Origin of the sequence: Streptomyces sp. RB17 (assembly GCF_009604455.1) — a bacterium.
Lineage (GTDB): Bacteria > Actinomycetota > Actinomycetes > Streptomycetales > Streptomycetaceae > Streptomyces.
Genome location: NZ_WEGL01000008.1, coordinates 230,687 through 461,372, shown reverse-complemented (window position 1 = coordinate 461,372; position 230,686 = coordinate 230,687). Strand labels below are relative to the sequence as shown.

The 230,686-nt window shown below is 71.9% G+C and carries 181 protein-coding genes and 8 pseudogenes (1 of these 189 only partly in view); 92 read left to right on the top strand and 97 right to left on the bottom strand.

Going from position 1 to position 230,686, the window contains the following annotated elements; all coding sequences use genetic code 11:
• Both SRB17_RS33365 and SRB17_RS33360 read right to left on the bottom strand, forming a co-directional pair.
• Positions 1-1,530, bottom strand: the 5' portion of a protein-coding gene (locus SRB17_RS33365; protein ID WP_323376606.1) for an AMP-binding protein. It extends 81 nt beyond the left edge of the window; only the first 1,530 of its 1,611 coding nucleotides appear in the window; the start codon lies at positions 1,528-1,530; the stop codon falls past the left edge of the window.
• Positions 1,527-3,200 carry an AMP-binding protein gene (locus tag SRB17_RS33360; RefSeq protein ID WP_153543913.1) on the bottom strand — a complete coding sequence of 558 codons (1,674 nt, stop codon included), beginning with the start codon at positions 3,198-3,200 and terminating at the stop codon, positions 1,527-1,529. Before SRB17_RS33360 ends, SRB17_RS33365 begins: the two co-directional genes overlap by 4 nt.
• A gap of 114 nt (positions 3,201-3,314) precedes the next feature.
• On the opposite strand from SRB17_RS33360, the gene SRB17_RS33355 reads away from it, so the two are divergent.
• The 3 genes from SRB17_RS33355 (at position 3,315) to SRB17_RS33345 (ending at position 8,111) form a co-directional block, all read left to right on the top strand.
• Positions 3,315-4,145, top strand: a complete 831-nt coding sequence (locus SRB17_RS33355; protein ID WP_323376605.1) for a helix-turn-helix transcriptional regulator — start codon at positions 3,315-3,317, stop codon at positions 4,143-4,145.
• A gap of 151 nt (positions 4,146-4,296) precedes the next feature.
• The gene (locus SRB17_RS33350; protein WP_323376604.1) at positions 4,297-7,116 is read left to right on the top strand and encodes an ATP-binding protein; all 2,820 of its coding nucleotides are present in this window, start codon (positions 4,297-4,299) and stop codon (positions 7,114-7,116) included.
• Positions 7,117-7,319: 203 nt separating this feature from the next.
• Entirely contained in the window at positions 7,320-8,111 is a 792-nt protein-coding gene (locus SRB17_RS33345) for a S1 family peptidase (protein WP_153543911.1), read from the top strand.
• A 292-nt stretch (positions 8,112-8,403) separates the two neighbouring features.
• On the opposite strand, the gene SRB17_RS33340 is transcribed toward SRB17_RS33345, so the two are convergent.
• Entirely contained in the window at positions 8,404-9,528 is a 1,125-nt protein-coding gene (locus SRB17_RS33340) for a winged helix DNA-binding domain-containing protein (protein ID WP_153543909.1), read from the bottom strand.
• A 137-nt stretch (positions 9,529-9,665) separates the two neighbouring features.
• Between SRB17_RS33340 and SRB17_RS33335 the strand changes: the two genes are divergently transcribed.
• Positions 9,666-10,823, top strand: a complete 1,158-nt coding sequence (locus tag SRB17_RS33335; protein ID WP_153543907.1) for a magnesium and cobalt transport protein CorA — start codon at positions 9,666-9,668, stop codon at positions 10,821-10,823.
• Between the two features lie 21 nt (positions 10,824-10,844).
• On the opposite strand, the gene SRB17_RS33330 is transcribed toward SRB17_RS33335, so the two are convergent.
• Complete coding sequence (locus SRB17_RS33330; RefSeq protein WP_194294217.1) at positions 10,845-11,753, bottom strand: S-4TM family putative pore-forming effector; 909 nt, start codon at positions 11,751-11,753, stop codon at positions 10,845-10,847.
• Positions 11,754-11,942: 189 nt separating this feature from the next.
• On the opposite strand from SRB17_RS33330, the gene SRB17_RS33325 reads away from it, so the two are divergent.
• Genes SRB17_RS33325 through fxsT form a run of 3 tightly spaced genes read left to right on the top strand, consistent with a single transcriptional unit; the run spans position 11,943 to position 19,124 of the window.
• Positions 11,943-13,559 (top strand): effector-associated domain 2-containing protein, encoded by a 1,617-nt coding sequence (locus SRB17_RS33325; protein ID WP_228396406.1) that lies wholly within the window; start codon positions 11,943-11,945, stop codon positions 13,557-13,559.
• A complete protein-coding gene (locus SRB17_RS33320) occupies positions 13,556-14,680 on the top strand; it encodes an AAA family ATPase (protein ID WP_153543903.1) in 1,125 nt (374 codons plus the stop codon). Before SRB17_RS33325 ends, SRB17_RS33320 begins: the two co-directional genes overlap by 4 nt.
• The gene (gene fxsT / locus SRB17_RS33315; RefSeq protein WP_323376602.1) at positions 14,673-19,124 is read left to right on the top strand and encodes an FxSxx-COOH system tetratricopeptide repeat protein; all 4,452 of its coding nucleotides are present in this window, start codon (positions 14,673-14,675) and stop codon (positions 19,122-19,124) included. The genes SRB17_RS33320 and fxsT overlap by 8 nt, the downstream gene beginning before the upstream one ends.
• Before the next feature lie 48 nt (positions 19,125-19,172).
• Here fxsT and SRB17_RS48240 read toward each other — a convergent pair whose 3' ends face one another.
• The 3 genes from SRB17_RS48240 to SRB17_RS48235 form a co-directional block, all read right to left on the bottom strand.
• Positions 19,173-21,125, bottom strand: a complete 1,953-nt coding sequence (locus SRB17_RS48240) for an HEXXH motif domain-containing protein (RefSeq protein ID WP_153543902.1) — start codon at positions 21,123-21,125, stop codon at positions 19,173-19,175.
• A gap of 36 nt (positions 21,126-21,161) precedes the next feature.
• Entirely contained in the window at positions 21,162-21,341 is a 180-nt protein-coding gene (locus SRB17_RS33305; protein WP_153543900.1) for a hypothetical protein, read from the bottom strand.
• Between the two features lie 96 nt (positions 21,342-21,437).
• Complete coding sequence (locus SRB17_RS48235) at positions 21,438-23,036, bottom strand: effector-associated domain 2-containing protein (protein WP_153543898.1); 1,599 nt, start codon at positions 23,034-23,036, stop codon at positions 21,438-21,440.
• 202 nt (positions 23,037-23,238) lie between these two features.
• Here SRB17_RS48235 and SRB17_RS33295 point away from each other — a divergent pair, with 202 nt between their 5' ends.
• Positions 23,239-24,087: a patatin-like phospholipase family protein gene (locus tag SRB17_RS33295; RefSeq protein WP_153543896.1), complete on the top strand. Its 849-nt coding sequence runs from the start codon at positions 23,239-23,241 to the stop codon at positions 24,085-24,087.
• 630 nt (positions 24,088-24,717) lie between these two features.
• Here the strand turns inward: SRB17_RS33295 and SRB17_RS33290 are convergent.
• Positions 24,718-25,359 (bottom strand): phosphoribosyltransferase, encoded by a 642-nt coding sequence (locus SRB17_RS33290; RefSeq protein ID WP_153543894.1) that lies wholly within the window; start codon positions 25,357-25,359, stop codon positions 24,718-24,720.
• 153 nt (positions 25,360-25,512) lie between these two features.
• Here SRB17_RS33290 and SRB17_RS33285 point away from each other — a divergent pair, with 153 nt between their 5' ends.
• The gene (locus SRB17_RS33285) at positions 25,513-26,280 is read left to right on the top strand and encodes a polysaccharide deacetylase family protein (protein ID WP_228396426.1); all 768 of its coding nucleotides are present in this window, start codon (positions 25,513-25,515) and stop codon (positions 26,278-26,280) included.
• 16 nt (positions 26,281-26,296) lie between these two features.
• The gene (locus SRB17_RS33280) at positions 26,297-26,737 is read left to right on the top strand and encodes an SRPBCC family protein (RefSeq protein WP_323376601.1); all 441 of its coding nucleotides are present in this window, start codon (positions 26,297-26,299) and stop codon (positions 26,735-26,737) included.
• 12 nt (positions 26,738-26,749) lie between these two features.
• On the opposite strand, the gene SRB17_RS33275 is transcribed toward SRB17_RS33280, so the two are convergent.
• From SRB17_RS33275 to SRB17_RS33255, 5 genes are all read right to left on the bottom strand, one after another.
• Entirely contained in the window at positions 26,750-27,901 is a 1,152-nt protein-coding gene (locus SRB17_RS33275) for an XdhC family protein (protein ID WP_153543891.1), read from the bottom strand.
• Between the two features lie 45 nt (positions 27,902-27,946).
• Complete coding sequence (locus SRB17_RS33270; protein ID WP_153543889.1) at positions 27,947-29,413, bottom strand: NCS2 family permease; 1,467 nt, start codon at positions 29,411-29,413, stop codon at positions 27,947-27,949.
• 209 nt (positions 29,414-29,622) lie between these two features.
• Positions 29,623-32,043, bottom strand: coding sequence for a xanthine dehydrogenase family protein molybdopterin-binding subunit (locus tag SRB17_RS33265; RefSeq protein ID WP_153543887.1), 2,421 nt, complete (start codon positions 32,041-32,043; stop codon positions 29,623-29,625).
• A gap of 1 nt (position 32,044) precedes the next feature.
• A complete protein-coding gene (locus tag SRB17_RS33260; protein WP_153543885.1) occupies positions 32,045-32,629 on the bottom strand; it encodes a (2Fe-2S)-binding protein in 585 nt (194 codons plus the stop codon).
• Positions 32,629-33,522 carry an FAD binding domain-containing protein gene (locus SRB17_RS33255; protein ID WP_153543883.1) on the bottom strand — a complete coding sequence of 298 codons (894 nt, stop codon included), beginning with the start codon at positions 33,520-33,522 and terminating at the stop codon, positions 32,629-32,631. The genes SRB17_RS33260 and SRB17_RS33255 overlap by 1 nt, the downstream gene beginning before the upstream one ends.
• A gap of 344 nt (positions 33,523-33,866) precedes the next feature.
• Here SRB17_RS33255 and SRB17_RS33245 point away from each other — a divergent pair, with 344 nt between their 5' ends.
• On the top strand, positions 33,867-35,540 hold the full coding sequence (locus tag SRB17_RS33245) for a PucR family transcriptional regulator (protein ID WP_153543879.1): 1,674 nt from the start codon (positions 33,867-33,869) through the stop codon (positions 35,538-35,540).
• Positions 35,541-35,707: 167 nt separating this feature from the next.
• Complete coding sequence (locus SRB17_RS33240; protein WP_153543877.1) at positions 35,708-36,475, top strand: hypothetical protein; 768 nt, start codon at positions 35,708-35,710, stop codon at positions 36,473-36,475.
• Between the two features lie 181 nt (positions 36,476-36,656).
• Here SRB17_RS33240 and SRB17_RS33235 read toward each other — a convergent pair whose 3' ends face one another.
• On the bottom strand, positions 36,657-37,457 hold the full coding sequence (locus SRB17_RS33235) for a GntR family transcriptional regulator (protein ID WP_323376600.1): 801 nt from the start codon (positions 37,455-37,457) through the stop codon (positions 36,657-36,659).
• A 403-nt stretch (positions 37,458-37,860) separates the two neighbouring features.
• Between SRB17_RS33235 and SRB17_RS33230 the strand changes: the two genes are divergently transcribed.
• Positions 37,861-38,910 carry a DUF2637 domain-containing protein gene (locus SRB17_RS33230; RefSeq protein WP_153543873.1) on the top strand — a complete coding sequence of 350 codons (1,050 nt, stop codon included), beginning with the start codon at positions 37,861-37,863 and terminating at the stop codon, positions 38,908-38,910.
• A gap of 186 nt (positions 38,911-39,096) precedes the next feature.
• On the opposite strand, the gene SRB17_RS33225 is transcribed toward SRB17_RS33230, so the two are convergent.
• From SRB17_RS33225 to SRB17_RS48230, 3 genes are all read right to left on the bottom strand, one after another.
• On the bottom strand, positions 39,097-39,570 hold the full coding sequence (locus SRB17_RS33225; RefSeq protein ID WP_153543871.1) for an ATP-binding protein: 474 nt from the start codon (positions 39,568-39,570) through the stop codon (positions 39,097-39,099).
• A 300-nt stretch (positions 39,571-39,870) separates the two neighbouring features.
• The gene (locus tag SRB17_RS33220) at positions 39,871-41,613 is read right to left on the bottom strand and encodes a pyruvate dehydrogenase (protein ID WP_153543869.1); all 1,743 of its coding nucleotides are present in this window, start codon (positions 41,611-41,613) and stop codon (positions 39,871-39,873) included.
• A gap of 27 nt (positions 41,614-41,640) precedes the next feature.
• Positions 41,641-43,026, bottom strand: a complete 1,386-nt coding sequence (locus SRB17_RS48230) for a protein phosphatase 2C domain-containing protein (protein WP_416237112.1) — start codon at positions 43,024-43,026, stop codon at positions 41,641-41,643.
• A gap of 1,220 nt (positions 43,027-44,246) precedes the next feature.
• On the opposite strand from SRB17_RS48230, the gene SRB17_RS33200 reads away from it, so the two are divergent.
• Positions 44,247-45,227, top strand: a complete 981-nt coding sequence (locus tag SRB17_RS33200) for a helix-turn-helix domain-containing protein (protein ID WP_153543863.1) — start codon at positions 44,247-44,249, stop codon at positions 45,225-45,227.
• A gap of 58 nt (positions 45,228-45,285) precedes the next feature.
• Positions 45,286-45,768 carry a DUF456 domain-containing protein gene (locus SRB17_RS33195; RefSeq protein WP_153543861.1) on the top strand — a complete coding sequence of 161 codons (483 nt, stop codon included), beginning with the start codon at positions 45,286-45,288 and terminating at the stop codon, positions 45,766-45,768.
• A gap of 96 nt (positions 45,769-45,864) precedes the next feature.
• Here SRB17_RS33195 and SRB17_RS33190 read toward each other — a convergent pair whose 3' ends face one another.
• A complete protein-coding gene (locus tag SRB17_RS33190; RefSeq protein ID WP_153543859.1) occupies positions 45,865-47,055 on the bottom strand; it encodes a GDSL-type esterase/lipase family protein in 1,191 nt (396 codons plus the stop codon).
• Positions 47,056-47,330: 275 nt separating this feature from the next.
• On the opposite strand from SRB17_RS33190, the gene SRB17_RS33185 reads away from it, so the two are divergent.
• Positions 47,331-47,744 carry a PPOX class F420-dependent oxidoreductase gene (locus SRB17_RS33185; RefSeq protein WP_153543857.1) on the top strand — a complete coding sequence of 138 codons (414 nt, stop codon included), beginning with the start codon at positions 47,331-47,333 and terminating at the stop codon, positions 47,742-47,744.
• Here SRB17_RS33185 and SRB17_RS33180 read toward each other — a convergent pair.
• The 6 genes from SRB17_RS33180 to SRB17_RS33155 all read right to left on the bottom strand — a co-directional run bounded on the left by SRB17_RS33180 (position 47,741) and on the right by SRB17_RS33155 (position 55,206).
• Positions 47,741-48,241: a methylated-DNA--[protein]-cysteine S-methyltransferase gene (locus SRB17_RS33180; RefSeq protein WP_153543855.1), complete on the bottom strand. Its 501-nt coding sequence runs from the start codon at positions 48,239-48,241 to the stop codon at positions 47,741-47,743. The two genes, SRB17_RS33185 and SRB17_RS33180, sit on opposite strands and share 4 nt — an antisense overlap.
• Complete coding sequence (locus tag SRB17_RS33175) at positions 48,238-49,653, bottom strand: bifunctional transcriptional activator/DNA repair enzyme AdaA (RefSeq protein ID WP_153544172.1); 1,416 nt, start codon at positions 49,651-49,653, stop codon at positions 48,238-48,240. The genes SRB17_RS33180 and SRB17_RS33175 overlap by 4 nt, the downstream gene beginning before the upstream one ends.
• A 181-nt stretch (positions 49,654-49,834) precedes the next feature.
• The gene (gene rsgA, locus SRB17_RS33170; RefSeq protein WP_153543853.1) at positions 49,835-50,929 is read right to left on the bottom strand and encodes a ribosome small subunit-dependent GTPase A; all 1,095 of its coding nucleotides are present in this window, start codon (positions 50,927-50,929) and stop codon (positions 49,835-49,837) included.
• Between the two features lie 410 nt (positions 50,930-51,339).
• Entirely contained in the window at positions 51,340-52,827 is a 1,488-nt protein-coding gene (locus tag SRB17_RS33165) for a cellulose-binding domain-containing protein (RefSeq protein ID WP_153543851.1), read from the bottom strand.
• Between the two features lie 302 nt (positions 52,828-53,129).
• A complete protein-coding gene (locus SRB17_RS33160) occupies positions 53,130-54,473 on the bottom strand; it encodes a radical SAM protein (protein ID WP_153543849.1) in 1,344 nt (447 codons plus the stop codon).
• Positions 54,474-54,531: 58 nt separating this feature from the next.
• Positions 54,532-55,206, bottom strand: a complete 675-nt coding sequence (locus tag SRB17_RS33155) for a pyridoxamine 5'-phosphate oxidase family protein (protein ID WP_153543847.1) — start codon at positions 55,204-55,206, stop codon at positions 54,532-54,534.
• A 157-nt stretch (positions 55,207-55,363) separates the two neighbouring features.
• On the opposite strand from SRB17_RS33155, the gene SRB17_RS33150 reads away from it, so the two are divergent.
• The 8 genes and pseudogenes from SRB17_RS33150 to SRB17_RS33115 form a co-directional block, all read left to right on the top strand.
• A complete protein-coding gene (locus SRB17_RS33150) occupies positions 55,364-56,626 on the top strand; it encodes an FAD-binding protein (protein WP_323376598.1) in 1,263 nt (420 codons plus the stop codon).
• 153 nt (positions 56,627-56,779) lie between these two features.
• The gene (locus SRB17_RS33145) at positions 56,780-58,021 is read left to right on the top strand and encodes an ROK family protein (RefSeq protein WP_153543845.1); all 1,242 of its coding nucleotides are present in this window, start codon (positions 56,780-56,782) and stop codon (positions 58,019-58,021) included.
• Between the two features lie 16 nt (positions 58,022-58,037).
• On the top strand, positions 58,038-58,229 hold the full coding sequence (locus SRB17_RS33140) for a hypothetical protein (RefSeq protein ID WP_153543843.1): 192 nt from the start codon (positions 58,038-58,040) through the stop codon (positions 58,227-58,229).
• 225 nt (positions 58,230-58,454) lie between these two features.
• Complete coding sequence (locus SRB17_RS33135; protein ID WP_153543841.1) at positions 58,455-59,720, top strand: ABC transporter substrate-binding protein; 1,266 nt, start codon at positions 58,455-58,457, stop codon at positions 59,718-59,720.
• Between the two features lie 20 nt (positions 59,721-59,740).
• Complete coding sequence (locus SRB17_RS33130) at positions 59,741-60,706, top strand: carbohydrate ABC transporter permease (RefSeq protein ID WP_153543839.1); 966 nt, start codon at positions 59,741-59,743, stop codon at positions 60,704-60,706.
• A 23-nt stretch (positions 60,707-60,729) separates the two neighbouring features.
• A complete protein-coding gene (locus SRB17_RS33125) occupies positions 60,730-61,545 on the top strand; it encodes a carbohydrate ABC transporter permease (protein ID WP_153544168.1) in 816 nt (271 codons plus the stop codon).
• Positions 61,546-61,557: 12 nt separating this feature from the next.
• Entirely contained in the window at positions 61,558-64,440 is a 2,883-nt protein-coding gene (locus SRB17_RS33120) for a glycoside hydrolase family 2 TIM barrel-domain containing protein (protein ID WP_153543837.1), read from the top strand.
• 259 nt (positions 64,441-64,699) lie between these two features.
• Positions 64,700-65,092, top strand: a pseudogene (locus SRB17_RS33115) (ABC-2 family transporter protein); the annotation flags it as partial.
• 71 nt (positions 65,093-65,163) lie between these two features.
• Here the strand turns inward: SRB17_RS33115 and SRB17_RS33110 are convergent.
• Entirely contained in the window at positions 65,164-66,423 is a 1,260-nt protein-coding gene (locus SRB17_RS33110) for an MFS transporter (RefSeq protein ID WP_416237108.1), read from the bottom strand.
• Between the two features lie 166 nt (positions 66,424-66,589).
• Between SRB17_RS33110 and SRB17_RS33105 the strand changes: the two genes are divergently transcribed.
• Complete coding sequence (locus tag SRB17_RS33105; protein WP_153544164.1) at positions 66,590-67,906, top strand: jacalin-like lectin; 1,317 nt, start codon at positions 66,590-66,592, stop codon at positions 67,904-67,906.
• On the opposite strand, the gene SRB17_RS33100 is transcribed toward SRB17_RS33105, so the two are convergent.
• Complete coding sequence (locus tag SRB17_RS33100) at positions 67,845-68,267, bottom strand: ATP-binding protein (protein WP_153543835.1); 423 nt, start codon at positions 68,265-68,267, stop codon at positions 67,845-67,847. The genes SRB17_RS33105 and SRB17_RS33100 overlap by 62 nt on opposite strands.
• Between SRB17_RS33100 and SRB17_RS46825 the strand changes: the two are divergent.
• From SRB17_RS46825 to SRB17_RS33090, 3 genes and pseudogenes are all read left to right on the top strand, one after another.
• A pseudogene (locus SRB17_RS46825) lies at positions 68,266-68,382 on the top strand (transcriptional regulator); the annotation flags it as partial. The gene SRB17_RS33100 and the pseudogene SRB17_RS46825 overlap by 2 nt on opposite strands.
• Positions 68,379-68,570, top strand: a complete 192-nt coding sequence (locus SRB17_RS33095) for a DUF397 domain-containing protein (protein WP_153543833.1) — start codon at positions 68,379-68,381, stop codon at positions 68,568-68,570. The pseudogene SRB17_RS46825 and the gene SRB17_RS33095, both read left to right, overlap by 4 nt.
• The gene (locus SRB17_RS33090) at positions 68,570-69,166 is read left to right on the top strand and encodes a TetR/AcrR family transcriptional regulator (RefSeq protein ID WP_153543831.1); all 597 of its coding nucleotides are present in this window, start codon (positions 68,570-68,572) and stop codon (positions 69,164-69,166) included. Before SRB17_RS33095 ends, SRB17_RS33090 begins: the two co-directional genes overlap by 1 nt.
• Positions 69,167-69,196: 30 nt before the next feature.
• Here the strand turns inward: SRB17_RS33090 and SRB17_RS33085 are convergent, their stop codons facing one another.
• From SRB17_RS33085 to SRB17_RS33070, 4 genes and pseudogenes are all read right to left on the bottom strand, one after another.
• Entirely contained in the window at positions 69,197-70,285 is a 1,089-nt protein-coding gene (locus SRB17_RS33085; RefSeq protein WP_153543829.1) for a cellulase family glycosylhydrolase, read from the bottom strand.
• A 273-nt stretch (positions 70,286-70,558) separates the two neighbouring features.
• Positions 70,559-71,371, bottom strand: coding sequence for an isocitrate lyase/PEP mutase family protein (locus SRB17_RS33080; RefSeq protein WP_153543827.1), 813 nt, complete (start codon positions 71,369-71,371; stop codon positions 70,559-70,561).
• Between the two features lie 155 nt (positions 71,372-71,526).
• Positions 71,527-73,245, bottom strand: coding sequence for a DUF2264 domain-containing protein (locus SRB17_RS33075; RefSeq protein WP_323376634.1), 1,719 nt, complete (start codon positions 73,243-73,245; stop codon positions 71,527-71,529).
• A gap of 7 nt (positions 73,246-73,252) precedes the next feature.
• Positions 73,253-73,539 (bottom strand): annotated as a pseudogene (locus tag SRB17_RS33070) (carbohydrate esterase); the annotation flags it as partial.
• A 1-nt stretch (position 73,540) separates the two neighbouring features.
• On the opposite strand from SRB17_RS33070, the pseudogene SRB17_RS33065 reads away from it, so the two are divergent.
• The 3 genes and pseudogenes from SRB17_RS33065 to SRB17_RS33050 all read left to right on the top strand — a co-directional run.
• Positions 73,541-73,967 (top strand): annotated as a pseudogene (locus tag SRB17_RS33065) (polysaccharide lyase family protein); the annotation flags it as partial.
• A gap of 325 nt (positions 73,968-74,292) precedes the next feature.
• Entirely contained in the window at positions 74,293-75,219 is a 927-nt protein-coding gene (gene mmuM / locus SRB17_RS33055; protein ID WP_153543823.1) for a homocysteine S-methyltransferase, read from the top strand.
• Between the two features lie 185 nt (positions 75,220-75,404).
• Complete coding sequence (locus tag SRB17_RS33050) at positions 75,405-76,460, top strand: LacI family DNA-binding transcriptional regulator (protein ID WP_153543822.1); 1,056 nt, start codon at positions 75,405-75,407, stop codon at positions 76,458-76,460.
• Between the two features lie 227 nt (positions 76,461-76,687).
• Here SRB17_RS33050 and SRB17_RS33045 read toward each other — a convergent pair whose 3' ends face one another.
• The 4 genes from SRB17_RS33045 to SRB17_RS33030 all read right to left on the bottom strand — a co-directional run bounded on the left by SRB17_RS33045 (position 76,688) and on the right by SRB17_RS33030 (position 84,554).
• Positions 76,688-78,271, bottom strand: coding sequence for a carboxylesterase/lipase family protein (locus SRB17_RS33045; RefSeq protein ID WP_153543821.1), 1,584 nt, complete (start codon positions 78,269-78,271; stop codon positions 76,688-76,690).
• Between the two features lie 149 nt (positions 78,272-78,420).
• The gene (locus tag SRB17_RS33040; RefSeq protein ID WP_153543820.1) at positions 78,421-79,668 is read right to left on the bottom strand and encodes an alginate lyase family protein; all 1,248 of its coding nucleotides are present in this window, start codon (positions 79,666-79,668) and stop codon (positions 78,421-78,423) included.
• Positions 79,669-79,692: 24 nt separating this feature from the next.
• The gene (locus tag SRB17_RS33035) at positions 79,693-83,031 is read right to left on the bottom strand and encodes an alginate lyase family protein (RefSeq protein WP_153543819.1); all 3,339 of its coding nucleotides are present in this window, start codon (positions 83,029-83,031) and stop codon (positions 79,693-79,695) included.
• Positions 83,028-84,554, bottom strand: coding sequence for a glycosyl hydrolase family 28 protein (locus SRB17_RS33030; protein ID WP_153543818.1), 1,527 nt, complete (start codon positions 84,552-84,554; stop codon positions 83,028-83,030). The genes SRB17_RS33035 and SRB17_RS33030 overlap by 4 nt, the downstream gene beginning before the upstream one ends.
• Positions 84,555-85,046: 492 nt before the next feature.
• Between SRB17_RS33030 and SRB17_RS33025 the strand changes: the two genes are divergently transcribed.
• From SRB17_RS33025 to SRB17_RS33000, 6 genes are all read left to right on the top strand, one after another.
• Positions 85,047-86,060 (top strand): hydroxyacid dehydrogenase, encoded by a 1,014-nt coding sequence (locus SRB17_RS33025; RefSeq protein WP_153543817.1) that lies wholly within the window; start codon positions 85,047-85,049, stop codon positions 86,058-86,060.
• A gap of 128 nt (positions 86,061-86,188) precedes the next feature.
• Positions 86,189-87,286 (top strand): LacI family DNA-binding transcriptional regulator, encoded by a 1,098-nt coding sequence (locus SRB17_RS33020; protein WP_323376597.1) that lies wholly within the window; start codon positions 86,189-86,191, stop codon positions 87,284-87,286.
• Between the two features lie 456 nt (positions 87,287-87,742).
• The gene (locus SRB17_RS33015) at positions 87,743-89,083 is read left to right on the top strand and encodes an ABC transporter substrate-binding protein (protein ID WP_153543815.1); all 1,341 of its coding nucleotides are present in this window, start codon (positions 87,743-87,745) and stop codon (positions 89,081-89,083) included.
• A 10-nt stretch (positions 89,084-89,093) separates the two neighbouring features.
• Entirely contained in the window at positions 89,094-89,978 is an 885-nt protein-coding gene (locus tag SRB17_RS33010; RefSeq protein ID WP_153543814.1) for a carbohydrate ABC transporter permease, read from the top strand.
• Positions 89,978-90,889 (top strand): carbohydrate ABC transporter permease, encoded by a 912-nt coding sequence (locus SRB17_RS33005; protein WP_153543813.1) that lies wholly within the window; start codon positions 89,978-89,980, stop codon positions 90,887-90,889. The genes SRB17_RS33010 and SRB17_RS33005 overlap by 1 nt, the downstream gene beginning before the upstream one ends.
• Positions 90,890-91,159: 270 nt before the next feature.
• Positions 91,160-92,218: a LacI family DNA-binding transcriptional regulator gene (locus tag SRB17_RS33000; RefSeq protein WP_323376596.1), complete on the top strand. Its 1,059-nt coding sequence runs from the start codon at positions 91,160-91,162 to the stop codon at positions 92,216-92,218.
• A 477-nt stretch (positions 92,219-92,695) separates the two neighbouring features.
• Here the strand turns inward: SRB17_RS33000 and SRB17_RS32995 are convergent, their stop codons facing one another.
• From SRB17_RS32995 to SRB17_RS32985, 3 genes are all read right to left on the bottom strand, one after another.
• Positions 92,696-92,959, bottom strand: coding sequence for a hypothetical protein (locus SRB17_RS32995; protein ID WP_323376595.1), 264 nt, complete (start codon positions 92,957-92,959; stop codon positions 92,696-92,698).
• Complete coding sequence (locus SRB17_RS32990; RefSeq protein ID WP_153543812.1) at positions 92,956-93,819, bottom strand: isocitrate lyase/PEP mutase family protein; 864 nt, start codon at positions 93,817-93,819, stop codon at positions 92,956-92,958. Before SRB17_RS32990 ends, SRB17_RS32995 begins: the two co-directional genes overlap by 4 nt.
• Positions 93,820-93,976: 157 nt before the next feature.
• The gene (locus SRB17_RS32985) at positions 93,977-94,633 is read right to left on the bottom strand and encodes a ThuA domain-containing protein (protein ID WP_153543811.1); all 657 of its coding nucleotides are present in this window, start codon (positions 94,631-94,633) and stop codon (positions 93,977-93,979) included.
• A gap of 81 nt (positions 94,634-94,714) precedes the next feature.
• Between SRB17_RS32985 and SRB17_RS32980 the strand changes: the two genes are divergently transcribed.
• Together SRB17_RS32980 and SRB17_RS32975 are read left to right on the top strand one after the other, a co-directional pair.
• Positions 94,715-95,347, top strand: coding sequence for a VOC family protein (locus tag SRB17_RS32980; RefSeq protein WP_153543810.1), 633 nt, complete (start codon positions 94,715-94,717; stop codon positions 95,345-95,347).
• A 145-nt stretch (positions 95,348-95,492) separates the two neighbouring features.
• Positions 95,493-95,894, top strand: a complete 402-nt coding sequence (locus SRB17_RS32975; RefSeq protein WP_153543809.1) for a VOC family protein — start codon at positions 95,493-95,495, stop codon at positions 95,892-95,894.
• On the opposite strand, the gene SRB17_RS32970 is transcribed toward SRB17_RS32975, so the two are convergent.
• The 3 genes from SRB17_RS32970 to SRB17_RS32960 form a co-directional block, all read right to left on the bottom strand.
• The gene (locus SRB17_RS32970) at positions 95,877-96,563 is read right to left on the bottom strand and encodes a helix-turn-helix transcriptional regulator (protein ID WP_323376594.1); all 687 of its coding nucleotides are present in this window, start codon (positions 96,561-96,563) and stop codon (positions 95,877-95,879) included. The genes SRB17_RS32975 and SRB17_RS32970 overlap by 18 nt on opposite strands.
• A 53-nt stretch (positions 96,564-96,616) precedes the next feature.
• Positions 96,617-97,396, bottom strand: a complete 780-nt coding sequence (locus tag SRB17_RS32965; protein WP_323376593.1) for a VC0807 family protein — start codon at positions 97,394-97,396, stop codon at positions 96,617-96,619.
• Positions 97,397-97,991: 595 nt separating this feature from the next.
• Positions 97,992-99,185, bottom strand: coding sequence for a YihY/virulence factor BrkB family protein (locus tag SRB17_RS32960; protein ID WP_323376592.1), 1,194 nt, complete (start codon positions 99,183-99,185; stop codon positions 97,992-97,994).
• Positions 99,186-99,315: 130 nt separating this feature from the next.
• Between SRB17_RS32960 and SRB17_RS32955 the strand changes: the two genes are divergently transcribed.
• The 15 genes from SRB17_RS32955 to SRB17_RS32885 all read left to right on the top strand — a co-directional run bounded on the left by SRB17_RS32955 (position 99,316) and on the right by SRB17_RS32885 (position 114,348).
• Positions 99,316-100,968, top strand: coding sequence for an acyl-CoA dehydrogenase family protein (locus SRB17_RS32955; protein WP_153543808.1), 1,653 nt, complete (start codon positions 99,316-99,318; stop codon positions 100,966-100,968).
• 397 nt (positions 100,969-101,365) lie between these two features.
• Positions 101,366-102,652, top strand: coding sequence for a GAF domain-containing protein (locus SRB17_RS32950; protein ID WP_153543807.1), 1,287 nt, complete (start codon positions 101,366-101,368; stop codon positions 102,650-102,652).
• A gap of 175 nt (positions 102,653-102,827) precedes the next feature.
• Positions 102,828-104,162, top strand: coding sequence for a hypothetical protein (locus tag SRB17_RS32945; protein ID WP_153543806.1), 1,335 nt, complete (start codon positions 102,828-102,830; stop codon positions 104,160-104,162).
• A gap of 63 nt (positions 104,163-104,225) precedes the next feature.
• Positions 104,226-104,798 (top strand): GNAT family N-acetyltransferase, encoded by a 573-nt coding sequence (locus tag SRB17_RS32940; RefSeq protein WP_153543805.1) that lies wholly within the window; start codon positions 104,226-104,228, stop codon positions 104,796-104,798.
• A gap of 151 nt (positions 104,799-104,949) precedes the next feature.
• Positions 104,950-105,033 carry a putative leader peptide gene (locus SRB17_RS48225; protein WP_309486338.1) on the top strand — a complete coding sequence of 28 codons (84 nt, stop codon included), beginning with the start codon at positions 104,950-104,952 and terminating at the stop codon, positions 105,031-105,033.
• Positions 105,034-105,158: 125 nt separating this feature from the next.
• Positions 105,159-106,856: a nitrite/sulfite reductase gene (locus SRB17_RS32935; RefSeq protein WP_153543804.1), complete on the top strand. Its 1,698-nt coding sequence runs from the start codon at positions 105,159-105,161 to the stop codon at positions 106,854-106,856.
• Positions 106,853-107,035 (top strand): hypothetical protein, encoded by a 183-nt coding sequence (locus SRB17_RS32930; RefSeq protein WP_323376591.1) that lies wholly within the window; start codon positions 106,853-106,855, stop codon positions 107,033-107,035. The genes SRB17_RS32935 and SRB17_RS32930 overlap by 4 nt, the downstream gene beginning before the upstream one ends.
• Positions 107,032-107,742, top strand: coding sequence for a phosphoadenylyl-sulfate reductase (locus tag SRB17_RS32925; protein ID WP_153543803.1), 711 nt, complete (start codon positions 107,032-107,034; stop codon positions 107,740-107,742). The genes SRB17_RS32930 and SRB17_RS32925 overlap by 4 nt, the downstream gene beginning before the upstream one ends.
• A 29-nt stretch (positions 107,743-107,771) precedes the next feature.
• Positions 107,772-108,308: an adenylyl-sulfate kinase gene (gene cysC / locus SRB17_RS32920; protein WP_323376590.1), complete on the top strand. Its 537-nt coding sequence runs from the start codon at positions 107,772-107,774 to the stop codon at positions 108,306-108,308.
• Positions 108,305-109,243: a sulfate adenylyltransferase subunit CysD gene (cysD, locus tag SRB17_RS32915; protein ID WP_153543801.1), complete on the top strand. Its 939-nt coding sequence runs from the start codon at positions 108,305-108,307 to the stop codon at positions 109,241-109,243. The genes cysC and cysD overlap by 4 nt, the downstream gene beginning before the upstream one ends.
• 2 nt (positions 109,244-109,245) lie before the next feature.
• Positions 109,246-110,580: a sulfate adenylyltransferase subunit 1 gene (locus tag SRB17_RS32910; RefSeq protein ID WP_153543800.1), complete on the top strand. Its 1,335-nt coding sequence runs from the start codon at positions 109,246-109,248 to the stop codon at positions 110,578-110,580.
• Between the two features lie 223 nt (positions 110,581-110,803).
• Positions 110,804-111,913, top strand: a complete 1,110-nt coding sequence (locus tag SRB17_RS32900; RefSeq protein WP_323376589.1) for an aliphatic sulfonate ABC transporter substrate-binding protein — start codon at positions 110,804-110,806, stop codon at positions 111,911-111,913.
• Between the two features lie 36 nt (positions 111,914-111,949).
• On the top strand, positions 111,950-112,729 hold the full coding sequence (locus SRB17_RS32895) for an ABC transporter ATP-binding protein (protein WP_153543798.1): 780 nt from the start codon (positions 111,950-111,952) through the stop codon (positions 112,727-112,729).
• A complete protein-coding gene (locus tag SRB17_RS32890; RefSeq protein WP_153543797.1) occupies positions 112,716-113,600 on the top strand; it encodes an ABC transporter permease in 885 nt (294 codons plus the stop codon). The genes SRB17_RS32895 and SRB17_RS32890 overlap by 14 nt, the downstream gene beginning before the upstream one ends.
• Before the next feature lie 10 nt (positions 113,601-113,610).
• Positions 113,611-114,348, top strand: a complete 738-nt coding sequence (locus SRB17_RS32885) for a sirohydrochlorin chelatase (RefSeq protein WP_153543796.1) — start codon at positions 113,611-113,613, stop codon at positions 114,346-114,348.
• A gap of 65 nt (positions 114,349-114,413) precedes the next feature.
• On the opposite strand, the gene SRB17_RS32880 is transcribed toward SRB17_RS32885, so the two are convergent.
• From SRB17_RS32880 to SRB17_RS32865, 4 genes are all read right to left on the bottom strand, one after another.
• Entirely contained in the window at positions 114,414-114,722 is a 309-nt protein-coding gene (locus tag SRB17_RS32880; protein WP_153543795.1) for a hypothetical protein, read from the bottom strand.
• A 720-nt stretch (positions 114,723-115,442) separates the two neighbouring features.
• Positions 115,443-116,078, bottom strand: coding sequence for a DsbA family protein (locus SRB17_RS32875; RefSeq protein ID WP_153543794.1), 636 nt, complete (start codon positions 116,076-116,078; stop codon positions 115,443-115,445).
• A 55-nt stretch (positions 116,079-116,133) separates the two neighbouring features.
• Positions 116,134-117,108 (bottom strand): sigma-70 family RNA polymerase sigma factor, encoded by a 975-nt coding sequence (locus SRB17_RS32870; protein ID WP_323376588.1) that lies wholly within the window; start codon positions 117,106-117,108, stop codon positions 116,134-116,136.
• Between the two features lie 140 nt (positions 117,109-117,248).
• Positions 117,249-117,800, bottom strand: coding sequence for a DUF1697 domain-containing protein (locus tag SRB17_RS32865; RefSeq protein WP_153543793.1), 552 nt, complete (start codon positions 117,798-117,800; stop codon positions 117,249-117,251).
• A gap of 408 nt (positions 117,801-118,208) precedes the next feature.
• Here SRB17_RS32865 and SRB17_RS32860 point away from each other — a divergent pair, with 408 nt between their 5' ends.
• Positions 118,209-120,455, top strand: coding sequence for an MMPL family transporter (locus SRB17_RS32860; protein WP_153543792.1), 2,247 nt, complete (start codon positions 118,209-118,211; stop codon positions 120,453-120,455).
• A gap of 122 nt (positions 120,456-120,577) precedes the next feature.
• Here SRB17_RS32860 and SRB17_RS32855 read toward each other — a convergent pair.
• Together SRB17_RS32855 and SRB17_RS32850 are read right to left on the bottom strand one after the other, a co-directional pair.
• Positions 120,578-121,913, bottom strand: a pseudogene (locus SRB17_RS32855) (macrolide family glycosyltransferase).
• 13 nt (positions 121,914-121,926) lie between these two features.
• A pseudogene (locus SRB17_RS32850) lies at positions 121,927-122,843 on the bottom strand (extracellular solute-binding protein).
• Positions 122,844-122,916: 73 nt separating this feature from the next.
• On the opposite strand from SRB17_RS32850, the gene SRB17_RS32845 reads away from it, so the two are divergent.
• Entirely contained in the window at positions 122,917-123,780 is an 864-nt protein-coding gene (locus SRB17_RS32845; protein ID WP_153543790.1) for a phosphotransferase enzyme family protein, read from the top strand.
• Between the two features lie 28 nt (positions 123,781-123,808).
• On the opposite strand, the gene SRB17_RS32840 is transcribed toward SRB17_RS32845, so the two are convergent.
• The 4 genes from SRB17_RS32840 to SRB17_RS32825 all read right to left on the bottom strand — a co-directional run bounded on the left by SRB17_RS32840 (position 123,809) and on the right by SRB17_RS32825 (position 128,173).
• Positions 123,809-124,531: a 3'-5' exonuclease gene (locus SRB17_RS32840; protein WP_153543789.1), complete on the bottom strand. Its 723-nt coding sequence runs from the start codon at positions 124,529-124,531 to the stop codon at positions 123,809-123,811.
• Between the two features lie 115 nt (positions 124,532-124,646).
• Positions 124,647-125,885 carry an SAV2148 family HEPN domain-containing protein gene (locus SRB17_RS32835; protein WP_323376587.1) on the bottom strand — a complete coding sequence of 413 codons (1,239 nt, stop codon included), beginning with the start codon at positions 125,883-125,885 and terminating at the stop codon, positions 124,647-124,649.
• 116 nt (positions 125,886-126,001) lie between these two features.
• A complete protein-coding gene (locus SRB17_RS32830; RefSeq protein ID WP_153543787.1) occupies positions 126,002-127,321 on the bottom strand; it encodes a copper amine oxidase in 1,320 nt (439 codons plus the stop codon).
• A gap of 48 nt (positions 127,322-127,369) precedes the next feature.
• The gene (locus SRB17_RS32825) at positions 127,370-128,173 is read right to left on the bottom strand and encodes a Tat pathway signal sequence domain protein (RefSeq protein WP_323376586.1); all 804 of its coding nucleotides are present in this window, start codon (positions 128,171-128,173) and stop codon (positions 127,370-127,372) included.
• A 194-nt stretch (positions 128,174-128,367) separates the two neighbouring features.
• Between SRB17_RS32825 and glgX the strand changes: the two genes are divergently transcribed.
• The 4 genes and pseudogenes from glgX to SRB17_RS32805 all read left to right on the top strand — a co-directional run bounded on the left by glgX (position 128,368) and on the right by SRB17_RS32805 (position 135,347).
• Positions 128,368-130,479 carry a glycogen debranching protein GlgX gene (gene glgX / locus SRB17_RS32820; protein ID WP_153543786.1) on the top strand — a complete coding sequence of 704 codons (2,112 nt, stop codon included), beginning with the start codon at positions 128,368-128,370 and terminating at the stop codon, positions 130,477-130,479.
• 362 nt (positions 130,480-130,841) lie between these two features.
• Entirely contained in the window at positions 130,842-133,217 is a 2,376-nt protein-coding gene (gene treY / locus SRB17_RS32815; protein WP_153543785.1) for a malto-oligosyltrehalose synthase, read from the top strand.
• A gap of 102 nt (positions 133,218-133,319) precedes the next feature.
• Positions 133,320-133,958 (top strand): annotated as a pseudogene (locus SRB17_RS46815) (hypothetical protein); the annotation flags it as partial.
• A gap of 138 nt (positions 133,959-134,096) precedes the next feature.
• A complete protein-coding gene (locus SRB17_RS32805) occupies positions 134,097-135,347 on the top strand; it encodes a M14 family zinc carboxypeptidase (RefSeq protein ID WP_323376585.1) in 1,251 nt (416 codons plus the stop codon).
• 43 nt (positions 135,348-135,390) lie between these two features.
• Here SRB17_RS32805 and SRB17_RS32800 read toward each other — a convergent pair whose 3' ends face one another.
• Together SRB17_RS32800 and SRB17_RS32795 are read right to left on the bottom strand one after the other, a co-directional pair.
• Positions 135,391-135,819 (bottom strand): subtilase-type protease inhibitor, encoded by a 429-nt coding sequence (locus SRB17_RS32800; protein ID WP_153543782.1) that lies wholly within the window; start codon positions 135,817-135,819, stop codon positions 135,391-135,393.
• A gap of 108 nt (positions 135,820-135,927) precedes the next feature.
• Positions 135,928-136,479 carry a DUF1707 and FHA domain-containing protein gene (locus tag SRB17_RS32795; protein ID WP_323376584.1) on the bottom strand — a complete coding sequence of 184 codons (552 nt, stop codon included), beginning with the start codon at positions 136,477-136,479 and terminating at the stop codon, positions 135,928-135,930.
• Positions 136,480-136,686: 207 nt separating this feature from the next.
• Between SRB17_RS32795 and treZ the strand changes: the two genes are divergently transcribed.
• Complete coding sequence (gene treZ, locus SRB17_RS32790; RefSeq protein ID WP_323376583.1) at positions 136,687-138,432, top strand: malto-oligosyltrehalose trehalohydrolase; 1,746 nt, start codon at positions 136,687-136,689, stop codon at positions 138,430-138,432.
• Between the two features lie 705 nt (positions 138,433-139,137).
• On the opposite strand, the gene SRB17_RS32785 is transcribed toward treZ, so the two are convergent.
• The 4 genes from SRB17_RS32785 to cyc2 all read right to left on the bottom strand — a co-directional run bounded on the left by SRB17_RS32785 (position 139,138) and on the right by cyc2 (position 144,662).
• Positions 139,138-140,073 (bottom strand): phosphotransferase family protein, encoded by a 936-nt coding sequence (locus tag SRB17_RS32785; protein ID WP_153543781.1) that lies wholly within the window; start codon positions 140,071-140,073, stop codon positions 139,138-139,140.
• Between the two features lie 64 nt (positions 140,074-140,137).
• The gene (locus SRB17_RS32780; RefSeq protein WP_153543780.1) at positions 140,138-141,265 is read right to left on the bottom strand and encodes an aminopeptidase P family protein; all 1,128 of its coding nucleotides are present in this window, start codon (positions 141,263-141,265) and stop codon (positions 140,138-140,140) included.
• A 259-nt stretch (positions 141,266-141,524) separates the two neighbouring features.
• Positions 141,525-142,109, bottom strand: a complete 585-nt coding sequence (locus tag SRB17_RS32775; protein ID WP_153543779.1) for a PDZ domain-containing protein — start codon at positions 142,107-142,109, stop codon at positions 141,525-141,527.
• Positions 142,110-142,499: 390 nt separating this feature from the next.
• On the bottom strand, positions 142,500-144,662 hold the full coding sequence (gene cyc2 / locus SRB17_RS32770) for a germacradienol/geosmin synthase Cyc2 (protein ID WP_153543778.1): 2,163 nt from the start codon (positions 144,660-144,662) through the stop codon (positions 142,500-142,502).
• A gap of 179 nt (positions 144,663-144,841) precedes the next feature.
• On the opposite strand from cyc2, the gene SRB17_RS32765 reads away from it, so the two are divergent.
• Positions 144,842-145,696: an alpha/beta fold hydrolase gene (locus SRB17_RS32765; RefSeq protein ID WP_153543777.1), complete on the top strand. Its 855-nt coding sequence runs from the start codon at positions 144,842-144,844 to the stop codon at positions 145,694-145,696.
• Positions 145,693-146,955, top strand: coding sequence for a cytochrome P450 (locus SRB17_RS32760; protein ID WP_323376582.1), 1,263 nt, complete (start codon positions 145,693-145,695; stop codon positions 146,953-146,955). The genes SRB17_RS32765 and SRB17_RS32760 overlap by 4 nt, the downstream gene beginning before the upstream one ends.
• Here SRB17_RS32760 and SRB17_RS32755 read toward each other — a convergent pair.
• Together SRB17_RS32755 and SRB17_RS32750 are read right to left on the bottom strand one after the other, a co-directional pair.
• Positions 146,948-148,138 (bottom strand): damage-control phosphatase ARMT1 family protein, encoded by a 1,191-nt coding sequence (locus tag SRB17_RS32755; RefSeq protein ID WP_153543776.1) that lies wholly within the window; start codon positions 148,136-148,138, stop codon positions 146,948-146,950. The two genes, SRB17_RS32760 and SRB17_RS32755, sit on opposite strands and share 8 nt — an antisense overlap.
• A gap of 22 nt (positions 148,139-148,160) precedes the next feature.
• The gene (locus tag SRB17_RS32750) at positions 148,161-148,808 is read right to left on the bottom strand and encodes a ScbR family autoregulator-binding transcription factor (RefSeq protein ID WP_153543775.1); all 648 of its coding nucleotides are present in this window, start codon (positions 148,806-148,808) and stop codon (positions 148,161-148,163) included.
• A gap of 458 nt (positions 148,809-149,266) precedes the next feature.
• Here SRB17_RS32750 and SRB17_RS32745 point away from each other — a divergent pair, with 458 nt between their 5' ends.
• Positions 149,267-150,082 carry a lytic polysaccharide monooxygenase gene (locus SRB17_RS32745; protein WP_153543774.1) on the top strand — a complete coding sequence of 272 codons (816 nt, stop codon included), beginning with the start codon at positions 149,267-149,269 and terminating at the stop codon, positions 150,080-150,082.
• A gap of 31 nt (positions 150,083-150,113) precedes the next feature.
• On the opposite strand, the gene SRB17_RS32740 is transcribed toward SRB17_RS32745, so the two are convergent.
• Positions 150,114-150,767, bottom strand: coding sequence for a Tat pathway signal sequence domain protein (locus tag SRB17_RS32740; protein WP_153543773.1), 654 nt, complete (start codon positions 150,765-150,767; stop codon positions 150,114-150,116).
• A gap of 682 nt (positions 150,768-151,449) precedes the next feature.
• On the opposite strand from SRB17_RS32740, the gene SRB17_RS32735 reads away from it, so the two are divergent.
• Both SRB17_RS32735 and SRB17_RS32730 read left to right on the top strand, forming a co-directional pair.
• A complete protein-coding gene (locus SRB17_RS32735) occupies positions 151,450-152,205 on the top strand; it encodes a DUF6230 family protein (RefSeq protein ID WP_153543772.1) in 756 nt (251 codons plus the stop codon).
• 5 nt (positions 152,206-152,210) lie between these two features.
• Entirely contained in the window at positions 152,211-152,678 is a 468-nt protein-coding gene (locus tag SRB17_RS32730) for a DUF6114 domain-containing protein (RefSeq protein WP_323376581.1), read from the top strand.
• Positions 152,679-152,760: 82 nt separating this feature from the next.
• Here the strand turns inward: SRB17_RS32730 and tatA are convergent, their stop codons facing one another.
• Genes tatA through SRB17_RS32715 form a run of 3 tightly spaced genes read right to left on the bottom strand, consistent with a single transcriptional unit; the run spans position 152,761 to position 156,126 of the window.
• The gene (gene tatA / locus SRB17_RS32725) at positions 152,761-153,018 is read right to left on the bottom strand and encodes a Sec-independent protein translocase subunit TatA (RefSeq protein WP_323376580.1); all 258 of its coding nucleotides are present in this window, start codon (positions 153,016-153,018) and stop codon (positions 152,761-152,763) included.
• Positions 153,019-153,047: 29 nt separating this feature from the next.
• Entirely contained in the window at positions 153,048-155,717 is a 2,670-nt protein-coding gene (locus SRB17_RS32720) for an HAD-IC family P-type ATPase (protein ID WP_323376579.1), read from the bottom strand.
• 40 nt (positions 155,718-155,757) lie between these two features.
• Positions 155,758-156,126 carry a metalloregulator ArsR/SmtB family transcription factor gene (locus tag SRB17_RS32715; RefSeq protein ID WP_323376578.1) on the bottom strand — a complete coding sequence of 123 codons (369 nt, stop codon included), beginning with the start codon at positions 156,124-156,126 and terminating at the stop codon, positions 155,758-155,760.
• Between the two features lie 209 nt (positions 156,127-156,335).
• On the opposite strand from SRB17_RS32715, the gene SRB17_RS32710 reads away from it, so the two are divergent.
• The gene (locus tag SRB17_RS32710; RefSeq protein ID WP_153543769.1) at positions 156,336-156,791 is read left to right on the top strand and encodes a tellurite resistance TerB family protein; all 456 of its coding nucleotides are present in this window, start codon (positions 156,336-156,338) and stop codon (positions 156,789-156,791) included.
• Positions 156,792-156,927: 136 nt separating this feature from the next.
• On the opposite strand, the gene SRB17_RS32705 is transcribed toward SRB17_RS32710, so the two are convergent.
• The 13 genes and pseudogenes from SRB17_RS32705 to SRB17_RS32645 all read right to left on the bottom strand — a co-directional run bounded on the left by SRB17_RS32705 (position 156,928) and on the right by SRB17_RS32645 (position 170,715).
• Positions 156,928-158,310, bottom strand: a complete 1,383-nt coding sequence (locus SRB17_RS32705; RefSeq protein ID WP_153543768.1) for an MFS transporter — start codon at positions 158,308-158,310, stop codon at positions 156,928-156,930.
• A gap of 218 nt (positions 158,311-158,528) precedes the next feature.
• Complete coding sequence (locus SRB17_RS32700; RefSeq protein ID WP_323376577.1) at positions 158,529-159,488, bottom strand: ABC transporter substrate-binding protein; 960 nt, start codon at positions 159,486-159,488, stop codon at positions 158,529-158,531.
• Between the two features lie 140 nt (positions 159,489-159,628).
• The gene (locus SRB17_RS32695; protein ID WP_323376576.1) at positions 159,629-160,297 is read right to left on the bottom strand and encodes an ABC transporter permease; all 669 of its coding nucleotides are present in this window, start codon (positions 160,295-160,297) and stop codon (positions 159,629-159,631) included.
• The gene (locus tag SRB17_RS32690; RefSeq protein WP_153543765.1) at positions 160,294-160,947 is read right to left on the bottom strand and encodes an ABC transporter permease; all 654 of its coding nucleotides are present in this window, start codon (positions 160,945-160,947) and stop codon (positions 160,294-160,296) included. The genes SRB17_RS32695 and SRB17_RS32690 overlap by 4 nt, the downstream gene beginning before the upstream one ends.
• Before the next feature lie 740 nt (positions 160,948-161,687).
• A pseudogene (locus tag SRB17_RS32685) lies at positions 161,688-162,779 on the bottom strand (ABC transporter ATP-binding protein); the annotation flags it as partial.
• Positions 162,780-162,944: 165 nt separating this feature from the next.
• Positions 162,945-163,667: an FAD:protein FMN transferase gene (locus tag SRB17_RS32680; RefSeq protein WP_323376575.1), complete on the bottom strand. Its 723-nt coding sequence runs from the start codon at positions 163,665-163,667 to the stop codon at positions 162,945-162,947.
• Between the two features lies 1 nt (position 163,668).
• Complete coding sequence (locus SRB17_RS32675; RefSeq protein ID WP_323376574.1) at positions 163,669-164,097, bottom strand: FMN-binding protein; 429 nt, start codon at positions 164,095-164,097, stop codon at positions 163,669-163,671.
• A 16-nt stretch (positions 164,098-164,113) separates the two neighbouring features.
• A complete protein-coding gene (locus SRB17_RS32670; protein WP_323376573.1) occupies positions 164,114-165,451 on the bottom strand; it encodes a ferredoxin reductase family protein in 1,338 nt (445 codons plus the stop codon).
• A gap of 227 nt (positions 165,452-165,678) precedes the next feature.
• Positions 165,679-167,055 (bottom strand): SpoIIE family protein phosphatase, encoded by a 1,377-nt coding sequence (locus tag SRB17_RS32665; RefSeq protein WP_323376572.1) that lies wholly within the window; start codon positions 167,053-167,055, stop codon positions 165,679-165,681.
• A gap of 190 nt (positions 167,056-167,245) precedes the next feature.
• Positions 167,246-167,653, bottom strand: a complete 408-nt coding sequence (msrB, locus tag SRB17_RS32660; protein WP_153543764.1) for a peptide-methionine (R)-S-oxide reductase MsrB — start codon at positions 167,651-167,653, stop codon at positions 167,246-167,248.
• Between the two features lie 14 nt (positions 167,654-167,667).
• Positions 167,668-169,056, bottom strand: a complete 1,389-nt coding sequence (murC, locus tag SRB17_RS32655) for a UDP-N-acetylmuramate--L-alanine ligase (RefSeq protein WP_153543763.1) — start codon at positions 169,054-169,056, stop codon at positions 167,668-167,670.
• A gap of 198 nt (positions 169,057-169,254) precedes the next feature.
• Complete coding sequence (locus tag SRB17_RS32650) at positions 169,255-169,728, bottom strand: indole-3-glycerol phosphate synthase (RefSeq protein WP_323376633.1); 474 nt, start codon at positions 169,726-169,728, stop codon at positions 169,255-169,257.
• 132 nt (positions 169,729-169,860) lie between these two features.
• A complete protein-coding gene (locus SRB17_RS32645; protein ID WP_153543762.1) occupies positions 169,861-170,715 on the bottom strand; it encodes a pyrimidine reductase family protein in 855 nt (284 codons plus the stop codon).
• A gap of 37 nt (positions 170,716-170,752) precedes the next feature.
• On the opposite strand from SRB17_RS32645, the gene zapE reads away from it, so the two are divergent.
• The 8 genes from zapE (at position 170,753) to SRB17_RS32605 (ending at position 178,478) form a co-directional block, all read left to right on the top strand.
• A complete protein-coding gene (gene zapE, locus SRB17_RS32640; RefSeq protein ID WP_323376571.1) occupies positions 170,753-171,856 on the top strand; it encodes a cell division protein ZapE in 1,104 nt (367 codons plus the stop codon).
• Between the two features lie 581 nt (positions 171,857-172,437).
• Positions 172,438-173,016, top strand: a complete 579-nt coding sequence (locus SRB17_RS32635) for a carbonic anhydrase (protein ID WP_153543760.1) — start codon at positions 172,438-172,440, stop codon at positions 173,014-173,016.
• Positions 173,017-173,024: 8 nt separating this feature from the next.
• Positions 173,025-174,509, top strand: a complete 1,485-nt coding sequence (locus tag SRB17_RS32630; protein ID WP_153543759.1) for a SulP family inorganic anion transporter — start codon at positions 173,025-173,027, stop codon at positions 174,507-174,509.
• A gap of 91 nt (positions 174,510-174,600) precedes the next feature.
• Positions 174,601-175,452 carry a slipin family protein gene (locus SRB17_RS32625; protein WP_153543758.1) on the top strand — a complete coding sequence of 284 codons (852 nt, stop codon included), beginning with the start codon at positions 174,601-174,603 and terminating at the stop codon, positions 175,450-175,452.
• A 10-nt stretch (positions 175,453-175,462) separates the two neighbouring features.
• Positions 175,463-176,014 (top strand): YbhB/YbcL family Raf kinase inhibitor-like protein, encoded by a 552-nt coding sequence (locus SRB17_RS32620; RefSeq protein ID WP_228396405.1) that lies wholly within the window; start codon positions 175,463-175,465, stop codon positions 176,012-176,014.
• 49 nt (positions 176,015-176,063) lie between these two features.
• Positions 176,064-176,921: a PPK2 family polyphosphate kinase gene (locus tag SRB17_RS32615; protein ID WP_323376570.1), complete on the top strand. Its 858-nt coding sequence runs from the start codon at positions 176,064-176,066 to the stop codon at positions 176,919-176,921.
• Between the two features lie 157 nt (positions 176,922-177,078).
• Positions 177,079-177,366: a hypothetical protein gene (locus SRB17_RS32610; protein ID WP_153543757.1), complete on the top strand. Its 288-nt coding sequence runs from the start codon at positions 177,079-177,081 to the stop codon at positions 177,364-177,366.
• Between the two features lie 251 nt (positions 177,367-177,617).
• Positions 177,618-178,478 carry a polysaccharide deacetylase family protein gene (locus SRB17_RS32605; RefSeq protein ID WP_323376569.1) on the top strand — a complete coding sequence of 287 codons (861 nt, stop codon included), beginning with the start codon at positions 177,618-177,620 and terminating at the stop codon, positions 178,476-178,478.
• 301 nt (positions 178,479-178,779) lie between these two features.
• Here the strand turns inward: SRB17_RS32605 and SRB17_RS32600 are convergent, their stop codons facing one another.
• Both SRB17_RS32600 and SRB17_RS32595 read right to left on the bottom strand, forming a co-directional pair.
• Positions 178,780-179,451: an ABC transporter gene (locus tag SRB17_RS32600; RefSeq protein WP_153543756.1), complete on the bottom strand. Its 672-nt coding sequence runs from the start codon at positions 179,449-179,451 to the stop codon at positions 178,780-178,782.
• A complete protein-coding gene (locus SRB17_RS32595; RefSeq protein WP_153543755.1) occupies positions 179,448-180,326 on the bottom strand; it encodes an ABC transporter ATP-binding protein in 879 nt (292 codons plus the stop codon). The genes SRB17_RS32600 and SRB17_RS32595 overlap by 4 nt, the downstream gene beginning before the upstream one ends.
• A gap of 77 nt (positions 180,327-180,403) precedes the next feature.
• Between SRB17_RS32595 and SRB17_RS32590 the strand changes: the two genes are divergently transcribed.
• From SRB17_RS32590 to SRB17_RS32570, 5 genes are all read left to right on the top strand, one after another.
• On the top strand, positions 180,404-181,147 hold the full coding sequence (locus tag SRB17_RS32590) for an aminoacyl-tRNA hydrolase (RefSeq protein ID WP_323376568.1): 744 nt from the start codon (positions 180,404-180,406) through the stop codon (positions 181,145-181,147).
• A gap of 414 nt (positions 181,148-181,561) precedes the next feature.
• On the top strand, positions 181,562-182,878 hold the full coding sequence (locus tag SRB17_RS32585) for a DUF692 domain-containing protein (protein ID WP_153543753.1): 1,317 nt from the start codon (positions 181,562-181,564) through the stop codon (positions 182,876-182,878).
• Positions 182,879-183,136: 258 nt separating this feature from the next.
• Positions 183,137-183,910, top strand: coding sequence for a DUF4142 domain-containing protein (locus tag SRB17_RS32580; protein ID WP_153543752.1), 774 nt, complete (start codon positions 183,137-183,139; stop codon positions 183,908-183,910).
• Positions 183,911-184,016: 106 nt separating this feature from the next.
• The gene (locus tag SRB17_RS32575) at positions 184,017-184,796 is read left to right on the top strand and encodes a TIGR04222 domain-containing membrane protein (RefSeq protein WP_153543751.1); all 780 of its coding nucleotides are present in this window, start codon (positions 184,017-184,019) and stop codon (positions 184,794-184,796) included.
• Between the two features lie 171 nt (positions 184,797-184,967).
• Positions 184,968-186,614, top strand: coding sequence for an alpha/beta hydrolase (locus SRB17_RS32570; RefSeq protein ID WP_153543750.1), 1,647 nt, complete (start codon positions 184,968-184,970; stop codon positions 186,612-186,614).
• 91 nt (positions 186,615-186,705) lie between these two features.
• Here SRB17_RS32570 and hemQ read toward each other — a convergent pair whose 3' ends face one another.
• Both hemQ and hemG read right to left on the bottom strand, forming a co-directional pair.
• Positions 186,706-187,437: a hydrogen peroxide-dependent heme synthase gene (gene hemQ, locus SRB17_RS32565; protein ID WP_153543749.1), complete on the bottom strand. Its 732-nt coding sequence runs from the start codon at positions 187,435-187,437 to the stop codon at positions 186,706-186,708.
• 5 nt (positions 187,438-187,442) lie between these two features.
• Positions 187,443-188,897, bottom strand: a complete 1,455-nt coding sequence (gene hemG / locus SRB17_RS32560; protein WP_153543748.1) for a protoporphyrinogen oxidase — start codon at positions 188,895-188,897, stop codon at positions 187,443-187,445.
• 139 nt (positions 188,898-189,036) lie between these two features.
• Between hemG and SRB17_RS32555 the strand changes: the two genes are divergently transcribed.
• Both SRB17_RS32555 and SRB17_RS32550 read left to right on the top strand, forming a co-directional pair.
• Complete coding sequence (locus SRB17_RS32555) at positions 189,037-190,014, top strand: DUF4349 domain-containing protein (RefSeq protein ID WP_153543747.1); 978 nt, start codon at positions 189,037-189,039, stop codon at positions 190,012-190,014.
• Between the two features lie 27 nt (positions 190,015-190,041).
• On the top strand, positions 190,042-191,436 hold the full coding sequence (locus SRB17_RS32550) for an FAD-dependent oxidoreductase (RefSeq protein WP_153543746.1): 1,395 nt from the start codon (positions 190,042-190,044) through the stop codon (positions 191,434-191,436).
• Here SRB17_RS32550 and SRB17_RS45595 read toward each other — a convergent pair.
• Entirely contained in the window at positions 191,433-191,702 is a 270-nt protein-coding gene (locus SRB17_RS45595; RefSeq protein ID WP_194294214.1) for a hypothetical protein, read from the bottom strand. The two genes, SRB17_RS32550 and SRB17_RS45595, sit on opposite strands and share 4 nt — an antisense overlap.
• Positions 191,703-191,794: 92 nt before the next feature.
• On the opposite strand from SRB17_RS45595, the gene SRB17_RS32545 reads away from it, so the two are divergent.
• Positions 191,795-192,619, top strand: a complete 825-nt coding sequence (locus SRB17_RS32545; RefSeq protein WP_323376567.1) for a rhomboid family intramembrane serine protease — start codon at positions 191,795-191,797, stop codon at positions 192,617-192,619.
• A gap of 1 nt (position 192,620) precedes the next feature.
• Here SRB17_RS32545 and hemE read toward each other — a convergent pair whose 3' ends face one another.
• On the bottom strand, positions 192,621-193,661 hold the full coding sequence (gene hemE, locus SRB17_RS32540) for a uroporphyrinogen decarboxylase (protein ID WP_153544123.1): 1,041 nt from the start codon (positions 193,659-193,661) through the stop codon (positions 192,621-192,623).
• Positions 193,662-193,820: 159 nt separating this feature from the next.
• Between hemE and SRB17_RS32535 the strand changes: the two genes are divergently transcribed.
• The 5 genes from SRB17_RS32535 (at position 193,821) to SRB17_RS32515 (ending at position 200,486) form a co-directional block, all read left to right on the top strand.
• Entirely contained in the window at positions 193,821-194,498 is a 678-nt protein-coding gene (locus tag SRB17_RS32535) for a DUF3000 domain-containing protein (RefSeq protein WP_153543745.1), read from the top strand.
• Between the two features lie 281 nt (positions 194,499-194,779).
• Positions 194,780-195,436: a response regulator transcription factor gene (locus tag SRB17_RS32530; RefSeq protein WP_055709811.1), complete on the top strand. Its 657-nt coding sequence runs from the start codon at positions 194,780-194,782 to the stop codon at positions 195,434-195,436.
• Between the two features lie 229 nt (positions 195,437-195,665).
• Positions 195,666-196,958, top strand: coding sequence for a ribonuclease D (locus tag SRB17_RS32525; RefSeq protein ID WP_323376565.1), 1,293 nt, complete (start codon positions 195,666-195,668; stop codon positions 196,956-196,958).
• 184 nt (positions 196,959-197,142) lie between these two features.
• On the top strand, positions 197,143-198,360 hold the full coding sequence (locus SRB17_RS32520; RefSeq protein WP_323376564.1) for an acetyl-CoA C-acyltransferase: 1,218 nt from the start codon (positions 197,143-197,145) through the stop codon (positions 198,358-198,360).
• On the top strand, positions 198,357-200,486 hold the full coding sequence (locus SRB17_RS32515) for a 3-hydroxyacyl-CoA dehydrogenase NAD-binding domain-containing protein (RefSeq protein WP_323376563.1): 2,130 nt from the start codon (positions 198,357-198,359) through the stop codon (positions 200,484-200,486). The genes SRB17_RS32520 and SRB17_RS32515 overlap by 4 nt, the downstream gene beginning before the upstream one ends.
• 61 nt (positions 200,487-200,547) lie before the next feature.
• Here the strand turns inward: SRB17_RS32515 and SRB17_RS32510 are convergent, their stop codons facing one another.
• From SRB17_RS32510 to SRB17_RS32480, 7 genes are all read right to left on the bottom strand, one after another.
• Positions 200,548-200,940, bottom strand: coding sequence for a hypothetical protein (locus tag SRB17_RS32510; protein WP_153544117.1), 393 nt, complete (start codon positions 200,938-200,940; stop codon positions 200,548-200,550).
• Positions 200,941-200,950: 10 nt separating this feature from the next.
• Positions 200,951-201,967, bottom strand: coding sequence for a hypothetical protein (locus SRB17_RS32505; RefSeq protein ID WP_323376562.1), 1,017 nt, complete (start codon positions 201,965-201,967; stop codon positions 200,951-200,953).
• 47 nt (positions 201,968-202,014) lie between these two features.
• Positions 202,015-203,067, bottom strand: a complete 1,053-nt coding sequence (locus SRB17_RS32500; protein ID WP_153543743.1) for an NlpC/P60 family protein — start codon at positions 203,065-203,067, stop codon at positions 202,015-202,017.
• Positions 203,068-203,104: 37 nt separating this feature from the next.
• On the bottom strand, positions 203,105-203,587 hold the full coding sequence (locus SRB17_RS32495; protein ID WP_153543742.1) for a poly-gamma-glutamate biosynthesis protein PgsC/CapC: 483 nt from the start codon (positions 203,585-203,587) through the stop codon (positions 203,105-203,107).
• The gene (gene pgsB, locus SRB17_RS32490; protein WP_323376561.1) at positions 203,584-205,176 is read right to left on the bottom strand and encodes a poly-gamma-glutamate synthase PgsB; all 1,593 of its coding nucleotides are present in this window, start codon (positions 205,174-205,176) and stop codon (positions 203,584-203,586) included. The genes SRB17_RS32495 and pgsB overlap by 4 nt, the downstream gene beginning before the upstream one ends.
• A gap of 6 nt (positions 205,177-205,182) precedes the next feature.
• Positions 205,183-207,531, bottom strand: coding sequence for a HAMP domain-containing protein (locus SRB17_RS32485; protein ID WP_153543741.1), 2,349 nt, complete (start codon positions 207,529-207,531; stop codon positions 205,183-205,185).
• A 221-nt stretch (positions 207,532-207,752) separates the two neighbouring features.
• Positions 207,753-208,973 carry a CapA family protein gene (locus tag SRB17_RS32480; protein WP_323376560.1) on the bottom strand — a complete coding sequence of 407 codons (1,221 nt, stop codon included), beginning with the start codon at positions 208,971-208,973 and terminating at the stop codon, positions 207,753-207,755.
• Positions 208,974-208,993: 20 nt separating this feature from the next.
• On the opposite strand from SRB17_RS32480, the gene SRB17_RS32475 reads away from it, so the two are divergent.
• Together SRB17_RS32475 and SRB17_RS32470 are read left to right on the top strand one after the other, a co-directional pair.
• The gene (locus tag SRB17_RS32475; protein WP_153543740.1) at positions 208,994-209,968 is read left to right on the top strand and encodes a hypothetical protein; all 975 of its coding nucleotides are present in this window, start codon (positions 208,994-208,996) and stop codon (positions 209,966-209,968) included.
• A gap of 38 nt (positions 209,969-210,006) precedes the next feature.
• Positions 210,007-210,408, top strand: a complete 402-nt coding sequence (locus SRB17_RS32470; protein WP_153543739.1) for an NTP pyrophosphohydrolase — start codon at positions 210,007-210,009, stop codon at positions 210,406-210,408.
• A gap of 664 nt (positions 210,409-211,072) precedes the next feature.
• Here the strand turns inward: SRB17_RS32470 and SRB17_RS32465 are convergent.
• The 9 genes from SRB17_RS32465 to ngcE form a co-directional block, all read right to left on the bottom strand.
• Positions 211,073-212,596, bottom strand: a complete 1,524-nt coding sequence (locus tag SRB17_RS32465; RefSeq protein ID WP_323376559.1) for an amino acid permease — start codon at positions 212,594-212,596, stop codon at positions 211,073-211,075.
• A 155-nt stretch (positions 212,597-212,751) separates the two neighbouring features.
• Positions 212,752-214,680 carry a 1-deoxy-D-xylulose-5-phosphate synthase gene (gene dxs / locus SRB17_RS32460; protein WP_323376558.1) on the bottom strand — a complete coding sequence of 643 codons (1,929 nt, stop codon included), beginning with the start codon at positions 214,678-214,680 and terminating at the stop codon, positions 212,752-212,754.
• 126 nt (positions 214,681-214,806) lie between these two features.
• Entirely contained in the window at positions 214,807-216,099 is a 1,293-nt protein-coding gene (locus SRB17_RS32455) for a sugar ABC transporter permease (RefSeq protein ID WP_323376557.1), read from the bottom strand.
• Entirely contained in the window at positions 216,096-216,887 is a 792-nt protein-coding gene (locus tag SRB17_RS32450; protein ID WP_153543738.1) for an ATP-binding cassette domain-containing protein, read from the bottom strand. The genes SRB17_RS32455 and SRB17_RS32450 overlap by 4 nt, the downstream gene beginning before the upstream one ends.
• A 182-nt stretch (positions 216,888-217,069) precedes the next feature.
• Positions 217,070-218,170: a sugar ABC transporter substrate-binding protein gene (locus SRB17_RS32445; RefSeq protein WP_153544106.1), complete on the bottom strand. Its 1,101-nt coding sequence runs from the start codon at positions 218,168-218,170 to the stop codon at positions 217,070-217,072.
• A 133-nt stretch (positions 218,171-218,303) separates the two neighbouring features.
• Positions 218,304-219,503 carry an ROK family transcriptional regulator gene (locus SRB17_RS32440; protein WP_323376556.1) on the bottom strand — a complete coding sequence of 400 codons (1,200 nt, stop codon included), beginning with the start codon at positions 219,501-219,503 and terminating at the stop codon, positions 218,304-218,306.
• Positions 219,504-219,690: 187 nt separating this feature from the next.
• Positions 219,691-220,611, bottom strand: a complete 921-nt coding sequence (locus tag SRB17_RS32435) for a carbohydrate ABC transporter permease (RefSeq protein ID WP_153543736.1) — start codon at positions 220,609-220,611, stop codon at positions 219,691-219,693.
• Between the two features lie 15 nt (positions 220,612-220,626).
• The gene (locus SRB17_RS32430) at positions 220,627-221,562 is read right to left on the bottom strand and encodes a carbohydrate ABC transporter permease (protein ID WP_153543735.1); all 936 of its coding nucleotides are present in this window, start codon (positions 221,560-221,562) and stop codon (positions 220,627-220,629) included.
• Positions 221,563-221,687: 125 nt separating this feature from the next.
• The gene (gene ngcE / locus SRB17_RS32425) at positions 221,688-223,133 is read right to left on the bottom strand and encodes an N-acetylglucosamine/diacetylchitobiose ABC transporter substrate-binding protein (RefSeq protein ID WP_153543734.1); all 1,446 of its coding nucleotides are present in this window, start codon (positions 223,131-223,133) and stop codon (positions 221,688-221,690) included.
• 352 nt (positions 223,134-223,485) lie between these two features.
• Between ngcE and SRB17_RS32420 the strand changes: the two genes are divergently transcribed.
• On the top strand, positions 223,486-227,295 hold the full coding sequence (locus SRB17_RS32420; protein WP_194294213.1) for a GH92 family glycosyl hydrolase: 3,810 nt from the start codon (positions 223,486-223,488) through the stop codon (positions 227,293-227,295).
• 599 nt (positions 227,296-227,894) lie between these two features.
• The gene (locus tag SRB17_RS32415) at positions 227,895-230,564 is read left to right on the top strand and encodes a SpoIIE family protein phosphatase (RefSeq protein WP_153543733.1); all 2,670 of its coding nucleotides are present in this window, start codon (positions 227,895-227,897) and stop codon (positions 230,562-230,564) included.
• The last annotated feature ends 122 nt before the right edge of the window (positions 230,565-230,686 follow it).

Here is a 230,686-nt window from a genome sequence, read left to right as displayed (position 1 = left end):
CCTGCTGGGGATCTTGTAGTGCGCGAGCCGGTCCTGGCAGAAGGCGCGCAGTTCCTCCAGGGTGAGCGGGGCGGCCGCGTCGTGCGGGATCACACAGGCCAGCACCTCCTCGCCGTACGTCTCGTGCGGTACCCCGACGACCTGGACGTCCCTGATCTTCGGGTGGGCGTAGAGGAACTCCTCGATCTCGCGCGGGTAGATGTTCTCGCCGCCCCGGATGATCATGTCCTTGATCCGGCCGACGATCTCGACGTACCCGTCCTCGCGCATCACCGCCAGGTCCCCGGTGTGCATCCAGCGGCCCGCGTCCACGGCCTCGGCCGTCTTCTCCGGCTCGTTCCAGTAGCCGAGCATCACGCTGTAGCCGCGGGTGCACAACTCACCTGCCGCGCCGCGGGGTCGGGTGACGCCGGTGGCCGGGTCGACGACCTTGACCTCCAGGTGCGGCAGCACGCGGCCGACGGTGCCCGTGCGGTGCTCCAGGTCGTCGTCCCGGCGGGTCTGGAGCGACACCGGGGAGGTCTCGGTCATGCCGTAGCAGATGGACACCTCCGCCATGTGCATCTCGGCCACGACCCGCTTCATCACCTCCACCGGGCACGGCGAACCCGCCATGATGCCGGTGCGCAGGGTCGAGAGGTCGTACGTGGCGAAGTCGGGGAGGTTCAGTTCGGCGATGAACATGGTCGGGACGCCGTAGAGGGACGTGCAGCGCTCCTGCTGGACGGCCTCCAGGGTCGACTTCGGGTCGAAGGAGGGGGCCGGGATGACCATGCAGGCGCCGTGCGAGGTGGCGGCCAGGTTGCCCATCACCATGCCGAAGCAGTGGTAGAAGGGCACCGGGATGCAGATCCGGTCCTGCTCGCTGTAGGCGATCGACTCCCCCACGGAGTAGCCGTTGTTGAGGATGTTGTGGTGGGACAGCGTCGCACCCTTCGGGAAACCTGTGGTGCCCGAGGTGTACTGGATGTTGATGGGGTCGTCGCAGGACAGTTCGCTCCCGCGTTCCCAGAAGTCCTCGTACAGATCGGGCGTCCCCCGCCGCAACAGCGCGTCCCAGGTCGGGTCCCCGATGTAGACCGTCTCCCGCAACCGCGGGCACCTGCCGCGCACCTGCTCGACCATCGCGCGGTAGTCGCTGCTCCTGTGGCTGAGGGAGGCGAACAGCAGGGATATCCCGGCCTGGTTGAGGACGTACTCCACCTCGTGGGTGCGGTAGGCCGGGTTGATGTTCACCATGATCGCGCCGATGCGGGCGGTGGCGTACTGGACCAGGACCCACTCCGGGCAGTTGACCGCCCAGATGCCCACCCGGTCGCCCTTGGCGACTCCGCTGCCGAGCAGCGCGTACGCCAGCCGCTCGACGTCGGCGCCGAATTCGGCATATGTCCAGCGCCGCCCGGACGGCACGTCGACCAGCGCCTCGCGGTCCGGCCAGGCGGCCACGGCCCGGTCCAGGTTGGCGCCGATGGTGTCGCCGAGCAGGGCGGTGGAACCGGTTCCGTGCGTGTACGACAGCTCTGCGCTCACCGGAAGTCCTCCTCGCGGTACTCGTTCGCGGAGCCCTGGGCCGTGGCCTCGCGCAGCTCGATCCGGCGGATCTTGCCGGAGACGGTCTTGGGCAGCGCGCCGAACTCCAGCCGGCGGATGCGCTTGTACGGGGCGAGCACCTGGCGGGAGTGCTCGAAGACGACCTTCGCGGTGTCCGGTCCCGGCTCGAAACCCTCGGCGAGGACGACGTACGCCTTCGGCACCGCGAGCCGCAGCTCGTCCGGTGCGGGCACCACGGCGGCCTCGGCGACCGCCTCGTGCTCCAGCAGCGCGCTCTCCAGCTCGAACGGGCTGATCTTGTAGTCGGAGGCCTTGAACACGTCGTCCGCACGGCCGATGTACGTCAGATAGCCGTCCTCGTCGCGGGAGGCGATGTCCCCGGTGCGGTAGTAGCCGCCCGCCATGGCCTCGGCCGTACGGTCCGGGTCGCCGTGGTAGCCGGTCATCAGACCGACCGGCCGCTCGGACAGATCGAGGGCGATCTCGCCCTCGGTGACGCCGGGCGCGCCGGAGACCGGGTCGAGCAGCTCCACCTTGTAGCCGGGGCTCGGGCGGCCCATGGAGCCGGTCTTCAGCAGCTGGCCGGGACTGTTGGAGACCTGCACGGCCGTCTCGGTCTGCCCGAAGCCGTCCCGGACGGTCACGCCCCAGGCCTGCCGGACCTGTTCGATGACCTCGGGGTTGAGCGGCTCGCCCGCGGCCACCACCTCGCGGGGCGGGGTGGCGAGCAGGCCCAGGTCGGCCTGGATGAGCATGCGCCACACGGTCGGCGGGGCGCAGAAGGTGGTGACGTGGGCCCGGTCCATCTCGGCCATCAGCCGGGCCGGGTCGAACCGGGTGTAGTTGAAGAGGAAGACGGTCGCCTCGGCGTTCCACGGCGCGAACAGATTGGACCAGGCGTGCTTGGCCCAGCCCGGCGAGGAGATGTTCAGGTGCACGTCACCGGGTTTCAGGCCGATCCAGTACATGGTGGCCAGATGCCCGATCGGGTACGAGGTGTGGCTGTGCTCGACCAGCTTCGGGCGGGCGGTCGTACCGGAGGTGAAGTAGAGCATCAGCGGGTCGTCGGCCAGGGTGGGACCGTCGGGCGCGAACTCCGCGGGGGCGGTGTACGCGTCCTCGTAAGGCTGCCAGCCCTCCTGCGGCGGGCCACCGACCGAGATGCGCGTGTAGTCCCCGGGCACCTCGGCGAACTTCGCGGTGTCCTCGGCCCGTGCGATCACGTGCTTCACCCGCCCCCGGTCCACCCGGTCGCGCAGATCGGCGGGCCCGAGCAGCGGGGTGGCCGGGATGACCACCGCGCGCAGCTTCATCGCCGCCAGGGCGGTCTCCCACAGCTCGGCCTGGTTGCCGAGCATGACCAGGATCCGGTCCTCGGCGGCGACGCCCCGCGCGCGCAGGCGGTTGGCGACCCGGTTCGAGCGCTCGGACATCTCGGCGAAGGACAGCCGGGTCTCGCCGCCGTCCTCCTCGACGATGTGCAGCGCGGTCCGGTCGTTGCCGGCGGCGATCACGTCGAACCAGTCCAGCGCCCAGTTGAAGTGCGCGGGCCGCGGCCAGGCGAAGCCGTCGTAGGCGGCGGCACGGTCCTCCCGGTGCGCCAGCAGAAAGTCCCGGGCCTCACGGAACACCTCGGTCACCGTCGTCATCACACACTCCTCGCTGTTCCGGACCATTGCCGGGCGGCTCTCTGGCATCGTCTAATCCGTGATGCGGGTCTCACTACCCCCGAACGGGGGTGGGGCGGCAGAAGGGGCGGACACGTGACGGCAGACGCGGCGGGGACGGTGGAGATCGGTGGCGCACTGGTCCGCCTGCGGCGTGCCACGGGGCTTCCCGTCGCCTTCGGCGGCCTGGTCGAGTCCGGCCGGCCGCAGATCCGGATCAGCGAGCTGAGCGGCACGACCACGGCCGCCCTGCGCTCGCTCGCGGTGACCTCCGGCAACGGGCTCGGCGGCAAGGCGGTGGCGCTGGCCCGGCCGTGCGCGGTGACGGACTACTCCAGCTCGCGGCAGATCAGCCACGAGTACGACGTCCCGGTGGCCGCGGAGGGCATCCGCTCGGTCGTCGCGGTGCCGGTGGTGGTACGGCGCCGGGTGCGCGGCGTGCTCTACGGCGCGCTGCGCTCGGCCCAGCCCCTCGGCGACCGCACGCTGGGCGCGGCCATGGCCGTCGCCCGGGACGTGGAGCAGGCGCTGGTGGTGCGGGACGAGGTGCGGGGGCTGCTGGCGGCGGGCCGGCCGGAGCCCCCGGGCGGCGACCAGGGTGCCGCCTGGGAACAGGTGCGCGAGGCACATGCGGCGCTGCGTGCCCTGGCCCCCCGGATCAGCGACCCTGAGCTGCGCGCCGAACTGCTCGCGGCCTGCGGACTGCTGACGGCCCCGCCACGGAAGGCGGGCGTGACCCTGGCGCCGCGCGAGCTGGACGTGCTGTCCTGGGTGGCGGCGGGGGCGACCAACGCGGCCGTGGCCGAGCGGCTGGGACTGCGTGCGGAGACGGTGAAGGGCTATCTGCGCTCGGCGATGCGGAAGCTGGGCGCGCACACCCGAGGGGAGGCGGTGACCGCGGCCCGCAGGGCGGGGCTGCTGCCGTGACGGCGGCAGCGGCGAAACCTTTCCATTCAAGCGAGGATGCCTTGAATTTCCTCATGCTTGACCGTTTGTTATTTCCCTCACCACAGCTTCCGTCCGAATTTCAGGGATCGTTGCCTAGAATTTGGCCCGGACACGCCACACGAGGGGAGCGGTGACCGTGCGACGGGACTTCCAGGAGCCTGCCAGGTGCCGCCCCGACCTGGTCATCGGCCGCGAGGACCTGTGCGCCGGCGCCCGTGACCAACTCGCCTCGGGCGGCAGTGTGCTGCTCCACGGTCCCGCCGGAATAGGGAAATCCACCGTCCTGCGGGCATTGGCCGAGGAATACGGCGCCACCGCCCGCACCGTCCTGCGCTGCTCCGCCACCGAGTCCGAATCGCATCTGCCCTTCCTGGCCCTCGCCGACCTCTTCGGCCTGGTCCTCGACGACGTCGCCCCGCGGCTGCCCCTCGCCCAGCGCACCGCCCTGGAATCGGCGCTCACCGGCCGCGGCGAGTCCAGCCTCCAGCGCGACGGACTCGCCCTGCGCCTCGCGGTGCTCTCCGCGCTGCGCGCCCTGGCCGCGCACGGCGGCGTCCTCGTCGTCGCCGACGACCTGCAGTGGCTGGACCCGGCCAGCGCCGAACTGCTCGGCTTCGCCGCCCGCCGCCTGGAGGGCACCCCGGTGCAACTGCTGTGCGCGGTACGCACCGAGGGCCAGGAGAGCCAGGAGTACGACCGGCATCTGCGCGCCTGTCCGCCGGGCACCCTCGCCGTCCGGCTCGGACCGCTCTCCCGCACCCAGGTCGCCCAGCTGCTCGACCACCGCGGCCACGCCGGCCTCCCCCGCTCCACCGTCCGCGAGATACACCGCACGTCCGCCGGCAATCCGCTGTTCGCCCTGGAACTCGGCCGCGCCCTCGCCGACAGCCCCACCCCGCCCCGGCCGGGCGAGCCGCTGCCGGTGCCGACCAGCCTGCGCGCCCTGGTGCTCAGCCGCCTGGACATGCTGTCGGTCGAGGCCCGCCGCACCCTGCTGGTGGCCAGCGCCGGCGCCCGCCCCAGCCCGGCGCTGCTGCACGCGGCCGGCCGGGAGAACGCCGAGGCCGAGTGCGCCCAGGCCGCCGAACTCGGGCTGCTGGCCACCGAGCCCGACGCCCCCGCCGTACGGTTCGCGCACCCGCTGATATCCGCCGCGCTGTACGCGGAGGCACCCGCGCACGAGCGGCGCGCCGCGCACGCGGCCCTGTCCACGGCCGCCTCCGACCCGATCGAACGGGCCCGGCACCTGGCCCTCGCCACCACCGGCACCGACCCGGACGTCGCCGCCCGGCTCGCCGAGGCCGCCGCCCTCGCCCGGGACCGCGGCGCCCCCTCGGTCGCCGCCCACCTGGGTCTGCTCGCCGCCCGGCACACCCCCGCCGACGGGACACCCGGCCCGGAGGAGCGCCGGCTGCAGGCCGCCGAGGACGCGATCACCGCGGGCGAGATCGACCTGGCCCGGGACATCGCCCGCGAGGTGCTGAACCGGGCGAGCGTGCCCGCCGAACGGGTGCGGGCCTGGATCATCGTCATCGACACCGCCGGCCACACCATGGCCGAGGTCGACGCCTTCTTCCCGCAGGCCCTCGCCGACGCCGGCGACGACCCGCGGCTGCTGGCCCTGGTGCACTACCAGCTGGCCTGGCGCGCCCTGATCGTGGAGGGCGACTTCACCGAGGCCCGCGAGGCGGCCGCGCACGCCGCCGAGCTGGCCGCGCGCGGCAAGGACCGGCGCACCGAACTGCTCTCCCTCGCCTTCCAGGCCCAGACCGAGACCCTGATGGGCCACCCGGAGGCGCCCCGGACCATCCAACGCGCCCTGAAGGAGCCTCAGGACCCCCGGGTGGCCTGGCACCACAACGGGGCGGGCAGCGCCCGGTTCCGCTGGCTGGTGATGAGCGACCAGCTGACCGAGGCCCGGGCGACGGTCACCGCGCTGCTGCGCGAGGTGCGCCGGCGCGGCTCGGTGGAGAGCGAGGTCCACTTCCTGCGCGGCCTCGCCGAGACCGAGCTGCGTGCCGGGCACTGCGGCCGCGCCCTGGAGCTGGCCCGCGAGAGCCTGCGCCTGGCCCGCGACTCCGGGATCGGCGAGACCGCCTCGGCGATGCTCACCTCGCTCGCCGAGGCCTCCGGCGGGGACGTGGACCGGGCCCTCGGCCTCGCCCGGGAGGCGGTCGAACACGCCGAGGAGGACGGCGACCAGATGTACCTCTCCCGGGCGCTGGGCGCGCTCGGGTACGCCCAGCTGGTGGCCGGGGACCCGGCGGGCACGGTCCGTTCGCTGCGCCGGGTGCGGACCCTGGAACTGGGGCTCGGCATCACCGACCCGGCGCGCGGCCGCTGGCAGGGCGACCTCGCCGAGGCGCTGGTCCGGATCGGTGAACCGGCCGAGGCGCAGGACGTCATCGACGCGAGCCGCGAGCACGCCCTGCGGCTCGGCCGGGAGAGCGTCCTCGCCGTCCTGGACCGCTCCCAGGCCCTGGTGCGGGCCGCCCACGGCGAGCTGGAGGCCGCGGTAGCCCAGCTGACGTCCGCTCAGGACCGGCTCGGCAAGCTCGGCTACGGACTGGAGGAGGCCCGGGCCGCGTTCGCGCTCGCCCGGCTGCGCGGCAGGCGCCCCGGTTCTCCGGCGTACGACGAGGCCACCCGGATGTTCCGCCGCTGCAGGGCGCTGCCCTGGCTGCGCCAGGTGGACGAATCCCTCACCACCCCCGAACCGGAACCCGCGCGCACCGTGCCGGGCGCCCTGGACGCGCTGGACGTGCTGGCCGCGATGGAGCGTCAGGTCGCCGCGCTGGTCATGGAGGGCGCCACCAACCGGGAGATCGCCGCCCGGCTGTTCATCAGCGTCAAGACGGTGGAGGCGACCCTGACCCGGGTCTACCGCAAGCTGGGGATCCGGTCGCGGGTGGACATCGTCCGATTGGCCGCGGGTAAGCGCGCACGCTGAGCGTGGCGCGAGTTAACTGAACCGGACCGAGGGTTTTCCCTCACCCGACCCCCTAGGGGGTTCCCTCATTGGGAGCCGAGGGTTCCGGTCCTAGCGTAATGGGCGTGCCGCTCGCCCGGGCATACGGGGGTCGGTCCCGCGACCCCCGTGCTCCATCCACCCGTGCGATCCCCCACCGGTGCAACCCCCCACTGAGGAGACTCATGTTCGGGCCCAGACGTGCAAGACAGACCGCCGCGACCGTGGTGGCCTGTGCCGCAGCCGCGGCGACCGCGCTGCTCGCCTCCCCCACGGCGAGCGCCGCCCCGCAGCCCATCGTCGGCGGTACGACCACCACGACGGCCGCCTACCCGTTCGTCATGCAGATCACCGACGCGTCCGGCAGCCAGTTCTGCGGTGGCACCCTGGTGGCCGCCGACAAGGTCGTGACGGCCGCGCACTGCATGGCGGGCGAGTCGGCGGACAACGTCCGTGTGGTCGGCGGCCGCACCTTTCTCAACGGCACCGACGGCACGGTGGGCAAGGTCAGCAAGATCTGGGTCAACCCGGGCTACACGGACGCCACCAACGGCGACGACGTGGCCGTGCTGACCCTGGCGACGTCGATGCCGTACAAGCCGGTGTCGTACGTCTCCTCCTCCCAGACGAGTGTGTACGCGGCCGGCGCCACGGCCCGGATCCTCGGCTGGGGGACCACCTCGGAGAACGGCAGCTCCTCCAACCAGCTGCGGACCGCGACCGTCCCGGTCGTGTCCGACTCCAGCTGCAAGAGCTCCTACGGTTCGGACTTCGTCCAGTCCGACATGGTGTGCGCCGGATACTCCTCCGGCGGCGTAGACACCTGCCAGGGCGACAGCGGCGGTCCCCTGCTCATCGGGGGCGTCCTGGCAGGGATCACTTCCTGGGGCGAGGGGTGCGCGGAGGCCGGTTACCCGGGTGTCTACACCCGGCTGACCACCTTCTCGGACCTCGTGACCGCGCAGGTCAACTCGTGACCGCGCAGGTCGACGCGTAACCCGGAAGAGGGACACCTGAGCACCCCTCAGGTAGATGCCAGGGGGGCGTTGCGAGCCACCACGAGCGGCCCGCAACGCCCCCCTCTCCACGTTCGCCCCCGTGGAACACGGGGGCCACTTGCCGGCCGTGAGCTTCCCGGCCGCGCCCCAGCAGTCCGCTGCCGCTTGAGCTCGACGTCGGGCGCTGCAACTCCTCGGCGACGGCGACGAAATGGCTGGGCCGGCGGAGTGCCATGGGCCGAGGGTGGAGGGCGACTGTGGAGGGTGAGGCTCAGGGCCGTACGACCGTCCCGAAGCGGATGTCGTACGACGTCTCCGGGTGCAGGACGCGCAGCATCCGCTCCCCCTCCGCGGTGACCTCGTCCCGCTGGGTTCTGCTGAGCTCGGTGAAGGACTCGATGACCAGGGCGTCCGCCTCCAGCTTCCACAGGCCCGCCAGGAAACCGTCCACCAGGAGGGTGCGGTAGGCCTGGTTGCCCTGCCAGTGGCGGCCCCGGTGCTCGGCGGGTACGACGCGGCCGCGGTCGGCGTGGGAGAGCAGGAGGTTGTCGAACTCGGGCAGGAAGCGGGGCGGGGCCGGGGTGTCCGGGTCGGGGCGTGGGGCGTCGGGGAGGTCGAAGAGCTCGGTCCCGTTCGCGTCCCGGAAGGTGAGCAGCCGGGGGCGCAGCCGTTCGAAGGCGTCTCTCAGGCGGGTGAGCCCGGCCCAGGTCTGCATGTCCTTCACGGACGCCGGGCCGAAGGCGGCGAGATAGCGCAGGACCACGGCGTCCGGCTCGGGGGCCGGTCCGGCCGGGCGGCCCAGCCAGTGTTCGGCGGTGGTGAGGGCGACCTGGCCGCTGCGGCCCCACAGTCCGCGCGGGGTGACCTGGACCAGCGGCAGCGTGCAGCGGGCGGCGATGGCGAGGGCCCGCGGGTCGGCGTCCGGCCACCGGGCGCTCAGCGCCTGCCGCAGCTGGGCCATCGTGCGCGGCTCGGCCTCGACCAGCTCGCGGGCGAGACCGGCCAGGACGTCCAGGTCGACGCCGGCCAGGCCGGTGCGGAACTGCCCCAGCTCGCGGTCCCGGGCCGGCTGGACGAGGGGCCGCAGGGTGAGGCAGTCCTCGGCGGTGTGGGTGTGCAGGGTGGAGCGCAGGGTGACGATCCGCGCGACCTCGCGATCGGCCATGAGCGTGGACAGCTGCTGCGGTGCGAAGCCGTCGAGGCGGGAGGCGAGGGCGTAGTACGGCGGTCTGACGTTCTGCGCCTGGAGACCGAGCAGATGCGCCACGGCGGCCGCCGGGGACAGCGCCGAGCGGCGCAGCAGCAACTGGCGTGCCAGCGTGGCGCGGTTGAGGGCACGGACGTCCAGGAGGGGGGCCTTCGTCTCACTGCTCTTCGTCGCACTGCTCTTCGTCATGACCGCACGCTAACCGGGATCGCGGACACCCTCTGTCCTCGACTCTCACCCAACCCTGCACCGCGGCGCACGCCGCTCACGGCACCCCCGCCGATATCCTTCTCCTCCTGTCCCCCCGGGTTCCTGCGAGGCGGCCGATGTCCGAGCGAGAGAACGGCAGGAACGGCGGGAACGGCGGGCGCAGGTCCGTCTGGCGCCGCGCCCCCCAGCCCCAGTCCGCGTCCCCCGCCGAGGCGCCCGCGCCCGTCCCCGGCACGCCGGCCGGCGCCGAGCCGGCGAGCATCGTCCAGGCGGCGCTGTACCGCGACGGCGTCCGCGTCTCCTCCCCCGCCACGCTCGCCGAGACCTACCGCGAGCTGCGCGAACAGCCCTCGGGCATGGCCTGGATCGGCCTGGCCCGGCCCACCGGGGCCGATCTGCACTCGCTGGCCGCAGAGTTCGGCCTGCACCCGCTCGCGGTCGAGGACGCGATGGAGGCCCACCAGCGGCCCAAGCTGGAGCGGTACGGCGAGACACTGTTCGTGGTGCTGCGCGCCGCCCGCTATCTGGACGCGCCGGAGGAGGTCGACTTCGGCGAGCTGCACGTGTTCGTCGGCCCGGACTTCGTCCTCACGGTCCGGCACGGCGCGGCGCCGGACCTGTCGGCGGTCCGCCGCCGCATGGAGGACACCCCGGACCTGCTCAAGCTCGGCCCGGAAGCGGTCCTGTACGCGATCCTGGACGCCGTCGTCGACGGCTACGCCCCGGTGGTCTCCGGGGTCCAGAACGACATCGACGAGATCGAGACCGAGGTGTTCCGCGGCGACCCCGAGGTCTCCCGCCGCATCTACGAACTCTCCCGCGAAATGGTGGAGTTCCAGCGCGCCACCCGCCCGCTGGTCGGCATGCTGCACGGGCTGATGGCGGGCTTCGCCAAGTACGAGACGGACGAGGAGCTCCAGCGCTATCTGCGGGACGTCGCCGACCATGTCACCCACATCAGCGAACGCGTCGACGGCTTCCGCCAGGCCCTCTCCGAGATCCTCACGGTCAACGCCACCCTGGTCACCCAGCAGCAGAACGCGGAGATGCGGGCCCTGGCGGAGGCGGGCTTCGAACAGAACGAGGAGGTCAAGAAGATCTCGTCGTGGGCGGCCATCCTGTTCGCGCCCACGCTCGTCGGCACGATCTACGGCATGAACTTCGACCACATGCCGGAACTGCACTGGCTGTTCGGCTACCCGTTCGCGATCGGGCTGATGGGCGTGGTGTGTCTGACGCTGTACGTGGTGTTCAAGAAGCGGGACTGGCTCTGAGCCGCGTCGCCGAGGCCGGTCTCAGGTCTGCGGAAGCCAGCTGCCGACCTCGTCCATGGCGGCGGCGAAGTCGGCCCGGTCGCTGTCCAGGAACCTCCTGAAGAACCAGTTGGGCACCCGGGCATGGGCCAGCCGGGTGCGCAGCAGCACGTCCTGGGCCTGCCGGGCCAGCACCAGCAGGTCCGGGACGCGGTCCGCGGGCATCCCCGAGCGGGCGTGCTCCCTCATCTCCCGCAGGATCACCTGCCGCGCGTGCTCGCGCGCCGCGGCGGTCTCGCGCTGGGCACGCACGATGTCGACTCCGAGCAGCAGCAGCCCGAGCGAGGGCACGAACCACGTCGTGAGCAGAGAGGCGAGGGTCATCCGGGTGCCGACGCCCACGGCCACCCCGACGGCGACCCAGCCGATCACACCGGCCTGGACGGCGGCGGCGTAGCGCCGGCGGATGCGGGCGCCCCACGCCAGGTTCTGCAGGATGCAGGACAGTACGTCCAGGGGGCGCGGCAGGTCACGGATCTCGTAGTAGTCCCGCAGCCGCTCCACCGACCCCTTGTAGCGCCGTGCCAGCCGGCTTATCTCCTCGGCCGACGGGGCGTTGCCGGCCAGCATCTCGTTCCACGGGATGGCGTACAGCCGGGTGTCGAACGTCTCCTGCAGCAGTGCGGCCGTACGGAACTCGCTCTGCGTCCACGAACCCGCCCCGACGGCGTACACGAGCGCCCACAGAAAGCCGGCTGCCGTGAGGACCGTGCGCAGGGCCGGAACCACGACCGCGAGAACCGCTCCGGCGGCCAGGACCGCGGACACCACGACATGGGTGGAGGCGAGCCGTCGGGCGCGGGCGTGCGAGGACTCCCCGGCCCGCAGGACCGTCAGCATGTCCTCGTCGTTCTGCCGTCGCACGATCGGATCCGGCTCTCGTCGACTCACGTGATCCCCCCTGCTCGCCCCTGGACGGGCAGCACCCTATGCGGGCGTACACCACGGCGGGGCGCCCCAAACCATGTTCCTACCCGTGAATCTCGCCGAACGTGTTTGGCTCTGCGTCCAATCCCCATACCCTGATCGGGTGTTGAGGCCGAGGCGCCAGGTAGGGCTGCGTACGGGGGAGAGACGCTCATGCCATGGGGACTCGCTGTCCAGACGGAACAGCATCGCCGGATCATGCGCGGGTTCGTGGGTGTTCTGGCGGATTCGTCGGCGCTGACGGACACGCGCGGCCGGCATCAGTGGCGGCGCGAACTGACGCGGCTGCTGGGCGGTCGAGGTCAGGTCCTGGCGGAGTTCCCCACCGCTCAGCAGGAGTTCGTCGAGGCGGTGCGGGTGTGCGAGGAGCTGCCGGACGGCCTGACGGTGCTCATGGACGCGACCTGTCTCGTCGCCCCCGCGCTGGAGCATCGCCTGCGGCCGCTCGTGGAGGAGTTCAACGCGCTGCAGTTCTACGAGGGCAGGGACTGGACGGCACTGCGCGAGGCGCTGGACGTCAATCTGCCGGAAGTGCATGCGACGGTCGCGCGGATCATGGGCGGCCGGGTGCGTCTGCCCGTGCACTGCACGACGGCCTGGGACGCCTTTCTGCATCTGTCCGGCCTCGCGGCCACACCGGACACGGTACTGCCGCCGGGCATGGTGCTGCTGGAGCACCTGGCGCTGCACACCGATCTCGCCTCGCACGTCGGCGAGTTGCACGGCTGGAACGACCACTTCGCCGAGCTGTGGAAACTGACCGACGGCGAGGACGGCCTCGCGGCGCTGCGGGCGTCCCTCCTCGACGGGCCCCCCTCCTCGGTGGAACGCGCCGTCGCGGAGCCCGAGGCCCCGGCCGTCGTGCCGGACGACCCGCCCGCCGTGCCGGAACGGCCGGTGATCAGGCTGTACATCAAGCTCGTACCGGACCTCACCCCGTTGCCGAGCACGGGCCGGCGGCAGGCGCGCCGGGGGCGCCGCTACTGGGTGTCCGCCCGCGTGAAGTACGCGGAGTCACCGCAGTTGCACCACGCGAAGGAGGGCGAGGCCCAGCAGCCGGTCTCGCGCGCACAGGTGCCGGCCACGGTGGCACGGCTGCTGTCCCGCATGGCCTCCCTGTGGCACACGCGCGCCCAGGAGGTGGTGCTGGAGTTCTTCCTGCCGACCGAGTTGCTGAACGAGCCGGTGGAATGGTGGGACCGGGATCCCTCACTCGGCTATCCCAACCCGCTGTTCAGCAGGTATCCCGAGATCGTGCTGCACAGCCTGGAACGCCTGCACCGGCGGGACGCCCACCAGGTCTGGCGGCTGCGCTGGGCGCGGTGGAAGGACGCGCCGGAGAACGAGGAGACCGTGCACTGGTGCGAGCCGACCGGGCATCCGGTGAAGGAGTATCTCGGACGTCTGGACACCGCGATCGGTGCGAAGAAGGACGTCGTCGCCATGGTGCTCAGCGAGCCGCCGACCGCAGGCCGGGCGGTCGGCCTCGGAGAAGTTCGCGTGGCCATCGATCTGGGCATCCCTGTCTTCATACACCACCGTGAAGCGACGTCCGAGCAGTTCCATGGCATGGTGCGGGACGGCCTGGCCGAAGGCGGTCTGGCAGGCCTTCCGTTCCATGCCCGACAGTGGAAGAGCGACTCCGCAACGCGTACGGACGGCCGGACACAGGCCTCGGCCCAGCACCTCTGCGTCGTCTGGGACGACCCCGAGCAGTTGCTGGACGGTGGTGCCGGCGCGCCTGCCGCGTTCATAGGGGGGATTGAATGAGTGCATCACCTCGGGCGGGCTTACCGTCGGCGGACGGGCGTCCTCCGGGCCGGCTGCCGTACACGGGAACCGGTACCGCGTTCACGGACGAGACGCCGTACGAGGAGCGCGCGTGGCCGCCCGGCCCGCGCTGGCGGACCTTCGACGGAGGGCCGGTGCAGCCCGCGCCCCCCGAGGACGGCGAGGCGGACCGGCGTCTGGGACCGGCCTCGGCGACGCGGCGCCCGTCGGCGGCCGAGGTACGGCTGGTCAACGCCGCCATCCTGCTCAGGCGTCCGCTGCTGGTGACCGGCCGGCCCGGCGTCGGCAAGTCCGCGCTCGCCTTTCGCATCGCCCGTGAACTGGGCCTGGGACGGGTGCTCCAATGGCCGGTCACGAGCAGGACGACGCTGGGTTCGGGGCTGTTCGAGTACGACGTCCTGGGGCGGGCCCAGGCGGGACAGGCGTGGTTCGCCGCCCAGGGGCGGGAGTCGGGACAGGACGCCGCCGGCGACGGTCCGCCGGCGTCCGCGCTGGACATCGGCGACTTCATCCAGCTCGGTCCGCTGGGCACCGCCCTATTGCCCCACCGGCTGCCGCGCGTCCTGCTGATCGACGAACTGGACAAGGGCGACGCCGACCTTCCCAATGATCTTCTGTCGCTGTTCGAGGACGGCTGGTTCCCGGTTCAGCCTCTCGTTCGGGTGAAGCGCCAGATGGGGAGTGTCACCGTTTACACGGCAGACCCGGGCAGGACCGCAACAATCAACGACGGGATCGTCAAAACTCGATCATTCCCGATCGTCATCATGACGTCCAATGGTGAACGTGAGTTCCCTGAGGCGTTTATGCGCCGATGCCTGCGACTTGATATACCGGACCCCACACCGGAGACGCTGGGCGAGCTGGTAGCCGCACACTTCGGGGGCGGGTTGGGAGACGTGCAAGAAAGGCTCGTCCAGGAGTTCATGACACGCAGCGCTGAGGTCGACGGACTGGCATCCGACCAATTGCTCAATGCGGCACACCTGGTCACCTCAGGTGCCTACTCCTACGGTGAGGGAGACCACGCCGAGTGGAGAGCCGTCCTCGAAGCAATCTGGCACCCGCTGAACGGAGACGGAGCGGACTGGGGTGTCTGACCAACCGCCGAAGATCAACGGTCGCGCGGCGGCCGGCGGACCGAGTCGAGCGTCCGCCGCCGTCGCTGCCTCCGCTGTGCCCATCGGTGAACTGCACCCACGGGAGATCGCGGACGCCCTGTGGCTCGCCGCGTACCACCCGGAGATCGCGGCCGACGGGGACGGCCGCACAGACCTGCCCGCACACGCACCCCCGGCCGGCCCGCCCCCCGTCCCGGCCCCTGCCGAGCAGCAGGCGCCACCGCGCCGGTTCCCGCGGTGGCCGGCGGACCGCGAGCCCCTCGCCCCGCCGGGCGAGGGCAGCACGCGCACGGAGGACGCCTTGCGCGGCCGCGCCAACGGCGACCGCCGGCACACCGAGGCGGATCCGTCCTCGCTCCTCGCGCTCACGGACGACCTCTTCGCACCCGGCGACACGGGCACCGTCCAGCCGGTCCGCGCCCTGCGCCCGCCCCCCGACCCTCCGCTCCCCCACCTCGCGCGCGCCCTGCGGCCACTGCGCCGGCCGGCCCCGACCCCTCGGGCACCGCAGGTCGACACGGACGCCACGGCCGAACGCCTGGCGGTGGACCCCGGACTGCCTCCCGCCCTGCGCCCGGGACCGGGCCCCCGCTGGCACGCGGTGCTGCTCCTGGACGTCGCACCGCGCATGGCCGTGTGGCGCGACCTCACCGAACACGCCGCACGCCTGTTCCGGCAGTACGGCGGCTTCGGCGACTTCCGGCTGCTCCATCTCGACACCAGCCGGCCGGAGACGGTGTCCGTCCACTGGCCGGGTACGACGCACGGCATCTCACCCGGACGGCTGGTGGATCCCACCGGACGCACGCTCGTCCTCGTCGTCACCGACGGGCTGGCCCCGGCCTGGCAGTCCGGTGCCGTGCAGGCACAGCTGGCCTCCTGGGGCCGCGGGCAGCCGACCGCCGTCCTGAACGTACTGCCCCAACACCTGTGGTACCGCACCGCGCTGCACCGGCTGGAACGCGTCCGGCTGCACGCCTCCGGCGACCGGCCGGGCCCCGGGTCGTGGGAGCACGCCGAGCCGTCGGGCGGGAAGCCGGCACACCGCACGGACACCGCCGTCCCCGTCCTGGAGCTGTCCGAGGAGTGGCTGCTGCCCTGGACCACGTTCCTGACCGGGGTGGGGCCGCGCTGGACCGAGGTGGCGGCCCTGGTCCTGCCCCGTACGCCACGCCGGCCGGCCGCGTCCCTGTCCATGCGCCAACCCCGTGAGAAGACCGCGGCGGAACGCGTCGCCCTGTTCCGTGTCTGGGCCTCTCCCGACACGTTCCAACTGGCCACCCGTCTCGCCACCGCTCCGCTGGACCTGCCGCTCATGACGGCCCTGCAGCGGCGCACCCTGCCACGCACCGGGCCGGAGCACCTGGCCGAGTTCCTCATGAGCGATCTGGTGACGTCCGACCCGGCCGCCGACGGGTTCTTCTCCTTTCACCCGGGTGTCCGCGAGGAAGTGCTGGCGGCAAGCAACCGGCACGCCACCGAACTGGCCACAAAAGTGGTGGCGGAGTTACTCGCCCCGCACAGCTCCGCCGCACGGGAGATGCTGGCATACCTGGATGGAGCAACCGCCTCCAAACCGAAGGTCACCGAAGAAAACCGGCATCTTCGCGAGATCGAATGCGCGGTTCTCCGATCGCTCTCCGGCGCCCACGCGCGCCGGGCCCGATTCATCGGGCAACTCATTCGGGCGCACGAGGAATCAACACAGCAGATGAGCGAATCGACACGCGGCGAGCGACCCATCGCGCCACACACGGAAAGCTATGGCATAGTGACTGAACCGAACACCTCCGAGGCACCGGTGCTGGCCGAGCAGCTCGGCCACGCTGATACTGGCACCTCCCCAGGAGACGCCACCATGGTCACGGCTTACCCCGACACTGGGTCACGGCAGGGAATCACACTGAGCCGCCCCGCGCCTGTTTCCGCGGTGCGCCCTCAGGTGTGGGGAAACATGCCGCCGCGCAATCTCGTCTTCACCGGACGGGACGACCTGTTGCTGAGGCTGGAAAGGGAACTGCAGGGCGGTCCCACCGCCGTGCTTCCGCATGCCCTGCACGGCCTCGGCGGCGTCGGGAAATCCCAACTCGCCCAGGAATACGTATATCGCCAGGCGAGCCAGTACGACATTGTCTGGTGGATTCCCGCCGAACGCCCCACGCAGATCGCGCAGGCGCTGGTCGAACTGGCCCACCGGCTGCATCTGCCCGTCAGCAGCGAGGCGATCACCGCGGTCCCGGCCGTGCTGGAGGCCCTGCGCACCGGAAACCCCTACAGCAAGTGGCTGCTGGTCTTCGACAATGCGGAGAGCCCGGAAGCTGTCCAGGAATTCTTTCCGAGCAACTCGGAGACCAGTTCCGGCGGCTCCATCATCATTACGTCACGCAATCCGCAGTGGAACACCCTGGCCCGTCCGCTGGAAGTCGACGTCTTCGAACGCTCGGAGAGCATTCAGCTGCTCCGGCGCCGCAATCCCGACCTGTCCGACGACGAGGCCGACCAGCTCGCCCATGTCCTGGGTGATCTGCCGCTCGCGGTCGAGCAGGCATCGGCCTGGCGAGCCGAAACCGGTATGCCCGCCGCCGAGTACCTGCGGCTGTTCGCAGAGAAACGTGCAGAACTCATGACAGTTTCCCGTCCCACGCACTACGAGCAGACCGTCGCCACGGCCTGGAACGTCTCGCTGGACCATCTGGCCAGCAAGAACCCGGCCGCCCTGCAACTGCTGCAGATCTGTGCGTACTTCGCTCCCGAGCCCATCGCGCGGTCGCTGTTCTCCGGGGCACCGGTCCAGCCCATCGCCCCCGACCTGGACCGGGCGCTGACCGACCCGCTGCGCCTGGCGCGGGCCATCCGGGAGATCAACCGGTACTCGCTCGCCAAGATCGACCACCGCAACAACAGCATCCAGATGCACCGTCTGGTGCAGGCGGTGCTCATCGCCCGGATGACGGAGGAACAGCAGCAGCGCATGCGGAACGGCGCCCATCTGCTCCTCGCGGCCAACGCACCCCGCGACCCCCGGGACCCCGACCACTGGGCCCGCTTCGGCGACCTGTACCCGCACGTGGTGGAGTCCGGCGCGATCGAGTCGGAGGTCGGCAACGTCCGGCAGCTCATCATCAACACGGCCGACTACCTCTACTACTGGGGCGACCACGAGAGCGCCCGCGAGTTCGGCCAGAGGGCGTACGAGCGGTGGCGGGAGAAGTACGGGGAGGGCGACCAGCAGACCCTGTTGCTGGGCCGCAGCCTGTGGTACGTCCTGTGGCGGATGGGCCGGTACGGGGAGGCCGCCGAACTGAACCAGCGCATGCTGACCGCCGTGCAGGCCCTCGGCTCCGACGCGGAGGAGGAGCTGCTGTCCACGATGGGCCAGGTCGCGGTCGACCGCCGTTCGCACGGTGACTTCCGCGGCGCCCTGGACATGGCCCGCGAGGTGCACGAGAGGGCCGTACGCGCCTATGGCGAGGAGGACCCCCTCACCCTCGACCACACGCACAACCTCGCCGTGGCCCTGCGCGCCTGCGGTCACTACCGCGAGGCGCTCGAACTGGACGAGGAGACCTGGCGCCGGAACGTCCTCATCTACGGCGAGGAGGCCTACGACACCCTCCTGTCCGAGATGGGTCTGGCGCTGGACCGCCGGGAGGCGGGCGACTACGCGCTCGGCGCCCGCATGTTCGAGGAGATCGTCGAGAAGTACCGCAGCGTGTTCGGCGAGATGAACCCGCACACCCTGCGTGCCCTGGCCCGGCTGGCCGTGTCACGGCGCAAGGCCGGCGACCACCGGGCGGCCTACGACCTCAGTCTGCAGGCCAGCAAGGCGCTCACCGACCGCTACGGCGAACGCAGCCCGGACTCCCTGGTGGCCTCCCTCAGTCTGTCGATCGACCTCAGGCAGCTCAACAACCTGGACGACGCGCTCAAACTCGGAGAGCGGACCCGCGATCTGTACGCGGAGGTCTTCGGCTCGCAGCACCCCGACACGGTCGCCGCCGACATCGACCTCGCCATCACCCTGCGGCTGGTCAACCAGGTGGAGGACGCCCGCGCCCTCAACGAGAACGCCCTCGACCGCGCGGTGCGGGTCCTGGGCGAGGATCACCCGACGGTGCTCGTGTGCTCGGCCAACCTGGCCAGCGACAGGTACGCGCAGGGAGACGCCGCCGGCGCCCTGGAGCTGGACCAGCGCACCCTGGAGCGGGTCAAGGCCACCCTGGGCGAACAGCACCCCACCGCATACGCCCTGATGAACAACATCTCCAGTGATCTGCGGGCGCTGCGTCGTACCGAGGAGGCCGAGGCCATGCACGCGGCCGCCGTGGAGGGGCTGAGCGGCAAGCTCGGAGCCACCCACCCGGCCTGCACGGACGCGGAGGCCTGGCGCCGCTCCAACTGCGACGCCGACCCCATGCCCTGAGCCCCCGGGGCGCACGGCACAGCACCCCGGCCGCACCGCGGTGTGTGCTCAGGGCAGGGCCACCGTGTGGCCGAGCCACTCGGCCACGTCGACGGGATCCGGCGCGGACACGCTCTTGAGCTTGATGGACGCGTAGACGTGCCGGACCAGTTCCGGACAGGCGACGAGGGCGCGGGCCGCCCGCATGCGGTCCCGCCGCCCCCGCAGTGTCCACGCCAGCCCGGCCCACGCGGTGCCCGGAGCCGGGCCGGCGTCGCTGTGGGACCTGATCTCGGCGGCGTACAGGCGCTCCGCGGCCGGCAGACGGCCGTCGAGCAGATGGACGTCCGCCGGCCGGGCCCCCAGCACGAGGTCACCGAGGGCGCCCGTGGCCCGTACCCGGGCGGCCGTGGCCGGCGTCAGCCGCATCCGCATGAGTACGGCGCGGGCGTCCAGGTGACGCGCCGCCGGGTCCGGCACCAGGCGCGGGGCCGGACAGTGCCAGGCGTGCTCGGGTGCCGCGGCACCGGCCCGGCCGTCGCCCCACTCCTGCACCAGGTCGGCCACCAGGTCGGGATCGGGCACCAGATGGTGGGCCCGCCAGCTCAGCGCCTGGTCGTCGACGGCCAGCTCCGCCCACGCGAGCGGCTCCGGCAGCACCGGTTCCTCCTGCCACTCCCGCACGGTCTCCAGCAGCCGGCCGACCAGCCTGCGGCCCAGCGCGGTCAGTTCGGGCTCCGGTTCCACCACGGGCAGTACCCGCAGGAGTTGGCGGCGGCGCAACGCGAACTCGAACGCCGCCAGCGGTTCCTCCTGCGCCGGGCATCCGTTGAGGAGGTGGCCACGCCAGAACCGCGCCACGCCCGTGAAGGCGTAGACCCCGTGCAGAACGCCCCTCAAGGGGCGGGGGTCGTCTCGCCACGGAACGTGGAAGCGCCGTGTGACGTCGGGCGTGTGCAGCGAGTACATGTGCAGCAGGGCGCTGAGCTTGCTGTGCTGCGCCTCGTGGGTGAGCACGGCGGCGAACTGGGCCGCGGCGGCGGGTTCGGTCCCGTCCGGTTCGGACGCCGCCATGCCGCCCATGCCGTCCTCCATGGTGGCGCTGTGCCAGCGGAACGGCAGTGCTGCGGGCAGCGGCTCGATGGAGCGCAGGCAGGCGGTGACGTCCTCGGCGCCGCTGGGATCGACCCGGGCGAGCAGCGGCCAGGCCCGCTGCAGGAGGTCGCTCCAGCGGAGCACCGCCTGCGCCGCGGAGGGGCCGACGGCCGGGTCCGGGCTGTCCCAGGACGTGCCCCGCATCCGGTAGGGACCCAGCTCGTGCAGCACGACCTGCCGGGGGCCGTCGGGCAGGTCCAGGGCGAGCACATGGGGGATCTGCCAGTGCTCGGACGGCTGTGAGAAGGGCCGCTCGATCCGTACGGCGGCCCGGTCGCCGGCCACCGGGCCGCTCTGCGCCACGGTGAGCGTGTGGGACGTGAACGTGGCCTCGACCGCCTGCCAGGCCGGGGACGGACCGGGGAGCACGGCACATCCGAGGGTGGGGAACCAGACCCGTCCGGTCCGGGCGGGCACCCTCAGCCGGAACGGGAGCCCGGTGCGCACCGCGGCCACGGCGGCGAGCAGATGCAGATGGCCCACGTCCGCCCAGAGCGGAGGGTCGCCCGGCTCACGGCCGTGGCCCGGGTTTTGTAATCGCTGCAGGCAGTGGCGCAGCCAGCGTCCGGTCTCGGGCAGCAGGAGCATGTCGTCGGCGATCGCGGCGCTCTGCCGTTCGGCGGCGATGAGAAGTTCCCAGGCCTCCTCGATTCCGGACAGCGGCCCCGTCGCGTCGGCGCGCCCGCTCGCCGTGCCCGTCAGCATGCCCAGCAGAACCAGCCGGTGGCTGCGCTCGGAGTCCCACAGATGGGCGATGACCGCGCGGCCGCCCCCGCCGCCGGCCAGGAGGTCGAAGTGCCTGGGAGGAAGCCCGTGTCGCGGGAGTCCTGGTGCCGACCACCCCGGGGACAGAGAGGATCCACCCACCGATGAGCCTCCGTGGTCGCCGTCGGGGCCTCGACATCAGACCGTGAAACTGCTCTTGGGATCGCCTGCGAAGACGGAGGGGTTGCCGAACTCCGTCAGAAGCCGTCGCTCCGCCGTCTGCCACTCGCGGCCGTTCCGGTACGCCGGTACGTCCTCCAACGCGAGCTGTGACAGATCGGGCAGCTCCGACTCGATGATCGCCCCAGCCTGGTCCATCCTGTGCGGCCCTCCCCGTCCCCCGGCGTTCGGCCCTTTCCCCTGTCATTTCATGATGTCCCCGCGACCCATATCCGGAAACCCCGAGGCGGGAAATCAGCGCTCGCCCGGTCCGCCGTCCGTCAGGGGGCCGAACTCCGGCATTGCCTCCAAAAGGCCGAAAACCACGTCGCGTTGTCGGCTTCCGGGGTCCACCTTCCGTATCGCGTCCCGCAGTTGGCGCAGGCCGTCGGGAAACTCGGCGCAGGTGTCGACGAGCCCCAGGACCTCCACCCGCAGAGTGCTGGATCTCGGGATGCTCACCCTCAGCGTCCTGGGCAGACGGCGCAGGACGGCCTCACGGGACTCCTTGTCGGTCATCACCTGCAGCGCTTCGAGGGCCTCCACCAGCGCCTCCCGCGGGTCCGTCTGCTCATCCGCCCCGCCGTACCGCGTCGGCGGGCCGGGCGGGTGGTCGGATGTGGCGGGAATCGGCGGTCCCATCGGTGCGGGCGGCGAGGGCTCGTGCGCCCGCGGGACGGGGAGGGCGAGCACGGGCGGGGCGGCCGGGCGGGGCTCCAGGACGGCCCCGTAGGCATGAGCGGCCAGCAGCAGGTACCAGTTCCGGGCGCGGGCGCCGAGTCCCGAGAAGGTGGTGCAGGTGAGGGCGCCGGCGACGACGGACAGCAGGAACTGGTCCGTCCACGGCTCCCGCCACCCCGCCATCAGGTCGGCGGCGGTGTCCCGCACGCAGTCGACGCGCCGCACCACCTCGGCGGGAAGCCGGTCGGCAAGCTCGTGCCGCGGTGCGACGACGTGGTCGAGCAGCGCCTGCTCCTGCCGGGCCGGCAACGCCCCCGCGACGAACGGCGCGAGCGCCGACAGCAGCAGCATCACGACGTCGCACGTCAGCGCCCCGTCGGCGCGGAAGCCGCCGAGGTCGATCAGCCGGTACGCCTGCTCCAGGACGGTGCCGCGCCGCACCGGGACGATGACGTTGTCGACGTGCAGATCCCCGTGGGTGAGTCCGGTGAGGACCGGCACCTCGGGGTCCGGCAGGTCCGAGTGCCCGCCGAAGACCAGGAGATAGGGATTGGGCAGCCGTCGGCCTCCGGCGTCGAACCAGGGCTCGGTGGACCCGGCCGGCCCGGCGCGACGCCGGGACGCCTCCAGCGAGCGCAGTCCGCCTCCCTCGGGATCGACCTCCCCGCGCACGAAGGCGGAGGCCCGCATCCGACGCGGTGTCACATCGGCCGTGTTCCACTCGGTGAGCAGTCCCCGCACCACGTGCGCGCACGTGCGGGTGAACGTCTCGCCCTCCAGGGCGCCGAGGGGCAGCGCGTCGCGCAGTCCGTCGCCGGCGACGGACTGGAACATCAGGGCTCCCCCGCTCTTGAGGGGGAAGGGCTCGAAGGCCTGCTCGACGAGATGGTCGGCCGCGAACGTGCGGGGTGAGGTCCGCAACACCCTTGCGTGCCGGGCGGGTTCCGTCCGGTGCGGTCCCTCGGGCAGCACCTTCAGGATGGCGACCCTGGGCGGCGGGGCCACCGCCAGCGCCGCCAGCACGGCTCCGGTGTGCCCCTTGCCCGGCGGCAGCCAGGACGGCTGGAACAGGTGCACGGTCTGATCGTTCAACTCGGCCCAGTCGAGCAGGGCTTGAGCGGTTTCGTGGCCCAACCGGTCGGCGAGTTCCGAGGGTTCGGGGACCGGGGACACATACGCCTCCTTGGGCCGCCGGGTACGCGCACGGGTGCCGCACGGCACGGCGGCGTACGCACAGGCCAGTGTTCCATGCCCCTCGCGGACCGGCCAGGGTCCGCCGGGACCGCCGGGACCGGCGGAACCTGCGGGCTGACGGGAATGACCGCGCGGCGAGCGGCGTCATTACGGAAGGATCACCGACCATCGAGGAGTTGAGATGACCGAGGCACTGGTGCTGGGCGGCGGTGGGGTGGGCGGTATCGCCTGGATGACCGGGCTGCTCGTGGGGCTCGCGGAGGCCGGGCAGGACGTCAGCGGGGCCGGTCTGCTGGTGGGGACCTCCGCCGGGTCCACCGTGGCCGCGCAGGTGGGCAGCGGGCTGAGTCTTCAGGAGCTGTACGCCCGGCAGGTGGACCCGGCGTTGCAGGCCGCCGAGATCATGGCCGAGATGGATCTGGAGACGTTCGCGGCGGAGATCGGCGCCGCGACGGGCTCGGGCGCCTCCGTACCGGAGTTGCGGCGCAAGGTCGGGGAGGTGGCGCTCGGGTCGCGGACCGTGTCCGAGGAGGCCAGGCGCGCGGTGATCGAGTCACGGCTGCCGTCGCACGGCTGGCCGGAGCGCGCGTTGAAGGTCGTCGCGGTCGACGCGGAGAGCGGGGAGCCGGTCGTCTTCGAGCGGGCGTCGGGCGTCCCGCTGGTGGACGCCGTCGCGGCGAGCTGTGCCGTGCCGGGCGTGTGGCCGCCGGTGACGATCGGCGCGCGCCGGTACGTCGACGGCGGGGTGCGCTCCATCGCCAACGCCGACCTCGCCGCAGGTGCGGGCCGGGTGCTGGTGGTCGTGCCGCTCGGCGCCGCCGAGCCGTTCCCCAGCGAACACCCGCTGGAGCGGTCGGTGGAGGAACTGCGCGACGGGGGCGCCGAGGTGGTCGTCCTGGCTCCCGACGAGGCGTCGGTGGCGGCGATCGGCTCCAACCCCCTGGACCCCGCCACCCGCGGCCCTGCTGCCGAGGCGGGCCGCACCCAGGGCAGGACGCTGACGCTGCCGTGGCGAGGTTTCACGAACTGACAGTCCGGCTCCCGGAGTTCGGTACACCGGCGCATCCTGCGGCAGACACACCCCAGCGGCACCGACCGTCCGCGAACCCAGCGGCGTCGGCGCCTGGTCCGATCGCCTGTGACACGTCCCGCGACCCAGTCACAGACCCACGGCCAGCAACCGTCCGCCCACCCAGCGGCACCGGCACCTGCTCCCGCCGCGCGCGGCGCTCCCTATGACGCAGGAAGACACCTGCGACAGCGCCCCGTCCACCAGCCCGGCGGCGCCGGCAACTGGTTCGGTCGCCCGCGGCACGTCCGGCCGCGCAGTCACAGACCTACGTCAGCAACCGTCCGCCGCCCCAGCACCACCAGTACCTGCTCCCGTCGCCCGCGACGCTCCCTGCGACGCAGGCACACACCGACGGCGGCGACCCGTCCACCGACCCCGGCGGCACCGGCACCTGCTCCCGTCGCCCGCGCCTCTCACAGCGGTTCGTCGTACACCGAGGGGAGCCGGGTCGGGCGCTGGGCGCGCGCGCTGACCGGCCCGGCTGGTCGGCCGCCCCGGGGGGCTCCGGTGTGCGGCTCCGCCTGGGCGCGCCGCATCGGGACGACGCCGCAGCCGACCCCGGCGAGACACCCCCGCGGCGCTCACCCGTCAGTGCGTCTGCAGGGCGGCGAGCACCTCCGTGTCCGAGAGTTGCTCGAAGTCCTCGTACCACTGCCCCACCGCAGTGAACCCGGCCGGACGGTACGGACACAGGATCGTGTCGGCCTCGCCGGCGAGGTGGTCCAGGGAGTCCGGGGCGCCGACGGGGACGGCGAGGACGAGGTGGGCGGGGCGACGGCGCCGGACGTGGCGCAGGGCCGCGCGGGCGGTGGCGCCGGTGGCCAGTCCGTCGTCGACCACGATCACCGTGCGGCCCGCCGGGTCCGGGGCCGGACGGTCGCCGCGGTAGCGCTGTTCGCGGCGGCGCAGTTCCTGCCGCTCCCGTTCCACCACCGGGGCCATGGATTCCTCGGTCAGGCCGAGCCGGTCCAGGGACCCGGTGTTGAAGAGCGGCGGGTCGTCGCCGACCAGCGCGCCGACGGCGAACTCCTGGTGGTGCGGGGCGCCGATCTTGCGGACGACGAGCACGTCGAGCGGGGCGCCGAGGGCGTCGGCGATGGGCTCCGCGACGGCGATGCCGCCGCGTGGCAGGGCGAGCACGAGGGGATCGACGAGGGCGCCCTGGTCACGCAGGTCGCTCAGTAGTCCGGCGAGTTCCCGTCCGGCTTCGGCACGGTTCCGGAAGCGCATGGCCGTCCTCCTCCGCGGTGCCCCTCCTTCCATGGTGCTACCGGCCGGCCGTATCCGAGATATTCGAACTCACGCCCTATACACTGAGTGTATAGTCACCGCATGCCTCATTCGACCGACAAGATCCCGACGCGGCAGCACGCGACCGGAAAGATGCGCGAGACCGCCCGGAGGTTGCGTCCGGCCGCGCTCGCCTCCGCCGCCCTCGCCCTGGCGCTCGCGCTGTCCGGCTGCGCCAAGGTCGACACCACCGCACCGAGCAGCGTGCGGGCCCGGGCGGCGCACGGTGCCCCGGCGAGGATCGGCACCGTCGACTGCCGCGAAACCAAGTGCATCGCGCTCACCTTCGACGCGGGGCCCAGCGAGAACTCGGCGCGGCTGCTCGACATCCTCAAGGAGAAGAAGGTCCCGGCGACCTTCTTCCTGCTCGGCAAGAACCACATCGAGAAGTACCCGCAGCTGGTCAAGCGGATGGCCGCCGAGGGCCACGAGGTCGCGAGCCACACCTGGGACCACAAGATCCTGACCCGGATATCGGACGCGCAGATACGCGAGGAACTCGAGCGGCCGGACGACGCGATCGAGCGGCTCACCGGGCGCAAGCCCACGCTGATGCGCCCGCCGCAGGGCCGTACGGACAGCGATGTGCACAAGATCTGCAAGGAGATGGGCCTGGCGGAGGTGCTGTGGAGCGTGACCGCCAAGGACTACACGACGAACGACTCCGACCTCATCACCAAGCGCGTCCTCGACCAGGCGTCCCGGGACGGAATCATCCTGCTGCACGACATCTACCCGGGCACCGTGCCCGCCGTACCCGGCATCATCGACGCACTGAAAGCACGCGGATACGTTTTCGTGACGGTGCCTCAGCTGCTGGCACCCGGCAAGGCGGAACCGGGCCGGGTCTACCGGCCCTGACCCCTACGATCGTGCCGTGCCGATCTTCACCTTCGCCCGTACGGCCCCGCTCCCCCTCGATGAGGCGTGGCGCAGGCTGACCCACTGGCCCCGCCACGCCGACGCGGTCCCGCTGACCCGGATCCGGGTGCTCACCGACGGCCCCACGGGCGTGGGCACGCGGTTCGTGGCCCGTACCGGCCTCGGTCCGCTGGCCCTCGACGACGTCATGGAGGTCACGGTCTGGCGCCCGCCCGCCGACGGCGAGGGCGGGCTGTGCCGCCTGGAGAAGCGCGGCCGGGCGGTGCGGGGCTGGGCGGAGATCGAGGTCCTGCCGGGGCCCGGGGGCCGCAGCCGGGTGGTGTGGCAGGAGGAACTGCGGGTGCGCTTCCTGCCGCGTGCCCTCGACGGCGTCCTGGAGGGCACGGCGCGTTATGTGTTCGGACGAGCGGTGAACCGGTTGCTCAGGCGGGCGTGAGCCGGCGCGCCCTCAGGCCACCGACCCGAGCCTTCCGGCCGGCGCCGAGGACATGTCGCGGTGGATGGGGGTGTGCGCGCCGGTGAGCGAGACGCCGCTGCCGCCGCGCCGGGCCGCGACGATCTCCGCGCCGATGGACAGGGCCGTCTCCTCCGGCGTACGGGCGCCGAGGTCGAGGCCGATCGGGGAGCGCAGACGGGCCAGTTCGAGTTCGGTGACGCCGACCCCGCGCAGCCGCTCGTTGCGGTCGAGGTGCGTGCGGCGGGAGCCCATCGCGCCGACGTAGGCGACCGGCAGCCGCAGGGCCAGCTTCAGCAGGGGGACGTCGAACTTGGCGTCGTGGGTGAGGACGCACAGGACCGTACGGCCGTCGGTCTCCGTGCGCTCCAGGTACCGGTGGGGCCACTCGACGACGATCTCGTCGGCCTCGGGGAAGCGGGTGCGGGTGGCGAACACCGGGCGGGCGTCGCACACCGTGACGTGGTAGCCGAGGAACTTGCCGACGCGGGCCAGCGCGGAGGCGAAGTCGATCGCGCCGAAGACGATCATCCGGGGCGCGGGGACGGAGGACTCGACCAGGACGGTCAGCGGGGCGCCGCAGCGCGAGCCCTGTTCGCCGATCTCCAGGGTGCCGGTGCGCCCGGCGTCCAGGAGGGCGCCGGCCTCGGCGGCGACCGTGCGGTCCAGTTCGGGATGGCCGCCGAAGCCACCGTCGCAGGAGCCGTCGGGGCGGACGAGGAGGGCCCGGCCCCGCAGCTCCGCCGGTCCCTCCACGATCCGCGCGACCGCCGCCGCCTCCCCTCGGGCGGCGGCGGCCAGCGCGGCGGCGACCACCGGCCGGACGGGACCGTCCGCCCGGACCGGTGTGACGAGGATGTCGATGACGCCGCCACAGGTCAGGCCGACGGCGAAGGCATCCTCGTCGCTGTAGCCGAAGCGTTCGAGAACGGTTTCCCCGTCCTCGAGCGCCTGTCGGCACAGCTCGTACACGGCGCCCTCCACGCAGCCGCCGGAGACCGAGCCGATGGCCGTGCCGCCGGCGTCCACCGCGAGGGCGGCGCCGGGCTGGCGCGGGGCGCTGCCGCCGACGGCCACCACGGTGGCGACGGCGAAGTCACGGCCCTGCTCGACCCACCGGTTCAGCTCGTCGGCGATGTCCAGCATCTGTCGGTCTCCTAACGGTGTTGCGTGGAAGGGGCGTTGACCCGGCTAGTGCACGCCCAGCGCAGCCCGGAGGGGATGCAGGGAGAAGTAGACGAGGAAGAGCACCGTCAGCCCCCACATGAAGGGGCCGATCTCCCGCCACTTGCCCTGGGCGAGCTTGATGACGACGTAGGAGATCACACCGGCGGCGACACCGGGAGTGATCGAGTAGGTGAACGGCATGATCACGACGGTCAGGAAGACCGGGATCGCGACGGAGCGGTCACCCCAGTCCACATGACGGGCGTTCATCATCATCATCGCGCCGATGGTGACGAGGGCGGCCGAGGCCACCTCGCGCGGCACGATCGCCGTGATCGGCGTGAAGAAGAGGCAGAGGGCGAAGAACCCGCCGGTGACGACCGAGGCCAGTCCGGTACGGGCACCCTCGCCGACGCCGGTCGCGGACTCGACGAACACGGTCTGCCCGGAGCCGCCCACCACGCCGCCGATGGCGCCGCCGGCACCGTCGATGAACAGCGCCTTGGACAGGCCCGGCATCCGCCCCTGGGCGTCGGCGAGGTTGGCCTCGGTGCCGATGCCGATGATGGTGGCCATCGCGTCGAAGAAGCCGGCGAGCACCAGCGTGAAGACGATGAAGGTGACCGTCATGTAGCCGACGTCGCCGAGGCCGCTGAAGGACACCTTGCCGATGAGCGAGAAGTCCGGCATCGACACGGCACTGCCGTGCAGCGCGGGGCCCGAGCCGTTGGCCCAGGACTTGTCGTCGACGAGGCCGGCCGCGTTGACGACCACCGCGAGAACGGTGCCGGTGACGATGCCGATGAGGATGGCGCCGGGAACGTTGCGGGACTGCAGCGCGAAGATGAGCAGCAGGGTCACCGCGAAGAGCAGGACGGGCCAGCCGACGAGTTCGCCCCCGTTGCCCAGGGTGACCGGGGTCGCCGTACCGGCGTGCACGAACCCGGCCTTGACCAGGCCGATGAACGCGATGAACAGGCCGATTCCGATCGTGATGCCGTGCTTGAGCGGCAGCGGGATCGCGTTCATGATCATCTCGCGGAGGCCCGTGACCACCAACAACATGATCACGACACCGTAGGCGACGCACATCGCCAGGCCCTGGGCCCACGTCAGGTCCTTGGTGCCCATGACCAGACCGGCCAGCACACCGGAGACGGAGAGTCCGGCGGCCATGGCGAGCGGCACCTTGCCGAACCAGCCCATGAGGAGAGTGGTGAACGCCGCGCCGAGCGCGGTGGCCGTGATGAGGGCCTTCTGACTCAGGGAGTCGCCGGACTTGTCCGCGCCGCTGAGGATCACGGGGTTGAGCAGGAGGATGTACGCCATCGCCATGAAGGTGGTGACGCCACCGCGGACCTCGGTCCCGAGGGTGGATCCTCTTTCGGATATGTGGAAGTACCGGTCGAGCCACGACCTGCCGGCCGGCGGACGCGAACCCGCGCCCGCGTCGTCGGCGGTGGTCGTGGGCTCCACTGACTGCTGGGTCATGGTGCCATCTCCCAAGGTTCACAGGGGCACCCGTGCAACCGCCTTGGCGGTCACGGGATTTGGGGAATGGACGACCCGGGGGACGGCCCGAGACGAACGTATTTCCTGGTACTTCAAGGACCGCGAGCGGTGCGGAACTCAAAGGGGGTTCCTCCGGGCGGCGCGGCGGAGTGTGTGACGTTCCCTGCGCCGCCCGGAGAGCTGGGGTGTTACGCGGTCCCCGTGAGGTGCTCGGGCCGCACCGGAGTGCGGTTGAGCTCCAGCCCGGTCGCGTTCCGGATCGCCGCGAGGACGGCCGGGGTGGACGACAGGGTCGGGGCCTCGCCGATGCCGCGCAGCCCGTACGGGGCGTGGTCGTCGGCGAGTTCGAGCACGTCGACCGGGATGGTCGGCGTGTCGAGGATCGTGGGGATCAGGTAGTCCGTGAAGGAGGGGTTCCTGACCTTGGCGGTCTTCGGGTCGACGATGATCTCCTCCATCACCGCCACGCCCAGGCCCTGGGTCGTACCGCCCTGGATCTGGCCGATGACGGAGAGCGGGTTGAGCGCCTTGCCGACGTCCTGGGCGCAGGCCAGCTCGATGACCTTGACCAGGCCGAGTTCGGTGTCGACCTCGACGACGGCGCGGTGCGCGGCGAAGGAGTACTGGACGTGGCCGTTGCCCTGGCCGGTGCGCAGGTCGAAGGCCTCGGTCGGCCGGTGCCGCCACTCCTCCTCGATCTCCACGACCTCGTCCTCCAGGACGTCGGCCAGGTCGCCGAGGACCTCGCCGCCGTCGGTGACGACCTTGCCGCCCTCCAGCAGGAGCTCGGCGGTCGCCCAGGCCGGGTGGTAGGAGCCGAACTTGCGCCGGCCGATCTCCAGGACCTTCTCGCGGACCAGCTCGCAGGCGTTCTTCACGGCGCCGCCGGTGACGTACGTCTGCCGGGAGGCCGAGGTGGAGCCGGCGGAACCGACCTGCGTGTCGGCGGGGTGGATGGTCACCTGGGTGACGCCGAGCTCGGTGCGGGCGATCTGCGCGTGGACGGTGACACCGCCCTGGCCGACCTCCGCCATCGCGGTGTGCACGGTCGCGACGGGCTCGCCGCCGATGACCTCCATGCGCACCTTGGCGGTGGAGTAGTCGTCGAAGCCCTCGGAGAAGCCGACGTTCTTGATGCCGACCGCGTAACCGATTCCGCGTACGACGCCCTCGCCGTGCGTGGTGTTGGACAGACCGCCGGGCAGCTGCCGTACGTCGGCGCCCTCGCTGGACTCCCACTGGCGCTCGGGCGGCAGCGGCATCGCCTTGACGCGGCGCAGGAGTTCGGCGACGGGAGCGGGCGAGTCGACGGGCTGGCCCGTCGGCATGAGGGTGCCCTGCTCCATCGCGTTCAGCTGCCGGAACTCCACCGGGTCCATGCCCAGCTTCTTCGCCAGCTTGTCCATCTGCGCCTCGTAGGCGAAGCACGCCTGGACCGCGCCGAAGCCGCGCATGGCGCCGCAGGGCGGGTTGTTGGTGTACAGGGCGATGGCCTCGATGTCGACGTCGTCCACCACGTACGGGCCGACCGACAGGGACGAGGCGTTGCCGACGACCGCCGGGGAGGCGGAGGCGTAGGCGCCGCCGTCCAGGACGATCCGGCACTTCAGGTGCGTGAGCTTGCCGTCCTTGGTGGCGCCGTGCTCGTAGTACAGCTTCGCCGGGTGCCGGTGGACGTGCCCGAAGAAGGACTCGAACCGGTTGTAGACGATCTTCACGGGCTTGCCGGTGCGCAGGGCGAGCAGGCAGGCGTGGATCTGCATCGACAGGTCCTCGCGGCCGCCGAACGCGCCGCCGACGCCGGCCAGGGTCATGCGCACCTTGTCCTCGGGCAGGCCGAGGACGGGGGCGATCTGGCGCAGGTCGGAGTGCAGCCACTGGGTGGCGACGTAGAGGTGGACGCCGCCGTCCTCCTCGGGCACGGCGAGGCCGGACTCGGGGCCGAGGAAGGCCTGGTCCTGCATGCCGAAGGTGTACTCGCCCTCGACGATCACATCGGCCCGCTTCCGGGCCTCCGCCACGTCGCCGCGGACGATCGGCTGGCGGTGCACGATGTTCGGGTGCGGGACGTGCCCGGAGTGGTGGTCGTCGCGGCCCTCGTGGACGAGGACCGCGTCCGGCGCGAGGGCCGACGTCTCGTCGGTGATGACCGGGAGTTCGCGGTACTCGACCTTGATCTTCGCGGCGGCGCGGCGGGCCGTCTCCGGGTGGTCGGCGGCGACGAGCGCGACCGGCTCGCCGTGGTGGCGTACCTTGCCGTGCGCGAGGACCGGGGTGTCCTGGATCTCCAGGCCGTAGTTCTTCACCTCGGTGGGCAGGTCGTCGTACGTCAGCACGGCGTACACGCCCGCCGTGGCCAGGGCCTCGGAGGTGTCGATGGAGACGATCTCGGCGTGCGCGACGGTGGAGCGCAGGATCTGGCCCCACAGCATGTCCTCGTGCCACATGTCGGACGAGTAGGCGAACTCGCCGGTGACCTTGAGGGTGCCGTCCGGGCGCAGTGTGGACTCGCCGATGCCGCCCTTGGTCTGCGAGCCCTGCGTGATCTTCGTAGGGGTGCCGGTGGGGGCACCTCCCGCTCGAGCGGAGCCGAGAGTGGGGGACGGCATGTCAGACCTCCTCGGACTGGCGGGCGGCAGCCAGGCGGACCGCGTCCATGATCTTCTCGTAGCCCGTGCAGCGGCACAGGTTGCCCGACAGCGCCTCGCGGATGTCCGCGTCGGTCGGGTTCGGGTTGCGCTCCAGGAGTTCGTCGGAGGCGACGAGCAGACCCGGGGTGCAGAAGCCGCACTGGACGGCGCCGGCGTCGATGAACGCCTGCTGGATCGGGGAGAGTTCGGTGCCCTCGCCGGTCTGGGAGTCGGTGCCCCTGGCCTGCCGGCCCTTGGCCGCGTCGAGCGAGGTGCCGCAGTCGCCGCTCGCGCAGCCGCCGTGCTCCTCGCGCTGCTTGGCGTAGTCCGCCAGGCCCTCGACGGTCACGACGTCGCGGCCCTCGACCTGGCCGGCCGCGACCAGGCAGGAGCAGACCGGCACGCCGTCCAGGCGCACCGTGCAGGAGCCGCACTCGCCCTGCTCACAGGCGTTCTTGGAACCCGGCAGGCCGAGGCGCTCGCGCAGGACGTACAGCAGGGACTCGCCCTCCCAGACGTCGTCGGCCTCCTGCGGACGTCCGTTGACGGTGAAGTTGACGCGCATTACGCAGCTCCCTCGGTGGTGCGGTGGTTGCCGCGGTACGACTCCCAGGTCCAGGTGAGCGTCCGGCGGGCCATCACGCCGACCGCGTGGCGGCGGTAGCTCGCGGTGCCCCGGACGTCGTCGATCGGGTTGCAGGCGGCCGAGCACAGCTGGGCGAACTGCTTGGCGACCGACGGGGTGATGACCTTTCCGTTGTCCCAGAAGCCGCCCTCCTGAAGGGCCGCGTTCAGGAACTCCTCGGCGGCCTTGGCCCGCACGGGCGTGGGCGCGGCCGAGCCGATACCGGTCCGGACGGTACGGGTCTCGGGGTGCAGGGCCAGGCCGAAGGCGCACACGGCGATGACCATGGCGTTGCGGGTGCCGACCTTCGAGTACTGCTGCGGGCCGTCGGCCTTCTTGACGTGGACGGCACGGATCAGCTCGTCGGGCTGGAGCGCGTTGCGCTTGACGCCCGTGTAGAAGTCGTCGATCGGGATGAGACGGGTGCCGCGGGCCGCCGACTCCACCTCGACCTCGGCGCCGGCCGCGAGCAGGGCGGGGTGCGCGTCACCGGCGGGCGAGGCCGTGCCGAGGTTGCCGCCGACGCCGCCGCGGTTGCGGATCTGCGGGGAGGCGACCGTGTGCGAGGCGAGCGCGAGGCCCGGCAGCTCGGCACGGAGATGCTCCATGATCCTGGTGTACGGGACGGAGGCGCCCAGCCGCACGCTCTCCTCGCCGACCTCCCACTCGTAGAGGTCACCGATGCGGTTGAGGTCGAGCAGGTACTCGGGCCGGCGGTGGTCGAAGTTGATCTCGACCATCACATCGGTGCCGCCCGCAATCGGCACAGCGGTGGGGTGCTCGGCCTTCGCGGCGAGCGCCTCCTCCCAGCTGGCGGGGCGAAGGAAGTCCATGACCGGCTCTCTTCTTCGTCTCAATGGGTCGTACAGATTGAGCCAATCCGTGTGCGGCGGGCGCGGCTCGTTCATGTGCTGTTAACGCGCAGTGGACTCAGTACACCGCCCTGTGCTCCGGCGGGGTCAGTCACCGAAACCATGAAGGAGTTCGCTGGCCACGCCGAGCATCTTGTAGATTCGTATGAACGGAGGTCATCGGTAACCTCCCCGCTTTCCTGGAGAAACGCAGGAAACAGCAGGAGGGCCGCCGATCGCGTCCCCCGGCGTCGGTTTCCGGGTGACTCCCCCGTCACCCTCCAAGATCCATCGTAGGTTTCGAGACAAAGAACGGCGGCGACGAGATGCGGCTGCGCGCACTTCTGGACACCGATGCGCTGGGCCTGCGGCTGCTCGGCGGGGAGGACGAGCTGGACCGGTCGGTGCGCGGGGTGATGACCACCGACCTGCGCGACCCGAGCCGCTATCTCTCCGGGGGCGAGTTGGTGCTGACCGGCCTCGCCTGGCGCAAGGACGCCGCCGACTCCGAGCCGTTCGTACGGATCCTGGTGCAGGCCGGGGTGGCGGCGCTCGCCGCCGGCGAGGCGGAGCTGCGCGACATCCCGGACGATCTGGTGCTCGCCTGCGCCAGGCACCGGCTGCCGCTGTTCGCGGTGCACGAGTCGGTGGCCTTCGCGACCATCACCGAATACGTCGTCCGGCAGGTCTCCGGCGAGCGTGCCGGGGACCTGGCGGCCGTGGTGGACCGGCACCGCCGGATGATGACCTCGGGCCCGGCGGGCGGCGGCCCGGACGTGGTCCTGGACCTGCTCGGCACCGACCTGGACCTGCGCGCCTGGGTGCTCGCCCCGACCGGCCGGCTGATCGCCGGCTCCAAGGTCGCCGGCCCGGCGCTGCCGGCGGAGACCTGCGCCAGGCTCGCCGCCGAGCACCTGGCGGCCACCCGCACCGGACGGCGGGGCCCGCACCGCGTCCTGCTCGGCGGCACGACGTACTCGTTGTTCCCGATCCGCTCCTCCGGCCGCTCCCCGCAGGCCGCCCGCGACGTGCGCGAGACGGTGCTGTCGGACTGGCTGCTGGCCGTCGACGCGGACGCCGGCGACTGGCCCGAGGAGCGGCTGGACCTGCTGCAGGGCGTCACCCAGCTGATCGCGGTCGAGCGGGACCGCCGGGACGCGGCCCGCACGGTGCGGCGCCGGCTCGCCCAGGAGGTGCTGGAGCTGGTCCAGACGGGCGCCGCGCCGGCCGAGATCGCGGCCCGCCTGAGGGTCGCGGCGCCGGTGCTGCTGCCCGGGCTCGGCGCGGCCCCGCACTGGCAGGTCGTGGTGGCCCGTGTGGAGTGGGAGGGCGGAGACGTCGAGGGCGGTCCGGTGGCCCAGTCGCTTCTGGAGGAAGTGCTGGTCGACCCGCAGGCGACCGGCCCGGAACCGTCCGACCGGATCGCCGTGGCCCACACCGGCGACGAGGCGATCGCTCTCGTCCCGCTCCCCGCGGTCCCCACCGAGCACGACGGCTCGGAGACCGGGCTGCTGGCCGACTCCCTGCTGCAGTCGGTGCGGGAGACCCTGTCGGCGGGCCTGAACGACGACGGCCGGCTCACCCTCGGCGTCAGCGCGGCCGTGCACTCCGCGGAGGGGCTGCGCGGCGCCCTGGAGGAGGCCCGGCACGCCCGCAGGGTGGCGGCCGCCCGCCCGGGGCTGGTCTGCGCGGCGGGACACCAGGAGCTGGCCTCGCACGTCCTGCTGCTCCCCTTCGTGCCCGACGACGTCCGCCGCGCCTTCACGGCCCGTCTGCTGGACCCCCTGACGGACTACGACCGCCGCCACCGGGCCGAGCTGATCCCGACCCTGGAGGCGTTCCTGGACTGCGACGGCTCCTGGACCCGCTGCGCCACCCGGCTCCACCTGCACGTCAACACGCTGCGCTACCGGGTGGGCCGGATCGAGCAGTTGACGGGACGGGACCTCTCGCGCCTGGAGGACAAGCTCGACTTCTTCCTCGCGCTGCGCATGAGCTGAGGTCGGCGGGGGCGCCCGGCGGCCAAACCAGGTCACGCCCGCGCCCCACGACTTTGTGAAATCTTTCACCCACCCTCTTGGCCCGGCCCGGCGAATGGTGCTGGAATGCCGCCACCACTCAACAGCTCGATGACGTGCTCGGGGAGGGCAACGTGGCGCATACCGCCATGTCTGGTGACGGAACGACCGCCGGTGACGATCCGCTCCAGACCGCGGTATGGAGGTTGCGTTCGCGGGCCTGCTGGGCGGACGCGGCGGCCCTGCTGCCGCGGGACACCGCCGCCGCGGCCCTGCAGCGGGCCGCGCTGCTGGTCGAACGGTGCCTGTACACCGAGCGGGGCTGGGAGGACGCCGAGGACGCCCTGCGGACGGCGGAGGCGCTCGCGCACACCGACGAGGAGCGGGGGGCCGCCGCCTGCGAGCGCGGCCAACTCGCCTACACCGCAACGCTGCACGGCGTCCGTGACCGCGCGGACGAGGCGCGGGCCGCGCTCGGGCGGGCGGCGGCGCTGATCCCTCCGGGGGCTCCGGGCCGGGCCCTGCTCGACTTCCGCCGGGGGCTGATCGCGGAGAACCTGACGCGCTCTCCGCAGGCGGCGCGGGCGGCGTACCGCCGGGCCCATGCGGGAGCCACGGCCCACGCCGACCCGCTGCTGCTGTCCTTCACCTGGCGGCATCTCGCCGGACTCGCCCTGAGGGACGGGGAGTTGACCGAGGCGCGGCACGGATTCGCCGAATCGCTCAGGATCCGCGAGGAGTTGGGATACCTGGTGGGTACGGCCCCCGCGCTGGCCTCGCTGGCCGACGCCGAGTCCGAGCCGGAGGCCTCGCGGTTGCGGGAGGAGGCGCGAAGGCTGTTCCGGCTGCTCGGGGGTGTACCGACGTGGCTGGCGCAGCAGTTGTCCCCGCCGGCGCCGGGGGCGGCTACGGCGTAGGGGCGGGTGGGTGCCGCGGCGTAGCCGGGTGCGGGCGGCTGGTCGCTCCTCGCGCAGCTCCCCGCGCCCCTTCGGGCGCTCCAGCTGCAGCTCCCCCAGGGTCGCGGGGAGCTTCGCGAACGGCCACGACGGACCCGCACCCGCGAGACGGCCCGCACCCCCACGGCGCGTGCCCGACTGTTCAGCCCGCGCCCGCGAAGTGCCCCGTCACCAACCCCCGCACCGCATCCACATCCCCGGCGATCAACGCGTCCAGCAGAGTCATGTGCTCGGCCGCGTCGGCGACGAGGTACGCCCGGCCCCGCCGGACCGGCGGCCACTGCGAGCGCCGGTGGAGATCGGCGGCGATGCGGACCAACTGCTCGTTGCCCGCCGGGGCGAGCAGGGCGCGATGGAAGACGCGGTCGGACTCCGCGTACGTCGCCGGGCAGCCGGAGGCCGCCGCGCGCACCGTCTCCTCCGCGAGCGGACGCAGCTCGGCCCACCGCTCACCGGGCACGGTCCGGGCGAGCCGCAGCATCACGGGCACCTCGATGAGGGCGCGCACCTCCGCCAGCTCGGCCAGTTCCCGCGTCCCCCGCTCGACCACCCGGAACCCACGGTTGGGCACGACCTCGACGGCGCCCTCCAGGGCCAGCTGCTGCATGGCCTCCCGCACGGGCGTGGCCGAGACACCGAACCGCTCGCCGAGCACCGGCGCCGAGTGGACCTCGCCCGGCTTCAGCTCCCCGGTGACCAGCGCCGTGCGCAGCGCGTCCAGGATCTGCCCCCGCACCGAGGAACGCTGTACCGCCGGCCGCGGCTGCGGAATCGGCCGCTCACTGTGCGTGTGCTCCCCCCGCGCGGCGGGCACGGCGATGTCCCGCTCGCGGAAGCCGTCGGGGGCGTCCGCCGCGCGCGGCTGCGCGGGCACCCGGGCGGCACCGGGCGGTGTCCCGCTCGGTGTCCCCGCGCGGGCGGCGCCCTGCGCGCTCTGCTTCACGGGTCCCTCCTGGCGGCTTGTCGGCACTTGGGTCATTAACGGTGAGTTGTCACTTGTCCGTCAAGCACCATAGGCGCCGAAGACGGTCGTGCAAATTCACCGAAGATCATATAAGGGTAGGTTTACCTGATTTGACCATGCCGGAGCACCACCCCGCGTCCACTAGGATCATCCCGATTCACAACTTCCTCACGCGCCTCGGGAACTTTCCCGGGAACCACCCGTGCGGGTAGTCTTATTCGAACTCAACTCCCGCCCCTCAAGCGGCAGTTCGAGCAGAACGCCGCCCTGGGCATCCCCTTGCACTTCCTTGGCGGCCTCTTGCCCCGAAACCCCCTGAGGGCGGTCGGGAGTGGGCCACTATGGCGGGCGTTACGCCCTATCCCAATGCAAGGGACCCCTGATGAGACTGACCGACATATCGCTGAACTGGCTGCTTCCGGGCGCCGTACTGCTCCTGGGCATGCTGGCGGCGGTGGCGGTGCTCGCGCGCGGCAAGCGCTCCTCCGGGGAGAGCGCGAGCGCGGACGACTCGTGGGAGCGCAGCGAGGAGCGCCGCAGGCGCAAGGAGGCCATCTACGGCACGGCCTCCTACGTGCTTCTGTTCTGCTGTGCGGCGGTCGCGGCCGCCCTGTCCTTCCACGGCCTCGTCGGCTTCGGTGAACAGAACCTGGGGCTGACCGACGGCTGGCAGTACCTGGTGCCGTTCGGCCTGGACGGCGCGGCGATGTTCTGTTCCGTGCTCGCGGTGCGCGAGGCCAGCCACGGTGACGCGGCCCTCGGCTCTCGGATTCTCGTGTGGATGTTCGCCGCGGCTGCGGCCTGGTTCAACTGGGTGCACGCGCCCCGGGGTGCCGCCCACGCGGGCGCGCCCCAGTTCTTCTCCGGTATGTCGCTGTCGGCGGCCGTCCTGTTCGACCGTGCGCTGAAGCAGACCCGCCGGGCCGCGCTGCGCGAGCAGGGCCTGGTGCCGCGTCCGCTGCCGCAGATCCGCATCGTGCGCTGGCTGCGGGCCCCCCGCGAGACCTACAGGGCCTGGTCGCTGATGCTCCTGGAGGGCGTGCGCAGCCTGGACGAGGCGGTCGAGGAGGTCCGCGACGACAAGCAGCGCAAGGAGGAGCAGCGGCAGCGCCGGCGCGAGCAGCAGCGGATCGAGCGCGCCCAGTTGAAGGCCATCAGCCGGGGCCACCGCGGCTTCGTCGGCCGCGGCGGACGGCAGGTCGAGGTCGAGGTGCAGGCGGTGGAGCGCGGCCCCGCCCCGGCGACCGCGGAGCCTGCCATATCGACCGCGGAACAGCTGCCCGTACGCGCCCGCCCCTCCCTGCAGCCGTTCCGCGGCGGTTCCGCTGAGCAGGTGACCGTCGACCTCACCGCCGAGGACGACACCATGGCCCTGCCACGGCTGGACTCCCTGGAGCGCAAACTGAAGGACCTGGAGCAGCAGTTCGGCTAGGACCGCCGCGCAGGGGAGTTCTGCCAGGACCGCCGCGCGGGCCGGTTCGGCCGGAACCACAGCTCATGACGGGCCGGGGGCGTGACCGCACGGGTCACGCCCCCGGCCCGTTTCCCACTCCGAGGAACGCGGGACCGGCAAGCCGCAATGGACCCGCACCCGGTGAGCCGGCCCTCCCGCGGATCGTCACGCCGCCTCGGCGCCCAGTTCGAACCACACCGACTTGCCCACCCCGTGCGGCCGTACGCCCCAGGAGTCCGCGAGGGACTGCACCAGCACCATGCCCCGCCCATGGGTGTCGTCGTCCGAGTCCGGGCCTCTCAGCTCCGGTCTGCGGGCCACGAAGTCCCTCACCTCCACGCGCAGTCCGCCCGGCTCCACGACCGCCGTGAGGACCGCGTCGTCGTCGGTGTGGACGAGCGCGTTGGTGACCAGTTCGCTGGTGAGCAGTTCGGCGATCTCCGAACGGCCCGGCTTCCCCCAGTGCCGCAGCAGTTCGCGCAATTCCCGGCGCGCCTCGGGCACCGCCTTGAGATCGGCCCGTCCCAGCCTGCGCCGGAGCCGGTGCGCGTGTTCCGTGATGGTGCCGGCCTCTTCCCCCGTCGTCGCCGAGGAGCCCCCGACGACCGCGGGACCGCCCCCTCGTGCCTGACTCTTCATGACCCCCGCCCGCACGCCGCTGGACCCTGCCCCTCCTGGTCGAACACGTTCACGGAGGATGCTTGCCCAGCACGCACACAGGCAGTCATCACACATGCCCGATGACCGGCGGTTCGGCCACGACCGTACGGTGTACGGGCCGGCCACCGGCGCGTGCCGCGCCCGGGTGGCCTGCTCTCCGCAAGCCCCCTGGGCGCCACGGACGCCCCGGAACGGCAGGGCAGATGCGTCCGGCACCGGCCGTCGGCACACCGTCACACGCCGTGAAACTGGCCGAAATCCGCTCCTGCGACTCCGGGTTCAGGGCCGCGGCACGTTGCGGATGTTGGAGCGGGCCATCTGGAGCATCCGGCCGACACCGCCGTCCAGCACGATCTTGGAGGCGGACAGCGCGAACCCGGTGACCATCTCGGCGCTGATCTTCGGCGGGATGGACAGGGCGTTGGGGTCGGTGACGATGTCCACCAGCGCAGGTCCCTTGTGCTTGAAGGCGTCCCTGAGCGCGCCGGCCAGCTGTTTGGGTTTCTCCACCCGGATCCCGTGGGCCCCGCAGGCGCGGGCGACGGCGGCGAAGTCGGGGTTGGTGTTGGCGGTGCCGTACGAGGGCAGCCCGGAGACCAGCATCTCCAGCTCGACCATGCCGAGTGAGGAGTTGTTGAACAGCACGACCTTGACGGGCAGGTCGTGCTGCACGAGCGTCAGGAAGTCGCCCATCAGCATGGAGAACCCGCCGTCGCCGGACATCGCGACCACCTGCCGGCGCCGGTCGGTGAACTGGGCGCCGATCGCCATGGGCAGAGCGTTCGCCATCGACCCGTGCGAGAACGAACCGATGATCCGGCGGCGGCCGTTGGGCGAGACGTACCGCGCGGCCCACACATTGCACATACCGGTGTCGACCGTGAACACGGCGTCGTCGTCGGCGACTTCGTCGAGGACGGCGGCCACGTACTCGGGGTGGATCGGGACGTGCTTGTCGACCTTGCGGGTGTAAGCCTTGACCACGCCCTCCAGCGCGTCGGCGTGCTTCTTCAGCATCCGGTCGAGGAAGCGCCGGTTGGTCTTCTCCTGCACCTTCGGCGTGAGGCAGCGCAGGGTCTCGCGTACGTCGCCCCACACGGCGAGGTCGAGCCGGGAGCGGCGGCCGAGCACCTCGGGCCGCACGTCGATCTGGGCGATCCGGACGTCGTCCGGCAGGAAGGCGTTGTACGGGAAATCGGTTCCGAGCAGGATCAGCAGGTCGCACTCGTGGGTGGCCTCGTAGGCGGCGCCGTAGCCGAGCAGGCCGCTCATGCCGACGTCGAACTTGTTGTCGTACTGGATGAACTCCTTGCCCCGCAGGGCGTGCCCGACCGGTGACTTGATCTTCTCGGCGAACTCCATGACCTCGGCGTGCGCACCGGCCGTGCCGCTGCCGCAGAACAGAGTGACCTTGCCGGCGTCGTCGATCATCTCCACGAGCGCGTCGATCTCGGCGTCGCCGGGCCGGACCGTCGGCCGGGAGGTGACGAGGGCGCTCTGCGCGGCCCGCTCCGGGGCCGGCTGGGCGGCGATGTCACCGGGCAGCGCGACCACGCTGACACCGCTCTGCCCGACCGCGTGCTGGATCGCGGTCTGCAGCAGCCGGGGCATCTGCTTCGGGCTGGAGATCAGCTCGCTGTAGTGGCTGCACTCCTGGAAGAGCCGGTCCGGGTGGGTCTCCTGGAAGTAGCCGAGGCCGATCTCGCTCGACGGGATGTGGGAAGCGAGCGCGAGCACCGGGGCCATGGAGCGGTGCGCGTCGTACAGGCCGTTGATCAGGTGCAGATTGCCCGGGCCGCAGGAGCCGGCGCAGGCCGCCAGCTTCCCGGTGATCTGCGCCTCGGCGCCGGCCGCGAAGGCGGCGGTCTCCTCGTGGCGTACGTGGATCCAGTCGATGGCGGCGTTGCGGCGGACGGCGTCCACCACCGGGTTGAGGCTGTCCCCGACCACGCCGTAGAGGCGGCGCACACCGGCGCGGACGAGGATGTCGACGAACTGCTCCGCTACGTTCTGTTTGGCCATGCACCCATGGAGTCACAGGGAAAGCGGTTACGCCTCCCACACGCCCGCCACCGTACGGTCGTCGGCGTAACCCTTCACCCGCACCTGGGCGTCGGCGAGGAACGCGGCGAGCCCGGGCGGGGTACGGCCGGACCAGCGACGGGCCAGGTAGGCGCAGAGGGCGGCCTCGCCACGCAGCGGTTCGGCCAGGCCCGCGGTGCACATCACCAGGGCATCACCCGGGCGGGCCACCGAGGCACGGAACCGGAACGGCTCGCGGGGCGGCTCGGGCGCCGGTTCGTACGGACTCGGCGGGGTCGGGATCCCGAAGTCCATGGTGAGCCGGTCGCCCTCAGGAGTTTCGGCGAACGTTTTCGCCGGCGGCGAGCCGAAGCCGACGACCGAGCCTCCTGCGGTGTCGGCCGTTGACACCTGCGGCTCGATGTCCTGCCACGCGCCGTCCCGCAGCCGGAACAGGCCACCGTCGCCGACGCCGAAGAACACGCGCGTACGGCAGTCGGGGTCGGCGGGCATCAGCAGACAGCGCACGCTCGCCGTGTACTCCTCCGGGTCGATGCCCTGTTCGGCGGCGCTCGCGCGGAGCTTGCCGAGGCTGCGGTCCATCAGCCGGTGCAGCCCCGACTTCAGGTCCCCGCGCCGGGCAGCCCGGATGTCCTCCACGAGCCGGTGATGACTGCGGCCCACGGCCCGCCCGATCCACCGGCACGCCTCGGCCGCCGCCAGATGCGCGCCGGGCGTGCCCCGCACTCCGGTCGCCATCGCGACGAGCACCAGCGCCTGCTCCCCCGCCCCGAACCGGGCGGTGAGCAGCGCGTCCCGGCGCGGTTCACCCCGGTAGCGCGCCGAGTCCCCGCGCAGCGACACGGCCCGCAGCGTGCAGGCCCCGTACCGGGCACCGTCCAGCACGGTGTCCGCGACCAGCTCCTCCAGCCCCTCAGGATCGGCGGCCGGCAGCGCGGTGGGCTCGGGGTCGTAGGTGGGCGGCCCGGAGCCGACGTAGTCGATGGCGGAGAGGGAGGGGGGTGCGGCGGCCGCGAGCGGGGGTGCGGAGGGGGACGGGGGTGCCGTGGTGTCCGGGGCCGGCTCGGCGGGCCGAGGGGTGACCGCCGGGGGCGGCGCCGAGGCGGGGAGGGCCGAGTCCTGCGGCTCGGCGTGCGGGGCGAAGAGCAGCGGATCCTGCGGCTCGGCAGGGGCTACGGGTGCCGATGCGACCTGCCCGTCGGCAACAGGCGACCACAGATCCTGCACCGAAGGCTCGGAGCACGGCTCGACGGGCGAGGCGAACAGCGACGGATCCTGCGGCTCGGCAGGGGCTGCAGGCGCCGGCGAATCCAGCCCGTCGGCAGGCACGACAGGCGACCACAGATCCTGCACCGAAGGCTCGGAGCACGGCTCGGCGGGCGAGGCGAACAGCGACGGATCCTGCGGCTCGGCAGGGGCTGCAGGCGCCGGCGAATCCAGCCCGTCGGCAGGCACGACAGGCGGCCGCAGGTCCTGCACCGAAGGCTCGGAGCACGGCTCGGCGGGTGCCGACGGGGCCCGTGGCTCCGGAGGCGTGGTGGGTGGGTGCGGGTCTGCCGGCTCGGGGAGCGATGCGGGTGCCGGGCGGTCGGACGCCGGCGGCGGCAGGAGCGGGGAGGGGGCGGAGGGTGGTCGTCGGACGGGCGGTTCCGGCGGTGTCGAGGCCGGTTCCTGGGGTGCGCCTTCCGTCGGCAGCATGGAGTCCTGGGGCGCGCGTTGCGTCGGCAGCGTGGGCTCCCGGGACTCCGCTCCGCGGTAGCCCCCAACACCCCGGACACCTGCGTCCGCGCCGCCCAGACCTCCGTCCGCGCCCCCGGCACCCCTGTCCACGCGCCCGGCACCCCGGCCCGCGCCGTCTTCGTCTCCCCGTGCGTCGGCGTCGCCGTACCGCCTTCCCGGCGCCGGACCGCGTGGCGGCGCCTCGCGCGGTGGGACGGAAGGGCGCGGTGGCCGGGCCTCGCGCGGCGGTGGCGAGATCGGCAGGTCCGTCACCGTGTACTTCGCGGAGGCGAAGCGGTCGTCCAGGGAATCGGGCGCGGCTGTGGGTCCCGTGTCCTCGGCGGAGTCGTCGTACAGCTGTCCCCACCAGTCGTCCTCAGGACGGGCGGGCCTTCCCCCCTGCTGGCTCATGCCCCTGATTGTCCACCGCACGGGCCGTATGAAAACGGGGCATCGGGAAAATCGGGCACACCCGGCCGCGTCGAACGGCGTGTCGGGTGAGGGGGTGAACAGCCGTACGGGACGCGGCAGATGGCCGCCGGGCGGCCCCACCCCCCACGGGAGGACCGCCCGGCGACGTCCGAGTGACCCGGCCCCGGATCCCCTTCGCATGGCTCGCACACGTCCGGGCCCGGGCCACGGTCCGGGCGACCGGACCCTGACGGGGCACCGGTCGGATGGCCGGATTGTGGCTTGGTTTCCTGGGACACGGCTGTGAATCGAGAGCACCGCCCGCATCCTGTGGTGCTGCCACCTTGGCAGACCCGCCTCCGGTACGGCGATGATGTTCCGCGGCGGGTTTGCGCCGTGGCCTGTTTCCGCCAGGCCGGGCCCGCCGTGGCGGATTCCCGGGCCTGGCTTCCGGGCCGGTTCCAGGGGAGGGACGTGAGCCGATGCTGGCGGCGATAGGGCTGGACGACACGCACGAGGCGGCGTACCGCGCGCTGGTGTCCGTGGGCGCGGCCGACGTGACGGATCTGGCGCGGCGCCTGACGCTGTCCGAGATGGACGCCGAACGGGCGCTGCGCCGGCTGGAGCGGCGGGGACTCGCCGCGCAGTCCCCGGCCCGGCCGGGCCGCTGGGTGGCGGCCCCGCCCGGGGTCGCGCTGGGCGCGCTGCTCACCCAGCAGCGGCACGAGCTGGAGCAGGCGGAGCTGGCGGCGGCGCTGCTCGCGGAGGAGTACCGTGCGGCGGCGGCCGAGCCCGCGGTGCACGACCTGGTGGAGGTGGTGACCGGTGCCTCGGCGGTGGCCCAGCGGTTTCTGCAGCTGCAGCTGGGGGCGGCCGAGGAGGTGTGCGCCCTGGTGACCGGCAATCCGGTGGTCGTCCCCGGCGTGGAGAACGAGGCGGAGGCGCAGGCGGCAGGGCGCGGGGTGCGCTACCGGGTGGTGGTGGAGCGCGCGGTGCTGGAGCCGCCGCACGGGCTGACCGAGCTGACGGCGGCGCTCGGCCGGGACGAGCAGGTACGGGCGGTGGACCGGGTGCCGACGAAGCTGGTGATCGCCGACCGTTCGCTGGCGATGGTGCCGCTGACCTCGCGCACGGCGGAGCCGGCCGCGCTGGTGGTGCACGCCAGTGGGCTGCTGGAGCTGCTGGCCGGGCTGTTCGAGTCGGTGTGGCGGGACGCGCTGCCGCTGCGGCTGGGGGCGTCGGGGGTGGTCGAGGAGCAGCCGGACGGCCCCGACGCCACCGATCTGGAGGTGCTGTCGCTGCTGCTGGCCGGGCTGACCGACGCGAGCGTGGCCAAGCAGCTCGACCTGGGCCTGCGGACCGTGCAGCGCCGGGTGCGGCGGCTGATGGAGCTGGCCGGGGTGACGACCCGGCTGCAGCTGGGCTGGCACGCGTACGAGCGGGGCTGGGTCACGCGCGCGTAGCCTTCGGCCGACCCGTGACCCACCTGCCGTCGGCTGCCGTGTCCGGCACTCTGGGCAGATGGGAGTGTGGGAACTCCTGCTGGTCGGTGTGGTCGTCGCGCTCGGCCTGTGCGGGGTGCTGGTGCCCGGGGTGCCGGGGTCGTGGCTGGTGTGGGCCGCGGTGCTGTGGTGGGCGCTGACGGATCCGCAGCCACTGGCCTGGGCGGTGCTGACGGGGGCCGGCGCGGTGCTGCTGCTGTCGCTGGCGGTCCGTACGACGCTGCCCCGACGCCGGCTCCGCCAGAGCGGCGCCACACCGCGGACGGCGGTGTACGCGGGCGCCGGCGCGTTCCTCGGCTTCGTCCTGCTGCCGGTGCTGGGCGCCCTGCCCGGCTTCGTGGCCGGCATCTATCTGTGCGAGCGGCTGCGTCTGGGCGGACACGGCGAGGCGATGGCAGCCGTCCGCACGGCGATGCGCTCGGGCGGCTCCAGCGTGCTGACGGAACTCTTCGCCTGCCTGCTGATCGCGGGGGCGTGGCTGGGGGCGGTGCTGTGGGGCTGAGGTGCGCCGGCACAGCAGGCACCGGACAGCCCGGTACGGCCATCACCCGACAGTCCCGGCACCACAGCTCCCGGACACCCCCGGCACCGTCCGGCCTCACGGAACCGCGCCGAGGGCCTGGCGTACCTCCCCGGCCACCACGGCCATGCCGGTGTCGTTGAAGTGCAGGTGGTCGCCGGGGTCGTAGGCGGGGAGGAGGCGGGTGGGGTCGGCGGGGTCGCGGAGGGCGGCGTCGGCGTCGGCGACCGCGTCGAAGGCGCCGCCGGTGCGGATGAAGGAGTTCACCTGCTGCCGTACCGCCTCGCGGGCGTCCGTGTAGGCGGAAAAGCCCCGGTACGGGGTGAGGGTGACGCCGACGACCCGGACGCCCCGGGCGTGGGCGCGGGCGACGAGGGTGCGGTAGGCGTCGGCGTACGCGGTGACGTCGGCGGCCGTCGGTGTGCCCTTGATGTCGTTGATGCCCTCCAGCACGACCAGGACCCGTACCCCGGCCCGGTCCAGGGCGTCGGTGTCCAGGCGGGCGAGGGCGCTCGGTCCGGTGCCGTCGCGTAGAAGACGGTTACCGGAGATTCCGGCGTTGAGGACGCCGAGCCGGTCGGCGAGGACCTGTTCGGCGAGCCGGTCGGGCCAGCGGTGGTTGGTGTCGGGGGTGGAACCGTTTCCGTCGGTGAGGGAGTCGCCGAACGCGACGATGCTGCCCGCGGCGGCGCCGAGCACGTCGACGCCGGTGACGTAGTACCAGCGGCTGACGGTGGTGGTGTAGGCCGCGCCGTCCTCGTCGGCGGCCCGGCCCGCGCCGTCCGGGGCGACGTAGCTGGTCTGCAGGGCGGTCTGGTGGTAGGTGGCGGGGCCGCTGTCGTCGGGGGTGTACACGGTGACGAGGAGGTCGGTGGTGGCCGGGACGGGCAGCGGCAGCGGGTCGGTGACCGTGTCCTGGCCGGGCGGGACGGTGACCGTGGGAGAGCCGTGGAAGGTGGCGGTGCGCAGGGTGCCGGGCACCGCGTCCGGGCCGGCCCCCCGACGCAGCGCGACGGTGACCGCGCCGAGCCGCAGGGGCGCGGTGCCGAACCGGTTGCCGAGCCGGATGCGCAGGGCCGTACCGCCGACGCTGAGGTGGACGACGTTGCGGATCGCGGCGCCGGGCAGTGCGGAAGCGGTTCCCGACGGCGCGGTCTCCCAGCTGCCCGTCCAGGACGGCGGCGGCGCGGGCTCCGCCACGGCCGGCACCGTCGTGCCCGGCAGCATCGCCACCAGCAGCACCGCGAGGATCCGTCCGGCACCGGCCATCTCCGCAACCGCCCTTTCCCCGTCACCCGTCGGAGCAGACCGTGTCACAGGGCCGGGCCCCGCCACCGCACCCGCGACGCCGGTCCACCCGCTCGGCGCAACCGGGCGTGGCCCGGCGGCCCCGGGCCCTGTCCTCTCCAGGGCATGAAGGGCATGGCGGGCATGGAGGGCATGGAGGGCCCGGGAGGTGCCCCACGCGCCCCCGAGGCCTGGCCCTCCAAGACCTGGGCCCCGGAGCCGCTGTGCGGGGCGGGCCGGTTCGCTTGGCTGCCGTCATGACCGAATTCAGCGAGGCGGAGCGCGCGTATCTGGCGTCGCAGCGGCTGGGCCGCATGGCCACGGTCGACCCGCGCGGCCGGCCGCAGGCGAACCCCGTGGGCTTCTTCGTCCAGGACGACGGCTCGATCCTGGTCGGCGGCTACGCGATGGGGACGACGAAGAAGTTGCGCAATCTCCGGCACAACCCGAAGGTCGCGCTGGTCGTGGACGACATCGCGAGCGTACGGCCCTGGCGGGTGCGCGGGGTCGACATCCGCGGCGAGGCCGAACTCCTCGTCGGCCCACATGACTTGGGCCCACACTTCAGCGAGGAGGTCATCCGCATCCGCCCCCACAGGGTGCACAGCTGGGGCCTGGAGGAGGACCGGCCGGAGACCGCCCAGGCCACGTCCGGCCCGTCAGAGACCTAATCGGTGAGCGCGCCCTCCAGGGTCAGCAGCCACACCTTGCGTTCGACTCCGCCCGCATACCCGGTCATCGATCCGTCCGCGCCGATGACCCGGTGGCACGGGCGCACGATCAGCAGGGGGTTGGCGCCGATCGCGCGGCCGACGGCGCGCACCGCCGCGCGGGACGCGCCGATCCGCGCGGCGATCTCCCCGTAGGTGACGGTGGCGCCGTACGGCACCTCGTCCAGCGCGGTCCACACCCGCTGCCGGAACTCGGTGCCGCACGGACTCAACTCCAGCTGGAATTCCTTGAGTTCACCGGCGAAGTAGGCGGCGAGCTGGTCCGCCGCGGCCCGGAACGGCCCGCTGTCGTGCCGCCCGCCGTCCCGCACGCTCTGCACACTCCGCCCGCCCTGCTGCCCGGGCACGGACAGCGAGGTGAGCGCCCCGCCGGTGTCGGCGGTGAGCAGCAACCGGCCCACGGGTGCGTCGAGTTCGGTCCAGTAAACGGTTGTCATCGGTCGTTCCACTCCCCTGCCACACGCAGATGCCGGACGGCGTACGAGCGCCACGGCCGCCAGTCGTCGGGCACCTCCACCCCCGGAGGGGCGACGTCCGGATCGCCGAGGGCGCGCACGCGTACGGCGGCGACGGTGGCCGGGTCCAGCCCGGGCAGGGCGAGCAGGGCCTCCTGCGCGTCCTCCCGGTCGGCGCCCGGGTCCAGTCGTACGGTGCCGTCGGCGAGGGCGGCGGCCAGTGCCCCCAGCGGCCCGTCCGGCTCGGCCTCGGCGAGGACGGCCGGCTCGGGGAAGAGACGGGTGAGGCTGCCGCAGGGCGCGTCGAGCACCTTGCCGTACCGCCGCACCAGCTCCTGGGCGCTGTCCCTCCCGACCAGGGCGCGTACGGCGGCCTCCGCCGGGTCCACGGCGCCGGGCGAGCGCAGCCCGGGCCGGGCGGCGACCAGCGGGCCGAGCCGCGGATCGGCGCCGAGCCGCTCGTCGACGGCGTACGGGTCGGCGTCGAGGTCGAACAGGCGGCGCAGCCGCTGCACCGCGGTGGTGAGATCCCGGGGGTCGGTGAGGTGCAGCCGCGCGTCGAGCCAGCCGCCCGGACGCGTGCCGGTACCGCTCCTCGGCGCCCGGGTGCGCTCCTCGACGGCGACGATCCCGGTGCCGTACGGGAGCCGCAGCGTGCGCCGGTAGGTACGGCCGCCCGGCGCGCCGGAAACCTCCTCGACACCGGTTACCGCCTCCGCCGCGAGCTGGTCGAAGACGGCGGCGGCCTGGTAGGGCCCGCGGTAGGCGAGCCGCAGCGGGATCCCGGCGCCGGGCGCGGCCCTGCGGACACCCCTGCCCCGGGAGGCGCCCCGGCCACCGGGGGCGGCAGCCCGCAGCTCGGTGGGCGTCGAGGCGTACACCTCCCGGACGGTGTCGTTGAACTGCCGCACGCTGGCGAACCCGGACGCGAACGCGATCTCGGTGACCGGGAGCTCGGTGGTCTGCAGCAGCACCCGCGCGGTGTGGGCCCGCTGGGCCCGGGCGAGCGCCACCGGCCCGGCGCCGAGTTCCGCGGTGAGCTGCCGCTGGACCTGCCGCGCGCTGTAGCCGAGCCGCGCGGCGAGTCCGGCGACGCCGTCGCGGTCCACGACGCCGTCGGCGATCAGCCGCATGGCCCGCCCGACGACGTCCGCCCGCACGTTCCACTCCGCCGACCCCGGCACGGCGTCCGGCCGGCACCGCCGGCAGGCCCGGAACCCGGCCCCCTGCGCGGCGGCGGCCGTCGCGAAGAACCGCACGTTGTGCCGCTTCGGCGTCACCGCGGGGCAGCTGGGCCGGCAGTAGATACCGGTGGTCTCGACGGCGAAGAAGAACACGCCGTCGAACCGCCCGTCCCTGCTCCGCACCGCCTCGCACCTGGTGTCCTCGCCCATCACGTGTTCCAGTGTGGGCCAGGGGCGAGGGGTGGGGCTCGCGGAAATCGGACGTGGATCTGACGCTCGTTCTCGGCTCGGGTCGGCAAGGACCGGCCCGTGCGGCGTTTGGGGACGAGGCCGTCGGGCCGAAGCGGGGTCCGGGGGCGGCAGCCCCGGACGCCCGCACCAGCACCGGGCACTACTGGAAACGCCCTCGCTTGATCTCCATCGCGGCCCGACCGGCGGCGCCCTTCCGCTTCCAGTCCCGGCGAAGCTCCGCACGGACCCGCGCATCGGTCTTGGCCACGATCCACTGGTTCTCCCGCACCAGCTTGCGGTAACTCTCCAGCCGGCGCTGAGGAAGCTCCCCGCTCTCCACGGCGGAGCGCACCGCGCAGTCCGGCTCGGACTCGTGGGCGCAGTCGTGGAAACGGCACCGCTCGGCCAGCTCCTCGATCTCGGAGAAGACCTGGCCGACCCCGCTCTCGGCGTCGTACAGGCCCACACCTCGCAGCCCGGGTGTGTCGATGAGCACCCCGCCCGACGGCAGGGGGAGCAGGTTGCGGGTGGTCGTGGTGTGCCGGCCCTTGCCGTCGACGTCCCGCGCCGCCCGTACGTCCATGACATCCGCGCCGACGAGGGCGTTGGCCAGCGTGGACTTGCCCGCGCCGGACTGGCCGAGCAGCACGGACGTACCCGAGCCGACGAGCGCGACGAGGACGTCGAGCCCCTCGCCGTGCAGGGCGCTGACGGTGAGCACCGGCACGCCGGGCGCGCTCGTCTCCACGTCCTGCACGAGGTGGGCGAGGGTGACCGGGTCCGGCACCAGGTCGGCCTTGGTGAGGACGACGACGGGCTGCGCGCCGGACTCCCAGGCCAGGGCGAGGAAGCGTTCGATCCGGCCGAGGTCGAGGTCGACGGCGAGGGACACGGCGACGACGGCGTGGTCGACGTTGGCGGCGAGGATCTGCCCGTCGGACCGCTTGGAGGAGGTGGAGCGCACGAAGGCGGTGCGGCGCGGCAGATACGCGCGGACGTACCGCGGGTCACCGTCGGGGTCGACGGCGACCCAGTCCCCCGTGCACACGACCTTCATCGGGTCGCGGGGCACGACGAACTCGGTGTCGGCGCGGACGGTCCCGCCGGGGGTGACGATGTCGCACTGGCCGCGGTCGACGCGCAGGACGCGGCCGGGCAGCAGTCCGTCGGCGGTGTAGGGGGCGAACGCGTCGGCCCAGGCCTCGTCCCAGCCGTAGGGAGCCAGCGCGGAGTACACAGCAGAGGTGGAAGTCAAGGGAGACCCTTCACAAGGGTGGCCCCGGGCAGGCGCGTTCGGCGCGCGGTGGGTTCAGCCGGTGGCCACGGAGGTGGACTTGATGGATTCCTGGATGCGGGCAGCGCCCATCGCAATGACAGCCATCGGTCGACACCTCCTCTTTCGCGCGCACTCGGCCCGCAGCATTCGTCCGCTGCGGAAGACAGCTGACGTTAACGCGGGACGGCCACGAGTCGCCACCGCTTTTCCGGCGTGTCGATGCTGCGCACGTCGTAGCCGGGCTGCCGCAGCGGCAGCGAGAGCGGCAAGTACGCCGCGGCAGAGCCGTGGTGTTCGTGCCCCCAGCCGGAGCCGCCCCGGTCGGTGCCGGACCGGGTGGTCTCCTCGTACGCCCGGGCGTGTCCGGGGCGTGCGGGCTTTCAGCGCGCTCAGCCTGCCGTGCAGGGGGCCCCGTTGAGCGTGAAACCGTACGGTGAGCGGTTTCTGCCCTGCCAGGTGCCGATGAACCCCAGGGAGATCGTGCCGTGCGCGGCGACGGTCTTGTTGTAGTCGGCGGCGGTGGCGGTGACCCGGGAGCCGCTCTGGTGGACGGTGGCGTCCCACATCTGGCGGACCCGCTGGCCGTCACGGAAGGCCCAGGACAGGCTCCAGCCGTCGAGGGGCCGGTCGGTGGTGACGGTGACGGTGGCCTGGAAACCGTCGGACCACTGGTCGACGACGTCGTAGCCGGCCCGGCAGCCGGCCGCGGGGGCGCTGGAGCGGCCGGCGCCGGGGTGGTGCGCGGCCGAGGAGGTGCTGCCCTGGGGTTCGGGGTCGGGCCGACTGCGGCCGGAGGTGGGTGCGGTCGGCGTCGCGGACGGTGTGGCGGCGGGTGCCGCCGGCGAGCCGGGCGGGGGCGGGGTGGTGGCCCGGGAGACGCCGGGGTCGGCGGCGACCGGCTGCCGGTCGTCGCGGGCGGCGGCGCTGTCGTCGCCGGAGCCGCCGAACGGCATCATCGACACGCCGAGCGCCAGTGCCGAGAGCAGCACGGCGGCGGCGAGCAGGCCGCCGCGCAGGGCGCGGCTGCGGTGGGTGCCGTCCTCCGCGTCGCTGGTGGCGGGGTCGGGACCGGCGGGGCGGCCCGCGCCGAGGCGGACCTCGGCGGCACGGCGGCGGCGTTCCAGGTAGGCGAGGCCGCCCCAGCCGATGACGCCGCCGGCCAGCGCGGCGGGCAGCCCGCCGCCGTGCAGGCGCAGGCACGCGGCGGCCTCGGCGCAGCGTACGCAGGTCGCGAGGTGCCGGGAGAGGTCGTCGGGGGTGTCGGCGGCCGGCGAGCGGGTGACCGCGTCCAGCAAGCGGGCGTAGGAACGGCACTGCGCGTCCATCGGGGTGTCCAGGTGGGCGCGGTGGCAGCGGTCCCGGAACAGGGTGCGGACCTGGTCGAGTTCGTCGGCGACGGTGGCCGGGTCCAGGCCGAGCCGGCGCGCGACGGTGGACTGGGGCAGCGCCTCCACCTCGGCCAGCCACAGCAGCGACGCGTCGGCCTCCTGCATGTCCCGCAGGCCGCGCAGCGCGACCGGGCGCTCCAGTGGCGGTCCCGTGTAGCGGGCGGCCTGGCCCGAGTTGAGCCACAGCCTGAGGTCGGGGTCGAGCCTGTGGCCCTGCCCGTCGCCCTCCCAGGCGGCGGCGGTGTCGCGTACGGCGGTGAGCAGCGCCGGGATCGTGGGCAGCCGGGGGGTGCGGCGGCCCGCGCCGCGCACATGGGTGCGTGCGGCGGCGCGGACCTCGCGCATGCCGAGCGTGAAGGCCTCGGTCGCCAGTTGATGGGCCGTCAGGGCGCCGGAGGTGCACAGGTCCGCGTAACTGAGCACCGCGTCCCAGCCCTCCGAGAACAGCGCGGCCTCGGTGGTGTCCTGGGGGGTCGGCAGGTCGGGCATGGGACTCCTGCATCCACGAGCGAGGTCAACTCACCGTACGAAGAAGGAAGTTGCGGAACCTCGCGGCAGGACACAGAGCCTTTCACGTCCTCGTCACAACTGACAAGCGGCCTGTTCACATCCGGTTACCGTTGGTGGCGGGACGAATGCCTGACGCCACGAGCCCACGACTCCGGTCTCTTGTACGGATGCGGGCGGCCTTGCGCTCACCGCCCCGCCGGGACCGCGCACCGCCCCGCCGGGACCGCGCACCGCCCCGCCGGGACCGCGCACCGCCCCTCCCGCCGGTCCGGTGCGCGGCATCACGCCTCTGCCGGTGCCTCCGTGGCATCCGCCGCCCGGTCGTCCGCGGGCAGGCTGTCCATGAAGGAGCTGACGGAGAAGACCGCACGGCCGGGTCCGGGCGGGCCGTAGCCGGGCGGGGAGGACAGCCCGAAGTCCTCCATCGTCTGCCGGTAGGCCTGGAGCAGCCGGATGTGGTACTCCAGCGGCGCGCCCTGCGGGTTGGCCTTGCCGAGCGGGGTGGTGGGCTCCGGGCACCAGGTGGTGAAGCGGGGCGTGATGCCGTGCGACATGAAGAAGCGCAGGCCCTCGGTGGTCGACGCGATCGCCTCGTCCACCGTCGTGAACCCGAACGGCTCGGCCATCTCCACGCCCGCCACGAAGTTGGGGATCACATTGCGCGCGCCGAACACCTCGGCGGAGTCCAGGATGCGCTTGTGCCACTCGTCGCGGCCGACGTAACGCTCCTTGCCGGGGCAGTACAGCTCGAAAAGCCGGCGGTCCCACACCTCGAAGTTGGGGTGGTAGATCTGCACGCCGTAGTCCTTGAACCGCTGGACGTCGGCCTTGGGCAGCGCCTGGGCGACGACCTTGCCGATCCAGCGGCCCGGGAAGCGCTCCTCGATGGCCTTGGCGTAGTGGCCGTAGAAGTCGGCCTCGTCACGCCCGGCAACCGTTTTCGTAATGGCGCCGCCGGTCAGCGTGTAGGCGGTGGAGGCCTTCTGGGTGTCGTACCGGTCGATGATCTCCAGGGCCTCCAGCACCTCCTCGACGTCCTTGACGCCGGTGTACGGCCGCCCTGCCGCCTTGTGCTGGCGCCAGTTGTGGTTGATGTCGCAGTACTGGCACTCCTCCTTGGCGCCGAAGTACTGGCAGACCCGGAAAACGGTGAGATAGATCAGGTAACCCCACTGGATGGTCGGGGCGACCTCCATCACGGACTTCCCGTTGGAGAGGGTGTGCCGGTAGTACTCCGGCATCGGCGGCACACCGACGTCCGCGATCCGCTTCCCGTCGAGATAGAGCCCGAGCAGCCCCTCGTCGTCGGCCGCCACCCGGTACGGCGAGGCCGGGTTCACCCGTACGGAGACGACCGTACGCCGCAGGTCGTAGGGGCCGCCGGTGAGGATGATCTCCTCCGGCGGGCGCCGCAGTGCCGCCTCGCCGAGTTCGGGCAGGGTGCCGTGGTCGAAGGAGAAGATGAAGTACGACTTCGGCTTGACCTCGCCGCTCTCGTTGTCGCTGAGCGCGGACGGGTCGAAGGCGACGCCGCCGCGGAGCAGGTCCTCCTTGAAGACGGCTTCCCGTGGTACGTCCGGGAACCGCTCCATCAGATCCTCGACCAGCGCGGTACGACTGCCCATCCGTCTGTCTCCTCCCGGCTCAGGCGTACGTGTCACACCGTATGCCCCCGCCTGCGGCTCAGCCGTGCCGGGTCCCCGCACGGCACGCGATGTGGTCCGGCACGGCGGCCTGGGCCGGCAGCGCCGGGTCGGGCTCCGGGGTGCCCCACACCGTGGTCAGCGGCAGGACCCCGGCCCACAGACCGAGGGCGGCGTCGGGTCCGTCGCCGTCGTCCGGGGCGCCGGTGCGGATCTTGACGGAGGCCTCCTCGAGGGACAGGGCGAGGAGGGTGGTGGCCGCCAGTTCCTTCCGGCTGGGACGGCGGGCGTACGACCACTGGCCCGGCGCGGAGTGCTCGGTGAGCCGGCGCAGGCCCTCCAGCTTCTCCTCGGGGCCGGTGACCTTGCGCGCCGTGCCGTGGATCATGGCGCTGCGGTAGTTGACGCCGTGCTCGAAGACGGACCGGGCGAGCACGAGCCCGTCCACGTGCGTCACGGTCACGCACACGGGAGTGTCTCCGGCGAGGCTGCGGCCGGCCACGGAACCGTGCAGATACAGCCACCGCTCGTCCCGCCCGTACACCGTGGGCACGACGACCGGCCGCCCCTCCACCAGCACCCCGAGATGACAGACGAACGCGGCGTCGAGGATCGCCTCCAGCTCCGCCCGCTCCAGGCTGCCCTGCTCGCGCAGCCGGCGGTGCCGGGTGCGGTCGGTGACGGGCAGACGAGCGGGAAGCGGTTCCTGAGTCATGACTGGAAAGGTACCGATATCGTATTCATCAGGCCAGTACAATTTTGAATACGTCGATGAATGCGGTTACCGCAACGAAATCCGCAGAAGGACTCTCTACTGAGCCGTTACGGATGAGAGGGTCGACACAGACGCACTCTCCGGGAGGAACGCAACTGTGACAGGGACGGCCGAGACCGCCGGGACGGTCAGCAACTGGGCGCACACCATCACGTACACCGCGCGCGAGTTCCACCGTCCGCGCACGCTCGACGCGCTCGCGGCGCTGGTGGCGCGCAGTGAGCGGGTGCGGGTGCTGGGCAGCGGGCACTCCTTCAACCGGATCGCCGATCCGGGGGCCGAGGGTGTGCTGCTGTCCGTCGACGGTCTGCCGCCGGTGATCGAGGTCGACACCGCCGCGCGCACGGTCCGGGTGTCGGGGGGCGTCCGCTACGCCGAACTGGCCCGGACGGTCCACGCGTACGGTCTCGCCCTGGCCAACATGGCGTCCCTGCCACACATCTCGGTGGCCGGTTCGGTGGCGACCGGCACCCATGGCTCGGGCGTCGGAAACGCGCCGCTGGCCTCGGCCGTGCGGGAGGTGGAGCTGGTCGTCGCGGACGGCTCGACGGTGACGATCGGCCGGGGTGATCCGCGCTTCGACGGGGCCGTGACCTCGCTCGGCGCGCTCGGCGTCGTCACCGCACTCACCCTCGACCTGGAGCCGGCGTACGAGGTGGAGCAGCATGTCTTCACCGAACTCCCGCTGGACGGCCTGGACTTCGCCGCCGTGTCGGCCGCCGGATACAGCGTGAGCCTGTTCACCGACTGGAAGGAGCCGGGGTTCCGGCAGGTGTGGGTCAAGCGGCGCACCGACCAGCCCGCGGTGGACTTCCCGTGGGCGGCACCCGCCGAGGCGCCGCTGCACCCGGTGCCGGGCATGCCCGCGGGCAACTGCACCGAGCAGCTGGGGGTGCCGGGGCCGTGGCACGAGCGGCTGCCGCACTTCCGGGCGGAGTTCACGCCGAGCAGCGGGGAGGAGATCCAGTCGGAGTATCTGCTGCCGCGGACGGCGGCGCTGGAGGCGCTGCACGTGATCGACGGTATCCGGTCGACGGTCGCCGGTGTGCTGCAGACCTGCGAGGTACGGACGGTCGCCGCCGACACACAGTGGCTCAGCCCGGCGCACGGGCGGGACTCGGTGGCGCTGCACTTCACCTGGGTACGGGACGAGGCGGCCGTCCTGCCGGTGGTGCGCAGGCTGGAGGACGCGCTGGTCCGCTACGATCCGCGTCCGCACTGGGGGAAGGTGTACGAGATCCCGTCGGCGGTGGTCCGTCGACGGTACACACGCGTGCCCGATTTCCGCGCCGTCGCCCGTTCCCTCGATCCGGCCGGTAAGTTCACCAACGCCTTCGTACGGCATCTGGTGGAGGACTGAGGCCCTCTGGCGCCCACACGGCCGCCGGACTTTCTCCAGCCCCTTTCCTAATCCCTTGTCGAAACCTTCCCCAGCCCCATAGCCTGACGCCCGCGCCGGTGCCGATGTCGCCCCGGCCTGGTCCGGCCGGACGGGATGGGAGGGGCAGCCGCGTTGAAGCGCACATCACGTGACATCCGCACCGCGAACCGCTACGAGGTGTTGCGCCAGATCATCGCCGCGTCTCCCACCTCCCGGCAGGAGCTGGCCGCCGCCACCGGACTGAGCCTGGCCACGGTCGCCACGCTGGTCGGTGAACTGCTCGACCTCCGCATGATCACCGAAGTGGGGTTCGAGGACTCGGCCGGCGGCCGGCCCCGGGGCCTGGTGGCCGTCAACGCGTCGGGGGGCGCGTTGATCGGCGTGGACATCGCGGAGACGTACGTCCATGTCGAGCTGTTCGACCTGGCGCTGAACGTGCTGGCCCGCGCCGACGAGGACATGCGGCCCGGCGAGAGCCGCCCGGAGCAGGTGGTCGGCCATGTGGCCGCGGCCGTCGGCTCGGTGGTGGCGCAGGCCGGGGTCGAGGCGGCCCGGGTGCTCGGCGTCGGGGTGAGCGTGCCGGGCCAGGTGGACCGGGACACCGGCCTCGCCGAGTACGCGCCCAACTGGGACTGGCACGACGTGCCGTTGCACGACCTGCTCGCCGAACACATCGCCTATCCCCTGTACTTGGACAATCCGCTGCGCGCCTGTGCGGTGGCCGAGCTGTGGTTCGGGGCCGCGCGGGGCCGCGGGGACGCGGTCGTGGTCAATCTGGGTACGGGGGTCGGCGCCGGTCTGGCCCTCGGCGGCGGTCTGCACCGGGGTGTGAGCAACAGCGCCGGCGAGTGGGGTCACACCACGCTCGTGCTGGACGGGCGGCTGTGCCACTGCGGCAACCACGGCTGTGTCGAGACGTACGTCGGCGCGCCCGGCATCATGCAGAACCTGCGCGAACTCAGCCCGCAGTCCCCCCTGTTGCACCCCGAGGACCAGACGGCCACCATCGACGCGCTGGCCCGCGCGGTCGCCGCCGAGGACCCGGTCGCACTCAAGGTGGTCCGGGACACCGCCCGTTACCTGGGCGCCGGCATCTCCGACCTGATCAATCTCCTCAATCCCGAGGTGGTCGTGCTCAGCAGCTGGGTCGCCGCCCGGCTGGGCGAGCCGCTGCTCGGCGAGGTCCGCCAGGCCGTCGCCCGGCACGCGCTGCGCCGCCCGCTGGCCGCCACCGAGATCGTCCTCTCCCCGATCCCCACCGACCCGGTGTCCCTGGGCGCGGCCACGTTCGCGCTGGAGGGGGCGCTGCAGTCCGTCGGGCAGAGGTCGGCACAACGCAGCAACGCAAGGAGCCGTACCGCACCGCCTTCGTGACGACGGAGGGATGCACGTGTCTCACCCCCGCTTCAGGACACTGCTGCGGACAGCCTCCGCCGCGCTGTCCGTCACCGGAGGCCTGCTCACCTCCCCGGCCGCGAGTGCCGACGCCGCCCCGGCCGCCGCCGAGGCGACCGCCGACGGCAGCAAGGTGATCCTCTACAGCTGCAACGGCGGCACCAGCGAGGCCTGGACCAGGCGGTAATCCCCTCTTCCCCTGTACCGAGGGCCGCCGGTCACCCCTGACCCGGCGGCCTTCAACTCCCGTTCCCCACCGATCCGTTCGGTATGCCGAACAAGGCACAACGCTTCGAACAGACTTCGTCCAACCCCTTGCCGAAGCATTAGCCGAAGGTTAACGTCCCGCACCAGCCTTAGCCGCACTCGCACTCGCACCCGCACCCGCACCTCGACAGACAAGGACGTCAGCATGTCGGCACAGAGCAACAGCACCTGGGACCGCCGCTCGATACTCCGGGCCGCCGCCGGACTGGCCGTCGCCGCCCCGCTCGCGGCGTGCGGAAGCAACAACGGCCGTGGCGGAGGCTCCGGTTCGGGCAAGCAGCTCAACCAGATGTTCCACGCCTACGGCGAGGCGGGGACGGAGCAGGCGATCAAGCGGTACGCCGCCGCCTACAAGAACGCCCGCGTGAACACCCAGTGGATCACCAGCGCCGACTACGAGAGCAAGCTCTTCGCCACCCTGCTCACCGACAACGCGCCCGATGTCTTCGAGTTCCACCCGCAGATCCAGATGGTCAAGAGCGGTCAGGTGGCGGACCTCACCGATCTCATCGATCCGGTCAAGAGCGACTTCAACCCGGCCGACATCACGTCGCACACCGTGGACGGCAAGGTCTACGGCGTCCGGATGATCGACGACCCGCAGTTCTTCTTCTACCGGCCATCGCTCTTCGCGAAGGCCGGCGTCAAGGTCCCGGAGACCCTGGACGAGCTGATCGAGGCCGCCGCCAAGCTCACCACCGGCAAGGTCAAGGGCCTCTACGTCGGCAACGACCTGCACGCGATCGTCAACCCGCTGATCTGGTCCGCGGGCGCCGACACCCTCGACGACAAGAACCGGATCGCCTACCACACGCCCGCCGTCATCGAGGGCCTGACGAAGATGCGCAAGCTGTTCACCAGCGGCCATCTGCTCCTCGGCGCCCCCACCGACTACTGGGACCCCTCCTCGCTCAGCCAGGGCCTGTGTGCCATCCAGTTCTGCGGCATGTGGGCCATGCCGCAGTTCCAGAAGGCGCTCGGCGACGACCTCGGCGTCTTCCCGTTCCCGAAGACCGTCGACTCGGGCAAGCCCTCGGTCTACAACGGCGGCTGGTCGATGTTCGTCAACGCCAAGGGCGGCAACGTCGACGCGGCCAAGGAGTACGTGAAGTGGCTGTGGATCGACCAGAAGAAGTACCAGGAGGACTGGGCGACGTCGTACGGCTTCCACATCCCGCCGCGCAGCTCGATCGCCGCGTCGGCCACCAAGCTCAAGTCCGGCCTGCCGGCGCAGGGTGTGCAGCTCTTCAACCAGTACGGGCACTTCGACAACATCGCCTGGACCCAGGCCATGATCAGCGCATCGTGGGACGTCATGGCCGACTGCGTCCGCAAGGACGGCGACCCGGAGGCCGCGCTCGACAAGTGCGACAAGGCCGTGAACCGCGAGCTGAAGAAGCTCTTCGGATAGGCCGGCGGACGGACCACGACATGTCGACGACCATCAAGCCCACCCTCGCGGGCCCCGCCCCGGCGAAAGCCCGGCCGGCCCGGACCTGGCGGGATCTGCGGGGCAGCCGCACCTTCAACTTCTGGCTCTTCCTCAGCCCCTTCCTCATCGGGCTGATCGTCTTCATCTACGTGCCGATCGTCTGGAGCGTCTACCTCAGCTTCTTCGACGCCCGCTTCACGGTCACGCCGTCGAAGTTCATCGGTTTCGACAACTACACGTACATGCTGACGGACCCCAAGTTCGTGAACTCGCTCGGCACCTTCACCGTGTTCGCCGCGTTCATCGTGCCGATCACCTGGGCGGTGTCACTGGGCCTGGCCCTGCTGGTGAACCGGATACGGTTCATGCGGGCGTTCTTCCGGTCGGTGTTCTTCCTGCCGACCGCGTGCAGTTATGTCGCCGCGTCGCTGATCTGGAAGATGTCGCTGTTCAGCGGCGTGCGCTTCGGCCTGATGAACACGGTCCTCGGCTGGTTCGGGATCGACAACATCGCCTGGCTGGCCAGCCCGAACCCGCCCTGGTACTGGCTGGTCATCGTCTCGGCACGGCTGTGGCTGCAGTCCGGTTTCTACATGATTCTCTTCCTGGCCGCGCTCCAGAACATCCCGGCCGAGCTGTACGAGGCCGCCGCCATCGACGGCGCCAGGCCGGGCTGGCAGACCTTCCGCCACATCACGCTGCCCCAGCTGCGCGCCACCTCGACCGCGGTGATCCTGCTGCTGCTCATCGCGGCGTACCAGGCCTTCGACGAGTTCTACAACCTGCTCGACAAGACGACCTGGGGCCGGCCCCCGCTGGTCGAGCTGTACTACACCGCCCTGGGCCAGGAACAGGACTACGGCGCCGGCAGCGCGGGCGCCGTCATCCTGACCGCGCTGATCGTCGTCGTGACCCTGTTCCAGGGCAGGCTCATGGGCTTCGGAAGGGGTGACGAGTCCAAGTGACCGCCAAACGCAGGGCCGGGGTGATGGGCAACACCGGCCTCTACATCGCCACCGGTGTCGCCGCCTTCCTCTTCCTGATCCCGTTCTACGTGCTGCTGCGCAACTCCTTCTCCACCGACGCCCAGATCACTGGGGAACACTGGGAGTTCTTCCCCACGCACCTGCAGTGGGGCAACATCGGCGAGCTGTTCGACGACCAGTCGGTGCCGTTCGCCCGGTCGCTGCTGAACTCCACCGTCGTCGCCGTCTCCATGACCGCCGGCATCCTGCTGGTGTGCTCGCTCGCCGGCTACGCCCTGGCCCGCATCCCGTACCGGCACGCCAACAAGATCTTCTACGTCGTCCTGGGCACCCTGATGGTGCCGACCTCGGTGACCTTCGTGCCCAGCTTCGTGCTGGTGTCGTCGCTCGGCTGGGTGGACAGCTACCGGGGCCTGATCGTTCCGGGGCTGTTCAGTGGTTTCACCTGCTTCCTGTTCCGGCAGTACTTCCTGGGGTTCCCCAAGGAGCTGGAGGAGGCGGCGCGGGTGGACGGGCTCGGCTACTGGGGCGCGTACTGGCGAGTCGTCGTCCCCAACTCGCTGAACTTCTTCGCGGCGATCGCGACCATCACGTTCATCAACGGCTGGAACGCCTTCCTGTGGCCGCTGGTCGTCGGACAGGACCCGAACTCGTGGACCGTACAGGTGGCGCTCTCGTCGTACATGACCAACCAGACCGTCATCTTCCACCAGATCTTCATGGCGACCGCGATTTCCATCCTCCCGCTGCTGTTCGTGTTCCTCTTCCTCCAGCGCTGGCTGGTGCAGGGGATCGCACAGACCGGTATCAAGGGCTGAGCTAGGAGACCGATGTCCTTCCGCAACCGCACCGTCACCGATTACGTCGAGGACGTCTCGCCGGGCACGGGGGCGCTGCCACCCCGCGCCTGGTACGGGTCCTCGGACGCCACCTCCCTCTCGCTGAACGGCAGTTGGCGCTTCCGGCTGTCCCCGACGGCCGACGCCGAGGACGACTCCTTCGCCGAGGAGGGGTACGACGCCGGTGACTGGGCGGAGATCCAGGTACCCGGCCACTGGGTCCTCCAGGGGCACGGCTCCCCGATCTACACCAACCACCTCTACCCGTTCCCGGTCGACCCGCCCCGCGTGCCGACGGAGAACCCGACCGGCGACCATCTGCGGGTCTTCGACCTGCCGCAGGACTGGCCGGATCACACGGACGGGGGTGCCGTACTGCGCTTCGACGGGGTGGAGTCCTGCGCCCGGGTGTGGCTGAACGGCACGGACCTCGGCGAGTTCAAGGGCTCCCGGCTGCCGCACGAGTTCGCCGTCGGCCGTCTGCTGAGGCCCGAGGGCAATGTGCTGGCGGTCCGGGTCCACCAGTGGTCGGCGGGCTCCTATCTGGAGGACCAGGACCAGTGGTGGCTGCCGGGCATCTTCCGGGACGTCACCCTGCTGCACCGCCCGGCGGGCGCCGCCCTCGACTTCTTCGTGCACGCCTCCTACGACCACCGCGCCGGCACCGGCACCCTGCGCGTCGATTCCGACGTGGACGGCCGAGTAACCGTTTCCGAGCTCGGTGTCGACGTCGCGACCGGCGAGAGCGTGACCGTGCCGGTCGAGCCGTGGTCGGCGGAAACACCCAGGCTGTACGAGGGCACGCTCGCCACCGAGGGCGAGCGGGTGCCGCTGCGCATCGGTTTCCGTACCGTGGAACTGGCGGACGGCCTGATCAAGGTCAACGGCAGGCCGGTGCTGTTCAAGGGCGTCAACCGGCACGAGTGGCATCCGGAAAGGGGCCGCGCCCTGGACCTCGCCACCATGCGCGAGGACGTACTGCTGATGAAACGGCACAACATCAACGCCGTCCGCACCTCCCACTACCCGCCGCACCCGGCCTTCCTCGACCTGTGCGACACGTACGGGCTGTGGGTGATCGACGAGTGCGACCTGGAGACGCACGGCTTCACCGAGCAGGGCTGGCGGGACAACCCCGTCGACGACGACCGCTGGACCCCGGCCCTGCTGGACCGGGCGTCCCGCATGGTCGAACGGGACAAGAACCACCCGTCGGTCGTCGTCTGGTCGCTGGGCAACGAGGCCGGCACCGGCCGGGGCCTGACCGCGATGGCCGAGTGGATCCGCGGCCGGGACTCCTCCCGCCTGATCCACTACGAGGGCGACCTCACCTGCCGTGACACGGACATGTACTCGCGGATGTACGCCGGCCACGCCGAGGTCGAGCGGATCGGCCAGGGCCTGGACGGCGGCAGCCGCAAGCGACGCGGGCTCCCCTTCGTCCTGTGCGAGTACGCGCACGCCATGGGCAACGGCCCTGGCGGACTCGCCGACTACCAGCGGCTGTTCGAGTCGTACGACCGGCTGCAGGGCGCCTTCGTGTGGGAGTGGATCGACCACGGCATCGCCCATCCGGAGCTGGGCTACGCCTACGGCGGTGACTTCGGCGAGGAGTTGCACGACGGCAACTTCGTCTGCGACGGCCTGCTCTTCCCGGACCGGGAGCCCTCGCCCGGCCTGGTCGAGTTCAAGAAGGTGATCGAACCGGTCGGCATCGCCGGCGACTTCGGCGACGGCACGGTCCGGATCACCAACAAGCAGGACTTCGCCGGCCTGTCGGCGCTGGCGTTCTCGTGGTCGTACGAGGTCGACGGGGAGACGGTGGAGTCCGGCGCGCTGGCGGTGCCGGCGCTGGCGCCCGGTGAGTCCGCCGACGTCAAGCTGCCCGCACCGCCGGCCGGGGCGCCGGCCGGCGAGGCCCTGTGGACGGTCCGGGCGGCACTCGCGGCGGACAGCGCCTGGGCGCCGGAGGGCCATGTCGTGGCCTGGGGCCAGGTCACGGTGTCGGAGCGCCGGGTGCCCACGGTCGCGGCGACCGCCCGTCCGGTGACCGACGACGGGGTGATCACCCTCGGCCCCGGCACCTTCGACGCCCGCACGGGAGCGCTGACGGCCGTCGGCGGCGTGCCCGTCTCCGGGCTGCGCCTGGACGTGTGGCGGGCCACCACCGACAACGACGACGGCGCCCCCTGGCAGCCCGACCTGCGCTACGGGCTGCTGTGGCGGGGGCTCGGCCTGCACCGGATGCGGCACCGGCTGGACGCGGTGGAGACCGGCGAGCACACCCTGACGGTGCGCACCCGGGTGGCGCCGGCCGCTCGGGAGCTGGGCCTGTCGACCGTATACCGCTGGACGTCGGACGGGGACCGGCTGCGGCTGACCGTACGCACCACCCCCGAGGGCGACTGGACCGTCCCCCTCCCCCGGCTCGGCATCCGCTTCGGACTGTCGACGGCCGACCGTGTGCGGTGGTACGGCGGCGGCCCCGGCGAGGCCTATCCGGACACCAGGACGGCGTCCGCGGTCGGCCGTTGGCAGTCGACCGTGGACGATATGCAGACGCCGTACGTCCGTCCCCAGGAGAACGGCGCCCGTATCGACGTCCGCTGGGCCGAGCTCGGCGGGCTGCGCATCGAGGGCGACCCCGCGTTCTTCCTCACCGCCCGCCGCTGGACCACCGAGCAGCTGCACGCCGCCGCGCACCGCAGCGACCTCACACCCGGCGACACCGTGTGGGTCAACCTGGACCACGGCCAGCACGGCATCGGCTCCCAGTCGTGCGGTCCGGGCCCGCTGCCCCCGTACCACCTGCGGGCCGAACCGGCGGAGTTCTCCTTCGTGTTCTCCACCGCCCCCGGCGCGGAGGCCGGCTGACCGGCACGTCCCGAAACCCACCGCGGCCGGCCGGTTCGCCATCCGGCCGGCCGCGGTCGCGCCGACCAGGAGGAACGCCCTGTGACCCGAACGGCCGGGGTGCCCGCCGGCATCCAGGTGCGCGAGCTGTCCCGCACCTTCCACACGACCGTGCGCCGCCCGGTTTCGCCGGCGCGCTCAGATCCCTGGTGCATCCGGAGCGGGCGGGCCGACGTGTCGTCTCGCAGGGAGGCTGACGCCCGTGGAAGGCCTGCGCATCATGTGGCGCATCACGCGCCTGGACGTCCGTGCCGAGCTGGAGTACCGGGCCGAGTTCCTGATGAACATCGCGATCGGCGCGATCTGGCAGGTCTCGGTGATCGTGTTCTCGACGGTGCTGCTCACCCGGTTCACCGGGATGGGCGGCTGGGACAGCTCCGACGTGCTGCTGATACCGGCGACGCGGATGCTCGCGCACGGGCTGTTCGTGCTGTTCCTGGGCCGGGTGCACGGTCTGGGCCACAGCATCCAGGAGGGCAGGATCGACGCGTACCTGCTGCGTCCGATGCCGGTGCACCGGCAGATCCAGCTCCAGTGGTTCCCGACCAACGCGATCGGTGACCTGACGGTGGCGGCGGCCCTGATGGCGGGTGCGCTCGGCCGCAGCCGGCTGCTCGCGGGTCGTACGACGGTGCCCTCCTGAGCGCGCCCCGGGATGCACGGCGAGCGGCGCGGACCGCCGGGTCAGGCCGTACGGATCGGGGTGAGGAGGGCGGTGAGGGCGAGCAGGACGCAGGTGGTGCCCGCGGTCAGGGCGGCCGGCGTGGTGCCCCAGCGGCCGGCGGCCCAGGTGAGGAGGGCGGCGCCGGCGGGGGCGGCGGAGTACTGCAGGGTCCAGTAGGCGGAGGTGACCCGACCGAGCAGGTGCTCGGGGGTGACCTCCTGGCGCAGGGACATCGAGCAGGTGCCCGCGATGCCGACGCCGGCCAGGAAGGCGGCGGCGAGGACGGCGACCGCGGGCACGGTACCGACCCGGCCGAGGCCGGCGCAGGCGAGCCCGCACAGCGCGGTCGCGCCGATCCAGGTGGGTCCGAAGCCGAGCAGGCGGCGGACGCGGGCGACGAGCAGGGATCCGGCGATGGTGCCGAGCGCGGCGGCGGCCATCACGGTGCCGACGGTGCCGTCGTCGTGGCCGAGGTCGTGCTTGAGGTGGTAGATGACCAGGTCGTTCAGGCCGAGGGTGAGGAAGCTGAAGCCGAACAGCAGGGTCGTCAGCGAGCGCAGCAGGGGGTGCCGGTACAGGAAGGCGATGCCGGTGCGCAGGTCCTGTCGTACGGTGCTGCGGCCGGGGGCGGGGGTGTCGTCGCCGGCCCGGGGGCGCAGTCGTACCCAGCGCATGCACGCGGCGGAGGCGGCGAAGCTGGCCGCGTCGACGGCGACGGCGGCGGCCGGCCCGGTCCAGGCGGCGACCAGCCCCGCGCACAGCGGTCCGAGGACTCCGGCCGCCGCGGCGGTGGCGTTCAGCCGGCCGTTGGCCTCGGTGAGTCGGGCCGTGCCGACGAGGCCGCGGACCACGGTGACGTAGCCGACGGCGAAGAACATGCCGACGGCCTCGCAGACCGGCAGCACCCCGTACAGCAGCCAGATGCGGGGGCCGGAGGCCCACACGAGCGGGATCAGGCCGTACAGGGCCATACGAACGAGGTCACATGTGATGAGGAGCCGGCGCCGGTCCACGCGGTCCACCACGGTGCCCGCGAACACGGCGGCGAGTACGGCGGCGGCCCCGCCGACCGCGGTGAGCAGCCCCATCCTCGCCACGGATCCGGTGGCCTCGAGCACCAGCAGGGGCAGCGCGATCAGGGCGAAGGAGTCACCGAGGACGGAGAGGGTCTGGGCGGCCCAGAAGACGGCGAAGTCCCGCTGCCGCCACAGGGGTTGGATGGCGTCCTCGCGCTCGCCGGCGGCGCCGCGGCTGTGCCCCTTGCGTGTCTCGCGTCCCACCGCTCCCCCTCCCGGCGTGCGCCCACCCTACGCCGGTGGGGAGTTGCGACTGGAGCGTCCCGAAGGGTCTCGGGAACACTCTCACGTCATTGATAAATGTTGAACAGTTTTCTCAACTACCCTTCATTTGTAGGCCTGTTGGCATGAGCATGGCCGCATGCGACCCATGAGACGACTCCTCGGCGCCCTCGCGTCAGGCGCGCTCGCCCTCGCCGGGCTCACCCTGTGCGCCACCCCGGCGCAGTCCGCCGACTCGGGCACGTTCAGTGTGCTGACGTACAACGTGGCGGGTCTGCCGGAAGGGCTCAGCTCGAGCCATCCGGCCACCAACACACCACTGATCTCACCGAGGTTGGCGCGATACGACATCGTCAACGTCCAGGAGGACTTCAACTACCACGCGGCGCTGTACGCGGGCGACGGCCATCCCTACCGCACGGCGACCAGCGGCGGCGCGGGCATCGGCGACGGTCTCAACACCCTGTCCCGCTACCCGTTCGAGGACTTCGAGCGGGTCAAGTGGAACGACTGCACCGGGACCAACTGCCTGACCCCGAAGGGCTTCACGCTGGCCCGGGTACGCCTGGCGGAAGGTGTGTACGTCGACTTGTACAACCTCCACCCCAACGCCGACGACACCGACGACGCCCTCGCCGCCCGCCGCGCCAACATCACCCAGCTGTCGCAGTTCATCCAGGCCAACTCGGCCGGCAACGCGGTGATCGTGATGGGTGACACCAACACCCGCTACACCCGGACCGGCGACAACATCCGCACGCTCGTGAACGACAACAGTCTGACCGACGCGTGGGTGAAGCTGGTCAAGGGCGGTACGGCCCCCGCACAGGGCGCCGACCCGCTGCTGTGCCCGACGTCCGCGCCGCCGAACGACTGCGAGGTGGTGGACAAGGTGCTCTACCGCGGCAGCAACCTCGTCTCGCTCTCCGCGACCCGATACAACGACGAGTGGGCGAAGTTCCTCGACTCCAGCGGCGGAAACCTGTCCGACCACTTCCCGCACACCGTCGACTTCTCCTACACCCTCAATCCGAAGCTCCGGGCGGGCGACCTCTTCGGCGGCCCGCACGGTGCGGCGTTCAACGACGCCGACGACCTCCCCGCCGCCCTCTCCCCCCGCACCCTCACCCTGCGCGGTGGCGCCCGGCTGGACGCGGTGTCCCTCACCCACGACGCCGGCACGGTCCTCGGCCACGGCGGCACGGGCGGTACGGCCGCCTCCCTCACCCTCGCGACCGGAGAACATCTCACCTCGGTGAAGCTGACGGAGGGTCAGAAAGACGGCCGCACCCGGATCTTCTCGGCCACGTTCACTACGGACAAGGGCCGGACGCTGTCCGCCGGTACGGCGACGACCGACACGGCCACCTTCACCGCCCCGTCCGGCTGGCAGATCGTCGGCTTCACCGGCCGCGCGGGCGACGAGATCGACAAGCTGGGCGTGCTCTACGCGCCGATCGGCTGAGTCCCCTACGGACCGGGACGTCCGCCCGGACGGTCGTGTGCAGGCCGTCCGGGCGGAGTTCCACACCCCACTTGTCCGCCTGTGCCTCGACCATCAGCAGCCCGCGCCCGCTCTCGTCCGGCTCCCCCTGCGTCCGCACGGGGAGCCGTTCCACGCGCGCGTCCAGCACCTCCGCGCGGACGACGTCCTCCTCCAGCAGCAGCCGGAAACCCCTCCCCCAGGCCCGTCCGTGCCGTACCGCGTTCGCGGCGAGTTCGGCGGCGACGAGGGTGACCGTGTCACTGACCTCCCTCCCGTGTCCGAACCCCCACGCACGCATCCGGTCCGGCCACCAGTCGCCGCGCCCGGACAGCCAGTTCATCACCGACGCGAAGAAGATCAGCGTGCTCCATACACGGTATGCAAAACTGCGTTCGCAGGCTCTGACACCGGAGGATTCCCGGAGCCTGCCGGAGCGGATGCGAGGAGCACTATGACCACCACTGAACCGGCCTGGTTCAAGAGCGGCTACAGCGGCGGCTCCGGCGACGACCGCGTCGAGGCAGCCACCTGCCCCACCACCATCCATGTGCGCGACTCCAAGAACACCACCGGCACGCGGCTCGCCCTCTCCCCGGCCTCCTGGACGGAGTTCGTGGCGTTGGCCGCCGGCGCCGCACACTGATGGCCCGTGCCGGAGTCACCGTGGACCGGCTGGTCGCGGCGGCGGCCGAACTGGCCGACGAGGCGGGCCTCGCGAACGTCACCCTGTCCGCGCTGGCCCGCCGTTTCGGCGTGAAGGACGCGAGCCTGTACTCGCATGTCCGAGGCCTGGAAGACCTGCGCACCCGGCTCGCTCTGTACGCCGGTGGCGAGCTGATCGACCGGATCGCGCCGGCCGTGGCGGGCCACGCGGGCAAGGACGCGCTGGCCGCCTTCGCCGGCGCCTACCGCTCCTACGCCCTGGAGCACCCCGGCCGGTACGCGGCCACCCAGATCCGTCTCGACCAGTCCCTCGTCGCCGGCTCCCCGGCGATGCGCCGCACCGCCGAGATCACCTACGGCATGCTGCGCGCCTACGGCCTGGACGAGCCCGACCTGACCGACGCCGTACGCCTGCTGCGCAGCACCTTCCACGGCTACTGCGCCCTGGAGTCCTCCGGGGGCTTCGGCGCCGACCGGGACGTACAGGCGTCCTGGGACAAGGCCGTAAACGCCCTGCACCTGGCCCTGGAGCACTGGCCGCGCGAGACGAAGCGGGAGGACGCGGGCGGCGACTGAGCGCTCCGGGGCCTGGTCAACGGACGGTGGTCACCCTTCGGTCGCGGGGTGTCCCATGCCCCACGCCCAGGCGAGGCGGTCCGCGCCGGAGGCGTTGGTGGTGGCCAGGCCCAGATGCGTGCCGCTGCCGGTGAGGGTCTGGATGCTGTAGGTGTCACCGGTGCGCAGGCCCGGCCAGTAGACCGCGCCCATGTGCAGGGCCCGGAACATGTCGGTGTCGGCCTGGATGAAAGCGACGGAGTTGGGATCGCTGGATGCCGAGGCGGGCTGGTCGTAGTTCAGCCCGGTCGTCATGGGGGCGCCGAACTCGTCCGCGACGGTACGGGAGGCACAGCTGCCGATGCGCGCCTTGAGGTCGCCGACCCACTCGTCGTACGTGGCGCTCTGCTTCCAGAAACCGTAGTGGTGCAGGGACAGGTACGTGCCGTCGAGCCGGTGGTCCGCGCAGACACTGAGGACGCTGTCGTTGTAGCCGGAGCCACTGACGAAGATCCGGTTCCGGGGTACGGCGGGGTAGGTGCCGATCCACTGCGCCACCAGGTCGGCCCACGCCTGCGCGGTGTAGCCGTGCGGTTCGTTCATCGGCTCGAAGTAGACCAGCGGGTTGCGCTGATAGGCGCTGGTGACCGTGCCCCACATGCGCCAGAAGTCGGGCAGGTTGTCGACGAAGCCGTCCTTCCGTGCGCCGGTGCCCTCCCAGTAGCTGAGGATGACCTTGAAGCCGTGGGCGGTGGCGGCGTCGATGACGGCTCGGTAGGAGCGCCAGTAGGAGCCGTTGACGGTGTACGGGTTGACCGGCAGCCGAACCGTGTTCGCCTGGAGGTTCTTGCGGAATCCGGCGATGACGCCACTGGCCTTGGCGTAGGTGGTGGCGTAGTCGTCGGAGAGGCTCAGCCCGGACAGGACCACGGGGTCGTCGGCGTAGTTGTCGCGCGGGTCGGCCCAGTTCACTCCGTGGAACCGGCCGGGTTCGAGCGAGGCGGCCGCCCGGTCCGCACCCGATGCCGGGACGGAGGCCAGCCCGATGAGGGCACTGCTGCTCAGCGCGACGGCCGCCGCGAGGACGGTACGGGTGAGTCCGGTGGCGCGCCGTGCGGCTCTGCGTGCGGAGCGGAACATGTGCGGGGACCTTCCTGTCGCGGGTCTGGGGGCGGGGAGGCGGCATGCGGACACGGACGTCGGGCGGGGTTCCCGCGGGCGCCGGGGGGCCGGTTCTCCTGCTGGGCCGAAGGCTTGGGCGGCTCAGGGCAGCTGCATGGGCAAAGACGCACCATGTGCGTCGCCCGACGTGCTGTCACGCCGGGACGATCACCTTTCGGCCGAGAGCCTCGCCGTAGCCGCCGGGCACTGTCAAGACATCGGACAGACATCGGACAGGACTTCGTCAAACCATTACTGGAAGTTCCCGGCATCGCTGAGCGCCTGCACCTCGTCGTACGACGGAGTGGCACCCTGCGGCGTCCCTCCGGCCGCCACGGCGGCCATCGTCTCCACGGCCGCGCCCAACGCCCGCCGATAGAGCAGCGAGCCGAGGCTGACGCGGCGGACGCCGAGGTCGGCGAGGTGGGCGACGGTGGGTCCGCTGGGCGAGTAGAGGATGTTGAGGGGGACGTCGAGGCGCCGGACGAGTGCCGCGATCCGGCCGGGGTCGGTCAGCCCGGGCACGAACACGCCATCGGCACCGGCTTGTCGGTAGGCGTCCAAACGGCGCAGGGTGTCCGTCTCGTCGCCGTCGCCGTCACCCAGCCAGTAGGTGTCCGTGCGGGCGTTGACGAACAGACCGGGCACGGCCGCCTTCACCGCCGCGATCTTCGCGGCGTGCCGGCCGACGGGCCCCAGCCCGTCCTCCAGATTGATGCCGGCCACCCCGACCGCCCACAACTCCCGTGCCAGTTCCGCCACTTCGTCCGGATCGTCGGCGAAGCCGTCCTCGGCGTCGACCGACAGCAGATACGGCTCCGAGCCGAGGGTGAGGGCGAGCCGCAGCGCGTGCTCGCGGGTCGCGCCCTGACCGTCGGGCAGTCCCACGGCCGCCGCCACCGCGAGGCTCGTCGTGCCGATCGCGGGAAACCCGTGGGCCGCGAGCACGGCGGCCGAGGCATGGTCCCAGGCGTTCGGCAGGAGGAGCGGCTCACCGGGGCGGTGGTGGAGTCCGGCGAAGGAGGTCCTGGCGGGCTGTGTGGGCTCTGCGGACTCTGCGGTCATACGGCCACGCTAGGCCGCGAACACTTCGGCGCCGGCCGAACGGTGGGGGCCGGCCGAGTCGGTGGGAGGGTGGGCAAGAGGGGTCCGGGGGTGGAGCCCCCGGGGTGGAGCCCCCGGGGGCGGCACTTCCGGCCTGTGGCCATCACAGGGCACGCTCACAGGCGCGTCACCGACCACCCAGAGCCTGCGGATCGCCCGTCTGCCGGCGTGAAGGCGAAGACACCCTCCGCCCCGGACGCCCAGCGGACCCTCACCTCGCGCTCCTCCTCCCGCACCCGCACGGAGACCAGGTCCGCAAGGGGCCACGGGTCCGGCTCGCCGGTGAGCCGGGCGAGCGCCACGAACAGCGTGGCCTCGCCCGCACCGGTCTCACCGGTCAGGTCTTCCGACAGGCCGCGGACCGGGAGGAGTTCGGCGCGCAGCCCGTCCGGTGCCGACCAGCCGGTGATCCGTACCGGCGTCCCCGGCTCGGCCCCGGCCACGAGATGGGCGCGCACCTCCACCGCTCCGTCGGCGAGCACGAGGCTGGTGACGGTGACCCCGTCACGCACGGTGTGCCGGGAGGCGATCCACCCCGCCCCGGTGTCGATCGGCTCGATCTTTGTGCGGCTCGCATCGCCGCCGACGATCACGCTGTTGTCGTACGACACCTGGTCCGGCGTGGTCGCGGTCGAATAGGCGAGCCGGGTGTAGTAGGGGTCGTAGCGGACGTCCTCGCTGCCGTGGTTGTGCAGCCGGACCAGTCCGTCCGAACGGGTGCTCTGGATCAGCCAGTTGGGGGCGGGGACGGAACGGACCTCGTCGGCGCGGTCCACCGGGCCCGGCTCCTCGGTCGCCGTCCACACCTCGTGCTCAGGGGGCAGCAAAAGGCCGAGAAACCCTTTGCCGGCCCAGTACGGGGAGGCCGGGCCCGAGTAGTTCTGGACGAGCGACTCATCGGAGCCGAGCCAGCCCAGCGGGAGCAGTCCGCGCTCGTCGACCGCGCCACCGTCGAGGAAGTACCGCAGCGCACCGGACGCGAGGCGCCGCGTCTCCCCCGGGGTCAGCGGGGTCTGTCCGATCAGCGCGCCGAGCCAGAGCGGGGCGGCCGTCGCGAAACGATAGGTGAGGGAGCGGCCCTGGTGCAGGGGGGCGCCGTCGCCGCCGAACAGGCGGGCGTAGTCGGCGAGATGACGTGACAACCGTCGACCGTATGCAGAAAGCAGTTCCCTGTCGTCGGCCAGCCACGCATGGACGACCGTATACAGATGCATCGCCCAGCCGTTGTAGTAGTCGAACTTCCGGCCGTCGCCGTCGGTGTACCAGCCGTCGCCGAGATACCAGCCCTCGATCCGCTCCAGACCACGGTCCATCGCCTTGCGTGCCGCCTCCGGCCGGTGGCCGATCTCCGCGAGGAATCCGCCGACGGTGACGGGGAACAACTCCCAGTTGCACGGCCACGGTTCGGCGGTGAGCGCGTCCGCCAGCCAGTCGGCGGTGCGCTGCCGCACGCAGTCGTCGAGCCGGTCCCACAGCAGCGGCCGGGTCAGCCGCAGCGCGAGCGCGACGGACGCGGCCTCGACGAGCGGCTGGCTGCGGTCCTCGATGCGCGGCCAGACCCCGCCGGGACCGGCGGCGAGCCCGTCGGCGTAGCGGCCGAGCGCGGTCTCGTCGCGGCGGAAGGCGGCCAGCAGCAGCGTGCGGGCGTATCCCTCCAGGCCGTCGGAGAGGTGCCCGGAGTGGCTCACATGGTCGCCGGGGAGGTGGTAGAGGGCACGGTCGGGGGTGGCGTAGGGCTCGACGGCCGCCAGCAGGCCGTCGGCGGCGGCCTCCCAGTGGGCGCGGGTGTAGCCGGTGTACGGGCTGGACTCGCGGTCGTCGGCGGGCAGTTCGATCACGGCGGATGCTGTCCTTCCTGGCAGGGCGCTTCTCGTTGTAGAGGTAGATCGCCTTGGAGCCCTCCGGGCCGAGGGACTCCACCAGCGTCTTGGTCTTCGCGGTGAGGTCGATCAGGGGGCGTCCTCGGTGGCGGCAACGGACCGGATGACGGCGGGGAGGCCGAGGCAGTTGACCAGCAGGGCGGTGGTGTTGTCCAGGGTTCCGTCGGCGTTGAACCAGCGGCGGACGATCGGGGTGACGAGCACCGGCTCGCCGCCCTGGTCCCGGATTCCCGCGACCAGGGTCTCCACGACGACCACCCTCAACACGATCACCGTCCCGTCCTCCAACGACCCGTCCCACGCGAGCGCGATCCGGCGGATCGGCGACTGGGACGGCACGCCGAGCGGTTTCAAGAACGCGGACCTGATGACGTACGCGCATCCCTCGGACGTACGCGCCGCCTCCTGGACCGGCAACGTGGTGATCGGAAGCGGTTCCGAAACCTCCGCCTTCCCCTGCTACCTGTGGAAGGACGTCAACAGCGGCCTGCTCGTGCACTTCAGGCTCGCCGCCGCCCAGGCCGCCGCCGCGCACACCCTGAGAATCGGTGTGCCGACGGCCTACGCGGGCGGCCGGCCCCAGATCACGGTCAACGACACCTGGAGTGAGCGGTTCGGGGACGACGGGTTATCTCAGCGCCGGCACGGCGGTCGACGCCATCGACCTGCTCGCCTGAGGGCGGTTCATGTTCGGTGCGGCCACAGCTGGTCCGTTCCTCCGTTGCAGGTGTAGGTGATGATCGCCGCGGAATCGGCGGTGGACGCACCGGACACGTCCGGGCCCTCGCCGGTTGACGTCGGAGGCGTTCCTCTGCAGGCACAGCGAGCTGCCCCGGCCCGGCCGGCTGCAGTACCGGTGCCCAGTTCAGCGGCGGAAGGCCGGGAGAGGCGGGCGCCCCGTCCCCGAGACACCGCTTTTCGCAGGTCGGGGACGGCGCGGCGGGGCGCTCACCAGCTGGACACCGCGGTCCGTCGGCGTCGGGTTTCGACTAGCGTCGTGGCATGACCAGCGACACCTCCCCCAGCCTCGCCCACGCGCTCGCCGCGGGGACGGTCGTGCTCGACGGCGGCATGTCCAACCAGCTGGAGTCGGCCGGGTACGACCTGAGCGACGAGCTGTGGTCGGCCCGGCTGCTCGCCGAGCGGCCGGAAGCGGTTACGGCGGCGCATCTCGCCTACTTCCGGGCGGGCGCGGACGTGGCCATCACCGCGAGCTACCAAGCCACCTTCGAGGGCTTCGCGCGGCGCGGGATCGGCCACGACGACGCCGCGCGGCTGCTCGCGTCCAGCGTGGACCTCGCGCGGGAGGCCACCCGGCAGGCCGGGGACGAGGGCATCGACCGGCCGCTGTGGGTGGCGGCGTCGGTCGGGCCGTACGGCGCGATGCTCGCGGACGGATCCGAGTACCGGGGCCGGTACGGGCTGAGCATGGACGAGCTGGAGCGCTTTCACCGGCCGCGGATGGCGGTGCTGGCCGCCGCCGCCCCGGACGTCCTGGCGCTGGAGACGGTGCCGGACGCCGACGAGGGCGCCGCGCTGCTGAGGGCGGTGCGCGGGCTGGGGGTGCCGGCCTGGCTGTCGTACACGGTCGAGGGCCGGCACACGCGGGCAGGGCAGCCGCTGGAGGAGGCCTTCGCGCCGGCTGCCGACGTGGACGAGGTGATCGCGGTCGGCGTGAACTGCTGTGCGCCGCAGGACGTCCAGCCCGCGGCGGAGATCGCGGCGCGGGTCACCGGCAAGCCGGTCGTGGTCTATCCGAACAGCGGTGAGGCCTGGGACGCCGAGGCACGCGCCTGGACGGGGCGGACGAGGTTCGGCGCCGATCAGGTGAAGACCTGGCAGGACGCGGGGGCGCGGCTCATCGGGGGGTGCTGCCGGGTCGGGCCGGAGGCGATCGCGGCGATCAGGCAGGCGCTGGGCACGGTCTGAGCGGTGCCCCCGTCGTCCCCGAGGCCACCCGCAGGGCGGCCGGACCAAGCTCCGGGCACGTGGCGGCCGCGCGCCGGAACGGTGCATCGCACTGGCCCACGCCCGCTCCCGGGCGCTAGCCTCCGCCCGGGAACCGGTTTCTGTCGATGTTGCCGCAGTTCCCGACGGTGCGGAGGGGCTGGGGAATGACCAGGAAGAGCGACGCCGCCGGGCGGAGCACGATCCGCGATGTCGCGGCACGGGCCGGGGTGTCCGCGTCGACCGTGTCCCGGGTACTGGGCGGGGTGTATCCGGTGAGCACGGCGACCCGGACCCGGGTGATGCGGGCCGTACGCGAGATGGACTACGTGGCCGACGCGCGCGCCAAGGCCGTCGCCGGGGTCGGTACGCCGACCCTGGCGTTCGTGCTGGAGGACATCACGGGGCCGTCGTTCGCGCACATGGCGCGGGGGGTGGAGCGCGAGGCCGCGCGGCTCGGGCATCTGTGCCTGGTCTGCAGCACGGACGGCGACCTGCGGCAGGAACTGGACTTCATCGAGACGATGCGCGCCCAGCGGGCGGCGGCGGTGATCCTGGTCGGCGGCGCGGCGGACACGCCCGAGTACCGGGCACGCACGCGCCGTATCGCCGACTCGCTGGCCTCGGCCGGGTCCCGGCTGGTGCTGTGCGGACGGCCACCGCTCGGTCCGGGCGCGCCGGTGACGGTGATCGAGTACGACAACGAGGGCGGGGCTCACGCGCTCGTGGCGCACGTCCTCGGCCAGGGCCACCGGCGGGTGCTGTTCCTCGGCGGCAAGCCGGACCACACCACGGCGCAGGGCCGCGAACGCGGTTACGTGGGCGCGCATCGCTCCCGCGGGCTGGAACCCGACCCGGACCTGCTGCTGCACGGCGACTTCACCCGGGACTCCGGGCACCGGCTGATGCGCCGGGCGCTGGAGCGGGGGCTGGACTTCACGGCCGTGGTGGCCGCGACCGACATGGTCGCCGCGGGCGCCCTGACCGCGCTGCACGAGGCCGGTCTGGACGTGCCGGGGGACGTGTCGCTCGCCGGGTACGACGACATTCCGTTCGCCCGCGACCTGCGCCCGGCGCTGACGACCGTGCACGTCCCCTACGAGGAGCTGGGCCGGCTCGCCGTGCGCACCGCCCTGGGCCACTCCGCGGACTCTCCCGGCGAGCATCTGCTGCTGGGCACGCATGTGGTGGTGCGGGATTCCGTGGCGGCGGTCCGGGGGTGAGGCCTCGGTGAGGTCGGGGCGGACCGCCCGGAGGCCCCCTGCGGTCGGGGCGGGCCGCCCGGCGACCGGCCACCTGCGGTCGGCGACGGGCGACGGGGCGGCTGGCGACCCGCGACGACGGACCCGCCCCGACCGGCGACCGGCGACGATCAGCCCCGTCGCCTGTGTCGGCCGGCCGGCGACGGTCTGGCGACGACGGGCAACTGTCGACAGTCGGCTGTCGACCATCACCGGCGCCGCGCCACCCCCACCGACCACCGCAGGCGTCGTACCGCCGCCGCCAGCTCCGCTCCCGGTGCGCGGATGTCCGAGGTGGGGCCGGGTTCCGGGACGGTGGGTGCGGTCGACCAGAGGGCGATTTCCGCATCCCGCACACCGAATGCGGTATGCGGTTCACCGTCGCCGAAGATCCGCACCGGATGGGACGCGTCCCAGGCCTGCCAGCCGGGATCCCCGGTCGTCACGAAGCGCACCCATGCCGCGTGCATCGCCTCGGCCAGCTCCCGCGGGGCTCCCTCACCCGCCAGTTTCTGCGACTCGGGCAGGTCACCGGAGTCGAAGACGAACCCCAGTTCCAGGGCGTGGCAGGCGCCGAGGCCGGGACGGTTGGACGGCCAGGCGAACTCAAACACGTAGGAAGCGCCGGGGCGGGCGTCGGCAAGGCGGTGCAGCGGGAGGCGCAGCAGGTGGTCGGTGACCATCTGGCCGACGATCTCGGCAGCGCCGGCGTCGGGGTGCAGAGCGCGGTAGCCGCGGGGCACCTCGTGGCCGGCGCGGCAGCGGGCCATGGCGCCGGCGAGGGCGACGGGGCCGAGCCGGTCGACGTGGTCCAGCAGCCCGCCGGGCACGAGCCAGAGCCGGTACTCGTCCCGGGTCCAGCCCATGAGCAGCTCGACGTCCTGCGCGGCGTCGCCGTCGATCAGGGCCTGGAGGGGGTCGCGGGGCACGAGGTCGCCGTCCACGACGATGCCGAACGCGGGTCCGCCCAGGACCGGGCTGCTGAGCCGGCCGACCTCGGCCTGGGTGCGCAGCAGCAGGTCACGGTCGACGGCCGCGAAGGCCTCGGCGGTGGCGGGGATCTTCAGCCGGGTGGCCATGCGGCGCACCATCCGCCGTACCTTGTCCCGTTCAGACGCCTCCGGTGGTCCGCTCTGCAGGACCGCGCGCCGGATCAGGCCCCGGCTCGCGGGTGCGGCGAGCAGGGCGCCGGTGCTGATGGCGCCGGCCGACTGGCCGCACAGGGTGACCCGGTCCGGGTCGCCGCCGAAGGCGCCGATCGCGTCGTGCACCCAGCGCAGGGCGGCGAGCTGGTCACGCAGGCCGGGGTTGGGCGGTGCGTCGGGGAACAGTCCGTAGCCCTCGACGCCCAGCCGGTAGTTGACGGAGACACAGACGACACCGTCCCGGGCGAAGGTGGCGCCGTCGTAGACGGGCACGGCGGAGGAACCCCTGGTCAGGGCGCCGCCGTGGAGCCAGACGAGGACCGGGAGGCGGGCGCCGGGGCCCGGCTCGGGAGTCCATACGTTGAGGTTGAGGCAGTCCTCGCCGGGGATCTCCGGGTCGGACAGATACTGGGCGAAGGCCTCGGAGTACGGCGGTTTCGGCGCGGTGGCACCGAAGGCGCCGGCGTCGCGCACCCCGTCCCAGGGCTCGGGCGCCTCGGGCGGGCGGAACCGGAGGGGGCCGAAGGGCGGGGCGGCGTACGGGATGCCCCGGAACACCGCGACGCCGTGTTCGTACCGGCCGCGTACGACTCCGTACGGCGTTCTGACCTCGGGCCTGACCTCGGGGTTCGCCTGGTCCGCCGTCATCGCCCACCAGCCCTTCGCCGCGCACTCGTGCACCGTGCACCAACAGAGCACCACAAGAACGTCCGGTATTCCGGCTGCACGGTGCGCGGGAGGGCCGTCCGGGCTACCCCGGGGCGGTGGGTGGCGGGCCGTTGCTTTCTGTACGGCGGCTACTTGGCGTACATCAGGGTGCCGAAGCCGAGCTGGTCGTAGCCGCCGCTGGTGGACCCGTAGTCCCCGCCGCCGCCCTCCGGGGCGACCGAGTAGTACATCGCGGAGATGTACTTGTCGTCGAGGTACAGGCGCCGGTTGTAGTGGAAGTGCAGCATCGCCCACACGGGGCGCACCTGGCCGCGGGACCCGGAGCCGATCACCGTCTGGGACTGCTGGGTGCAGGTCTGGCCGCTGCCCCAGGTGTAGGTGGTGAACGGGACGTCGTCGCCGAGGTTGTACTTGGCCACGTACTGGGCGGCCTTCATGAACCGCCGGCTGTCGTAGGAGTACAGGTCGTCGCCCTGGTTCCAGGCCATCTCGCAGATCGCGCCCATCTGGCCCATGCCCATGACGGTGTGGCCCTGGTCGCGGCCGAACTCCTGCCACTGGCCGAGGTCGTAGCCGTCGACGTTCGCGTACAGGAACGGTACGGCGTGCTGGATGGAACCGTTTCCGGCGCCGGTCTTGAAGTAGCTGACGGCCTGGTCGTACTTGGCGCCGTCGTCGCACAGGATCCCGATGGCCATGACGGAGGCCATGGTGCACAGGTCCCAGTTCGCCCAGTAGTTGGTGATGCAGGCGTCGTTGTGGCTGGTCAGGAAGCTGTCGTTGAGCGGGTAGAAAACGCTCACCATCATGTCCTGGAAGGCGGCGAGGTCGAAACCGTCGTAGTCACGCATGAGTTCGGCCGCGTTGGCGAACTCCCAGCCGTAGATTCCGGCGGCGAGGAAGCGGTCGGCGTTCCCGGTGACCGTGGCGAGGGTGGACGACCAGGCGTTGAGTATCTTGGCGGCGCACTCGGCGTTGGCCTCGGTGCCGCCGACCTTCCAGCGCAGGGCGTTCTGGTAGGCGGCGGCGATGTCGTTGTACAGGATGCCGTAGTTCTCGCCGGTGCCCCCGCGAATGATCGTGGCCTGCGGGTTGGGCGTCCAGGTGGACGCGGAGTGGGAGTTGGCGGTCAGCCTGTTCCAGCCGGACAGCCAGGGGTCGTCGCCCGCCGCGACCCGGACCTTGGCGCGGTTGATGTCGCCGGCGTTGTGCAGCATGCCGGGGTGGGTGAAGGCCGCCGGCGCGGCGTCCGCGGTGGTGGCGGAGGCGGAGGCGCCGAGGGCGAGGGCGGCGGTGAGGCCGCCGGCGGTCTTGAGCAGACCGCGGCGGCTCACCTCAGCACTCGGGAGATGTATGTGGGGGGAAGTGCGGCTCATGCGGTGTCTCCCATCATGGAGTTTCTACATGGGGGTGATGCTCACCTCGTCGAACTCGGTGGTGCTGCGGGCCAGGGGATCGCGGGAGCAGACCACGAGGCCCACGTGGTAGGGGGCGTCACCGAAGCCGGGGATGTCGCCCGCGGCGAGGGGGGCCCAGGTGGCGCCGTCATCGGTGGAGGTGTGGGCGGAGAAGCTGGTGCCGGTGCGCCTGAGCCGGAGCAGGCAGGGGGCGGTGACCGTCGCGTTGCCCGTGAAGGCGGACTTTCCGGCTACGGTCGTGCGCAGCATGAGCTGTGCGCTGGTGCCGCCGGTGACGATCGCCCCGGCCGCCTGGTCGAACGGCGACAGGGACTTGGCCATGAGCAGCCCGACCCGGTCGTCGCTCGCCCCGCTGCGGGAGACCAGCCGGGCGGTGATCTCACAGTCGCCGGTGACGGGCTGCCGTACGAACTGGCCGGTCATGCCCTGGTTGTTGACGGTGAGGTCGGTTCCGGCGCCCCGCACCACGAAGGTCCCGTCCTGGTGGGCGGTGCTGCCGGAGGTCTGGACGGCGACCACGCCGAGCGTGCCGTAGGCGCGGTCGTCGAGGATGACGTCGCCGAGGTCGCCATACGTCCAGGGAGCGGGCGGCGGGGTGCCGACGGCGAGGGTGAGGGTGCCGTTCGTCTCGCCGGCCGCGTTGCCCGCGGTCGTGGTGACGATGAACTCGCCGGTGCCAGTAGGTGTTCCGGAGATCAGGCCGGTGCGGGGGGTGACGCGCAGGCCGTCGGGCAGCCCCTCCGCCGCGAACCGGGTGGGTTCGTGCGTGGCCCGCAGGAGGTACTGGAAGGCAACTCCCTTGTTGGCAAAGGCTGTTGCGGCCGAGGCGAGTTGGGGCACGGACGGGTTCGGCATGGCGGCGGAGGCGGACTGCGACAGCGGGCCCCGGCCGGCGGTGTTGGTCTTCACAACGGTGTAGTGGTAGGTCGTGCCGGGCGCGCCGGTGGGGTCTGTGTACCGGATGCGGGCGCCGGTACCGACCGGCCCGATGCCGGTGGCGACGGTGTGGTGGGGGCCGTCCGGGTCGGTGGCGCGCAGGACCTTGTAGCGGGCGGACAGGTCCGGGTCGGTCCAGGCCAGCTCGATCGCGTCGGCGCCGGTGCTCGCACGCAGGTCGGAGGCGGCATAGGAGGGGCGCGGGACGGTCCAGAGCTCGCCGTGGGTACGGGAGACGACGCTGACGTTGTCGAAGGCGCCGGTGCCGGTCTCGGCGTAGTCCTCGTCGACGCCGAGGCAGGAGGTGAGGACGAGGCCGGCGTACACGGTGTGCGGGAGATCGCCTACCGTCGACCCCACCTCGGTCCACCGTATGCCGTCGGGTGAGATCGCGCCGGTGCACACATCGCCCCGGCGGGTCACCCGTACCCAGTACGGCATGCGGAGCCGGTAGCCGTCGCCGGCGCCCTCGACGTACGGGGCCTCGAGCGGGGTCGCCGACTCGGGCAGCGTGCCGAGGCTGGAGATCGGGAAGGCGGCGTTCACGGTGATCGCCGTCTGCTGCGAGGGGGGTACGGGGGTGCTGCCGGTGGCCGAGATACCGGACCCGGCCTTGGGGCGTACGGTCCACACGCCGCTCCAGGTGTGCAGAGGCAGGCCCTGGATCAGCATGGCGGCGTGCGCGGCGTCGGCATCGAGGGAGGCGCGGAGGGTGACGCCGATCTTGGAGTACTGGGAGCTGAGCGGCCACACGATCCGTGCGGTGGCGGTGCCGTCGCCGTCCAGCGGGAGGTGGACGAGGCGGTAGGTGTCGGCGGTGCCGGACGCCTCCAGCACGAACCGCTCGCCGTCGAAGGCGGCGGACCCGGGGATCCGCACGTCCCCGAGGTCCTGCGTGGCCCAGGGCTCTGGGAGCCGGGCGGCGGCCGCCGGCCATGTGGAACTGCCGCTGCTCCCCTGGGAGTTGAAGGCCCTGACGGCGTAGTAGTACGTGCGGCTGCCGCGCGCGCCGCGGTCGGTGTACGCCGGTGTGCCGACGCCGGTCGCGATCTCCTCGTACGGGCCGTCGGGGGCGATGGCGCGCAGGACGGTGTACGAGTCGGCCCATGCGGAGGGCAGCCAGGTCACGGTGACGGACGTGTCGTCGCCGATGGCTGTGACGCCCGCCGGTGCCCTGGGGACGGCCGCCGCGGGTGCCTCGGTGCCCGCGTAGGTGAAGGTGCCCCAGCTGGGTAGGTCGTCGTTGCTGCCCTCGACCACGCGGATCCCCGAGGTGCCGCGGAAGACGGCGGCCTTGGTGTACGGGGCGTCGAGGCCCCGGACGCCGGCGTAGTGGGCGTAGTACATCTCGTAGATCGGCGGGAGGTTGCCGCGCGAGATGGCGGAGACGGCCGTCTTGAGGTACTTGCCGGTGCGGTCGAGGTCGGGGGTGAAGGGGACGTCGCCGCCGAGGTTGTAGCGGGCGGCGTACTCGGCGTTGGCGAGAATGCGGTTGCTGTCGTACCCCCACAGGTCGACGCCCTGGTTCCAGGCGACCTGGGCGATGTCCCCCATGAGGCCCACGGCCAGCTGTTCGTGGCCCTGGTCGCGCCCGGACTCCTGACCTTGACCCGCGTCGGTGACGACGCGGTGCAGGACGCTGCCGTTGCCCGCGCCGGCGGCGGCGAACCGCAGCGCGCTCTCGAAGAGGGTGCGCTCCTCGCAGAACACGCCGATGGCCAGGACGGCCTGAATGGCAGTCAGGTCCCAGTTGCCGTTGGCGTAGAGCATGTATCCGGACACGGCCGGATACCAGACGGTGAGGAACGACTCCTCACAGCGGGCGATGTCGTCGGCGGCCCAGCCGTCGTAGCCACTGTGGCGGAGCAGTTCGGCGGCGTTGACGAACTTGAAGGCCTGCAGGCCGGCGCCGAGCGGTCCATCGGCGCCGGTGACGGCAGTCAGGGACGCCGACCAGGCGTTGAGGATGTCGCGGGCCCTGTCGGCGTACGTGCCGTCGCCCGTCACGCACCACATGAGGGCGAGCTGGTATGCGGCGGCGGAGTCGGCCACGGCCTGGTTCTGGAAGTTGGCGGGGCCACGGCCCCAGGAGGTGATCTGTCCCGTGTTCTGGATGGCGTACGTCGGCTTGGAGCGGGAGTGGGCGGCGAGGGCGAGGTAGCCGTCGTAGACCGGGGACTGCCTGGCGGCGACCGCGGCCTTCATCCGGGCGAGGTCGGCGGCGCTGTGCAGGAGCCCCGAGTGGGTGAAGGCTGCCGGGGTGGTGCTGTCCTGAGCGGCGGCCCCGGCGGTGCCGGGGCCGAGCAGGCCGCTCGTGCCCGACGCCACCAGCAGGGCGGCCGCGCCGCCGAGGAAACCCCGGCGGCTCGGTGCGGGGTTCGTCATGACGCGGCGGCCGCCTCGGCCTCGGCGGTGGTGAGGAACGTCAGGTTCTGGACGTGTTCGTTGTAGTACCACTGGATCGCGTCGGTGGTCAGGTACCACTTGGGTTTCTGCATGGAGTCGGCGACGACCCGGCCGTTGATCACCAGGTTCTCGAACGTGATGTTCTTGATGGCGCGGTCCTCGTCGTAGCCGACGAAGATCGACGGGTTCGCATGGGTGCCCGTGTAGGTGAGGTTCTTGATGTAAACGTTTTCGATACCGCGTCCGGGCGAGGTGTTGTACTTGGTGTTGTACATCACCCGCATGTTGATGACCTGTCCCCAGCGGAAGTCCTCGATGCGGATGTCCTCGATCCGGACGTTCTGGATCAGGTTGGAATCCCCCGGGTTGAGCGCGATGCAGCCCTGGTAGAGCATCTGCGGTTCGCGGTGGTCGAGGATGTCGAGGTTCTTGATGACCAGGTTCTCGATGACCTCGGGGGCGTCGGTGTCGCCGTGCGTGCCGATGTTGATCGGATGGGCGACGTCGGCCCACAGGGTGCAGTTCTGGACGGTGATGTCGCGGCTGTCACCGTAGTAGTTCCAGCGATGGCAGTAGATCGCTATGCAGTCGTCGGAGTTGCGCATGAAGCAGCCGTCGAAGACGACGCCGGAGGAGGAGAAGACGTCGAAGCCGTCGCCGTTGCCCTTCGAACTGAACGCGCGCGCTTTCATGACGTGGACGTTCTGGCTTTCCGCGAACGTGCCCGCGTAGCCGCCCGGGTTCAGGATGACGACGTCCTCGACGCGGATGTTCTTGCTGCCCTCACTGAGGATGGCGCCACCGGGGTTCGCGTAGAGGACACCACGCCCGGTGACGGCGGCCTTCTCGACATCCTTGAAGTAGACCTGGGCGGTCAGGACGGCACCGCCCGCCAGGTAGACCGTCTTGCCGCTCGGTACGTTGAGGACGTTTCCGGTGACCGTGTGCACGCCGGGCCCGAAGTAGAGGACGTCGGGATCGTCGGCGGAGGGCGGGTCGGGGTCGATGTGGTTGGTGAGGACGTGCAGGCAGTCGAAGATCTCGTCGTTGATCTGGACGACGACGTCACGCGGTTCGTCCAGGGTGAAGCGCAGGGTGTCGCCGAGCAGGTCGGGCTTGATGCCGAGCGCGTCCGGTCTCACTCGGGCCTTGGTGGTGCCGCCCTTGAGGTAGGTGACCTCGATCTCGGCGGAGCCCTGGAAGTCGAAGTACACCATCGAGGAGTTGTAGACCTTGCCCGAGCCGGTGGCGGGGTTGATCTCCTCCAGCTGGGGCCGCCAGATGTCGAGGGTCTGCCAGTCGCCGTCGGGCGCGGTGCGCACCCGTACCTGGAAGCTCGTGTTCGTCGGCATGGTCGACGGGCGCGGGTAAGTGACCAGCTTCGGGGCGGCGTTGCCGCCGTCCGCCCGGGCCGCCGTGGCCGTCAGGCCGGACAGGCCGGCGGCGAGCACGGCGGCACCGGCCGCCTGCAGGGCGGTACGGCGCGACAGGGACGGGGTCATGCGGGGCTCCTCGCGGGGTGAAGGGGCAGATGAGGAAGGTCACTTGAGGAAGATCGGCCGAGACCGGAGGTGGACGTCCCGGTTCGAAGCACCGGTCAGTGCTCGGCTCATCGATCGGATGTCGATTCGGCAACCGGTTTCTACGTGGGGGGAGCTTCTTCCGGTACCGCCGACGCGTCAAGAGCCTTGACGAACTTTCGGAAAGACGACGTGACTTCGACGCCCTGACCTACCGCGCGGAAACACCCTGAATATGCAGGTCATCGAGAGGGCGGGGCGACGCGACACCGTCCGCACCGGACGGTGAAACCGGTTGTCGAACTGCTCAGGCGCCCCCAACCCCGAGCCCCTCAGTGCGCTACCCCCGCCACCCGCCCCAGCCGACAGCTGATTGACCACCCCTCCCGGCGGACATACGGTAGAAGGCGCTTTCTGAAACTGTTTCCATCCTCCCAGAGCCACACCTCCTTTCCCTTCCCTCCCAGGAGAGCCATGCCCAGCCCTCAACCGCCGCGGGCCGTGTTCGCGATGGATCCGGTACATCTGCCGCTGCTCTTCCCCCCGCCGCTCATGGCTCGGCTGAGGCGGACGGCCGGCATCGACACGCAGCTCGTCGTACGGGACTTCACCGATCCGGCGACGGCCGACGCGCTGGCCCAGGCCGAGGTGCTGATCACCGGCTGGGGCTGTCCGCGCCTGGACGCCGCCGTGCTGGCCGCCGTCCCGAAGCTGCGGGCCGTCCTGCACGCGGCGGGCTCGGTCCGATCCCTGATCGGCGAGCCTCTGTGGAAACAGGGCGTCACCGTGTCCAGCGCGGTCACCGGCAACGCCCTGCCGGTGGCGGAGTACACGCTCGCGATGATCCTGCTCGCCGGAAAGGACGCCTTCGCCCTCCGCGAGCGCTACCGCCGCACCCACGACGGGCCGGCCCCCGCCGAGACCGCGGCCACGGGCAATCTCGGCCGCCGCGTCGGGGTCGTCGGCGCCTCCCGCGTGGGCCGCCGCCTCATGGAGCTGCTGCGGCCCTTCGACCTCACGGTCCTGCTGCACGACCCCTACGTGAGCCCCGCCGAGGCCGCCGCCCTCGGGGCGGAACTGCTGCCGCTGGAGGACCTGTTGCGGCACAGCGACATCGTCAGCCTGCACGCCCCCGACATCCCCGAGACCCACCACATGCTCGACCGCACCCGGCTCGCCCTCGTCCGGGACGGCGGTGTGCTGATCAACACCGCGCGCGGTGCGCTGGTCGACCAAGAGGCGCTGACCGAGGAACTGGTCTCCGGACGGCTCCGCGCGGTCCTCGACGTCACCGAACCCGAGCCGCTGCCCGCCGGTTCCCCGCTGTACCGGCTGCCCAACGTCTTCCTCACCCCGCACATCGCGGGCTCGCTCGGCAACGAGCTGGAGCGGCTGGGCGCGATCGTCGTGGCGGAGCTGGAGCGGCTGGCCACGGGCCTGCCGCCGCTGCACGAGGTGCGGCACGAGGATCTGGCCCGGGTCGCCTGATGCACCCGGCAGGAGCGTTGTCCACAGCCTCATCTGCCCGGAGTGACGATGGGATACGGTTCCCGCACCTACGGGGGCGGGACCCGGGCAGAAGGGAAACGCGCCACGACGTCGAAGGAGCCGCAACGGTGAGTCAGCGCAAGGCGACCGGTGACGCCGGCCGGGCCACCATCCGGGACGTGGCGGAGCGCGCCGGAGTCTCCGTGGCGAGCGTCTCGCGGGTGCTGTCGGGCAACTACCCGGTCTCGGACGAGCTGCGCCGGCGCGTGATGAAGGTCGTCCGGGACCTGGACTACGTCACCAACGCCCACGCCCGCTCGCTGGCCGGCGGCGGCACTCCGACGGTGGCGATCCTCATCAACAACATCACCGGTGCCGCGTTCGCCCACGTGGCCAAGGGTGTCGAGGGTGCCGCCACGCTGCGCGGCTGGCTGTCGCTCGTCGGCACGACCGGCGACGACCCCGAGCGGGAGCTCGCCCTGGTCAACCTCATGCGGCAGCAGGGCGTGGCCGCCGTGGTGCTGCTCGGCGGCGCGTACGACTTCGACGAGTACCAGCTGCGCATGGCCCGCTTCGCCCGTTCCCTGGACGCGGCCGGATCCCATCTCGTCCTGGTGGGCAGGCCGCCCCTGGAGGGCGACGTCCCGGCCACGACGGTCGACTACGACAACGAGGGCGGCGCCTACGCCATGGCCAGCCATCTGCTGTCGGCCGGCCACCGGCGCGTCCTCGTCCTGCCCGGGCCCGACCGACTGACCACGGCGCAAGGCAGGTTGAGGGGAGCGCAGCGGGCCTTCGAGGCGTACGGCGTGCCGTTCGACCCGGGTCTGGTCCGGCACGGCCCGTACGACGACACACACGGCTACGAAGCGGTCGAGTCCGCCCTGCACGAGACGCCGGACTTCACCGCCGTGCTCGCCGGGACCGACGTCGTGGCCGCCGGCGCCATGCAGGCCCTGCGCGCGGCCGGCCTGCGGGTGCCGGAGGACGTCTCGATCGTGGGGTACGACGACATCCCGCTCGCCTCCCAGCTGACACCCCAACTGACCACCGTGCACGTGCCGTACGAGGAGATGGGCCGGGTGGCGCTGCGCGCCGTGGCGGACCGGCGTGGGGGTGGCGCGGGCCGCCGGAAGGGCACCGACGGCGAGCACCTGGTGCTGGGCACCCATGTCGTCGTACGCAACTCCGTGCGGCCGCCTGCCCCCACGCGGACAGCGCGCTGAGATGGTTACGTAACCGGTTTCTGAAGTTTTACGACTCCCTCGCCCCTTTCTCGGACCTCCCGCCGAACCCTCGGAAGCTCCTCATCGCAAGGCGCTGACCTAGGCGATTGCCCCGCAGTTCCCGTGCACCCGGGCGTGCGCCGCAGGCCCCTGACGGACCCTCCGCCGTAACAAATTCCCCCGGCCCTCTTGCTCCGGGCGAGACCGTCGCCTACCGTCCCAGCAACCGCTTACTACAGCTTCCGCTTGGCCGGTCCCCGCAACCGCGAGCCGACGGTTTCCGGCCCCGCCATTTCCGGCCGCCACATTCCCCGAGCCGCCGTCCTGCCGTTCTGAGAACTCCCGAGGCTCCCGCACGTCCTGATTCTTCGTCAGGCCCCGCCGACTGCCTCCCGAGATCTCCTCAGACCTCCTCAGACCTCCTGAGAACGCCTACATCCGAAGGATCAAGGTCAGATGAACTTCACCAGCCCCCGGAGAAGGTTCGCCACCGCCACCGTCGCGGGAATCGCACTCGCCGGCCTGCTCTCCGCCTGCGGCGGATCCGGCTCGGGCGACGACGCGTCCTCGAAGCCGTCCGGCCCCGTCACCCTCGACTTCTGGGGCTGGGCGAACGGCCAGGAGGCCGTCGTGAAGGCGTTCAACGCCTCCCACAAGGACATCAGGCTGAAGTACACCAAGGTCACCGACCAGCTGACCATGCAGAAGCAGCTGACCAACGCGGTGAAGGCGGGCAACGCGCCCTGTCTGCTGCAGAACACCGCCGAGTACGTGACCAGTTGGGTGTCGCAGGGCGCACTCGCCGACATCACCCCGTACGTCGAGTCCGCCAAGGACAAGTTCAACTCCGGCTCCTGGGCGAGCGCCCAGGTGCAGGGCAGGATGTACGGCGTTCCCACCGGCTCCGCGCCGAACTTCACCATCTACCGCACCGACATCTTCCAGAAGTACGGCCTGAAGACCCCCACGACCTGGGACGACTTCATCACGGCCGGCAAGGTGCTGAAGAAGCACGGCATCAAGATCACCAACTACGCCGGCGAGGACCCGAGCACCCTGGAGGTGCTCGCCATGCAGGCCGGGGCGCACTGGTACGCCATCGCCGGCAACTCCTGGAAGGTGAACTTCCAGGACCCGGGCACCCTGAAGGCCGCCAAGGTGGTCCAGGAGATCATCGACAACGACCTGAACTCCAAGCTGTCCTTCGCCGACTACGCGGCCGTACAGCGCAACTACGACGACGGCGGCACCGCCACCCGGCAGATCTCCACCTGGCAGATGGCCGGCATGGTGCAGAACTTCAGCAAGTCCTTCGGCAAGTGGGCGCTGGCGCCGTGGCCGACGTACCGGGGAGAGGCGCCTAAGACGCCTGCCGGCACCAACCTGACCGGCGGCGTGACCCTGGTGACCAAGCAGTGCAGGAACCAGGAGCAGGCGGCGCAGGCTGCACTGTGGATGTCGACCGACTCCGGCGCGGTCAAGACGATGGCGAGCCCGGAGACGGGCAACGGTGTGATGCCGGCGCTGAAGGACGCGAACGCGTACGTCGGCGAGTCGGTCTCGCGGAAGCTGCTCGGCACGAACTACCGGCCGGCGCAGAAGGTCGTGACCGACAGCCTGGGCACCGTGACCACCGACTGGACCTTCGGCCCGGACTGGACCGCGATGTTCACCGAGATGCAGGCGGGCTGGGCCAAGGTGGTCGACAAGCAGGAGAAGGTCACCGACCTGCTCGCGCACATGCAGCAGTGGACGGTGAGCGACCTGAAGTCCCGCGGCATCAGCGTCAAGGGCTGAGGCACCGACGATGATTCGCTCCATGCGCTGGAAGGGTGCCGCGTTCACGGTGCCCTTCCAGCTCGGCTTCGTGTTCCTCTACCTGCTCCCGATCGGGTACGCCGTCCACCAGTCGCTGTTCCGCGAGCACCAGTCCGGTCTCGGACTCGGCGGCTCCACCACCGAGTTCGCCGGGCTCGACAACTACACCAAGGGCCTGACGGACGCGGCGTTCATGCACTCCATCCTCCGGGTGGTGCTGTTCGCCTGCGTGCAGATCCCGGTGATGCTGTTCATCAGCCTGGTGCTGGCGCTGTGTCTGGACGCGCTCGCCTCCCGGGCGGCCGGCCGGTTCCGGATCCTGCTGCTGGTGCCGTACATGATCCCGGGTGTGGTCGCGGCGATCATGTGGGTCAACCTCTACAGCCCGGACGTCGGCCCGCTGACCCCGCTCGGCAAGGTCTTCGGCTTCCACTGGAACTTCTTCGCGCCGTCGATGGTGTGGCCGTCCATCGGCAACCTGCTGACCTGGCACGGCATCGGCTACAACATGGTGATCATCTACTCGGCGCTGCAGGGGGTGCCCCGCGAGCTGTTCGAGGCTGCCCGGCTGGACGGCGCCTCGGAGACACGGATCGCCCGCAGCATCAAAGTGCCGTACGTGCGCGGCGCCCTGGTCCTCACCGGGCTGCTGTCCATCATCCAGATGCTGCAGATCTTCAACGAGCCCGCGCTGTTCCGGAACGTCACCCCGCAGACGGTCAGCGACAGCTTCACCCCGATCGTGATCATCTACAACCAGGCGTTCAACTCTGGCAACTACCACTACGCCGCGGCCCTGTCGGTACTGCTCGCCCTGATCCTGGGCGTGGCCTCCTTCCTCTTCTACCGGTTCACCTCGAAGGAGGCCGACTGATGGCGGTCACCGAAGCCCCCACCGAGCGGCCCCCCGCCCGCGGTGTGCGACGCCTGTCCCGCCCGGACGCGGACCCCCACCGACGGGGCGGCCAGCGCTTCCTGCTCCTCGGACTCATTCTCGCAAGCGTTTACAGCCTGTTTCCGGTGTGGTGGCTGCTCGTCAGCGCGACCAAGGACCGTACCGCGCTGTACCAGAGCGGCCTGTGGTTCTCCGGCTGGCACCTGTGGGACAACCTGCACCAGGTGGTCACCTACCAGGACGGCATCTTCCTGCGCTGGACCGCCAACTCGCTGCTGTACGCCGGTGTCGGCTCCCTCGGCGGCACCCTCGTCGCGCTCGCCACGGGCTACGGCCTGGCCCGGTTCGACTTCCCGGGACGCAACGTCGTCTTCGCGTGCGTCGTCGGCTCGTTCCTGATCCCCATCGCGCTGCTCACGCTCCCCCTGTACCTGCTGTTCTCCGCGATCGGCCTGGTGGACACCCCCTGGGCGATGCTGATCCCCTGCCTGATCAACCCGTTCAGCGTGTACCTGGCCAAGGTGTACGCCGAGGCCACCATCCCCTACGAGTTGCTGGAGGCGGCCCGCCTCGACGGTGCCGGGGAACTGCGCATCTTCTTCAGCATCGTGCTGCGGATGATGACGACGGGGGGCGCGACGGTCTTCCTGCTGGCCTTCGCCAACACCTGGAACGCCTTCTTCCTCCCGCTGACCGTGCTGCGCGGCAAGGAGAACTGGACCCTCAACCTCGGCCTGTACAACTGGTCGGGCACCCGCCTGGAGTCCGGGGTCGATCTGACGGGGCTCGTGCTGACCGGTGCGCTGCTGTCCATCGTGCCGATGGCGGTGATGATGGTCGCGATGCGGCGGTACTGGCGCACGGGGGTGACCCTGGGCGCCCTGAAATGAGGTGACCAGTGACCAGGCCATGAGTTGATCAGCCCGGCCGACTTCAGGCTGGACCCGCACCCCGGACCGACCCCGCCCGGACCGAGTCAGCGATGTTCGGAGTTTCGAAAGCATCGACCGCCGCCGTCCCGCGAATGCCCATGTCTTCACGCCGTGTTGACGCGCACCTATCGTAGGAAGCGCTTTCCGCCCGGTCGGTGAGCAGGCCGCGGAAGCAGCGTTGGTCGCAACTTTCGATGGCCCGAGGGCGGGCCGGAGGGGCGGTTTCCTGTGATCCGTGCGGGGAGTGCGAGCGTGACGGCCGGGCCGACGCTCGCGGTGGTGGCCCGGGAGGCAGGCGTGTCGGTGCCCACCGCGTCGAAGGTCGTCAACGGCCGCGAGGACGTGGCACCCGAGACCCGTCGCCGGGTCACCGAGGCCCTGCACCGGCTCGGCTATGTGCGCCGGCCCCGCTTCGACACGGCGCGGACTCCGGCCCTGATCGACCTGGTGGTCCACTCCCTGGAGACCTCCTGGACGGGGGCCGTACTGCACGGGGTGGAGGCGGCGGCGTACGAGGCGGGGCTGGAGGTCGTGGTCTCGTCCGGGCCGGCCCGGACCCGGGCCGACCGGCCGGAGCGGGACTGGCTGAACAAGCTGACGGCACGCGGCTCCTCGGGGGTGCTGTTCAACCTGGCGGAGCTGACGCCGGCGCAGTACGCGTGGCTGGACCACCATCGCATCCCGTACGTGCTGATCGACCCCGCCCACGAGCCGCCGGCCGGGGTGGTGTCGGTCGGGGCGGCCAACTGGCAGGGAGGGGTGAGCGCGACGGAGCATCTGCTCGGGCTCGGCCATCGGCGCATCGCGGTGATCGCCGGGCAGCGGCACACCATGGCCGACAGCGCCCGGGTGGCCGGTTACCGTTCCGCGCTCGCCTCGGCGGGGCTGTGCCATCGCGCCGAGTACGTGCGGCACGCGGGCTTCGACGAGACCGCCGCCCGGCGCTGCCTGCACAGGCTGCTGGATCTGCCCGAGCCGCCGACCGCGGTGTTCGTGTGCTCCGACCGGATGGCCCTCGGCGTGTACGAGGCGCTCGCGGAGCGGGAGTTGAGGGTGCCGGACGACATGAGCGTCGTGGGTTTCGACGACCTGCCCGAGGCCCGCTGGGCCGCCCCGGCACTGACCACGGTGCGCCAGCCGCTCGGTGAGATGGCGGCGACCGCGCTCCGGCTGCTGGTGCGGATGATGCAGGGCGAGCGCCCGGAGGGCACGCGTACCGAGCTGTCGACCCGACTGGTGTCCCGCGCGAGCACGGCCGCGCCACCGGAGGAGCGGCCGGCTGCCTGATGCGCGGCGCGCCTGCCGAGGTTCATGGCCGGGGAGCGATCTTCTGCGGGGGTACCGTCACAGTCCTGGGTCCGAACAGGACGGTGACGGCCGGGCACCTCCCGCACGGGGTGCCCGGCTGTCGCCATCAACGGCCGCGGGCCGGCGACCGGTCGTCGTCGGGCGACCGGTTGCCGTCGGGCGATCGGCTGTGGTCCGGCGGCCGGCCGACTCCCGGTCGCTCAGCCACCGACATCGCCAACGACCGTGCGTCAGCAATCCGTTGTCGTCCGGCGATCGGCTGCGGTCCGGCGACCGGCCGCCGTCGGGCGACCGGTCGTCGTCCGGCGGCCGGCCGACTCCCGGTCGCTCAGCCACCGACATCGCCAACGACCGTGCGTCAGCAATCCGTTGTCGTCCGGCGATCGGCTGCGGTCCGGCGACCGGCCGCCGTCGGGCGACCGGTCGTCGTCCGGCGGCCGGTCGGCTCCCGGTCGCTCAGTCCCAGACCTCCCTGTGCTGGTGGCCGCCTCCGGCGAGGGCCTCGATCGCGTCCACGGCGCTGCCGTCGTGGTCACTGCCGGCGGTGCCCTTGCCGGCCTGGACATTGGCCGCGCGGTCGACCTCCAGCCAGGAGTCGGCATGGGAGTTGTCGATCACGGTGATCAGACTGCCGGACGCGGCCACCGGTGCCGCACCGGCCCCGAGCACGACGGCGGCGACCGCCGCCGCCATGCCGAGCCGGGGCACGGTGCCGGTCACACGCCCACACCCTCGGGGGTGAGCCGCTCGCGGGCGATGTTGCGCTCCAGCAGGCTGGTGGAGGCCTTCACGCCGACCCCCCTCGCGGGATCCACCTCCGGCAGCCGGCCGTCGGCCGCCTTCAGGCCGGCGAGCGCGGAGTCCATCGCCTCGTGCGCGGCGAACAGGCAGGGGGTGCTGTAGACCGCGACGTCGACGCCGTGGTCGGACAGTTCACCGAGGGACAGGCGGGGCGACTTGCCTCCGGCGATCTGGTTGAACAGCAGCGGCTTGTCTCCGACGACCTCACGGATGCGCTTGATCCACTCGACGCTGCGCACCCCGTCGACCAGGACCACGTCGGCGTCGGTCGCGGCGATCCGCTCGGCGCGGTGCAGGATGTCGTGCTCGTCCGTGGCGTCCGTGCGGGCGACGACGACCAGGTCCTTGCGCGTCTGCAGGACCTTGTGCAGCTTCTCCAGGTACTCCTCCAGCGGGAGTACCTGTTTGCCGTCGGCATGGCCGCAGCGGCGGGGCCGTTTCTGGTCCTCGAGGATCACCCCGGAGGCACCGATGCGCTCCAGCCCCTCGACGACGTGACAGGCGACCTCGGGGTCGACGTACCCGTCGTCGATGTCGACCAGCAGGTGATGGTGCGGGAACGCGCCCCGCAGCCGCTGGACGAAGGCCACCATGTCGGGCCAGGCGATGAAACCGATGTCCGGCAGCCCGTAGTACGAGGCCGCGAAGCCGAAGCCCGAGACGAACATCCCGTCGTAGTGCTTGGCCGCGATCGACGCCGAGTACATGTCGTACACGCCGATCAGCGGTGTGGTCCCGGGCCCCGCGATGCGCTCGCGCAGCTTCTTACCGTAAGTCAAGGTCCGGCTCCTCCTGTGGGTGGGTGACGCGGGGCCGGACAGCCGACGCGTCTCGACGCCCTTTGCCAAGCCAAGAGCATCTCTAGATAGTCACGTGACCCTCTATGTATGCGAGCTTTACTCACCCCAATGGTGGAACCGGTTCATCGCAGAAACGTCACGTGTGAAGCCGGCCCACCCAGCGGAGGCCGCCGTCCAGGTGGGCCAGGAAGAGCGGGTCGCGGTAGGCCGCTGCGGCGTGACCGAGCGCCGTGTAGAACACGCGGCCGCCGCCGGCGCCCTGCTCACGGCACCAGGCCAGCGGATGGTCCGCGCCCATCCCGCCGCCGTCGTACGACGCCTCGTCGGCGCTCAGCAGCACGCGCACCCGTCCGCGGGGGCTGGCGTCGAAGTCGTACCACTCGTCGGTGCAGTCCCAGACGGCCGGCAGCCCGCGGGTCGCGGGGTGGCCGGGATCCTCGACGACGACCCGGCCGGGCTGGAGGACGGGATGCCGTACGAAGCGGGCACCGAGGAGTTCGCCGTAGTACGGCCAGCCGTACTCGGTGCAGGCCGCCGCGTGCACCCCGGCGAAGCCCCCGCCCGAGTCCACGTACCCCGCGAGCCGCTCCCGGCCGGCCGGGGTCAGCACCTCGCCGCTCGTGGACAGGAAGACGATGGCCGCGTACCCGTCCAGCGGCCCTTCGAGGTCCGCGGGATCCTCGGTGTGCTCGACGGCGAACCGCCCGAGCGCGCGTACGGCGGCGACGGCGTCCGGGATCGACTCGTGGCGGTAGTCCGTGGTGCGGGTGTACAGCAGCAGTCGCGCGGCCATGCGCCGACCCTAAGCCGCAGCCGCCCGCGTCCGCACCAACTCCCTTGAAGCACAGGACCGCTGACCGTAGCCTCACCGGGCATGAGCGCCGTTCCCCCGTTCCTGGACCATCTCGTCCTCGCCACGCCCGATCTGGCGGCGACGGCCGCCGACTTCGCGCGGCGGACCGGGGTGACGCCCGTGCCCGGCGGTGCGCATCCCGGTCTCGGCACGCGCAACCATCTGGTGGGGCTGGGCGGCCGCAGCTATCTGGAGATCCTCGGCCCCGATCCCGAGCAGCCCGAGCCCGCCGGCCCGCTGCCGTTCGGGGTCGACCGGCTGACCGAGCCGCGCACGCTGACCTGGGCGATCAGCCCGCCCGACCTGGACGCGGCGATCACGACGGCCCGCGAGCGGGGCTACGACCCCGGGCCCGTGCACCCGATGAGCCGCCGCACCCCGGACGGCACCGTACTGCGGTGGCGGCTGACCGACGGCGGACATGCGCATCCCTCCGGTCTGGTCCCGTTCCTGATCGACTGGGGCGAGTCCCGCCACCCCGCGACCACGGGCCTGCCGGTCACCCCCCTGCTGGAGGTGTCCGCCGCGGTACCGGACCCGGAGGAGGTGCGCGGCCCGCTCGCGGCCCTGGACACGGGGCTGGTCCTCACAGCGGGCCCCGTCGCCCTCTCCTTCACGGTGGACACGCCCGACGGACCCGTGACCTTCGCCTGAGGCGGGAGCGCGGGGCCGGCGGGGGCTGTGGTGCTGCCGCTTCTCGGTACCGTCGCCCTCGGTGGTGCCGCCCGATGCAGGCCGTCCGGGGAAGGTGTCCGATTCCTTCAAGACCGGTCTGCGGCCGCACGCCTACGGTGACGGCATGACTCCACGATTCGCCCTGATCGGCGTGGTGACGTCCGACATGACCGCCGCGCTCGCCTTCTACCGTCGCCTCGGACTCGTGTTTCCCGAGGGATCCGAAGAACAGCCGCACGTCGATGCCGAACTGCCCGGCGGGCTGCTCTTCGCGCTGGACACCGAGGAGACCATCCGCTCCTTCAACCCCGCCTGGCGACCGCCGGAGGGCGGCGGGCGGGTGTCGCTCGCCTTCCGGTGCGACTCGCCCGCCGCGGTCGACGCTTTGTACGAGGACCTGGTAGGCGCCGGGTACCACGGGGAGCTGAAGCCGTGGGACGCGTTCTGGGGGCAGCGGTACGCCACCGTGCACGACCCCGACGGCAACGGCGTCGACCTGTTCGCCCCGCTACCCGCCGCCGAGTAGCTTCCCGAGCGGCATGCCCGTCAGCTCCCGCACCTCGCGGGCGAGGTGGGGCTGGTCCGCGTACCCGGCGCGGACGGCCGTCTCGGCGTACGGCGTCCCCGAGCGGGCCAGCGCCAGCGCGCGCTGCAGCCTGAGGATGCGGGCCAGGGTCTTGGGGCCGTAGCCGAACGCGTCCAGACAGCGGCGGTGCAACGTCCTTGTGCCGATGCCGAGTTCGGCTGCCGCGGCCGACACCGGGCGGCCCTCGTGCAGGCGCTGCACCAGCCGGCGCAGCAATGGGTCGGGGGCCGTGGTCCGCGCTGCCCGGTCCAGCGCGATGTCCTCCAGTGCCGTCGCCGCGTCGGGCGCCGCCTCGACGTGCTCGCGCAGCCGCCGGACCCGGACGGCGGGCCAGAGGTCGGCCAAGTCGACGCGGAGGTCCCGCAGTTCGTGCGCGGGTACGCCGAGCAGGGCGGGCGCGGTGCCGGGGAAGAAGCGGACGCCGGCCCAGGTGCGGGGCGTGCCCTCGGGGACGTAGGGGCGGGTGTCGGGGCCCGCGACCAGCAGCCGGCCCTCGCTCCACAGCAGGTCCATGCATCCGTCGGGCAGTACCGGCCCGCCACCGGCGCCGCCCGGGGTGTTCGTCCACACCACCGCGCCGGTCAGCCGGGACGCCCGCTCCCTGTACACGGGTGCCAGCCTACGTCGCCGACGACGCCGGGCCCCACTCCCCGATTCCCCGATCAGCTCGGACGCCGGGCGGGGGACGCCGAGATGCCGAGGCCGTCGAGGACTCCGGAGTCGGGGGCACCGAACAGCGGGATGCCGCGGCGGGTGCGGAAGCGGCGGGCGTGGGCGGCGGTGGCCGCGACGGTCAGGACGAGCAGGAGGAGCGAGAGGACCCGGGCGAGCAGCGGCACCACGTCCGTGGGCAGGGTGGCGGCGGCGAGAGTGCCGAGGCCGCCGTCGAGCAGTTGCTCGGCGCCCCAGAGCACGGTCAGGACGCGCAGTGCCCGACGGAACTCGGCGGAGTCCCGCCATATGCCGGCCCGTGCCCCGGCCGCCGGACCTCGGTGCAGTCGCTGGCCCAGCTGGAAGGCCAGCGGCCTGCCGGTGAATCCGGTGCCGAGTATCCAGCCGCCCACCACGAGAGACAGTGCGGCGTCCTTGAACAGCAGAAGGCGGGTGCTGCCACCGACCACAGTGACGAGCGCTGCGGCGGCCAGCAGCACCGTGAAGAACAGGTCCACGCCGTCGATCCGCCGCTGCCGCACCGCACCGGACACCAGCCGCAGTGCGGGTGGTGCCCCGCTGAGCAGCAGCGCCGGGCCCTGGCCGGCGCCGAGGCCGCGCGCCGCGTAGTAGACGAGGAGCGGCAGGAGGATGTCGACGGCGATGGTCAGCAGCGGGCCGAGGGCCGCGCCGCCCGTCCTCGCCGCCGTGCGTGAGCGCCGTACCCGGCCGGACAGATCCGCCGGCTCCGCCCTCTCTCCCGCCTCCCGCACCTCTGTCACGTCTGCCACGGCTGCCGCATCTGGCACGCGCACCATGTCCTCCGCCTCCTTGCCCGGCGTGTGATGACGGCGGCACCCCGTCGGCCCGCTCGTCCGGCCGGACGGCACCGGCCCACGCGAAAACGCTAGGTCCGGGGCGGTGTCGGACGGATCGGAGCACGGGTGGAGCGCCGGGTGGAAAACAGGTGGAAAGCAGGGTGGACAGCAGCGTCACTCACTGGGTGGAGACCACAGGGTGACCACGTGCGGCCGAGCCCTTACGGGCGGACACGGGCGGCGCGATCGGCCGGCCGGGCCGCCGTACGCGCGCGGGTATTCGACTGGCAGGACCGTTCGGCCTGGGCCCCGGTGCTGCACGGCACCGACGCGTCCACCGGGTCGGCCCCCCTGGGACGCGACAGCCCGGGACACAAGTGCAGCGGCAGCCCGGGTGCGGAAGGCGTGACGACGACACCGGGCCCGCCGTGCGGCACGGCCGGCAGACCCGCCGTGCTCGGGCGCAGACCCTCACGCGCAGTAGGCCCCTCTCACCCGCTGACCCGCTGCCCCGACCCCGGCCCGCCTCAGTCCGCAGCCCCCGTCCCTCACCCCCGACGCCACCACGTCACTTCTCCTCCCGAGCCCTACCCCCCTCCCCCTCCCCGTCGGCCTGCGAGGGGTCGCCGTTCGCCTTGTGTGTGTGGTGGGCGTGCTTGGCGTGGGTGCGCAGGCGGGCCGTGACGTCCTCGGGGGGCAGGAAGCGGGACCAGCGCTCGGGGAACTCGGAGGGCATGTCGGGGTCGTCGGGATCGTCGGGGTCGGTGTCGCGGGCCGCCGCGGCCCGGACGACGTACTCGGCGACCTGGGCCTCGCGCATCCGCTCGTTCGCGGCGCGGGCGGCGGCCGTGGCGGCGGCGGGCCAGACCCGGTCGATGGCGGCGTTCACGGCCGCGCCGACGAGGACGGCGAAGGCCGACACCCCGATCCACAGGAGCACGGCGACGGAGGCGGCGAGGGAGCCGTAGATCGTGGCGCCCTCGATGGTGTGCACGAGGTAGATCCGCAGCAGGAAGCTGCCCAGGACCCACATGGCCAGGGCGACCAGGGCGCCGGGGACGTCCTCGATCCACGGGGAGCGGACCGGCACGGACACGTGGTACAGGGTCGTCAGGAAGGCGATGGACAGGACGATGACGACCGGCCAGTACAGGACCTGCACGCCCGTCTCCGACCAGGGCAGCACCCGCACCACCGCGTCCGGGCCCGCGACCATCAGCGGCAGGGCCACCGAGCCGATCAGCAGCGCCACGATGAACAGCAGGAAGGACATCATCCGGGTCTTGACGATGCCCCGGACGCCGTCGAGGCCGTACATGACGGTGATGGTGTCGATGAAGACGTTGACCGCGCGGGAGCCGGACCACAGCGCGAAGAGGAAGCCGATGGAGATGATGTCGGGCCGGCCCTTCATCACGTCGTGCAGGATCGGCTCGGTGATCTCCTTCACACCCTTGTCGGACAGGACCGTCCGCGAGGCCTCGAGGATGTTGGTCTCGAGGCTGCTGATGGTGTGGGCGCCGGTCCAGGTGTCGACGTAGGCGAGCAGCCCGATGAGGCAGAGCAGCAGCGGCGGCACGGACAGCAGCGTGAAGAACGCCGCCTCGGCCGCCAGGCCCAGGATGCGGTACTCCATGCAGGAGTTGACGGTGTCCTTGAGCAGCAGCCAGGCGGTCTTCCGCTTGGAGACGTTCCGGTAGAGGGCTCTGGCCCGGTGGAGGCGACCGGCGGGCCGCTCGGGGGGTTCACTTGCTGGCTGCACGACCCAAAGGTATCCGCAGCACCGGACCCGCCTCACCTTCCGGGGCAGGTGAGCGCATCCGGCGCGCCCGGCGGCGCTGCTGTGCCACTCTGGAGGCCATCACCGCCGCCGTCCCGGGTAGGTTCGCACCATGGCAGGCTCCTCCACCCACACCGTGACGAACCAGCCGCCGCCCCTGGTCGGCTACGACCTGTTCACCGCCGACCGGGCCCTGGTGGAGGCCGTCGAACGGCACACCGGTCCTGACGTTCTGGACGAGGTGCGGTCGGAGCTGTCCGCGCTGGGCCGCGCCGCGGGCTCGGCGCAGGTGCAGGAGTGGGCGGTGCAGGCGAACGAGCACCCGCCCCGGCTGCGCACCCACGACCGGTACGGCCACCGGATCGACGAGGTCGAGTTCCACCCGGCATGGCACCGGCTGCTCGGCAAGGGTGTCTCGGCGGGCCTGACCGGCGCCTGGACACGGCCGTCCGGACACGTCCGCCGGGCCGCCGGCTTCCTGCTCTGGACCCAGGTCGAGGCGGGCACCTGCTGCCCGCTGTCGATGACCCACGCGGCGGTGCCGGCACTGCGGACCGACCCCGCGCTCGCCGCCGAGTGGGAGCCGCGGCTGACGTCCACGGTCTACGACCGCGAGCTGCGGCCCGCCGAGCGGAAGCCCGGCGTGCTCTTCGGTATGGGCATGACCGAGAAGCAGGGCGGCAGCGACGTCCGCGCGAACACCACCGAGGCCCGGCCGCTCGCGGAGACGGGCGCGTACGAACTGACCGGGCACAAGTGGTTCTGCTCGGCTCCCATGTCGGACGCCTTCCTCGTGCTGGCCCAGGCATCCCCCTCTCAGGGACAAGGGGGCCTCACCTGCTTCCTGGTGCCGCGTGTCCTGCCGGACGGCACCCGCAACGTCTTCCTCATCCAGCGGCTGAAGGACAAGCTGGGCAACCGGTCCAACGCCTCGGCCGAGGTGGAGTTCGCCGGCACCTGGGCGCGCCGGGTCGGCGAGGAGGGGCGCGGGGTGCGGACGATCATCGAGATGGTCGCGGCGACCCGGCTGGACTGCGCGCTCGGCTCGGCGGGCCTGATCCGGCAGGCGGTGACGCAGGCGATCCACCACTGCACCTATCGGGAGGCCTTCGGCGGGAAGCTGATCGACAAGCCGCTGATGCGGAACGTCCTCGCCGACCTCGCGCTGGAGTCGGAGGCGGCGACCGCGCTCACGCTCAGGCTGGCGGCCGCCTGCGACGACGGCGGCGAACAGGAGCGCGCATTCCTGCGGCTGGCGGTGCCCGCCGCCAAGTACTGGATCACCAAGCGCTGTGCGCCCGTTGCGGTCGAGGCCGCGGAGTGTCTGGGCGGAAACGGTTACGTCGAGGAGTCGGGCCTGCCCCGGCTGGTACGGGAGTCACCGCTGAACTCGATCTGGGAGGGCGCCGGAAACGTCCAGGCGCTGGACGTGCTCCGGGCGCTGCAGCGGGAGCCGGGCGCACTGGACGCCTGCCTGACCGAGATCGGCCAAGCCCACGGCGCCGACCATCGCCTCGACCGCGCGGTGAAGAACTTCTTCACCGAACTCGCCGACCTTGACGCCGTCGAGGGCCGCGCACGCCGACTCGCGGAACGCCTCGCACTGGTGCTCCAGGGCTCACTCCTGGTCCGTCACGCCCCACCGGAGGTGGCGGACGCCTTCTGCGCCTCCCGCCTGGGCGGCGACCACGGAGCATCGTTCGGCACTCTGCCGACGGGCTTGGATCTGGCATCGATCGTCGAACGAGCACACCCGGGTTCTTAGAACGCAGGCCGACCTGACCGGCCCAGGGGCGCGGGGAACTGCGCGACAGGCCTCCACCGGGCGGCACCCGCCGACGCACCGAAGCCCACACCCCGGAATGCGTCGGCCGAACCCCCGGTGGGGGTGGTGCTGCGCCGACACGGCACCACCCCCACCTCATGGGCCCGTTAAGCCCGCGGACGCGAACCCGCGTCGGGGTCAAGTCTCGGCCACCCCCCGCCCGTCCACCAGGGTTGCAGGGGGTTGCAACTTGTGGGGGCACGTGCGCGGAGTGTGTGCCTCCGGCCTGCCCGGAGCGGCAGTATGAGAGGTGCAGCCGGACCGGAAACCGCCGCCAGGACGGCTTGACAACTATGTTCGACGCCCTTCCGGAAGGACCACCGTGGTGAATCCGCCGATGAACGTGGCGCGCCTGGCCGCCGTGGACGCGCCGCAGGCGGCGCGGCTGCTGAGCGAGGTGCGCGACGCCACCCTTGCCGGTCAGCGGGCGAGGATCGCGCCCCGGCCGGTGATCGAGCAGTCCTGGGGACGGATGCTGCGCAGCGGCGTCGATCCCGACCACGACTTCAGATCCGGACTGCTGTCCTCCGAGGAAGTGCGGCACCGGCGCGAGGAGTCACCGCTCCGGCACGTCCTGCCGGTGCTGCGGCAGGGGCTGCTTTCGGTCGCCGACGTCGCCCAGCACATCATGGTCGTCGCGGACGCCGACGGGAGGGTGCTGTGGCGCGAGGGCGCCTCGCCGGTGCTGCGCAAGGCGGACGGCCTGGGCTTTGAACTCGGCGCGGACTGGCGGGAAGACGTCGTCGGCACCAACGGGGTGGGCACCCCGGCCGTCGTACGCAGGCCCGTGCAGGTCTTCGCCGCCGAGCACTTCGTCCGCTCGCACGCCTCCTGGACCTGTACCGGCGCACCGATCACCGATCCCCGGGACGGCCGGCTGATCGGTGTAGTGGACGTCAGCGGCCCGCTGGAGACCATGCATCCGGCGACCCTCGCCTGGGTGGACTCGGTGGCCAAGCTGGCCGAGTCGCGGCTGCGGGAGGTGCACCGGGACCAGTTGGAGCGGCTGCGGTCGGTGGCGGCGCCGGTGCTGGCCCGGCTGGACGGGCGGGCGCTGGTGGTGGACCGGGACGGCTGGTCGGCGGCGGTGTCCGGGATGCCCTATGTACGGCGTGTCGCGCTGCCCAAGTCGCTGGCGCCGGGCCGCCGGTGGCTGCCGTCGCTGGGTTCGTGCGCGGTGGAGCCGCTGGCCGGGGGCTGGTTGCTGCGGGCGACCGAGGAACCGGCCGGCACGGCGCCGCGGATCGTACTGGATCTGGCCAGGCCGGGACGCAGTACGCTGACGGTGTCCGGTGCGGCGGGTTCCTGGTCGCACGAACTCAGTCCCCGGCACGCCGAGTTGCTCTATCTGCTCGCCGCGCACCGCGCGGGCCGCGGGGCGGCGGCCCTGGCCGAGGATCTGTTCGGGGACTCCTCACGCACGGTGACGGTACGGGCGGAGATGTCCCGGATCCGGCGGTACTGCGGAGAACTTCTGCAACACCGGCCGTATCGTTTCCGTGAGGACGCGGAGTTCGAGGTGCTCCTCCCCGACGACCCCCGCGACCTGCTGCCTTCCTCGACGGCGCCGGCGATCGCGCGGAGACGGACGGGCGCGCAGCGCGGCGGGACCGCGGACCGGTGAGCGTGTCTTCCGCATATTTGCGGGGTCTTCGCCCTGCGCGGGCCGTTGCTGCCGTAGCATCCCTCGAGGGCCTCCCCAGCCGCTTCTCGCGTCAACGTACGGATCATCAGGCGCAGTTGGTCCGGCACCGGCCGGCGCGCCCCGGCGGCGAAGGAGCCCCGGAGAAGGGGACGAGATGAAGCATCGCGGCAGACACCGCCGGCGCAGGCGGGGCGCTGCACTGCGGGCGGTCCTGACCGGGACCGCGCTGGCGCTCACCGCGGCCGCCACCCTGATCAGCGCGTCCCAGGCGGACGTCACCGACAGTCCCGGCGCGCTCAAGCCGCTCTCCTCCCCCGCGGACACCAAACGGCTGCGGCTGCAGGAGCGGCTGGTCCCCGCCCGCACGCTGGACCGGCTCTCCGCCGCAATGGGCCGCCCGGTCGGTGTGGACGCCGTCCTGGCGAGCGCCGACCGCGGGATGCGCACCTCCGCCGGCTGCTCCTCCGCCGACCGCGCGTCCCTGCCCGTCAGCCCCGCCGTCACCCGCGCCTACTGCTGGGACCCGGCCGACTCCGCCGGCACCGCCTGGCGGCCGGCGTCGCTGACCACCTCCGGGGACGCCGACGACGACGGCGTCTGGGGCACCCACCGGGTCGTCCTCGCCGGCTGGACCCACAGCACCGCCACCGGCCGGTCCGCCGAGCGGGGGCTGGCCAGGGTCGCCTTCGTCAACGCCGACGACCCCGCCCACCTGGCCTTCCGCTGGGTGCTGCTGGTGGTGCCGGTCGACGGCGGCCGTGACTACCGGGGGCTGGCCTCGGGGATCTCCGGGATGGTCTGGTACCAGGACAAGCTGCTGGTGACCGCCAGGACCGGAAGCGCGGACGCGCTGTACGTCTACGACCTGGACCGGATCCAGCGCGCCGGCGTCGACGGGCCCGCGATCGGCCGGGTGCCCGGCGGCTGGTCCGCCGACGGCTACCGGTATGTGATGCCCGCGATCGGCTCGTACCGCTTCACCGGGGGCCGCTGCGGCCACTCCGGCCCGCCCTGCCCCGGCGCGCTCGCCCTCGACCGGGGCACCGCGCCGGACAGCGTGGTCGCGGCGGAGTGGACCGCGCCGGACGGCGGCCACGGCGCGCGGCTGTGGCGGTACGCGTTCAGCACGGATCCGGCGCGTGAGGGGCTGCTCGCCACGGACGCCGCGGGGCGGGTGACGGCGGTGGAGGCGTACCGGACCCGGGCGGCCGGGATCCGGGGCGTGCTGTCGTACCAGCGGCCGGGTGCGGAGGACGCGTCCTGGTATGTGGGACGCCTGCCCGGCTCACGGGACGGACACGGCGGGCTGTGGCGGCAGGACGCCGACGGCGCGAAGGCGGCGCACTGCGGCGCGGACGGCTCGCACCGCTGCTGGGCCGAGGCGGCGGGCTCCCTGTCGTACTGGCAGGAGACGGGCGAGGTGTGGTCCCTGTCGAACCGGATGCTCTTCGCCGTACCCCTGGCGGAGCTGGACCGGTCCGTCGGGTGATCCGGTCCGTCGGGTGATGCGGTCGATCGACAGAGCGGGCGGCGGGATGATTCCCTGGCCCGCATGAGCAGCGTCCCCGTCACCACCTGGTCCCTGGAGCAGACCTCGCCCGCGGACCTTCTGCCCGCCGCCGCGCCGGAGGGCGACGTGCGGATCGTCCGTGCCGAGGTGCCCTCCCCCGAGTTCAGCCGCTTCCTGTACGCCTCGGTCGGCGGCGACATCCGCTGGACCGACCGGCTGGGCTGGACGTACGCCCGGTGGCAGGAGCATCTGGGGCGGCCCGGCGTGGAGACCTGGGTGGCCTACGACCGGGGCACCCCGGCCGGCTATGTGGAGCTGGAACCGCAGGACGAGGGCGCGGTCGAGATCGTCTACTTCGGGCTGATCCCCGCCTTCCGCGGCCGCCGCATCGGCGGCCATCTGCTGGCGTACGGTACGGCGCGCGCCTGGGACCTGGCCGAGCGGTGGCCCGGGCGGACGCCGACGAAGCGGGTGTGGCTGCACACGTGCAGCAAGGACGGCGAGTTCGCCATGGACAACTACCAGCGGCGCGGCTTCACACTCTTCGACACCAAGGTCGAGCTGGAGCCGGATGGGCCGACGCCGGGGCCCTGGCCCGGGGCGCACCCGGCCTGACACTCCGCCTGATACGCCGTCTGACCTGCCGGGACAAGCCTTCCCGCAGCGCATGTGAGCGACGACACCCCTGTCCCACATTCCGGGACAAGGGTGTCCGCATGATGGATAAAGCTGGACTGTGTCCAGATCGCCGTGACACGCTTCCGTCATGTCTGGAACTGGAATTGCCTTGGTGAGTCGGCGGCACGTCGACCTCGGCCGCATGTCCAGCGCCATCTGTCCGGCGAGCTGACCGCCCCAGCACCGCCGCGAACCCTCTCAGCAGACTTTCCTCGCGCAAGGACGCGCACGCCTGCACGCGTGCGCGCGTCCGTGCAGGTCAGAGCCGATTCCACCGGTCCCGAAGGACGTACAACCATGGCCGCCACTCCGCCGAACCCCGCCGCCTCCGCGCCCCGCCGCAAGGTGAGCCGTCACCGTGGTGAGGGTCAGTGGGCCGTGGGCCACTTCACCCCGCTCAACGGCAACGAGCAGGTCAAGAAGGACGACGACGGTCTCAATGTACGGACGCGCATTGAGACGATCTACTCCAAGCGCGGATTCGACTCGATCGACCCCAGCGACCTGCGCGGCCGGATGCGCTGGTGGGGGCTGTACACCCAGCGCAAGCCCGGGATCGACGGCGGCAAGACCGCGGTGCTGGAGCCGGAGGAGCTGGACGACCGCTACTTCATGATGCGGGTGCGCATCGACGGCGGCGCGCTGACCACCCAGCAGTTGCGGGTCATCGGTGAGATCTCCCAGGAGTTCGCGCGCGGCACCGCGGACATCACCGACCGGCAGAACGTGCAGTACCACTGGATCCGGATCGAGGACGTGCCCGAGATCTGGGAGCGGCTGGAGGGCGTGGGCCTGTCCACCGTCACCGCCTGCGGTGACACCCCGCGTGTGATGATCGGCTCCCCGGTGGCGGGCATCGCCGAGGACGAGATCATCGACGCCACGCCGGCGCTGGAGGAGATGAAGCGCCGCGTCCTGAACAACAAGGCGTACTCGAACCTGCCCCGCAAGTTCAAGACGGCCATCTCGGGTTCGCCGCTGCTGGACGTCGTGCACGAGATCAACGACGTGGCGTTCGTCGGCGTACGGCACCCCGAGCACGGCCCGGGTTTCGACGTGTGGGTCGGCGGCGGCCTGTCCACCAACCCCAAGCTGGGCGTACGGCTCGGTACCTGGGTGCCGATCGACGAGGTCCCGGACGTCTACGAGGGCGTCATCTCGATCTTCCGTGACTACGGCTACCGCCGGCTGCGCAACCGGGCCCGGCTGAAGTTCCTCGTCGCCGACTGGGGCGCGGAGAAGTTCCGTCAGGTGCTGGAGGACGAGTACCTCAAGCGCAAGCTGACCGACGGCCCCGCCCCCGAGCAGCCCGTGCAGCAGTGGCGCGACCACATCGGTGTGCACCGGCAGAAGGACGGCCGGTTCTACGTCGGTTTCGCCCCGCGGGTCGGCCGCGTCGACGGCGCCACCCTGACGAAGATCGCCGACCTGGCGGAGGCGCACGGCTCGGGCCGGGTGCGCACCACCGTCGAACAGAAGATGATCGTCCTCGACGTCGAGCAGGACAAGGTGGACTCGCTGGTCGAGGGGCTGGAGGCGCTGGACCTCACCGCCCGGCCGTCCTCCTTCCGGCGCGGCACCATGGCGTGCACCGGCATCGAGTTCTGCAAGCTCGCCATCGTCGAGACCAAGCAGCGCGGCTCGACGCTGATCGACGAACTGGAGCGCCGCCTGCCGGACTTCGACGAGCCGATCACCATCAACCTCAACGGCTGCCCGAACGCCTGCGCCCGTATCCAGGTCGCGGACATCGGTCTCAAGGGCCAGCTGGTCCTCGACGACCAGGGCGAGCAGGTCGAGGGCTACCAGGTGCACCTCGGCGGCGCGCTCGGCCTGGAGGCGGGCTTCGGCCGCAAGGTGCGCGGACTGAAGGTCACCGCGGAGGAGCTGCCCGACTACGTCGAGCGGGTGCTGAAGCGGTTCCAGGCCGAGCGCGAGGACGGCGAGCGGTTCGCCGCCTGGGCGTCCCGCGCTTCCGAGGAGGCCTTGTCGTGAGCGAGCGGGCCGCACCTTTCTACTGCCCCTACTGCGGCGACGAGGACCTGCGTCCGCACGAGCAGAGTCACGGCGCCTGGGAATGCGGGGCGTGCAACCGCGCATTCCAGCTGAAGTTCCTCGGGCTGCTCGCCCGGGGCCTTCAGCGAGCCGACAACGGAGGGGACGACCGATCATGACGACGGCTCAGGAACAGCGTACGACCGAGGAGTTGAAGGCGCTCGCCGAGCAGGCGGGCCGGGACCTGGAGGACGCCTCCGCCCTGGAGATCCTCCAGTGGGCGGTGGACACCTTCGGCGCGACGTTCTGTGTCACCTCCTCCATGGAGGACGCCGTGGTCGCCCATCTCGCCTCGCGGGTCCTCAAGGGCGTGGACGTCGTCTTCCTCGACACCGGTTACCACTTCCCCGAGACCATCGGCACCCGTGACGCCGTCGAGGCCGTGATGGACGTCAACGTCATCACCCTCACGCCGAAGCAGACGGTCGCCGAGCAGGACGCGGAGTACGGCCCGAGGCTGCACGACCGCGACCCCGACCTGTGCTGCGCGCTGCGCAAGGTCAAGCCGCTCGAAGAGGGGCTGCGGGGCTACCAGGCGTGGGCGACCGGCCTGCGCCGCGACGAGTCCCCGACCCGGGCGAACACCCCGGTCGTCGGCTGGGACGAGAAGCGGCAGAAGGTCAAGATCTCCCCGATCGCCCGCTGGACGCAGGACGACGTGGACGCCTATGTCGCCGAGCACGGCGTGCTCACCAACCCGCTGCTCATGGACGGCTACGCCTCCATCGGCTGCGCCCCCTGCACCCGCCGGGTCCTTGAGGGCGAGGACGCGCGCGCCGGCCGCTGGGCGGGCCGCGCCAAGACCGAGTGCGGGCTGCACGGATGACGAACCATCACCTTCTTCAGGAGTACGACGTGACCACCGGAGCCACCGTCTGGCTCACGGGTCTGCCGAGCGCCGGCAAGACCACCATCGCGTACGAGCTGGCCGGCCGGCTGCGTGCCGAGGGCCACCGCGTCGAGGTGCTCGACGGCGACGAGATCCGCGAGTTCATCTCGGCGGGCCTCGGCTTTTCCCGCGAGGACCGGCACACCAACGTGCAGCGCATCGGCTTCGTGGCCGAGTTGCTCGCCCGTAACGGCGTCAAGGCGCTGGTGCCGGTGATCGCGCCGTACACGGACAGCCGGGACGCGGTGCGCAAGCGGCACGCGGAGAACGCGACGCCGTACCTGGAGATCCATGTGGCGACCCCGGTCGAGGTGTGCAGCGTCCGCGACGTGAAGGGGCTGTACGCCAAGCAGGCCGCCGGTGAGCTGACCGGGCTCACGGGTGTCGACGACCCGTACGAGGAGCCGGAGACGCCCGACCTGCGGATCGAGTCGCAGCACCAGAGCGTGCAGGAGTCCGCGGCGTCGGTGTACGCCCTGCTGAGCGAGAGGGGACTGGCATGACGACGACCGTGGCGAAGGCCGAGGAGGGTACGGACAGCCCGTACGCCCTCTCCCACCTGGACGCGCTCGAGTCCGAGGGGGTGCACATCTTCCGCGAGGTGGCGGGCGAGTTCGAGAACCCGGTGATCCTTTTCTCCGGCGGCAAGGACTCGATCGTCATGCTGCACCTGGCGCTGAAGGCGTTCACCCCCGCGGCGGTCCCCTTCTCGCTGCTGCATGTGGACACCGGACACAACTTCCCGGAAGTCCTTGAGTACCGGGACCGTGTGGTGGCCGCACATGGGCTGCGGCTCCATGTGGCCTCCGTCCAGGACTACATCGACCGGGGTGTGCTCAAGGAGCGTCCCGACGGCACCCGTAACCCGCTGCAGACGCTTCCGCTGACGGAGAAGATCCAGAGCGAGAAGTTCGACGCCGTGTTCGGCGGCGGACGGCGGGACGAGGAGAAGGCCCGCGCCAAGGAGCGGGTGTTCTCCCTGCGCGACGAGTTCTCGCAGTGGGACCCGCGCCGCCAGCGCCCCGAGCTGTGGAACCTGTACAACGGCCGGCACGCACCCGGTGAGCACGTCCGCGTGTTCCCGCTGTCCAACTGGACCGAGCTGGACGTGTGGCAGTACATCGCCCGTGAGGGCATCGAGCTGCCGCAGATCTACTTCGCGCACGAGCGCGAGGTGTTCCAGCGGGGCGGTATGTGGCTGACCGCCGGCGAGTGGGGCGGCCCGAAGGACGGCGAGAGCGTCGAGAAGCGCCAGGTCCGCTACCGCACCGTCGGTGACATGTCCTGCACCGGCGCCGTCGACTCCGACGCCACCACGCTGGACGCCGTGATCGCCGAGATCGCCGCCTCCCGGCTCACCGAGCGGGGCGCGACCCGCGCCGACGACAAGCTGTCCGAGGCCGCGATGGAAGACCGCAAGCGCGAGGGGTACTTCTAAGCATGAGCACGATCACGACCGAGGCGCTCTCGGCCACCACCCTGCTGCGGTTCGCCACCGCCGGCTCCGTCGACGACGGCAAGTCCACCCTCGTCGGACGACTGCTGCACGACTCCAAGTCGGTCCTGGCCGACCAGCTGGAGGCCGTGGAGCGGGTCTCCGCGAGCCGTGGCCAGGACGGCCCGGACCTCGCGCTGCTCACCGACGGCCTGCGCGCCGAGCGGGAACAGGGCATCACCATCGACGTGGCCTACCGCTACTTCGCCACGCCCCGGCGCCGGTTCATCCTGGCCGACACGCCCGGCCATGTGCAGTACACCCGCAACATGGTCACGGGTGCCTCGACGGCCGAGCTGACCGTGATCCTCGTCGACGCCCGCAACGGCGTGGTCGAGCAGACCCGCCGGCACGCGGCGATCGCGGCCCTGCTGCGGGTCCCGCACGTCGTCCTCGCGGTCAACAAGATGGACCTCGTCGGCTACGAGGAGTCCGTGTTCGCGGCGATCGCCGAGGAGTTCACGGCGTACGCGACCGAGCTGGGCGTGCCCGAGGTCACCGCGATCCCGATCTCGGCGCTCGCCGGTGACAACGTGGTGGAGCCGTCCGCGAACATGGACTGGTACGGCGGCCCGACCGTCCTGGAACACCTCGAAACCGTTCCCGTCAGCCACGACCTGGCGCACTGCCACGCCCGGCTGCCCGTGCAGTACGTGATCCGGCCGCAGTCCGCCGAGCACCCGGACTACCGGGGCTACGCGGGCCAGATCGCGGCGGGTACCTTCCGCGTCGGCGAGGAGGTCACGGTCCTGCCGTCCGGGCGGACGACGCGGATCTCCGGCATCGACCTGCTGGGCGAGCCGGTGGACGTGGCCTGGACGACGCAGTCGGTGACGGTCCTGCTCCAGGACGACATCGACGTCTCGCGCGGTGACCTGATCGTGCCGACGAAGGACGCGCCGGACACCACCCAGGACGTGGAGGCGACCGTCTGCCATGTGGCCGACGCCCCGCTGACCGTCGGCCACCGCGTGCTGCTCAAGCACGGCACCCGCACGGTCAAGGCGATCGTGAAGGACATCCCGTCCCGGCTGACGCTGGACGACCTGTCCCTGCACCCGCACCCGGGACTGCTCGTCGCCAACGACATCGGCCGGGTGAAGATCCGTACCGCCGAGCCGCTGCCGGTCGACTCCTACGCCGACTCGCGGCGCACGGGCTCGTTCATCCTGATCGACCCGAGCGACGGCACCACGCTGACCGCGGGCATGGTCGGCGAGTCGTTCGCCTCCCCCGAGCCGGTCAAGGACGAGCCCGACGACGACGGCTGGGACTTCTGAGCATGAAGACGACCGATGTCTACGCGACGTTCGCGAAGGAGGGCGGCCGTATCGGCAGCGGCTCCCTCGGCAGCGGGCAGGGCGGGGTGGCGCGATGTGCGCGCTGACGTACGCGCACCGCTTGCGCGCCCTCACCCCCCACCGCAGTGAACGAAGACCTGCCGACTTCCCGGCCACGACCTGAGAGACCGTGACCGCCGGGCCAACGAGAGGAACCCCTCCCGTGCCTGCCTCCCGCTCCACGTTGTTCCGTCGCGGCATAGCCGCGCTCGCCGCCCTTCCCCTCCTCACGCTCGCCGCCTGCGGTTACGGCTCCGAGTCCAAGAACGACGACACCACGAAGGTCGCCGCCGGCGCCAAGAAGATCGACGGACTCGACTCCGTCAAGATCGGGTACTTCGGCAACCTGACCCACGCGACCGCACTGGTCGGCCGGGAACAGGGCCTCTTCCAGAAGGAACTGGGCGCCACCAAGGCGGACTACGCCACCTTCAACGCCGGTCCGTCCGAGATCGAGGCCCTCAACTCGGGCTCCATCGACATCGGCTGGATCGGCCCGTCCCCGGCGATCAACGGCTACACCAAGTCCGACGGCAAGAGCCTGAAGATCATCGGCGGTTCGGCGTCCGGCGGTGTGAAGCTGGTCGTGAACCCCAAGAAGATCACGTCCCTGAAGGACGTCAAGGGCAAGAAGATCGCCACCCCTCAGCTGGGCAACACGCAGGACGTGGCGTTCCTCAACTGGGCGGCCGAGCAGGGCTGGAAGGTCGACCCGCAGAGCGGCAAGGGTGACGTCACGGTCGTCCGCAGCGACAACAAGGTGACCCCGGACGCGTTCAAGGCGGGGTCGGTCGACGGCGCCTGGGTGCCGGAGCCGACCGCGTCCAAGCTGGTCGCCGAGGGCGGCAAGGTGCTGCTGGACGAGTCGTCGCTGTGGCCGGACAAGAAGTTCGTGATCACGAACATCATCGTGCGGCAGGCCTTCCTGAAGGAGCACCCGAAGGCGGTCGAGGCGGTGCTGAAGGCCTCGGTCGAGGCCAACAAGTGGATCAACGCCAACCCGGACCAGGCGAAGGCGGCGGCGAACAAGCAGCTGGGCATCGACTCCGGCAAGGAGCTGCCTGCGAACGTCCTCGACCCGGCGTGGAAGTCCATCCGGTTCACCGACGACCCGCTGGCCTCCACCCTCGACACCGAGGCGGCGCACGCGGTCAAGGCCGGCCTGCTGGACAAGCCGGACCTGAAGGGGATCTACGACCTGACGATCCTCAACAAGGTCCTCAAGGCCGAGGGTGACCAGCCCGTCGACGCCGCCGGCCTCGGCACCAGCTGACCCCCGTTCCCGATGAGTTCCCAGGAGGTGACGACCATGGCAACCACTCTCGCCAAGGCCGCCGAGGCGGTCGACTACGCCGCACGCCTCGAGCATGTCTCGAAGTCCTTCGCGACACCCGGCGGGCAGCAGCTCGTCCTCGACGACATCAGCCTCGATGTCGCGCCCGGCGAGTTCGTCACCCTCCTGGGGGCCTCGGGCTGCGGCAAGTCCACGCTGCTGAACCTGGTGGCGGGCCTGGACCGGCCCTCCGCCGGGTCCATCACCACGGACGGGCGCCCGGCCCTGATGTTCCAGGAGCACGCCCTGTTCCCGTGGCTGACCGCGGGCAAGAACATCGAACTGGCCCTGAAGCTCAGGGGAGTTCCCAAGCCCGCGCGGCGCGACAAGGCCGAGGAGCTGCTCGAACTCGTCCGGCTGAAGGGCGCGTACGGCAAGCGCGTGCACGAGCTGTCCGGCGGTATGCGGCAGCGGGTGGCGCTGGCGCGGGCGCTGGCGCAGGAGAGCAGCCTGCTGCTGATGGACGAGCCGTTCGCGGCGCTGGACGCCATCACCCGGGACGTGCTGCACGACGAGCTGACCCGTATCTGGTCGGAGACCGGGCTGTCCGTGCTGTTCGTGACGCACAACGTGCGCGAGGCGGTGCGGCTCGCGCAGCGTGTCGTGCTGCTGTCCTCCCGTCCGGGCCGGGTGGCCCGCCAGTGGGAGGTCGACATTCCGCAGCCGCGCCGCATCGAGGACGCGCCCGTGGCGGAACTGTCCCTGGAGATCACCGAAGTACTGCGTGGGGAGATCCGCCGCCATGGCCAGCACTGACACGACGACCCCTCCCGGGACGGGGAGCGTGGAGGCGGGCCTCGACGCGCTGGAGACCGCGCAACCGGGCCGTACGCCGTTCCGCAGGACCTTTGTCGACAAGATCGTCCCGCCGGTCACCGCGGTCGTCGTGGTCCTGGTGGTCTGGCAGGGTCTGATCACCCTGAAGATCGTCGACGATCCGACCAAACTGCCCACCCCTGTCGCGGTCTGGAACGCGTTCCGTGCCGACTGGCTGCAGGGCAAGCTGCTCGGTTACATCTGGACGAGTGTCTCGCGCGGTCTGCTCGGCTTCTGCTTCGCCCTGCTGATCGGCACCCCGCTGGGTCTGTTGGTGGCGCGGGTCAGGTTCGTGCGCGCGGCCATCGGCCCGATCCTGTCCGGTCTGCAGTCGCTGCCGTCGGTGGCGTGGGTGCCGCCCGCGGTGATCTGGCTCGGCCTGAACAACTCGATGATGTACGCGGTGATCCTGCTCGGTGCCGTGCCGTCCATCGCCAACGGCCTGGTGTCCGGCGTGGACCAGGTGCCGCCGCTGTTCCTTCGGGCGGGCCGCACGATGGGCGCCACGGGCCTGAAGGGCACCTGGCACGTCACCCTGCCTGCGGCGCTGCCCGGCTATGTGGCCGGTATGAAGCAGGGCTGGGCCTTCTCCTGGCGCTCCCTGATGGCCGCGGAGATCATCGCGAACTTCCCCGACCTGGGGACGGGCCTCGGCCAGCTGCTGGAGAACGCCCGAACGGCCAGCGACATGGCCATGGTGTTCGAGGCCATCCTGCTGATCCTGTTCGTCGGCATCGCCATCGACCTGCTGATCTTCAGCCCGCTGGAGCGGTGGGTGCTGCGCAGCCGCGGCCTGCTGGTGAAGGGCTGAGGCACACCCCATGCACCGTCCGGTTCTCCTCGTCGTCGCCCACGGCAGCCGCGACCCGCGGCACGCCGCGACCGTGCACGCCCTGGTGGAGCGGGTTCGGTCACTGCGGCCGGGACTGCGGGTGGAGACCGGTTTCCTGGACTTCAACGTCCCGTCCGTGCACGGGGTGCTGGAGAACCTGGCTGCAGACGGCGTGCGGGACGTCGTCGCCCTGCCGCTGCTGCTGACCCGCGCCTTCCACGCCAAGGCCGACATCCCCGCCGTGCTGCGGGAGGCGCCGGCCCGGCTGCGGATCCGGCAGGCGGACGTGCTGGGTCCGTCGCCGCTGCTGCTGTCGGCGCTGGAACGACGGCTGTACGAGGCGGGGCTGAGCCCCGCCGACAAGTCCTCGACCGGGATCGTGCTGGCCTCGGCGGGGTCCTCCGACCCGGAGGCGATCGCAGTGATCGCCGACATCGCGCGGGAGTGGTGGCACACCGGTTGGTGCGCCGTGCGGCCTGCGTTCGCCTCCGCATCCCTTCCCCGCACCGAGGACGCCGTGGCCGAGCTGCGCGCCCTCGGCTGCGAGCGGGTCGCCGTCGCGCCGTACGTCCTGGCCCCCGGCTTTCTGCCGGACCGCATCGCGCGGGGCGCGGCCGGGGCGGACGTACTGGCGGACGTGCTGGGCCCCGCGCCGGAGGTGGCGCGGGTGCTGCTGGAGCGCTACGACGCGGCACGCCGCCCGGCGCTGACGGCCCTGGGCGCCTGACCGTTCCCCGGCGTCCCTGGCCTCCCCGGCTTCCCTGCCTCTCCGGTTTCCCCGGCTCTCCCGGGTTACAGCCCGAGCGCGTGCAGCAGGTGCTGGGTGAAGGTGAGACTGGCGGTGCCCGCGCCCGCCGTGATGGCGACGTTCTCCAGCGCGGTGCGGATCCGGCCCCGGTTGGGCGGCAGGCCGTCCTCCGCGGACAGCGCCAGCTCCGCCTGGATGACCTCCCCGTTCCCGGCGATCCGCGGGTACTCGGCGCGCAGTGCCTCGGTGAGCCGGTCGGCGACGGCCATGAGGGTTTCGAGGTCGGGGGTGCCGTTCCTGGGGTCGATACGGGCGAAATCGATGGGCCCGTTCCCGAAGTTGTAGGTGCTCATGTCCTGTCCTCGCTTGTCGTCCGAAGGAGCCTTCGGGGGTGGGGGGTGGCTACGGCTTCGGCGCGGGCGACCAGGCTGTGGTTGCCGAAGATGCTGGTGCGGCTGACGTTACCGATGTTCCGGGCCGGCGCCCGGCGGCCCGGGGCCGCCCTGCACCGGGCCCGGAAGAGGTGACCCGCGAATGAGGTGTCGAGTAGGCCGAAAATCGCCACCCATCCGGGTGACCCGTGTCCGTTGACCGGGCTCCCGGGGGCGGCGCGGGACGAGAGGGTACGGCCGTTTCCGGGAGCCCCGGCGCGTACGGCCGGTCTCCGGTGACCCGGTCGACGCGGTGGGCGAAGACGCCGTCGGCGTACCCCGGGGCGCCCGGTCGCCGGGGCACTCCGTTCCCGCGGTGCCGCGCCGGCGCCGGTGCCGGCGTGCCCGCACGGTACTGCGGCAGGGCCCGTGATGGTCCGCCCGACACGCTCATCCGTCCCCTCGCCCCTTCCGGCCGTCTGCGCGCATCACCCTAGGGACAACGGGATGAGTTTGTCGCGAGGTTCGGCGAGGGCTGGCCTTGCGGGACGGGTGCGTGGTAGAGGGCCGCCGGGGTCCGGCGCTCCCCTGTGACGTCGGACCGCGGCGGCTCTTCGTTCTGCGTCGGTCACGGTCCGTGTGTCACACGAGCGGCGAACTCGAGGAGGGCGAGCGGCGTTTATCGGCCAACCGGTTTCCGTGTCAGTCGAAGCGGAGGGCGCCGGTGCGCGTGCGCTTGAGTTCGAAGAGGTCGGGGTGGCCGGCCAGCACCCGGAAGCTGTCGAAGAGTTCGGCCGCCTCCGCGCCGCGCGGAACGGCGCGCAGGACGGGACCGAACCACACCGTGCCGTCGATGTGCAGGGTCGGCGTGCCCACGTAGCCGCCCGTCTCCGGCTCGACGCCGGCCTCGTGGCTGCGGCGCACCGCGTCGTCGTACGACGGATCGTGCGCGGCGGCCGACAGGTCGGCGGGCAGCCCGAGTTCGGCCAGCGACTCGGCGACCACCCGGTCGAAGTCCTCGATCCGGCCTTCGTGGATGCGGGTGCCGAACGCGGTGTACAGATCGCGCAGCACCTTGTCACCGTGCCGTTCGGCGGCGGCCACGGCGACCCGCACCGGGCCGATCGAGCGGTCCACCAAGTCGCGGTACCAGTCGGGGAGTTCGTTGCCCGTGTTGTGCAGGTACAGGCTCATCACCCGGAACCGGAGGTCGAGCGGGCGCAGGCGCTCGACCTCCAGCAGCCAGCGGGAGGTGATCCAGGCGAAGGGGCAGGCCGGGTCGAAGAAGAAGTCGACCCGGGTCGGGGCGGGCTCGGTGGCGGTTTCGCGGTACGTCATGACAGCGACGCTAGTGCCATATTGGTTCAGTGTCGCGGGCCAATCCGCGCCCGATTCACTGGTCCAATTCCCCGCCGGCTCCACCGGCCCCGCTCGGCCCCGGCACCACCGCGATCTCCGTTCCGCGCAGGCGTTCCGGTTCCGCCACGACGTCGATCCGGGTGATCCGGCCGTCCGCGCCGAAGGCGAAGGCCAGGACCAGACGTGGCCGCCCCCGCTCCGCCATGACCAGGCCGAACTCGCCGTCCAGCAGGGCGAGTCCGGTGAGCAGAGCGCGCTCCATGGCGGCCGTCGCGCCCCGGGCGACGGGCTCGGCGCCCCGCACGGTGACCGGTTCGGGCGTGGGCACGACCAGCGCGTCGGCGTGCAGCACCACGTCCGGGTCGAGCAGCGCGACCAGGGCCGTGAAGTCGCCGCCGCGGGTGGCGGCGAGGAAGGCCTCCACGGCCCGGCGCCGGCGTACGGCGTCGGCGGCGGGCGCGGCCGGCCGGCCCTGGACGCGGCGGCGGGCCCGGCTGGCGAGCTGCCGGGTGGCGGCCGGGGTCTTCTCGATCAGCGGGGCGATCTCCTCGAAGGTCACCGCGAACATGTCGTGCAGCACGAAGGCGACCCGCTCGGCCGGGCCGAGGGTGTCGAGGACGACGAGCAGCGCGACCCCGACCTGGTCGGCCAGCAGCACCTCCCGGGCGGGGTCGCCGGCCTCGGCGGGGGCCGCCGGGGTTTCGTGGGCGTCTTCGTAGGCGTCGAGGAACTCCTCGCGCCGGTTGCGGCGGGCCCGTAGCAGGTTGAGGCAGACCCGGGTCACCACGGTGGTCAGCCAGCCGGTGAGGTTCCGCACCCCGTCGAGGTCGGCCTGCCGGGCCCGCAGCCAGGCCTCCTGCAGCGCGTCGTCGGCCTCGGCGGCCGAGCCGAGCAGCCGGTAGGCCACGGCCGTGAGATGCCGCCGGTCCGCCTCGAACCGCTCCGCGAGCCGCCGCCCGTCGTCCTGCGTGGCCTCGCCAGCCCGGGCTCCGTCCGTGACCTCGTCCACCCGTTCCCCCGCCCCTTCGTGCGTACGGTCCACGCCCTACGAAACGCCGAACCGGCCGGAAGATCAACTGCCTTGCCGTACCACGGCGCCGGCCGGCAACCGGTTGGGCTGCGGCCCCGAGGGGATGCCGGCAACGGCCGTCATGCTCCCGGAACCGTCAGCTCGACCAGTTTGACCACCGTGTTCCAGTTCCGGCCCGTGGCGATCACGCCCTTGGTCCGGGGGCGGCGGGACAGCGCCTCGGCGAGCTTGGAGCGGCCGAGGCCCTCGGGGGCGTACAGATACAGGCAGCGGTCGCCGAGGCGGAACTCCTCGGGCAGGTGGGCGGCGGGGTCGATCTCCGCGAAGCGGTCCGGGGTGACCGGTGCGGAGAAGTACGTGACGTGCAGCTGTCTGGCCTCCAGGTCGGCGGCCGGGAACGGGCAGGCCTCGACGACCGCCTTCAGATAGGTGTGGTCGCGCACGATCACGTCGACCGGAAAGCCGAACCGCTCCTCGATCGCCCGGCTCAGCTCCGCCGCGAGCGACTCCTCGTCGCCGTGGCCGGTGGTGAACACGGCCTGACCGCTCTGCAGATGGGTCCGTACGCCGGTGTGACCGAGGCCGGTCAGCAGCGTACGGAGGTCGGCCATCGGCAGCTTCTTGCTGCCGCCGACGTTGATTCCGCGCAACAGCGCCGCGTAGGTCGTCATCCGGTCAGCGTAGAGCGGCCGTCGTGCCCCGTGGGGGTGGGCACGACGGCCGGGCCCGCGCGGGGCGGGCTGCGCGAAACTCTCGCCGATCGCCGGGCACCGGATCAACCTCTACACGCAGCTGTGACTTGTTCAACAAGGTTTCGTAATCACAAACCGCCGCGCCGGCGGCAGAACGGACAACCCACGTCCGACGGCCGGCGGAACGGGCTGCCGACCCCGAGACGCGCCCCCGAGAAGCACGGATAGGTGTAGGGGGCCGTCGTCCTCCCCAGTGCGGACCGGCGCCCCGCCGAGTTCACCGGGCAGCACGACGAGACGCGTTCACCCGGCTCATACGGTCGTACCGGAGCAAGCGCAGAGGTGGCGACAGGGGGTCGCCACCGCACACGAGGGGGAAGACCCGCGATGGGGAACAGGGACGTGCCGGTGCGGGGGCTGGCCGCCCGCGCCGGCGGCTGGAGCGCCCGGCACCGCTGGGCGGCCGTGGGCATATGGGTGCTGTTCGTCGTGCTGGCCATGGGGCTGGGCTCGGCGGCGGGCCGGGTCGACGTCGACGAGAACAACCAGCTCAAGGGCGAGACGCACACCGCTGCCCGGATCATCGACGACGCGGGGATCAAGGAGCCGGCCGGCGAGACCGTCCTGATCCAGTCCAAGGACGCCGGAGTGAGTGCGACGGGCGCCGAGTTCCGGGCCGCCGTCGCCGACGTGGTGAAGGCGGTCGAGGGCACCGGGAAGGTCACGGCCGTGACCTCGCCGTACGACACGCACACCATCTCCCGGGACGGCCGCAGCGCACTGGTGCAGTTCGACATGCGCGGTGACGCCAAGACGGCGGTCGACCGGGTCGAGCCGGTGCTGGACGCGGTCGCCGGGGTGCAGAAGGCGCACGGCTCGCTGCGGATCGAGGAGCTCGGCGGCGCCAGCATGCAGAAGCAGTACAAGGACGCCTTCGGCGACGACTTCAAGCAGGCCGAGTACTCGGCGGTGCCGGTGGCGCTCGGCATCCTGCTGATCGCCTTCGGGGCGCTGGTGGCGGCGCTGCTGCCGGTGGCCCTCGCCATCACGGCGATCGTGGCGACGATGGGCCTGATGGGCATCGTCAGCCATCTGCAGCCGATGAGCGACACCGCCAACTCCGTGATGCTGCTGGTCGGTCTGGCCGTCGGCGTCGACTACTGCCTGTTCTATCTGCGCCGCGAGCGCGAGGAGCGGCAGGCGGGACGGGACCCGGGCACCGCGCTCAGGATCGCCGCCGCCACCAGCGGCCGGGCGGTCATCGTGTCCGGGGTCACGGTGTGCGTGGCGATGGCCGGCATGCTCTTCACCGGGCTCGCCGAGTTCGAGGCGATGGGTCTGGCCTCGCTGATGGTGGTCGCCGTTGCCATGGTCGGCTCGGTGACGGTCCTGCCGGCGCTGCTGTCGCTGCTCGGTGAGCGGGTGGAGAAGGGCCGTATCCCGTTCCTGGGCCGCCGGAACCGGAAGCGGGCCGCGGGCGAGGGCAGCCGGGTCTGGACCGCCGTCCTGCGCGCGGTGCTGGCCAGGCCGCTGGTCTCCGTCGTCGTGGCGGCCGGCGCGCTGCTGGCGGTCGCCGCGCCCGCGCTCGGCATGAAGACCCAGCAGCTCACCCTGGACCAGGAGTTCGGGAAGTCGCTGCCGATCGTGCAGACGTACAACCGGATCAACGACGCCTTCCCGGGCGGCAGTGACCCGGCCCAGGTCGTGGTCAGGGCCAAGGACATCGGCGCGCCCGAGGTCCGGCAGGCCCTCGCCGACTTCAAGCGGCAGGCGATCGCCTCCGGCGCCTCGCGCGGCCCGGTCGACATCCGTGTGCACGACGCGCAGAACGTCGCCCTGGTCTCCGTGCCGCTGGTCGGCGGCTCCGACATGGACCGGGCCGTGAAGAGCCTGGACAAGCTGCGCGACGAGGTACGGCCCGCCACGCTCGGCAAGGTCGACAGCGTGCAGGCGCCGATCACCGGACAGGTGGCCGGCAACCACGACTTCAACGACCAGCTGCTCGGGTCCGTCGTCCCGGTCTTCGCGTTCGTGATCGTCTTCGCCTTCCTGCTGATGCTGCTGTCGTTCCGCTCGCTGACCGTGGCGATCACGTCGATCGTGCTCAACCTGCTGTCGGTGGGCGCCGCGTACGGCGTCCTCGTCGCGGTCTTCCAGCACGGCTGGGGTGCCTCGCTGGTGGGCGCGCAGGGGGTCGGCGCGATCGTGACCTGGCTGCCGCTGTTCCTGTTCGTGATCCTGTTCGGGCTGTCGATGGACTACCACGTGTTCGTCGTCTCCCGGATCCGCGAGGCCCGCATCAACGGCCGTACGACGAAGGACGCGATCCGGCACGGCGTGGTGACCACGGCCGGGGTCGTCACCAGCGCCGCGGTCATCATGGTCGCCGTGTTCGCGATCTTCGGCACGCTGTCGATGCAGTCCATGAAGCAGATGGGTGTGGGCCTGGCCGCGGCGGTCCTCATCGACGCGACGGTCATCCGCGGTGTGCTGCTGCCGGCCGTGATGGCCCTGCTCGGCGAGCGCAACTGGTACCTGCCGAAGTGGCTGCGCCGCCTGCCCGACCTCACCCATGACGAGGCGCCGGTCGCCTCCCGGCGGGTGCGGGAGGAGGGGGAGCGGGTGCCGGTCTGATTCCGCGCCTGCCCACCGGGGTGGTCGAGACCGTACGCGAGTGAAGGGGCGCGGGGGCTGTCGCGTCCATGCGGCGGAGCCGCATGTCGAAACAACTCCGCGCCCCTTCGGGGCGGGGTGGCCTACTCCCCCGCTCCGCCCGGCAGCTCTGCCTCGATCAGGTCCGCCGCGCGACGCGTGCCGCCCTCCTCGGCCATCTCCGCCCGGATGTCCTTCAGGCGCCGGGCCACCTCCGGATCGGCCACCAGGGCGAGCGCGGTCTCGCGGAGGCGGTCGGCGGTGGCCTCCTCGGTGTCCAGCCGGCGCGCGACGCCGAGGGCCTGGAGCATGTCGGCGTTGCCGAACTGGTCGACGGCCTGCGGTACGGCGACCATGTCGGCGTTGCCGAACTGGTCGACGGCCTGCGGTACGGCGACCATGTCGGCGTTGCCGAACTGGTCGACGGCCTGCGGTACGGCGATCATCGGCGTGGCCGTGGCCAGGCCCTCCTGGCTGCCGCCCGCGCCCGCGTGCGTGACGAACAGGTCGGCCTGCCGGAGGACCGCCAACTGCGGCACCCAGCCGTGCACTTCGACGCCCTCCGGTACGGCGCCCAGCTCGGCGGGGTCCACATGCCGGCCGACCTGGAGGACCAGGTGCCAGCCGGGCAGGTCACCGAAGGCGCGGACGCACTCGCGGTAGAACGCGGGCTGCCTGGTGAAGGCGGAGCCCAGCGACACCAGCACGACCTTCTCGGCGCCGCCGGGCCGCTGCCAGTCACCCTGGTCGGCGCGATCGCCCTGGCAGGCGCCGACGAAGGTGTGCACGGTCCCGTCGACCCGGTCGGCGTGCGGCTGGAGGGCCCTGGGGATGAGCACGATCGAGCGTCTCGGGCCGACGAAGGAATCCCATCGCTCCGTGATCCCGTGCTGGGCGAGCCAGGACGCGAATCGAGCCTCGTAGGCCCGCCCGCGTTCGGTCTGCCTCGGCTCGGCCCACATCGGCTCGAACACCTCCTCCTCGTAGCCCTCCCAGGCGACCAGGTTCGGGGAGAGGGAGATCGCCGGGACGCCCCACCGGTGGGCGAGGACGCGGGCCGGGTAGGAGGCGATGTCGTGCAGCACGAGGTCGGGCTCGTCGCCCGCGTAGGCCGCCGCGAGCTGCGGGAGCGCCTGGATCGCGTCCGCGAGGAACGGCTCCACGTTGTCCAGCAGCGTGGTGCCCCAGGCTTCCGGGGCGGCGTCGGGTCCGGGCAGCGTGGACCTGTACGGCACGGGCCGGGCCCCGGTGGCGGCCACCTTCCCGGCGAACACCGGCGGGACGGCGTACGTGACCCGGTGGCCCCGGTCCACCAGTTCGCGGATCACCTCCAGACTGGGGTTCACATGGCCGTGCGCGGCGATGGAGAACATGGCGATGTGGGCGGGCTCGGTCATGCCGTCCAACATAAACGAGACGAGACGTCTCGTTCAAAGGGATTTCATCCCCCCGCTCAGCGCTGGAAGCGGGCCAGGACCAGGCTGCCGTCGCTCTCCAGGCGTCTGCGCGGGTCAGCGAGGCCGATGGCGCCGCCGTAGCACTCCTGGAGGGCAGGGGTGGCCACCTTGTCCTTCCCTTCGGGACGGCCGCGGACGGACTGGGCGGGTGCCGGGCGGAGGCGGTCCGCCAGGGCGGTGCCGGTCGCCCAGCCGTACGTCGTAACGTGCAGGGCGGGGTCCCGCAGGGCCCGGGTGCCGGTGGGCAGCATCCAGTCGCCGAGGGCGAGACGCGGGCAGTACGTCCCAGCTGAAGCCCTTCGGTGCCTGCTGCACGATCCGCCGGCGGTAGGAGAACCCCAGCGGGACCATCGCGTACCGGCCGGCGAAGAAGCCGGGCAGGGTGTCCGAGCCGCCGCTGCCCGGCGTCGAGGCGGGGGCGCTGCGGTCGACGGCGACCTGGCCGTGGACCGTGCGGGGTACGACCGGGTCGGCGGCGGCGAAGTGCACGGTCACCTTGCCGTCCGCACCTGTGCGGAAGAGCCGGCCCGGCCGCCGACGGGGGGAGGTTGAGCGTGGCGGAGACGGGTTCCTTCGGCGGCCAGGCCCCGCCGTAGCTGCCGTGCCCGAAGGTGGCTGTGCCCCAAGTGGCCTGCGGTATGCCGGACTTGAGGCGAGCGGGCAGCAGATCGGTCAGGTCGGCGAGGTAGCCGCCGTAGGCCAAGTCGGCGAGGTCGTCGGGGGCGTCGTGGATGACGTCCGGGGCCTCACCGCCCTCGAAGGAGGTGAGCAGCTGGTCGTGGACGCCGTCCCAACTGCCCGGGACGTACTCGACCCTGATGTCCGGGTGTGTCGCGTTCAGCCCCTCCCCGCCTGCTCCGATTGACGTGTTCATGGTCATGAAGGTCCGGTACCTCGTCAAGGGCCCGCGCACACCGCCCGACCTGTGCGAATGCGAGACTGGCCGGAGAGACGGGCACGGGACGGCGGCGCGGCACGGAGGCACGATGGACGAGGCACGGGCACGGGACGTACTGGCCACGGCGGGAGTGCTGCCGGGGCCGGCCCGGGACGCGGTTCTCCTCGCCCTCGGCGAGAACGCGGTGTTCGCCGCCGGCGATCTGGTGGTGAAGGTGGGCCGCGACGCCGAGTTGCTGCAGCGGGCCCGGCGCGAGCTCGACGTCGCCGGCTGGCTGGCCGAGGCGGGCGTGCCGGCGGTACGGGCCGCGGAGCCGAAGCCACGGCTGGTCGAGGGCCACCCGGTGACCGTGTGGCACCGGCTGTCCGACCCGGTACGGCCCGCCGAGCCGCGGGACCTGGCGCGGTTGCTGCGGAGGGTGCACGCACTTCCCTCTCCTCCCTTCGCTCTGCCGCCCCGTGAGCTGCTGGGCGGTGTGGAGCGCTGGCTGCGGCTCGCGGGCGACGCGATCGATCCCGAGGACGCGGCCTACCTCCGCGCGCGCCGGGACTCCTTCGCGGCGGCCGCGGCCGCCCTGACGCCCCATCTGCCGCCGGGCCCGATCCACGGGGACGCGCTGCCCCGCAATGTGCACATCGGGCCGGACGGGCCGGTCCTGGTCGACCTGGAGACCTTCTCCGCCGACCTGCGCGAGCACGACCTGGTGGTCATGGCCCTCTCCCGCGACCGGTACGGGCTGCCAGCCGAGGCGTACGACTCCTTTGCCGAGGCGTACGGGTGGGATGTGCGGGAGTGGGACGGGTGCGGTGTGCTCCGCGGGGCTCGGGAGACGGCCAGCTGTGCCTGGGTGGCCCAGCACGCGCCGAGCAATCCGAAGGCGCGGAACGAATTCCGGCGACGGGTGGAGTCGTTGCGGGCCGGGGACGAGATGGTCCGTTGGTACCCGTTCTGACAGTGTTCCGGTGTCTTCGCGCCCGCGGCTAAGCAGACACCGCCGCCAACTCCCGTAGTGGCCACGCCCCGTCCACCACCGCCCCCTCATCCCCCTTGCGGCGCAAGAACGCCTGGAAGTCCGCCGCCCACGCGGCATACCACTCGATCTGCCGTTGGTGGAGCTCGACCGGGCTCAGGGAGGCGATCTTCGGGTGGCGGTCGGCTATCGCGGAGGCGAGGCGCGCGGCGGCGAGGGCGTCGGCCGGGGCCGTGTGGGCCGCGTCGAGGCGTATGCCGTACTCGGCGCAGACCGCTTCCAGGTTCCGTTTGCCGCGGCGGTAGCGGTCGACCCAGCGGTCGATGGTGTAGGGGTCGACGACCGGGGCGGGGGCGGCGCCGCCCAGGCGGTCGGCGAGGGACGGCAGGGCGTGGCGGCGCAGTTCGGCGGCGAGCAGGGTGAGGTCGAAGGCCGCGTTGTAGGCGACGACCGGGACGCCCGACTGCCAGTACCCCACCAGGACGTCGGCGATCGCGTCGGCCACCCGGTCGGCGGGCTGCCCCTCGGTCGTCGCCCGCTCGTTGCTGATGCCGTGCACCGCCACCGCGTCCGCCGGGATCTCCACGCCCGGATCGGCCAGCCATTCCCTGCGTCCCATGGGCTCACCGGCCCTGACCTCGATCACCGCGCCGGTGACGATGCGTGCCTCGCGCGGATCGGTCCCGGTCGTCTCCAGGTCGAAGCCGATCAGCAGCTCCCGGTGCCAGCCCATGGGCGGCCCCCCTTCTTGGTGGTGCTTTCCCCCAGTGGCCTCCACCATCGCACGCGGCACTGACAATCCGAGGGTCGCCTTCCGCTTGCGCCGGTGGACCGTTCAGGACACGGGATCAGGACACAGGACGTGAATCCGCCCAAGCCAACTCGAACTCCTCGCGGTATGTCGGGAACAGCCCCGCTTCACCCACGTCGTCCGACGTGACCAGCTTGCTTCCGTTGCGCAGCACCAGCACCGGTGACTCCATCCCACGCGCCCCGCGCAGATAGGACTGCACCACGGCGATGCCGTCCGCGCCGTCGCCGTCCACCAGGTAGGCGGTGAAGCGCGGCGTCTCGTCGTAGACCTGGATCTCGAAGGCACCCGGGTCGCGCAGCCGGGAGCGCACCCGGCGCATGTGCAGGATGTTCATCTCGACGGAGCGGCTCAGTTCGCCCCGTTTCATCCCGAGTTCGCGCTCGCGGCGCTTGACCGAGCTGGAGGCCGGGTTGAGGAAGAGCAGCCGTACCCGGCAGCCCGTCTCGGCGAGCCGGACCAGCCGGCGGCCGGAGAAGTTCTGCACGAGCAGATTGAGGCCGATACCGATGGCGTCGAGGCGGCGGGCGCCGCCGAAGAGGTCCTCGGCGGGGAACTGGCGCATCAGCCGCACCCGGTCGGAGTGGACGGCGACGACGTCCGCGTACCGGTCGCCGACCAGGTTCTCGACCGCGTCCACGGGCAGCCGGCGCGCAGAGGGGACGTCACCGCCCGAGCCGAGCGTCTCCAGGAGCCGGGCGGAGGCGCGCTCGGCCTGGCTCAGAACGGCCTCGGACAGCGCCCGGTTGCGGGAGACGACGTTACGGGTCACCTCCAGCTCGTCCAGGGCGAGTTCGAGGTCGCGGCGCTCGTCGAAGTAGGGCTCGAAGCACGGCCAGTGCTGCACCATCAGCTCGCGCAGCTGGGGAAGGGTGAGGAAGCTGAGCACGTTGTCGTCGGCCGGGTCGAGCAGGTAGCCCTTGCGGCGGCTGACCTCACGGACGGCGACGGCGCGCTGCACCCACTCCTGCCCGGCCGGACCGGCCGCGGCGACCACCCAGTCGTCCCCGTGGACGGGTTCATAGATGGGACGCAGCACCGCGGCCACGACCGCGCGCAGCCGCTGCTCGACGAGGTTCAGCCAGATATAGGCCCGGCCTGCCCGCTGGGCGCGGGTGCGCACCTCGCGCCAGGCGTCGGCGTCCCAGTCCAGCTCCGGCCCGATGGACCCCGCGTCCATCGGGCGCGCCAGGGACACCGCGCCGGGCGGGACGTCTGTGGAGTTCCCCTCGTGACCCTCGTCACCAGGGGGCAGCTCCAGGCCTCCCGAGCCCACCCGTGCACCGCCTTCCGATCCCCCGGGCCTTTCCCGTCTCAACGATCAAGGAAGGGTACTCCGCGAGGGGTGGGCGGTGCAGCCGGATGGACAGGTCGGTTTCTCAACTGTTTTGCTCAACTACGCGGTTCCCAATGGCCGTTCTGCCATGCCAGGTCACGCGGAGTGAGCGGATTCATAGCGGTGACGTCCCGGGGGACGATGGCGAAGCCCTGCCAGTGCACCGGCATGGGCTGCTGGTCCTCGTCCCGCGCGATGTGGTGAAAACCGACGTTCATCCAGATCACCGGGTGCGTCAGGGTCTGTCCGCCGACCCAGCGGTCGACGGATGCGGGGTGCCCGCGGCCGCACCTGGGGTTGTCGCTGGCGAACAGTTCGCACGGGTCGTACTCGGTGACGTAGAGGTCGTGCCTGGTGAAGGCGCGGCCGAGGTACTTGGTGCTGGGTCCGGGGACCACCTCGTACGAACGTGCGTGTCCGTCCTTGTTCTTGCCGGTCGCGCTGACCACCCGCCACCAGCGGTAGTCCTTCAGGTCGCCGGCGAGTTCCCTGGTGATGTCGGTGCGGGTGGTCTTCGTGGTCGGGCCCTGCTGTCCGCCGGCGCGCGGGCTCACGGCCGAGTCGTACTGCTCGACCTTGGTCTTGGACGAGCCGTCGAGGCCGAAGTCCAGCCGCCAGAAGACGTTGTGGCTGTGGCTGGTGGCATAGGCCTTGGCGCCCTTGCCGAGGGGCCAGCCGCGTCCGTCACCGGAGTCGTAGTCGTCCCAGGAGAGGCTGCCGGTCGCGCCGACGTTCATGGCGATCGTGCCGTCGTCCTGGAAGCGCCACTCGGTGATGTACTCGTACCAGCCGACCTGGTTGACGGTGTAGACGAGGAAGTCCTTGCCCTGCGCCTGGTAGACCTTGCCCGTACCGAGGTCGTCGTGCATGCGGTAGGCGTGGCCGCGGGCGCGGGTGGTCGTGCACAGGCCCTGGACGTTCGGGTGCCGCGGGTCCACGGCGTCGGGGACCTTGACGGTCCTGATGGTGCCGCCGGGGCACTCGGCGGGCGAGAGGTTCATCAGCGACTGGGCGAAGTCCTCGTCCGTCAGGTCGCTGTACTCGTTCTTCCCGTCGTCGTAGGGGACGTGGATCTGGGCGAGCCTGGCGCTGTTCAGGACCTTGATCGGTTTCGGTTCGTCCTTGGGCTGGTAGCTGACGTCCTCCAGGACGAGACCGGCCTTGCTGTCGTAGTGCCAGCACATGCGCCAGGTCGTGCCGGTGGAGAGCTCCTGTTCGATGCGGTAGGCGGCACTGCAGTCGGCTGCGGGCGCGGCGGCGGTTCTCGGGCGGGCGGCGGCCGGTCCGGCGGCGGTCGTCGCGCCGGCGGCCAGCGCGGCCACGGTCAGGCCGACGGCCGCCGCCCTGCGGGCACGGCGTAATCCGTACTCGGGCATGACGAAATGGCTCCCTTACAGGAGGTGCGGGTATGAGGAAACGTTTGGTCAGCGGCGGTCGAGGGCGGCGACCTTGCGGGCGCTCAGGTCGATCACCAGGGACCTGGTGTCGATCCAGGGACCGTTCCTGACCTTGGTGAACAGCCGGACGCACCGGTGCACACCGCACGGGTCGAGGAGGGCGGGCTGGGCGCCCGGGGCGGCCCGGTAGATCCCGCCGCTCAGCAGTAGCTGGTCCGGGGAGGTGAGCTCCTCGCCGGTGGCGTCCTTGTAGTCCGCCTTCAGGCCCGCGCCGAGCGGGGAGGCGATCAGGAGCCGGGCGGCCTCGGCGTTCTCGTCCCGGCTCGGCGGCGGCTGGACGCCGCGCTGGGTACCGGTCCGCTCGACCTTGCCGGTGTCCAGGTCGACGGTCCTGGTGACGAGGGTGTCGTTCGTGTAGTCGTAGAAGGCGATGTCGGCCCGTCGCGGCGCGGCCGGGTCGTCCGCCTCGCCGGGCTCGGGTTCGGCGAGGTCGACGCTCAGGCGCTGCGGTCCGCGGCCGCCGGCGACGTTCTTCCCCGTGGCCGGCACCGGCCGGTTCAGGGCGATCTTCTCGGCCCGCCGGATCTCGTCGTCGGTGAGCGGATCCCGGCCGGTGCCCCTGGCCCCTTCGGCGGGCGCCCGTTCGATGGCACCGGGCCGGACCGCGTCCGCGCCCTGACCGGCCTGCGTACCGCCGCCCCGCGCGCCCGCCGAGGTGTCCGCCCCCGCCGTGCCCGGCAGGGTGAGCGCGACCATCGCGGCGGTCCCCACCGCCGCGACGGCCCCTGCGGCCACTAACGTCCCCAGACGGCGGTGCACTGTCTCACGCACATTTCCCCCTGCTCCCCGTGGTTCACGGGAGTACGTGTTGCCCCACTGGTTCGGCACACGGCGGGTACGAGAGCCGACATGTGCGCTGGTCGGTGGGTAAGAGGGACGCAAGACACGGGAGGTTCCGTCAATTCGGTGCGACTCGGGGGCCAACGCGGCCCCCGGGCGGCGGCACACCTGGGAGAGTCGTAGCCATGCAGGTCTGGCCTGGACAGGCGTATCCGCTCGGCGCCACCTATGACGGCGCCGGAACCAACTTCGCGGTCTTCACGGAGGCCGCGGACCGAGTAGAGCTGTGTCTGCTGCACGACGACGGCTCGGAGACGGCGGTGGAACTCCGCGAGAGCGACGCTTTCGTGCGGCACGCGTACGTGCCGGGCGTGATGCCGGGACAGCGGTACGGGTTCCGGGTGCACGGCCCGTACGACCCCGGGCGCGGGCTGCGCTGCAACTCCGCGAAGCTGCTGCTCGACCCGTACGCGAAGGCGGTCAGTGGCTCGGTCCGGTGGGGCGAGGAGGTGTACGGCTACCACTTCGGCGCTCCGGACAGCCGCAACGACCTGGACTCGGCCCCGCACACCATGGCCTCGGTGGTGATCAACCCGTACTTCGACTGGGGCGACGACCGGCCGCCGCGCACCGAGTACCACCACACGGTGATCTACGAGGCGCACGTCAAGGGGCTGACCATGCGTCATCCGGGGCTGCCGGAGGAGCTGCGCGGCACCTACGCGGCGCTCGCGCATCCGGCGCTGATCGAGCACCTGACCAAGCTCGGGGTGACGGCGCTTGAGCTGATGCCGGTCCACCAGTTCGTGCACGACCACCGGCTCGTCGACATGGGCCTGACCAACTACTGGGGCTACAACACCATCGGTTTCTTCGCCCCGCACAACGCGTACGCCTCCTGGGGCGACCGCGGCCAGCAGGTGCTGGAGTTCAAGTCGGCGGTCCGGGCGCTGCACGAGGCCGGGATCGAGGTCATCCTGGACGTCGTCTACAACCACACCGCCGAGGGCAACCATCTGGGCCCGACGCTGTCCTTCAAGGGCATCGACAACGCGTCGTACTACCGGCTCGCGCAGGATCCCCGCTACTACATGGACACCACGGGCACCGGGAACTCGCTGCTCATGCGGTCCCCGCACGTACTCCAGCTGATCATGGACTCGTTGCGGTACTGGGTCACCGAGATGCACGTCGACGGGTTCCGCTTCGACCTCGCGGCGACGCTGGCCCGGCAGTTCCACGAGGTGGACCGGCTGTCGTCGTTCTTCGACCTGGTGCAGCAGGACCCGGTGGTCTCCCAGGTGAAGCTGATCGCCGAGCCCTGGGACGTGGGCGAGGGCGGCTACCAGGTGGGCAACTTCCCGCCGCTGTGGACCGAGTGGAACGGCAAGTACCGGGACACGGTACGGGACCTGTGGCGGGGCGAGCCGCGGGCGCTCGCGGAGTTCGCCTCACGGCTGACCGGTTCCTCGGACCTCTACCAGGACGACGGCCGCCGCCCGCTGGCCTCGATCAACTTCGTCACCTGCCACGACGGCTTCACCCTGCACGACCTCGTCGCGTACAACGACAAGCACAACGCGGCCAACGGCGAGGACAACCGGGACGGCGAGAGCCACAACCGGTCCTGGAACTGCGGCGTCGAGGGCGAGACGGACGACCCGGACGTGCTCGCGCTGCGCGCCCGGCAGATGCGGAACTTCATCGCCACGCTGATGCTGTCCCAGGGCGTGCCGATGATCAGCCACGGCGACGAGTTCGCCCGCACCCAGGGCGGCAACAACAACGCCTACTGCCAGGACAGCGAGCTGTCGTGGCTGGACTGGCCGGAGTCCCTGGAGAGCGACCTGCTGGAGTTCACGCGCGCGATGGTGTGGCTGCGCCGCGACCACCCGGCCTTCCGCCGGCGCCGTTTCTTCCACGGCCGCCCGGTGGCGGGCACCCACGACGAGCTGTCCGACATCGCCTGGTTCACTCCGGAGGGCGCCGAGATGACCCAGCGGGACTGGGACTCGGCGCGGGCGTCCGCGCTGACGGTGTTCCTGAACGGCAACGCGATCTCCGAGCCCGGGGCGCGCGGGGAGCGCATCACCGACGACTCGTTCCTGCTGATGTTCAACGCCTCCCCCGGTCCGCTGGACTTCCTGGTGCCGGTCAACCACGGCCGGCAGTGGCAGGTGGTCGTCGACACGGCCCGTCCGGACGGGGTGCCACCGGGCTCCGGGCCGAAGGTCGGGGCGGGCGACCGGCTCACTCTGCCCGACCGCAGCCTGACGGTGCTGCAGCGGCCGACGTAACGGGGGAAGCCCATGGCGGCCTCATGGGCCGCCGGGGGGCGATTGGCGCGGTCCGCGCGGGTCGGGGCGACGAGCCGGGCCGCGGGGGTGCAGGGCGAGGGCAGTGTCGCAGCCGGCCACCGGCGCCGTCGCCGCGGCCCCCGCGTAGGCCGGTTGGGCGAGCGCCGGCGCCCGGCGGCCGCCCCGGGCACGACGCGCGGCAGCAGCGCTCCGGCCAGTGCGATCCTCTGAGGCCGGGTGTCCCGGGCACGGCGCCGATCCGGTCTCCCCGTCGTTGCCCGCGTCCGAAGCCGGGCACGCGTGCGTGGGTCCGTGCGGGGACAGATGACACGAAAGACGGCGGGCTGGGTACGTACGTTTCCATGACTTCTGCGCGCCCCGGACCGGAGGTGCCCACGGCCACCTACCGGCTCCAGCTCCAGCCCGCGTTCCCGTTCGCCGCCGCCGCGGCGGCCGTGCCGTACCTGGCGTCGCTCGGCGTCTCGCACCTGCACCTGTCCCCCGTCCTGGAGGCCGTGCCCGGCTCCCTGCACGGCTACGACGTGGTCGACCACGCGCGCGTGCGCGAGGAACTGGGCGGTGAGGAGGGCTTGCGGACGCTCGCGCGGACCGCGCGGGAGCACGGTCTGGGCCTGGTGGCCGACCTCGTGCCGAACCACATGGCCATGGCCCCCCGGCACAACCGTGCCCTGTGGGAGGTGCTGCGCGAGGGTCCCGGCTCGCCCTTCGCGCGCTGGTTCGACATCGACTGGGAGGCGCAGGGCGGGCGCGTGCTGCTGCCCGTGCTGGGCGGTCCGGTCGGCTCGCAGCTGGAGCACCTCGTGGTGGACGGCGACGTGCTGCGCTACCACGAGCACGCCTTCCCGCTCCGCGAGGGCACCCTCGGCCTGCCGCTGCCCGAGCTGCTGGACGCCCAGTGGTACCGGCCGGTGTGGTGGCGGCTGGCCCGTACCGAGCTGAACTACCGACGGTTCTTCAGCATCTCGGAGCTGATCGGGCTGCGCGTGGAGGACCCGGAGGTCTTCGACGCCACCCACGCCAAGATCCTCCAGTTGCTGCACGAGGGCGTGTTCGACGGACTGCGCGTCGACCACCCCGACGGGCTCGCCGACCCCGACGGCTACCTCGCGCGGCTGCACGAGGCGACCGGCGGGCGGTGGACGGTCGTGGAGAAGATCCTCTCCGACGGCGAACCGCTGCCGGCGTCCTGGCCCGTCGCGGGCACCACCGGCTACGACGCCCTGCGCCAGGTCGACGGCCTGTTCACCGACCAGACGGGGGCGTACGAACTGCTGGGCCGGTACCGGGCGTTCGCGGCGCCCCAGACGGACCGGGGCGGCAACTGGGACGCGACGGCACGGCGGGCCGCCTACAAGGTGCTCACGCACGAGCTGGCCGCCGAGACCGACCGGCTCACCCGGGTGGCGGGCCGGCTGTGCGCGTCCTCGCCGGACCTCGCCCTGCGCGACCGGGCTCCCTGGGCGCTGCGCACGGCCGTGGAGGAGCTGCTGGTGCGGATGCGGGTGTACCGGCCGTACGCCTCCGCCGACGCGGCCGCCGTCGTCACCGAGGAGGCCGCCGAGGAGGCCAGGCTCGCCTTCGCGGTCCCGGAGGAGGCCGAGGCCGTCGGCATCGTGCGCCGGCTGCTGGTCGAGCCGCCCGGGGACCCGTCCGCGCCGGACCACGCCGACCGCGTGGAGTTCCGCACCCGGTTCGCGCAGACCGCGTCGGCGCTGCGCGCCAAGTCGGTGGAGGACACGGCGTTCTACCGCTATGTGCCGCTGCTGTCGTCGGCCGAGGTGGGCGGCGATCCGGCCCGGCCCGGGGTGTCGCCGGAGGACTTCCACGCGTACTGCGCGCGCGTGCAGCGCGACTGGCCGGTCACCGGCACGGTGGTCTCCACGCACGACACCAAGCGCAGCGCCGACGTCCGCGCCGCGCTGGCCGTGCTCACCGAGTGCCCCGACCGGTGGGCCGAGTTGCTGGCCGAGGTGAACCGGCCCGAGGAGGGCGCGGGCGTGCCGGACGGGCAGCTGGCCTGGGCGGCCTGGCAGACGGTGTTCGGGCTGGGGCCGGCCGAGGAGGAGCGGGTGCAGCAGGCGCTGCTGAAGCATGTGCGCGAGGCGGGCATGTACACCAGCTGGACGGAGCAGGAGCCGCCGTACGAGGAGGCGGTGGCCGCGTTCGTCGCGGCAGGCCCGTGCGGGCCGCCCGGCGAGCGTGTGGCGGCCTTCCGCAAGGCGCTGGAGCCGCACATCCGGGCCAACGTGCTCGGCACCGCCCTGGTCCATCTGACGATGCCCGGGGTGCCGGACGTGTACCAGGGCACGGAGGGCGAGTACCGGGCGCTGGTGGACCCGGACAACCGGCGTCCGGTGGCGTTCCCGCCCGAGGTGCCCGGCGAGAAGGACGCGCTCACGGCGGCGGCGCTGCGGCTGCGCGCCCGGCGCCCCGGCGCCTTCGGCGCGTCCGCCTCGTACGACCCGCTGCCCGCCGAGGGCCCGGCGGCCGGCCACTGTGTGGCGTTCGCCCGCTCCGGCGAGGTGGTGACAGCCGTGACCCGGCTGTCGCTGCGGCTCGCGGAGGCGGGCGGCTGGCAGGAGACCCGGCTGACGCTGCCGCCCGGACGGTGGACGGACGTGCTCGCCCCGGAGCGGGAGTTCACGGGCGACACGCGCGTGGCGGACCTTTTCGACCGGCTGCCGGTGGTGCTGCTGGAGCGGTCCGGGGAGGGATGAGCCCGGGCTGCCCGGGGCCGGGCAGGACGCTGGAAGCCGGATGCGTCACGGGGTCCCCTGGGCGGTCGCGGGCGGGCGCGGAGGGCCGGGGCCGAGAAAGGCGGCGTACGCGCGCGTGTGCGCACCGCGCGCGGTGAGGCGTGGACGGTGGAGGCGTGGACGGTGGAGGCGGAGCGGCTGCTGGTGGCCGTCGGCCGGGTGCCGGTCGCCGAGGTCCTGGATCTGGCGGCGGCCGAGGCATGCCGGTGGATCGGGCGGGCCGTGGGCCGCAGTCAGCACCGGCTCGTGGAGGACGTCCGGGCGGCCCGGCGACGGACGCGCGGGGGTTCGTCGTACCGGTGGACCGGAACCGGCCGGAGACGGCCGTGCCGGCATCCATGTCGTCGGGGACCTGCTGCCGCCGCCCTCCCCCGGGCTCGCCCACGCCTCGTTCGCGGAGGGCCTGCCGGCCGCCGAGACGCCGGCCGGGCTGCCGTCGCCACGGTGGACCAGGCTTGCCGTGCCCCGGGTGACGTACTCCGCGCCGCGGACCGCCTCGGTGGGCCCGAGCGAGACCGCGACACGCGCGCGTGGGCGCGGGGTCGACGTCAACGCGATACCGCTGACCGGCGTGGCCAAGGGGATGGTGCACGGGCTGGGCGGCTGGTGAAGGTCGTCACCGAGGCCGGCGGCGAGCAGGTGCTCGGCCTGCATCACGAGATGTTCCTGACGCTCGTGGGACGCGGCCTGCACCAGCAGTGACCGCACGGCACGCACGGCACCGGGCGCGCCCCCGCGATTCCGTCCGGGCGCCCCCGGTAGCCTCCCCCGCCGCATGCTTGACAGTTCACCCATCCCGTGCGGGACTTGGAGGGCGAAGCCGGGCGGAACAAGTCGGGGGTGAGTCTTCTGCCGGAGCTGCGCTATCCCAGCGTTCCCGAACTGATCGCCTCCGCACAGGCGTTGGCGGCTCAGCAACCGGGGCTGTGCTCGCTCAGGCGGGTGGGCGTCTCGCGCGCGGGAAGACCCCTGCACCTGCTGTCGGTGGGGCACGCCCGGCGGGCGGTGCTGGTGGTCGCCGGCGCCCACGCCAACGAGCCGACCGGGGGCTCCACCCTGCGGGTGCTGGCAGAACGCGTACTGGCCGAGCGGGAGTTGCGGGCGGACACGTCCTGGCACTTCCTGCTGTGCGCGGACCCGGACGGCGCCAGCCTGCATGTGACGCCGGCGCCGCGCAGCCTGCTCGACTACCACCTCGGCTTCTACCGGCCGACGGGCGCCGAGCAGCCGGAGTGGTCGCCGTCCGTGCTGCCGCCGGACCGGCTGCCGCCCGAGACCCGGGCGCTGAAGGGGGTGATCGACGAGCTGCGGCCCTACCTCCAGGTGACGCTGCACGGCACCGATCTGGGCGGCAGCTGGGTGCAGTTGACCAGGGACGTGCCGGGGCTCGCGGAGCCGTTCGCCAAGTCCGCGGCGCAGCTGCACATCCCGGTGGAGACGGGCGCCTCGGACGCCGCCGGCTGGCCGGCCTCCGGCCCCGGGGTGCATGTCATGCCCGGCCCGGAGACGGGCGCCGCCTACCCGAGCATGCCGGACGACGCCCGGCACAGCACCTGGTACCACGCACACCGCTACGGCGGTCTGACGGCCGTGGTGGAGGTGCCGATGTGGGCGAGTGACCTGGTGGACGACCCGGCGCCGCACCCGGCGCCGGCGGCGGCGATGCGGCGCCTGGCGCAGCGGCTGCTGCGGGACTCGCTGGAGGTGGAGGGGATCCTCGCGGAGGCGCTGCCCCGGCTCGACGGCGCGGACGGTCCGCTGCTGCGGGCGTCGCGCTGGGCGCTGGAGCTGATCCCGGGTCTGGCCGAGGACTGGATCCACACCCCGCCGGCCGCCACGACGATGGCGTACGTCGGTAGTGTGGACGCCTTCGGGCGGCGGCTGCCGCTGCGTGCCGCGGCGATGCTGCTGCGAGTGCTGCGGGAGACGGACGACCGGGCGGCACCGCGGCTGGAACACCTCGTCGCCGACTGGTGCGACGCCTTCGCGGCGCGGTTCCGGGCCCGCTGGGTGCCGTTGGAGCATCAGGTGGAGCACCAGTCCCGGACGGTGCTGGTGGCGGCGCAGCAGGCCCGGGAGCGGGCGGCGTGAGAGCCGCCCGCTCCGCCCGGGCCGCGCCGCCAGGCGGCCGGGCTCAGCGGCCGCGGTCCACGGCGAACACCGCGCCCGTCCGCGCCTCCATGGCGCACGTGTTGGAGTAGGTCTCCCGGTAGTCGACCGGCCTGCCGTTCCACTGCCCGTGCGCCCGGACGGTCACGGGGGCGTAGATCATCGGGCAGAAGACCTTCTTCTGCGGGATGCGTGCGATGTCGCCGTCGGCCCGCGCGAGGTCGGCGCAGGCCTCGGCCGCCCGCGCGTACCCCAGGGGCAGCGGGTCGCACAGCAGCAGCGTGCCGTGCCTGTCGCCGCCCTGCGCGGTCTTCCCGGGGGTGACGGTGAGGTAGAGCCAGTTGTCCGTGGGGAACGCGCTGCGGGGGGCCGCGTGGGCCGGGCCGGCGCCGAGGAGGCCGGCACAGGCCAGCAGGGCACCGGCGGCCGTGGTCAGTCGGGTGATGTACGTCATGACCGATGCATCGGCACACAGGCGCGCGTTCCACAGCCCGGCTCACCCGATCGGTTTCTCACCCGCCCGTGCGGGAGAACCGGTTCGCACGCCACCGGCCGGCGTCCCTCAGCTCGCGGCGAGCCGGAACGCCATCCTGCCGAAGGCGACCTGGTCGCCCTCGCGGACGACGACCGAGCCGGTCACCCGGCGGCCGTTGACGGTGGTGCCGTTGGTGGAGCCGAGGTCCCTGAGCACCCACATGCCGCCCTGGCGGCGGAGCTCGGCGTGCACGCGGGAGACGGTGTCGTGGTTCAGGCGCAGCCCGTTGGCCGGGTCGCGGCCGATGCGCAGCGGGTGGGTGTGCGCCGGGTGCGGCAGCAGTAGTTTGGGCAGCTTCTCGGCCTGCCAGGCTCGGCGCAGCCGTACGGTGAACCCGGAGACGGCCTCGACGGTGCCGAACACCGCACGGGAGAAGCGGTTCTCCCGGGGCAGGTCGGCCACGAGGGCGGCCAGTTCGTCGGCGCGGCGGGCGGCCAGCGCCAGCTCCATGCGGCGAACGAACGTGTCGTGCGAGAGCCGGCCCATGGCGACGCCGTCACGCAGCACCTGCAGCGCCTTGTCGCGCTCCGCGTCGGACAGCCGCGCGGGGTACGTGGAGAACTCGAAGGACGACGTCACGCAGGTGATTGTCGGGCAGTGGACCCCGGGTGTCCAGAAGACGGGGAATCGGCGCCGATCTGCGGGTACTACCACGACACCCCCGGGGAAAGGACGGATTCGAAAGCGGATCGATCGTGCCGGCGGGCACGATGGGGACGCGGGACATCACGGTGAGCAGGCGAGTCATCACAGGCGCCATCCATCACAGACGAAGGGGAACCGTCCGTGCAGTTCGAGGTGTGGGCACCGCAGGCAGGCCGAGTGACGCTCCATTGCGAGGGCGGCACGCGCGCGTTGGCGCGCGATCCGGAGCGCGCGGGCTGGTGGACGGGTGAGGCGGACGCCGGGGACGGCGCCCGGTACGGCTTCGCGCTGGACGACGGCCCCGTACTGCCCGACCCGCGCTCGCGCCGCCAGCCGGACGGGCCCGACGGGCTGAGCGCGGTCGTGGACCACGGGCGCCACGCGTGGCGTACCGAGTGGGCGGGGCGGGAGCTGCCGGGTGCCGTGCTCTACGAGATGCACGTGGGCACGTACACCCCCGAGGGCACCCTGGACGCGGCGGCGGCCCGGCTGGAGCACCTGGTGGAACTCGGCGTCACCCATGTGGAGTTGCTGCCGGTGTGTCCGTTCCCGGGGCGGCACGGCTGGGGCTACGAGGGGGTGTCGCTGTGGGCGGTGCACGAGCCGTACGGCGGCCCGGAGGCGCTGAAACGGTTCGTTGACCGCGCGCACGCACTCGGCCTGGGTGTGGTCCTGGACGTCGTGCACAACCACTTGGGCCCGTCCGGGAACTATCTGCCGCTCTTCGGGCCGTACTTCACCGATGCGCACCACACGCCGTGGGGCTCGGCGGTGAACCTGGACGAGCCCGGCTCGGACGAGGTGCGCGCGTTCTTCGTCGGCAGCGCGCTGGCGTGGCTGCGGGACTACCGCATCGACGGGCTGCGGCTGGACGCGGTGCACGCGCTGTACGACACGCGCGCGTGCCACTTCCTCGAGGAGCTGTCGACTGCTGTGGACGCTCTGGCCGAGGAACTGGGCCGGCCGCTGTTCCTGATCGCCGAGTCGGATCTGAACGACCCGCGGTTCATCACCCCGCGCGCGGAGCACGGCCTCGGGCTGCACGCGCAGTGGAACGACGACTTCCACCACGCGCTGCACACCGCGCTCACCGGTGAGTCGCAGGGCTACTACGCGGACTTCGCGCGCGCTCCGTTCGCCGCGCTCGCCAAGACGCTCACCGGTGGCTACTTCCACGACGGCACGTACTCCAGCTTCCGGGGCCGGCACCACGGCCGTCCGCTGGACCGCGCGCGGGTGGCCGCGCACCGGCTGCTCGGCTACGGCCAGACCCACGACCAGGTCGGCAACCGCGCCCAGGGCGACCGGCTCTCCGCCCGCCTCTCCCCCGGTCTGCTGGCCTGCGCGGCGACGCTGACGCTGACCTCGCCGTTCACGCCGATGCTGTTCATGGGCGAAGAGTGGGCGGCGGGCACGCCCTGGCAGTTCTTCACCGACCACACCGATCCGGAGCTGGCCGAGGCGGTACGGCGCGGCAGGCGGCGGGAGTTCGCGGTGCACGGGTGGGCCGAGGAGGACGTACCGGACCCGCAGGACCCGGCGACCCGTGAGCGGTCCTGCCTGGACTGGTCGGAACCGGAACGCGAGCACCACGCGCGCGTGCTCGCCTGGTACCGCCGGCTGATCGCCCTGCGGCACGAACAGCCGGACCTCACCGACCCGGACCTGGCCGACACCAAGGTGGCGTACGACGAGGAGGCTCGCTGGCTGGCCTTCCGGCGCGGTGACGTACGGGTGGCGGTGAACCTGGGCAAGGCACCGGCGTCGATCCCGCTGGGCACGCGTCCGGCGGTGGTCCTGGCGGCGTGGGAGCCGGTCGAACCCCCGCGCGGGGAGGGCCTGCTCCAGGTGCCCGGGGAGTCGTGCGTGGTGCTGGCGCAGCCCTGAACCGGGCCCGGTGCCGCGGCGGCGAGGGTGTCATCGCCGAGCCGGGGTCAGCGGCGGGCTCGCGGTGTGACGGGGCCACAGCCCCCCGGGCACCAGACGGCGCCGCCCCTCCGGCGCGGTCACCCGCGGGTGGCGGTGAACCTGGCCCAGGCACCGACGGCGACCCCACCGAGCACACGTCCGGCGCTGGACCTGGCGGCGTGCGAACCCGCCGAACCCCCGGACAGGAAGGGCCGCGAGGGTGTCATCGCCGAGCCAGGGGCGGCGGCGGGCTCGCGGTGTGACGGGGCCACAGCCCCCCGGGCACCAGACGGCGCCGCCCCTCCGGCGCGGTCACCCGCGGGTGGCGGTGAACCTGGCCCAGGCACCGACGGCGATCCCACCGAGCACACGTCCGGCGCTGGACCTGGCGGCGTGCGAACCCGCCGAACCCCCGGACAGGAAGGGCCGCGAGGGTGCCATCGCCGAGCCAGGGGCGGCGGGCTCGCGGTGCCCCGGGGCCACAGCCCCGGCACACCAGGCGGCGCCAGGCCGGTGCCTCCGCGCCCGGCCGCGCCGTCCCGCGGTCCGACGGCCCGCAGCGACGGCCGCACACCACCCGGTCGTCCCTCCGGACCACCGGACCCGGACCACCGGAGGACCCCGCCCGGGGCAGCAGGAGCGGCGTCCCGCCAGAAGGCCGGGCGGACGCCCGCGCTCGGCGGTCTACGGCTCCGGCTCGTCCTCCTTGAAGTCCGACAACCGCTCCAGCAGGATCGGCTCCCAGGCGCGCCGCAGCTGGGTGCGGAGCAGGAGCAGGTCGCCGGGAGCGCGGCCTTCCACGTGGCCGGCGAGTCGGATGACCGTGTCGCAGCGGGCGAGCCACAGGCCGCGCAGGCAGGGACGGGCGCCGTAGCCGGCGAGGGTCGCGGCGCGGACGGCCGCCGGGGAGCCGACCGCCACGGCCAGGCCGGCGATGTCCTCCGCGGGGTCGCCCAGGGCCGCCCGGGTCCAGTCCAGGATGCCGCGCACCCGGCCGTCGGCGCTGACCACCACGTGCTCGCCGGTCAGGCCGTGGTGGGTGAGGACGGCGGTGCCGGGCTGCGCGGCGAGCTGGGCCGCGCCGGGCGGGGTGAGCTGGTGCAGCCGGGCGGCGTCGAACTCGTCGGCGGCGGCGAGCCGTTCGGCCGCGTGGACGGCCATGCGGCGCAGCGCCTCCAGCGAGCGCGGGGCGGTGCGCGGCACGCCGAGCGGCTCGGTCTGCCGTGCGGGCACCGCGCGCAGCCCCTGGAGGAGCCCGGCGAGGTCGGCCTCGCCGACGGCGGAGACGTCGTGCTCGTCGGCGGTGCCGCCGGGCACCTTGGTGTCCAGGGTGCAGGCGAGGCCGGGCGCCCAGTCGCCGTGCGCGACGCTGGTGGGGACGGCGACGGGCACGTGCGGCCGGACCAGGTCGCGCAGGCGCAGCTCCCGGCGGCGCAGTGCCGAGGCCTCACGGTCGGGGGCGAGGCGCAGCACATGGCGGGCGCCGACCCACCACGTGTACGCACGACCCTCAGTCACGGGCCGCACCTCGGGGCCCGCGGTGTCGTCGCCGCCCTGCTTGAGCAACGAACGGACCAGTCTGCGGACGGTGTCCGCGGTGGGTGCCGGTGCCTGGGTCATGGGTCGCGCGTCGCCGTTCCTGGATGTCGTCGAACGTGTGTCTCCTGGGTCGCTCCGTGGTCCCTCAGTCCACTATGACCATGTCGCGCGTGGTGTTGTTCAGGCGGCGTCCGCCGTCCTCGGTCACCGTGACGATGTCCTCGATGCGCACCCCGAAGCGGCCGGGCAGGTAGATGCCGGGCTCCACGGAGAAGCACATCCCGGGCACGAGGGGCTGTTCCTCGCCCTCGATCATGTACGGCGGCTCGTGCGTGGTGACGCCGATGCCGTGGCCGGTGCGGTGGATGAAGTACTCGCCGTACCCGGCCTCGCTGATCACCGCGCGGGCGGCGCGGTCGACGTCCTGGCAGGCCGCCCCGGGCCGTACGGCCTGGTAGCCCGCCTCCTGGGCCTCGCGCACGACGTCGTGCACGCGGCGCTCCTCCTCGGCGGGCTCGCCCACGTGGACCGTACGGGTGGTGTCGGAGCCGTAGCCGTCCTTCAGGCCGCCGAAGTCCAGGACGACCATGTCGCCGCGCCGGATGACACGGTCGCCGACCTCGTGGTGCGGGTTGGCGCCGTTGGGGCCGGAGCCGACGATGGTGAAGTCGACCTGCTCGTGGCCGAAGCGGCGCAGCAGGCCGGCGAGGTCCCGGCCGACGTCGGACTCGCGGCGGCCGGCGAAGGGAACCTTGCGGATCTCCTCGAACGTTGCATCGGCAGCGGCTCCGGCGGCCGCGAGGAGTTCCAGTTCCGCGGCGTCCTTGACGGCGCGCAGCATGGGGAGGGCGTCGGTGAGAGAGGCGTAGGCGGTGTCGGGCAGCGCCCGCTGCAGGCCCAGCAGGTGCATGGCCCAGGTGTTGTCGCTGATGCCGAACCGGCCGTGGCCGTCGAGGAGGGCGGCGGTGACGGCGTAGGGGTCCTTGCCGTCGGTCCAGTCGCGCAGGGTGAGCGAGGAGGCGCCGGTCGCGTGCTCGGCGTCGGGGGCCTCCAGGGTCGGCACGACGAGCACGGGGTCCTGGCCGGGGGTGAGGACCAGCACGGTGAGCCGTTCGGTGACGGCGGTGGGCGTGTAGCCGGTGAGCCAGACCATGTCCGGTCCCGGCGCCACGAGCAGCCCCGCGAGGCCGGCGTCGGCCGCGGAGCGCGCGGCACGCTCCATGCGGGCCCTGTAGTCGGCGGCGGTGAAGAGCGCGGGCGTACTACCGGTCATCCGGGCCTCCGTGCGCGGGTCGGGAAACGGGCGTCGGCGTCTCGGGCAGCATCCTGCCCGGCCGGACAGGGTCACGCGAGCCGATCGCCGGTGCTCCCCGCAGGGCGCGGTCGGCTCGGAAGGGACTCGGCATGGGGCCATCATGGCGCGCGGGGCGGATGGTGACCAGCGGGTTTCCCGGGGTGGCCGAGAGGTCGTGGGGCGGGGTCCGGGCCGACGCGGGGTGAGGCCGTGCGGTGGGGGGCCCGCGCCGGCCTCCTCAGGTCACCACGCCCGGTACGACCGTCAACTGCTGGTAGCCCCCGCCGCTGTGACGCACGGTGAGGAGGACCTGCTTCCCGGGGCGGGCCCGGGCGACGGCCCGGACGAGGTCGGCGGCGGTGTCGACGCGGGCGGAGCCGAACTGCAGCAGCACGTCCCCGCGGACCAGGCCGGCCGTGTAGCCGGGGCCGGGCACGTGCACGCCCACGACCAGCGCGCCCGCCTTGTCGGCGTCGACGGCCTCGACGCCCAGGGTCGCCCCGGTCGCGGCGTCGGGAGCGGGGCTCGGGGCGGCGGGGGTACCGCCGGGGGCGGTGGGCATGCCCCTGCCCGGGGATGTGGCCGGCGGGGCGTGGCGTTGCAGCTCGGCGAGCTTGCTCATGCCGATCACCGTGGCGCCGACCGTGCCCATGCCGACGCCGGACAGCACCAGCAGGGTGCCGGCGCACAGCGCGAACAGCAGGGTCCGCAGCCGCCGTCCGCGCCGTGGCGCGGCGTGCGGGCGGTGCGGCTGGCCGGGGGTGCCGCCCTCCCGCCGGTCCTGACCGGGCATCGGCTTGGGACGCAACGCAGTCTGTTCCATGGTTCGCTCGCCTCCGGCTGATGCTCTACCCGGGGCGCCGGGCCGCGACGAGACACGAACGAGTGAGAATGGCCGGAGCGTGCCGGAGGGTAGCCATAGCCGTTGTGGCAGGAGCCGCTGTGGCAGGGTCGCGCCCCCTGTCCCCGGCGCCTGCAGGCGCTGCGCGCCCGGCGTCCGTACGCCGCTCGCCCGGGTCCTGGCGGGAGGTGAACCTCGGCCGGTACCTCGCCCAGGCACGACGCGCCGGCCCGCGCCCTGGCCGACGCGGACCTCCGTCAGGAGGCCCGCGCGGTCCTGGCGGGCGGCGGGGCGACACGCGGCGCCCTGCGCGAGGCCGCCCGCACGGGGCTGGGCGAGGCCGCCGCGGAGGTGGCGGGACGGCCGGTGAGGTCAGCTGACGAGCTGGACGGGCGGCGCCGGGGGCCGGTCGGGCAGGAAGCCGTGGGCGCGGCGGCCCAGCCACTCGGCCTTGTAGCGGTCCACGTTCCGGTGCCAGTTCAGGATTCCGGCCATCCAGTTCTGCAGGTCGAGGACATGCCCGTCCATGGCGGCCCGCCCGGCCTCCGAGAGCCCGAAGTCGTCGTAGAGCACAGGCAGTTCGTGCTCGACGACGTGCTCGAACTGCTGCATGCGCTGGGTGGTCAGGTCGTGTACGACACGCAGGGCAGCCGGATAGTCGGCGCCGAAGAAGTTCTGCACCACCAACACGGAGTTGTGGATCTCGCCCTCGTACTCGATCTCCTTCTGATACGAGAAGATGTCGTTGAGGAGGCAGGCGTAGTCGATGGCGGCGTTCTCCAGGGAGCGGACCGGGCCGCTGCGGTACACCTCCGGCGGTACGGCGGGGCCGTGGCCCATCCGGCACAGACTGAGAGTGAGGTCGGAGCCGAAGGTGGCGCGCCGCATCTCCAGGTAGTCGACCGGGTCGGGGATGCGGTTCTGCAGCTGGTTGGACAGCTCCCACACCCAGCTCTCGGTCATCGTGTCCACGGCGGCCTTGAGGGTGCGCCGCTGGTCGGCGGTCATGTCGGCCGTCGTCCGCGTCCACAGGTCGGTCAGGCCGCGCTCCATGGCGTTGGCCGGGACGAGGGCCGGATCGCCCTCGACGGGCATGCACTGCGACAGCCGGGCCGTGGTCAGCCGGGCGGCGGCGAGGTCCCGGCGGTGGCCGTGGACCAGCGGGTAGTAGTCGTCGCCGTACGTGCCCCAGGCGAGCCACTGGGCGCTGAGGTCGAGGGCTTCGGGGGTGGCGTCCGGGTCCAGGCCGGCGGAGCACAGCGCGAGGTCGTAGGCGGCGAGCTTGTCCTCGTCCCAGACGCCCTCCTCGAGGATGCCCATGCGGTGGGACCAGCCGACGAGGTTCCGGCGGGCGGCGTCGAGGTGGGGGCTCAGTTCCAGCCGGTACGGCATGTGGAACTCGGGCAGGAGGGGCGGGCCGACCTTCTGGTACGGCACGTGGGTGTAGGCACGCAGGCGTTCCTGCGCGGCTGCGGCGAGGAGGGCACGGACGTCGGCGGCCGCGACGCCGGGGCCGCTGGGCAGCTGCCAGGGCGAGCCGGGCCGCGCGCCCTTGTTCATGTAGCGGCTGGAGCGCAGGTGCCATTCGTGGCCGCCGGACTGCCAGTCCTGCAGTCCCTTGGTGTAGGCGGCGACCGCGGCGACCTGGTCCGGGGTGAGGCCCTTCTCCAGGGCCGCGGCCGGGACCTCGGTGAGCGCGGTGTGCTCGAACTGGTGCAGGCGTGAGGTGAGGATGTCGTTGACGGTCTCGGCGGCCTCCTGCGTCGTACAGCCGAAGAAGGTCTCCAGCACGAGGACGCCGTTGCTGTTCTCGCCCTCGTCCTCGACCTCGCGCTGATAGGAGAACAGGTCGTTGCGCAGGTGGACGGCGTCGGCGAAGGTCTCCATGAGGACCCGCAGCGGCCGGGTGCCGGAGACGGCGGCGGGCACCTCGGCGGTCGCGTACTCCACGAGCCCGGCCGACCAGGGGGCGCCGCCCACCTTGCGGCGCATCTCGATGTACTCGACGGGGTTGGCGATCCGCCCCTCGTTGATGTTCGACAGCTCCCACATCGACTCGTTGAGCAGGTGCTCGGTGGCCACGGAGAAGCGGCGGCGCCAGTCCACGGACATGGACGGCACCGTGCGCGCCCACAGGTCCTTCAGCCCCGCCTCGACGGGGTTCTCCGGCTCCGGCACGGCGGTTGCCGGGTCGAGCGGCATGAACAGCGGCAGCCGGTCCAGGTGGGCCTTTCCGGCGGCGCGGTCGGGGGTGCGCTTGTACATGTCGAGGAAGTGGTCGTCGAAGAAGAACACCCACACGTACCAGTCGGTGATGAGCGAGAGAGCGGGTCCGTCGCAGTCGGGGTGGGTGTAGGCGCACAGGAGCCCGTAGTCGTGCGCCTCCAGGTCGGCCTGCTCCCAGATCCCGGAGCCTTCCAGCATGCCCATCTCGCGCGCCCACCCGGTGGAGTGGGCGCGGGCCTCGTCGAGGTGCGGGTTGAGCCGCGCGGGATACGGCATGTAGAAGTGCGGGAGTTCGAACGGCTGCGTCATGGCCGGGGCCCTACCCGCGGCCCCCAACGCCCATCCGCCGCACGGGACATGATCACACCATCGCGTGAACCACCGCGAAAAGGCGGAACTCCGGGTTCGGACGAGCACCGTGGCGAGGCCCTCCGGCATGCCCCGTCCGCACTCTTGCCGTGCCCTCGCGGGCGGGCCACGGTAGGCGCATGACCTCCTTCGTGCTGCCCCATGAGGTGCACGGCGACGGCGCCCACAAGGTGTTCGCCGTGCACGGCTGGTTCGCCGACCGGTCCGCCTACGCCGCCGTCCTGCCGGATCTCGACCGCACCTCCTTCACCTATGCGCTGGTCGACCTGCGCGGCTACGGCGAGGCCCGGGACGCGGCGGGTGCGTTCACGACGGCCGAGGCGGCCCGGGACCTGGTGGAGCTGGCCGACCGGCTGGGCTGGGACCGGTTCTCGGTGATCGGGCACTCGATGGGCGGCGCGGTGGCACAGCGGCTGGCCGCCACGGTCCCGGACCGGCTGCGCCGGATGGTCGGCGTCTCCCCGGTGCCGGCCTCGGGCGTGCCGCTGGCCGGCGAGCAGGCCGCGCTGTTCACGGACGCCGCGCACCAGCCGGAGTACCGGCGTGCGATCCTCGACTTCACCACCGGGGGCCGGCGTCCCGCAGCCTGGCTGGACCGGATGGTCGCCCGCTCGCTGGAACGCAGCGACGCGAAGGCGTTCCGGGCCTGGCTGGACTCGTGGGCGGGCGAGGACTTCCACGCCGACGTCGAGGGCAGCGAGGTGCCCGCCCTGGCCGTGGCCGGGGACCTGGACCCGGCGCTCTCCCCGGAGGTCATGCGGCAGACCTGGATGTCCTGGTATCCGCGTGCCGAGCTGGTGGCGCTGCCGTTCGCCGGGCACTACGCCATGGACGAGGCCCCGCTGGACCTGATCCGCGTGGTCGAGGACTTCCTGCGGGCGGACGGCGAAGAACCCGCGGACGCCGAAGACCCCGCGGGCGCCGCAATCCCAGCGGCTGCCGTGACCGCTGCCGGCGAGGGCGAGCCGGCGTGAGCGTGCGGGCGGCGCGGCCGGTGCCCGACGTGTTCGACCCGCGCCGGTACGCCGTCGGCGTGCCCCACGACGACTACCGCCTGCTGCGCGACCGTCATCCGGTCGCCTGGCAGGAGGAGCCGGAGGTGCTGGGCTGGCCGGCCGGGCCGGGGTTCTGGGCGGTGACCCGGCACGCGGACGTCGTCCGGGTGCTGAAGGACGCCACGACGTACTCCTCCCACCTCGGCGCCACCCAGATCCGCGACCCGGATCCGGAGGACCTCCCCTTCATCCGGCGCATGATGCTCAATCAGGATCCGCCGCGGCACGGGCGACTGCGTCGGCTGGTGAGCAGGGCCTTCACGCCGGGCCGGGTCGACCGGTACGCGGCCGTCGCCCGGGAGCGGGCGCGCACCCTGCTCGCCGGGGCGCTGCAGCAGGCGCGGGAGGGGGACGGCACGGTCGATCTGGTGGCCACCGTCACCGACGAGTACGCCCTGCTCAACCTGGCGGATCTGCTGGGCGTACCGGAGAGCGACCGGCGGCTGATGCTGCACTGGACGCAGCGGGTCATCGGCTACCAGGACCCGGACGAGGCCGGTCCGGCGGTGCTGGACGCCACGGGCAAGCCCGTCGATCCGCGGTCCCCGGCGATGCTGAAGGACATGTTCGCCTACGCCGGACAGCTGGCCGCACACAAAAGACGGTGTCCCGCCGACGACATCATGACGACACTCGCCCACGACGCCGAACTGGCCGGCGGTGAACTGGAGATGTTCTTCTTCCTGCTCACCGTCGCCGGCAACGACACCGTACGCAGCGCTGCACCCGGCGGGCTGCTGGCACTGGCGGAACACCCGGAGGCGTACGCGTCGTTGCGCGCCGGGACGGCAGAACTCGCGACCGCCGTCGAGGAGTTGTTGCGCTGGCACCCGCCCGTGCTGACCTTCCGGCGGACCGCCGCGCGGGACACCGAGCTGGCCGGGCAGCGGATCCGGGCCGGGGACAAGGTCGTGGTCTTCCACGCCTCGGCCAACCGGGACGAGCGGGTCTTCACCGATCCGTCCCGGCTCGACCTCGCCCGCTCCCCCAACCCGCACGTGTCCTTCGGCGACGGCCCGCACGTCTGCCTGGGCGCCCACTTCGCACGGCTGCAACTGCGACTGCTCCACGAGGAGGTGCTGCGGGTGGTCCCCGAGCCGCGGCTCGTCGCGCCCGCCGGGCGTCTCGTGTCGAACTTCATCAACGGCATCAAGTCACTGCCGCTGCAGGTCACTTGACGTCAGTGCCGGCAACCTGGATCAGCGCGTGTGTGCCGCTGGTGCGCCACCGTCCGTCCTCGGCGGCCACCAGCGCGGCCTCGGTCGCCGCGGACAGGCCGGTGACCACGTCCGACTTCAGGGTGCGCAGCGCGGCGACCGGGCCGGGGAAGTAGCCGGTCGTCTCCGCGAAGGGTGTGGTCGGCGGCCAGAGCCGGTCGCCCACCAGGCGCCGGTAGTTGAGGTCGCCCTTGAAGACGGTCAGGGTGGCCGCGGCGAACTCGGCGCGCAGGTCGTCCGGCATCTCCTCGTACGGCAGCGGGGCGCAGGAGAAGGGGTGGGCGCGCACGGTGAGGCGGCCGTCGGCCATGGCCGACCAGAGCACGCGCGCGTACGTGGCGGCAGCGCCGGACGCGGCACGCAGCCGGTGCAGGGCGTCGACGACGTCGGCGGTGGTGGCGTCGGAGACGTAGTACGGGTACGGCTTGACATGCAGCACCGTCCGCGCGGCCCGGCCCTCGTCGAGGAGATGGGCGATCAGCAGCAGGTCCGGGACGAGTTCGCGGCCCGCGTTGTCCGCGACCAGGACCAGGGTGGCCGTACCGTCGGGCGGCAGCAGCGACCACAGAGCCGCGCTGTCGTCGGCGACCAGCGCGGGGGCCGGGTCCCGGGCCTCGGCGCCCTCGGCGGAGAGCCGGAAGCCGAGGTCGGCGCGGTTGCCCCACAGCGAGCCGTGCAACAGGGCACGCGCCCGCTCCTGCTCCGGCAGGCCGGGCAGCACGTCCAGCGCGGCCAGTTCCTCGTCCGTCTCCGGCGCGTCGAGTTCGGCGCGCTTGAACGGGCGGAAGGGATCGATGCCCTGCCAGGTGCCGGGGCCGAACCAGCCGACGGCGTCCAGCAGCCGCCGGTAGAAGTAGCTCTCGGACCACAGCCACGGCACGTCGTACCAGGAACGCCCGGCGCAGCCCGCCAGGCCCCACTCCCGCCACCGGTCCCGGTCCGGGGCATCGGCGGGCAGCGGCTCGACCGTTCCCTCGGTGCAGCTCTTCAGCAGCTCGTCCAGCGCCCGGTGCTGCCCGGGGCCGTACGGGAAGGCGTCCCTCACCCGGCCGATGATCGCGGGGTGCCGTTCGGCCAGCACGCTGTGCGGGAAGGAGCCGGGTTCGTTGCCGAGGATCACGGGTGCGAACGGGGTGGAAGGCATGTCCGTCACCGTATCGCGCGGGTCAGACGGTTCTGATCTCCCGCTCCAGCTGCGTGGCGAGCGTGACGTAGCGGGGGCGGCGGTGCACCGGGACCAGGCCCCGGATCAACAGGTGCCACATCTCGGCGACCCGGCGCGGAAGCCGTCCCACCGGTTCGAGCGAGCGGCCGGCGACCCGGGTTCCGACGAAGAAGGAGACCAGGGAGTGCGCGACGACGCCGACGTCGAGATCGCCGTGCAGATCGGACTCCCGGACGGCTCCGGTGAACTTCCGCGTGGCGAAGTCCAGCCATTCGGTGAACGGATGCCTCAGGGGCGGCCGTACGGCCACGTCGGCGGTGGCGAGACGCAGCGCGGCGCGCGGCACCGGGTCCTCCACGGCGAGTCCGGCGATCCCGAACGTGGTGCGCATCAGCGTCTCCAGCGAGGAGCAGCCGCGGCTCTCGACCTCGGCGACGAGGGCTTTCGCGGCGCCGGCGTTGAGTTCGAGGATGGCGTGGGCGAGGTCCTCCTTGGCAGCGAAGTGGAAGTACAGCGCCCCCTTGGTGACGTTCGCGTGCGCGACGATGTCGCTCAGGCTCGTGGACTCGTAGCCGTGCCGGTCGAACAGATCGGCGGCGGCCGTGATGATCGTTGCCCGGGTCTGTTCGGCGCGTAACTGCCTCGCCATCCTGGGACCCCTCCTCGCGAGTCGTACGAACGGGACATGCGGTTTGTTTTTGACCCCTTGCACACGATAACTCACCGACCGGCAGCGGCAGTCCGGGGAGCGGGCCGGCACCAGGACACGTGTCACCGGCGTATCCGGCGCCGGACGGGCCCCCGACGGTCCATGAACGACGAGACCAGAACGGCTCCCCCTTTTTTTACCGGGCTGCCCCCGGCAGTCGCGGGGCGGCGGGTGCCGGACCCATGATCGCCACGATACGAGGATGACCACCGGCTCCTCAACGGGGTCTCGAAGGAGGCGCGTTACGTCCGCATCGGTCGGTGATCCCGCGCCCACCGTCGGTGCGTTCACGCCCCCCTCGGGCCGCCGCTACGCCGCGCCGGCTGAACATGCGGGACGTCTCCGCCGTAATGGACCGCGCAGACCCCGTTCCCGCGCCCGCCGAGGAGACATCCCGGATGACCCGGACGACAGCCCGACCGAGCGTCATGGCGGCCGCCGCCGCGGCCCCGCTCCTGCTCCTGTCGTGGGCGGCGGGCCCCGCCCAGGCGCACGGGGCACCCACGGATCCGGTCAGCCGGGTCTACGCCTGCTCCCCCGAGGGCGGCGAGTCCGGCCGCTCGGCGGCGTGCCGGGCGGCCGTCGCGGCGAACGGGGCGCCCTTCACCGCGTGGGACAACCTGCGGGTGGCAGGGGTGAACGGCCGTGACCGGCAGGCGATTCCGGACGGCAGGCTGTGCAGCGGGAACCTTCCGGCGTACCGGGGCCTCGACCTGGCGCGGCGGGACTGGCCGGCGACCCGGCTGGCGCCCGGCGGCAGACTGACGATGACGTACGCCTCGACGATCGCGCACACGGGCACGTTCCGGCTGTATCTGACCGAGCCCGGCTACGACCCGGCGAAACCGCTCAACTGGTCCGATCTGCCGGAGCGGCCCTTCGCACAGGTCACCGATCCACCGCTGCGCGACGGGGCGTACCACCTCTCCGCGACGCTGCCGAAGGACCGGACAGGCCGTCAGATCCTCTACACCGTCTGGCAGAACAGCAGCACGCCGGACACCTACTACTCGTGTTCCGACGTGGTCTTTCCGGACAAGGGGGCGGGCGAGGCGAAGGCCGGACCTGTCCGGGCGACACGTCCGGCCCCCGTCGCGCAGGGGCACGTCGGCCGAGCCACACGGCCCTCGGCACCCGCGCTGGCGGGCGGCGCCGCCGCGGTGCTGGTGCTCACCGGGGGCGCCGCCCTCGCAATGCGTCTACGCCGACGCTGAACTCCGATGGACTGCGGGGAAAGTTGGTGGCTCAGTTGACGTAGACCGGGGTGCCGCCGTCCGTCACGGGCGCGTACTTGGCGGTGAAGTAGCCGCTGGAGAAGCACAGCGACGAACCGGACGTCTTGCTGAACTGCTGGTTGGTGAAGCTGATGCTGTTGTCGGTGTTGTCGGCCTTCCCGGTCAGGGAGGGCGCCTGGTAGACGCAGGTGATGGAGCCCAGCAGGGTGCGCAGCTTGACCGTGGTCTGGATGGTGGAGCCGCTCGCCGGCGAGACGGTGAGGGTGCCGTCGGAGGCGACCGTCGCCGTGTAGGGCAGGTTGTCGACGGTGATGCTGCTGACGCCGAGGACGCCGGTGACGTTGCTGGTGCAGGAGCTGCTGTCGAAGGTGTGCCCGGTGACGGACTCGGTGGCCGTGCCGGGGGCACTCGGGTTGCCGGTGACCGTGGCGGTGAACTGCGAGGACGTGCAGCTGACGCCGCTGGTGCCGGTCGCGCTGGAGTAGAGCGTGGCGGACGTGCCGGAGGCCAGCGGCGCGGTGAGGGTGTCACCGGTCGCGACGGCGGTGCCGCCCGCACCGCCGGTGGTGAGGACGGCGCCGCCGTCGGCGGAGGCGGGGGCGGCGACCGCGAGGGCGAGTGCGGTGACGGTGCCGGTGAGGGCGAGGAGGGATCGCGTACGCATGCGGGTGCCTCTTTCCTGGGTGGGGTCCGGGTGAGGTGGGGTGGGGGGTGGCGTCCGATGCCGTGGTGGTGAGGGCGCGTGATGCGCTTGGGGGCGCGTGATGCCGTTGGGTGGGGGCGCGCGATGTCGTTGGGTGGGGGTTTGGCGGTGCCGCCGGCGCAGGACCGTGCGCCTTCTCCGTACGCGACGGTCCGGCGACGGCGGCGGTCCGGGCACCGGCCGAAGACCCGGGGGAAGGCCTTCGGCCGGGCCGGCAGGGGGCGGCCGGGCACGGCCAGGGGGAAGGGGCCATGCGGTGCCGCACTGATGTGAACGGTTTCTGTCGGCCTGGCTGAGCGGTCGGCGTGAGAGGCCGGGAAACGCATCCGGTGCCGCTCGGCGGATCCGGCGCCACGGATCCGTGAAACAGGGGAAGTTGTAGACCTGATCAACCGTCAACGTCAAGCACTGCAAGGGTAGTTGTGGTCTCCGATCGCAGCTCGCGCACATCCGGCACGCTTTTTTCACATCTGCCTTGACCCCCGGAAGTAACCGGCGGTAACTTCCTCGAAGGCTACTGCCGCGTAACGAGAAAGCCCTTGCTCCGCCGGGGTGCGAGGAGACCTACGCGACAGTCGCTGTCCGCGCCAGGACACCGCGCCGCTGAAGCCCAACCCGCAGATCCATGCCCATGGGAGCAGACATGGCCTCGTCCCCGGACGTCCCGTCCGTCGGCAACACCCCCGAGAACCCGGGAACCGGTTCACCCTCCGAAGCCGCCGCAGCATCCGAGGTCTCGACAGCATCCGGAGTCCCCGAAGCCCCCGAAGCGCCGCACGCGGGCGGGGCCGGGACCTCCGACGCCGAGAGACGAGGTCGGGTCCGGGCCCGCCGGGCCGCGGTGATGGCGGTGCCCGCCACCCTCGTCGCCGCCGGTCTCGCGGTTCTCACCGCCCAGGGGGCACTGGGCGTGCAGTTCGCGATCTCCGGCATGCCGTTCACGGTCACCGCGACGGAACTGGACGGAACCGGTTTCGAGCAGTTCGGCGGCCTCGACAACATGGCGGACGGCAGCCCGAACGCCGGGGACACCGGGGGCCAGGAGCTCGTGGTGACCTCCGCCATCAAGAACGCCACGCTCACCAAGCTGTGCCAGAGCGTCGACCTCGGCGGCACCAACCTGCTCATCACGGCGGGCAGCGGCGCGGACAAGGTACAGGCGACCGATCTGACCACCGACTCCACGGAGCTGTCCGGCGACGCGGCGTTCGGCAACATCGAGATCGGCAACGACGCCGGCACGCTCACCAAGGCGGGCGTGAAGGGCCCGATCGGCGTGTTCAGCCAGCAGGCCGACACCGTGCACATCGCCAACCTGCGGCAGACCAACTACGCGACGACGGCTGGCGTGTTCAAGCTTCCGGGGCTCAAGCTCCGCTTCAGCGACTCGGGTTGCTGATCGCCGTGGCCGACCGTCCACACCGGGGAGCGCGAACCGCCTTCCGTGGCTGGCGGGCCCGCCGGCCGTTCTGGGGCGGGCTGCTGCTCGCGCTGGCCGGCGGCGAGATCCTGCTCACCGAGAAGGCCTCACTGAAGGTCGTGATGCACATCGGTATGCAGGGGGCCGCCGGCTACCTGCTGCCGGGGCTGATGGCGCTGCTGGGCCTGCTGATCCTCTTCAACCCCGCACAACGGCTCTTCTACTCCGTCACCGGCGTCCTGCTGTCGCTGGGCACCTGGGTCACGTCCAACCTGGGCGGCTTCTTCATCGGCCTCCTGCTGGGCGTGACCGGCAGCTGCCTCGCCTTCGGCTGGCTCCCCGACCAGGAGCCGCGCGTCAGCCGCCGGCGCCGCAGACAGGCGGAGGCGGCGACGCGTGCACGGGCCGAAGGGACCAAGGGCGCGGAGGGGGCGGAGGGTCTGGCGGCCTGAGGGTCCGCCGGCCGACCGCTCAGGCGCCGCCCCGCCCGCTCCGCCCCTCAGCCCGTCCTCACCGGGACGCGGCGGACGCCGCCTACTGCGTGGCCGTAGGCTCGGCCGCCGGCGCGTGGACCTCGCTCGCGGCCACGACCTGCGACGGCTCCACGACCGGCGTGCCGGTGGCGCCCGGCGTGCCGTGCTCGTCCTTCATCGCCTTCGCCTCGCTCTTGAGGATGCGCATCGACTTGCCCAGCGCCCGCGCGGTGTCCGGGAGCCTCCGGGAACCGAACAGCACGAGGAAGACGATGGCGACGATCAACAGGTGCCAGGGCTCGAGTCCGTTGCGGAGCACGACCGCCCCCTTCTCGGGAAAGCTTGCTACTAAAGGTTGCTGTTTTGCGCAACTGTACAACCTGCGGGCTGCGGCCGGCGCCGTGCGTGGCGGATCGTCGCGACGGTGAGGGCCAGGGCGTACAGGCCGAGGACGGCGGCGAGCAGCAGGTGGTACGGGGCGGGCAGGGCGGTCATGCCGAGCGCGGCGCCCAGCGGGCTGGGCGGTACGGCGAGTCCGACGGCGGCGAGGAAGGCGGCGGCCCAGCCGACGGGTCCGGGCCGCCCGCCGCGCGTGAGGCGGCGTCCGTGGCGCAGGAGCAGCATGACAAGCGCCTGGGTGAGCAGGTTCTCGGTGAACCAGGCGGAGTGGAACACGGCCTCGTCGTCCAGGGCGTCGGGACCGTCCAGAGCGAGCGCGAGGACGCCGAAGGTGGCGAGGTCGGCGAAGGCGTTGAGCAGGCCGAAGCCGGTGATGAACCGCAGGAAGGCGGGCGGCCGCAGCAGGGTCGGCCGGCGCAGCTCGCCCGGGTCCGGGCGGTCGTGGGCGAAGGCGAGCTGGGCGGCGTCGAAGCACAGGTTCTGCGCGAGCACCTGGACCGGGAGCATCGGCAGGAAGGGCAGCAGCAGCCCGGCCGCGAGCATGGCGAGGACGTTGCCGAGGTTGGAGGAGAGGGTCACCCGCAGATAGGCGGCGATGTTGGCGCTGCTGCTCCGGCCGGCGGTGACGGCGTGTCCGATGGCGGTGAGGTCCTTCTCGGCCAGCACGACGTCCGCGCTCTCCCGCGCCACCGCCACGGCCCCGCGCGGCGCGATCCCGACGTCTGCGGCGAGCAGCGCGGGCACGTCGTTGACGCCGTCACCGAGGAAACCGACGGTGTGCCCGGCGGCCCGCAGCCCGGCGACGACACGGGCCTTGTCCTCGGGGGTGCACCGGGCGACGACCGTGGTGGTCCCGGCGGTGACCTGGCCGGTACGCACCGGGTTCTCGTCCTCGCGGACCTCGGCTCTGCCCGGCCCGGCTCCGTCACCGCGGCCGGACGCCCCCTCGGTACCGGCCGAGACCGTGTCGGCCCCGCCCGGGTCCCCGCCCCCGTCCGTCCGTACCTCGCCGGGTTCCAGCCCCAGCTCCCGGCAGACGCGGACCGCCGTTGCGGGGTGGTCGCCGGTGAGGACGTGGACGTCGACGCCGAGGGCGGCGAGGGTGCGCAGGGACTCGGCGGCGCCGGGGGCGAGCTCGTCGCGGAAGGTGACCAGACCGCGGAAGGTGAGGCCGCGTTCGTCGGCGGGTGTGTGGGGGCGGGCGCGGGCGGGCCGGTCGGCGGTGGCGACGGCCAGTACCCGCTGCCCCGCCTCCGCCTCGCGTGCGGCGAGCGCGAGCAGCCGCCGGCGCTCGGCGTCGTCCGGCAGGTCGCAGCGCTCCAGGACGTCCTCGGCGGCTCCCTTGGTGATCAGCAGGTGCCGGCCGGGCCGGCCGGCGACGACGGCGGTCGCGAGGCGCCGGCCGGGCGCGACGGGCAGTGCGGCGAGGCCGTCGTACTCCTCCCCCGCGGCTCCGGCGACGTCGAGCAGTGCCTCGTCGAGGGCGTCGGGGGCGGGCAGTTCGGCGAGTTGCAGGGTCCACCAGGCACAGGCGGCCGCGCGGCGCAGCACCTCCGGATCGTCCCGGCCGTCGGGTCCGAGCGAGCGGGCGGCGACCGGCCGGTCCTGGGTGAGGGTGCCGGTCTTGTCCACGCACAGCACGTCGATCGCGCCGAGGTCGTGCAGCGCGGGCAGCCGCCGTACGACGACCCGGCGGGTGCGGGCCAGCAGCGCGGCACTGCGGGCGAGGCAGGTGGTGACGATCACCGGGAGCATCTCGGGGGTGAGCCCGACGGCCACGGACACGGCGAACGGCAGTGTCTGCAGCCCCCGGCCGCGCAGCGCCGCGCCGGCCATCAGCACCAGCGGCGGGGTGAGCAGCATGAACCGGACCAGCACCCAGGCGATGCCGTGCACGGACCGGTCGAAGGCGCTGGGCTCGCGCGGCTCGGGCGTCCGCTGCGCGGCGGCGAACCGGGTGTGTGCCCCGGTGGCCACGACGACCGCGGTGGCCCCGCCCGCCACGACCGCGCTGCCCTGGAAGCACAGATGGGACTCGGCGTGCGGCTCCGGCAGATCGGCGGCGGCCTTGGCCACGGGCGCGGACTCGCCGGTCAGCGCGGCCTCGGACACCGTCAGCCCGTGGGCGCGCAGCAGTCGTACGTCGGCGGGCACGAGGTCGCCCGGACCGAGCCGTACGACGTCGCCGGGGACCAGGTCGGCCACCGGGACCTCGTGGGCGCGCGGGGCGGCGGTGTCGTCGGTGCGGCGCAGCACGGTGGCGGTGCCGACGACGAGTTCGCGCAGGGCGGCGAGCGAACGGTCGGCGCGGCGCTCGCCGGCCGCGCGCAGCGCACAGCTGACGGCGACCAGGGCGAGGATCACCGTGGCGGTGCCCCAGGAGGCGACGAACGCCGAGACCAGGCCGAGGGTGAGCAGGACGGTGGTGAACGGGTCGCGCAGGCCCCGCAGACCGCGCCGGAGCGCGGACGGGGTGCGCGGGCGGGGCGGGGCGTTCTCGCCGTGGCCGACGAGCCGGGCGGCGGCCTCGGCGTCGGTGAGTCCGCGCGGGCCGGTGTCCAGGCCCCGCAGGACCTGCAGCGACGTACCGCTCGCCGGGCCGGGGCCGGGTCCGCTCACCGGATCGGTCCCGGCTCGGCTCACCGGGCCCCTCGGCGGCTCAGAGGCCACGGAGGCGGCGGGCCGGCGCCGGGGCGGCCGCGGCCCGTTCGGCGAGCCGGCCGACGAGAAGGCGTACGACGTCGACGACGGCGGCCTGTCCGGCGGCGGCCACGAAGTACACCTGACGGCGGCCCTCGCGGCGGGAGCGGACGAGCCCGGCGAGCTTCAGCTTGGTCAGGTGCTGGCTGACGGCGGGCAGCGCGCCGCCGACCCGCTCGGCGAGCCCGGTGACGTCGCTCTCCCCCTGGATCAGCGCCCAGACGATGTGCAGCCGGGCGGGCGAGGCGAGCAGTCCGAAGGCGGCGGCGGCCTCGGTGAGCACCTCGGCGGAGGGGTCCTGGTAGCCGGTCCCGGGCCCTGTCGCCACTGTCGCCTTCCCTCCGCGTCGTCCTGCGTTCCGTCTGTTCCGTCTCTGTGCGGGGATTCAGTGTAGGTGGGCGGGAACTTCGTCCGGGTCGGCAGGAACTTCCCGGCGGCCCCAGGAGTTTCTACGGTGCTGTAGAAATTGCGGCCGGTGCGCACCGGTGTGCGGGGCAGCACCCGGCCGCCGCATACGACGGATATCGAGGAGTGCGCATGGCCCTGTGGGACCGCTTCAAGGAGTCGGCGTCGCAGATGCAGACCCAGTTGGTGGCGAAGAAGAACGACCTGAAGAGCGGCGCGTTCCGCGATGCGAGCATGGCGATGTGCGCGCTCGTGGCCGCGGCGGACGGGACAGTGGATCCGTCGGAGCGGCAGCGGGTGGCCCAGCTCATCGCCACGAACGAGGTGTTGCAGAACTTCCCGGCGGACGACCTCAGGCGCCGCTTCGAGGAGAACCTGAACAAGCTGACGACCGACTTCGCCTTCGGCAAGGTGAGCGTGCTGCAGGAGATCGCCAAGGCGAAGAAGAAGCCGGCCGAGGCGCGGGCCGTGGTCCAGATCGGCATCGTGATCGGCGGCGCGGACGGCGACTTCGACAAGACGGAGCAGGCCGTGGTGCGCGAGGCGTGCTACACGCTGGACCTGCCGCCGCACGAGTTCGACCTCTGAGCCTGCGAGAGGGCGGCGCGGGACCGCGCCCACCGGGCAGGGCGGTAGAGACCGTGCGCGGCTGCGGGTGCGTGGGGGCTGGTCGTTCCCACGCGGCGAAGCCGCACATCGCCAGGGCCCCGCGCCCCTTCGGGCGCTACGCCGTCCCGACCCGTCCGCTCGCCACCCAGGTCACCCCCAGCAGCCCCACCGCCACCCAGCACGCGCCCTGTGCTGCGTCCGGGCCGGTCCCCGCCAGGTAGGCGCTGCCGAGGACGGCCACCCCCAGCGTCGCCCCCAGCTGTTGCACCGCGTTGAGCAGTCCGGCCGCCGAGCCGATCTCCTGCGGACGCAGGGGTCGCAGGGCGAGGGTGAAGAACGCGGGCGTGAACAGGCCGGCGCCGAGGCCGACGAGGGCGAGGGCCGGCAGCAGCGCGGCCGGGTAGTGCCCCGGCGCGGTCGTGCGGTAAGCGGCCACGGCGGCGAGCAGTCCGCCCAGCAGCAGCCCGAGCCCGTACGGCATGACCCGCCGCCCGTGCCGCCGTACCAGCCGCGAGCCCGCCCACCAGGAGGCGAGGGCGAGACCGGCGGACCACGGCAGCAGGCTCAGTCCGGACGCCAACACGCCCGCGCCCGCGTCGAGTTGGAGTTGCAGGACGACCACCACGGTCAGTCCGTTGGTGACCGCGAAGAAGGCGGTGGAGGTGACGAGAGCGGCCGGGAAGCCGCGGTGCGTGAACAGGCTGGGCTCCAGCAGCGGGCGGGCCGTGCGCCGCTGACGCCGGGCGAAGCCGGCGAGCACGAGCAGTCCGGTGCCGAGCAACAGCCAGTCGGACGCGTGCAGTCGGGTGAGGTCGCCGCCGATCAGCGGGTACACCAGGAGCCCGGTGCCGAGCGCGGCCAGTGCGGTGCCGGGCCGGTCGAGGGCCGGGCGGTGCGGGGCGCGGTTCTCCGGCAGGTTGCGGGCGAGGGCCAGCACCAGCGCGGCCACCGGCGCGTTCACCAGGAACGCGGACCGCCAGGACGAGCCGAACAGGTCGGCGTGGGTCAGCACACCGCCGACGACGGGTCCGCACACGGCGGCGAGGCCCATCACCGGTCCGATGCTGCCCAGCGCCTTCGCCGTCTCCTCGCCCGAGAACATCGCCTTGATCAGCCCGATGGTCTGCGGAATGATCAGCGCCGCCGCGGCGCCCTGGACGGCCCGGAAGGCGATGAGCAGCCCGGGGGACGGCGCCAGCGCACAGGCCACGGACGCCGCCGTGAACAGCGTGACGCCGAGGACGAACACACGGCGCCGGCCCGCGATGTCCCCGAGCCGCCCGCCGGTGATGAGCAGCACCGCGAACGGCAGCGTGTAGGCGGCGCCGAACCACTGGACGTCGGAGACCGGCCCACCCAGGTCGGCATGGACGGCGGGCGCCGCGACCTGTACGACGGTCGCGTCCAGCAGGTTCATCGCCTCGCCGAGCAGCAGGGCGGCCAGGCCGGGCCACCGCCTGCGGTAAGGGGTGGCGACGGCCACGGGTGTTGTGGTCATGGGTGTTCCGCTGTTCCTCTCGCTCTCGCACGCTGGGCCGGGACCGGCCCCGGGCCAGCGTGCGAGAGCGAGAGTGGCGGGCTCCACCAGGAGCGGTGCGCACGCCGATTTCTTCCATCGGCGGCCCTGTTGCCGAAGGAATCCGACAGAATCGACAGCACGTCACGAGGCGCGGACGGGTGAGGTCCGGCCTCTCGCCGTGGGGTGCCTGTCGCCCGTCAGGCGAGGCCGGCGGACTTCAGCCAGGCCCTGGCCACGTCCAGCGGGTCCTTGTTCTGGGTCTGCACCTGGGTGTCGAGGTCCAGCAGGGTCGTGGTGTCGAGCTTGGCCGAGACCGCGTCGAGCGCGTCGACGCCCTTCTGGGGCAGGGCGCTCTTGTGGACGAGCGGCTGGACGTTCTCGAAGCCGAAGAGGTTCTTCGGGTCCTGCAGGACGACGAACTTCTCCTTGGAGATGGTCGGGTCCGTGGTGAAGATGTCCGCGACCTGCACGGCGTTCTTCTTCAGCGCGGCCTGGGTGAGCGGGCCGCCCGCGTCGAGCGCCTTGAAGGAATTGAACTGAAGGCCGTAGACCGACTTCAGGCCCACCAGACCCTGCTGCCGGGTCTGGAACTCCGGCGAGGCGCCCATGACCAGGTCCTTGGCGATGCCCTTGAGGTCGGCGATGGTCGACTTCCCGGTGAGGTGGTACTTCGTCGCGGTGGCCGCGTTGACCGTGACCGAGTCCTTGTCCTCGGCCGGCGAGGGCTTGAGCAGGGTCAGCTTGGAGTCCAGCTTGGCCTCGATGGCCGTGGTGGTGGCATCGGCCGTCTTCGGCGTCGCCTTCGGGTCGAGGTAGGCAAGCAGCGCGCCGTTGTACTCGGGCAGCACCGAGATGGAACCGTTCTTGATCAGCCCGTAGGTGGTCTCGCGGCTGCCGATGTTCGGCTTGTAACTGACCTTGATTCCCTTGGCCTTGAGGGCCTCGCCGTAGATGTCGGCGAGCAGGGTGCTCTCGGGGAAGTTGTTGGATCCGACGACCACGGTGTCGCCGCTCGCCTTGCTGTCCGTCAGCGGGTTGCCGCCGGACTTGTCGTTGGAGGAACAGCCCGCCAGCAGAGCCGTCGCCGCCGCGAGGGCGACCACCGCCGCGCCTCGGTTCCTCCGGATGGACCTGCTGATGCGGTTGGTGGAAGTCACCCACCGATCCAAGCCAGCCGGTTCTCGGTCAGTCAAGGGCTGCAGATCACCGATTGGCCTCGATCTGCGGTCGGTTGCGGGGCAGCCGCCTTGTGCGGGTCTCGTGGACCGGCGGCGGCCCGCACCCCGGCCGGCAGGCGTCAGCTGCTCCGCCGTACCCCCGGCGAGACCGTGATCCGGGAAGCCGCCCAGAACACCAGGAGGGTGGCCAGGGCGAGTCCGGCGACCAGGGTGGCGCCGCCGACCACCTTCTCGTAGTTCCGCTGGTAGAGGCCGTCGATGATGTAGCGGCCGAGTCCGCCGAGGCTGACGTAGGCGGCGATGGTCGCGGTGGAGACGATCTGGATGGCCGCGGTGCGCAGGCCGCTCAGGATCAGCGGGAGCGCGACCGGCATCTCCACCTGGAACAGCACCCGCGCCTCGGACATCCCCATGCCCCGGGCGGCGTCCACCGGCGAGGGGTCGACGGAGCGGATCGCCTCGTACGTGGTGACCAGGATCGGCGGTACGGCGAGCACGACCAGCGGGATCATCACCGGCAGCAGGCCGAATCCGATCCAGATGAACATCAGGACCAGGAGACCGAAGCTGGGCAGGGCCCGGCCGGCGGTGGCGATCAGCGCGAGGGCGTTGCCGCCGCGGCCGTAGTGACCGGTGACCAGACCGACGGGCAGTCCGATCAGGGCGGCGAACAGCAGTGCTTCCAGGGAGTACTTGACGTGCTCGGCGAGTCGGGTGGGGATGCCGTCGTAGCCGTGCCAGTGGGCACTGTCGCTGAAGAAGGCGTGCACGAAGTTCAGGACGTTCACCGGGTGGCACCCTTCCTCGGCATCCAGGGGGTGAGCAGGCGGCGCAGGAGGACCAGCAGCGCGTCGGCGAGGACGCCCAGCAGCGCGGTCGTCAGCACCGAGTTCACGGCCAGGGCGGGCCGGTGGTAGGTGTTGGCGTCGTAGAGCATGTTGCCGAGGGCGCCCTGGTTGCCGATCAGCATGCCGACGCTGACCAGGGAGAAGCTGGAGACGACCGCCACCCTGAGCCCCGCGATGATCGCGGGCGCGGCGATGGGCAGCTGGACCTGGAGATAACGGCGTACGGGGCCGAAGCCCATGGCCTGCGCGGCGGCCAGGGTCTCCGGTGGCACCGACCGGACGCCGTCCACGATCCCCGGCACCAGCACCACCAGGCTGTAGACGGCGAGCGGGATCATCACCGTGGTCTCGCTCTGCCCGAAGTAGTCGATGAGCACGACGAAGAAGGCCAGCGACGGGATGGAGTAGAGCACGGTGGTGATGCCGAGGACGGGTGGGTAGACCCAGCGGAAGCGTACGCAGAGCTGGGCCACGGGCAGCGCGACGAGCAGCGCGGCCAGCACCGGCAGCAGGCCCTCACGCAGATGCACGCCGACGAGCCCGAGGTAGCTGTGCTGGAGATCGCTCGGAAGGTCGAAGAAGCCGTTCATCGGGCGGCCTTGAGGTCGTCGGCCCCGCCCGAGCCCTGCCGGCCGAGCCGGGCGCCGGCGCCGTCCGCGTCCTGGCCTGGCGCGGAGTCTGCACCGTCAGCGTCCGGGCCGGCTGCGGCGTCCGCGCCGTGCGTATCCGGGGCGGCTGCGGAGTCGGTGTCGTCCGCGGACCGGCCGGCTTCGGCCTCTGCACCGTCCGCGCCCTGCCCAGGCCCGGTGGCGGCGCCGTCCCCGACCCGGTCCGGCGTCGCGCCCGCACCATCCGCACCCTGCCCAGATCCGCCGCCGGTGTCGGTGCAGTCCGCGGGCCGAGCCGGTGCGGAGTCGGCGCCATCCCCGGGCCGCCCAGCTCCGGCGTCGGTGCCATCCGCACCCCGCCCGCGCTCGGCACCCGCCCCCTCCACACCCCGCCCAGGCCCAGCGGCGGCGCCGTCCGGACCCTGGCCGAGCTCGGCACCGGTGCCATCCGCGCCCTGCCCAGATCCGGTGTCGGTGCAGTCCGCGGGCCGGCCCGGTGCGGAGTCGGCGCCATCCCCGGGCCGCCCAGCTCCGGCGTCGGTGCCATCCGCACCCCGCCCGCGCTCGGCACCCGCCCCCTCCACACCCCGCCCAGGCCCAGCGGCGGCGCCGTCCGGACCCTGGCCGAGCTCGGCACCGGTGCCATCCGCGCCCTGCCCAGACGCGGAGTCGGTGTCGTGCGCAACCCGCCCGCGTGCGGCGTCGGTGCCGGTCGCGACCCGGCTGTGTGCGGTGCGGATGGCCTCGCCGATGACCTGCTGGGAGACGACGCCTATGGCGCGTCCGTCGCCGTCCACCGCGACGGCCCAGCCGGCCGGCGAGAGCACCGCCCCGTCGAGCGCGGTGCGCAGCGAGTCCTGGCCGGGCACGAACGGCCGTCCGAAGTCGAGGAGTTGCGCCCTCTCGACGGACCCTGCGGTGAGCCGGTGCGGCTCGCTCCAGCCGAGCGGTCTGCCGTCGGGGTCGGTGACGAGGAGGTACGGGGCGTCGTCGCGGGAGGCGAGCACGCCGGCGTCGGCGTCGATGCCCACGATCGGCGCTGTCTGCAGCTCCAGGCCGGCGGACGGGAAGAAGGACAGCCGGCGGATGCCCCGGTCGGCGCCGAGGAAGTCCTCAACGAACGCGTCGGCGGGTGCGCTGAGCAGGTCGGCGGGTGGGGCGAACTGGGCGAGCCTGCCGCCGGTGCGCAGGACGGCGACCATCGTACCGAGCTTGATCGCCTCGTCGATGTCGTGCGTGACGAAGACGATGGTCTTGCCCAACTCATCCTGGATACGCAGCAGTTCGTCCTGGAGGCCCTTGCGGACCACGGGGTCGACGGCGGAGAACGGCTCGTCCATCAGCAGCACCGGCGGGTCGGCGGCGAGCGCCCGGGCCACGCCGACACGCTGCTGCTGGCCGCCGGAGAGCTGGTACGGGTACCGCCTGGCGAGTGCGGCGTCGAGCCCCACGCGCTCCATCAGCTCGGCGGCTCGCGCGCGGGCCTTCTGCTTGCTCCAGCCGAGCAGCCGGGGCACGGTGGCGATGTTGTCGAGGATGGTGCGGTGCTGGAAGAGTCCGGCGTTCTGGATGACGTACCCCATCGAACGGCGCAGGGTGTTGACCGGCTGCTGCCGGATGTCCGTGCCGTCGAGGAGGATGCTGCCCTCGGTGGGCTCCACCATCCGGTTGATCATCCGCAGGGTCGTCGTCTTGCCGCAGCCGGAAGGCCCGACGAGGACGGTGATCGCGCGGTCCGGTATCTCCAGCGACAGCCGGTCGACCGCGACCGTGCCGTCCGGATACCGCTTCGTGACTGACTCTATCCGTATCAAAACGCCGAATACCCTTCGGGTTTGGCGGATTTCCGCCCGCTTTCGGCCACGGTCGTCGTTGCGCAGCCCGTTGCGGGGAGAGTCTAGACCGCGAATGTTGCAGCGCTTTGGCGGGCGAACGGCCGGCCGGCGGCCGGGCGAGCCGCGCCCACGGCGAACGAACGGCTAGGCCGCCACCGGCAACCCCGGCGTACGGACCACGCTCCGCGACGCGTCGACCGCGAACACCTCGCAGCCGGGCCGGGCGGCGGCCCAGGCCGGTCCGTCGGTGCCCAGCGCGAAGGCGGCCGTGGCGGTCGCGTCCGCCTCGGTCAGGGTCGGGGCCAGCACGGTGAGGCTGAGCAGCGCGGTCGCGGGGCGTCCGGTGCGGCCGTCGAGGATGTGGTCACCGCGCTCGTACCGGCCGGAGGTCGCCACCGCCGCGTCGGTGACCGCCAGCACGGCACAGAGCCGGTCGGCCTGTTCGGGGTGCCGTATCCCGACCCGCCACGGCCCGCCGGATGCGACCACGTCACCGCCCGCGTTGAGGCAGAACCGCCGCGCACCGGCCGCCGCCAGCAGCCCGGCCGCCCGCTGCACCGACCAGCCCTTGACCACCGCGCAGGGATCGAACCCCCGGCCGGGCAGCCGTACGTCGAAGGCACCGCCGGTCGCGGCCCGGTACCGCTCGCACAGGCCGAGGACCTCCGTCAGGTCCGCGCTCATGTCCTCCTCCGCCAACTCGCCGCGACCGTACCGGGACACCTCGCTGTCGGACCTGAACGGGCTGAACCGCGCGTCCACCTGGCGCAGCCAGGCGTAGGCCTCGTCCGCGGCCGCGCCGAAGTCGCCCTCGTCGTCGATCCGCAGCGAGACCGGGAGGCCCATGACGTGCTCGACACGGCGCACGTCAGGAGCCCTTGGCGTCGATGGCGGCCTGGAGGGACTGTTTGTATCCCGCACTCGTGATCGTGGCCCCGGACACCGAGTCGATGTGGGCGCTCTGCGCCTTGAGCGTCTCCGCGACGAGCTCCGGTACGGCCCAGCGGGTCTGCGGATGGTGCGGCGCCTGCAGCATCCGCACGGAGGCGATCCGGTCGCCCCGGAAGGTCACCTCCACCTGGAAGACACCCTTCGTGGTGCTCACCGCGGTGCCCTGGACGACCTTCGCGGCCGCCGCCGAAGGCGAGGCGGGCGAAGCGGACGGTGCGGTGGACGGCGCCGGAGTCGGCGTCGCCGCGGGCGGTGCGGTCTCGACGGTGCCGGTCGACGGGTGGTAGCGCCACAGCGGGATCAGACCGGCGACGGTCAGGACGAAGACGGGAATGGCTCGCTTCACGGTCGGACGACCTCTCTCAGCCGGCGAGGCTGAAGCGCTCGAAGTGGATCTGCCGCTTGGGCACGCCCAGGTCGGCCAGACTGCGCAGCACGGCGGTCATCATGCCGGGCGGCCCGCACAGGAAGACGTCCCGTTCCCCGATGTCGGGCACGAGCCGGGCCAGTTCGCGCGGGGCGAGCCGGTCGGGCAGGACCGGACCGGTCACCAGGTGCAACTCGGCGCCCTTGGTGAGGGCGAGGTCGCTCAGCTCGTCGTACAGGACGGCGTCGCGGTCGGTGGACACCCGGTAGATGACCACGGCGTGGCCCTGAAGGTCCTCCAACAGCGCCCGGATGGGCGTGACGCCGACGCCGCCGGCGATCAGCACGGCCTCCGGGCGGGTGCGGTGCAGCGTGGTGAAGGCGCCGTAGGGGCCCTCGGCGAAGACGCGGGTGCCGGGCTTGAGGTGCCGCAGGCCGGTGCTGCCGTCGCCGACGGCCTTGGCGGTGAGGCGCAGGGTGCGGCCGTCGGGGGCGGCCGACAGGGAGAAGGGGTTGGCCTGCCACCAGCGGTCCCGGGTGAGGAACCGCCAGAGGAAGAACTGGCCGGCGCACGCGGGCAGCCGGTCCAGGTCGCGGCCGGTGACATAGACGGAGACGACGTCGTCCGACTCCGGGACGACCGCCGACACCCGCAGCCGATGCCGCAGGTTCCGCCACAGCGGCAGCACCAGCCGGCCCAGGAACACCGCGCCGAGGGCGCCGCCCCACACCGTGTACCAGTACGTCCTCGCGACCGGCGAGGAGGTGAAGGTCGTCCCGGCCGCGACCTGGTGGGTGAAGGCGAGGACCACGGCGGCGTAGGTGTACAGGTGGATGAAGTGCCAGGTCTCGTAGGCGAGCCGGCGGCGTGCCCAGCGGGCCGAGACGGCGCCGACCACGACGATCAGCGCGAGCGCGACGATGGCGCGCAGCACGCCCTCGACGGTCTCGGCGAGGTCCACGAGCTGGTTCAACGGATCCATCGAGGACGCCTGCGCGTAGCCGAAGGTGATGAACACGGCGTGCGTGAGCAGGGTCCACAGGATGCCGAAGCCCGTGCGGCGGTGCCAGGAGGTCAGCCGGTCCATGCCGATACGGCGGTCCAGCCAGGGCAGCCGGGCCACCAGCAGCAGCTGGAAGGCCATCAGGAGGGCGCCGCTCAGGCCGGCGAGGCGGCCCAGCACGATCAGCGTGTTCGAGGCGAACCCGGCCTGGACGAAGAACCAGGCGACACAGGCCGCGTTGACGGCCAGCAGGGCGTACAGACCCGTGCGGGCCACGACCCGGGGGCGGATCGTCGCGGGGAGTGCGGGACGTGTCTGGAGGGTCGTCACGGACACAGCTCCTTGGTCGGCTCCTGGGTGTCGAGCTTCGCCCGATGTCGCTGTCGTTCTCCTGTCGGGCGACGGTCACTCGAGTATCGACAGGGCCGCTGGGGGCCGGCAGCCCGGGCGGGGCCGAACGGGTGCATGAGGACGCGCGGGTGGTGCTCCGGCCCGAGAGCCTCGGGGAACTGCGCGAGCAACCACCCCCGGCCGGACACCCGGCAGACCACTCGCCCCTACGTCGAGCCCGCGTCGGCCGAAGGCCCCCGTCGGCTGAACGGCCGGCAGGCCATCGCCGCGACGTCGTCCTCCGCATGCCGCGCGTCCAGCCGGCCGACGATGGTGTCCAGGACGTCCTCCAGCTCGTTCCCACCAGGGAAGCGGAGGGCGGCCAGCCGCTCCAGGGACTGGTCGATGTCCTCACCGCGGCGCTCCACCAGCCCGTCGGTGAACAGCACCAGGGTCTCTCCCTCGGTCAGCGGATGCGTGGCCGACTCGTAGCCGCCGAGCCCCGTGCCCAGCGGCGGTCCGACGGGCACCGGCACGATGGAGGTCTCCCCGTCCGTCGTGATGCGCACGGGCGGCAGATGCCCGGCGCTGGACAGCGTGACCTGGTGGCGCCCCGGGTCGACACGGGCGAGCAGACAGGTGGCGGGCCTGAGGTCCGCCTCCCGGGAGGAGATGTCGTCCATCTGCCGCAGCACCCGGTGCGGGGGAAGGTCGGCGGAGGCGATGTAGCGCAGGGAGGAACGGTAGGCGTTCATGTCGACGGCGGCCTCCAGGCCGTGGCCCATCACGTCGCCGACGACCAGCAGGGTCCGCCCGAAGTGCAGCCGTACGGTCTCGCACCAGTCGCCGCCGACCAGCACGCCGCCGCCGGCCGGCAGATAGCGGACGGCGATGTCGAGGTTGGGGTGCGGGCGGCCGGGCTCGGCGAGCAGCGCTCGCTGCAGGTCGCCGGCGGTGCGGTTGATGCTCACGTAGGCGCGCGCGTGCCGGATGTGGGAGGCGGCGCGCTCGGCGAGCATGCTGAGCAGTTCGGCCTCCGCGCGGCGCAGCGGCGGCCCGGAGCGGGCCCACACCAGGATCCCGTACCCCTCCCCGCCGCTGGTCAGCGGGGCGCACAGGGCGATCCGGGTGGCGCCCACGTACTCGAGCCAGGGCTCCGGCTGTGCGCCGAGCGCCGGTTCCCCCGCCTCGCGGGCCGCCGCGGTGGCCCACCGGACGTCGGGCAGTGCGTCGGCTTCCCCGGTGATCGCCTCGTATCCGGATATGGCCCGGCCGGTGCGGCGCATCACGGCGGCCGTGCCACCGGCCAGGCGCACGGCGAGCCGGGTCAGCTCGGTGCAGGTCGTGTCCTCGTCGAGGGTCGTACCGATCCCGGCCAGCGTCTCCCGCAGCACGCTCAGCCGCGCGTCGGACACCGTGTCGTCGCCGGCCGGCTCGCCCTCCGCCGACTCCGCGGAGCCCGCGACCGCAGCGGAGCCCGCGGCAGCCGCGGAGTCCCCGGCCCGCGCGGATGTCCCCGTCGCCTCGTGCCCGCCCTCGTCCTCGCGGTGACGGCCGCTGTCGGCGGGCACGGCCCTGCGACGGGACTGGATCCAGCGCGCCACACCCAACACCCTCACAGAGTCTCAAACCGGAGCGAGTGGGGCACCAGCCTCATCCGTCCCAGCGCCCTCGGCAGGCCCAGGACAGGCCTTGAGTCGCGCTCCGGTGTCCGATGGCGTTCATCTTCGACTGGACGAGCCCGGTCGCGGATGTCTTTTGCCAGATTCGAAGTGTCGAACAGTGGACGAGGGGTCAGTCCTCGGCGGGCGTCAGTCGCAGGGAGACGGAGTTGATGCAGTACCGCTGGTCGGTCGGGGTCGGGTACCCCTCCCCCTCGAAGACGTGCCCGAGGTGGGAGCCGCAGCGGGCACAGCGCACCTCGGTGCGGACCATGCCGTGGGAGCGGTCCTCGACCAGTTCCACCGCGTCGGTGTCCTTCGGGTCGTAGAAGGACGGCCAACCGCAGTGCGACGCGAACTTCGTGTCGGAGGTGAACAGCTCGGTGCCGCAGGCCCGGCAGGAGTAGACGCCCTGGGTCTTGGTGTCGGTGTACTCACCGGTGAAGGCGGGCTCGGTGGCGGCCTGCCGCAGCACCGCGTACTCGGCCGGTGTCAGCTCCGCCCGCCACTGCTCGTCCGGCTTCTCGACGTCGTACGACATGAGCCTCAGCCCCTTCACTGCGACAGGCGGTCCAGGATCAGCGGGCCCAGGTCGGTCACGTCGCCCGCGCCCATGGTGAGAACGAGATCACCGGGCTTCGCCATTCCCGCGATCACCGAGGGGATCGCGTTCTTGTCGTGCACGGCGGTGACGTCGGCGCCGGCGGCGCGCGCGGCCTCGATGATCAGCTCGCTGGTCACGCCCGGGATCGGGTCCTCGCGGGCCGGGTAGATGTCCAGCACCACGGAGGCGTCGGCGAGGGCGAGGGCCTGGCCCATCTCCTTGCCCAGCTCCTGGGTGCGGGAGAACAGGTGCGGCTGGAAGACGACGAGGATGCGGGAGTCACCGGCGGCGGCGCGCATGGCCTCCAGGTCGGCGGTCATCTCGGTGGGGTGGTGGGCGTAGGAGTCGATGACCTGCACCCCGGCGGCCTCGCCCTTGAGCTGCAGGCGCCGCTTGACGCCGGTGTAGGCGGCGAGCGCGGGCGCGAGCTCCGCGGCCGGAATGCCGAGGGCGGCCCCGGCGGTGAGCGCGGCGACGGCGTTGAGGGCGTAGTGGCGGCCGGGCACGGAGACCGTGAAGGTCAGCTCCTCGCCGTCCAGCACCACGGTGACCCGGCTCTTCAGCCCCTGCGGGACGACCGACAGCACGCGTACATCGGCGTCCGCGGCTTCGCCGTACGTCACCGTCCGCACCGATCCCGCCAGTCGCCGGGTCAGCTTCCGCGCGCCCTCGTGGTCGGCGGAGATCACCAGGGTGCCACCGGGGACGATCTTCCCGGCGAAGGTCTCGAAGGACTCGTAGATCTCGTCCATCGAGGCGTAGTTGGCGTGGTGGTCCAGCTCGACGTTGAGGACGATGGCGACCTCGGGGGCGTACCTGTGGAAGCTGCGGTCGGATTCGTCTGCCTCGGCGACGAAGATGTCGCCCTCGCCGTGCAGCGCGTTGGAGCCGGGCGCGTCCAGGTCGCCACCGATGGCGTACGACGGCTGCAGCCCCAGTTCGGTGAGGGAGACGGCCAGCATCGAGGTGGTCGTCGTCTTGCCGTGGGTGCCGGCCACGGCGATCGGGCGCAGCCCCTCCATCAGCGCGGCGAGGGCGTCGGAGCGGTGCACCACCGGGATGCCCCGCTCGGCTGCGCGGACCAGCTCGGGGTTGTCCTTGCGGATCGCCGAGGACACGACGACACAGCTCGCGTCGGCGGCGAGGTGCTCGGCGGCGTGCCCGATGTGCACGGTGACACCGAGCGCCCGCAGCGCCTCGGCGGTCGCCGACTCCTTGGCGTCACTCCCGGCGACCTTCGCCCCGCGCTGCGCGAGGATCTTGGCGATGCCCGACATCCCGGCGCCGCCGATGCCGATGAAGTGCGGTCGGTCCATGGCGGCAGGAAGGCCGGGTGCCATGTGGTTCTCCCCAGAGACGGTACGTACGAGAGCGGGTCTAGCCTATGCGCTGCGGCACCGGGCTCGTTGCAGCGAGAGGCAAGGGCGCTGACCTGAGGGGCGCGGGGAACTGCGCGAGCAACCACAACGCTCCGGCACCCGCGAACGCACCGCACCCCCACCCCCCGACGGCGCTCATCGGCCGAACCGGCGGAGCGCCTACGCCTTGCTGTGCGAGAAGAGCTTCAGCACCGGCACCCCCACCTTGTGCCGCGCCCGGGAAGCCCAGTCCCGGTGGAAGAACTCTTCCACGTAGTGGGGGTCGGTGAGCACGATCACCTCGTCCGCGCCCACCTCGGCGACCAGGGACTTCAGCGCGTCCAGCGGATGGTCCTCCACCATCTGCCCCGCCGCCTGGCTGCCCGCGGCCCGCAGTGCCTGCACCGACACGTCCAGGGCCTGCTGTCCGACGCTCCTGGCGTCCTCCCCCTCGGGCGTCTCGTGTTCGCGGACCGCCTCGTCGAGTTCGCCGAGCGCGATGTCGTCGATGGCCCGCAGCAGGCGGTCCGCCTGGTCGCCGCGCGGCTGGAGGAGCACATGAAAAGCGACCGGCTCGTCTCCGTGCAAGGTCGTGACGAACTCCACGTCGGCGGACGTCAAAGCCTTCTCGATCATCAGCACGCTGGTGAACACCAAACGCCTCTTCTCGTCCGTGGGCCCGGCGCGGGCCCTTGCGGAAACCATCCTGCCCCGTGATCGCACGGGGTGTGCCGGTACCTAAGTCTGCCCTCCGGAAGCTAAACGGAACGGCATATTCCGCTGATTTCAGGACCGCCGGTAACGACCGAACAGGAATCCGGCGTCTTCGAGGAGGGACGCGAGTTCGAACCGGTGCGGCACGGCCACCGACGGCCCTCCGGCGATGCGCTGCGCGTCGCCCGCGGTGAGCATGGGCGACAGGGTCAGGCACAGCTCGTCCAGCACCTCGGCGGCGACCAGCTGGCCGAGCAGCCGGGGACCGCCCTCGGTGAGCAGCCGGGTGTGACCGAGGCCGGCCAGCGCACGTACCGCCCGCGCGGGGTCGATGCCGCTGCCCTCACCGGCGATCACCACCCTGGCGCCGGCCTTCTCGGCGGCGGCGACGCGGTCGGGGGCGGCCGCGGATCCGGTCAGGACCAGCGTGGGCACCAGGGGCGAGGTGAACAGCGGGAGCGAGAAGTCCAGATCCAGGCTCGCGGTGACGACCGCGATCACCGGCGCCGGGCCCTGTCCGGCGGCTTCCCGGGCCTCGGCGAACTCGGCACGCGCGCGTGCGGGGCGGTACCCCTCCTGGCGTACCGTTTCCGCGCCCACCACGATCACGTCGGCGAGCGCCCGCAGCGTGCCGAAGATCCGCATGTCGGCGGCGCTGGAGATGGGCTGGGAACGCCCCTGGTGCTGGGCGGCGCCGTCGAGCGTGGAGACCATGTTGGCCCGCAGCCACGGCCGCGGGGGACCCGGCGGCACCGGGTAGGCGTAGGCGTCGGCCAGCTCGTCGAGACTCCACTCACGATCGACGAGGGCGCCATGCGCCAGATGTGTCACCCGGGTCCCGGCAACCCCGCCCGTCCCCTCCCTCTCGGCCGTCCCGCCGGAGGCCTGGGCTGCTGTTTCGTCGGTCACAGGGAACAGGCGTCGCATGTCGTGCAGTGTGACACGGCGCTTAGCATGGACAACCGTGTCGTCCTCCACCACTGCCCCCGGATCCAGCCCTCTGACCGAAGCGGGCCCCCTCTCGCTGTGCGCCCGCGAGCCGCACGTCCCCGCGGACCGGCTGGTCGCCGAGATGGTGCCGCCCCCACGCTTCGACTCGGTCCGCTTCTCGACGTACATACCGGACCCGAACCAGCCCAGCCAGAGCGAGGCCGTGCAGGTGCTCGAGGGATTCGCGGGCGGGCTCGGCGGGGCGCACGCCTCCGGCGCCGGCAGGCGCGGTTTCCTCGGCTTCGGCAGGGCCAGGGCGCCCAAGACCCCGGCGGGCCCGCGCGGGGTCTACCTGGACGGCGGCTACGGCGTCGGCAAGACCCACCTGCTCGCCTCCCTGTGGCACGCCACCCCCGCCGAACCCGCACTCAAGGCGTTCGGCACCTTCGTGGAACTGACGAACCTGGTCGGCGCCCTCGGCTTCCAGCAGACCGTGCGGACCCTCTCCGGCCACCGACTGCTGTGCATCGACGAGTTCGAGCTGGACGACCCGGGCGACACGGTCCTCGTGTCGACCCTGCTGGGCAAGCTGGTCGAGGCGGGCGTGGCACTCGCCGCCACCTCCAACACGCTGCCGGGCAGGCTGGGCGAGGGCCGGTTCGCCGCCGCCGACTTCCTGCGCGAGATCCAGGGCCTGTCCGCCCACTTCCGCACCCTGCGCATCGACGGCGAGGACTACCGCCACCGCGGTCTGCCCGAGGCGCCGAAGCCCTTCACCGACGAAGCGGTGACGAAGGCGGCCTACGCCACCCCGGGCGCCTCGCTCGACGACTTCCCGCATCTGCTGGACCACCTGGCCAAGGTCCACCCGAGCCGGTACGGCGCGCTGACCGACGGGGTGACGGCGGTGTGCCTCACCGATGTGCGGCCGGTGCCGGACCAGTCGACGGCACTGCGGCTCGTGGTGCTCGCGGACCGGCTCTACGACCGTGAGGTCCCGGTGCTGGCCTCGGGGCTGCCCTTCGACCAGCTGTTCAGCGAGGAGATGCTGAACGGCGGTTACCGCAAGAAGTACTTCCGCGCGATATCCCGGCTCACCGCGCTGGCCCGCGACGCGAAGGGTCTCGTCGGCTCCTAGTCAAGGGCGAGATCGCGCCACACGACCGGCACTTTTCACGCTCTCTCGTGCTCGTAACGCGTAGTTAACCCTGCAAAGGACTTTGCAGGGTTAATGTGCTTCTTGACCAAGCATTGACCAACGCTTGGCCCGCGCGAGAGACGTGGACTTCCGGAAGGGGGGCGCATGTTCCGAGGTACGACGGCCCGGACCGTGCTCGCCTCCCTTGCCGTCACCCTGCTCGCCCTGTTGTGCTTCGCACCCGGGGAAACCTTCGCTTCCGCGCACACTCCCAGTGAAGCCACGGCCAAGGCCGAGGCTGGAACCACGCCTTCCGAACAGCCGGAGCGCGACGGAGCGGATGCGATCCATGGCTCCGCCTCCCGCGGTACGCGGGAGCACCCGCTCATACCCGTCCGGGCAGCCGGTGCGGGCCCGTCGCACCCGTCCGGCACCGCGCACGGCCCGGCCCCCAGAACCTCGAGAGCCCACACCCCGGCAGCCCTTCAGGTCTTCCGCTGCTGACAGGGGCTCAGCTCCCCCCCCCAACCCGTCGTTCAAGTCCGACGCGCCCATGCAGGCGCGCCAGGAGGAACCCGCATATGCAGCCCCTCATCGACAACGCCCGTACGTTCGGACAGCGCCCTGAGGAGTTCGCCGAGCTCGCCGAAGGCCAGTCCCCGCAGGTCCTGTTCATCACCTGCTCCGATTCCCGGGTCGTCCCGGCCCTGATCACGGGCGCCCGCCCCGGCCAGCTCTTCGAGCTGCGCACCGCGGGCAACATCGTCCCGCCCCACACCTCGCGGCACCCCACCAGCGAGGCCGCCACCATCGAGTACGCCGTGGAGGTGCTCGGCGTCCGCGACATCGTCGTCTGCGGTCACTCGCACTGCGGTGCCGTCGGCGCGCTGGTGCGCGGCGACGACCTGACCTCCGTACCCGCCGTGCGCGACTGGCTGGCGCACGCCACCCCGCGCCCGGCCGGCCGGGCCGAGGACCCGGAGGTCGCCGCGGGCGTACAGGCCCATGTGCTGACCCAGGTGCTGCGGCTGCGCTCGTACCCGTGCGTCGAACGCAAGCTGGCGGAGGGTCAACTGGGCCTGCACGCCTGGTACTACGAGGTGCACACCGGCGCCGTACGGGCGCACCGCCCGCAGACCGACACCTTCGAGTCCCTGTGAGCGCGCCGATGACCAGCGAGAACACCACCCGCATAGCCCGGTTCCGGTATCTGCGGCAGGACTTCGCCGCCTCCCTCGTCGTCTTCCTGGTCGCCCTGCCGCTGTGCGTGGGCGTGGCCGTCGCCTCCGGGGTCCCTGCCGAACTGGGCCTGGTCACCGGCATCGTGGGCGGCCTCGTCACCGGGCTGATGCGCGGCAGCAGCCTGCAGGTGTCGGGGCCGGCGGCCGGCCTGACCGTGCTCGTCTTCGAGGCGGTCCAGGAGTTCGGGCTGCCGGCGCTCGGCGTGATCGTGCTCGCCTCCGGGCTCCTCCAGGTGGCGATGGGCCTGCTGAGGCTGGGCCGCTGGTTCCGCGCCATCTCGGTCTCCGTCGTCGAGGGCATGCTGGCCGGAATCGGACTGGTGCTCATCGCCGGGCAGTTGTACCCGGCGCTGGCCGCCAAGGCCCCCGACTCCGGCCCGGGCAAGATCGCCGGGTTGCCGGGGGCGTTCCTGGACGCCCTCGGCGACAGCAGGGCGGTGGCCTCGCTCGCGGTGTGCGCGGGCACGGTCGCGGTGCTGCTGCTGTGGAAGCACCTCCCGGCGAAGGTGCGGACGCTGCCCGGCCCGCTGGCCGCGGTCGGCCTGGCCACGGTGGCGGCGTTCGCGCTGGACCTGCCGGTCGCCACGGTCGAGGTGCGGGGCCTGCTGGGCTCGGTCCAGCCGCCTCCGTCGAGCGCGTTCGGCGAACTGGCGGACATCGGGCTGCTCGGCACGGTCGTCGCCTTCACGCTGATCGCCTCCGCCGAGTCCCTGTTCAGCGCGGCCGCCGTGGACCGGCTGCACACCGGACCGCGCACCGAGTACGACAAGGAGCTGCTCGCCCAGGGCGCCGGCAACACGGTGTGCGGGCTGCTGGGCGCGCTGCCCATGACCGCGGTGATCGTGCGCAGCGCGGCCAACGTCCAGGCGGGCGCCCGCACCAAGGCCTCCCGCGTGCTGCACGGCGTGTGGCTGCTGCTGTTCGCCGCGCTGCTGCCGGGCGTGCTCGCCCACATCCCGGTCCCGGCGCTCGCCGGCATCCTGATCCACTCCGGTGCCAAGCTGGTCCCGGTGCGGGCGCTGTCGGTGCTGTGGCGCGAGCACCGGGGCGAGGCGCTGATCCTGGCGGTGACGGCGGTCTCGATCGTGGCGGTCAGCATGTTCGAGGGCGTGCTGATCGGCCTGGCGCTGGCGGTGGTCAAGGCCGCCTGGCAGGCCTCGCACGTCAGGCTGGAGGTCGTCGACAAGGGCGCGGGCCCGGTCGAAGCCCACCTCTCGGGCAACGCGACCTTCCTGCGGCTGCCGAAGATCCTGGACAGCCTGGAGTCGCTGCCCCAGGACCGCCCGGTCCGCCTGGACCTGTCCGGCCTGCACCAGCTGGACCACGCTTGCCGTACGGCCCTGGAGAACTGGGCCGAGCGGCACAGTGCGGCAGGGACGGAGCCGGTGAGGCTGACGGTGCCGGTGGGCTGAGGAGAGTGACTCCCGCCCCACTCGGTCGGGCCGGAAGTGGCATATCGTTGCAGCAGCGGACAAAAACCGGCCTCTCCGTGAGGAGGTCACCATGCTCCAGGAGCTGCTGGGCGCCGTGGCGGCGGCGGGTTCGGTCGCCGTGGTCTACCTTGCTATGGCGGCGCGGATCGTCAAGCAGTACGAGAGAGGCGTGCTCTTCCGGCTCGGCCGGGTGGTGGATGCCGAACGCCAGCCCGGCCTGACCCTGGTGATCCCGTTCGTGGACCGGCTGCACAAGGTCAACATGCAGATCGTCACGATGCCGATCCCGGCCCAGGAGGGCATCACCCGCGACAACGTCACCGTCCGGGTGGACGCCGTCGTCTACTTCCGCGTGGTCGACGCGGCGAGCGCCCTGGTGAAGGTCGAGGACTACAAGTTCGCGGTGTCGCAGATGGCCCAGACGTCCCTCAGGTCGATCATCGGCAAGAGCGATCTGGACGACCTGCTCTCCAACCGCGAGAAGCTCAACGAGGGCCTGGAGCTGATGCTCGACAGCCCGGCCGTCGGCTGGGGCATCCAGGTCGACCGGGTGGAGATCAAGGACGTCTCCCTGCCGGACACGATGAAGCGGTCCATGGCCCGCCAGGCCGAGGCCGACCGGGAACGCCGGGCCCGGATCATCAACGCCGACGCCGAGTACCAGGCCTCCAAGAAGCTGGCCGAGGCCGCCCAGCAGATGGCCGACACCCCCGCCGCCCTCCAGCTGCGGCTGCTCCAGACCGTGATGGCGGTGTCCGCCGAGAAGAACTCCACGCTGGTCCTGCCCATCCCGGTGGAGCTGCTGCACTTCCTGGAGCGGGGCAACCAGCCGGCCGCGCCGAACGGTGACGGGGAGCTCCGCCTGGAGCGAGGCGATCGGCAGACCGTGCCGCACGATGACGAGGAGCTTCCCTCGGGCTAGCGTGCCGGGCATGCGCAGGAACTGGGTGACGGCCGTGGCCGCGATGGCCTTCGTCGCGGGCTGCGGGCACGGTGGCACACCTGCCGCCGCGCCCTCCCCCACCACCGTCGGCCGGCTGACCGTCACCAGTACGGCCTTCGCCGACGGCGGCACCATCCCGCGCCGGTACACCTGCGCGGGCGCCGACGTCTCGCCTCCGCTGGCCCTCACCGGCGTACCCGCGCGGACGGCCGCGCTGGCCCTGCTCCTGCGGGATGCGGACGCCCCGCACGGCACGTTCACGCACTGGCTGGTGTGGGACGTCGACCCGCACACCACGCGACTGTCCGCGGGCGAGCATCCGCGGGGCGCGACGGAGGGCCGCGACGACTTCGGGAAGACCGGGTACGGCGGCCCCTGCCCGCCGCGCGGCGACCGGCCGCATCGCTATGTCCTCACGGTGTATGCCGTCGACCGGCGTGTGTCGCTGGGCGCGGGGGCCTCGGCGGCGGATCTGCTGCGGGTGCTCTCCGGGCACACGCTTGCTGTGGGCACGCTGACCGGCACATACGGCCGCGGATAGTGCCGCGAGGGGCCGTCATGGTCTGCGGCCACAGACAGACGAGGTGGCCGTGACGAAGAAGAGCTTCGGGGACCTGCGAGAGCTGTTGCGGCTCCCGCCCGGCGAACCCGTCGACCTCGCCGCGTACGACACCCGGGCCACCCCCGGTGCCCCCGGCGGGAAGCGGGCGGCCCTCCAGGACAGGGGGCCCACCGGAAAGCGGCTCGCCGAGCTGCAGGTGCGGTTGTGGGCGGCGAGCACGGCCGGGGACCGGCGGCGGGTACTGCTGGTGCTCCAGGGGATGGACACCAGCGGCAAGGGCGGGACGGTCAAGCACGTCATCGGCCGGCTCGACCCGGCCGGCTGCCGGATCCAGGCGTTCAAGGCACCCACCGAGGAGGAGCGGCGGCACGACTTCCTGTGGCGGGTGCGTCGGGCCCTGCCCCGGCCGGGCGAGATCGCCGTCTTCGACCGTTCGCACTACGAGGACGTCCTCATCGCCCGCGTCCGGCATCTCGCCCGGCCCGCCGAGATCGGCAGCCGCTACGGCCTCGTCAACGACTTCGAGCGGTCCCTCGCCGAGGACGGCGTGACCCTGATCAAGTGCTTCCTGCACATCTCCCGCGAGGAGCAGAAGCGCCGGCTGCTGCGCCGCCTGGACCGCCCGGACAAGCACTGGAAGTTCGATCCCGGCGACATCGTCGAACGCGCGCTGTGGCCCGCCTACCAGGAGGCGTACCAGCTGGCCCTGGAGCGCTGCGCGGCGCCGTACGCGCCCTGGTACCTGGTCCCGGCGGACCGCAAGTGGTACCGGAACTGGGCGATCAGCCGCCTGCTGCTGGAGCACCTGGAGGAGCTGGACCCGCAGTACCCGAAGAGCGACTTCGACGTGGCCGAGTGCCGTGAGCGGCTGCTGAAGGGCATCTGACGAGCGGACCGTGGAGAGAAGCGGGCCTGTCGGCCCGAGATCATGAAACCGGCGCGTCGCCGCCCGTTACGGACTATTTTCACACTAATCTCCATGACTGTACGCGGTTGACTCGTCGCGCACCGCATCCACACGCATTCACACCCATGGAGATGACATGCACAGACTTCGCAAGGCCGCCGTCCTGGTCGTGGCGCTCGGCAGCGTGAGCCTCCTGTCCGCCGGGACCGCCTACGCCGGTGGACACGAGGACGAGGACCACGGCAAGGGAAGCCACATCATGCAGAGCTCCAACTGCAAGGACCACGACCTGAACCTCGACATCCTGGGCGAGGTCGGCATCATCGACGGCCTGGCGGGCGACGCGCTCAACGGCGAGGGCGACCCGGGTGCCCAGGCCTCGCACATCGGCTCGACCATGGGCTGCAGCAACAGGGCCGGTTGAGAGGCCGGTTCAGGACCCCATGACGGCGGACAGGGCGGCAGGACAACCGGAGGGCCGGCCGGCACACCCACCGCCGCCATGGAAGGTGTGGTGACCTCACGCACGCACGGGCATGCACCGTGGAGCATCCAAGTGCGCGCGTGAGGTTGCCGCGCCCGTGTCACCGCGTCACGGCGCCGCCCGGGTGACCACGGCGCCGCGCCACGGACCATATCGCCATACAAGCGGCTGTCCAGACCTACGTTCATACGGTGATCCCACGAGTACGCCGTATCAGCGCCCTCTGTGCCCTGGGCGTGGCCCTCGCCGCCTGCGGTACCGCGAGCCACGCGGGCAGTGGCCACCAGGCCCCGGCCGAGCCGTCCGTCTCCGCCTCCCCGTCCGCGTCCGCCTCGCGTCCGCCCGTGCTGGCCCCGGGTCCCGGCGGCCTGACCCCGGTCTTCGAGCACGGCCCGCGCACCCTGGGCAAGACGGTCGCGCTGACCTTCGACGCCGACATGACCGCCGACCAGGGGCCCCGCGCCGCCGCCGGCGAGCACTTCGACAACCCGGACCTCATCGGCACCCTCCGCGTGCTGAAGGTGCCGGCGACGATCTTCATGACGGGCCGCTGGGCCGACGAGTACCCGACCGAGGCCCGCAGCCTCGGCCACGACCCGCAGTTCGAGGTCGCCAACCACTCCTACAGCCACTACGCGTTCACCGGCGACTGCTACGGCCTGCCCACCGTCGCCGCCGACAAGATGCGGTCGGACGTGGAGCGGGCGTACGCCTCCCTGCACAAGGCGGGCGTGCCGCACGCGCTGCCGTACTTCCGCTTCCCCGGCGGCTGTTACGACAAGCGGGCGCTGCGCGCGCTGAGCGGGCTCGGGGTGACCGCGGTGCAGTGGGACGTGGTGAGCGGCGACGCGTTCGCCACCGACGCCGACGCCGTCACCAAGCAGGTGCTGGACGGGGTGAAGCCCGGTTCGGTGGTCGTCATGCACTGCACGCGCAGCGCCGCCCCCACCACCGAACGGGTCGTCCGCGCGGTCGTACCGGAACTGCGCAAGCGCGGCTACCGGTTCGTGAAGGTCTCCGAGCTGATCGGCGAGACAGGCGGACACCGCTGACATTCCCAGGTCCTGGCGTCAAACTCCCGTCGTCCGCCGGGAGAGCGTGCCTCGCGCCCGCCGCGGAGCGGCCATGTGCGTCGAAGGTGCGTGCTCTGGGGTCCCCCGGCCGAAGGCTGCGGGAGTGCCGGGCCCTGACCCTCGTACCGGACGTACTCGAGCCGGGGCCCGGTGCGGCGAGTGGGGCACCTCCCGGCCGGAGGCTGGGGGAACGTGCATGGCGTCGCGGGGCTGGGGGCACCTCCCGGCCGAAGGCTGGGGGAGGGAGTTTGACGACAGGGCCGGGGCGACCCTCGCCTGCTCAGGGTGACCGGCGGGCGGTGAGCCCGCCGGCTGCGGCGAAGGCCGCGGCCGTGAGCAGGGCTGCCCCGGCCAGCGGCAGCAGCGGCACCGGCGCACGGCCGGTCTGCGAACCGGTGACCAGGCCCTGGACCGCGGCCTGCGCCGGGGAGCCGGTGAGCACCACCGCCAGCAGCGCGCCCATCAGCATCGCGGGCACCGCCTGGCCGGTGGAGCGCAGCAGCGGCCGGCTGGTCAGCGCGCCGACGGCCGCGCCGAGCAGCGCGCAGGTGAGCGTGGCCGGCAGTCCGGCCGCGGCCGCCCGCAGCAGGGGCACCGGCACCCGGTGCCCGTTGCTCGCCGGATCGCTGATCAGCGTCACCACCACGGTCGCCACCACCCCGAGCGCCACCGACGCGAGCAGCGCCGTCAGCAGACAGGCGAGGTGCGTCCGGGCCGGGCCGCGCGCGGCGGCGACACAGGCGCGGGCCGCGTCCGGCTCGCCGGTGGCACAGATCCGCACCAGCCAGGCGGCCACCGGGAGCAGGCCGGCGGCCGTGTAGGCGAGCGAGTCGAGGACGGGCTGGCCGCTCTGCACGCCGATCCCGAGGAACGCGGCATACAGGATCACCGGAGGCAGCCAGCGCTGGGAGCGCACCAGCAGGTCGGCCTGGTAGCGCAGGAGTGCGGTCATGGGCGGCTTCCGGGGTTCGGTACGGGATCGTCCGGGGGCGGGGTGACGCTCACGACGTGCCAGGGCGGGCGGGCCATGAGCAGGGCGCGCAGCACGACGTCGGAGTGGGAGGCGGGCACGGCGAGCCGGTAGCGGCCGGGAGCGGTCTCCTCGGCCGAGGCGACGGTCCGGGCCGCGTCGGCCGGCAGCCGCCCGCCGGCCGGTCCGCGCACGATGACGAGGGTGAGCGGCCCGGCCGCCGGACTCCCGTCGTCCGTACGGAGCTTGAGACCTCCGTCGAGCACGGTGTATGTCGCGTCCGGCGCCCCGGCCAGCCGGCGCCGGTCGTGGTCCACGAACACCACGGCACCCCCGGCTGCGGTCCGCTCGGCCACCGCCCGCTCCAGCTCGGCCCGCGCCGCCGCGTCCAGTCCGGTCCAGGCCTCGTCCAGCACCAGCAGCTCCGGCTCGCCGAGCAGCGCCTGCGCGACGGCCACCTTCTGGCTGCTGCCCTTGGACAGCCGCGCCATGGGCGTACCGGCGTACGCCGCCGCGCCGAAGCGCTCCAGCCAGGTGCCCGCGGCGTGTGCGGCGCGCTTACGGCCGAGGCCGTGCACGGTGCCGAGGTGGGTCAGGTAGCCGAGGGCGGTGAAGGGGAGGGCCGAGGGGAAGCGCTCGGGCACGTACGCGGTGCGGGGGCGGCCGGTGACGCGGCCCTCGCTGGGGGCGTCGAGCCGGGCGAGAAGGCGGAGCAGGGTGGACTTTCCGGTGCCGTTCGCTCCTTCCACGCGGATCAGGGTTCCGGGGGTGACGGTGAGGTCGACGCCTCTTAACACCCACGGGCCGCGCAGGCCGTAGCGGCGGCCTGCGCCGGCCAGCCGTAGATCACGTTGCATGAGGGCATTGTGGCCGGTCGCGCCCACGCGGCGGACCCTCATATCGCCACTGCCCGCGCCATTTAAGGTTGGCTGGTGTGAGCCACGTTTCAGCGTCCCCCGGAGACAGTCCCTTCCAGGCCGAGCGCACCCCTCGCGACGAAGCACCTCAGTTCGTGCTGCCCCTCGTCGTGCGGATCGAGAAGAGCGCGCCGCCGGCCCGTACCGACGCGCTGGAGACCGCCGCCCGGGCGGTGCTGGTGCTGCTCGGGGACGAGCGGGCGCGCGGGGACGGTGAGTGGGCCGGGGCGGTGCGGAGCTGGGAGGACGCGCGGATCCGCAAGGTCGTACGGCGGGCCCGGGGCGCCGAGTGGCGGCGGGCCGGGACACTGCCGGGGACCACGGTGACCGGCAAGTCCGCGGAGGTACGGGTCTTCCCGCCGATCCCGCTCGACGGCTGGCCCAAGGACCTGGCCAAGCTCCAGGTGTCCGGCACCGAGCTGGACGACCCGGAGCCGCCCGTCGCCGCCGACCCGGCCCAGCCGGTGCTGTGGCTGAACCCGGATCTGGAGATGTCGGCCGGGAAGGCGATGGCGCAGGCCGGGCACGGTGCCCAGCTGGCCTGGTGGGCGCTGTCCGACGCCGAGCGCACCGCCTGGCGGGACGCGGGCTACGAACTGGCGGTCCGTACGGCCCGCCCCGCCGACTGGGCACGGCTGTCCGGCAGCGGACTGCCGACGGTGCGGGACGCCGGCTTCACGGAGATCGCGCCGGGCAGTTGCACGGTCGTCGCCGACCACCCGGCGCTGCGCCGGCCGGGGCTCATGACACGGGTCGACTGACGCGGGTCGACGGGCGATTCGAACGGCGCACCCACCCGTCGGCCTGTGCCGCACGGCACGGCGGACATCGCCTCGGTCGAGGCCCTGGAGGCACTCACCGCCGGCCGTCTCACCGCCGAACAGCGGACTTCGTCGACGCGACGAGCCGGGCGGGCGCCGGAGGACCGGCGGGAGCCGCAGGCGGGAGCCGCAGGCGGGAGCCGCAAGACGGGCGGGAGCCGGAGGACATGAGCGAGCCCGCCCGTACTGCATCTGCTGAGCCACAGCCCCGAGCGGTGGCCGGACCCGGAGCCGGATCGTGGGCCGAAGCTCAAATGTTGCTCTGAAGACGACACGAAGGAGGTTCGGGTCCGGCCGCCGGGGCCATACCCCCGTCATTCGACGGAGGGATCCGCTCGACGGAGGGGAGGAGCCATGCGGCGACTGGGCACGGGGATCGGCTGGCGGCCGGAGATCGCGGACGCCGTGGAGCGCATGCCGGGCATCGACTGGGTGGAGGTCGTGGCGGAGAACGTCTGCCCCGGCCGCCTTCCCGACTCGCTGCTGCGGCTGCGCGAGCGCGGCGTGACCGTGATCCCGCACGGCGTCTCCCTCGGCCTCGGCGGCGCCGACCGCCCCGACGAGGTCCGGCTGACGGCGCTGGCGGAGCGTGCGCAGGCCCTCGGTTCCCCGCTGGTCACCGAGCACATCGCGTTCGTCCGCGCGGGCGGCCCGCTCACCGCCTCCCCGCGCCTGGAGGCCGGGCACCTGCTGCCGGTGCCGCGCACCAGGGACGCCCTGGACGTGCTCTGCGAGAACGTGCGCATCGCGCAGGACGCCCTTCCGGTGCCGCTGGCCCTGGAGAACATCGCCGCGCTGTTCTCCTGGCCGGCCGAGGAGCTGACCGAGGGGCAGTTCCTGTCCGAACTGGTCGAGCGCACGGGCGTACGGCTCCTGATCGACGTGGCCAACCTGCACACCAACCACGTCAACCGGGGCGAGGACCCGGCCGAGGCGCTGGCCGCGCTGCCCGTGGAGGCGATCGCCTACGTCCATGTCGCGGGCGGCTTCGAGCGGGACGGCGTCTGGCACGACAGCCACGCCCACCCCGTGCCGCCCCCGGTGCTCGACATCCTGACCGACCTCGCCTCCCGCACCACGCCGCCCGGCGTCCTCCTGGAACGGGACGAGAACTTCCCCGAACCGGCCGAGCTGGAGCGGGAGTTGACGGTGATCGCGGACGCGGTGGCGGCCGGGCGGACCCGGGCCGGCAAGGGCGGCGGGACCGGTGCCGCCGATGGCTCGCCGGGCGGGGGTGTCGCCGTCCTGGCGCGGCCGACGGTCCGTGCGCGGGAGCGGCTCGCCGTCGCCCAGGCCGCCGTGCTGTCCGCGCTGGTGGCCGGCACGCCGGTGCCCGAGGGGTTCGACCGGGTGCGGATGGGGGTGCAGGCGCGGGCGCTCGCCGCGAAGCGGGCGGACGTGGTGGCGAAGGTGGCACCCGAGCTGCCGGTCATTCTCGGCGACGGGTACCGGGCGGCCTTCCTGGACTACGCTCGGGTACGGCCGATGACGGGCGGCTACCGCCGGGACGCCCTGGACTTCGCGGGGCACCTGCTGCGGTCCGGGCGCCCCGAGGACGCGGACGCCCGCCGACAGCTCCGGGAGTGGTGGATGGACCGGGCGGGCCCGACCCCCAGGTCCGGCGGGCGGATGGCTCGGGCCGCGCGGAGGGTGCTGCTGCGGGGGGTGTGACGGGGTGCCTCCGCAGCTACGGCGTGCCTACGGGTGCGCCGACTGCAACTCCCCAGGGGCGCGGGGCTGTACCGATACGCGGCTCCGCCGCGTGGGCGCGACCAGCCACAACGCACCCGCGGCCGCCGACGCACCGAAGTCGAACGGGAGCCCTGCGCACCCGCCCCGAGCCCGGCAGCCGCCGCCCGCACCCGGGTAATATGCCGCCCGCACCACACCCCCCTGCACACTCGCGTGCGGTGCGCTACAGGAGGCGTCATGCGACCCCGACCCCCGATCAAGGGCCGAGGCATGTTCAGCGGCACAGGCCTCGTCATCGCGGCCCTCGCGGCGACCGCGGCGGCGCTGTTCTACCCGCTCTGGTCGTACGCCGACCGCCCGAGCCCGGTGGCCGGTGCGACCGTCCTGAGCACGCAGACCGTGACGACCCCCTACGGCCCCCTGTCCGCACAGGACCGGGACTTCATCGCCAAGGTCAGGCTGGCGGGGCTCTGGGAACTGCCCGCCGGCGAGCTGGCGGAGCGGAAGGGCACCACCGCGGCCGTACGCACGGCGGGCCGGCACCTGGTCGACGGGCACACCTCGCTGGACGCCCATGTCCGCACCGTCGCCACCCAGCTCGGCGTACCGCTGCCCGACGAGCCGAACCAGCAGCAGCAGCAGTGGCTCGACACGCTCGGGACAGCCCAGGGCCAGGACTTCGACCGCCAGTTCGCCGGCATCGTACGGCTCGCCCACGGCCGGGTGTTCGCGCTGGTCGCCCAGGTCCGGGCCGGCACCCAGAACTCCCTGGTCCGCGATCTCGCCGACGACGCGAACGCGACCCTCCTGGATCACATCAAGGTGCTGGAGGCGACCGGGTACGTCGACTTCGGCGCGCTCGCCAGGGAGCTGGCCTCCTCGCCCACCCCCGTACCGACCCCGCCGGCCGTCGACCCGAGCGCCGCCGTGCCGGTCACCCCGTCGCCGGCCGAGTCGTACTCCCTGCCGCCCGCCACCACCAGCCCGCCGCCGGCGACGAGCGGCTCCTGACCGACCTGACCTGGGCGCGAAACGGAACGTCACAGACCGCTAACACTGTGTCCGGATGATGAACAGGGCATGGCGTTCCCCCAGGCCTCTGGCATAGAAACACGTCATGTTCTGGGTCCTTCTCCTGCTCCTGGCCTGGGCTTTCGCCGGTACGGCGTGCACCCGGCTGTGCCTTGCGGCCGTGCGCGCGGCCGCCCTGGACGCGGATGCCGCGACGGCGGACCGGGAGCACGATCTGACGCTGTACGAGGCGGCCTTCCTCTCCGGCGGCCCCGCCCGGGTCGCCGATGTGACGATGGTCTCCATGGCCCGCCAGCGGCGGCTGCACCTCGCGCACACCGGCTGGGCGACGGTGGTGGACCCGCGGGGGCGTGACGAGATCGAGCAGTCCGTCATAGGAGCCATCGGTCCGGAGGGGCAGTCGCGCATCGCGCCCGCGCGGGCGCGGGCGGCCGGTGCCGAGGCGGTACGGCGGCTCGCCGACCGGCTGGTGCGCGCCGGTCTCGCCGTCCCCGACGGCGCCGGCGCGACCGTGGGCACCGCCGTCCGCCAGGTGCGCGCCGCCGCGGCGGCCGTGGCGGTGCTCGGCGTGACCGCGCCGGCGCTGCCCATCCAGACCGGGACGCCACGGCTGCTGGTCGCACTGTGGTTCGCGCTGCCCCTCATCCTGTCCCTGAGCTGCCTCGCCATCGCCCGGTTCGAGGTGCACCCGTACGCGCGCTGGGCCTCCCCGGCCGGGCAGCGGCTGCTGGGCGCGCTGGTGCGCAGGCCGGCCGGCGACGAGCGGTCCTTCCTCACCTCGGTCGCCGTCCGCGGCATCCGCGCGATCGGCGAGCCGCAGCTGCGCGCCGCCTTCACCCACCGCGACCAGCCCTGGCGGGAGTGACCGGCGCCCGCAGGGTCCCCACAGGAGCTTCGAGGGGCGCATAGGGGGCATTGGCGCCGACACCGGCCGAATGGTGCTTGCCTTCACCGAGAGGCGAACGAAATATCCCTTTTGTTGTCGCCTGGGCATGGCAGCCGTGCCATCGCCGTCGCCGCACCGAAGGGATACGCGATGAGAGCTGCCGCCCTGTACTCGGCCGCCGGGTCCTTGCTGCTGACCGCGCTGGCCGCCGCCCCGGCACCCGGCGCGTCCCGTGCGGGCGGGGTGCCGGGCGCCCCCGGTACGGCAGAGCTGCGCGGCACCGAGGTGGCCGCGGCCCACGCCCGGGCGACCGGCATCGACTTCGGCGCGTGTTCCACGGCCGACGTACCGAAGGCGCCGAGGAATCTGCGGTGCGGCACGGTGACCGTCCCGCTCGACTACGCCCGCCCGGACGGCCCGCAGATCCGACTGACCGTCAGCCGGATGCCGGCGACGCAGAAGGACCCGCGCAACAGCAAGCGGAAGGTTCCCCGGCAGGGCGCCCTCGTCTACAACCCGGGCGGCCCCGGGGCGTCCGGCATGTCCTTCCCGCTGCTCGGCGCGGTCCCGCAGTGGCAGCGGATCGCCGCCGCCTACGACCTGGTCGGCTACGCCCCGCGCGGCGTGGGCCGTTCCGCGCCGCTGTCCTGCGAGGATCCGAAGCGCTTCGTCAAGGGGCCCACCGCGTCGCCGGCGCACCCGTCGGAGGCGTACAAGCGGCAGCGCATCGCCCAGGCCAAGGCGTACGCCCGCGGCTGCGCCCGACGCTCCGGGAGCAAGCTGCGCTTCTACACCTCGCTGAACAACGCCCGCGACCTGGACGTGCTGCGGGCCGCCCTGGGCGAGGACCGGCTGACGTTCATGGGAGCGTCGTACGGCACCTACTTCGGCGCGCTGTACGCGGCGATGTTCCCCTCGCACGTACGGCGCATGGTGCTGGACTCGGTGGTGGACGCCGCCCCGGAGAAGATCTGGTACCAGGACAACCTCGACCAGTCGGCCGCGTTCGAGGAGCGCTGGGCGGACTTCCGCGACTGGATCGCCCGCCACGACGACGTCTACAAGCTCGGTGACACCCCGGGGAAGGTACAGCGCAGCTACGACACCGCGCGCGAGCGGCTGGCCGGGAGGGCGGCGGGCGAGAAGGTCGGGCCCGGCGAGCTGCAGAGCGCGTTCCTGCAGGCCGGGTACAACGACACCTACTGGCCGAGCCGGGCCGCGGCGCTGTCGGCCTATCTCCACGGCGACGCCAAGCCGCTGGTCCGGATGGCCGCGCCGAGCGCGGACTCGGCCGCGGAGGCGGAGAACCTCAACGCGGTCTACACGGCCGTGGAGTGCAACGACGCGCCCTGGCCGACGGACTGGAAGGTGTGGGACCGGGACAACACCCGGCTCGCCCGGGTGGCGCCGTTCGAGACCTGGGACAACGCGTGGATGAACCTGCCCTGCGCCTACTGGCCGGCGCCCCGGCAGCGGCCCGTGGACGTGCGTACGGGGGAGGGCGAACTGCCGCCGGTGCTGATCCTGGCGGCCGAGCGGGACGCGGCGACGCCGTACCCGGGGGCGCTGGAGATGAACCGGCGGCTGGCCGGCTCGGCGCTGGTGACCGAGCGGGACGCGGGGACGCACGGGATCGGGGGCGGGCCCAACGCGTGCGTCAACGGCCACCTCGACGCGTATTTGCTTCAGGGCCGGGTGCCGGGGCGGCGCGCGTCGTGCGCGCCGCACCGGTTGCCCGCGGCGGTTGGGCCGGTGAAGGAGTCCAAGCGAGCCTCTGTGAAGGGCCGGCGGCGTTGAGTGCCCCTACTGGGGTGCCGCGCTGTGCCGTCGGGGGGCTGCCCGTCCGTTGTGGTTGATCGCGCAGTTCCCCGCGCCCCTTTGGGGCGCCTCAGGCCAGGCCGGCCACCAAGTCGCCGATGTCCTTGCGGCGGCCCGTGAAGAAGGGGATCTCCTCGCGGACGTGCCTGCGGGCCTCGGAGCCGCGGAGGTGGCGCATGAGGTCGACGATGCGGTGGAGGTCGTCGGCCTCGAAGGCCAGGATCCACTCGTAGTCGCCGAGGGAGAACGAGGCGACCGTGTTGGCGCGCACGTCCGGGTAGCCGCGGGCCATCTTGCCGTGGTCGGCGAGCATGCGGCGGCGGTCCTCGTCGGGCAGCAGGTACCAGTCGTAGCTGCGCACGAAGGGGTACACGCTGACGTAGTTGCGCGGGGTCTCGTCGGCGAGGAACGCCGGGATGTGCGAGCGGTTGAACTCGGCGGGGCGGTGCAGCGCCATGTTGGACCACACGGGCTCCAGCGCGCGGCCCAGCCTGGTGCGGCGGAAGAGGTTGTACGCCTCCTGCAGCTGGTCGCTCGTCTCGGCGTGCCACCAGATCATGAGGTCGGCGTCGGCGCGCAGGCCGGAGAGGTCGTAGGTGCCGCGGATCGTCACGTCCTTGGCGGCGAGCTGGTCGAACAGCTCCTGGACCTCGTCGGCGTAACCGGCGCGGTCCTCCGGCAGGACGTCCTTGAGCTTGAAGACCGACCAGAGGGTGTAGCGGATGACCTCGTTGAGGTCCTTGGCCAGCTTGCCCTTGTTCGGGATCCTGCCGGACTCGGTGGTGGGGGCGTCGTCACTCATAATCCCTATTCTCCCGCTCCGCCGTGGAGGCTCTGCACCGGGTTGGCCATGAGCTCCCGGATTCCGCCCATGTCGCCTTCGAGCTGGTCGACGGCCGCGTAGGCGCTCGCGATGCACGCCGGGATGCCGACCCCGTCGTACTGCGCGCCGCACACCGCGAGGCCCGGCAGCTTCGCGACGTGCTCACGGATGCGGGCCACGCGCGCGTGATGCCCGACCGGGTACTGCGGCAGGCCGTCGGTCCAGCGGGTGACCCGGGTCTCCAGGGGTACGGCGTCCAGGCCGGTGGCCTCCCGCAGGTCGCGCCGGGACACCTCGACCAGGGCGGCGTCGTCCCGCTGGAGGATCTCCGTCTCGCCGTGCCGGCCCACGGAGGTGCGCAGCACGACCACATCCGGGTTCTGCTCGGCGATCCAGCCCCATTTGCCGGAGGCGAACGTGGACGCCTTGATGGTGCGGCCGTCGACGGGCGGGACCAGGAAGCCGCTGCCCTCGGGGAGGTGCAGGCCCGAGCGGCGGTAGGCGAGGGTGACCAGTGCCATGGAGGCGTACTCGACGGCGGCCAGCTCGGTGGCGGCCTCCGGGGACTCGGCGCGCAGCAGCCGCGCGGCGGCCGGGGCGGGTACGGCGACGATCACGGCGTCGGCGTGCAGGACCCGCTCCCCGGCGGCCACCCGCCAGCCGCCGGAGGCCTCGCGGCGCAGCTCGGTGACCGGCGTGCCGGTCAGGATGTCGCCGCCGCGTGCCCGGACGGAGTCGGCGGCCGCGAGCGGCAGGGTGCCGACCCCGCCCTCGATGCCCATGAAGACCGGTCCGGTCTGCTGGTTCGCCGCCGCCCTGACCTGGATCTCGCGCACTGCCTCCGTGAGGGAGGTGTGGGTGCGGGCGGCCTGGAAGAGCTGCGGGACGGCCGAACGCATCGAGATGCGGTACGCGTCGCCCGCGTACACCCCGCCGAGCAGGGGCTCGACCAGACGGTCGACGACCTCGCGGCCGAGCCGCGCGGCCACGTACTCCCCCACGGCCACGTCGTCGCCGACCTCGGTGCGCGGCAGGTCGGCGTCGCGCTCGATACGCGCCAGGCCCTCCTCGGAGAGCACACCGGAGAGCGCGGCCGCGGTGCCGGGGACGCCCATCACATGGCCCTTGGGCATGGGGCGCAGGGCGCCGCGGGTCCAGATCGAGGCGGTCGCGGTGGCCGGCGGCTGGAGGCGGTCGGCCAGGCCCACCTCGCGGGAGAGGGTCACGGCCTCGGGGCGCCGGGCGAGCATCGACTCGGCGCCGAGGTCGACCCGCACGCCCGCGATCTCGCCGGGCTGCAGCTTGCCGCCGACCCGGTCCGCGGCCTCCAGCACGGTCACGCGCGTGCCGCGCCCGAGCAGCCGGTGGGCGGCGGCCAGCCCGGCGATACCGGCTCCGATGACGACGACATGCCCCGTACGAGACCCCGTTGCGCTCATGCCCCCCACTCTCTCAGACCCCACTGACACTCAGGCCAGGGCCCGGGGTCCCCCCGCACCGGGGACTCGGCCGAACGTTCCGGCGCGTCCGGCCGTCGTAGGGACGTCACAGGCCGCAGAGCCCTCGGGGGTACCGCCCATGCGCACAGCACGTTCCGCACGTTCCGCACGACCCGCACGACCCGCCAGGGCCCTGGTGGGGATCCTGCTCGCCGCCTCCCTCGCCCTCGCCGGATGCGGCGGTGCGGACGACTCGGGCGCGGGCGCCTCGGCGAAGTCCGCGGGCGGCGGCGCCGACGTGGCCGCCGGGCCGGCCAGGGCCGACAGCGCGAAGCCGGCCCCGAAGACCCAACGGCTTCCCCAGAACGCGATCGTCCGCACCGCGTCCCTCACCCTCCAGGTCAAGGACGTGCCCAAGGCCCTGGACCAGGCCCGCGCCACCGCCGAGGACGCGGGCGGCTACGTCGGCAAGGAGAGCACGAGCCGGGACGCCGGCGGCCATGAGCACACCCGGGTGGTGCTGCGGGTACCCGGCGCGACGTACGACGAGGTGCTCTCCGGACTCCAGGGGACGGGCCGGCTGATCGACCGAACGGCCCAGGCGGAGGACGTCACCGACCAGGTCGTGGACGTGGACAGCCGCGTCAAGTCCCAGCGGGCCAGCGTGGACCGGATCCGCGCGCTGATGGACCGGGCGACCAAGCTGAGCGATGTCGTCACGCTGGAGGGCGAGTTGAGCACCCGTCAGGCCGACCTGGAGGCGCTGCTGGCACAGCAGGCGTCCCTGAAGGACCGCACGAGCCTCGCCACCATCACGCTGTCGCTGTCCGAGACGCCGGTGAAGAAGGCAGCCGGTGACGACTCCCCCGGCGTCCTGGACGCCCTGACCGGCGGCTGGCACGTGTTCGTGACCATGCTGCGCTGGATCGTCCTCGCGCTCGGCGCCGCCCTGCCGTTCGCGGCGTGCGCGGCGCTGCTGACGCTGCTGTGGCTGCGGATCGTACGGCCCCGTCTGCCGCGCCGCGGGGAGCCCGCGACCGCGATGACCGCGCTGGGCCCGCTGCCGTCGGCCCGACCGGCGCCGGAACCCTCCGAGGAGCGGCCGGACCGGGACTGAAATGCCCGCGCCCCGTAGCGTGTTCCCATGAGCATGCGCGAAGGGCGGGCCGGGACGGAACGACTGGTCGTGATCGGCGGCGACGCCGCGGGCATGTCCGCGGCGTCGCAGGCGCGCCGGCTGCGGGGGCCGGACGAACTGGAGATCGTGGCCTTCGAGCGCGGCCACTTCACCTCCTTCTCGGCGTGCGGCATCCCGTACTGGGTGGGCGGCGACGTCGCCGAACGCGACCAGCTGATCGCCCGCACCCCCGCGGAGCACCGCGCGCGCGAGATCGATCTGCGGCTGCGCACCGAGGTCACGGAGATCGACGTGGCCGGACAGCGGGTACGCGCGCGTGACGTCGATTCCGGCGCGGAGTCCTGGACGCCGTACGACAAGCTCGTCATCGCGACCGGCGCGCGACCGGTCCGCCCCGACCTGCCCGGCACGGACGCCCCCGGGGTGCACGGCGTGCAGACCCTGGACGACGGCCAGGCGCTGCTGGACACGCTGGCACGCACGCGTGGCCGCAGGGCAGTGGTCGTCGGCGCCGGATACATCGGCGTGGAGATGGCGGAGGCGCTGATCAACCGCGGGTTCGAGGTGACGGTCGTCAACCGCGGCAGGGAACCCATGTCGACGCTCGATGCGGACATGGGCCGTCTGGTGCACCGGGCCATGGAGGGCCTCGGCATCACCATGGTGAACGACGCCGAGGTCACCAAGATCCTCACCGGACCGGACGGGCGGGCCCGCGCGGTCGCCACGCAGGACGCCGAGTACCCGGCGGACGTGGTGGTCCTCGGCATCGGTGTCCGCCCGGAAACCGCCCTCGCCAAGGCAGCCGGACTCCCGCTCGGCACCCATGGCGGCCTGCTCACCGACCTCGCGATGCGGGTGCGCGGCCACGGGAACATCTGGGCGGGCGGCGACTGTGTGGAGGTGCTGAACCTGGTCTCCGGCCAGGACCAGTACGTCCCGCTCGGCACCCACGCCAACAAGCACGGCCAGGTCATCGGCAGCAACGTCGGCGGCGGGTACGCGACCTTCCCGGGCGTGGTCGGCACGGCGGTCAGCAAGGTCTGCGACCTGGAGATCGCCCGCACGGGCCTGCGCGAGAAGGACGCCCACCGGGTGGGCCTCCAGTACGAGACCGTCACCATCGAGTCCACCAGCCGCGCCGGCTACTACCCCGGCGCCTCCCCGATGACGGTCAAGATGCTCGCCGAACGCCGCACGGGCCGGCTGCTCGGCGTCCAGATCGTCGGCCGCGAGGGCGCGGCGAAACGGGTCGACATCGCCGCGGTGGCGCTGACCGCGCGGATGACGGTGGAACAGATGACAGCCCTGGACCTTGGCTACGCGCCGCCCTTCTCACCGGTGTGGGACCCGGTTTTGGTGGCAGCGAGAAAGGCGGCGGCGAAGGTACGCGTTTCCTAGGCTGTTCCGCTGATGCGTGGCAGAGCGGAGACGGCTGCCGGCGGCTGCTCCCCCGCGGGTTTCGCGTGCGTCGCCGACGGCCGGGTGGACCGGAGCCGGTAGCTGACCGCCTCGTCCAGCGTCACGGGCCGCTGCATCTGTGAAGCGAGCCGCCCCGCTTCCTGGCCGAGGCGTGCGACGTCCTCCCAGGGGAGTCGTACGACCAGAGAGATCTCCGCCTCACCGTCGGGCAGAGCGTGCATCGGAGGAGCAACTCGCTCGTTCATCGCCTGATCCTCACGTCGGTTGACGAGTTATACGCACACTCACCCGGCGCCGTTCACCGATTCGCCCGCCGTATCCCGGGCACTACTTCTGTGTGGTCATCCCCGTCCATGACGTGAACCCGGTGCGTCGCACCCCGTGGGTGACGTACGCCCTCATCGCCGCGAACGTGCTCGTGTTCGTCAGCATGCCCGGCATAGCCGGTTCGGTGACCGGCGGCAGCGACCTGGCGCAGCTGTGCCATCTGCAGGCCTTCATGGATCAGTACGCGGCGGTCCCGCGGGAGCTGATCCACCATCAGATGCCGCGGCTGGTCCCGACCGGACAGGTGGGCGTCGGACCGCACGGTCCGGGCTGCGTGGTGGCCCCGCCCCGCTACGACAAGTCACCGCCGCTGTCGGTCCTCACGGCGATGTTCCTGCACGGCAGCTGGCTGCACCTGCTCGGGAACATGCTCTTCCTGCTGATCTTCGGCAACAACGTCGAGGACCGGATGGGCCACATCCGCTTCTTCCTCTTCTACGTCGTCTGCGGCTACGCGGCCGGATACGGCTTCGCGCTGCTCAACGCCACCTCGGGCGACCCGCTGATCGGCGCGTCCGGCGCGATCGCGGGGGTGCTCGGCGCCTACATCGTGCTGTGGCCGACGGCGCGGGTGTGGGTCCTCGTGCCGTTCCTGATCTTCCTGCCGTTGCGGCTGCCCGCCTGGCTGGTGCTGGGCTTCTGGTTCGTGCTGCAGGCCGTCTACTCGTCCGGGCACGCCGTGTCCGGGGCGGGCACGGTGGCGTACGCGGCGCACGTGGTCGGATTCGTCGCGGGCATGCTGCTGGCCTGGCCGCTCAAGCCCGGCACGCCGCCCCCGCCGGAGCCGCGCGGCCTGCTGTTCGGCAGGCGGGCGCGGCCCCGCTACACGTGGTGAGTCAGCGCGCGGTCGCGGTGTGGACGTAGTCCACGAGCCGGGTCAGCGCGTCCGGGTCGGTGTTCGGCATGACGCCGTGGCCGAGGTTGAAGACATGGCCCTCCAGGCCGGCGGCCGCGTCCAGCACCTCGCGGGCCTGGGCCTCGACGGTGTCCTTGTCGGTGAACAGGACCGTCGGGTCGAGGTTGCCCTGGAGCGCCCTGCCGGGCCCGACGCGGCGGTGCGCCTCGTCCAGCGGGACGCGCCAGTCGACGCCGACGACGTCCGCGCCGGCCTCGCCCATGAGCCGCAGCAGCTCCCCGGTGCCGACACCGAAGTGGATGCGCGGGACGCCGTAGCCGGAGACGGCCTCGAAGACCTTCGCGGAGGCGGGCATGGCCGAGCGCCGGTAGTCCGCCGGGGCGAGGGCTCCGACCCAGGAGTCGAACAGCTGGACCGCGCTGACGCCGGCCTCGATCTGCACCTTCAGGAAGGCGGCCGTGATGTCGGCCAGGCGGTCCAGCAGGTCGGCCCACAGCTCGGGGTCGCCGTACATCATCGCCTTGGCGTTCTCGAACGTGCGAGAGGGACCGCCCTCGACGAGGTAGCTCGCGAGGGTGAAAGGCGCGCCGGCGAAACCGATCAGCGGGGTCGACCCCAGCTCCCTGGTGAGCAGGCCGATCGCCTCGGTGACGTAGGGGACGTCCTCGGGCGTGAGGTCGCGCAGCCGGGCCAGGTCGGCGCGGGTTCGGATGGGCTCCTCGACGACCGGGCCGACGCCCGGCTCGATGTCGAGGCCGAGGCCGATGGCCTTCAGCGGGACGACGATGTCGCTGTAGTAGATCGCCGCGTCCACGTGGTGCCGGCGCACCGGCTGCAGCGTGATCTCCGTGACCAGCTCGGGCCGCATGCAGGACTCCAGCATCGGGATTCCCTCGCGCACCTTGCGGTACTCGGGCAGGGAGCGGCCGGCCTGGCGCATGAACCACACGGGGGTGTGCGGCACGGGTTCGCGCCTGCACGCCTTGAGGAAGGCGCTGTCGTACGTCGCTGTCGGCTGCATGCTGGTGTTGGCGGTCACGGGCCAAGTTTCGCATGCCGCCGGATGCGACCTGCCCCCGGACCGGGTGCCGGCCGGGAGCCGGGCCGGGTGCCCGTGGCCACGTGCTCGCGGTGGTGTCTTGCCCTGCACGAAGGCCCCGTTCCCCTTACTCTTCCCGGCATGGCTGCGGCTCACGGACGAATGTCGGACAGCGCTGACGGAATGGACGACGTGAAGGACACCGAGGAGGCGGACCGGCGCTCCGGTACTCCGGACCCGCCGGCGTTCCGGGCCGCGGTCGACGCCCTGCGCAGCAGCCGGCTGCGGCCGCAGGTCGAGGTGGAGCCCACGCCCGCCCCGCAGCGGCTCGCCCCCCACGCGTACGCGCTGGAGGCCGTGGTGGTGGACGGTGAGCAGGAGCTGGCCGACGGGCGGCTGGTGCTGCTGCACGATCCGGCGGGTCACGATGCCTGGCGCGGCACCTTCCGGCTGGTGACGCTGGTGCGCGCGGAGCTGGAGCCGGAGATGGCCGTCGATCCGCTGCTGCCCGAGGTGTGCTGGTCGTGGCTGACCGGAGCGCTGCAGGCGCGCGGGCTCGGCTACGGCGAGCCGAGCGGGACGATCACGCGCGCGAGCTCGCACTACTTCGGCGGGCTGGCCGAGCGGCCGTCGGCCTCGCAGATCGAGATCCGGGCGTCCTGGACACCCCGCGAGGGCCTCGGCGGAGTGCCCGACACCGCCTCCCACCTGGCATCCTGGTGCGATCTGCTGGCCCAGGTCGCGGGGCTGCCGCCGGCCGGTCCGGGCGATGCCTCGGTGGTGACGCTGCCACAGCGCAGGGGCCCGCAGTCACGGTGAGCGAGGCCGTCGGACCGACGGTTCATCCGCATGGGCGCCTTATTGACCACCTCTTTGTCGATACGGCCACTTTCCGACCCCGAATAGCACTCGCTCGAACCGATTCGATCTTCGGATGATCGATCGCGTGTCCGAATTGCACAGATTGTTACTCACTAGATCGTGATCATTCTCTAAAGGCGGACGAGTTTGCTGCCGAAGACGACTGTGACCTAGAAAGCACGGTTCGTCCCGGCTTCCTCCCCACAAGCCGGCCCCGTCCCCCCACCCCAGGAGGCCTGGTGTCCGTTCTCCTCGAGCAGCCCGCAAGCCTGGTCGCCTACCGCCCGAACAAGCCGACCGCCATGGTGGTCGTGGCCGACCCGCGCGTCCGTTCCACCGTCACCCGCCATCTGTGGGCGCTCGGCGTGCGCGATGTCATCGAGGCCTCGTCCATCGCGGAGGCTCGTCCCCGCATCGGCAATCCGCGCGACATCTGCGTCGCCGACGTCCACCTGCCCGACGGCTCCGGCCTGACCCTGCTGTCCGAGACCCGCGCCGCGGGCTGGCCCAACGGGCTGGCGCTGTCCGCCGCCGATGACATCGGCGCGGTGCGCAACGCCCTGGCCGGCGGCGTCAAGGGTTACGTCGTCACCGGCACCCGAACCAACCTCGGACTGCCCACCCGGCCCGGCGCCGCTCCCCTCGGCGCCGCCCGGATGCACCGCCGCCCCCCGGGTGCCCCGAGCCACCCGGGCGGCTACCGCGAGCTGTCCGGCCGTGAGGTCGAGGTGCTGCGACTGGTCGCGGAGGGCCAGTCGAACAAGGCGATCGGCGTCTCCATGGGCCTGTCCGCGCTGACCGTCAAGAGCCACCTCGCCCGCATCGCCCGCAAGCTCGGCACGGGCGACCGGGCCGGCATGGTGGCCGTGGCCCTGCGCACGGGCATCATCCACTGAGCCGATCCCGAGCCCATCCACGAGCCCATCACCGAGCCCGTTACCGAAGCGATCACCGAGCTGTTCCCCGAACCGCTCGTCGAGCCGCCCATCGAGCCGTTCGGAGCAGCGCACCGTTCACTCACATGAACCGCGCCTGTCACCGGCCTGACTGGTTTACGACCCTCCGGTGCCCGTCGACGGAACGTTCCGTCGGCGGGCGCCGTCGACACACGGATACCCTTGACAGGTGACCGACGCCCAAGACACCGCAGCAGACAGCTCCCTGCGCACCACCGGAGGCACTCCTCCGGACGACGCCGGATCTTCTGTGCTGGGGGCGCCGACACCGCTTCTCGAGCCCCGCGAGGGCATTCCTCCCGTCGTCGCCGACGACGCCGCGCTCGCCAAGGTGGTCGCCGCCTTCGCCGCCGGCTCCGGCCCGGTCGCCGTCGACGCCGAACGCGCCTCCGGGTACCGCTACGGCCAGCGCGCCTATCTGGTGCAGCTGCGCCGCGAGGGCGCCGGGACCGCACTGATCGACCCCGTGGCCTGCCCCGACCTGTCCGGGCTCGGCGAGGCGCTGTCCGGCGTCGAATGGGTGCTGCACGCCGCCACCCAGGACCTGCCCTGCCTGCGCGACATAGGCATGGTCCCGACCCGGCTCTTCGACACCGAGCTGGCCGGCCGGCTCGCCGGGTTCCCCCGGGTCGGCCTCGGCGCCATGGTCGAGAACGTGCTCGGCTTCGTCCTGGAGAAGGGCCACTCGGCCGTCGACTGGTCGACCCGGCCGCTCCCCGAGCCGTGGCTCAGGTACGCCGCGCTCGACGTGGAGCTCCTCGTCGACCTGCGCGACGCCCTGGAGAAGGAGCTGGACCGCCAGGGCAAGCTGGAGTGGGCCCTGCAGGAGTTCACCGCGATCGCGGCCGCGCCGCCGGCCGAGCCGCGGAAGGACCCGTGGCGCCGCACGTCCGGGATGCACAAGGTGCGCAGGCGCCGGCAGCTCGGTGTCGTACGGGAGCTGTGGGAGACGCGGGACCGGATCGCGCAGCGGCGGGATGTGTCGCCGGGCAAGGTGCTCAGCGACGCCGCGATCGTCGAGGCGTCGCTCGCGCTTCCGGCCACTGTGCATGCCCTGGCCCAGCTGAACGGGTTCGGGCACCGGATGGGGCGGCGGCAGCTGGAGCAGTGGCAGGCGGCGGTGGACCGGGCCAGGGCCCTTCCGGACGTTGCGCTGCCTCAGCCGGGTCAGACCGTGACCGGGCCGCCGCCGCCGCGGGCCTGGGCCGACAAGGATCCCGCCGCCGCGGCCCGGCTGTCCGCGGCCCGGGCGGGCGTGACGGCTCTCGCCGAGCAGCTCAACCTGCCTCAGGAGAATCTGGTGTCCCCGGACTCGGTCCGGCGGATCTGCTGGGAGCCGCCGAAGGCGGTGGACGCCGGGTCCGTGGCGACCGCACTGGCGGGGTACGGCGCGCGGGCGTGGCAGGTGGAGCTGGTGACGCCGGTGTTGGTCGCTGCGCTGGCCAAGAACCAGGGTGCCTGACCGCCGTAGAGCTTGATGACCACCTTGCGGGGCGCCACCGGCACGATCAGATCAAGCCATACCGGCGCACCGCCGTGGTGTGACCTTCGCCGCTCCAGTGGTGGGGGCTGGGCAGCTACATTACTCGCAAGTAGCATGGGCGTGAGCAAGCGCTCAGCGTCCCGCACCCTGGAGGAGAGCCATCGTGCCTCGTACCGTCAGGGACGTCGTCTTCGTCGACGGCGTCCGCACCCCGTTCGGCAAGGCGGGCCCGAAGGGCATCTACCACGAGACCCGCGCCGACGACCTTGTCGTGAAGGCGATCCGGGAGCTGCTGCGCCGCAACCCCGGCCTGGACCCGAAGAAGATCGACGAGGTCGCCATCGCCGCGACCACGCAGATCGGTGACCAGGGTCTGACCCTGGGCCGTACGGCCGGCATCCTCGCCGGGCTGCCGCAGTCCGTGCCCGGTTACTCCATCGACCGCATGTGTGCCGGCGCGCTGACCGCCGTGACGACCACCGCCGGTTCGATCGCCTTCGGTGCCTACGACGCCGTCATCGCCGGTGGTGTGGAGCACATGGGCCGCCACCCGATGGGCGAGGGCGTGGACCCGAACCCGCGGTTCGTCTCCGAGAAGCTGGTCGACGAGTCCGCCCTGTTCATGGGCATGACCGCGGAGAACCTGCACGACCGCTACCCGCACATCACCAAGCTGCGTGCCGACGAGTACGCGGTGCGCTCGCAGGAGAAGGCCGCCAAGGCGTACGCCAACGGCAAGATCCAGCAGGACCTGGTGCCGATCTCGGTGCGCCGGACCAACCCGGAGGCCGGCGAGACCGGCTGGGGCCTGGTCACCGCCGACGAGCCGATGCGCCCGGGTACGACCCTGGAGAACCTGTCGGGCCTGAAGACGCCGTTCCGCGTGCACGGCCGGGTCACCGCCGGCAACGCGGCCGGTCTGAACGACGGCGCCACCGCCTCGATCATCGCCTCCGAGGACTTCGCCCGCGAGAACGGCCTGCCGGTCAAGATGCGGCTCGTCTCCTACGCCTTCGCGGGCGTGGAGCCCGAGGTCATGGGTTACGGCCCGATCCCGGCGACGGAGAAGGCCCTCGCCAAGGCGGGCCTGTCGATCTCCGACATCGGTCTGTTCGAGATCAACGAGGCCTTCGCCGTCCAGGTCCTGGCCTTCCTCGACCACTACGGCATCGCGGACGACGACGAGCGCGTCAACCAGTACGGCGGCGCCATCGCCTTCGGTCACCCGCTGGCCTCCTCCGGCGTCCGGCTGATGACGCAGCTGGCCCGCCAGTTCGAGGAGCAGCGAGACGTCCGCTACGGCCTGACCACCATGTGCGTCGGCTTCGGCATGGGCGCGACGGTCATCTGGGAGAACCCGCACTTCGAGGGGGACAAGTGAGCACCACCGCCGAGCTTCTGAAGCAGGCCGCACAGCAGTTCCCCGACGAGGTCGTCACCAGTGCGCACGTACGCCACCTCGACCTGCCGTTCGGCGCCGGCCGCTTCGCGCTGATCACGCTCGACAACGGTTTCGACCACACCAAGCCGACCACCTTCGGTCCCGGCTCGCTGGCGAACCTGAACACCGCCATCGACCAGGTCGAGAAGGAGGCGGCGGACGGCGGGATCGTCGGCGTCGGCATCACCGGCAAGCCGTTCATCTTCGCGGTCGGCGCCGACCTCAAGGGCGTCGAGGTCCTCAAGGAGCACGAGCACGCGCTCGCCATCGGCAAGGGCGGCCACGACGTCTTCAAGCGTCTGGCGGACCTGGCCGTGCCGACCTTCGCCTACTACAACGGCGCGGCGATGGGCGGCGGCGTCGAGGTCGGTCTGCACTGCACCTACCGCACGGTGTCGAAGGCCGTCCCGGCGTTCTCGCTCCCCGAGGTCTTCCTCGGCCTGGTCCCCGGCTGGGGCGGCTGCACCCTGCTGCCGAACCTGATCGGCGCCGACAAGGCCGTCTCGGTCATCATCGAGAACTCGCTGAACCAGAACAAGCAGCTCAAGGGCAAGCAGGTCTTCGAGCTCGGGATCGCCGACGCGCTCTTCGAGGGCGCCGACTTCCTGGAGCAGTCGCTGCTGTGGACCGCGCAGGTCCTCAAGGGCGACGTCCAGGTCGAGCGCCCGGCGATCGACCGCGGCGAGGGCTGGGACCAGGCCGTGGCCAAGGGCCGGTTCATCGCCGACTCCAAGGTGCACGGCGCGGCCCCGGCCGCCTACCGCGCCCTCGACATCATCGCCGCCGCCAAGAACGGCGACCTGCAGCAGGGCTACGACGCCGAGGACCAGGCCCTCGCGGACCTGATCATGAGCGGCGAACTGCGCGCCGGGCTCTACGCGTTCAACCTGGTCCAGAAGCGCGCCAAGCGTCCCGCCGGCGCCCCGGACAAGAACCTGGCCCGACCGGTCACCAAGGTCGGCGTCGTCGGCGCGGGCCTGATGGCCTCGCAGCTCGCCCTCCTCTTCCTCCGCCGCCTGGAGGTGCCGGTCGTGCTGACCGACATCGACCAGGAGCGCGTCGACAAGGGTGTGGGCTACGTCCACGCCGAGATCGAGAAGCTGCTCGGTAAGGGCCGGATCAACCAGGACAAGGCCAACCGCCTCAAGGCGCTGGTCACCGGTGTGCTGGACAAGGCCGAGGGCTTCTCCGACGCGGACTTCGTCATCGAGGCCGTGTTCGAGGAGATCGGCGTCAAGCAGCAGGTGTTCGCGGAGGTCGAGGCGGTGGCCCCGGCGCACGCGATCCTCGCGACCAACACCTCCTCGCTGTCGGTGACGGAGATGGCGTCGAAGCTGAAGCACCCCGAGCGGGTCGTCGGCTTCCACTTCTTCAACCCGGTCGCGGTGCTGCCGCTGCTGGAGATCGTCCGCGGCGAGAAGACCGACGACGCGTCGCTCGCGACCGCGTTCGCCGTCGCCAGGAAGCTGAAGAAGACCGCGGTTCTGGTCAAGGACGCCCCGGCGTTCGTCGTGAACCGCATCCTGACCCGCTTCATGGGCGAGATCCAGAACGTCATCGACGAGGGCACCCCGGTCGACGTCGCCGAGAAGGCCGTCGAGCCGCTGGGCCTGCCGATGTCCCCGCTCGTCCTGCTGGAGCTGGTCGGTCCCGCGATCGGCCTGCACGTCTCGGAGACCCTCAACCGGGCCTTCCCGGACCGCTTCACGGTCTCCCCGAACCTCAAGGCGGTCGTGGAGGCGGGCAAGCGCGGCTTCTACGTCTACGACAGCGGCAAGCCGGAGCTGGACCCGGAGGTCGCCGCGCTGCTGAAGCAGGGCGACGTCGTGCTGACCGAGGAGCAGGTGCGCGCCCGGGTCCTGGACGCGGTGGCGCAGGAGATCGGGCTCATGCTCGACGAGGGCGTCGTCGCCGAGGCCCAGGACATCGACCTCTGCCTGATCACCGGCGCCGGCTGGCCCTTCCACCTGGGCGGCATCACGCCGTACCTGGACCGCGAGGGCGTCTCGGAGCGCGTGAACGGCAAGAAGTTCCTGGCGCAGGGCGTGGCGAGCGTCCCGGCGTAGGGCACCGCGTACGGTCGTACGATGCCCGGCGCACCGATGGGTGTGCCGGGCATCGGCGTTTTCAGGCCTCGGCCGGGCGCCCGTCCTCGACGTGGACGACATGAAGCCCGGTGCCGTCGCGGTCGCGCCGGGAGCGGCCGAGGATGCCGACGGCCAGGTGCGTGGGATCGGCGGGGTCGGCCGGCGGGACGAAGGTGACGACGTCCGGGTGATGGCCGGTCACCAGCCAGCCCTCGCCGTTCTTCAGTTCCAGCACCCGGAAGTCGCCCGCAGGGCCTCCCACCCGTACCGGCCCGAACTCGCGCAGGATCTCGGTGGCTTGGGCGGCGAGGTCCCCGGTGGGCCGTTCGAGCACCACGCAGGTGCCGTGCTCGAACAGCACCCAGGTCTTTCCGGAGCCGGCGAGGAGACGCCGCCAGGCGTCGATCAGAGTCTCGGTGTCCACGCCGGCCATCATGGCGCACTCAGACCTGCCGCCACGCCTCCAGTGCCAGTCCCGGCTCGGGCTTGCGGCGGGTCAGCAGCAGTTGGCCGGTGGACGGGGACAACGTTGCCGCCACGACCCGGTCGTCCCGGTCCGTCGTCAGGCACACCCTGGCGTCCACCGGCAGTCGCGGGCCGGACTCGGTCCACCAGGCGCCCGCCGACTCCAGCTCGGTGGGGTACGCGGCGAAGGCGACGCGGCCGCTCGCCGAGCGCTGGGCGAGCAGGGTGCAGTCGTGGCCGTCGAGGTCGCAGCGGACGGCGGAGACCGGGCCGGAACCGGCGGCCGGCAGCAGGACGGCCGGCTTGCCGCCGGGGCGCCAGGCGCACAGGTCGCCGCCCGTGTCGGTGTAGAAGACGGTCGTGCTGTCGGGGGACGTGGCGAGGGCGTGGAGGGTGCCCGGGCGGACCGGGGTGCGCAGGGACTCCGTCAGGACCGGCTCGGCGCCCGGCTCCTCCTGGCGCCAGTACAGGATGGCGTCGGGGCCGGCCGCGTACAGCTCCACCCGGCCGGACTCCCCCGTCACCGCCGCGAGACCGTCCCGCACGTTCTCGCCCTTCAGGTCCCGCCAGGCCGCCCAGCCGCCCTTCTCCTTCTGCGTGAGCAGCCGCACCCCGCCCTGGCCGTCGGGCACGAAGACATGGGCGCGGCCCTGGGCGTCGACGGCGACCGCGGGCGTGCCCGTGCGGTCGCCCTTCTTCAGGGGGTGGCCGAGCGGGTTCCAGTCCAGGGCCGCGAGGCGCGGGCGGAAGTGGGTGGAGTGGACCAGTCCCGACTCGCCCTTGACGGTGGGCCGCCAGGAGACCAGGTGGGCGTAACCGTCGGTGCCCTGGCCGATCGCCAGGACGGGGTGCAGCTTCTGCTCGCCGCCCACCGTGCGCGGGGTGGTCCAGGGGCCGCCGGGTTCGCGCTCCGCCCGGCACAGGACGGCGTCGCCCGACAGCTGGTAGACACTGAGCCGGCCGTCTCGGCCGCGCAGGAGCCAGTCGCCGTTCACCGGTTCACTCTAGCCGCGGGCCGCACGGACACCCTCGCCGCCCCTGGTCACAGCCGCTTCGCGCTGCGGAACAGCCCGGCGTAGAAACCGTTTCCGTCGAGGCGCGAGACACCGCCCTGGTCGCCGATCGTGGGACCGTTCTGCTCCTTGCGGCTGGAGATGAAGACCTTGTGGCCCTCGGTGTCCGGGCCGAGGTAGATCGCGGAGTGGTCCATGTGGTTGGCGGTGCGGTGGTCCATCTTGAAGAACAGCAGATCCCCGGGCTGGAGGACGTCGATGTTCTGCGGCCGCGTGTACCAGGGGCTCGGGCCCTGGAGCTTGATGATGTCGACGCCCTCCTTGCCGCGGGCCATGCCGTCGGCGGTGCGCGGCAGCCCGTCGCCGTGGTCGTTGTCGGACATCAGCGGGTAGCGGGCCCGGTAGCCGTAGACCAGGCGCAGATAGCCGGAGCAGTCCACGGCGCGCAGGCGGTCCTTCTGCGGGTACTTGGTGACGCCGTCCCGGAAGGTGTACGGGATGCCCAGGTAGTCGTAGAAGTCGGTCTGTTCGTAGCGGTCGACGCCGTCGGCCTTGAGCGGGCCGTAGGTGGCGTGCCCGGCGTACTGGATGCCCTGGTCGTCCTTCTTCGCCGGTGCGCCCACGATGTACTGGAAGGCGAACGCGAAGACGTCGTCCTCCTCGCTGCCGTAGTACTGCTTGAACCAGTCCTTGAACCACTGCTGCTTCTCGGAACCCTTGGTCCAGGTCTCCGGCATCAGGCGGACCCAGTCGTCGGTGACCACTTTGGTGGTGGTGTTGGCGGGTTCGCTGAAGGTGCGGGTCGGGCCCTTGAGGGTGGCGGTGCGGGCGCCGTCGGTGAAGGTGGCGATGACCGCGCCCTTGCCGTCGCGCAGCACCGAGCGCGCCGGGTTGTTCAGCCGTTCCCAGGTCTGCTTGCCGGTCGCCCCGCCCGAGCTGTGCAGGTTCTCGGTGATGGTCTGGGCGGCCGGGAGCTTCGCCTGCTCGTCCTGGCGCAGTGCGTAGGTGAAGTAGGCGCTGCCCGCGAGCAGCGCCAGGACCGTCACCGTGTGGACGACGGGCCGGCCTTTGCGCTTCGGCATGGTGGGGGCTCCAGGAATGCTTCGGATACGGGCGGGTTCAGGCGGACGGCATGGCGCCCAGGAGGATGCCGGCGGTCAGCACCACATAGGTGGCGAGGGTGACCGTGCCGACGGACAGCAGGGTCGCGCCCTTGGGCTGGCGGACCAGCTGGTAGCCGACCAGGCCCGGGACGATGAAGCCGAGCGTCTGGTTGGCGTACAGCAGCGGGAACTCCATCTGCAGCACGATGATCACGGTGGCCTGGATCAGCACACCGCTGAGCACGACGGCCGCGAAGAGCCGCTTGCCGTACAGGATCACGAACTTCTGCATGAGCAGCGTGGCGAGGTACGTCAGCACGGTCACGCCGAGGACGAGCGCGGCGCGCTGGAGGTCCTCGATGAGGGTGAGCGCCAGCCAGCCCGGGGTGATCATGCCGCCCGGCGACAGGTTGGTCGTCAGGTAGCACATGAGCGAGAACATCAGGCCCAGGCCGATGCCGATCGCGGCGATCTCGGGGGTGAGGACGGAGGGGATCAACGCTGTTCTCCTGGGCTGTGCCACTGCTGGCTGTCGTCGGCGGAAGGCTGGGGCGGGACACGGGGCTCGAACAGCCCGCGGGACCGGTCCGGTTCGGCCGCCCGGCCGCGGTCGGCGGGTGCCTGCGGCACGGCGGGGACGGGCCGGCCGCCGTGGTACGGCTGCGGCTCGGTCCCGGTGTCGTACGAGGAGGCGTGGGACGGCGCCTGCTCGTACCGGGCCTGGTGCGCCGGGACCTGGGGGACGTATGGCTGCTGGTGCTGCGCGTAGCGCGCCTCGTACGCCTCCGGGTAGTGCTGGTACGGGTCGATGCGGGGCGCGTACAGCTGCATGGTCTCGGAGTTGTCGACCTTGGCGGGGGCCGGCTCGGTCCGGCCGGCCGGAGCCGCGGCGGCCGGCTCGTCGCTGTCGTCCGGCGGCAGTTCGGCGAGGTGTTCCAGCAGGATCTCGCCCTGGCCGTGGATGTTGCCGATCGCGACCATCGACGAGTCCGCGCCGAGCATGTCCAGCATCTTGTGCATGAACTCCTCGGGGTCGCGCTTGTCGCCGCCGAGATCCACGGCGCGCGAGCGGAACTCGGCGGGGATCGCGTCGATGGCGGACTTGGCCGGGTGGCCGATGACGAAGACGCGCTCGGGGTCCAGGTCGGGGATGATCTCGCCCATCTGCCCGTTGCGTTCGACGCGGTCGGGGCGGCAGTTGATGACCACGTTGAGCGGGCGGTGGATGGCGCCGAGGTCGAGCAGCTGGTTGATGTTCATCAGCGTCGACTCGGGGTCGTTGGCCGCGAAGACGTTGGCGAAGCGCAGCTTCTTGCCCTCGGGCGTCAGATAGCGCTCGACGGAGAGGACACCGGGGTCCGGCGGGGCGTCGTACATGCCCTGCAGGGCCGTCTCGCGGTCCACGCCGAGGAGTTCGGCGACGGTGAGGGCGATGGCCACGTTCTCCTTGAAGGTGAACCAGCTGAAGCCGCGCAGCTCCTCGTCGGTGACCGTCTGCGGGTCGGCGTAGATCAGCTTGCAGTTACGGGCGTCCGCCTCCTCCTGGAGGATGTGGAAGCGGTCCTTCTCGGCGGTGACGCAGATGCCGTCCTCGGGCATCGAGCGGCACAGCGAGCGCGCCACGTCGTCCAGGGTGGGGCCCATCTCGGCGAGGTGGTCCTCGCGGACGTTGCACAGCACGCCGATGGTGGAGCGGATCAGCTTGGACTGGTTGATCTCCTGCAGGGCCGGCATGACGGCCATGCACTCGATGACCAGCGCGTCCGGCTTGTACGCGGCGGCGCGCCGCACGATGCCGATCTGCTCGACCACGTTGGCGATGCCGAACTTGCGGTAGACCGGTTCCTCGGTGGCGTCCGGGTGGATGAACCGGGCCGCGGTGCCGGTGGTCTTGGCGACGGTGACCAGGTCGCCGCCGCGCAGGGCGCCCGCGCACAGCCGGGTGATGGAGGACTTGCCGCGGATGCCGTTGACCAGGACCCGGGTGGGGATGGTGTCCAGGTTGACGAAGTGCCGCCGCTGTTCCACGACGCCCGCGGCGAGCAGTATCGCGCAGCAGACCAGCAGCACGGTGTAGAGGAAGAGCACGGGTGATCAGTTCCTTGTGTACTGCTGGGGCGGGTACTGCCGGGGCGGGTACGGGTCCGGGTACGACGTCGGCGCGTGCTGCTCGGGCGCGTGCTGCTCCGGCGGGTTCCGCCGCGGGGCCGGGGGCCGGGGCGGAGAGGTGCGGCGGGGCTGCTGCTTGCGCTGGTCCTGCAGCTGCTGCCGAAGGAGTTCCAGGGAGCGGGTGACGGCGCCGACCTCGTCGTGGTGCTGCGGGAAGAGCACGGTCTTGCGGTCGCCGGCGGCGAGGGCCTCCGCCCGGTCGGCGAGGCTGCGCAGCGGCCGGGCCACGACGATGTGCAGCCAGCCCAGGCAGGCGACGGCCGCGGCGGCGCCGAGCAGACCGGCGAGGACGGTGCGGTTCTGGGTGTCGAACTCCGGGATGGCGAGCCGGTCGACGGGCTCCCAGCTGACCACGCTGAAGTGCAGCGACTCGGCCGAGCCGCCGCCGGAGAACGAAGCGGCGGCGGCGATCCGCAGCCCGTTGTCGCGGTAGAGCACGCTGTTGGGCCGCGGTTTCTTGCCGAGCCGCTGGGCGCTGGCCTCGGCGAGGTCCCGCAGGCGCTGGTCGGGCAGCGACTGGAAGGCGAGGAAACCGGTGTTGCCGGCGATGACCTTGTTCCGGTCGTCCACGAGCCGGACCACGCCGAGGCCCGGCCGGTTCAGCAGCGCGTTGAGGAACTCGGGGCGGAACTCGCCGACCAGGCGGTCCCCGTCCCGGCCGGGGATCTCGGCGGAGGCGACGACCACGGGCTCCTTGCCGCCGCGGCCCAGCAGCCGCAGGGGCCTGTCGGAGACGCGGTTCCTCCGGATCACCTTGGGGTCCTTGCCCTCGCGGACCTTGATCTCGCCGGATGAGTCGACGACGTAGAGGGAGCGGTAGCGCTTGTTCTCGTTGTAGGTGCGCTCCAGCACCTCCTCCATGGCCCCGGGCGAGGTCTTGTCGCCGATCAGGGACGCGACCGACTGCAGGTCGACGTCGCCCTCGTTGAGCGCGCGGCGCACCCGGTCGCTGAGCGTGTCGGTGCGTTCACGCTGGTCGTTGACGAGCTGCCGGGGTATCTCGGCGGTGTTGTCGGCCCGGTTGACCAGCAGCATCAGCGGCGCGGACCAGGCCAGCAGCAGCACGGCGCAGACCGCGAGGAGGGCGCCGGTGCCCACCCGGCGCAGGCCGCGCGGGCGTTCGGGCTCTCCGGTGGACTCGGCACTCTCGCCCATCAGCTGCCGGCGCAGCCGTTCCAGCGCGCCGCCGATGCGGTGGGCCTCGCCGTAGCCGGGGACGGTGACGGGCCGGGTCAGATCGCCGCGGGTGAGCCGGCGGGACTCCAGGAACAGCCGGATGAGCGGGCGCTGCACGGTGCCCAGCAGCACCGCCACGGCCAGGGTGCCGACGACGAGCAGCGCGGCGCCCGCCGCCAGCCCGAAGACCGGGGACCGGGCCCCGCCGGACTTCTCGGTCACCTTGACCATGGCGACCACGGAGAGGCCGAGCCCGGTGGCGGTGGTGGTCTCGCCCGGCTCGGCGGCGGCGAGTGTGGCGTACCCGGCGACGGACCGGTCGCCGAGCAGCTTGCCGCCGAGGAGGCTGCCGCTGACGCCCTGGTAGCCGCCGCTGCCCGGGTCCTTGCTGCTGCGGGGATCCTGCTGCGCGCGGCGGGCGGCCTGCCCGGCGAAGGCCGTCAGCTGCTTGCGGGATTCCGTGATGTCCTTGCGGTCGATGCTGTTGCGCGCCGACGCGGGATCGGCGATGCCGTCGCTGCTGAGGATCGTGCCGCCCGAGTCGACCACGGCGATCGAGCGGAACGGACCGAGACTGATGCCGGGGAACTTCAGGGTCGTGGACGCCACCAGCAGCAACTGCGGCTTGCCCGGCCAGGACAGCAGCCCGAAGGACAGCAGCCGTCCCTCGCCGTTCTTCAGCCGGACCATGCGCGGGGCCAGCCCGCCGTCGCCACTGAGCGAGGACAGGTCCACGTCGGTCAGCGGCACCGTCTCGCCGCGGGCCGCGACCAGCTTGCCGGAGCGGACCTCCACGACGGCGGTGCCCGTCCACTTCTCGTAGGTGCTGCCGAGCTTGTCGAGGACGGCGTCGCCCGAGACCGGCTGCCCGGCGCTGAACAGCGCGGCGGAGCGGCTGACGTCCTTGACGGACTCGTCGATGGAGGCGCGCAGCGCGATGGCACCGTCCTCGGCGTAGTGCTGCTGGGACGTCAGCACGGCCTTCGGCACGCCGGCGTCGTCGACACGGCCCAGTACCAGGTCGGTGAAACTGGCGAGCGTCAGCAGCAGCACCGAGAGCACCGCGATCGGCGGGCGGATGCCCCCTATCAGCGACATGTCGGCTCGGCGGCGGGCTCGGTGCTGCCGCGCCGGGGGCGGTGACGCCAAGGGAGGTGTCCTCTCGTGCATACGGTCCGGGGCGCGCCGACGGTAAGACCGCACCCGAAAATCTCAGACAGATAAGAGGGGCATTAAGTTGCAGTAAGTCCGGCGTGATCTGGGCAACATCGAGCAACCGGCGGACAAGTTCCGACAAATGCCCCGTATGTTCGGGCCGCCTATGCGGGCAGCGGGGTGAGCGCCTTCAGCCCGTCCTGGGCCGCGCCGCGGTTCAGCAGGGTGCCCTCGGTGCGCTCGAAGGCCAGCCGCAGCCGGGCCTTCAGGGCGTCGGAGAGGTCGTGGTCGTCGCGGAGCACGGCCGGCACGTCCAGCAGCCGGTAGTCCCGCACGTCGTCGTCCGTGTAGGCGGCGGTGCCGCCGTCCCGGACGTTCTCGGCGTCCGGCGGGATCGTCAGCAGCGTCGGCTCGAAGCGCGGCTGGACGTCCCAGTGGCCCGTGCCGTGCTCGGTGAACGTGAACCAGGCGATCACGCCCTCCTCGGTCAGGCCCGTCGGCACCTCGTGCCGGGCGATCTGGTTGCCGAGCCCGTAGGAGATCCAGGTCCCGTCGACCTTCTCCATCGGCTCCACGACGTGCGCGTGATGGCCGATGACCAGGTTGATCCCGGTGTTGCGGGCGATCTGCCGGGCGAAGGAGATCTGCGAGGCGGACGGCTCCGGATGGTGCTCTCGGCCCCAGTGCAGGGAGAGGATCACCACCTCGGCACCGGCCTTGCGGGCCCGCTGCTCGGCGGCCTTGATGCGGCCGAGGTCCTGCTCGTTGGCCAGCCAGGGCTTGTCCTTGGGCAGCGTGTGCGGCTCGTTGAAGCCGTAGGCGAAGGAGATCTGCGCGACCTTGACGCCCTTGACGTCCATGATCAGCGGGGTGTTCGCCTCCTTCGCGGTGCGGGCGGAGCCGGTGTGCTTGAGGCCTGCGGCGTCCAGGGCGTCGAGGGTGCGCTTCACTCCGTCGTAGCCGTGGTCGAGGGTGTGGTTGGAGGCGGTGGAACAGGTGTCGTAACCGATGTCCTTGATGGTCCTCGCCTGCTGCGGCGGCACCTGGAAGTCAGGGAAGCCCTCGAACGGGCCCTGCGCCGGGCCCATCACCGGCTCGAAGTGACAGATCGCCAGGTCGGCCTTGCTGATCAGCGGCTTGATCCCGGCCATCATCGGCCCGAAGTCCATTCCGTCCACGCCCTTGCCGGTGCGCTTCGCGTCCTTGCGCGCCTGGTCGACCAGCTCGGGGTGCATGAGGATGTCCCCGGCGGCCGCGACGGTGAAGGAGCGCCCGCCACCCGAGGCGCCGGCGTCGTCGGAGAGGAGTCCGCATCCGGAGACGGCGGCGAGGAGGGAGAGCGGGGTCAGCAGGGACAGCAGGGTCCGGCTACGGCGTCTGTTCACCGGGATATCTTGATACAACCATGAGAGCCCATCGCTCACGTCTCATAACGATCGCAACACTGCTGCTGGTCGCCGTCGGCCTCGCGGCGGGTCTGACCGTCCTGCTCCGCACCCCGGCCGGCACCGCGGACGACGCGCGCAGGACCGTTCCGAAGGGGACCGGGCAGATCGACCTGGCGCGCGAGGTGGCGGACTACACGAGCCGGTTCGGCCCCGGCGGGGGCTATCTGCCGCCCGGCCGGGCCGACCGCGAGGACATCGCCGCGGCCGTCGGCCTGTTGCTCGACGGACACCGCGCACAAGCGGAACAGCGACTCTCACAGCGGGACTTCACCGTGCGCACGGTCGTCGACCGGCCCTCCGGCCACCGCTATGCCGAGGTGGCCGACCGCACCGACTCCGCCGCGACCCCGCGCGGCTGGGGCCGGGTCTACCTGGATCTGGACCACCGCCCGAGCTGGTCGGTACAGGTCCCGCACCCCGGCTTCGATCTGGGCACCGAGCAGTTGGGCGTACGGGTGCTGCGCGGCTCGCCCGGCGGGGTCCTGGTGATCGCGGGAGCACATCGCAAAGCCGGAGTCGGCAATTCCGCCGATGTGGCGCACCGCCGGGACACCGTTTTCCACGCCATCTGCGCCGAGCTGGCCCGCCGCGGGATGCCGGGGATCCAGCTGCACGGCTTCGCCGCCTCCGCCGTGCCCGGCTACGACGTGGTCGCCTCCACCGGTGCCGGGTCCGCGGGCCGGCCGGACGGTCGCGGCCTGGCCGACGCCCTGCGCGGCCACGGCTTCCGGGTGTGCAGGGCCTGGGCGCGCTCCTGTCCGCTGGAGGGCCGCACGAACGTGCAGGGGCAGACCGCCGACGCCGACCATGTGCCGTTCCTGCACGTCGAGTTCTCCCCCGAGGTGCGTTCGGGCGGGCGGCCCGCCGAGCGCGCCGCCGCCGCGATCGCCGAGATCACCCGGCGGTGGGCGAGCGGACCCGTGACAGACTGAGTCCGCCAGGAACACGGCAGAACAGGGCTGTTACCGATATGAGGGACACTCCGGGGGCTGGGCACGAGCCCCTCCCCCTGCTCATCGTCGACGGCGCGAACGTCGTCGGGTCGGTGCCCGACGGCTGGTGGCGCGACCGGCGCGGCGCCGCCGAGCGTCTGCGCGACCGGCTGGCGCCCCTCGCCCGGTCCGGCGTGGCCGGCCTGCCCGGTCCGCTGGAGCTGGTCCTGGTGGTGGAGGGTGCGGCCCGGGGGGTGGAGCCGGTGCCCGGGGTGCGCGTCGAGGATGCGCCCGGCAGCGGCGACGACCGCATCGTGCACCTCGCGGCGGCGGCCGGTGCACGTCCGTGCCTGGTCGTCACGGCGGACCGCGAACTGCGCCGCCGCGTCCAGGAACACGGCGCCCAGGTCACGGGCCCCCGCACGGTCCTGGGAGGCTGACCCTGCGGCGGTACGGCACTGCACCGGGCCCGTCGTCCATCGGTGCGACGCCAAACCCGAGGTTCGTACGGCACTGCACCGGGCCCATCGTCCATCGGTGCGACGCCGAACCCGAGGTTCGTACGGCACTGCGCCGGGCCCGTCGTCCATCGGTGCGACGCCGAACCCGAGGTTCGTACGGCACTGCACCGAGCCCATCGTCCATCGGTGCGACGCCGAACCCGAGGTTCGTACGGCACTGCACCGAGCCCGGCGGCCGTACGGGACAGCACCCGACCCGACACCCACACGGCACAGCACGACCCGACACCCGCACGACACAGCACCCGACCCGACACCCGCACGACACAGCGCCGAGCCCGACGTCGGCGCGGGCCCGAGAGCCTGGGCGCCCCACGGGACCGGGCCCCGAGCCCGGCGAGCCCACGGGGATCGGCCGAGAGCCCAGAAGGCCGCAGAGGACCGGGCCGAGCGCAGGCCGGCACCGCGCGGGGGCAGCAGACGCGTCCGGTACGCCGTCCGGGTGCCGGTCCTCGTGACCACGGTCCGTGCGGGGCGAGTGGGGCGGCGGGCATGGGGCACGGAGAGCACGTTGTCCGGACCCGTGGCCCCGGCCGCAGCGGGACATGCGGGGCCGGAATCAGCAGCCGCCCGGTGAAGACGGTTACGGAGTGTTTCCGGCGGACGGCCGCCGGGTCTCTCCGGTGGCGGTCCGCCCGCCCGCGGCCAGCCGGCTGTGGGTGCGGCCGTAGAAGAAGTAGACGGCGAAACCGATCACCATCCAGATGGCGAACCGCAGCCAGGTCTCGGCCGGCAGGTTGAGCATCAGCCACAGCGAGGCGCACACCGACAGGACCGGGATGACCGGCACCCACGGGGTGCGGAAGGCGCGCGGCAGGTCCGGGCGGGTCCGGCGCAGGATGATCACGCTGATCGCGACGACGACGAACGCGAAGAGCGTTCCGATGTTCACCAGTTCGGCGAGCTCGCTCAGGCTGGTGAAACCGGAGACGATCGCGATGATCACGCCGAGCAGGACGGTCGGCCGGTGCGGGGTGCGGAAGCGCGGGTGGACGCGGGAGAAGAAGCGCGGCAGCAGTCCGTCGCGGCTCATCGCGAAGAACACCCGGGTCTGGCCGAGCAGCAGGATCATGCACACGGTGGTCAGGCCGACGGCGGCGCCGAAACTGATCACACCCGCGAACCAGGGGTGCCCGATGGCCTTGAAGGCGTCGGCGAGCGGGGCCTCCACGGACAGCTTGGAGTACTTCTCCATGCCGACGACGACGAGGGAGACGGCGACGTACAGCACGGTGCAGATGAGCAGGGAGCCGAGGATGCCGCGCGGCATGTCCCGCTGCGGGTTGCGGGTCTCCTCGGCGGCGGTGGCGACGATGTCGAAGCCGATGAAGGCGAAGAACACCACCGAGGCGGCCGTGAAGATGCCCATCACGCCGAAGTTGGCGGGCGCCCAGCCGAACATCAGCTGGATCAGCGGGGCCCTGAGATTGCCGCCGGCGGGCACCGGCTGGGGCTTGGGGATGAACGGCGAGTAGTTGCTGCCCGTGATGAAGAAGGCACCCGCGATGATCACGATGAGCACGACGACCACCTTGATGGCGACGACGAGCGAGGTGATCCGGGCCGACAGTTTCATGCCGAGGACGAGGATGCCGGTGAGCACCAGCACCAGGGCGGCGGCGAGGATGTCGAAGCCGAAGCCGGAGGCGGTGTCCCGGCTGGCCAGATAGTCCGGCAGATGCCAGCCGACGTTGTCCATCAGGGAGCGGATGTACCCGGACCAGCCGACCGCCACCACCGCCGTGCCGAGCGCGAACTCCAGGACCAGGTCCCAGCCGATGATCCAGGCGGGCAGCTCGCCCAGGGAGGCGTAGCTGAACGTGTACGCCGAGCCCGCCACGGGGACCGTGGACGCGAACTCGGCGTAGCAGAGGGCGGCGAGCGCGCAGACCACGCCCGCCACCACGAAGGCCAGGGACACCGCCGGGCCGGCGTTGTTCTTGGCGACCTGTCCGGTGAGGACGAAGATGCCGGTGCCGATGATGACACCGACGCCGAAGACGGTCAGGTCGAGCGCGGAGAGGGACTTCCTGAGCGAATGCTCCGGTTCCTCGGTGTCCTGGATGGACTGCTCGATGTTCTTCGTCCTGAACAACGCGCTGGTCACGTACCTACCTCCCACGCTTGGGGGCCTCGCCGTGGCCCGTCATGATCGAGAGGGTCGGAGATGCGTATGCCCCGGCACAGGCAGGTTCACGCAGACGGGCCGGTTCCGCCACCGCAGGGAGTGGCGTGACCGGCCCGTCAGGGGGCGCGTTCGGGTCAGTCGCGCGCGGGCTCGACCGACTCCACTTCGGCGGCCGTACGGTCGAACCGTCCGTCCAGCTTGGCGACCAGTCCGGTGACCTGGCGGGCGATGTCCGGGGCGGTCAGGCCGATCTCGGCGAGGACCTCGGCGCGGGAAGCGTGGTCGAGGAAGCGCGGCGGGATGCCGAAGTCGCGCAGCGGCACGTCGACGCCGGCGTCGCGCAGGGACTGGGCGATCGCGGAGCCGACGCCGCCGGCCCGGCTGTTGTCCTCGACGGTGACGACGACCCGGTGCCGCTCGGCGAGCGGGGCCATCGCCTCGTCGACGGGTTTGACCCAGCGCGGGTCGACCACGGTGGTGGAGATGCCCTGCTTGTCGAGCAGGCCGGCGATCTCCAGGCACATCGGGGCCAGGGCGCCCACGGAGACGAGCAGCACGTCCGGCCGGTCGGTGCCGGGCTCGCGCAGCACGTCCATGCCGCCGACACGGCCCACGGCGGGTACGGCGGGGCCGACGGCGCCCTTGGAGAAGCGGACCACGGTCGGCGCGTCGTCCACCGCGACGGCCTCCCGCAGCTGGGCCCGCACCTGTTCGGCGTCTCGCGGGGCGGCCAGCCTCAGGCCCGGTACGACCTGCAGGATCGACATGTCCCACATGCCGTTGTGCGAGGCACCGTCCGTTCCGGTGACACCGGCCCGGTCCAGCACGAAGGTCACCCCGCACCTGTGCAGGGCCACGTCCATGAGGACCTGGTCGAAGGCGCGGTTGAGGAAGGTGGCGTACACGGCGAAGACGGGGTGCACCCCGGCGTGGGCGAGGCCCGCCGCGGAGACGGCGCCGTGCTGCTCCGCGATCCCGACGTCGTACACGCGTTCGGGGAACTGCTTGGCGAACCGGTCGAGACCGACCGGCTGGAGCATGGCGGCCGTGATGGCGACGATGTCCTCGCGCTCCTCGCCGAGCCGGACCATCTCCTCCCCGAAGACGGAGGTCCAGTCGGCGCCGGAGGAGGCGATCGGCAGGCCGGTGTCCGGGTGGATCTTGCCGACGGCGTGGAAGCGGTCCGCCTCGTCCTGCAGGGCGGGCTGGTAGCCGCGGCCCTTCTCCGTGAGGCAGTGCACGATCACCGGGCCGCCGAACCGCTTGGCGCGGGCCAGCGCGGACTCCAGCGCCTCGATGTCGTGGCCGTCGATCGGGCCGACGTACTTCAGCCCCAGGTCCTCGAACATGCCCTGCGGTGCGATGAAGTCCTTGAAGCCCTTCTTCGCCCCGTGCAGGGTCTCGTAGAGCGGCCTGCCGACGACCGGGGTGCGCTCCAGGAGCTCCTTCGTCCGGGCGAGGAACCGCTCGTAGCCGTCGGTGGTCCGCAGGGTCGCCAGGTGGTTGGCGAGGCCGCCGATGGTGGGGGCGTACGACCGCTCGTTGTCGTTGACGACGATGACCAGCGGGCGGTCCTTCGCGTCGGCGATGTTGTTGAGGGCCTCCCAGGCCATGCCACCGGTGAGGGCGCCGTCACCGATGACGGCGACGACATGGCTGTCGCGGTTCTTCAGCTGGTTGGCCTTGGCGATGCCGTCGGCCCAGCCGAGCACGGTGGAGGCGTGGCTGTTCTCGATGACGTCGTGCTCGGACTCGGCCTGCGAGGGGTAGCCGGACAGGCCGCCCTTCATCTTCAGCCTGGAGAAGTCCTGCCGGCCGGTGAGCAGCTTGTGCACATAGGACTGGTGGCCGGTGTCCCACAGCACCTTGTCCTTCGGCGAGTCGAAGACGCGGTGCAGGGCGATGGTCAGCTCCACCACGCCGAGGTTGGGGCCGAGGTGGCCGCCGGTCTTGGAGACGGCGTCGACGAGGAAGGTCCGGATCTCCTCTGCCAGCTGGTCCAGCTCCTCCAGGCTGAGCCGGTCCAGATCGCGCGGTCCCCTGATGCGGGTCAGCAGCGGCACCCGTGCCTCCTTGCGTTGAGCTGATCGAGCTTTGACGGGCTCGCCCGAGTCTAATGTTCATGCTTTGCACGACACGACAGCGCCCGGCCCCTTTCGGGCGCCGGGCGCTGTCGTACGGCCGGGGCGCTACGCGCGACCAGCCGACTTCTGCGTCTTGCGGGTCACCGCGTCGATGACGACTGTGGCGAGCAGAACACCACCGGTGATCATGTACTGCACCGGCGAGGCGATGCCCTGCAGCGCGAGGCCGTACTGGATCGAGACGATCACCAGCACACCGAGGAGCGCGTTCCAGGTGCGCCCACGCCCACCGAACAGCGAGGTACCACCGATGACCGCGGCTGCGATCGCGTTCATCAGCAGGTCACCGCCGCCGGCGCCCTGGTTGGCGGACGCGATCTTGGAGGCGATGAACAGACCGCCGATCGCCGCGAACGTACCGGAGATGGCGAACACCGAGATGCGGACCATGTCCACATTGATACCGGCACGGCGGGACGCCTCGACGCTGCCGCCGAGCGCGAAGACCTTGCGGCCGTAGGCGGTGCGGCGCAGCACGAAGTCCGTGATGAACAGCACGGCGACGAAGACCACCACGGCCAGCGGCAGGCCCTTGTACTGGTTGAAGACGACCGCGGCGGCGAAAGCCACGACGGCCAGCAGCACGGTGCGCAGGACGGTCTCGCTCAGCGGGCGGGACGGCACGCCGGCGGCCTCGCGGCGCTTGTTGCCGAAGTAGGAGCTGAGGAAGAACAGCACCGTCACCGCGATGGCGAGGCCGTAGGCGGCGGCCACGTCGGAGAAGTAGTAGCTGGTCAGCTTGGCGACCAGGCCGTTGTCGTTCAGGTTGATCGTGCCGTTGTCGCCCAGGATCTTGAGCATGAGGCCGTTCCAGAACAGCAGACCGGCCAGGGTGACCGCGAACGCCGGCACGCCGATCTTCGCGAAGAAGAAGCCCTGCACCGCGCCCGCGACCGTCCCGGTGAGGATCGACAGCACCAGGGCCAGGATCTCGTTCATGCCGTGGGTGATGTTGAGCACCGCGAAGGTGGCGCCCGCGACACCGGAGAGCGAACCGACCGACAGGTCGATCTCGCCGAGCAGCAGGACGAACACGATGCCGACGGCGATCATGCCCGTGCCGACCATGGCGACGGAGATGTCGGAGAGGTTGCCGGCGGTCAGGAAGTTGGAGTTCAGGCTCTGGAAGATGATCCAGATGATCGCCAGGCCGATGACGACGGGGATGGAGCCGAGGTCGCCGGCCTTCATCTTGCGCTTGAACTCGGTGACGTAGCCCGCGAGGCCCTGCTCGCGCACCAGCAGACGGGGGTCGACGGCGACGTCAGAGCCGCGTGCCGCCTCGGGGTTCTCCACGGGCGTGTCCTCGGGGGGCGTGGAGGTCTTGTCGATGCTCACTTCTTGATCTCCCCATTGCTGCGCGCCGCACGACGGGTCACGGCGTTGTCCGTGGCGCCGGTGATGGCGGAGATGATCTCTTCCTGCGAGGTCGACTTGACCTCGAAGACGCCGTTGTTCTTGCCCAGACGCAGCACCGCCACCTTGTCGGCGACGGCCTTGACGTCGGCCATGTTGTGGCTGATGAGGATCACGGCGTGACCGCGCTCCCGCAGCCGCTCCACCAGGTCGAGGACCTGGGCGGTCTGCTCCACGCCGAGCGCCGCGGTGGGCTCGTCGAGGATGACCAGCTTGGGCTCGCCGAGCATGGAGCGGGCGATGGCCACGACCTGGCGCTGACCGCCGGAGAGCGAGGCGATCGGGATACGGACGCTGGGGATGCGGATGGAGAGCTGGTCCAGCAGCTCGCGCGAGCGGCGCTCCATCTCGACCTCGTCCAGCACACCGCGGCGGCGGATCTCCCGGCCGAGGAAGAGGTTGCCGACGACGTCGATGTTGTCGCACAGCGCGAGGTCCTGGTAGACCGTCGCGATGCCCAGGTTCTGGGCGTCGTGCGGCTTGTTGACCTGGACGGCCTTGCCGTCCCATTCGAGGACGCCCTCATCGATGGGGTGCACGCCGGCGATCGTCTTGACCAGCGTGGACTTTCCGGCACCGTTGTCGCCGACCAGGGCGACCACCTCACCGGCGTGGACCTCAAGCTCTACGTCGGTGAGCGCCTGAACGGCACCGAACCGCTTGGAGACCCCGCGCAACGCCAGCACGGGCGTAGCGGACACGTGAACCATCTCCTTCGCCGCCTGACCCGGCGGGAGGTTGTGCAGAAGTTTGGGGGGTAGTTCCGTCCGGCGCCCCGCACCGAGCTTGCGGGGCTGTTTGTTTGTGCGGGGCGCCGGAGGGGCTGGGGGGCGCCTTTCCCGCCAGGTATTCAGGAGTGAATTCTCCTAGAGGGAAAGGCGCGTGCGGCTGCTTACTTCAGGCCGATCTTGTCGCAGGCGGCCTTGTACTGCGAGGTGCAGATGTCGGCGACCGTGTAGACGCCGTCCTTGATGACGGTGTCCTTGATGTTGTCCTTGGTCAGCGCGGTGACCGGCACCAGGACGGAGGGCACCTGCTTGGTGGTGGGGCTGTCGACCTTGTCCTTGGCGACGGAGTCGAGCGACTTGCCCTGGGCGAGGTCCACGGCCATCTCGGCGGCCGCGGCGGCCTCCGGGGCGTACGGCTTGTAGACGCTCATGTACTGCTCACCGGCGACGATGCGCTGGACACCGGCGAGCTCCGCGTCCTGGCCGGTGACCGGGATGTTGGAGATGCCCGCGGCCTTGAGGGCGGTGATGATACCGCCGGCCATGCCGTCGTTGGCGGAGTAGACGCCGATGATGTTCTTCTTGCCCACAGCGGAAATGGCGCCCTCCATGTTGGAGTTGGCGTTCTCCGGCTTCCACTCCTTGGTGTCGTACTCCTTGCCGACCTTCACCTTGCCGTCGAGCACCTCGTGGGCGCCCTTCTTGAACTGCGCGGCGTTCGGGTCGGTGGAGGAGCCGTTCATCATGACGATCTCGCCGGACTTGGCCTTGGAGCCCAGGGCCTTCAGCAGGGCCTCGCCCTGGGTCTTGCCGACCGTCTCGTTGTCGAACGAGGTGTACGCGTCGATCGGGCCCTGCGCCAGGCGGTCGTAGGCGACGACCGGGATGCCGGCGTCCTTGGCCTTCTGGACCGAGTTCTTGATGGCCGCGGCGTCCACCGAGTCCACGATCAGGACGTCCACCTTGTTGGTGATCATGGTGTCGACCTGCTGGTTCTGCAGGGTCGCGTCCTGCTTGGCGTTGGCGTAGACAACCTTGCCCTTGCCGCCCGTGAGCTCCTGGACCTTCTTCTCGATCAAGGGCTTGTCGAACTTCTCGTAACGGGCGGTCTGGTTCTCCGGCAGGAGCAGACCGACCGTGATCGCGTCGCCCTTCTTGGGGCTGGACGACTTGGAGGAGCCGCCACCGGACTCCTTGGCGCTGCCACAGGCGGCGAGAGAGACGGCCATGGCACCAGTAGCAACGGCGAAGGCCGCACGACGCATACGCGTGTTCACTTCAGAAACCTCCCTGACGAGGCCGCGTCGTTGCGGCCGAGGTGGCTGGAAGTCAACTCGGCCACACGTGCGACGTCAAGAAGTAAATCCTTAACGAGATGGCAACGGTGCCATCCGTTCTCTAAGTGAAGGCGGGTGCCGCCACCTGCAGAGAACCATCCAAAAGGGTCGAATCGCCCATCTCGCTGAGGGCGAGGGCGAGCGCTCCGAGCACCTCGGCGCGGCCGCCAAGTGCCCCCGGGAGAACGGACAGTTGACGCGCCGCGCTGGGAATGGCGTAGCGGCCGACGGACTCCCTGATCGGCCCGAGCACCAGCTCACCGGCCTCGGCGAGATCACCGCCGAGGACCACCCGGCTCGGGTTCAGCAGATTGCAGAGATTGGCCACCCCACTGCCGATGTGACGACCGACGTCGGCGATCACCCGACGACAGCCCGGGTCACCGTCCCTGGCCAGCCGTACGACGCCTTCCATGGTCAGGTCGGGGCCGTGACTGGGCTGGAGCAGCGGGAGCACATAGCGTGCGGCCGCGAAGGTCTCCAGGCAGCCGCGATTGCCGCAGCGGCAGACCGGGCCGGATTCATCGAGTGTAATATGACCGATTTCGCCCGCTGTGCCGCCCGGGCCGCGATAGATCTTGCCCTCGATCACCAGACCGGCGCCGACACCGCTCGCGACCTTGATGTACGCGAGGTCGCGGACGCCCTTGCCGGCGCCCCAGACCAGCTCGCCGAGAGCGCCCAGGTTGGCGTCGTTGTCCACGTGCACGGGCACGCCGAGCCGATCGCGCAGCTCCTCGGCGGGCTTGGCGCCGGTCCAGCCCGGCAGGATCGCGGTGGAGCCGAGCGTCCCGGACTCCACATCGATCGGGCCCGGCACGCCGAGCCCCACCCCGGCCACCTTGGAGCGGCTGACGCCCGTCGCCGCGATCAGGCGGCTGACCAGCTGCTCCGCCCGGTCGAAGCCCTGTGCGGCGGAGGCGTCGACGTCCAGCGGCTCGGCCTCCTCGGCCAGCACCTGATGGGCGAGGTTCCCGATCGCGACGCGCAGATGGGTGTGCCCGAAGTCGACACCGATCACAATCCCGGCGTCCCCGCTCAGACTGACGCTGCGTGCCCTGCGCCCGCCCGCCGACGTGGGCGTGACCTCGACGGTTCCGCCGTCCTTCAGCTCCCGCACGATGTTGGACACCGTCGCGGCGGACAGACCGGTCGTCCGCGCGATCTCCGCCTGCGTGAGGGACCCGGCCAAGCGCACGGCCCGTACGACCCGCTCCAGGTTGGCTCGGTGCAGCGACGACTGCGACCCTGGAGTCTCCACGACGACCTCCTGAGCGCGGGGCCGCTTCGGCGAGGCCCCGCGTATGTCCAACTAGTGAACTCTAAGCTGAGCCGTTCGGGGTGTCTTACGTCAAGAGGTTGAACCCAATTCCGGGACCCGGACGCATGTGCGCACGCCGCCCCGGAAGCCGGAACGGCGTGCGCACGGACGGTCGCGGAGCGTGTCGCTACTTCAGGGTCGCCGAGGTCAGACCCGCCTGCACCTGGCGCTGGAAGGACAGGTAGACGACCAGCATCGGGATCATCGCGATGGTCACACCCGCGAACAGCACCGGCAGGTCGGAGGCGTATCCCTGCTGCTGTTGCAGCTGGATCAGCCCCTGGGTGAGGACATAGCGCTCGGGGTCGGAGCCGCTCTGCGGCTGCATGAGCACCGTGGGCAGGATGAACTGGTTCCACTGGCCCAGGGTGTTGAAGATCCCCACGCTGATCAGCCCGGGCTTGGCCATCGGCAGCATCACCTGGAAGAAGGTCCGGGTGTGCGAGGCGCCGTCCAGGATCGCCGCCTCGAAGACCGCCGTGGGCAGGGTCCGGAAGAAGGCGTGCATGAAGAACACCGTGAACGGCATCGAGTAGGCGACGTAGACCAGGATCAGGCCCTGGTAGGTGTTCAGCATGTCCAGCCGCTTGACCATGAAGAACAGCGGGACGAGGGCCAGGAACACCGGGAACATGGCGCCGGCGACGAAGAAGTAGTACAGCAGCCGGTTGCCCCAGAACCGGTACCGGGCCAGCACGTACGCGGCCATCGAGCCGAACAGCATGGTGAGCGGCACGGAGAACACCAGGACGATCACGGTGTTCAGGAAGTAGTCCCCGATGCCCTTGTTCCAGGCCCGCCGGAAGACGCCGAAGGACCAGTCGTGCGGCCAGCCGAACGCCGAGCCGCCGATCTGCGCGTCGGTCTTGAAGGAACTGATCACCAGCCACAGCAGCGGCAGCACGATCAGCAGCGCCCACAGGGCGAGGAAGCCGTGCGAGAAGACGTTCAGTACGACGCCCTCGCCGCGCCGGTCGCCGGGCCGGCCGGGCACCTTGGCCACGGGCCCCTCGGCCGGAGCGGGGGCGGTCTCCTTGAGTGCAGTCATCGTCGTTACTCCCGCTCAGAACTCGATGCGCTCGCGGCGGGTGGCGCGCAGCGTGACCACGGACAGGACCAGGGTGAGCAGCAGCATGACCACGCCCATCGCGCAGGCGTAGCCACTCTTGCCGTAGTAGAGGAAGTTGCGCATCATCACCGTCGCCATCACATCGCTGTGATGGTCGGGGCCGCCGCCGTACGCGCCCATGCTCTGGGTCATGGAGGACACCAGTACGAACATGTCCATGGCGACGATACCGAGGTAGACCCAGGCGGTCTGCACGGTGTCCCACAGCAGCGGCAGGGTGATGCGGAAGAAGGACTGGTTGCGGCTCGCCCCGTCGATCAGGGCGGCCTCGTAGATGTCCCGGGGGATGGACTGCATGGCGGCCGAGAACAGCACCAGGTAGAAGCCCACGCCCTGCCAGATCACGGCCACCATCAGCGCCCACAGGACCAGGTTCGGCTCGTTCAGCCATTCCACCGGGTTGTTGGCGTCCACCAGCCCGATCTTGATCAGCACGCCGTTGAGCAGACCGCCGCCGTCACTGCGGTACACCGCGTTGAACAGCACGGCGAGAATCGCCAGCGACAGCACCTGCGGGAAGAAGTAGACGATCTTGTAGAACTTCGACCCCGCGACGCCCTGCACCCCGCCGGCCCTGCTGCGTCCGCCCGCGTTCAGCATGAAGGCGAAGAACAGGGCGAGCAGGATCGTGATCACCGGGATGAAGATCAGGAACAGGATGTTGTGCCAGATCGCCTCCAGGAACACATCGTCCTGGAACAGCGCCTTGTAGTTGTCCAGACCGACGAAGTCGAAGGTCTGCGACTGGCCCTTCCAGTCGGTCAGTGAATAACCGAACGTCTGGATGTACGGCCAGATCACGAAGATCAGATAAAGCACCACGGGAACGAAGAGAAACCCCGCGACGAACCGGTACTGCCCTTTGCGCATGGCGTTCCTGCCCTTGATATTCAGGTGAGCGCCAACACCCTAGGGGCGCGGGGAACTGCGCGACCGGCCACAACGCGACCGGCACCCGCAGAACAACCCGCACCCCCACGGCGTCTCGGCGAAAATCACGCGTGCCGGTTCTTCTTCGACGCCGGGTCCTTCGCCTGCTTGTCCACCGCCGCCTGACACCTCTTCAGCCATTCCTTCGGCTGAATCCGCTTCGCCATGAGCTCATTGGACGCGTTCTGGATCGCCGTGTCCATCTCGCTGTACCAGTCGGGGTACAGGAAGCGGAACGTGTTGGAGCCGGCCGCCTTGGAGGCCTCCACCGTGGACTGCGTACCCGGCCGCAGCTTGACACTCGGATCGACGCCGTCCTGCAGGATCGTCAGCGAGTTCGCCTCCTTGGCGAACAGCGTCGACCAGTCCTTGGACAGCATCCGCCGCATGAACTCCTTGGCGCCGGGCAGGTTCGCCGCCTTCGCCGGGATGATGAAGGGCTCACCGGAGCCGGCCCGGATCGCCTCGAACGGCATCTTGCTGCCGGGCAGCAGCGGCATCGGCAGGAACTTCATGTCGAAGTCCGTCGGCGTCTGCTTCAGCTGCTCGTTCTCCAGCCAGGAGCCGCAGGTGATGAACGCGGCCTTGTACTGGTTCCACCGGGTCTGCGACTCGGTGTGGGTCAGGCCGTTGGTGCCCGGCATCAACAGGCCCTTCTCGACGACCTCGTAGATCGCCTCGACGCCCGCCTGGGCCGCGTCGGAACCGACGAACGCCTTCGGGTCCAGGTTGTCGATCGCCTTGACGGCGTCGATCCCGCCCTTCTTGGCGATCATGTCCATGATGGCGACGTTGATGTAGTACGGGTACTTGCCCTGGTGGGCGAGGCCGCCGATGCCCTGCTTCTTGGCGTCCTGGCAGATGGCGAGGAAGTCGTCCCAAGTCTTCGGCGCCTGCCAGCCCTTCTGCTGGAAGAGCTTGCCGGAGTACCACAGGCCCCACACCGTGTAGATGTAGTTGAGGGCGACGACCTTGCCCTCCTGGATGCCCGGGTCGAGGGTGCCGGGGATCAGGGTGTCACGGACCTTCTTGCTCGGGTCGTCGACCGACGGCGCGTCGAGGACCTCGGAGAGGTCGAGCAGCGAGCCGTTCTTGTACAGCACGTCGATCTTGATCTGCTGGGCGCCGGAGTCGTCCACGATGTCCGGCGGGTTGCCGGCGTTGAAGCGCGGCTGCAGCTTGCCGGTGATCTCCTGGGTGCCGGTGTGGGTCGAGGTGATGCCGAGCTTCTTGCCGAAGTCGGCCTCCCACGCCTTGGCGTAGTCGTCGCCGTATCCGCCCTTGAAGACGACGACGTCGAGTTTGCTGCCGCTCTTCGCGCCGAAGGGGTTGTCCTTGGACGCCTTTCCCTTGGTGTTGCCCTCGTCGGAGTTGCTCCCGCCTCCGCCGCCGCTCGCACAGGCGGACAGCAGGCCCATTGCGGGGGCCGCCACCAGGCCCAGCGCGGCCGAACGTTTGATCAGATCGCGGCGGCCGACATCCTCGCCACCGTGGTGCGCAGTGGATCCCATGCTCAAGTCCTCGCCTTCTCCAGGACTCAGGCGGTGAACCGGATCCTCCCCGGCACCGCTGTCGGGTAGTGCTGGGTCGTGCAGAGTCGTGCTGGAAGTGCCGACAGGTATAGTCCACTTCCCGCCGGCGGAGCAAGATCGAATGCAGGGTTCGCCATGGGTCTTTTCCGAGTTGAGACCTCGCGGAAATATGAGCCCCCTGCGGAGCGGCTGACAGAAAAACTCGCGGCATAAGTGCCTGAATGCCACACCCAACACCCTTGACATCACGGGCCACTTGCGGCCCTACTGGTTCCTGCGCACCGAGGTTGACAACGTTGTCCAGAGCGGTCGCAGGAGGGGTATCCACTCGATGCAGCGGAGAACTCGGCACAGATGGGGTCCGGCGGTCGTCCTCACGGCCGCCTTTGTCATGGCCGTCGGTGCACAGGGCGCGGCGGTCGCCCTGCCCGCCAAGGCGCCGGCAGCCGACCGGGAGTTCGCATCCTCGTTCGAGACGGGTGATCCGGCACCGGACTGGCTCAACACCGTCGACACCGAACCGGACGGCACCAAGCGTGCCTCGGGGGTCGACGGCGGCTACAGCACGGGCATACCGGGCAGTGTGAACGACCATGTCACCGAGGTCCGGGCGAGCGGCGAGAACACGGGCGCGGGCGAGGTCAAGGAGAACCTGGTCGACGGCGAGCCCGGCACCAAGTGGCTGACCTTCGAGCCCACCGGCTGGGTCGAGTTCGACCTCGACAAGCCCGTCAAGCTGGCGACGTACGCGCTCACCTCGGCCAACGACTACGCCGAGCGCGACCCGAGGGACTGGACGCTGCTCGGCTCCACCGACGGCAAGGACTGGAAGACGGTCGACACCCGCTCGGGAGAGACCTTCTCCGAGCGGTTCCAGACCAAGTCGTACGACCTGGCCGAGCCCGCCGAGTACCAGCACTTCCGGCTGGAGGTGACGAAGAACAACGGCGCCTCCGGCATCCTGCAGCTCGCCGATGTGCAGTTCTCCACCGGCGGCGGGGGCGACCCCGTGCCGCAGGACATGCTGACGCTGGTCGACAAGGGCCCGACGGCCTCGCCGACGGCCAAGGCGCGGGTCGGGTTCACGGGGAAGCGTGCGCTGCGCTACGCGGGGCGGCACACGGCGGGCGGCCGGGCGTACTCGTACAACAAGGTCTTCGACGTGAACGTGAAGGTCGGCGGCGACACCCAGCTGTCGTACCGGATCTTCCCGCAGATGGCCGACGGCGACCGGGACTACGACGCCACGAACGTCTCCCTCGACCTGGCCTTCACGGACGGCACCTATCTGAGCGATCTGGGCGCGCTGGACCAGCACGGGTTCCCGCTGTCGCCGCGCGGGCAGGGCGACTCGAAGTCGCTGTACGTCAACCAGTGGAACAACGTGGTCGCACGGATCGGTTCGGCGGCGGCCGGCAAGACGGTCGACCGGATCCTGGTGGCGTACGACTCCCCCACGGGGCCGGCGAAGTTCCGGGGCTGGATCGACGACGTGGCGCTGAAGCCCGTGGCGCCGGAGCAGCCGAAGGCGCATCTGTCGGACTACGCGCTGACCACGCGCGGCACCAACTCCAGCGGCAGCTTCTCGCGCGGCAACAACTTCCCGGCGACCGCCCTTCCGCACGGTTTCAACTTCTGGACGCCGGTGACCAACGCGTCGTCGCTGAGCTGGCTCTACGAGTACGCACATGCGAACAACGACGACAACCTGCCCACGATCCAGGCGTTCAGCGCGAGCCATGAGCCGAGCCCGTGGATGGGCGACCGGCAGACCTTCCAGGTGATGCCGTCGGCCGCGTCCGGCACTCCGGACACCGGCCGCGAGGCGCGCGAGCTGCCGTTCCGGCACGAGAACGAGACCGCGCGGCCGTACTACTACGGGGTCCGTTTCGAAAACGGTCTCAAGGCCGAGATGACGCCCACCGACCACGCGGCGATGCTGCGCTTCACCTATCCCGGCGACGACGCGAGCGTGCTGTTCGACAACGTCACCGAGCAGGCGGGCCTGACCCTCGACAAGGAGCACGGGACCGTCACCGGTTACTCGGACGTGAAGTCGGGCCTGTCGACCGGTGCGACCCGGCTGTTCGTGTACGGCGAGTTCGACAAGCCGGTGACGGACGGCGGATCGAGTGGGGTGAAGGGTTACCTGCGTTTCGACGCGGGCACGGACCACACCGTCACGCTGCGCCTCGCCACCTCGCTGATCAGCATCGACCAGGCGAAGGACAATCTGCGCCAGGAGATCCCGGACGGCGCCTCCTTCGACACGGTGAAGGCGCAGGCCCAGCGCACCTGGGACAAGCTGCTCGGCAAGGTCGAGGTGGAGGGCGCCACCCCGGACCAGCTGACCACGCTGTACTCCGGCATGTACCGGCTGTATCTGTACCCGAACTCCGGCTTCGAGAAGGTGGGTGACAAGGACCAGTACGCCTCCCCCTTCTCCCCGATGCCGAGCCAGGACACCCCGACGCACACCGGGGCGAAGATCGTGGACGGCAAGGTGTACGTCAACAACGGTTTCTGGGACACCTACCGGACCACGTGGCCGGCGTACTCGTTCCTGACGCCTTCTCAGGCGGGCGAGATGGTCGACGGGTTCGTGCAGCAGTACAAGGACGGCGGCTGGACCTCACGCTGGTCCTCCCCGGGCTATGCCGACCTGATGACCGGCACCTCCTCGGACGTGGCGTTCGCGGACGCGTACGTGAAGGGTGTGCAGTTCGACGCGAAGGCGGCGTACCAGGCGGCCCTGAAGAACGCGACGGTCGTGCCGCCGATGTCGGGTGTGGGCCGCAAGGGCATGAGCACCTCGCCGTTCCTCGGCTACACCAGCACCGCCACCGACGAGGGCCTGTCCTGGGCGATGGAGGGTTACGTCAACGACTACGGCATCGCGAGGATGGGCGAGGCCCTGTACAGGAAGACGGGTGAGAAGCACTACAAGGAGGAGTCCGAGTACTTCCTCAACCGCGCCCGGGACTATGTGAACCTGTTCGACTCCAAGGCGTCGGGAGGCTTCTTCCAGGGCCGTGACGCCAAGGGCGACTGGCGGGTGGACTCCGCGACGTACGACCCGCGCGTCTGGGGTTACGACTACACCGAGACGAACGGCTGGGGGTACGCCTTCAGCGTCCCGCAGGACAGCCGGGGCCTGGCCAACCTCTACGGCGGCCGGCAGGGTCTCGCCGACAAGCTGGACGCGTTCTTCTCCACCCCGGAAACCGCTTCGCCGGACTACGTCGGCTCCTACGGCGGTGTCATCCACGAGATGACCGAGGCACGCGACGTCCGGATGGGCATGCTCGGGCAGTCCAACCAGGTCGCGCACCATGTGTCGTACATGTACGACGCGGCCGGCCAGCCCTGGAAGACCCAGGCGGCGGTCCGCGAGATCCTTTCCCGGCTCTACGTCGGCAGCGAGATCGGGCAGGGCTACCACGGCGACGAGGACAACGGCGAGCAGTCGGGCTGGTACCTCTTCTCCGCGCTCGGCTTCTATCCGCTGGTGATGGGCAGCGGCGAGTACTCCATCGGCTCCCCGCTGTTCAAGAAGGTCACCGTGCACCTGGAGAACGGCCGCGACCTGGTGATCAAGGCGCCCGGTAACAGCGCCAAGAACGTCTACATCCAGGGCGTGACGTTCAACGGCCGTCCCTGGACGTCGACTTCGCTGCCCCATTCGCTGCTGTCCAAGGGCGGGGTGCTGGAGTTCTCCATGGGCGCCAAGCCGTCGGCATGGGGCACGGGCAAGAACGCCGCACCCGTCTCCATCACCCAGGACGACAAGGTGCCGGCGCCCCGCTCGGACGTCCTGAAGGGTGACGGCGCGCTGTTCGACAACACCTCGGCGACGGACGCCACGGTCACCTCGGTGGATCTGCCGGTGGACGGGGCCGTGAAGCCCGTCCAGTACACACTGACGTCCTCGACGGACCACACCAGGGCGCCGACCGGCTGGACCCTCCAGGGCTCCACGGACGGCACCACGTGGCAGACCCTGGACCACCGCTCGGGCGAGTCGTTCACCTGGGACCGGCAGACCCGGGCGTTCACCATCGCCGCGCCGGGCACGTACACGAAGTACCGGCTCGTCCTGGACGGCGAGTCGACGCTGGCGGAGGTGGAGCTGCTGGCCTGACGCGTAGCGCGTGGAAGGGGGCGGGCCCGTGCGGGTCCGCCCCTTTGGTCTTTGTCATGCGGTTGCCATGCGGTCGGTCAGCCGGTGGCCGGCGTGCACACGTGCAGGTCGCCGTTCCGCGGCAGCGGCCGTCGGGCCGGGCGCGCACCACAGGTCCCACCAGCCGCAGGGAAGGCAACGGGCCTCAGCGCTACCACGGAAGACCACGTCCCCCCAGCAGGCGCACGCCGGGATCACCCGGTCGGGCTACCCAAGTGGGTTGACATCGTTGTCGTTTCGCACGGTAGAGTCATGTACAGACCATAAGACAACGTTGTCGCTCACAAATGTGGCCCACCTCACACCCCCCTCTCCCAAGCCAGCACCACCCGGACGGGATTCCCACCCCCCTCACCCGCCCGGCTCGCGGACCCGGTGCCCATGAACACCGGGTCCGCCCAGAGCGGTTCGCGGCGGCGGGCGCCGGATTCTCCATGCGTTCTCCGGCCCCGCCCGCACACGTGCGACCAGCGACGATCGGCGCCGATCGGCCCGAAACGCGCGTCCGGCTCGTGGCCCGGCCATAGCCACCGGGTGAAGCCCGGTGCTACAAAGGCCGCATGTCGGACATTGCTGACCGACTCAGGCGTCACTCCTGGCGGTCTGTGATCGGCAAAAGCCCGCGGAGCGTGGCCGGGCAGGTCTTCATCCTGCAGGTGGCGCTGGTCGCGGCGCTCGTGCTCTGTGCCGTCCTCGCCCTCGTCCTGCAGTCGCAGCGGGACACCGGCACCGAGGCCAGGCGACGGTCCATCGCGGTCGCCCAGACCTTCGCGCACTCCCCCGGCGTCCTGCAGGCGCTGCGCACGCCCCACCCGTCCAAGATCCTCCAGCCGCTCACCGAGGCGGGGCGCAAGTCCGCCGGCGTCGACTTCATCGTCGTCATGGACACTCACGGCATCCGGTACACCCACCCGATCCCCAGCAAGATCGGAAAGCGGTTCGTGGGCCGGATCGGCCCGTCGCTGGCCGGAAAGGTCTACACGGAGAGCGTGCACGGTCCGCTGGGCCATGAGGAGCAGGCGACCGTGCCGATCGACGACACCCACGGCAAGGTGGTCGCGCTCGTCTCCGCCGGGCTGAAGGTCAAGAACGTCACCAACGAGGTGAAACGGCAGCTGCCGATCATCCTGACCGCCGGGGCCGCCGCGCTCGTGGTGTCGACCGGGGGCACGGCACTGGTGGGCAGGCGGCTGCGGAGGCAGACCCACAGCCTGGCCCCGGACGAGATGACCCGCATGTACGAGCACCACGACACGGTGCTGCACTCGGTGCGCGAAGGAGTGCTCATCGTCGGCGCCGACGGGCGGCTGCTGCTGATCAACGACGAGGCCAGGCGGCTGCTGGAGCTGCCCGCCGAGGCGGAGGGGCAGCCGGTCTCCGCCCTTCCGGGCCTCGACCCCGACTTCGTGGACCTGCTCCTGTCCGGACGCGAGGCCACCGACGAGGTGCTGTTCGCCGGGGAGCGGCTGCTGGCGGTCAACCAGCGGCCCACGGAACGGCCCGGATGCCCCACGGGCACCGTGGTGACCCTCCGCGACACCACTGAACTGCAGGCACTGTCCGGACGGGCGGAGGTCGCCAGGGAGCGGCTCAAGCTGCTGTACGACGCCGGTCTGAGCGTCGGCACCACGCTCGACGTGGCACGCACGGGGGACGAGCTGGCGCGGGTCGCCGTGCCGCGCTTCGCCGACTTCGTCACCGTGGACCTGGCCGACGCCGTGCTGCACGGCCAGGAGCCGGCCGCCACCGCCAGGGACATGCGGCGCATCGCCGTCCACGGCGTCAAGGACGACCATCCCCTCTACGAGAGGGACCGGCTGATCGACTTCCTGCCGTCCACGCCGCAGGCACGGGGGTACGGCACCGGCCGTTCGGAACTGGTGGCCGACCTGGCCGCCGTACAGGACTGGCAGGCACAGGATCCGCAGCGCGCCAGGGAGATCCTCGACTACGGCATCCAGTCGCTCATCGTCGCCCCGATCCGGGCCCGCGGTGTGGTGCTGGGCATGGCGACCTTCTGGCGTGGCAAGCGGGACGCCTTCGACGAGGAGGACCTCTCGCTGGCGGAGGAGCTGGTGGCCCGCGCCGCGGTGAGCATCGACAACGCCCGCCGGTACGCCCGTGAGCACGCGCTGGCGGTCACCCTGCAGCGCAGCCTGCTGCCGCGGGCGCTGCCCGAGCAGAGCGCCCTCGAGGTCGCGTACCGCTATCTGCCCGCGCAGTCGGGGGTGAGCGGGGACTGGTTCGACGTGATCCCGCTACCGGGGAGCCGGGTGGCGCTCGTCGTCGGTGACGTGGTCGGGCACGGCCTGCACGCGGCCGCCACCATGGGCCGGCTGCGCACCGCGGTGCACAACTTCTCCACTCTCGACCTGCCGCCCGACGAGCTGCTGGGCCATCTGGACGACCTGGTCGGCCGCATCGACCAGGACGAGGCCTGCGCGGATACGTCCGGGGAGGTGGCCGGTGCCACCTGTCTGTACGCGATCTACGACCCGGTGACGCGCCGCTGCACCATGGCGCGGGCGGGGCACCTGGCGCCCGCACTGGTCCATCCCGACGGCAGCGTCACCTTCGCCGACGTGCCCGCCGGGCCGCCGCTCGGCATCGGGGGCCTGCCGTTCCAGACGGCGGAGTTCCAGCTGGCCGAGGGCACCGAGCTCGTGCTGTACACCGACGGTCTCATCGAGGACCGGGCCCGCGACCTGGACGTGGGCATGGAGCTGCTGCGGCAGGCGCTGGCGGGCCATCCCGGCCGGGCACCGGACGCGAGCTGCCAGGCGGTGCTGGACGAGCTGCTGCCCGGGCGGCCCACGGACGACGTCGCGCTGCTCATCGCGCGCACCCGGGGGCTGGCGCCCGACCAGGTCGCCGAGTGGGACGTGCCCGCCGATCCGGCGGCGGTGTCGGACATGCGCCTGGCCGTGTCCGGGACCCTGGACGAGTGGGGCCTTGCCGAGCTGGGCTTCGCCACGGAACTCGTGCTGAGCGAGTTGATCACCAACGCCATCCGCTACGGCGGCGATCCGATCCGGGTGCGGCTGATCCGTGACCTCTCGCTGGTCTGCGAGGTGGCCGACGGCAGCAACACCTCGCCGCACCTGCGGTACGCCGCGACCACCGACGAGGGCGGCCGGGGCCTGTTCCTGGTGTCGCAGATGACCGAGCGCTGGGGCGTTCGGTACAGCCCTCAGGGCAAGGTGATCTGGGCGGAGCAGGCACTGCCCTAGGGCACGGCCGGCCCGGCCCCGAAGGGGCGCGGGGAACCGCGCGACCCGCCACGAACGACCCGCACCCGCCGTCGCCGCGGAACCTCCCGCGTTCTCGTGCGCCCGGTCACGGGGAGGGACGG

What these genes read in the sequence shown, in the direction of transcription:
- SRB17_RS32430 (WP_153543735.1), bottom strand. Translation starts at nt 221,562, where the DNA reads ATGCGCAAAGGGCAGTACCGGTTCGTCGCGGGGTTTCTCTTCGTTCCC.
- SRB17_RS32865 (WP_153543793.1), bottom strand. Translation starts at nt 117,800, where the DNA reads ATGACGACCTACGCGGCGCTGTTGCGCGGAATCAACGTCGGCGGCAGC.
- SRB17_RS32710 (WP_153543769.1), top strand. Translation starts at nt 156,336, where the DNA reads ATGGCCCTGTGGGACCGCTTCAAGGAGTCGGCGTCGCAGATGCAGACC.
- msrB (WP_153543764.1), bottom strand. Translation starts at nt 167,653, where the DNA reads ATGTCGTACGACGTCGAGAAGCCGGACGAGCAGTGGCGGGCGGAGCTG.
- SRB17_RS33165 (WP_153543851.1), bottom strand. Translation starts at nt 52,827, where the DNA reads ATGCCCGACCTGCCGACCCCCCAGGACACCACCGAGGCCGCGCTGTTC.
- SRB17_RS33135 (WP_153543841.1), top strand. Translation starts at nt 58,455, where the DNA reads ATGTCGGCACAGAGCAACAGCACCTGGGACCGCCGCTCGATACTCCGG.
- SRB17_RS32860 (WP_153543792.1), top strand. Translation starts at nt 118,209, where the DNA reads ATGGGGAACAGGGACGTGCCGGTGCGGGGGCTGGCCGCCCGCGCCGGC.
- SRB17_RS33275 (WP_153543891.1), bottom strand. Translation starts at nt 27,901, where the DNA reads ATGCTGGACATCGCCGACGAGCTGAACCGGTGGGTCGAGCAGGGCCGT.
- SRB17_RS32690 (WP_153543765.1), bottom strand. Translation starts at nt 160,947, where the DNA reads ATGAACGGCTTCTTCGACCTTCCGAGCGATCTCCAGCACAGCTACCTC.
- SRB17_RS32570 (WP_153543750.1), top strand. Translation starts at nt 184,968, where the DNA reads ATGAGAGCTGCCGCCCTGTACTCGGCCGCCGGGTCCTTGCTGCTGACC.
- SRB17_RS33245 (WP_153543879.1), top strand. Translation starts at nt 33,867, where the DNA reads ATGCGGCTGCGCGCACTTCTGGACACCGATGCGCTGGGCCTGCGGCTG.
- SRB17_RS32475 (WP_153543740.1), top strand. Translation starts at nt 208,994, where the DNA reads ATGAGAGCCCATCGCTCACGTCTCATAACGATCGCAACACTGCTGCTG.
- SRB17_RS33015 (WP_153543815.1), top strand. Translation starts at nt 87,743, where the DNA reads ATGAACTTCACCAGCCCCCGGAGAAGGTTCGCCACCGCCACCGTCGCG.
- SRB17_RS32750 (WP_153543775.1), bottom strand. Translation starts at nt 148,808, where the DNA reads ATGGCGAGGCAGTTACGCGCCGAACAGACCCGGGCAACGATCATCACG.
- SRB17_RS32775 (WP_153543779.1), bottom strand. Translation starts at nt 142,109, where the DNA reads ATGGAACAGACTGCGTTGCGTCCCAAGCCGATGCCCGGTCAGGACCGG.
- SRB17_RS33295 (WP_153543896.1), top strand. Translation starts at nt 23,239, where the DNA reads ATGACCGAGGCACTGGTGCTGGGCGGCGGTGGGGTGGGCGGTATCGCC.
- SRB17_RS32830 (WP_153543787.1), bottom strand. Translation starts at nt 127,321, where the DNA reads ATGCCCGAGTACGGATTACGCCGTGCCCGCAGGGCGGCGGCCGTCGGC.
- murC (WP_153543763.1), bottom strand. Translation starts at nt 169,056, where the DNA reads ATGGCACCCGGCCTTCCTGCCGCCATGGACCGACCGCACTTCATCGGC.
- SRB17_RS33100 (WP_153543835.1), bottom strand. Translation starts at nt 68,267, where the DNA reads ATGAACTGGCTGTCCGGGCGCGGCGACTGGTGGCCGGACCGGATGCGT.
- SRB17_RS32935 (WP_153543804.1), top strand. Translation starts at nt 105,159, where the DNA reads ATGGCCGCCACTCCGCCGAACCCCGCCGCCTCCGCGCCCCGCCGCAAG.
- SRB17_RS33260 (WP_153543885.1), bottom strand. Translation starts at nt 32,629, where the DNA reads ATGCGCGTCAACTTCACCGTCAACGGACGTCCGCAGGAGGCCGACGAC.
- SRB17_RS32585 (WP_153543753.1), top strand. Translation starts at nt 181,562, where the DNA reads ATGCGGCGACTGGGCACGGGGATCGGCTGGCGGCCGGAGATCGCGGAC.
- SRB17_RS33200 (WP_153543863.1), top strand. Translation starts at nt 44,247, where the DNA reads ATGCTGGCGGCGATAGGGCTGGACGACACGCACGAGGCGGCGTACCGC.
- treY (WP_153543785.1), top strand. Translation starts at nt 130,842, where the DNA reads ATGACTTCTGCGCGCCCCGGACCGGAGGTGCCCACGGCCACCTACCGG.
- mmuM (WP_153543823.1), top strand. Translation starts at nt 74,293, where the DNA reads ATGACCAGCGACACCTCCCCCAGCCTCGCCCACGCGCTCGCCGCGGGG.
- SRB17_RS33080 (WP_153543827.1), bottom strand. Translation starts at nt 71,371, where the DNA reads ATGACCGCAGAGTCCGCAGAGCCCACACAGCCCGCCAGGACCTCCTTC.
- SRB17_RS32985 (WP_153543811.1), bottom strand. Translation starts at nt 94,633, where the DNA reads ATGGCCGCGCGACTGCTGCTGTACACCCGCACCACGGACTACCGCCAC.
- SRB17_RS32875 (WP_153543794.1), bottom strand. Translation starts at nt 116,078, where the DNA reads ATGACGTACCGCGAAACCGCCACCGAGCCCGCCCCGACCCGGGTCGAC.
- hemG (WP_153543748.1), bottom strand. Translation starts at nt 188,897, where the DNA reads ATGAGCGCAACGGGGTCTCGTACGGGGCATGTCGTCGTCATCGGAGCC.
- SRB17_RS33305 (WP_153543900.1), bottom strand. Translation starts at nt 21,341, where the DNA reads ATGGACCAGGCTGGGGCGATCATCGAGTCGGAGCTGCCCGATCTGTCA.
- SRB17_RS32500 (WP_153543743.1), bottom strand. Translation starts at nt 203,067, where the DNA reads ATGCCGAAGCGCAAAGGCCGGCCCGTCGTCCACACGGTGACGGTCCTG.
- SRB17_RS32975 (WP_153543809.1), top strand. Translation starts at nt 95,493, where the DNA reads ATGACTCCACGATTCGCCCTGATCGGCGTGGTGACGTCCGACATGACC.
- SRB17_RS33220 (WP_153543869.1), bottom strand. Translation starts at nt 41,613, where the DNA reads ATGGCCAAACAGAACGTAGCGGAGCAGTTCGTCGACATCCTCGTCCGC.
- SRB17_RS48225 (WP_309486338.1), top strand. Translation starts at nt 104,950, where the DNA reads ATGTCTGGAACTGGAATTGCCTTGGTGAGTCGGCGGCACGTCGACCTC.
- SRB17_RS33195 (WP_153543861.1), top strand. Translation starts at nt 45,286, where the DNA reads ATGGGAGTGTGGGAACTCCTGCTGGTCGGTGTGGTCGTCGCGCTCGGC.
- SRB17_RS32435 (WP_153543736.1), bottom strand. Translation starts at nt 220,611, where the DNA reads ATGACTGCACTCAAGGAGACCGCCCCCGCTCCGGCCGAGGGGCCCGTG.
- SRB17_RS32880 (WP_153543795.1), bottom strand. Translation starts at nt 114,722, where the DNA reads ATGAGCACCTACAACTTCGGGAACGGGCCCATCGATTTCGCCCGTATC.
- SRB17_RS33035 (WP_153543819.1), bottom strand. Translation starts at nt 83,031, where the DNA reads ATGACGAACCCCGCACCGAGCCGCCGGGGTTTCCTCGGCGGCGCGGCC.
- SRB17_RS32745 (WP_153543774.1), top strand. Translation starts at nt 149,267, where the DNA reads ATGACCCGGACGACAGCCCGACCGAGCGTCATGGCGGCCGCCGCCGCG.
- SRB17_RS32420 (WP_194294213.1), top strand. Translation starts at nt 223,486, where the DNA reads ATGCAGCGGAGAACTCGGCACAGATGGGGTCCGGCGGTCGTCCTCACG.
- SRB17_RS32645 (WP_153543762.1), bottom strand. Translation starts at nt 170,715, where the DNA reads ATGCGACGCCTGTTCCCTGTGACCGACGAAACAGCAGCCCAGGCCTCC.
- SRB17_RS33185 (WP_153543857.1), top strand. Translation starts at nt 47,331, where the DNA reads ATGACCGAATTCAGCGAGGCGGAGCGCGCGTATCTGGCGTCGCAGCGG.
- SRB17_RS32450 (WP_153543738.1), bottom strand. Translation starts at nt 216,887, where the DNA reads ATGGTTCACGTGTCCGCTACGCCCGTGCTGGCGTTGCGCGGGGTCTCC.
- SRB17_RS33155 (WP_153543847.1), bottom strand. Translation starts at nt 55,206, where the DNA reads ATGACTCAGGAACCGCTTCCCGCTCGTCTGCCCGTCACCGACCGCACC.
- SRB17_RS32950 (WP_153543807.1), top strand. Translation starts at nt 101,366, where the DNA reads ATGAACGTGGCGCGCCTGGCCGCCGTGGACGCGCCGCAGGCGGCGCGG.
- SRB17_RS33335 (WP_153543907.1), top strand. Translation starts at nt 9,666, where the DNA reads ATGTCCGAGCGAGAGAACGGCAGGAACGGCGGGAACGGCGGGCGCAGG.
- SRB17_RS33320 (WP_153543903.1), top strand. Translation starts at nt 13,556, where the DNA reads ATGAGTGCATCACCTCGGGCGGGCTTACCGTCGGCGGACGGGCGTCCT.
- SRB17_RS33030 (WP_153543818.1), bottom strand. Translation starts at nt 84,554, where the DNA reads ATGACCCCGTCCCTGTCGCGCCGTACCGCCCTGCAGGCGGCCGGTGCC.
- SRB17_RS32620 (WP_228396405.1), top strand. Translation starts at nt 175,463, where the DNA reads ATGCGCAGGAACTGGGTGACGGCCGTGGCCGCGATGGCCTTCGTCGCG.
- SRB17_RS32535 (WP_153543745.1), top strand. Translation starts at nt 193,821, where the DNA reads ATGGCTGCGGCTCACGGACGAATGTCGGACAGCGCTGACGGAATGGAC.
- SRB17_RS33010 (WP_153543814.1), top strand. Translation starts at nt 89,094, where the DNA reads ATGATTCGCTCCATGCGCTGGAAGGGTGCCGCGTTCACGGTGCCCTTC.
- SRB17_RS32955 (WP_153543808.1), top strand. Translation starts at nt 99,316, where the DNA reads ATGGCAGGCTCCTCCACCCACACCGTGACGAACCAGCCGCCGCCCCTG.
- SRB17_RS32780 (WP_153543780.1), bottom strand. Translation starts at nt 141,265, where the DNA reads ATGACCGGTAGTACGCCCGCGCTCTTCACCGCCGCCGACTACAGGGCC.
- SRB17_RS33255 (WP_153543883.1), bottom strand. Translation starts at nt 33,522, where the DNA reads ATGGACTTCCTTCGCCCCGCCAGCTGGGAGGAGGCGCTCGCCGCGAAG.
- SRB17_RS33025 (WP_153543817.1), top strand. Translation starts at nt 85,047, where the DNA reads ATGCCCAGCCCTCAACCGCCGCGGGCCGTGTTCGCGATGGATCCGGTA.
- SRB17_RS32740 (WP_153543773.1), bottom strand. Translation starts at nt 150,767, where the DNA reads ATGCGTACGCGATCCCTCCTCGCCCTCACCGGCACCGTCACCGCACTC.
- SRB17_RS33160 (WP_153543849.1), bottom strand. Translation starts at nt 54,473, where the DNA reads ATGGGCAGTCGTACCGCGCTGGTCGAGGATCTGATGGAGCGGTTCCCG.
- SRB17_RS32845 (WP_153543790.1), top strand. Translation starts at nt 122,917, where the DNA reads ATGGACGAGGCACGGGCACGGGACGTACTGGCCACGGCGGGAGTGCTG.
- SRB17_RS32595 (WP_153543755.1), bottom strand. Translation starts at nt 180,326, where the DNA reads ATGCAACGTGATCTACGGCTGGCCGGCGCAGGCCGCCGCTACGGCCTG.
- SRB17_RS33325 (WP_228396406.1), top strand. Translation starts at nt 11,943, where the DNA reads ATGCCATGGGGACTCGCTGTCCAGACGGAACAGCATCGCCGGATCATG.
- SRB17_RS32445 (WP_153544106.1), bottom strand. Translation starts at nt 218,170, where the DNA reads ATGCGTCGTGCGGCCTTCGCCGTTGCTACTGGTGCCATGGCCGTCTCT.
- SRB17_RS32415 (WP_153543733.1), top strand. Translation starts at nt 227,895, where the DNA reads ATGTCGGACATTGCTGACCGACTCAGGCGTCACTCCTGGCGGTCTGTG.
- glgX (WP_153543786.1), top strand. Translation starts at nt 128,368, where the DNA reads ATGCAGGTCTGGCCTGGACAGGCGTATCCGCTCGGCGCCACCTATGAC.
- SRB17_RS33130 (WP_153543839.1), top strand. Translation starts at nt 59,741, where the DNA reads ATGTCGACGACCATCAAGCCCACCCTCGCGGGCCCCGCCCCGGCGAAA.
- SRB17_RS33225 (WP_153543871.1), bottom strand. Translation starts at nt 39,570, where the DNA reads ATGAAGAGTCAGGCACGAGGGGGCGGTCCCGCGGTCGTCGGGGGCTCC.
- SRB17_RS32910 (WP_153543800.1), top strand. Translation starts at nt 109,246, where the DNA reads ATGAGCACGATCACGACCGAGGCGCTCTCGGCCACCACCCTGCTGCGG.
- ngcE (WP_153543734.1), bottom strand. Translation starts at nt 223,133, where the DNA reads ATGGGATCCACTGCGCACCACGGTGGCGAGGATGTCGGCCGCCGCGAT.
- SRB17_RS33345 (WP_153543911.1), top strand. Translation starts at nt 7,320, where the DNA reads ATGTTCGGGCCCAGACGTGCAAGACAGACCGCCGCGACCGTGGTGGCC.
- SRB17_RS45595 (WP_194294214.1), bottom strand. Translation starts at nt 191,702, where the DNA reads ATGAACGAGCGAGTTGCTCCTCCGATGCACGCTCTGCCCGACGGTGAG.
- SRB17_RS32630 (WP_153543759.1), top strand. Translation starts at nt 173,025, where the DNA reads ATGACCAGCGAGAACACCACCCGCATAGCCCGGTTCCGGTATCTGCGG.
- SRB17_RS32940 (WP_153543805.1), top strand. Translation starts at nt 104,226, where the DNA reads ATGAGCAGCGTCCCCGTCACCACCTGGTCCCTGGAGCAGACCTCGCCC.
- SRB17_RS32895 (WP_153543798.1), top strand. Translation starts at nt 111,950, where the DNA reads ATGGCAACCACTCTCGCCAAGGCCGCCGAGGCGGTCGACTACGCCGCA.
- SRB17_RS32840 (WP_153543789.1), bottom strand. Translation starts at nt 124,531, where the DNA reads ATGGGCTGGCACCGGGAGCTGCTGATCGGCTTCGACCTGGAGACGACC.
- hemQ (WP_153543749.1), bottom strand. Translation starts at nt 187,437, where the DNA reads ATGAGTGACGACGCCCCCACCACCGAGTCCGGCAGGATCCCGAACAAG.
- SRB17_RS33105 (WP_153544164.1), top strand. Translation starts at nt 66,590, where the DNA reads ATGAGACGACTCCTCGGCGCCCTCGCGTCAGGCGCGCTCGCCCTCGCC.
- SRB17_RS32800 (WP_153543782.1), bottom strand. Translation starts at nt 135,819, where the DNA reads ATGACGTACATCACCCGACTGACCACGGCCGCCGGTGCCCTGCTGGCC.
- SRB17_RS32885 (WP_153543796.1), top strand. Translation starts at nt 113,611, where the DNA reads ATGCACCGTCCGGTTCTCCTCGTCGTCGCCCACGGCAGCCGCGACCCG.
- SRB17_RS32610 (WP_153543757.1), top strand. Translation starts at nt 177,079, where the DNA reads ATGCACAGACTTCGCAAGGCCGCCGTCCTGGTCGTGGCGCTCGGCAGC.
- SRB17_RS33120 (WP_153543837.1), top strand. Translation starts at nt 61,558, where the DNA reads ATGTCCTTCCGCAACCGCACCGTCACCGATTACGTCGAGGACGTCTCG.
- SRB17_RS33005 (WP_153543813.1), top strand. Translation starts at nt 89,978, where the DNA reads ATGGCGGTCACCGAAGCCCCCACCGAGCGGCCCCCCGCCCGCGGTGTG.
- SRB17_RS33230 (WP_153543873.1), top strand. Translation starts at nt 37,861, where the DNA reads ATGAGACTGACCGACATATCGCTGAACTGGCTGCTTCCGGGCGCCGTA.
- SRB17_RS32635 (WP_153543760.1), top strand. Translation starts at nt 172,438, where the DNA reads ATGCAGCCCCTCATCGACAACGCCCGTACGTTCGGACAGCGCCCTGAG.
- SRB17_RS33095 (WP_153543833.1), top strand. Translation starts at nt 68,379, where the DNA reads ATGACCACCACTGAACCGGCCTGGTTCAAGAGCGGCTACAGCGGCGGC.
- SRB17_RS32785 (WP_153543781.1), bottom strand. Translation starts at nt 140,073, where the DNA reads ATGACCCAGGCACCGGCACCCACCGCGGACACCGTCCGCAGACTGGTC.
- SRB17_RS33290 (WP_153543894.1), bottom strand. Translation starts at nt 25,359, where the DNA reads ATGCGCTTCCGGAACCGTGCCGAAGCCGGACGGGAACTCGCCGGACTA.
- SRB17_RS32625 (WP_153543758.1), top strand. Translation starts at nt 174,601, where the DNA reads ATGCTCCAGGAGCTGCTGGGCGCCGTGGCGGCGGCGGGTTCGGTCGCC.
- SRB17_RS32705 (WP_153543768.1), bottom strand. Translation starts at nt 158,310, where the DNA reads ATGACCACAACACCCGTGGCCGTCGCCACCCCTTACCGCAGGCGGTGG.
- hemE (WP_153544123.1), bottom strand. Translation starts at nt 193,661, where the DNA reads ATGCAGCCGACAGCGACGTACGACAGCGCCTTCCTCAAGGCGTGCAGG.
- SRB17_RS32600 (WP_153543756.1), bottom strand. Translation starts at nt 179,451, where the DNA reads ATGACCGCACTCCTGCGCTACCAGGCCGACCTGCTGGTGCGCTCCCAG.
- SRB17_RS32580 (WP_153543752.1), top strand. Translation starts at nt 183,137, where the DNA reads ATGCGACCCCGACCCCCGATCAAGGGCCGAGGCATGTTCAGCGGCACA.
- SRB17_RS33240 (WP_153543877.1), top strand. Translation starts at nt 35,708, where the DNA reads ATGTCTGGTGACGGAACGACCGCCGGTGACGATCCGCTCCAGACCGCG.
- SRB17_RS32765 (WP_153543777.1), top strand. Translation starts at nt 144,842, where the DNA reads ATGACCTCCTTCGTGCTGCCCCATGAGGTGCACGGCGACGGCGCCCAC.
- SRB17_RS33360 (WP_153543913.1), bottom strand. Translation starts at nt 3,200, where the DNA reads ATGACGACGGTGACCGAGGTGTTCCGTGAGGCCCGGGACTTTCTGCTG.
- SRB17_RS33125 (WP_153544168.1), top strand. Translation starts at nt 60,730, where the DNA reads ATGGGCAACACCGGCCTCTACATCGCCACCGGTGTCGCCGCCTTCCTC.
- SRB17_RS32550 (WP_153543746.1), top strand. Translation starts at nt 190,042, where the DNA reads ATGAGCATGCGCGAAGGGCGGGCCGGGACGGAACGACTGGTCGTGATC.
- SRB17_RS33090 (WP_153543831.1), top strand. Translation starts at nt 68,570, where the DNA reads ATGGCCCGTGCCGGAGTCACCGTGGACCGGCTGGTCGCGGCGGCGGCC.
- SRB17_RS33050 (WP_153543822.1), top strand. Translation starts at nt 75,405, where the DNA reads ATGACCAGGAAGAGCGACGCCGCCGGGCGGAGCACGATCCGCGATGTC.
- SRB17_RS32890 (WP_153543797.1), top strand. Translation starts at nt 112,716, where the DNA reads ATGGCCAGCACTGACACGACGACCCCTCCCGGGACGGGGAGCGTGGAG.
- SRB17_RS33265 (WP_153543887.1), bottom strand. Translation starts at nt 32,043, where the DNA reads ATGCCGTCCCCCACTCTCGGCTCCGCTCGAGCGGGAGGTGCCCCCACC.
- SRB17_RS33190 (WP_153543859.1), bottom strand. Translation starts at nt 47,055, where the DNA reads ATGGCCGGTGCCGGACGGATCCTCGCGGTGCTGCTGGTGGCGATGCTG.
- cyc2 (WP_153543778.1), bottom strand. Translation starts at nt 144,662, where the DNA reads ATGACGCAGCCGTTCGAACTCCCGCACTTCTACATGCCGTATCCCGCG.
- SRB17_RS32575 (WP_153543751.1), top strand. Translation starts at nt 184,017, where the DNA reads ATGTTCTGGGTCCTTCTCCTGCTCCTGGCCTGGGCTTTCGCCGGTACG.
- SRB17_RS33175 (WP_153544172.1), bottom strand. Translation starts at nt 49,653, where the DNA reads ATGGGCGAGGACACCAGGTGCGAGGCGGTGCGGAGCAGGGACGGGCGG.
- SRB17_RS32755 (WP_153543776.1), bottom strand. Translation starts at nt 148,138, where the DNA reads ATGCCTTCCACCCCGTTCGCACCCGTGATCCTCGGCAACGAACCCGGC.
- SRB17_RS32510 (WP_153544117.1), bottom strand. Translation starts at nt 200,940, where the DNA reads ATGGCCGGCGTGGACACCGAGACTCTGATCGACGCCTGGCGGCGTCTC.
- SRB17_RS32470 (WP_153543739.1), top strand. Translation starts at nt 210,007, where the DNA reads ATGAGGGACACTCCGGGGGCTGGGCACGAGCCCCTCCCCCTGCTCATC.
- SRB17_RS32555 (WP_153543747.1), top strand. Translation starts at nt 189,037, where the DNA reads ATGCGCACAGCACGTTCCGCACGTTCCGCACGACCCGCACGACCCGCC.
- SRB17_RS33045 (WP_153543821.1), bottom strand. Translation starts at nt 78,271, where the DNA reads ATGACGGCGGACCAGGCGAACCCCGAGGTCAGGCCCGAGGTCAGAACG.
- SRB17_RS33085 (WP_153543829.1), bottom strand. Translation starts at nt 70,285, where the DNA reads ATGTTCCGCTCCGCACGCAGAGCCGCACGGCGCGCCACCGGACTCACC.
- cysD (WP_153543801.1), top strand. Translation starts at nt 108,305, where the DNA reads ATGACGACGACCGTGGCGAAGGCCGAGGAGGGTACGGACAGCCCGTAC.
- SRB17_RS32980 (WP_153543810.1), top strand. Translation starts at nt 94,715, where the DNA reads ATGAGCGCCGTTCCCCCGTTCCTGGACCATCTCGTCCTCGCCACGCCC.
- SRB17_RS33040 (WP_153543820.1), bottom strand. Translation starts at nt 79,668, where the DNA reads ATGAGCCGCACTTCCCCCCACATACATCTCCCGAGTGCTGAGGTGAGC.
- SRB17_RS32485 (WP_153543741.1), bottom strand. Translation starts at nt 207,531, where the DNA reads ATGTCGCTGATAGGGGGCATCCGCCCGCCGATCGCGGTGCTCTCGGTG.
- SRB17_RS33180 (WP_153543855.1), bottom strand. Translation starts at nt 48,241, where the DNA reads ATGACAACCGTTTACTGGACCGAACTCGACGCACCCGTGGGCCGGTTG.
- SRB17_RS33340 (WP_153543909.1), bottom strand. Translation starts at nt 9,528, where the DNA reads ATGACGAAGAGCAGTGCGACGAAGAGCAGTGAGACGAAGGCCCCCCTC.
- SRB17_RS32925 (WP_153543803.1), top strand. Translation starts at nt 107,032, where the DNA reads ATGACGACGGCTCAGGAACAGCGTACGACCGAGGAGTTGAAGGCGCTC.
- SRB17_RS33285 (WP_228396426.1), top strand. Translation starts at nt 25,513, where the DNA reads ATGCGCGAGACCGCCCGGAGGTTGCGTCCGGCCGCGCTCGCCTCCGCC.
- SRB17_RS32945 (WP_153543806.1), top strand. Translation starts at nt 102,828, where the DNA reads ATGAAGCATCGCGGCAGACACCGCCGGCGCAGGCGGGGCGCTGCACTG.
- SRB17_RS33270 (WP_153543889.1), bottom strand. Translation starts at nt 29,413, where the DNA reads ATGACCCAGCAGTCAGTGGAGCCCACGACCACCGCCGACGACGCGGGC.
- SRB17_RS32735 (WP_153543772.1), top strand. Translation starts at nt 151,450, where the DNA reads ATGGCCTCGTCCCCGGACGTCCCGTCCGTCGGCAACACCCCCGAGAAC.